The sequence below is a fragment of the Methylobacterium sp. FW102-HT35C08 genome, assembly GCF_058790235.1.
The window spans coordinates 4,697,501-4,922,498 of sequence record NZ_JBYTCL010000002.1 but is presented as its reverse complement, the minus strand read 5'-3'; the positions used below and the strand labels follow the sequence as shown (position 1 = coordinate 4,922,498).

Annotated in this window: 202 protein-coding genes, 1 pseudogene and 1 riboswitch (2 of these 204 cut by a window edge); of the genes and pseudogenes, 93 read left to right on the top strand and 110 right to left on the bottom strand. The window is 70.9% G+C overall.

From position 1 onward, the window contains the following. Positions 1-1,010, top strand: partial view of an aldose epimerase family protein gene (locus tag AC3WSN_RS23275; RefSeq protein ID WP_492541181.1) — the 3' portion only. It extends 31 nt beyond the left edge of the window; only the last 1,010 of its 1,041 coding nucleotides appear in the window; the start codon falls outside the window, past its left edge; its stop codon occupies positions 1,008-1,010. 16 nt (positions 1,011-1,026) lie between these two features. Here AC3WSN_RS23275 and AC3WSN_RS23270 read toward each other — a convergent pair whose 3' ends face one another. From AC3WSN_RS23270 to AC3WSN_RS23245, 6 genes are all read right to left on the bottom strand, one after another. Continuing rightward, on the bottom strand, positions 1,027-1,770 hold the full coding sequence (locus AC3WSN_RS23270; RefSeq protein WP_492541179.1) for an NADH dehydrogenase ubiquinone Fe-S protein 4: 744 nt from the start codon (positions 1,768-1,770) through the stop codon (positions 1,027-1,029). Positions 1,771-1,794: 24 nt separating this feature from the next. Continuing rightward, the gene (locus AC3WSN_RS23265) at positions 1,795-2,139 is read right to left on the bottom strand and encodes a hypothetical protein (protein ID WP_492541178.1); all 345 of its coding nucleotides are present in this window, start codon (positions 2,137-2,139) and stop codon (positions 1,795-1,797) included. 13 nt (positions 2,140-2,152) lie between these two features. Then, complete coding sequence (locus AC3WSN_RS23260) at positions 2,153-2,572, bottom strand: hypothetical protein (RefSeq protein WP_492541176.1); 420 nt, start codon at positions 2,570-2,572, stop codon at positions 2,153-2,155. Between the two features lie 126 nt (positions 2,573-2,698). Further along, the gene (locus tag AC3WSN_RS23255) at positions 2,699-3,220 is read right to left on the bottom strand and encodes an Hsp20/alpha crystallin family protein (protein WP_192710391.1); all 522 of its coding nucleotides are present in this window, start codon (positions 3,218-3,220) and stop codon (positions 2,699-2,701) included. Positions 3,221-3,356: 136 nt separating this feature from the next. After that, the gene (locus AC3WSN_RS23250) at positions 3,357-3,839 is read right to left on the bottom strand and encodes an Hsp20 family protein (protein WP_192710392.1); all 483 of its coding nucleotides are present in this window, start codon (positions 3,837-3,839) and stop codon (positions 3,357-3,359) included. Positions 3,840-4,191: 352 nt separating this feature from the next. Then, entirely contained in the window at positions 4,192-6,846 is a 2,655-nt protein-coding gene (locus AC3WSN_RS23245) for a DNA translocase FtsK (RefSeq protein ID WP_492541173.1), read from the bottom strand. Between the two features lie 192 nt (positions 6,847-7,038). Here AC3WSN_RS23245 and mtnA point away from each other — a divergent pair, with 192 nt between their 5' ends. Next, positions 7,039-8,154, top strand: a complete 1,116-nt coding sequence (gene mtnA, locus AC3WSN_RS23240) for an S-methyl-5-thioribose-1-phosphate isomerase (protein WP_192710394.1) — start codon at positions 7,039-7,041, stop codon at positions 8,152-8,154. 353 nt (positions 8,155-8,507) lie between these two features. On the opposite strand, the gene leuS is transcribed toward mtnA, so the two are convergent. Next, entirely contained in the window at positions 8,508-11,093 is a 2,586-nt protein-coding gene (leuS, locus tag AC3WSN_RS23235; protein WP_492541171.1) for a leucine--tRNA ligase, read from the bottom strand. Between the two features lie 454 nt (positions 11,094-11,547). Between leuS and AC3WSN_RS23230 the strand changes: the two genes are divergently transcribed. Next, positions 11,548-12,255, top strand: coding sequence for a YggS family pyridoxal phosphate-dependent enzyme (locus AC3WSN_RS23230; RefSeq protein WP_492543224.1), 708 nt, complete (start codon positions 11,548-11,550; stop codon positions 12,253-12,255). A gap of 58 nt (positions 12,256-12,313) precedes the next feature. Here the strand turns inward: AC3WSN_RS23230 and AC3WSN_RS23225 are convergent, their stop codons facing one another. Beyond that, entirely contained in the window at positions 12,314-13,027 is a 714-nt protein-coding gene (locus tag AC3WSN_RS23225) for a YoaK family protein (protein WP_492541169.1), read from the bottom strand. A gap of 16 nt (positions 13,028-13,043) precedes the next feature. Continuing rightward, positions 13,044-13,262 carry a hypothetical protein gene (locus AC3WSN_RS23220; protein WP_492541167.1) on the bottom strand — a complete coding sequence of 73 codons (219 nt, stop codon included), beginning with the start codon at positions 13,260-13,262 and terminating at the stop codon, positions 13,044-13,046. Between the two features lie 94 nt (positions 13,263-13,356). Here AC3WSN_RS23220 and AC3WSN_RS23215 point away from each other — a divergent pair, with 94 nt between their 5' ends. Further along, a complete protein-coding gene (locus tag AC3WSN_RS23215) occupies positions 13,357-14,229 on the top strand; it encodes a LysR substrate-binding domain-containing protein (protein ID WP_192710398.1) in 873 nt (290 codons plus the stop codon). Between the two features lie 74 nt (positions 14,230-14,303). Here AC3WSN_RS23215 and AC3WSN_RS23210 read toward each other — a convergent pair whose 3' ends face one another. Continuing rightward, on the bottom strand, positions 14,304-14,870 hold the full coding sequence (locus tag AC3WSN_RS23210) for a L,D-transpeptidase family protein (protein ID WP_192710399.1): 567 nt from the start codon (positions 14,868-14,870) through the stop codon (positions 14,304-14,306). Positions 14,871-15,219: 349 nt separating this feature from the next. Here AC3WSN_RS23210 and AC3WSN_RS23205 point away from each other — a divergent pair, with 349 nt between their 5' ends. From AC3WSN_RS23205 to holA, 10 genes are all read left to right on the top strand, one after another. Further along, a complete protein-coding gene (locus AC3WSN_RS23205; protein WP_192710400.1) occupies positions 15,220-15,906 on the top strand; it encodes a response regulator transcription factor in 687 nt (228 codons plus the stop codon). Positions 15,907-15,972: 66 nt separating this feature from the next. After that, complete coding sequence (locus AC3WSN_RS23200) at positions 15,973-16,488, top strand: cyclic nucleotide-binding domain-containing protein (protein WP_492541164.1); 516 nt, start codon at positions 15,973-15,975, stop codon at positions 16,486-16,488. Positions 16,489-16,523: 35 nt separating this feature from the next. Further along, a complete protein-coding gene (gene dapD, locus AC3WSN_RS23195) occupies positions 16,524-17,384 on the top strand; it encodes a 2,3,4,5-tetrahydropyridine-2,6-dicarboxylate N-succinyltransferase (RefSeq protein ID WP_192710402.1) in 861 nt (286 codons plus the stop codon). Between the two features lie 26 nt (positions 17,385-17,410). Continuing rightward, complete coding sequence (locus AC3WSN_RS23190) at positions 17,411-18,265, top strand: alpha/beta fold hydrolase (protein WP_492541161.1); 855 nt, start codon at positions 17,411-17,413, stop codon at positions 18,263-18,265. Positions 18,266-18,403: 138 nt separating this feature from the next. Then, positions 18,404-19,288, top strand: coding sequence for an acid phosphatase (locus AC3WSN_RS23185; RefSeq protein ID WP_492541160.1), 885 nt, complete (start codon positions 18,404-18,406; stop codon positions 19,286-19,288). A gap of 260 nt (positions 19,289-19,548) precedes the next feature. Next, positions 19,549-21,774, top strand: a complete 2,226-nt coding sequence (locus AC3WSN_RS23180) for a TonB-dependent siderophore receptor (RefSeq protein ID WP_492541158.1) — start codon at positions 19,549-19,551, stop codon at positions 21,772-21,774. Positions 21,775-21,947: 173 nt separating this feature from the next. Then, the gene (locus AC3WSN_RS23175; protein ID WP_492541156.1) at positions 21,948-24,182 is read left to right on the top strand and encodes a TonB-dependent siderophore receptor; all 2,235 of its coding nucleotides are present in this window, start codon (positions 21,948-21,950) and stop codon (positions 24,180-24,182) included. Positions 24,183-24,290: 108 nt separating this feature from the next. Next, on the top strand, positions 24,291-25,244 hold the full coding sequence (locus tag AC3WSN_RS23170) for an AEC family transporter (RefSeq protein ID WP_492541154.1): 954 nt from the start codon (positions 24,291-24,293) through the stop codon (positions 25,242-25,244). A gap of 129 nt (positions 25,245-25,373) precedes the next feature. Further along, the gene (locus tag AC3WSN_RS23165; protein ID WP_192710408.1) at positions 25,374-25,919 is read left to right on the top strand and encodes an LPS assembly lipoprotein LptE; all 546 of its coding nucleotides are present in this window, start codon (positions 25,374-25,376) and stop codon (positions 25,917-25,919) included. A 6-nt stretch (positions 25,920-25,925) separates the two neighbouring features. Further along, on the top strand, positions 25,926-26,957 hold the full coding sequence (gene holA, locus AC3WSN_RS23160; protein WP_492541152.1) for a DNA polymerase III subunit delta: 1,032 nt from the start codon (positions 25,926-25,928) through the stop codon (positions 26,955-26,957). 245 nt (positions 26,958-27,202) lie between these two features. Here holA and AC3WSN_RS23155 read toward each other — a convergent pair whose 3' ends face one another. The 4 genes from AC3WSN_RS23155 to mnmG form a co-directional block, all read right to left on the bottom strand. Beyond that, entirely contained in the window at positions 27,203-28,099 is an 897-nt protein-coding gene (locus AC3WSN_RS23155) for a ParB/RepB/Spo0J family partition protein (RefSeq protein WP_238196029.1), read from the bottom strand. A gap of 150 nt (positions 28,100-28,249) precedes the next feature. Then, positions 28,250-29,107 carry a ParA family protein gene (locus tag AC3WSN_RS23150; RefSeq protein ID WP_373622158.1) on the bottom strand — a complete coding sequence of 286 codons (858 nt, stop codon included), beginning with the start codon at positions 29,105-29,107 and terminating at the stop codon, positions 28,250-28,252. Next, positions 29,104-29,739, bottom strand: a complete 636-nt coding sequence (gene rsmG, locus AC3WSN_RS23145; protein WP_192710411.1) for a 16S rRNA (guanine(527)-N(7))-methyltransferase RsmG — start codon at positions 29,737-29,739, stop codon at positions 29,104-29,106. Before rsmG ends, AC3WSN_RS23150 begins: the two co-directional genes overlap by 4 nt. Beyond that, positions 29,736-31,628 (bottom strand): tRNA uridine-5-carboxymethylaminomethyl(34) synthesis enzyme MnmG, encoded by a 1,893-nt coding sequence (gene mnmG, locus AC3WSN_RS23140; protein WP_192710412.1) that lies wholly within the window; start codon positions 31,626-31,628, stop codon positions 29,736-29,738. The genes rsmG and mnmG overlap by 4 nt, the downstream gene beginning before the upstream one ends. A gap of 399 nt (positions 31,629-32,027) precedes the next feature. Here mnmG and AC3WSN_RS23135 point away from each other — a divergent pair, with 399 nt between their 5' ends. Next, complete coding sequence (locus AC3WSN_RS23135; protein WP_192710413.1) at positions 32,028-32,177, top strand: hypothetical protein; 150 nt, start codon at positions 32,028-32,030, stop codon at positions 32,175-32,177. A 48-nt stretch (positions 32,178-32,225) separates the two neighbouring features. On the opposite strand, the gene AC3WSN_RS23130 is transcribed toward AC3WSN_RS23135, so the two are convergent. Then, the gene (locus AC3WSN_RS23130; RefSeq protein ID WP_238195994.1) at positions 32,226-32,447 is read right to left on the bottom strand and encodes a heavy-metal-associated domain-containing protein; all 222 of its coding nucleotides are present in this window, start codon (positions 32,445-32,447) and stop codon (positions 32,226-32,228) included. Between the two features lie 66 nt (positions 32,448-32,513). After that, positions 32,514-33,392, bottom strand: a complete 879-nt coding sequence (locus tag AC3WSN_RS23125) for a MipA/OmpV family protein (protein WP_492541149.1) — start codon at positions 33,390-33,392, stop codon at positions 32,514-32,516. 279 nt (positions 33,393-33,671) lie between these two features. Between AC3WSN_RS23125 and AC3WSN_RS23120 the strand changes: the two genes are divergently transcribed. Next, the gene (locus AC3WSN_RS23120; protein WP_492543222.1) at positions 33,672-35,117 is read left to right on the top strand and encodes an EAL domain-containing protein; all 1,446 of its coding nucleotides are present in this window, start codon (positions 33,672-33,674) and stop codon (positions 35,115-35,117) included. Between the two features lie 143 nt (positions 35,118-35,260). Here AC3WSN_RS23120 and AC3WSN_RS23115 read toward each other — a convergent pair whose 3' ends face one another. Then, on the bottom strand, positions 35,261-36,547 hold the full coding sequence (locus AC3WSN_RS23115) for an OprO/OprP family phosphate-selective porin (RefSeq protein WP_492541147.1): 1,287 nt from the start codon (positions 36,545-36,547) through the stop codon (positions 35,261-35,263). Positions 36,548-36,851: 304 nt separating this feature from the next. On the opposite strand from AC3WSN_RS23115, the gene AC3WSN_RS23110 reads away from it, so the two are divergent. Further along, a complete protein-coding gene (locus AC3WSN_RS23110; RefSeq protein ID WP_492541146.1) occupies positions 36,852-37,238 on the top strand; it encodes a response regulator in 387 nt (128 codons plus the stop codon). Between the two features lie 250 nt (positions 37,239-37,488). Here the strand turns inward: AC3WSN_RS23110 and panC are convergent, their stop codons facing one another. From panC to bla, 4 genes are all read right to left on the bottom strand, one after another. Then, a complete protein-coding gene (gene panC, locus AC3WSN_RS23105; RefSeq protein WP_492541144.1) occupies positions 37,489-38,337 on the bottom strand; it encodes a pantoate--beta-alanine ligase in 849 nt (282 codons plus the stop codon). Positions 38,338-38,437: 100 nt separating this feature from the next. Further along, complete coding sequence (locus AC3WSN_RS23100; RefSeq protein WP_492541142.1) at positions 38,438-38,794, bottom strand: hypothetical protein; 357 nt, start codon at positions 38,792-38,794, stop codon at positions 38,438-38,440. A 68-nt stretch (positions 38,795-38,862) separates the two neighbouring features. After that, complete coding sequence (locus AC3WSN_RS23095; protein ID WP_492541140.1) at positions 38,863-39,375, bottom strand: YbaK/EbsC family protein; 513 nt, start codon at positions 39,373-39,375, stop codon at positions 38,863-38,865. 13 nt (positions 39,376-39,388) lie between these two features. Then, positions 39,389-40,267 (bottom strand): class A beta-lactamase, encoded by an 879-nt coding sequence (gene bla / locus AC3WSN_RS23090; protein ID WP_492541138.1) that lies wholly within the window; start codon positions 40,265-40,267, stop codon positions 39,389-39,391. Between the two features lie 141 nt (positions 40,268-40,408). Here bla and mnmE point away from each other — a divergent pair, with 141 nt between their 5' ends. Then, entirely contained in the window at positions 40,409-41,722 is a 1,314-nt protein-coding gene (gene mnmE, locus AC3WSN_RS23085) for a tRNA uridine-5-carboxymethylaminomethyl(34) synthesis GTPase MnmE (RefSeq protein ID WP_492541136.1), read from the top strand. Between the two features lie 199 nt (positions 41,723-41,921). Here the strand turns inward: mnmE and AC3WSN_RS23080 are convergent, their stop codons facing one another. Continuing rightward, positions 41,922-42,401, bottom strand: coding sequence for a hypothetical protein (locus AC3WSN_RS23080; RefSeq protein WP_492541134.1), 480 nt, complete (start codon positions 42,399-42,401; stop codon positions 41,922-41,924). Positions 42,402-42,604: 203 nt separating this feature from the next. Continuing rightward, positions 42,605-44,227: an ABC-F family ATP-binding cassette domain-containing protein gene (locus AC3WSN_RS23075; RefSeq protein WP_492541132.1), complete on the bottom strand. Its 1,623-nt coding sequence runs from the start codon at positions 44,225-44,227 to the stop codon at positions 42,605-42,607. 185 nt (positions 44,228-44,412) lie between these two features. Here AC3WSN_RS23075 and AC3WSN_RS23070 point away from each other — a divergent pair, with 185 nt between their 5' ends. Beyond that, on the top strand, positions 44,413-44,673 hold the full coding sequence (locus tag AC3WSN_RS23070) for a hypothetical protein (protein ID WP_192710424.1): 261 nt from the start codon (positions 44,413-44,415) through the stop codon (positions 44,671-44,673). A 147-nt stretch (positions 44,674-44,820) separates the two neighbouring features. On the opposite strand, the gene ypfJ is transcribed toward AC3WSN_RS23070, so the two are convergent. Next, the gene (ypfJ, locus tag AC3WSN_RS23065; protein WP_192710425.1) at positions 44,821-45,729 is read right to left on the bottom strand and encodes a KPN_02809 family neutral zinc metallopeptidase; all 909 of its coding nucleotides are present in this window, start codon (positions 45,727-45,729) and stop codon (positions 44,821-44,823) included. Between the two features lie 143 nt (positions 45,730-45,872). Continuing rightward, positions 45,873-46,751, bottom strand: coding sequence for a uracil-DNA glycosylase (locus tag AC3WSN_RS23060; protein WP_492541129.1), 879 nt, complete (start codon positions 46,749-46,751; stop codon positions 45,873-45,875). Between the two features lie 368 nt (positions 46,752-47,119). Here AC3WSN_RS23060 and AC3WSN_RS23055 point away from each other — a divergent pair, with 368 nt between their 5' ends. The 3 genes from AC3WSN_RS23055 (at position 47,120) to AC3WSN_RS23045 (ending at position 53,066) form a co-directional block, all read left to right on the top strand. Beyond that, on the top strand, positions 47,120-48,793 hold the full coding sequence (locus AC3WSN_RS23055) for an electron transfer flavoprotein-ubiquinone oxidoreductase (RefSeq protein WP_492541127.1): 1,674 nt from the start codon (positions 47,120-47,122) through the stop codon (positions 48,791-48,793). A 281-nt stretch (positions 48,794-49,074) separates the two neighbouring features. Next, a complete protein-coding gene (locus AC3WSN_RS23050) occupies positions 49,075-50,943 on the top strand; it encodes a tetratricopeptide repeat protein (protein WP_192710428.1) in 1,869 nt (622 codons plus the stop codon). A gap of 449 nt (positions 50,944-51,392) precedes the next feature. Further along, positions 51,393-53,066, top strand: a complete 1,674-nt coding sequence (locus AC3WSN_RS23045) for a formate--tetrahydrofolate ligase (RefSeq protein WP_192710429.1) — start codon at positions 51,393-51,395, stop codon at positions 53,064-53,066. A gap of 89 nt (positions 53,067-53,155) precedes the next feature. On the opposite strand, the gene AC3WSN_RS23040 is transcribed toward AC3WSN_RS23045, so the two are convergent. The 3 genes from AC3WSN_RS23040 to copM form a co-directional block, all read right to left on the bottom strand. After that, a complete protein-coding gene (locus tag AC3WSN_RS23040) occupies positions 53,156-53,413 on the bottom strand; it encodes a type II toxin-antitoxin system prevent-host-death family antitoxin (protein WP_492541124.1) in 258 nt (85 codons plus the stop codon). 86 nt (positions 53,414-53,499) lie between these two features. Next, entirely contained in the window at positions 53,500-54,867 is a 1,368-nt protein-coding gene (locus AC3WSN_RS23035) for an 8-oxoguanine deaminase (RefSeq protein ID WP_492541122.1), read from the bottom strand. Positions 54,868-55,019: 152 nt separating this feature from the next. After that, positions 55,020-55,439: a CopM family metallochaperone gene (gene copM, locus AC3WSN_RS23030; protein ID WP_492541120.1), complete on the bottom strand. Its 420-nt coding sequence runs from the start codon at positions 55,437-55,439 to the stop codon at positions 55,020-55,022. A gap of 177 nt (positions 55,440-55,616) precedes the next feature. Here copM and AC3WSN_RS23025 point away from each other — a divergent pair, with 177 nt between their 5' ends. After that, the gene (locus tag AC3WSN_RS23025; protein WP_492541118.1) at positions 55,617-56,201 is read left to right on the top strand and encodes a MarR family winged helix-turn-helix transcriptional regulator; all 585 of its coding nucleotides are present in this window, start codon (positions 55,617-55,619) and stop codon (positions 56,199-56,201) included. Then, entirely contained in the window at positions 56,198-56,902 is a 705-nt protein-coding gene (locus tag AC3WSN_RS23020; protein WP_192710434.1) for a response regulator, read from the top strand. The genes AC3WSN_RS23025 and AC3WSN_RS23020 overlap by 4 nt, the downstream gene beginning before the upstream one ends. Positions 56,903-57,012: 110 nt before the next feature. Here the strand turns inward: AC3WSN_RS23020 and AC3WSN_RS23015 are convergent, their stop codons facing one another. The 5 genes from AC3WSN_RS23015 to AC3WSN_RS22995 all read right to left on the bottom strand — a co-directional run bounded on the left by AC3WSN_RS23015 (position 57,013) and on the right by AC3WSN_RS22995 (position 60,515). Continuing rightward, positions 57,013-57,411, bottom strand: coding sequence for a (R)-mandelonitrile lyase (locus AC3WSN_RS23015; protein WP_192710435.1), 399 nt, complete (start codon positions 57,409-57,411; stop codon positions 57,013-57,015). Positions 57,412-57,442: 31 nt separating this feature from the next. Continuing rightward, a complete protein-coding gene (locus AC3WSN_RS23010) occupies positions 57,443-58,189 on the bottom strand; it encodes an SDR family NAD(P)-dependent oxidoreductase (RefSeq protein WP_492541115.1) in 747 nt (248 codons plus the stop codon). A 117-nt stretch (positions 58,190-58,306) separates the two neighbouring features. Further along, a complete protein-coding gene (locus tag AC3WSN_RS23005) occupies positions 58,307-59,221 on the bottom strand; it encodes a LysR family transcriptional regulator (protein WP_492541113.1) in 915 nt (304 codons plus the stop codon). 128 nt (positions 59,222-59,349) lie between these two features. Continuing rightward, positions 59,350-59,589, bottom strand: coding sequence for a hypothetical protein (locus AC3WSN_RS23000; RefSeq protein ID WP_192710438.1), 240 nt, complete (start codon positions 59,587-59,589; stop codon positions 59,350-59,352). 101 nt (positions 59,590-59,690) lie between these two features. Beyond that, entirely contained in the window at positions 59,691-60,515 is an 825-nt protein-coding gene (locus AC3WSN_RS22995; RefSeq protein ID WP_492541111.1) for a 2-keto-4-pentenoate hydratase, read from the bottom strand. A 325-nt stretch (positions 60,516-60,840) separates the two neighbouring features. Between AC3WSN_RS22995 and AC3WSN_RS22990 the strand changes: the two genes are divergently transcribed. Continuing rightward, the gene (locus AC3WSN_RS22990; protein WP_492541109.1) at positions 60,841-61,482 is read left to right on the top strand and encodes a dienelactone hydrolase family protein; all 642 of its coding nucleotides are present in this window, start codon (positions 60,841-60,843) and stop codon (positions 61,480-61,482) included. 22 nt (positions 61,483-61,504) lie between these two features. Here the strand turns inward: AC3WSN_RS22990 and AC3WSN_RS22985 are convergent, their stop codons facing one another. The 9 genes from AC3WSN_RS22985 to rho all read right to left on the bottom strand — a co-directional run bounded on the left by AC3WSN_RS22985 (position 61,505) and on the right by rho (position 69,953). After that, a complete protein-coding gene (locus AC3WSN_RS22985; protein WP_492541107.1) occupies positions 61,505-62,383 on the bottom strand; it encodes a TIGR01459 family HAD-type hydrolase in 879 nt (292 codons plus the stop codon). Positions 62,384-62,529: 146 nt separating this feature from the next. Further along, positions 62,530-63,738: an extracellular catalytic domain type 1 short-chain-length polyhydroxyalkanoate depolymerase gene (locus AC3WSN_RS22980; protein WP_492541105.1), complete on the bottom strand. Its 1,209-nt coding sequence runs from the start codon at positions 63,736-63,738 to the stop codon at positions 62,530-62,532. Positions 63,739-63,944: 206 nt separating this feature from the next. Then, the gene (gene dnaQ / locus AC3WSN_RS22975) at positions 63,945-64,667 is read right to left on the bottom strand and encodes a DNA polymerase III subunit epsilon (RefSeq protein ID WP_238195968.1); all 723 of its coding nucleotides are present in this window, start codon (positions 64,665-64,667) and stop codon (positions 63,945-63,947) included. A gap of 143 nt (positions 64,668-64,810) precedes the next feature. Beyond that, positions 64,811-65,032 carry a hypothetical protein gene (locus AC3WSN_RS22970; RefSeq protein WP_192710444.1) on the bottom strand — a complete coding sequence of 74 codons (222 nt, stop codon included), beginning with the start codon at positions 65,030-65,032 and terminating at the stop codon, positions 64,811-64,813. A gap of 65 nt (positions 65,033-65,097) precedes the next feature. Next, a complete protein-coding gene (coaE, locus tag AC3WSN_RS22965; RefSeq protein WP_492541102.1) occupies positions 65,098-65,736 on the bottom strand; it encodes a dephospho-CoA kinase in 639 nt (212 codons plus the stop codon). A 23-nt stretch (positions 65,737-65,759) separates the two neighbouring features. Next, complete coding sequence (locus tag AC3WSN_RS22960) at positions 65,760-66,638, bottom strand: shikimate dehydrogenase (protein WP_492541100.1); 879 nt, start codon at positions 66,636-66,638, stop codon at positions 65,760-65,762. After that, entirely contained in the window at positions 66,635-67,618 is a 984-nt protein-coding gene (locus AC3WSN_RS22955; RefSeq protein WP_192710447.1) for a cation diffusion facilitator family transporter, read from the bottom strand. The genes AC3WSN_RS22960 and AC3WSN_RS22955 overlap by 4 nt, the downstream gene beginning before the upstream one ends. Positions 67,619-67,629: 11 nt before the next feature. Beyond that, on the bottom strand, positions 67,630-68,241 hold the full coding sequence (locus AC3WSN_RS22950; RefSeq protein ID WP_492541098.1) for a Maf family protein: 612 nt from the start codon (positions 68,239-68,241) through the stop codon (positions 67,630-67,632). 371 nt (positions 68,242-68,612) lie between these two features. Continuing rightward, complete coding sequence (rho, locus tag AC3WSN_RS22945) at positions 68,613-69,953, bottom strand: transcription termination factor Rho (protein WP_192710449.1); 1,341 nt, start codon at positions 69,951-69,953, stop codon at positions 68,613-68,615. 391 nt (positions 69,954-70,344) lie between these two features. Between rho and AC3WSN_RS22940 the strand changes: the two genes are divergently transcribed. The 7 genes from AC3WSN_RS22940 (at position 70,345) to cuyB (ending at position 76,974) form a co-directional block, all read left to right on the top strand. Further along, positions 70,345-70,848, top strand: a complete 504-nt coding sequence (locus tag AC3WSN_RS22940) for a DUF3429 domain-containing protein (protein WP_492541096.1) — start codon at positions 70,345-70,347, stop codon at positions 70,846-70,848. Positions 70,849-71,128: 280 nt separating this feature from the next. Next, a complete protein-coding gene (gene hisS / locus AC3WSN_RS22935) occupies positions 71,129-72,676 on the top strand; it encodes a histidine--tRNA ligase (RefSeq protein WP_492541094.1) in 1,548 nt (515 codons plus the stop codon). Between the two features lie 80 nt (positions 72,677-72,756). Then, entirely contained in the window at positions 72,757-72,999 is a 243-nt protein-coding gene (locus tag AC3WSN_RS22930) for a hypothetical protein (protein WP_492541092.1), read from the top strand. A 147-nt stretch (positions 73,000-73,146) separates the two neighbouring features. Continuing rightward, positions 73,147-74,289 (top strand): ATP phosphoribosyltransferase regulatory subunit, encoded by a 1,143-nt coding sequence (locus AC3WSN_RS22925; RefSeq protein WP_492541090.1) that lies wholly within the window; start codon positions 73,147-73,149, stop codon positions 74,287-74,289. Continuing rightward, a complete protein-coding gene (gene hisG, locus AC3WSN_RS22920; RefSeq protein ID WP_492541088.1) occupies positions 74,286-75,278 on the top strand; it encodes an ATP phosphoribosyltransferase in 993 nt (330 codons plus the stop codon). Before AC3WSN_RS22925 ends, hisG begins: the two co-directional genes overlap by 4 nt. A gap of 12 nt (positions 75,279-75,290) precedes the next feature. Next, a complete protein-coding gene (locus AC3WSN_RS22915) occupies positions 75,291-76,142 on the top strand; it encodes a LysR family transcriptional regulator (RefSeq protein ID WP_492541086.1) in 852 nt (283 codons plus the stop codon). 109 nt (positions 76,143-76,251) lie between these two features. Next, the gene (gene cuyB, locus AC3WSN_RS22910) at positions 76,252-76,974 is read left to right on the top strand and encodes a cysteate racemase (protein WP_492541084.1); all 723 of its coding nucleotides are present in this window, start codon (positions 76,252-76,254) and stop codon (positions 76,972-76,974) included. Between the two features lie 11 nt (positions 76,975-76,985). Here the strand turns inward: cuyB and AC3WSN_RS22905 are convergent, their stop codons facing one another. The 3 genes from AC3WSN_RS22905 to AC3WSN_RS22895 all read right to left on the bottom strand — a co-directional run bounded on the left by AC3WSN_RS22905 (position 76,986) and on the right by AC3WSN_RS22895 (position 79,028). Then, positions 76,986-77,336, bottom strand: coding sequence for a lysozyme inhibitor LprI family protein (locus tag AC3WSN_RS22905; protein ID WP_192710457.1), 351 nt, complete (start codon positions 77,334-77,336; stop codon positions 76,986-76,988). A gap of 83 nt (positions 77,337-77,419) precedes the next feature. Next, positions 77,420-77,851 carry a protoporphyrinogen oxidase HemJ gene (gene hemJ, locus AC3WSN_RS22900; RefSeq protein WP_192710458.1) on the bottom strand — a complete coding sequence of 144 codons (432 nt, stop codon included), beginning with the start codon at positions 77,849-77,851 and terminating at the stop codon, positions 77,420-77,422. A 10-nt stretch (positions 77,852-77,861) separates the two neighbouring features. Next, positions 77,862-79,028: a uroporphyrinogen decarboxylase gene (locus AC3WSN_RS22895; protein WP_492541081.1), complete on the bottom strand. Its 1,167-nt coding sequence runs from the start codon at positions 79,026-79,028 to the stop codon at positions 77,862-77,864. 487 nt (positions 79,029-79,515) lie between these two features. Here AC3WSN_RS22895 and AC3WSN_RS22890 point away from each other — a divergent pair, with 487 nt between their 5' ends. Continuing rightward, positions 79,516-80,346 carry a pyruvate, water dikinase regulatory protein gene (locus AC3WSN_RS22890; RefSeq protein WP_192710460.1) on the top strand — a complete coding sequence of 277 codons (831 nt, stop codon included), beginning with the start codon at positions 79,516-79,518 and terminating at the stop codon, positions 80,344-80,346. A gap of 117 nt (positions 80,347-80,463) precedes the next feature. Here the strand turns inward: AC3WSN_RS22890 and crcB are convergent, their stop codons facing one another. From crcB to AC3WSN_RS22840, 10 genes are all read right to left on the bottom strand, one after another. Continuing rightward, positions 80,464-80,853 (bottom strand): fluoride efflux transporter CrcB, encoded by a 390-nt coding sequence (gene crcB / locus AC3WSN_RS22885; RefSeq protein ID WP_492541079.1) that lies wholly within the window; start codon positions 80,851-80,853, stop codon positions 80,464-80,466. An 84-nt stretch (positions 80,854-80,937) separates the two neighbouring features. Continuing rightward, a riboswitch (Fluoride riboswitch) is annotated at positions 80,938-81,024 on the bottom strand. Between the two features lie 236 nt (positions 81,025-81,260). Beyond that, positions 81,261-81,770, bottom strand: a complete 510-nt coding sequence (locus AC3WSN_RS22880) for a hypothetical protein (protein WP_192710462.1) — start codon at positions 81,768-81,770, stop codon at positions 81,261-81,263. 180 nt (positions 81,771-81,950) lie between these two features. Continuing rightward, the gene (gene lanM / locus AC3WSN_RS22875) at positions 81,951-82,382 is read right to left on the bottom strand and encodes a lanmodulin LanM (protein WP_492541077.1); all 432 of its coding nucleotides are present in this window, start codon (positions 82,380-82,382) and stop codon (positions 81,951-81,953) included. Positions 82,383-82,598: 216 nt separating this feature from the next. Beyond that, positions 82,599-83,846, bottom strand: a complete 1,248-nt coding sequence (locus AC3WSN_RS22870; protein ID WP_492543220.1) for a hypothetical protein — start codon at positions 83,844-83,846, stop codon at positions 82,599-82,601. A 20-nt stretch (positions 83,847-83,866) separates the two neighbouring features. Then, positions 83,867-84,787, bottom strand: coding sequence for a tetratricopeptide repeat protein (locus tag AC3WSN_RS22865; RefSeq protein WP_492541075.1), 921 nt, complete (start codon positions 84,785-84,787; stop codon positions 83,867-83,869). A gap of 13 nt (positions 84,788-84,800) precedes the next feature. Next, positions 84,801-85,730, bottom strand: coding sequence for a VWA domain-containing protein (locus AC3WSN_RS22860; protein WP_492541073.1), 930 nt, complete (start codon positions 85,728-85,730; stop codon positions 84,801-84,803). A 169-nt stretch (positions 85,731-85,899) separates the two neighbouring features. Then, on the bottom strand, positions 85,900-86,937 hold the full coding sequence (locus AC3WSN_RS22855; RefSeq protein WP_492541071.1) for a VWA domain-containing protein: 1,038 nt from the start codon (positions 86,935-86,937) through the stop codon (positions 85,900-85,902). A gap of 7 nt (positions 86,938-86,944) precedes the next feature. After that, positions 86,945-87,418, bottom strand: coding sequence for a DUF4381 family protein (locus tag AC3WSN_RS22850; RefSeq protein ID WP_492541069.1), 474 nt, complete (start codon positions 87,416-87,418; stop codon positions 86,945-86,947). 24 nt (positions 87,419-87,442) lie between these two features. Then, complete coding sequence (locus AC3WSN_RS22845; protein ID WP_492541067.1) at positions 87,443-88,312, bottom strand: DUF58 domain-containing protein; 870 nt, start codon at positions 88,310-88,312, stop codon at positions 87,443-87,445. A 146-nt stretch (positions 88,313-88,458) separates the two neighbouring features. Continuing rightward, complete coding sequence (locus tag AC3WSN_RS22840) at positions 88,459-89,460, bottom strand: AAA family ATPase (protein ID WP_192710469.1); 1,002 nt, start codon at positions 89,458-89,460, stop codon at positions 88,459-88,461. A gap of 257 nt (positions 89,461-89,717) precedes the next feature. Here AC3WSN_RS22840 and AC3WSN_RS22835 point away from each other — a divergent pair, with 257 nt between their 5' ends. The 4 genes from AC3WSN_RS22835 (at position 89,718) to AC3WSN_RS22820 (ending at position 92,860) form a co-directional block, all read left to right on the top strand. Next, the gene (locus AC3WSN_RS22835; protein ID WP_192710470.1) at positions 89,718-90,428 is read left to right on the top strand and encodes an MgtC/SapB family protein; all 711 of its coding nucleotides are present in this window, start codon (positions 89,718-89,720) and stop codon (positions 90,426-90,428) included. A 283-nt stretch (positions 90,429-90,711) separates the two neighbouring features. After that, complete coding sequence (locus tag AC3WSN_RS22830; RefSeq protein WP_492541064.1) at positions 90,712-91,143, top strand: YybH family protein; 432 nt, start codon at positions 90,712-90,714, stop codon at positions 91,141-91,143. A 57-nt stretch (positions 91,144-91,200) separates the two neighbouring features. Next, complete coding sequence (locus AC3WSN_RS22825) at positions 91,201-91,701, top strand: lipocalin-like domain-containing protein (protein WP_492541062.1); 501 nt, start codon at positions 91,201-91,203, stop codon at positions 91,699-91,701. Between the two features lie 472 nt (positions 91,702-92,173). Further along, a complete protein-coding gene (locus tag AC3WSN_RS22820) occupies positions 92,174-92,860 on the top strand; it encodes an SDR family oxidoreductase (RefSeq protein WP_192710472.1) in 687 nt (228 codons plus the stop codon). Positions 92,861-92,881: 21 nt separating this feature from the next. Here the strand turns inward: AC3WSN_RS22820 and AC3WSN_RS22815 are convergent, their stop codons facing one another. Further along, on the bottom strand, positions 92,882-93,235 hold the full coding sequence (locus AC3WSN_RS22815) for a hypothetical protein (RefSeq protein ID WP_492541060.1): 354 nt from the start codon (positions 93,233-93,235) through the stop codon (positions 92,882-92,884). A gap of 265 nt (positions 93,236-93,500) precedes the next feature. Between AC3WSN_RS22815 and AC3WSN_RS22810 the strand changes: the two genes are divergently transcribed. The 3 genes from AC3WSN_RS22810 (at position 93,501) to AC3WSN_RS22800 (ending at position 96,538) form a co-directional block, all read left to right on the top strand. After that, entirely contained in the window at positions 93,501-94,346 is an 846-nt protein-coding gene (locus tag AC3WSN_RS22810; protein WP_492541058.1) for a C40 family peptidase, read from the top strand. Positions 94,347-94,467: 121 nt separating this feature from the next. Continuing rightward, the gene (gene ispH, locus AC3WSN_RS22805; protein WP_192710475.1) at positions 94,468-95,469 is read left to right on the top strand and encodes a 4-hydroxy-3-methylbut-2-enyl diphosphate reductase; all 1,002 of its coding nucleotides are present in this window, start codon (positions 94,468-94,470) and stop codon (positions 95,467-95,469) included. 103 nt (positions 95,470-95,572) lie between these two features. Further along, positions 95,573-96,538, top strand: a complete 966-nt coding sequence (locus AC3WSN_RS22800) for a homoserine kinase (protein ID WP_492541055.1) — start codon at positions 95,573-95,575, stop codon at positions 96,536-96,538. Positions 96,539-96,951: 413 nt separating this feature from the next. On the opposite strand, the gene zwf is transcribed toward AC3WSN_RS22800, so the two are convergent. Continuing rightward, positions 96,952-98,478, bottom strand: a complete 1,527-nt coding sequence (zwf, locus tag AC3WSN_RS22795) for a glucose-6-phosphate dehydrogenase (RefSeq protein ID WP_492541053.1) — start codon at positions 98,476-98,478, stop codon at positions 96,952-96,954. A 116-nt stretch (positions 98,479-98,594) separates the two neighbouring features. Between zwf and dmeF the strand changes: the two genes are divergently transcribed. Continuing rightward, positions 98,595-99,593 (top strand): CDF family Co(II)/Ni(II) efflux transporter DmeF, encoded by a 999-nt coding sequence (gene dmeF / locus AC3WSN_RS22790; RefSeq protein ID WP_492541051.1) that lies wholly within the window; start codon positions 98,595-98,597, stop codon positions 99,591-99,593. Between the two features lie 215 nt (positions 99,594-99,808). Here dmeF and AC3WSN_RS22785 read toward each other — a convergent pair whose 3' ends face one another. The 5 genes from AC3WSN_RS22785 to AC3WSN_RS22765 all read right to left on the bottom strand — a co-directional run bounded on the left by AC3WSN_RS22785 (position 99,809) and on the right by AC3WSN_RS22765 (position 110,277). Further along, complete coding sequence (locus AC3WSN_RS22785) at positions 99,809-101,365, bottom strand: efflux transporter outer membrane subunit (protein WP_492541049.1); 1,557 nt, start codon at positions 101,363-101,365, stop codon at positions 99,809-99,811. 185 nt (positions 101,366-101,550) lie between these two features. Beyond that, the gene (locus tag AC3WSN_RS22780; RefSeq protein ID WP_492541047.1) at positions 101,551-105,015 is read right to left on the bottom strand and encodes an efflux RND transporter permease subunit; all 3,465 of its coding nucleotides are present in this window, start codon (positions 105,013-105,015) and stop codon (positions 101,551-101,553) included. Beyond that, a complete protein-coding gene (locus AC3WSN_RS22775) occupies positions 105,012-108,140 on the bottom strand; it encodes an MdtB/MuxB family multidrug efflux RND transporter permease subunit (RefSeq protein ID WP_492541045.1) in 3,129 nt (1,042 codons plus the stop codon). Before AC3WSN_RS22775 ends, AC3WSN_RS22780 begins: the two co-directional genes overlap by 4 nt. Before the next feature lie 274 nt (positions 108,141-108,414). After that, positions 108,415-109,809 (bottom strand): MdtA/MuxA family multidrug efflux RND transporter periplasmic adaptor subunit, encoded by a 1,395-nt coding sequence (locus tag AC3WSN_RS22770; protein ID WP_192710481.1) that lies wholly within the window; start codon positions 109,807-109,809, stop codon positions 108,415-108,417. Positions 109,810-110,106: 297 nt separating this feature from the next. Continuing rightward, the gene (locus AC3WSN_RS22765) at positions 110,107-110,277 is read right to left on the bottom strand and encodes a hypothetical protein (RefSeq protein ID WP_192710482.1); all 171 of its coding nucleotides are present in this window, start codon (positions 110,275-110,277) and stop codon (positions 110,107-110,109) included. 356 nt (positions 110,278-110,633) lie between these two features. Between AC3WSN_RS22765 and AC3WSN_RS22760 the strand changes: the two genes are divergently transcribed. The 4 genes from AC3WSN_RS22760 to AC3WSN_RS22745 all read left to right on the top strand — a co-directional run bounded on the left by AC3WSN_RS22760 (position 110,634) and on the right by AC3WSN_RS22745 (position 114,689). Continuing rightward, positions 110,634-111,788 (top strand): aminotransferase, encoded by a 1,155-nt coding sequence (locus AC3WSN_RS22760; RefSeq protein ID WP_492541043.1) that lies wholly within the window; start codon positions 110,634-110,636, stop codon positions 111,786-111,788. Between the two features lie 90 nt (positions 111,789-111,878). After that, positions 111,879-112,373 (top strand): DUF4112 domain-containing protein, encoded by a 495-nt coding sequence (locus tag AC3WSN_RS22755; RefSeq protein ID WP_192710484.1) that lies wholly within the window; start codon positions 111,879-111,881, stop codon positions 112,371-112,373. A 142-nt stretch (positions 112,374-112,515) separates the two neighbouring features. Beyond that, positions 112,516-113,721, top strand: a complete 1,206-nt coding sequence (locus AC3WSN_RS22750) for an ABC transporter permease (RefSeq protein ID WP_492541041.1) — start codon at positions 112,516-112,518, stop codon at positions 113,719-113,721. A gap of 422 nt (positions 113,722-114,143) precedes the next feature. Continuing rightward, positions 114,144-114,689 (top strand): Ros/MucR family transcriptional regulator, encoded by a 546-nt coding sequence (locus AC3WSN_RS22745; protein WP_492543218.1) that lies wholly within the window; start codon positions 114,144-114,146, stop codon positions 114,687-114,689. Positions 114,690-114,771: 82 nt separating this feature from the next. On the opposite strand, the gene AC3WSN_RS22740 is transcribed toward AC3WSN_RS22745, so the two are convergent. Further along, positions 114,772-116,205 carry an FAD-linked oxidase C-terminal domain-containing protein gene (locus tag AC3WSN_RS22740; protein ID WP_192710486.1) on the bottom strand — a complete coding sequence of 478 codons (1,434 nt, stop codon included), beginning with the start codon at positions 116,203-116,205 and terminating at the stop codon, positions 114,772-114,774. A gap of 208 nt (positions 116,206-116,413) precedes the next feature. Here AC3WSN_RS22740 and AC3WSN_RS22735 point away from each other — a divergent pair, with 208 nt between their 5' ends. Continuing rightward, positions 116,414-117,439, top strand: coding sequence for a KpsF/GutQ family sugar-phosphate isomerase (locus AC3WSN_RS22735; RefSeq protein ID WP_192710487.1), 1,026 nt, complete (start codon positions 116,414-116,416; stop codon positions 117,437-117,439). 39 nt (positions 117,440-117,478) lie between these two features. Here the strand turns inward: AC3WSN_RS22735 and AC3WSN_RS22730 are convergent, their stop codons facing one another. The 3 genes from AC3WSN_RS22730 to AC3WSN_RS22720 form a co-directional block, all read right to left on the bottom strand. Next, positions 117,479-118,276 carry an SHOCT domain-containing protein gene (locus AC3WSN_RS22730; RefSeq protein ID WP_492541038.1) on the bottom strand — a complete coding sequence of 266 codons (798 nt, stop codon included), beginning with the start codon at positions 118,274-118,276 and terminating at the stop codon, positions 117,479-117,481. Between the two features lie 156 nt (positions 118,277-118,432). Beyond that, complete coding sequence (locus AC3WSN_RS22725) at positions 118,433-119,032, bottom strand: nitroreductase family protein (protein ID WP_492541036.1); 600 nt, start codon at positions 119,030-119,032, stop codon at positions 118,433-118,435. Positions 119,033-119,313: 281 nt separating this feature from the next. Then, positions 119,314-120,381: a GSCFA domain-containing protein gene (locus AC3WSN_RS22720; RefSeq protein ID WP_192710606.1), complete on the bottom strand. Its 1,068-nt coding sequence runs from the start codon at positions 120,379-120,381 to the stop codon at positions 119,314-119,316. Between the two features lie 43 nt (positions 120,382-120,424). Here AC3WSN_RS22720 and AC3WSN_RS22715 point away from each other — a divergent pair, with 43 nt between their 5' ends. Then, positions 120,425-121,504, top strand: a complete 1,080-nt coding sequence (locus AC3WSN_RS22715) for a WcbI family polysaccharide biosynthesis putative acetyltransferase (protein WP_492541034.1) — start codon at positions 120,425-120,427, stop codon at positions 121,502-121,504. A 134-nt stretch (positions 121,505-121,638) separates the two neighbouring features. On the opposite strand, the gene AC3WSN_RS22710 is transcribed toward AC3WSN_RS22715, so the two are convergent. Further along, positions 121,639-122,043 (bottom strand): response regulator, encoded by a 405-nt coding sequence (locus AC3WSN_RS22710; protein WP_492541032.1) that lies wholly within the window; start codon positions 122,041-122,043, stop codon positions 121,639-121,641. 398 nt (positions 122,044-122,441) lie between these two features. Here AC3WSN_RS22710 and pal point away from each other — a divergent pair, with 398 nt between their 5' ends. The 6 genes from pal to glmM all read left to right on the top strand — a co-directional run bounded on the left by pal (position 122,442) and on the right by glmM (position 129,682). After that, positions 122,442-122,936 (top strand): peptidoglycan-associated lipoprotein Pal, encoded by a 495-nt coding sequence (gene pal, locus AC3WSN_RS22705; RefSeq protein ID WP_192710609.1) that lies wholly within the window; start codon positions 122,442-122,444, stop codon positions 122,934-122,936. Between the two features lie 236 nt (positions 122,937-123,172). Next, positions 123,173-124,162 (top strand): tol-pal system protein YbgF, encoded by a 990-nt coding sequence (gene ybgF, locus AC3WSN_RS22700; RefSeq protein WP_192710610.1) that lies wholly within the window; start codon positions 123,173-123,175, stop codon positions 124,160-124,162. Beyond that, positions 124,159-125,316 (top strand): tRNA lysidine(34) synthetase TilS, encoded by a 1,158-nt coding sequence (gene tilS / locus AC3WSN_RS22695; RefSeq protein ID WP_492541029.1) that lies wholly within the window; start codon positions 124,159-124,161, stop codon positions 125,314-125,316. Before ybgF ends, tilS begins: the two co-directional genes overlap by 4 nt. Before the next feature lie 3 nt (positions 125,317-125,319). Then, positions 125,320-127,242, top strand: a complete 1,923-nt coding sequence (ftsH, locus tag AC3WSN_RS22690; RefSeq protein WP_192710612.1) for an ATP-dependent zinc metalloprotease FtsH — start codon at positions 125,320-125,322, stop codon at positions 127,240-127,242. A 213-nt stretch (positions 127,243-127,455) separates the two neighbouring features. Further along, positions 127,456-128,202: a sulfite exporter TauE/SafE family protein gene (locus tag AC3WSN_RS22685; protein WP_192710613.1), complete on the top strand. Its 747-nt coding sequence runs from the start codon at positions 127,456-127,458 to the stop codon at positions 128,200-128,202. Between the two features lie 139 nt (positions 128,203-128,341). After that, positions 128,342-129,682, top strand: coding sequence for a phosphoglucosamine mutase (gene glmM / locus AC3WSN_RS22680; RefSeq protein WP_192710692.1), 1,341 nt, complete (start codon positions 128,342-128,344; stop codon positions 129,680-129,682). Positions 129,683-129,686: 4 nt separating this feature from the next. Here glmM and AC3WSN_RS22675 read toward each other — a convergent pair whose 3' ends face one another. Next, complete coding sequence (locus tag AC3WSN_RS22675; protein WP_492543216.1) at positions 129,687-130,025, bottom strand: MmcQ/YjbR family DNA-binding protein; 339 nt, start codon at positions 130,023-130,025, stop codon at positions 129,687-129,689. 313 nt (positions 130,026-130,338) lie between these two features. Here AC3WSN_RS22675 and AC3WSN_RS22670 point away from each other — a divergent pair, with 313 nt between their 5' ends. The 3 genes from AC3WSN_RS22670 (at position 130,339) to AC3WSN_RS22660 (ending at position 132,811) form a co-directional block, all read left to right on the top strand. Beyond that, entirely contained in the window at positions 130,339-131,325 is a 987-nt protein-coding gene (locus tag AC3WSN_RS22670; RefSeq protein WP_492541026.1) for an outer membrane protein, read from the top strand. A 259-nt stretch (positions 131,326-131,584) separates the two neighbouring features. Beyond that, on the top strand, positions 131,585-132,529 hold the full coding sequence (locus tag AC3WSN_RS22665) for an outer membrane protein (protein WP_492541024.1): 945 nt from the start codon (positions 131,585-131,587) through the stop codon (positions 132,527-132,529). A gap of 30 nt (positions 132,530-132,559) precedes the next feature. Then, positions 132,560-132,811 carry a hypothetical protein gene (locus AC3WSN_RS22660; RefSeq protein WP_492541022.1) on the top strand — a complete coding sequence of 84 codons (252 nt, stop codon included), beginning with the start codon at positions 132,560-132,562 and terminating at the stop codon, positions 132,809-132,811. Positions 132,812-132,844: 33 nt separating this feature from the next. Here the strand turns inward: AC3WSN_RS22660 and AC3WSN_RS22655 are convergent, their stop codons facing one another. Next, complete coding sequence (locus AC3WSN_RS22655) at positions 132,845-133,393, bottom strand: HNH endonuclease (protein WP_192710617.1); 549 nt, start codon at positions 133,391-133,393, stop codon at positions 132,845-132,847. A gap of 523 nt (positions 133,394-133,916) precedes the next feature. On the opposite strand from AC3WSN_RS22655, the gene AC3WSN_RS22650 reads away from it, so the two are divergent. The 3 genes from AC3WSN_RS22650 (at position 133,917) to AC3WSN_RS22640 (ending at position 138,658) form a co-directional block, all read left to right on the top strand. Then, positions 133,917-136,607 carry a DUF3772 domain-containing protein gene (locus AC3WSN_RS22650; RefSeq protein WP_492541020.1) on the top strand — a complete coding sequence of 897 codons (2,691 nt, stop codon included), beginning with the start codon at positions 133,917-133,919 and terminating at the stop codon, positions 136,605-136,607. Positions 136,608-136,741: 134 nt separating this feature from the next. Beyond that, positions 136,742-137,197 carry a CAP domain-containing protein gene (locus AC3WSN_RS22645; RefSeq protein WP_492543214.1) on the top strand — a complete coding sequence of 152 codons (456 nt, stop codon included), beginning with the start codon at positions 136,742-136,744 and terminating at the stop codon, positions 137,195-137,197. Positions 137,198-137,335: 138 nt separating this feature from the next. After that, the gene (locus AC3WSN_RS22640) at positions 137,336-138,658 is read left to right on the top strand and encodes a hypothetical protein (protein ID WP_192710619.1); all 1,323 of its coding nucleotides are present in this window, start codon (positions 137,336-137,338) and stop codon (positions 138,656-138,658) included. 9 nt (positions 138,659-138,667) lie between these two features. Here AC3WSN_RS22640 and AC3WSN_RS22635 read toward each other — a convergent pair. Further along, positions 138,668-139,109 (bottom strand): annotated as a pseudogene (locus tag AC3WSN_RS22635) (OmpA/MotB family protein); the annotation flags it as partial. 256 nt (positions 139,110-139,365) lie between these two features. Here AC3WSN_RS22635 and AC3WSN_RS22630 point away from each other — a divergent pair. Next, positions 139,366-141,141 carry a glucan ABC transporter ATP-binding protein/ permease gene (locus AC3WSN_RS22630; RefSeq protein WP_492541018.1) on the top strand — a complete coding sequence of 592 codons (1,776 nt, stop codon included), beginning with the start codon at positions 139,366-139,368 and terminating at the stop codon, positions 141,139-141,141. Positions 141,142-141,835: 694 nt separating this feature from the next. Here AC3WSN_RS22630 and AC3WSN_RS22625 read toward each other — a convergent pair. The 5 genes from AC3WSN_RS22625 to AC3WSN_RS22605 form a co-directional block, all read right to left on the bottom strand. After that, positions 141,836-144,265: a penicillin-binding protein 1A gene (locus AC3WSN_RS22625; protein WP_492541016.1), complete on the bottom strand. Its 2,430-nt coding sequence runs from the start codon at positions 144,263-144,265 to the stop codon at positions 141,836-141,838. A 170-nt stretch (positions 144,266-144,435) separates the two neighbouring features. Beyond that, positions 144,436-145,695: an N-acetylmuramoyl-L-alanine amidase gene (locus tag AC3WSN_RS22620; protein ID WP_492541014.1), complete on the bottom strand. Its 1,260-nt coding sequence runs from the start codon at positions 145,693-145,695 to the stop codon at positions 144,436-144,438. Between the two features lie 139 nt (positions 145,696-145,834). After that, entirely contained in the window at positions 145,835-146,440 is a 606-nt protein-coding gene (locus AC3WSN_RS22615; protein ID WP_492541012.1) for a hypothetical protein, read from the bottom strand. A gap of 199 nt (positions 146,441-146,639) precedes the next feature. Next, on the bottom strand, positions 146,640-146,996 hold the full coding sequence (locus AC3WSN_RS22610; RefSeq protein WP_192710624.1) for a phasin: 357 nt from the start codon (positions 146,994-146,996) through the stop codon (positions 146,640-146,642). A 331-nt stretch (positions 146,997-147,327) separates the two neighbouring features. Beyond that, positions 147,328-148,587, bottom strand: a complete 1,260-nt coding sequence (locus tag AC3WSN_RS22605) for a glycosyltransferase (RefSeq protein ID WP_492541010.1) — start codon at positions 148,585-148,587, stop codon at positions 147,328-147,330. A 112-nt stretch (positions 148,588-148,699) separates the two neighbouring features. On the opposite strand from AC3WSN_RS22605, the gene AC3WSN_RS22600 reads away from it, so the two are divergent. Both AC3WSN_RS22600 and AC3WSN_RS22595 read left to right on the top strand, forming a co-directional pair. Next, on the top strand, positions 148,700-149,965 hold the full coding sequence (locus AC3WSN_RS22600; protein ID WP_492541008.1) for a glycosyltransferase family 4 protein: 1,266 nt from the start codon (positions 148,700-148,702) through the stop codon (positions 149,963-149,965). Positions 149,966-150,344: 379 nt separating this feature from the next. Further along, positions 150,345-150,521 (top strand): hypothetical protein, encoded by a 177-nt coding sequence (locus AC3WSN_RS22595; RefSeq protein WP_192710627.1) that lies wholly within the window; start codon positions 150,345-150,347, stop codon positions 150,519-150,521. Between the two features lie 28 nt (positions 150,522-150,549). Here AC3WSN_RS22595 and AC3WSN_RS22590 read toward each other — a convergent pair whose 3' ends face one another. The 5 genes from AC3WSN_RS22590 to AC3WSN_RS22570 all read right to left on the bottom strand — a co-directional run bounded on the left by AC3WSN_RS22590 (position 150,550) and on the right by AC3WSN_RS22570 (position 157,982). Further along, positions 150,550-153,003: a putative bifunctional diguanylate cyclase/phosphodiesterase gene (locus tag AC3WSN_RS22590; protein ID WP_492543212.1), complete on the bottom strand. Its 2,454-nt coding sequence runs from the start codon at positions 153,001-153,003 to the stop codon at positions 150,550-150,552. Between the two features lie 136 nt (positions 153,004-153,139). Continuing rightward, positions 153,140-154,822: an acyl-CoA dehydrogenase family protein gene (locus AC3WSN_RS22585; RefSeq protein WP_492541006.1), complete on the bottom strand. Its 1,683-nt coding sequence runs from the start codon at positions 154,820-154,822 to the stop codon at positions 153,140-153,142. Positions 154,823-155,049: 227 nt separating this feature from the next. After that, the gene (locus AC3WSN_RS22580) at positions 155,050-155,256 is read right to left on the bottom strand and encodes a hypothetical protein (RefSeq protein ID WP_192710629.1); all 207 of its coding nucleotides are present in this window, start codon (positions 155,254-155,256) and stop codon (positions 155,050-155,052) included. Positions 155,257-155,442: 186 nt separating this feature from the next. Then, complete coding sequence (locus AC3WSN_RS22575) at positions 155,443-156,993, bottom strand: FAD-dependent oxidoreductase (RefSeq protein ID WP_492541004.1); 1,551 nt, start codon at positions 156,991-156,993, stop codon at positions 155,443-155,445. A 98-nt stretch (positions 156,994-157,091) separates the two neighbouring features. Beyond that, entirely contained in the window at positions 157,092-157,982 is an 891-nt protein-coding gene (locus AC3WSN_RS22570) for a DMT family transporter (RefSeq protein ID WP_492541002.1), read from the bottom strand. 232 nt (positions 157,983-158,214) lie between these two features. Here AC3WSN_RS22570 and AC3WSN_RS22565 point away from each other — a divergent pair, with 232 nt between their 5' ends. Continuing rightward, positions 158,215-159,117: a YihY/virulence factor BrkB family protein gene (locus AC3WSN_RS22565; RefSeq protein WP_192710632.1), complete on the top strand. Its 903-nt coding sequence runs from the start codon at positions 158,215-158,217 to the stop codon at positions 159,115-159,117. Between the two features lie 268 nt (positions 159,118-159,385). On the opposite strand, the gene purQ is transcribed toward AC3WSN_RS22565, so the two are convergent. The 5 genes from purQ to AC3WSN_RS22540 form a co-directional block, all read right to left on the bottom strand. Beyond that, positions 159,386-160,066, bottom strand: a complete 681-nt coding sequence (purQ, locus tag AC3WSN_RS22560; protein WP_492541000.1) for a phosphoribosylformylglycinamidine synthase subunit PurQ — start codon at positions 160,064-160,066, stop codon at positions 159,386-159,388. Beyond that, the gene (gene purS, locus AC3WSN_RS22555; RefSeq protein WP_192710634.1) at positions 160,066-160,305 is read right to left on the bottom strand and encodes a phosphoribosylformylglycinamidine synthase subunit PurS; all 240 of its coding nucleotides are present in this window, start codon (positions 160,303-160,305) and stop codon (positions 160,066-160,068) included. Before purS ends, purQ begins: the two co-directional genes overlap by 1 nt. A 171-nt stretch (positions 160,306-160,476) precedes the next feature. Continuing rightward, positions 160,477-160,722: a hypothetical protein gene (locus tag AC3WSN_RS22550; protein ID WP_492543210.1), complete on the bottom strand. Its 246-nt coding sequence runs from the start codon at positions 160,720-160,722 to the stop codon at positions 160,477-160,479. Positions 160,723-160,827: 105 nt separating this feature from the next. Beyond that, on the bottom strand, positions 160,828-161,427 hold the full coding sequence (locus AC3WSN_RS22545) for an ActR/PrrA/RegA family redox response regulator transcription factor (protein WP_373622147.1): 600 nt from the start codon (positions 161,425-161,427) through the stop codon (positions 160,828-160,830). 46 nt (positions 161,428-161,473) lie between these two features. Next, positions 161,474-162,865 carry an ActS/PrrB/RegB family redox-sensitive histidine kinase gene (locus AC3WSN_RS22540; protein ID WP_192710636.1) on the bottom strand — a complete coding sequence of 464 codons (1,392 nt, stop codon included), beginning with the start codon at positions 162,863-162,865 and terminating at the stop codon, positions 161,474-161,476. A gap of 273 nt (positions 162,866-163,138) precedes the next feature. On the opposite strand from AC3WSN_RS22540, the gene AC3WSN_RS22535 reads away from it, so the two are divergent. The 7 genes from AC3WSN_RS22535 (at position 163,139) to AC3WSN_RS22505 (ending at position 171,823) form a co-directional block, all read left to right on the top strand. Then, a complete protein-coding gene (locus AC3WSN_RS22535) occupies positions 163,139-164,416 on the top strand; it encodes a polyhydroxyalkanoate depolymerase (RefSeq protein WP_192710637.1) in 1,278 nt (425 codons plus the stop codon). A 556-nt stretch (positions 164,417-164,972) separates the two neighbouring features. Beyond that, positions 164,973-166,559, top strand: a complete 1,587-nt coding sequence (locus AC3WSN_RS22530) for an ABC transporter substrate-binding protein (protein ID WP_492540996.1) — start codon at positions 164,973-164,975, stop codon at positions 166,557-166,559. 15 nt (positions 166,560-166,574) lie between these two features. Beyond that, positions 166,575-167,516, top strand: coding sequence for an ABC transporter permease (locus AC3WSN_RS22525; RefSeq protein ID WP_091782462.1), 942 nt, complete (start codon positions 166,575-166,577; stop codon positions 167,514-167,516). Further along, positions 167,513-168,487, top strand: coding sequence for an ABC transporter permease (locus AC3WSN_RS22520; protein ID WP_492540994.1), 975 nt, complete (start codon positions 167,513-167,515; stop codon positions 168,485-168,487). Before AC3WSN_RS22525 ends, AC3WSN_RS22520 begins: the two co-directional genes overlap by 4 nt. A 13-nt stretch (positions 168,488-168,500) precedes the next feature. Continuing rightward, complete coding sequence (locus AC3WSN_RS22515) at positions 168,501-169,514, top strand: ABC transporter ATP-binding protein (RefSeq protein WP_192710640.1); 1,014 nt, start codon at positions 168,501-168,503, stop codon at positions 169,512-169,514. Then, positions 169,511-170,527, top strand: coding sequence for an ABC transporter ATP-binding protein (locus tag AC3WSN_RS22510; protein WP_192710641.1), 1,017 nt, complete (start codon positions 169,511-169,513; stop codon positions 170,525-170,527). Before AC3WSN_RS22515 ends, AC3WSN_RS22510 begins: the two co-directional genes overlap by 4 nt. 156 nt (positions 170,528-170,683) lie before the next feature. Then, a complete protein-coding gene (locus tag AC3WSN_RS22505) occupies positions 170,684-171,823 on the top strand; it encodes an amidohydrolase/deacetylase family metallohydrolase (protein WP_492540991.1) in 1,140 nt (379 codons plus the stop codon). A 24-nt stretch (positions 171,824-171,847) separates the two neighbouring features. Here AC3WSN_RS22505 and AC3WSN_RS22500 read toward each other — a convergent pair whose 3' ends face one another. Next, positions 171,848-173,539 carry a methyl-accepting chemotaxis protein gene (locus AC3WSN_RS22500; protein ID WP_492540989.1) on the bottom strand — a complete coding sequence of 564 codons (1,692 nt, stop codon included), beginning with the start codon at positions 173,537-173,539 and terminating at the stop codon, positions 171,848-171,850. A 457-nt stretch (positions 173,540-173,996) separates the two neighbouring features. Between AC3WSN_RS22500 and AC3WSN_RS22495 the strand changes: the two genes are divergently transcribed. The 4 genes from AC3WSN_RS22495 to AC3WSN_RS22480 all read left to right on the top strand — a co-directional run bounded on the left by AC3WSN_RS22495 (position 173,997) and on the right by AC3WSN_RS22480 (position 177,966). After that, positions 173,997-174,767, top strand: a complete 771-nt coding sequence (locus AC3WSN_RS22495) for an ABC transporter ATP-binding protein (RefSeq protein WP_210028644.1) — start codon at positions 173,997-173,999, stop codon at positions 174,765-174,767. After that, complete coding sequence (locus AC3WSN_RS22490) at positions 174,760-175,680, top strand: ABC transporter permease (protein ID WP_492540987.1); 921 nt, start codon at positions 174,760-174,762, stop codon at positions 175,678-175,680. The genes AC3WSN_RS22495 and AC3WSN_RS22490 overlap by 8 nt, the downstream gene beginning before the upstream one ends. A 479-nt stretch (positions 175,681-176,159) precedes the next feature. Beyond that, complete coding sequence (locus tag AC3WSN_RS22485; protein WP_492540985.1) at positions 176,160-177,248, top strand: YeiH family protein; 1,089 nt, start codon at positions 176,160-176,162, stop codon at positions 177,246-177,248. A gap of 268 nt (positions 177,249-177,516) precedes the next feature. Beyond that, on the top strand, positions 177,517-177,966 hold the full coding sequence (locus AC3WSN_RS22480) for a Ros/MucR family transcriptional regulator (protein ID WP_373622144.1): 450 nt from the start codon (positions 177,517-177,519) through the stop codon (positions 177,964-177,966). Here AC3WSN_RS22480 and AC3WSN_RS22475 read toward each other — a convergent pair. From AC3WSN_RS22475 to AC3WSN_RS22450, 6 genes are all read right to left on the bottom strand, one after another. Beyond that, positions 177,963-178,280 carry a hypothetical protein gene (locus tag AC3WSN_RS22475; RefSeq protein ID WP_492540983.1) on the bottom strand — a complete coding sequence of 106 codons (318 nt, stop codon included), beginning with the start codon at positions 178,278-178,280 and terminating at the stop codon, positions 177,963-177,965. The two genes, AC3WSN_RS22480 and AC3WSN_RS22475, sit on opposite strands and share 4 nt — an antisense overlap. 193 nt (positions 178,281-178,473) lie before the next feature. Continuing rightward, the gene (locus tag AC3WSN_RS22470; protein WP_492540981.1) at positions 178,474-180,078 is read right to left on the bottom strand and encodes an ABC transporter ATP-binding protein; all 1,605 of its coding nucleotides are present in this window, start codon (positions 180,076-180,078) and stop codon (positions 178,474-178,476) included. A 4-nt stretch (positions 180,079-180,082) separates the two neighbouring features. Beyond that, complete coding sequence (locus tag AC3WSN_RS22465) at positions 180,083-181,504, bottom strand: M20 family metallopeptidase (protein ID WP_492540979.1); 1,422 nt, start codon at positions 181,502-181,504, stop codon at positions 180,083-180,085. 216 nt (positions 181,505-181,720) lie between these two features. Further along, the gene (locus AC3WSN_RS22460) at positions 181,721-182,656 is read right to left on the bottom strand and encodes an ABC transporter permease (RefSeq protein ID WP_492540977.1); all 936 of its coding nucleotides are present in this window, start codon (positions 182,654-182,656) and stop codon (positions 181,721-181,723) included. 14 nt (positions 182,657-182,670) lie between these two features. Next, positions 182,671-183,588 (bottom strand): ABC transporter permease, encoded by a 918-nt coding sequence (locus AC3WSN_RS22455; protein WP_192710651.1) that lies wholly within the window; start codon positions 183,586-183,588, stop codon positions 182,671-182,673. Between the two features lie 191 nt (positions 183,589-183,779). Further along, positions 183,780-185,312, bottom strand: coding sequence for an ABC transporter substrate-binding protein (locus tag AC3WSN_RS22450; RefSeq protein ID WP_192710652.1), 1,533 nt, complete (start codon positions 185,310-185,312; stop codon positions 183,780-183,782). A 170-nt stretch (positions 185,313-185,482) separates the two neighbouring features. Between AC3WSN_RS22450 and AC3WSN_RS22445 the strand changes: the two genes are divergently transcribed. Next, entirely contained in the window at positions 185,483-186,385 is a 903-nt protein-coding gene (locus AC3WSN_RS22445) for a LysR family transcriptional regulator (RefSeq protein ID WP_492540975.1), read from the top strand. 129 nt (positions 186,386-186,514) lie between these two features. Next, positions 186,515-187,057 carry a P-loop NTPase family protein gene (locus tag AC3WSN_RS22440; protein ID WP_492540973.1) on the top strand — a complete coding sequence of 181 codons (543 nt, stop codon included), beginning with the start codon at positions 186,515-186,517 and terminating at the stop codon, positions 187,055-187,057. A 4-nt stretch (positions 187,058-187,061) separates the two neighbouring features. Here the strand turns inward: AC3WSN_RS22440 and AC3WSN_RS22435 are convergent, their stop codons facing one another. Next, positions 187,062-187,811 (bottom strand): CDP-diacylglycerol diphosphatase, encoded by a 750-nt coding sequence (locus AC3WSN_RS22435; protein ID WP_192710655.1) that lies wholly within the window; start codon positions 187,809-187,811, stop codon positions 187,062-187,064. A gap of 147 nt (positions 187,812-187,958) precedes the next feature. Here AC3WSN_RS22435 and AC3WSN_RS22430 point away from each other — a divergent pair, with 147 nt between their 5' ends. Continuing rightward, positions 187,959-188,963, top strand: coding sequence for a DUF2891 domain-containing protein (locus tag AC3WSN_RS22430; RefSeq protein WP_492540971.1), 1,005 nt, complete (start codon positions 187,959-187,961; stop codon positions 188,961-188,963). Positions 188,964-189,479: 516 nt separating this feature from the next. Here AC3WSN_RS22430 and AC3WSN_RS22425 read toward each other — a convergent pair. Then, the gene (locus AC3WSN_RS22425; RefSeq protein WP_192710657.1) at positions 189,480-189,749 is read right to left on the bottom strand and encodes a hypothetical protein; all 270 of its coding nucleotides are present in this window, start codon (positions 189,747-189,749) and stop codon (positions 189,480-189,482) included. Between the two features lie 100 nt (positions 189,750-189,849). Then, positions 189,850-192,684 carry a PAS domain-containing protein gene (locus AC3WSN_RS22420; protein ID WP_492540968.1) on the bottom strand — a complete coding sequence of 945 codons (2,835 nt, stop codon included), beginning with the start codon at positions 192,682-192,684 and terminating at the stop codon, positions 189,850-189,852. Between the two features lie 419 nt (positions 192,685-193,103). On the opposite strand from AC3WSN_RS22420, the gene AC3WSN_RS22415 reads away from it, so the two are divergent. Beyond that, entirely contained in the window at positions 193,104-196,397 is a 3,294-nt protein-coding gene (locus AC3WSN_RS22415; RefSeq protein ID WP_492540966.1) for a DEAD/DEAH box helicase, read from the top strand. Positions 196,398-196,461: 64 nt separating this feature from the next. Further along, positions 196,462-196,896, top strand: a complete 435-nt coding sequence (locus AC3WSN_RS22410; RefSeq protein WP_192710660.1) for a GlcG/HbpS family heme-binding protein — start codon at positions 196,462-196,464, stop codon at positions 196,894-196,896. A gap of 12 nt (positions 196,897-196,908) precedes the next feature. On the opposite strand, the gene AC3WSN_RS22405 is transcribed toward AC3WSN_RS22410, so the two are convergent. Then, positions 196,909-197,478: a PAS domain-containing protein gene (locus AC3WSN_RS22405; RefSeq protein ID WP_492540964.1), complete on the bottom strand. Its 570-nt coding sequence runs from the start codon at positions 197,476-197,478 to the stop codon at positions 196,909-196,911. Between the two features lie 447 nt (positions 197,479-197,925). On the opposite strand from AC3WSN_RS22405, the gene AC3WSN_RS22400 reads away from it, so the two are divergent. The 3 genes from AC3WSN_RS22400 to AC3WSN_RS22390 all read left to right on the top strand — a co-directional run bounded on the left by AC3WSN_RS22400 (position 197,926) and on the right by AC3WSN_RS22390 (position 200,087). Then, positions 197,926-199,197 (top strand): Zn-dependent hydrolase, encoded by a 1,272-nt coding sequence (locus AC3WSN_RS22400; RefSeq protein ID WP_492540962.1) that lies wholly within the window; start codon positions 197,926-197,928, stop codon positions 199,195-199,197. A 19-nt stretch (positions 199,198-199,216) separates the two neighbouring features. Then, positions 199,217-199,528, top strand: coding sequence for a hypothetical protein (locus AC3WSN_RS22395; RefSeq protein ID WP_492540961.1), 312 nt, complete (start codon positions 199,217-199,219; stop codon positions 199,526-199,528). 100 nt (positions 199,529-199,628) lie between these two features. Next, positions 199,629-200,087 carry an SRPBCC family protein gene (locus tag AC3WSN_RS22390; RefSeq protein WP_492540959.1) on the top strand — a complete coding sequence of 153 codons (459 nt, stop codon included), beginning with the start codon at positions 199,629-199,631 and terminating at the stop codon, positions 200,085-200,087. A 21-nt stretch (positions 200,088-200,108) separates the two neighbouring features. Here AC3WSN_RS22390 and AC3WSN_RS22385 read toward each other — a convergent pair whose 3' ends face one another. Then, positions 200,109-200,360: a hypothetical protein gene (locus AC3WSN_RS22385; protein WP_192710665.1), complete on the bottom strand. Its 252-nt coding sequence runs from the start codon at positions 200,358-200,360 to the stop codon at positions 200,109-200,111. Positions 200,361-200,532: 172 nt separating this feature from the next. Here AC3WSN_RS22385 and AC3WSN_RS22380 point away from each other — a divergent pair, with 172 nt between their 5' ends. From AC3WSN_RS22380 to AC3WSN_RS22370, 3 genes are all read left to right on the top strand, one after another. Next, a complete protein-coding gene (locus tag AC3WSN_RS22380; RefSeq protein ID WP_492540956.1) occupies positions 200,533-201,267 on the top strand; it encodes a spermidine synthase in 735 nt (244 codons plus the stop codon). Positions 201,268-201,330: 63 nt separating this feature from the next. Next, on the top strand, positions 201,331-201,537 hold the full coding sequence (locus AC3WSN_RS22375) for a hypothetical protein (RefSeq protein WP_192710667.1): 207 nt from the start codon (positions 201,331-201,333) through the stop codon (positions 201,535-201,537). A 267-nt stretch (positions 201,538-201,804) separates the two neighbouring features. Next, positions 201,805-202,332, top strand: coding sequence for a hypothetical protein (locus AC3WSN_RS22370; RefSeq protein WP_492540954.1), 528 nt, complete (start codon positions 201,805-201,807; stop codon positions 202,330-202,332). Between the two features lie 34 nt (positions 202,333-202,366). Here the strand turns inward: AC3WSN_RS22370 and AC3WSN_RS22365 are convergent, their stop codons facing one another. Together AC3WSN_RS22365 and AC3WSN_RS22360 are read right to left on the bottom strand one after the other, a co-directional pair. After that, entirely contained in the window at positions 202,367-202,729 is a 363-nt protein-coding gene (locus AC3WSN_RS22365; RefSeq protein WP_192710669.1) for a cupredoxin domain-containing protein, read from the bottom strand. Positions 202,730-202,905: 176 nt separating this feature from the next. Further along, the gene (locus AC3WSN_RS22360; protein ID WP_492540945.1) at positions 202,906-203,862 is read right to left on the bottom strand and encodes a LysR family transcriptional regulator; all 957 of its coding nucleotides are present in this window, start codon (positions 203,860-203,862) and stop codon (positions 202,906-202,908) included. A gap of 101 nt (positions 203,863-203,963) precedes the next feature. Here AC3WSN_RS22360 and AC3WSN_RS22355 point away from each other — a divergent pair, with 101 nt between their 5' ends. The 3 genes from AC3WSN_RS22355 to AC3WSN_RS22345 are packed head-to-tail and all read left to right on the top strand — an operon-like array spanning position 203,964 to position 205,766. Further along, positions 203,964-204,572, top strand: a complete 609-nt coding sequence (locus AC3WSN_RS22355) for a YceI family protein (RefSeq protein WP_331293030.1) — start codon at positions 203,964-203,966, stop codon at positions 204,570-204,572. A gap of 16 nt (positions 204,573-204,588) precedes the next feature. Further along, positions 204,589-205,197, top strand: a complete 609-nt coding sequence (locus tag AC3WSN_RS22350; RefSeq protein ID WP_492540942.1) for a cytochrome b — start codon at positions 204,589-204,591, stop codon at positions 205,195-205,197. Beyond that, positions 205,194-205,766 carry a YceI family protein gene (locus AC3WSN_RS22345; RefSeq protein WP_492540940.1) on the top strand — a complete coding sequence of 191 codons (573 nt, stop codon included), beginning with the start codon at positions 205,194-205,196 and terminating at the stop codon, positions 205,764-205,766. Before AC3WSN_RS22350 ends, AC3WSN_RS22345 begins: the two co-directional genes overlap by 4 nt. A 40-nt stretch (positions 205,767-205,806) precedes the next feature. On the opposite strand, the gene AC3WSN_RS22340 is transcribed toward AC3WSN_RS22345, so the two are convergent. The 4 genes from AC3WSN_RS22340 to AC3WSN_RS22325 all read right to left on the bottom strand — a co-directional run bounded on the left by AC3WSN_RS22340 (position 205,807) and on the right by AC3WSN_RS22325 (position 211,380). Then, entirely contained in the window at positions 205,807-206,385 is a 579-nt protein-coding gene (locus tag AC3WSN_RS22340) for a GNAT family N-acetyltransferase (protein ID WP_492540938.1), read from the bottom strand. Continuing rightward, positions 206,385-208,730: an Orn/Lys/Arg family decarboxylase gene (locus tag AC3WSN_RS22335; protein ID WP_492540936.1), complete on the bottom strand. Its 2,346-nt coding sequence runs from the start codon at positions 208,728-208,730 to the stop codon at positions 206,385-206,387. Before AC3WSN_RS22335 ends, AC3WSN_RS22340 begins: the two co-directional genes overlap by 1 nt. A gap of 372 nt (positions 208,731-209,102) precedes the next feature. Then, positions 209,103-209,876, bottom strand: a complete 774-nt coding sequence (locus tag AC3WSN_RS22330) for a LamB/YcsF family protein (protein WP_492540934.1) — start codon at positions 209,874-209,876, stop codon at positions 209,103-209,105. A 19-nt stretch (positions 209,877-209,895) separates the two neighbouring features. Next, on the bottom strand, positions 209,896-211,380 hold the full coding sequence (locus AC3WSN_RS22325; RefSeq protein WP_492540932.1) for an NAD(P)-dependent oxidoreductase: 1,485 nt from the start codon (positions 211,378-211,380) through the stop codon (positions 209,896-209,898). A gap of 180 nt (positions 211,381-211,560) precedes the next feature. Between AC3WSN_RS22325 and AC3WSN_RS22320 the strand changes: the two genes are divergently transcribed. From AC3WSN_RS22320 to AC3WSN_RS22305, 4 genes are all read left to right on the top strand, one after another. Beyond that, positions 211,561-212,217: a TadE/TadG family type IV pilus assembly protein gene (locus AC3WSN_RS22320; protein ID WP_492540930.1), complete on the top strand. Its 657-nt coding sequence runs from the start codon at positions 211,561-211,563 to the stop codon at positions 212,215-212,217. Between the two features lie 92 nt (positions 212,218-212,309). Beyond that, positions 212,310-212,867 carry a TadE/TadG family type IV pilus assembly protein gene (locus AC3WSN_RS22315; RefSeq protein WP_373622135.1) on the top strand — a complete coding sequence of 186 codons (558 nt, stop codon included), beginning with the start codon at positions 212,310-212,312 and terminating at the stop codon, positions 212,865-212,867. Further along, positions 212,852-214,165, top strand: coding sequence for a TadE/TadG family type IV pilus assembly protein (locus tag AC3WSN_RS22310; protein WP_492540928.1), 1,314 nt, complete (start codon positions 212,852-212,854; stop codon positions 214,163-214,165). Before AC3WSN_RS22315 ends, AC3WSN_RS22310 begins: the two co-directional genes overlap by 16 nt. A gap of 454 nt (positions 214,166-214,619) precedes the next feature. Next, positions 214,620-216,317 (top strand): methyl-accepting chemotaxis protein, encoded by a 1,698-nt coding sequence (locus tag AC3WSN_RS22305; protein ID WP_492540926.1) that lies wholly within the window; start codon positions 214,620-214,622, stop codon positions 216,315-216,317. Between the two features lie 302 nt (positions 216,318-216,619). Here the strand turns inward: AC3WSN_RS22305 and AC3WSN_RS22300 are convergent, their stop codons facing one another. After that, on the bottom strand, positions 216,620-217,420 hold the full coding sequence (locus tag AC3WSN_RS22300) for a nucleotidyltransferase family protein (RefSeq protein ID WP_492540925.1): 801 nt from the start codon (positions 217,418-217,420) through the stop codon (positions 216,620-216,622). A 1-nt stretch (position 217,421) separates the two neighbouring features. Next, positions 217,422-218,510, bottom strand: coding sequence for a CgeB family protein (locus AC3WSN_RS22295; RefSeq protein WP_492540923.1), 1,089 nt, complete (start codon positions 218,508-218,510; stop codon positions 217,422-217,424). Positions 218,511-218,664: 154 nt separating this feature from the next. On the opposite strand from AC3WSN_RS22295, the gene AC3WSN_RS22290 reads away from it, so the two are divergent. Beyond that, on the top strand, positions 218,665-219,420 hold the full coding sequence (locus AC3WSN_RS22290; RefSeq protein ID WP_492540921.1) for a hypothetical protein: 756 nt from the start codon (positions 218,665-218,667) through the stop codon (positions 219,418-219,420). 10 nt (positions 219,421-219,430) lie between these two features. On the opposite strand, the gene metB is transcribed toward AC3WSN_RS22290, so the two are convergent. From metB to AC3WSN_RS22265, 5 genes are all read right to left on the bottom strand, one after another. Next, positions 219,431-220,591, bottom strand: a complete 1,161-nt coding sequence (metB, locus tag AC3WSN_RS22285; protein WP_492540919.1) for a cystathionine gamma-synthase — start codon at positions 220,589-220,591, stop codon at positions 219,431-219,433. Between the two features lie 77 nt (positions 220,592-220,668). Next, on the bottom strand, positions 220,669-221,232 hold the full coding sequence (locus AC3WSN_RS22280) for a cytochrome b (RefSeq protein ID WP_492540917.1): 564 nt from the start codon (positions 221,230-221,232) through the stop codon (positions 220,669-220,671). After that, complete coding sequence (locus tag AC3WSN_RS22275) at positions 221,229-222,341, bottom strand: catalase family peroxidase (RefSeq protein ID WP_492540915.1); 1,113 nt, start codon at positions 222,339-222,341, stop codon at positions 221,229-221,231. The genes AC3WSN_RS22280 and AC3WSN_RS22275 overlap by 4 nt, the downstream gene beginning before the upstream one ends. Before the next feature lie 134 nt (positions 222,342-222,475). Beyond that, positions 222,476-223,381: a BLUF domain-containing protein gene (locus tag AC3WSN_RS22270; RefSeq protein WP_492540914.1), complete on the bottom strand. Its 906-nt coding sequence runs from the start codon at positions 223,379-223,381 to the stop codon at positions 222,476-222,478. Positions 223,382-223,406: 25 nt separating this feature from the next. Further along, positions 223,407-224,998: the 3' portion of a putative bifunctional diguanylate cyclase/phosphodiesterase gene (locus AC3WSN_RS22265; RefSeq protein WP_492540912.1), read on the bottom strand. 136 nt of this gene lie beyond the right edge of the window; only the last 1,592 of its 1,728 coding nucleotides appear in the window; the start codon falls outside the window, past its right edge — the gene reads right to left on this strand; the stop codon is at positions 223,407-223,409.

The following is a 224,998-nucleotide window of genomic DNA, read 5'->3' as shown; positions in this document are numbered from 1 at the left end:
ACGGCCGATCGGTCAGCCGCCACAGCCTGAGCCGCGGCAGCCTGCGCGTCGACATCATCGAATTCGGCGCCGTCATCACGCGGATCGAGGTGCCGGACCGCGCCGGACATTCGGCCAACGTCGTCCTCGGCCTCGACACCCTGAGGGGATACGAGACCGTGAGCCCGAGCTTCGGCGCGGTGATCGGGCGCTACGCCAACCGCATCGCGGGCGGGCGCTTCAGCCTCGACGGGCACACCTATCGGCTACCGGTGAACGAGGGCCCCAACACGCTGCACGGCGGCCCGCGGAACTTCGGCAAGCGCCTGTGGCGGGTCGAGGGCGCCGACGCGACCAGCCTCACCCTGGCCCGCCGCTCTCCGGACGGCGAAGAGGGGTTTCCAGGCAACCTCGACGTCCGGGTGCGCTACAGCCTGCCCGCGGACGGCGTGCTGCGCATGGATTACGCGGCCACGACCGACCGTCCCACGGTCCTGAACCTCACCAACCACAGCTACTTCAACCTCGCGGGTGAGGGAACGGGGAGCGTTCTCGGCCACGTCGTGCAGGTCGACGCCGACGCCTTCGCCCCGACGGACGCGACCCAGATCCCCACCGGCGCGCTCCGGCCGGTCGCCGGCACCCCGTTCGACTTCCGCATGCCGCACCCGCTGGAGGCCCGCATCCGGGCCGGCGACCCGCAGCTCGCCATCGCCAAGGGGTACGACCACACCTTCGTGCTGCGCGGTCCCGCCGGGACGTTGCGGCCGGCGGCCCGATGCACCGATCCGGAGAGCGGGCGCCGCCTCGACGTCTGGACCACGCAACCCGCCCTGCAGCTCTACAGCGGCAACAACCTCGACGGCACGCTGATCGGGCCGTCGGGCCGGATCTACCGCTCCGGCGACGGGGTCTGCTTCGAGACCCAGGGCTTTCCGGACGCCCCGAACCAGCCGGCGTTTCCGTCGGCGGTGCTGCGACCGGGCGAGACCTTCGCGGCGCGCACGGAGTTCCGGTTCTCGGTGGCGTGAGGCGGCGGGCGCCCGCTCAAGCGGCCGCGCGGATCCGATCCTCCGTGTCCGCCTCACGCGCTGCCGGCAGCGCGGCGGCGGGCGCGGCGGGATCCGGGCGCCAGGTCTCTCCGAGCGCCAGGAGCGCCGCCGTCACGTCGTCGAGCCGCGACGGCTCGCCCTCGGCCATACCCTCGGCGGCGGCGACCTCCTTCAGGTACTCGTCCCAGGCCCAGCGCCGCAGGATCTCCTGCTTGCACGGGCGCAGCAGCCGGGGATGGTCGCGCACGGCGGCCGGCGTGTCGAACACCGCCGCCGGGTTGACCAGGGCCCGCTCCAGATCGGGCAGGCTGGCCGAGTTCGGCGCATTGGCGCGCCGGTCCCGCGTCGTCGCGCAGCCCTGAGGGCGCGCCGGTGCCGGGCGCCGGTTCGCGCGCCAGACCCGCAGGGTCTTCGCCCGCGCCGTCTCCGCCGGCTCGGGCCCGGCGCTGTAGGCGAGGCCCTGGCGCTCGGCATAGGCCAAAGCCTGCGCCCGCGTCGGGAAGGCCAGCACCACCTCCGTGGCGAGCGTGTCGGTCCCGCCGGTCCAGCCCATCAGCGGCTCGATCTCCGGGGGCGTCTGCCGCTCGAAGGTGAGTTCCCAGGTGTCGGCCCGGGCGCGGCCCGAGGTCTCGACGGAGGGCCCGCGGCGGCGGATCAGCGCCCGCCGGCCGGCGAGCCACGGCGCGTCCAATGCGGCGGGCGGGTTGTTGTGTCCGAGTCCGATGGTCTGATCCTGCATGGTTGCCTCCCTGTCTCGGCGCGCTCAGCCGCCGAAGAGGCCGAGGCGCGCCGCCGATTGCACGCCGAAGCTGGCCGCGAACGCGAGCAGCGCGGCGTCCCAGGCGGTCAGGTGCGGGGCGTCGGCCGGCGGCCCCGCCTGCGTGATCGCCAGACCGAGCCAGATGAAGCCCGACAGGCTCAGCAGGCCGGCCAGAACCCAGGGCAGGGCCGGCGCCGGGCAGGGCGCGGCCAGGGCGAGGCACAGCGCGGCCGACGCGATCCAGCTGCCCAGCACGGCTCCGTCGGTGGTCCGCGCCGGCCATCCGCGCCGGCTGCGCCGGAGCCGGGACCGGAGCCCGCGGCCGCCTTTCAGGTCGAAGGTCGTCATGGCAGCCCCCGGTTCAGTTCAGCGCGCGCGCCCGTCCCCCCGGGCCGCGCTGCCAGCGGCGCGAGAGGCCCTCCGAGCGCAGCGATTGGGGCGCCGCCGGGGGTGCGGCCGGTGCCGCGCCGTCGTCGAGCGCCTGGAGCGCGGCCAGGATCGTGTCGAGCGGCACGGGCTCGGCCCGGCAGCCCGGCAGGCAGCGCAGGCCCGGGCACGACTCGACGGCCCGCGCGTCCGAGGCCCAGGAGGCCAGGATCGCCCGTTTCTCGGCCCGCGACAGGCCCGGATAGCCCAGCACCTCGCGCGGATGCCGGAAGACGTCCCCCGGCGCCACGAAGGCCTCGAACGGCTCGATCGCCGGCGGCCTGAGGCTGGCCGCCGCCACCGGACCGAGGCGCTCGATGTCGGGCTGGAGCAACGATGTTTCGATCGGCTGCATGCAATCCTCCACGTGAGCAAAGGCGTGAGCAAAGGCTGGGCGGCCGGCACGCCCGCTCGGGTCGCGCCGGCCGCCGCGTCATGCGTCCCGCCCGCGGCCGCCGGGGCGGCCGCGTTCGGTCCCGGCTCAGTGCTTGGCGGCCGGGGTCGCGCTGCCGTTGATCGCGATCCGGCGTCGGCGCTCCGGCGCCTCGGCGGCGCGCGGCAGCGTCACGGTGAGGACGCCGTTGCGGAACGTCGCCTCGGCCTTGTCCTCCGCCACTGGGATGGGGAGGGCGATCGCGCGCTCGAAGCGGCCGTAGCTGCGCTCCGTGTAGCCGCGCGCCGCGTCGGTGGTCTCTGCGCGCTTCTCACCCTTGAGGGTGAGGACGCCGTCGGCGATCAGGAGCTCGACGTCCGCCTCGTCGAGCCCGGGAAGCTCGGCGGAGACCCGAAGCGCGCCGTTCTCCTCCACCAGCTCGACCTTCGGCCAGCCGAGCGTGCGGTCCGCCAATCCCGGTAGGCTGCCGAACCCGCTGAACACATCGTCGAACAGCCGGTTCATCTCGCGGTGCAGCGTCAGGAAGGGGCTGGCCGCCTCGTTCGACAGGGAGGCCGGCGCGGGGGCCGGGGTGGTGCGGTTCCAGGGGATCAGATCTCTCACGCTCATGGTCCTATCTCCATCGAAAGCGATGCCGTCGTGGGAACAGGCCCGCGGGTCCGCGGACCCGTGAGGGATGTCGATCGGTGGGTGCGGCGGCGCCCGGGCGGGCCCGGGACGCCGGCCGTGCGGCTCCCGCCGCGGATCAGGCCGCCTTGGCCTCGCGGGCGATCTGCGCCGGGGCATTGTCCTGGCCGGACACGCCCGTCGTGCCACCGATGGCGATGCGGCGGGGCTTCAGGGCCTCCGGCACCTCGCGCTTCAGCGCGACGGTGAGCAGGCCGTTCTCCAGGGAAGCCCCCACGACCTTCACGTGCTCGGCCAGGTTGAAGGTCTGGCGGAAGCTGCGCGCCGCGATCCCGCGGTGGAGGTAGTGCGTCTCGGCCTCCGGGGCGGCCTTCTGGCCCGAGACCAGGAGCGTGGTGTCCTGCTGGGTGAGCTCAATCTCGTCGGCCGTGAAGCCCGCGACCGCCATGGTGATGCGGTACTGGTCCTCGGCGACCTTCTCGATGTTGTAGGGCGGCCAAGCGGTCGATGCCTCGACCCGCTCGGCCTGGTTGAGCAGCTCGAACAGACGGTCGAACCCGACAGACGACCGGAACAGGGGCGAAACGTCGTAAGTCCTCATAACCACATCCTCCAACGAGCAACGTGACTACAAGCGACGCCGGACATCGAGCCCGGCGCCCTCGCTGCGAGCCCGTTTCCAGGCCTCGCACGCGCGTAACGTGCGGATAGCGGTCGGGTTCCGAGCCGAAGCAGATTTTTTTAGCCGCCCTGCCGAGAGGGGGCGACGGGGCACTCCAACCCGAACACCGCATCCCGAGGTGCCGGGGAGCGGCCTCGAAGGAGGGCTCCAGGGATCGCGCGGTCGACTGGAGGGCTCCTTCGAGGCCTCCGCTACGCTCCGGCACCTCAGGATGAGGCTCGGTCTGGAACCGCCGGGAAAGCTGAGCCAGCGGCTTCAGCGCCCGCAACGATCAGCCGACGGCCTCCTCCACCAGGATCTCGCGCTTGCCGGCATGGTTGGCCGGGCCGACGATGCCCTCGATCTCCATCCGCTCCATGATCGAGGCGGCGCGGTTGTAGCCGATCTGCAGCCGGCGCTGGATGTAGCTGGTCGAGGCCTTCTGGTCGCGCAGCACCACCTGCACGGCCTGATCGTAGAGGTCGCCGCCGGCCTCGCCGAAGGAGCCCTGGTCGAATACCGCGCCGTCGAGTTCGAGTTCGGCCGCGCCGGCCTTCCCCTTGCCGCCCTTCTCAGGCGCGCCCTCGTCCTCATCCGCCGTGACGGCGTCGAGGTAGCTGGGCCGGCCCTGGCGCTTGAGGTGGGCGACCACGCTCTCGACCTCGCTGTCCGAGCAGAACGGCCCATGCACGCGCGTCGTGCGCCCGCCGCCGGCCATGAACAGCATGTCGCCCTGGCCCAGAAGCTGCTCGGCGCCCATCTCGCCCAGGATCGTGCGGCTATCGATCTTGCTGGTCACCTGGAAGCTGATCCGGGTCGGGAAGTTCGCCTTGATCGTGCCGGTGATCACGTCCACCGACGGGCGCTGGGTGGCCATGATCAGGTGGATGCCGGCCGCGCGCGCCATCTGCGCCAGCCGCTGGATCGCGCCCTCGATGTCCTTGCCGGCCACCATCATCAGGTCGGCCATCTCGTCCACCACGATCACGATGTACGGCAGAGGCGCCAGGTCCATCGCCTCGTCCTCGTAGACCGCCTCGCCGGTGTGGCGGTCGAAGCCGGTCTGCACGGTCCGGGTCAGGACCTCGCCGCGCGCCGCCGCCTCGGCGACCCGGGCGTTGTAGCCGTCGATGTTGCGGACCGCGATCTTGGACATCTTCTTGTAGCGCTCCTCCATCTCGCGCACGGCCCATTTGAGGGCGATCACCGCCTTCTTCGGGTCGGTCACGACGGGGGAGAGCAGGTGCGGGATGCCGTCATAGACCGACAGCTCCAGCATCTTGGGATCGACCATGATCAGGCGGCACTCTTCCGGCTTGAGCCGGTAGAGCAGGCTGAGGATCATCGTGTTGATCGCCACCGACTTGCCCGAGCCGGTGGTGCCGGCGACCAAGAGGTGCGGCATGCGCGCGAGGTCGGCGATGATCGGCTCGCCGCCGATGTTTTTCCCTAAGCACAGAGCCAGCTTGTGCTTGCTCTCGGCGAAGTCCGTGGAGGCGAGGAGCTCGCGCAGGTACACCGTCTCGCGCTTGGCGTTCGGCAATTCGATGCCGATGGCGTTGCGGCCGGGGACGACCGCGACGCGGGCCGAGACCGCCGACATGGAGCGGGCGATATCGTCCGCCAGCGCGATCACGCGGCTGGATTTGGTGCCGGGGGCGGGCTCGAGCTCGTAGAGGGTGACGACCGGACCGGGCCGCACCGCCAGGATGTCGCCGCGCACGCCGAAATCGCCGAGCGTCGCCTCGAGCAGCGTCGCGTTCTGCTCCAGGGCGTCCGCCGAGATCTGGCTCGCCGGCGACGGGCCGCGCGGCGCGGCCAGCAGATCGAGGGCCGGTAGGGCGTAATCCTCGGGACGGGTCGGCGGCGCCGGCGCGCGGCGGGCCGGCACGGGCGCGGCGGGCGGCGGGGCGACGCGGGACGCGGCCGGCTCGGGCCGCGACGGGGCCGGGCGCTGCGGGGCCTCGAACGCCTCCGCCTCGTCCTCGTCGTCGTGCAGCGGCACGGCCCGGCGAGCGGTCGCCGCCGGGACCGGCGACCCGTCCTGCGCGTCGAACACGGGCTCGCGCCGGGCCGCGCCCGGCCGGGCGCCCTCCGGCAGGTGGTCGGCCCAGGGCAGGTCCGCATCCGTGAAGGCCCGCCGGGCCGCGAGGGCCGGCGAGGCGCCGTCGAAAGGTTCGGCCCGGTCCGCGCGCCAGGTCGCGATCCGCTCGGAGGCGGCGTGGCGGAGGCCCATCAGCCCCTGCGCCAGGGCGCCGATCCCGACGAGGCCGAGGCTCGGCTCGTCGGCATCCTCGCGCTCGTCGCGGCCCGAGTCGCGGCCCCGCATCGGCGCGCGCCGGACGGGATAGGGCTCGTCGTGGAGCGAGTCATCCTCCACGGCTCCGAAACGGCAGGCTCCGGTCAGGCTGAGGATCGCCACCGCGGCGTAGCCGAAGCCGACGAGATGCGCGGCCGCCGACGAGACCGCCCCGACGATCACCCGGGCCATCGACAGCAGGCCGTCGCCGGCCACGCCGCCGAGGCCGGTGGGCAGCGGCCAGCGCGTCGTCGGCGGCAGCGCGCTCGCCACCGCGCTCGCCGCGCAGAAGCCGATGATCCAGAGCGCGATGCGCAGGCCGCCGTCAGGGAGGTTGCGCTCGCGCATCAGCCGCACGCCCCAGAGGACCGGCGGCAGGACGAAGGCGAGGGCGCCGAGACCGAGGATCTGCATGGCGAGATCCGCCACGACGGCGCCCGGCTGGCCGAGGACGTTGTGGGCGGCATGGTCGGTGGCGTGGTTCAGGCTCGGATCGTCGATCGACCATGTGGCCAGAGCCACGGTCAGGGCGACCGCGCCGGTGAACAGCACGAGGCCGCCGAGTTCCGTCAGGCGCTTGCCCAGGAACGGGCGAACGCTATCGACGAAAGTGTCGTAGGGCGATGCGGGACGGCGAAGCGAGCGCATGCGGGACCGGACGCAAAACGGGGACGTACTCCAGAGGCTAGGCACGGGGGCCTTAACGAGCCGCTAAGGTTGAGGAAGGCTGACCGGCCCTCGTACGGGCGTCCCCAATCCGATGTCGGCTCCGGTGCCGGCCCCGGCGCCGGATCATCCGGGAGGGTGCAAAACCCGTCCCGCTGTGGCACAGAACCGGCCATGAACATCGACGGCCAGCCCTACCGCACGATCTTCCCGGACCCGGACGGCGTCAGCGTCCAGGTCATCGACCAGACGCGCCTGCCCTTCGCGTTCGAGCTGAAGCGGCTGGCCACGCTGGACGACGCCGCGGTCGCGATCCGCACCATGATCGTGCGCGGCGCGCCGCTGATCGGCGTCACCGCCGCCTACGGGCTGGCGCTCGCCATGCGGGCGGATGCCTCCCTCGACGGGATCGACCGGGCGGTGGCGACGCTGGCCGCCACCCGTCCGACCGCGATCAACCTGCGCTGGGCGCTCGACCGGCTCTCGGCCAACCTGCGGCAGGTCCAGCCGGGCGAGCGCTTCGCCCGCGCGTTCGCGGAGGCCGGCCGCATCGCTGAGGAGGACGTAGCGAGTTGCCGATCGATCGGCGCCCATGGCAGCCGGATCATCGCCGACCTGCACAGGGCCAAGGGCGGGGCCAAGGGCGGCGACAAGCCGATCACGGTGCTGACCCATTGCAATGCCGGCTGGCTCGCCACGGTGGATTGGGGAACGGCGCTCGCGCCGATCTACGCCGCCCACGAGCAGGGCGTGCCGGTCCACGTGCTGGTCGACGAGACCCGGCCGCGCAGCCAGGGCGCGGCACTGACCGCTTTCGAGCTCAACGGCCACGGCGTGCCCCACACGGTGATCGCCGACAATGCTGGCGGCCACCTGATGCAGCACGGTCAGGTCGATCTCTGCATCGTCGGCTCGGACCGGACCACGGCCTCGGGCGACGTCTGCAACAAGATCGGCACCTACCTGAAGGCGCTCGCCGCCCACGATACCGGCGTGCCGTTCTACGCGGCGCTGCCGTTCTCGACCATCGATTGGACGCTCGACGACGGCGTCAGGGAGATCCCGATCGAGGAGCGCGACGGGCGCGAGGTCACCCACATGACCGGGCGGCTCGCCGATGGCGGTTTCGCCACGATCGAGGTGGTCTCGCCCGGCAGCCCGGTGGCCAACCCGGCCTTCGACGTGACGCCGGCCCGGCTGATGACCGGGATCATCACCGAGCGCGGCGTCTGCGACGCGAGCCGCGAGGGCCTGTACGGGCTCTATCCGGAGCGCCGCAACGCGGCGTGAGAGCCCGGTTCGGAGCTGTTCCGGTCGCGTGATCCCGAGCGACACCGGGGCGGTACCGAGTCCTGTGCCGGCCTCCGACCCGCGCCCGCATCCTTGAAAGTCATCCGGAGTCCGATCTTGTCGGATCAGGTCTGCGGCGACGGGTGGGACGCCGGCCCATCCTGGGGCTTTGAAGCCCGCACCTCAGCTCGGACGCCTGTCCATCCATTCCACGACCCCGGACAGTTGCTCGGGCCGCAAGAGCCCGGTTGCGCAGGGTGGGGCGGACCGGCGCTCGCCGCGCGCCGGCACCTCAGGATGAGGACAGAGGGTGGGTCGGCGTAGATCCCGGATGGGATCGGCCGACCGACGCCTCACACCACCAAGTTCACGATCCGCCCTGGCACCACGATCACCTTTCGGGGCGCCCTCCCCTCCAGGATCGTCTGGACCGCTGCCAGCGCCAGGGTCGCGGCCTCCACGGCCTGGGCGTCGGCGTCGCGCGGCACGGTGACGTCCGCGCGTTTCTTGCCGTTGATCTGCACCGGCAGGGTGATCTCGTCCTCGACGAGGAGCCCCGCCTCGGTCTCGGGCCAGGGCGCCTGGGCGACGAGGCCGCCGCCACCCAGGACGGACCAGCATTCCTCGGCGAGGTGGGGCATCATCGGGGCGATGAGCTGCACCAGGATCCCGGCCGCCTCCTTGGCGGCGGCTGGCGAGACCGGGCCGCGCAGGCCGTCCTCCAGGGCGTTGGCCAGGGTGTAGATGTGGGCGACACAGCGGTTGAAGCGCAGGCGCTCGATATCATCCTGCACGGAAGCCAAAGCCCGGTGGGCGGCCTTGCGCAGCGGCAGATCCGCGGCGCCGTCGCCTTTCGCCTGCCCGGCCGCGTTCACCAGCCGCCAGACCTTCTGGACGAACCGGGCCGCGCCCTGCACGCCCTCCTCGGTCCAGATCACGTCGCGCTCGGGCGGCGAGTCGGACAGCATGAACCAGCGCGCCGTGTCGGCCCCGTAGCTCGCGATGATGTCGTCGGGATCGACCACGTTCTTCTTCGACTTCGACATCTTCTCGATCGGGCCGATCGCGATCGGCGCCTGAGTTTTCACGTGAAACGCGCGGCGCTCGCCCTCCTCGGTGGCGAAGCGGATCTCGGCCGGGGGCACCCAGGCACCGGCCGCGTCCTTGTAGGTCTCGTGGACCACCATGCCCTGCGTGAACAGGCCGGCGAACGGCTCTGCGACGCCGGCCCAGCCGGTCTCGCGCATCGCCCGCATGAAGAAACGGGCGTAGAGCAGGTGCAGGATCGCGTGCTCGATGCCGCCGATATACTGGTCCACCGCCAGCCAGCGATCGACTACCGCCCGGTCGGTGGGCGCGTCCGCCAGCCAGGGCGCGGTGAAGCGGGCGTAGTACCAGGACGAATCGACGAACGTGTCCATCGTGTCGGTCTCGCGCCGGGCCGCCGCGCCGCAATGCGGGCAGGGCACGTTGCGCCACGCGGCGTCCCGCTCAAGCGGGTTGCCGGGCTGGTCGAAGGACACCTCCTCCGGCAGCTTCACAGGCAGGTCGGCCACCGGCACCGGGACTGGGCCGCAGCTGTCGCAGTGGATGATCGGGATCGGGCAGCCCCAGTAGCGCTGCCGGGAGACGCCCCAGTCGCGCAGGCGGAACTGGACCTTGCGCTTGGCGCCCCCCTCCCCTTCCAGCCGCCGGGCCACAGCCTCGAAGGCCTCGTCCGTGCTCATCCCGTCGAGGAAGCGCGAGTTGATCATCCGCCCGTCCTCGACATAGGCGGTGTCGGTAATCACGAAGCTCGCCGGGTCCTGCCCCTCCGGGCAGACCACGGGCGTGTTGCCGAGCCCGTACTTGTTCGAGAAGTCGAGGTCGCGCTGGTCGTGCGCCGGGCAGCCGAACACCGCACCGGTGCCGTATTCCATCAGCACGAAGTTCGCCACGTAGACCGGCAGCTCCCAGGACGGGTCCAGGGGATGGCGGACTGTGAGGCCAGTGTCGAAGCCGTGCTTCTCGGCGGTGTCGATCGCGGCCTGGGCGGTGCCGGTGCGGCGGCACTCCTCGATGAAGGTCTGCAGCTCCGGCCGTCCCTCGGCCAGAGCGGCGGCCAGGGGGTGGTCGGCCGCGATCGCCAGGAACTTGGCGCCGAACAGCGTGTCGGGCCGGGTCGTGTAGACGGTCACCGTGTCGGCGGCACCGGCCACCGGCTGGGCGAGGCTGAACTGAACCTCCAGGCCTTCCGAGCGGCCGATCCAGTTCTTCTGCATCAGCCGGACCTTCTCCGGCCAGCGATCCAGCCCGTCGAGGGCGGTCAGCAGGTCCTCGGCGAAGTCGGTGATCTTGAAGAACCACTGGGTCAGCTCGCGCTGCTCCACCAGGGCGCCGGAGCGCCAGCCGCGCCCGTCGATCACCTGCTCGTTGGCCAGCACCGTGTGGTCGACCGGGTCCCAGTTCACCTTGGCGGTGCGGCGGGTGACAAGGCCCTTGCCCAGGAAGTCGAGGAACATGCGCTGCTGGTGCTTGTAGTAGTCGGGATCGCAGGTCGCGATCTCCCGGCTCCAGTCGAGCGACAGGCCCATGGCCTTCAGCTGGTCGCGCATCGAGGCGATGTTGGCGTAGGTCCAATCCCGCGGGTTGACCTTGCGCTCCATGGCGGCGTTCTCGGCCGGCAACCCGAAGGCGTCCCAGCCCATTGGGTGCAGGACGTTGAAGCCGCGGGCGCGCTTGTAGCGGGCGACCACGTCGCCCATTGCGTAGTTGCGGACATGGCCCATGTGGATGCGCCCCGACGGGTAGGGGAACATCTCCAGCACGTAGTATTTCGGGCGGGGGTCGGAATTGTCGGTCTCGAACAGGCGCTTCTCGGCCCAGGCCTCCTGCCAGCGCGGCTCGGCATCCTTGGCGTTGTAGCGCTCGACGGGCTGGGGGGCGGTGCTGGTGGTCATGGATCCGGCTGGGTCAGGGGCTCGTCGGTCATTCCGAAGGATGACCACGGCACGGTTGCGCCGCGATAGCATATCTGCGCCGCAGCCGGTCAACGCGGCGCGCGATTCGGGCTTGCGCGGGGCGCGCGAACGCATAGGTCGGCATGACAGGACACAGACCACACCGAGAGCCTGCGCCGGGGTGCTCCCGATCTCGTCCCTCATCCTGAGGTGCCCGCGTGAGCGGGCCTCGAAGGAGGATTCCAGGGATCGCCGCGCCATCTGGAGGTCTCCTCCGAGGCCTCCGTTGCGCTCCGGCACCTCAGGATGAGGGTTTGGGGTTGGAGAAGCGCCTCCCGGAGGGGTCCGTTCTCGGGTCGTGTACAGTTGGGCGCAGGATCGGCGTCCGGCAGCGATAGGACAGGCAGGCATGGACGACGCGATCACCGACACGAACGCTCCGGCGACGGACGGGATGGGGCACCGGACGGAGAAGCCCCCGGTCGGGCAGGCCGACGTCGCCGCCGGGCTTGCCGAGGTGCGGGCGGCGATCGCCCGGGCCGCCGAGGATTCGGAGCGCGATCCGGCCGAGGTCCAGCTGGTGGCCATCTCCAAGACCGTGCCGGCCGACGGCATCCTGCCCGCCCTCAAGGCCGGGCAGCGGGTGTTCGGCGAGAACTACGTCCAGGAATCCACGGCGAAATGGCCGGACCTGCGCGCCCGCTTCCCGGATGTGGAGCTGCACCTCGTCGGGCCGCTACAGTCGAACAAGGCCCGGGAGGCGGTGGCGCTGTTCGACGTGATCCACTCCCTCGACCGGCTGTCGCTCGCGGCGGCGCTCGCCAAGGAGATCGACCGGTCCGGCCGGACCCCGAAGCTGCTGATCCAGGTCAATACCGGCGCCGAGCCTCAGAAGGGCGGCGTCCTGCCGGACCAGCTCGACACCCTGCTGTCCGAATGCCGCGAGACCCACGGGCTCGCGATCCAGGGGCTGATGTGCATCCCCCCCGCGGAGGATCCGCCCTCGGCCCATTTCGCCCAGCTGGCCCGGCTAGCGAAGGCGCACAACCTGCCGATCCTGTCCATGGGCATGAGCGCCGACTTCCCGGCGGCGATCCAGCTCGGCGCCACCCATGTCCGGGTCGGGACCGCGATCTTCGGGGCGCGGCGACCGAAAGGGTAGCGGCACCCGACGGGTTCCAAGGGCCGAACCGAAACGGCCCGGTCGATGTCACGGTCGGTCAGGACACGTTACGGAGCGGCGTTCGCTTCACCGGCGCCACGGCCAGGATGACCAGGGCCATCAGGATTCCGAGCGGGAGGACGACACAGCCGAAGGCGAGATGCGCGATCCCGAAGGCTCCGCACAGCGCGCCTGCGGCAAAGGCCGCGATGGCCGGCAGTACGCGCAGAAACCGCCGGCGGGTCTGATCGCGATCTTCGGCCCGCCGCAGGACCAAGTCCGTCGCGTCGATGACGGCTTGGCTCACGCTCACCGTCATCACCGTCGTGGGCGCGAGATGGCCGAGGGAGAGGCGGCCGATGGCATTCTGCAGGCCCATGGCGGCGACCGCCAACATGCCGACGGCGATGGCCGGTGCGCCGTCCGCCGCCCCCAACGGCGCCGCCAGCGTGCCGCACAGACCGAAGCCCGCGAGCAGGCCCAGTTCGACGGCGAGCAGCCAGGGCAACGGCGCGCGTCCCTGCCGCTCCAGCAGCAGCGCCAGAACCCGCGCGCCCGCCACTGCCCCGACGAAGACGGGCAGCGCCAGGAGCTTGGCCAGCACGCCGCTCGAGCTTGCGACCAGCTCGGCGCCGATCAGGACGAAGTTTCCGGTGACGTGGGCCGTGAACAGGCCGGTCAGCGCGATGAAGGCCGCCGCGTCGACGAAGCCGGCGACGAAGGCGAGGGCAGCCCCGGTGGCCGCGCCGCAACCCGTGCTCTGTAAGCGCACGCGACGCACCCCGAAATCAGTCGGCGCCCGCAGGTTCGGTCGCGGCGACCGGCGTCTGCGGATTGGCGTAGTAATCCGGCCAGCGCGCGCAGAGATACAGGGCCGCACCCATCACGATGATGACCGCCAGGAGGAAGACGAGTGCCTCGGTGACCTGCTGCGCCCACTTCCCGAGCGTCGGGATCGCGACCAAGCCGCCGACGAAAAGCGTTGTCATGAGCACGGGTGCGGACATGGACGAGGCTCGGCGGCTGGGCCCTGCAACGGGCTCGGCCCGGACCTTAAGCCGGCCCGCGCCGCAGCGTGACCGATATCGGTTATCATGAATCATGATGGGCCCTCCGAACATCGCACTGCTCCGCTCCTTCCTGGCCGTCGTCGAGAGCAGCAGCTTCACGGGCGCGGCGCAGTCGCTGGGGCTGCGGCAATCCACGGTCAGCGGGCATATCGCGCGGCTGGAACAGGCTCTCGGCCGCTCCCTGCTGATGCGGGATACCCATCGGGTCGCCCCGACGCCGGATGGCCAGGCCCTGATCGGCTTCGCGCACGACGTCGTGCAGGCGCAGGACCGGCTGTGCGCTTTCTTCTCGCCGAGCGGCCTGCGCGGCCGCATCCGGCTCGGTGTCTCGGAGGACTACACCCTCGCGACCCTGGGCCGTGTCCTCGCACGCTTCGCCGATCGTCACGATGCGGTGGATCTGCAGATCACGGTCGGGCTGAGCCGGGCGCTCTATCAAAGCTACGATGCCGGCGACTTGGACGTGATCTTCTGCAAGCGCCGGCGCGGCGATCCGCGCGGCACGATGGCCTGGACGGAGGAGCTGATCTGGACGGGACGGCCCGGCTTCGTTCCGGATCCGGGGCAGCCCTTGCCCTTGGTGCTCTATCCCCCACCCTCGATGACCCGCACGCTGGCGCTCGATGCCCTTGAGGCGGCGGGTCGATCCTGGCGGATTGCCTGCACCAGCGGCAGCCTGATGGGGCTGCGCGCCGCCGTCGAGGCCGGCCTGGGCATCGCGCCACACTCGGCCAAGGTCCTGCCGCCAGGGCTGGCCGCGATCCCCGACTCGGCGGGCCTGCCCGCACTCGGAGAGGTCGAATTCGTCGTGCTCGGCCCGGGCCGCCATCACCATCTGGCCACGGCGCTGCAGGAGGCGATCCTGGCGAGCACGGTCGAGCTTCAGGGCGCCGGTCCGTCCTGAACGGCGCGCAGGCCCCGAGCCGTCTGCGCGGTCAGACTTATCGCGCTCAGCGTCGCGCTGCCGCCGAGCCGGGCTCAGCCGATCCGCAGATGCGTCCGCGGCCCGAGGCGCCGGAGCAGCCGCAGCAGGTCGGCCCGGGCGAGGGCGACGCAGCCCTCCGTGGGGCGGTAGCCGTCGCGGGCGATGTGCAGGAAGATCGCCGAGCCCCGCCCCTTCCGGATCGGGGCGCGGTTGTAATCGAGGTCGATCACCACGTCGTAGAGCCCGTCGCCCCGCCACATCGATTCGGCGCTGACCCCCGGCGCCGGCAGGCGGATCGGCCGGTTGTAGCGGCGGTCCCGCCGGTCGTCGCACCAGCCGTCCTCGGGCCGGGTCGCCCGGAGCGGCAGCGCCGTGCGCGGGCGGACCCCGAGATGATCGGGCCGGTAGGCGCCGCCCCGCAGGCGGAAGCGGCCCCGCGGCGAGCCGCCGTCGCCCTCGCGCTTGGCGATGACGATTCCCCCGGCCCCGAGGGCGCAGGGAATCACCGTCGGACCAACCAGGAGCTGGCCCCGCCGCCGGTCCCCGACCGTCGCCCGCACGCGGATCTCGCCCAGGCTCAGGCGGACCGAGCCGGGCTCCTCATTTCGTCCTCGACGCACGGCTACCCCCTCTTAGCCTGGTCCACCGAAGCGGAACGGCGGGTCTCAGGTCCGGGATTCGCAGTTTGAATCCGGTGAACAATTGCGCACAAGGCAGTTTCCGGCCACAAACGTTGCCCTATCCTTGGCCGGAAACCGGGCGGCCGATCCGGGATTGGGAGCGAAGCCGCCACGCCTGGCGCGGCCGACGCCCTCGAATCACGGCGCGCGCCGCCCGGCACGGACAATGATGCGGAAACAATACCCTCGGCAAAATCGCGACGCGCGATCCTGCTGAGACCATCAGTCATCGCACGCTGCGCCCGGAAGGCGGCCCTTCCCTTCCGCAGCCTGCTCTGGGACCCGGACGATGCCGAATGCCTACCGCCTGCTGATCTGCGACGACGACGCGATCCTGCGCGACACCCTCACCGAGCAGCTCGACCTCTGCGAGGATTTCTCGGTGATCACCGAGGCGAACGCCGCGGACGCGATCCGGCGGGTGGCCGCGGAGCGCATCGACCTCGCGGTGATGGATGTCGGCCTGCCCGATCTCGACGGGCGCGAGGCCGTGCGCCGGATGCGGGCGGCCGGATACCGCGGCCCGGTGATCATGCTCACCGCCCAGGATTCGGAGGCGGATCACGTCGAGGGGCTTGAGGCCGGCGCCAACGACTACGTGACCAAGCCGTTCAAGTTCGGCATCCTGCTGGCCCGCATCCGCGCGCACCTGCGCAGCCACGAGGCCTCCGAGGATGCGGTCTTCCAGATCGGTCCCTACACGTTCCGGCCGGGGGCCAAGCTGCTGGTCGGCGAGCGCGGCTCGAAGCTCAAGCTCACCGAGAAGGAGACCGCGATCCTGCGCTTCCTCTACCGGGCGGGCCGGGCGGTGGTGAACCGCGACACGCTGCTGGCCGAGGTCTGGGGCTACAACGCGCACGTCACCACCCACACGCTGGAGACGCATATCTACCGGCTGCGCCAGAAGATCGAGCCCAACCCTGCCACCGCCGCGATCCTCGTGACGGAGGGCGGTGGATACAAGTTGCTGCCCTGACGAAATGAAGTTTTCCGTGTAGGCGATCCGAATAGGTTCGCGTGCGCGCAGGGTGGTGAGGCGTTCTTGGGGCTCGACGACGACATCGCGATCCTCGCAGCCGCGCCGCTGTTCGGCTTCCTCGACCGGGATGCCCTGCGCCTGCTGACCTTCGCGGCCGAGCGGCGCGAACTCACGGATGGCGACCTGCTGTTCTCCCGCGGCGACCCGGCCGATGGCGGCTTCGTGGTGATGTCGGGCACGATCCGGCTCGAGCCGCGGGGCGCGGGGGCCGAGCCGGTCCGGGCCGGGCGCGCGGCGCTGATCGGGCAGCTCGCCCTGTTCGTGCGCGGCACGCGCCCGACCGAGGCCCGGGCCGAGGGCACCGCCGAGGTCATGCGCATCACCCCGACCCTGATGCGCCGCGTGCTGGAGGAATTCCCCGGCGCCGCCCAGGCCGTCTACGACACCCTCGCGGACGACCTCGCCGGTCTGGTGGCCGATCTCGATCAGGTGCGCGCGCTGCTCGCGGCGATCGACGGCATCGCTCCGGGTGAGAGCCCGGGTGAGAGCCCAGGTGACAGCCCCGGTGACCGCTTGTAAGCACGGGCTCCCGCCGCAAGAGTTCTGACCCGTCCATGTCCCAGGCCGGCAAGCCCCATTCCGATCTCGCCCAGACCATCGAAGCCGCCTGGGAGGACCGCGCCAACATCTCGACCGCCACCCGGGGCGCGGTGCGCGAGGCGGTCGAGGCGGCCCTGGACCTGCTCGATTCCGGCAAGGCCCGCGTCGCCGAGAAGAGCGGCAACCAGGATTGGGTCGTCAATCAGTGGCTGAAGAAGGCGGTGCTGCTCTCCTTCCGCCTCAACGACATGGCGGCGATCGAGGGCGGCCCCGGCGGCGCGCCCTGGTGGGACAAGGTCGCCTCCAAGTTCGCCGGCTGGGGCGAGGCCGAGTTCCGCGCCGCGGGCCTGCGCGCCGTGCCAGGCTGCTTCGTCCGCCGCGGCTCCTACATCGCGCCGGGCGCCGTGCTGATGCCGAGCTTCGTCAATCTCGGCGCCCATGTCGGCGAGGGCACGATGGTCGACACCTGGGTGACGATCGGCTCCTGCGCGCAGGTCGGCAAGAACTGCCACATCTCGGGCGGCGCCGGCATCGCGGGCGTGCTGGAGCCGCTCCAGGCCAACCCGGTGATCATCGAGGACGATTGCTTCATCGGCGCCCGCGCCGAGGTGGCGGAGGGCGTGATCGTCGGCCAGGGTAGCGTCCTGTCGATGGGCGTCTATATCGGCGCCTCGACCAAGATCGTGGACCGGACCACCGGCGAGGTCATGTACGGCCGCGTGCCGCCCTACTCGGTCGTCGTCTCGGGCACGATGCCCGGCAAGGCGCTGCCGGACGGCTCGCCCGGCCCGGGCCTGTACTGCGCGGTGATCGTGAAGCGCGTCGATGCCGGCACCCGCTCGAAGACCGCGATCAACGAGCTGCTCCGCACCTGATTCTTCTGGGACTCGAGGGCGGCCCGATGGAGACGCAGGCGCTGAGCCTCACGGTGGCGGGCCGGCCGGTGCCGACGCCCTGCGACGTGATCGGCCAGGGGCAGGACGCGCTCCTGCTCCCGGCCCTCTCGACCATCTCGGCGCGGGCCGAGATGCGCGACCTCGCCCGCGCACTGGAGACCGGGTATCGCTGCCGCATCCCCGACTGGCCGGGCTTCGGCGCCCGGCCGCGGGACCGGGTGCCGCTGGCCCCGGAGACGTTCCACGCCTTCCTGGACGCGCTGATCGAAGCCGCGCCCGGCCCCTACGCGCTCGGCGTCGCGGCCGGCCATGCCGCCGGCTACCTCGTGGCGGTGGCGCGGCGCCATCCCGGCACCTTCGCCCGGCTGGTCCTGGTGGCGGCGACCTGGCGGGGGCCGCTGCCCACCGCGATGCCGGGCCGCGCGCACTGGTTCCCGCGCATCCGCCGGGCCGTGGAGGCCCCGATCCTCGGCGAGGCGCTCTACCGGATCAACATCAGCCCGCCGATCATCGGCCGGATGATGCGCGCCCATGTCTACGCCGACGCGGCCCGCGTCACACCGGCCGTGGTCCGCGACAAGCACGCGATCACCCGCCAGCGCAACGGCCGGTTCGGCACCGCGGCCTTCGTCACCGGCGGCCTCGACCCTGTGGCCAGCCGCGCGGCCTTCCTCGACCTGTTCGACGCGGCCCTGCCGCCGATCCTGGTGCTGCGGCCCGAGGGCGCCCCGCGCCGCTCGGGGGCCGAGATGGACGCCCTGATCGCCGGCGGCCGGGTGACGGGCGCGGTGATCCCCGGCGCGCTGAGCCCGCACGAGGAGCATCCGGAGGCCGTGGCGGCCGCGATCCGGGCGGGCTGACGTCCCTCAGCGCAGGGCGCGACGGGCCCCATCTGGACAGGATCGCCCGCCTGTGCAGGGACTGAGCGGACCGGTTGAGCCGTTCGTCCGGCAGCGGGACTGGCCCGCAGGTTTCCATCCGATAGAGCCCCGGATCCGATGCTGCGCACCCCGTCCCGTCTCGCTCCGTCCGTCCTCCCCGCTCTCCTCGCCGTTCTCCTCGCCGCGGCGGTTCCGGCGCTGGCCGAGGACATGCCCCGCCCTGCCCCGCTGGGCGTGGCGCCGTCGCTCGGCTCCGACACGCTCAAGCCCGGCAAGCCGGCGGCGAAACCCTATCTCGCCGACACGGCGCTGCCCGACGCCCTCAAGATCCTGCCGGCGCCGCCGGCCCACGACGCGCCCCTCGACAAGGCCGACCGGGCGGCCTTCAGCAGCACCCGCGCCCTCAAGGGCAGCCCGCGCTGGGAGATCGCCAGCAACGATGTTGCCGAGGGCGCCGCTGCGGTGCTGGAGAACTTCGCCTGCGTGCTCGGCACCCGGATCGACCAGACCCGGGTGCCGGCGGTGATCAACCTGCTGGAGCGGGCCCGCCTCGACCTCGCCCGGGCCACCCGCGGTCCCAAGGTGCATTACCGCCGGCTGCGGCCCTTCGTGGGCAACGAGGCCCCGATCTGCGTCCAGCGCAGCCAAGCGCTGGCCGACAGCTTCAGCTATCCCTCCGGCCACGCGACGCAGGGCTGGGCCTACGCGCTGATCCTGGCGGCCCTGGTGCCCGAGAAGGCGACCCCGATCCTGGTCCGCGGCCGGGCCTACGGCGAGAGCCGGATCGTCTGCGGCGTCCACTGGCTCAGCGACGTGGTCGCGGGGCGCCTGACCGGCACCACGGTCTTCGCGGCCCTGATGGGCGACCCGACCTTCCGGGCCGACCTGGAGAAGGCCCGCGCCGAGTTGCGCGCCGCCCTCGCCGGGGCCGGGACCGCGCCCGATCAGGCGACCTGCACCCGGGAGGCCGACGCCCTGCGGGAGCCGCCGCTGGAGTTCTGAGATCGGGCGGCGCAGATGAAGCGGCGCGCCCCCGGAGATCTCGGCGGGGCGCCGACAGCTCTTTTGCGCGTGGGGGATCCGACCGCGGGTCGGATGCAGGTCCGGCTCTGAACAGCGCGCCAGGCTGGAACGGTTATAGATTTTAGGTCTTCTAACTGTGTGATTTTCAACACGAATCTGCCTTGCCCGATCATCCTTGAGCAGCCCATCGTGAGCGCGCGATCGCCGGTCACCGGTGCCGGTTCGGGCTTCGAGGGTTTATGCGTTCGGTCCGCCTCACGGTTCTGCTCGCCTCGACGACGCTCGCCGGCTCCGCCCTCGCCCAGGAGGCGAAGGTGCAGCTCAACGAGATCTCCGTGGAGGCCGCAGGCCCCGCCCCGGCCGCCGCGGCCGTCTCCGGCGCGGGCGGCAATGTCAGCGGCGGCGACGGCAACAGTTCGGCCACCAGCGGGGGCGGTGGCGGGCCCTCGGGGGTCACCGGCTACGTCGCCCGGGTCAGCCCCACCGCCACCAAGACCAACACCGCGCTGATCGACACCCCGCAATCGGTCTCGGTCGTCACCCGCGAGCAGCTCAACGACCGCAACGTCCAGAGCGTCAACGAGGCTCTGGCCTACACGCCCGGCGTGTCGAGCAACGTGTTCGGCTTCGACCCGCGCTTCGACGCCTTCTACATTCGCGGCTTCGCCGCGACGAACAACGGCGTCTTTCGCGACGGCCTGCGCCAGCCCGGCGTCGGGCAGGCAGTGGCCCGGATCGAGCCCTACGGCACCGAGGCGCTGACCATCCTGCGCGGACCATCCTCCGGCCTCTACGGGTTGGGCTCACCGGGCGGCATCGTCGACATCACTTCGAAGCGGCCGGTCTTCGTGCCCTTCGGCGAGGTCTGGTTCCAGGGCGGCAACTTCGATCGCACCCAGGGCAATTTCGACATCGGCAGCCCGATCGAGGGCTCGGACGGCACCCTCGCCTTCCGGCTGACCGGCGCGTTCCGCGAGGCGAACACGTTCCTGCCGAGCGGCACCGACAACCGCTTCACCATCGCGCCGGCGCTGACCTGGAAGCCCTCGGCCGACACCACCTTCACGCTGCTCACCGAGTTCCAGCACTCCAAGGCGCCCGGCACCTCGGCCTTCTACACCGCGCCGGGCTTCGTCATCACCCGCCTCTACCAGGGCGACGCGGCCTTCAACGCCCTGAACCAGGATTCCTACCGCATCGGCTACGCCTTCGAGCACCGGTTCTCGGACGACCTGATCTTTCGCCAGAACTTCCGCTACCAGAACATCGACAGCCATCTCGCCTACACGCAGATCGACAGCGTCACCGGCCTCTCGGCCCAGCGCGAGAATGGGCTGATCCACGACCGGCTCGGCTACGTGGCGGTCGACAACCAGCTCGAGGCGCATCTCATCACCGGCCCGGTGAGCCACACCCTGCTCGCCGGCGTCGATTACCTCCAATACGATTACCGGCGCGATGCCGGCTTCGGCCTGATCCCGGACCTCAACCTCGCGGGCGTCAGCGACTTCTCGACCTTCCGCTACCGCACCTTCGTGCCCCGCCCGGCCCTCGCCTCGGCCTCCGAGCAGTCGCAGGACCAGATCGGCCTCTACATCCAGGAGCAGGCGAAGTTCGACCGCTTCGTCCTGACGCTGACCGGCCGCCAGGATTTCGTCAGCCAGTCCACCCGCGCCGGCACGCCCGGCAGCCTCGGCGCGGCGCGGAGCCAGGACGATTCCGCCTTCACGGGCCGCGCCGGCCTCAACTACCTGCTGGCGCCGGGGCTGGTGCCCTACGCGAGCTACGCCACGACCTTCACGCCGCAGCTCGGCGTCGACATCAACGGCCGCCCGTTCAAGCCCGCCACCGGTGATCAGATCGAGGCCGGCGTGAAGTACGCCATCCCGGACACCAACATCACCGGAAGTTTTGCCGGCTTCGATATCGTGCAGTCGAGCGTCCTGCAGACCGATCCGACCAACGTCGCCAATCAGGTCGCCTCCGGGTCGGTCCAGTCCAAGGGCTTCGAGGCGGAGCTGACCGCCAATTTCGCGCGTGGGACGAACCTGACTGTCGCCTACACGCATCTCGACCTGCGCTATCGCAACGCGACCTTCCCGGGCACGACCCAGTCGATCAGCGGCAACGCCGTTTCGGGCATCCCGGGCGACACCTTCGCGGCCTTCGGGACCTATCAATTCCCGCCCGCCTCGCCGCTGCGCGGCCTGCAGATCGGCGGTGGCATCCGCTACACGAGCACGAGCTTCGCCGACGACCTCAACACCGTGCGCAACCCGACGGTGACGCAGTTCGACGCCCTGGTGGCCTACGATTTCGCCGCGCTGGACCCGAAGTACAAAGGCTTCCGGGCGCAGATCAACGCGTTCAACATCTTCGACCGCGACTACTACACGTGCCAATCCGGCTTCTGCTACCGCGGCGCCCCCGCCACGGTGATCGGCAGCCTGATCTACCGCTGGTAGTGAAGGGCCGGTCAGTCTGTGCCGGCTCCGAGGTGGGCCGCAGCTTCGAACCGTTTCACATTTTAAACGTTCTAAGTGTGTGATCTAGAACACGTTTCCGGCTTGATCAACAAACCGTGAACGGGTGAAGAGGACCCCAAGTGCCGATTAACGGCGCGAATACAGGGTCTTCGATGTTCACGCGTTCTGCCTCCCTCGGTCTGCTCCTCGCCTCCACGGCCCTCGTCGGGCCCCACATGGTCAGTCGCGCCGCGGCCCAGCCCGCCGATGTCCAGCTCAACGAACTCTCGGTCGAGGCTGCCGGCCAAGTCGTGACCGGTCCGGCGGTCTCCGGGGCGGGCGGCAATGTCAGCGGCGGCGACGGCGGCAACAGCTCGGCCACCAGCGGGGGCGGGGGCGGCCCCTCCGGCGTCACCGGCTACGTCGCCCGGATCAGCCCGACCGCCACCAAGACCAACACACCGCTGATCGAGACCCCACAATCCGTCTCGGTGGTCACCCGCGAGCAGCTCAACGACCGCAACGTCCAGAGCTTCAGCGACGCCCTCGCCTACGTGCCGGGCGCCACCATCAACGTCTCGGGCTTCGACCCCCGCTTCGATCAGGTCTTCATCCGCGGCTTCGACGTGCTCTCCAACCAGGGCACCTACCGGGACGGCCTGCGCCAGATCGGCAGCGGCTTCATCTTCCCGCGGATCGAGCCCTATGGGCTGGAGGCCGTGACAGTCCTGCGCGGGCCGGCCTCAGGCCTCTACGGCCTCGGCTCACCGGGCGGCATCCTCGACGCCACCTCGAAGCGCCCGGTCTTCGCGCCCTTCGGCGAGGTCTGGTTTCAGTCCGGCAGCTTCGACCGCTTCCAGGGCAATTTCGACCTCGGCGGCCCGGTGGAGGGCTCGGACGGCACCATGGCCTACCGGCTGACCGGCGTGCGCCGGGAAGCCGGCACCTTCATCGGCCGCGGCACCAACGACGACCAGCTCAACATCGCCCCGGCCTTCACGTGGAAGCCCTCGGCCGACACCACCCTCACCTTCCTGAGCGAATTCCAGGTCCGGAACACGCCGGCCACCGTGTTCTACTACAACGATCCCGGCTTCCGGGTGACCAAATATTACAGCGGCGACCCGCGCTTCGCCGGGCTCGACCAGACGCAGTACCGGATCGGCTACGCCTTTGAGCACCGGTTCTCGGACGACCTGATCTTCCGCCAGAACTTCCGGCACTACGGGATCTTCCTCAGCGCCAAATACACCAGCATCGATTCCATCAACGAAGCGCGCACGCTGGGCTCCCGCTCGACCGGCTATATCCGCGAGGGGCTGGTTCAGCAGACGCTGGACAACCAGCTCGAGGCGCACCTCGTCACCGGCCCGGTCTCCCACACCCTGGTAGCGGGCGTGGACTACGCCCATTACGGCCTGAGCAACCGCTTCGGCGGCGGCCCCGCCCCCGACCTCAACCTCATCACCCAGAATTACGGCCGGCAATTCATCTCGACGCCGACGCTGGCGAGCCCGACGCGGCAGGCCCAGGACCAGATCGGCGTCTATCTGCAGGATCAGGCCCGGTTCGGCGACTTCATCCTGACGCTGAACGGGCGGCACGACTGGATCTTCCAGGACAACCGCACGACGCCGGTCAGCGCGGTCACCCGCCAGGACGACACCGCCTTCACCGGCCGCGTCGGCCTCGGCTACGTGCTGGCGCCCGGTCTCGTGCCCTACGCGAGCTACGCCACGACCTTCACGCCCCAGGTCGGCACGGATGCCCGCGGCCAGGCCTTCAAGCCGGCGAGCGGCGACCAGATCGAGGCCGGCGTGAAGTACCTGATCCCCGGCACCAACATCCAGACCGCGTTCGCGGGCTTCGACATCGAGCAGTCGAGCATCCTGCGCACCGACCCGACCAACATCGCCTTCCAGGCCGCGACCGGCTCGGTGCGCTCCCGCGGCTTCGAGGCCGAGGCGACCGCCAACCTCGCGCCGGGCACGAACCTGACCATCGCCTACACGCACCTCGATTTCCGCTTCCTGAGTCAGACCTCGTTCGGGGGCGCCAACCAGGACGGGAACCGCGTCTCCGGCATCCCGAGCGACACCTACGCGTCGTTCCTCACCTACGCGTTCCCGACCTACTCGGCCTTCCGGGGCCTGACGATCGGCGGCGGCATCCGCTACATCGGCACCAGCTTCGCCGACGACGACAACACGGTGCGCAACCCCACCGTGACGCTCTACGACGCGCTGGTCGCGTACGATTTCGCCGCGATCGACCCGAAGTATCAAGGCCTGCGCGCGCAGATCAACGCCTACAACATCTTCGACCGGACCTATAACACCTGCGCGTTCGGAAACTGCTTCCGAGGCGCCCCGGCCACCGTCATCGGCAGCCTGATCTACCGCTGGTGAGATCCCGCGGGGGCGGGCGCCGGCATGGCTGGCCCCCGCCCCCGGCACTGGAGATCGGCGCGGAATCCGTCCTAAGGCCGGAGCATCGTCCTCCGCCCCGGGCCCGCCATGCTCTCGACCCTCCTGGTCGTGCTGCCGATCTTCGCGCTGATCTTCGCCGGCTGGCTGGCCCGGCGGATCGGCGTGCTCGGCGCCGCCGCCACCACCGAGCTCAACCGATTCGTGGTCTTCCTGGCGCTGCCGGCGCTGCTGTTCGACGTCACCGCCCACGCTCATTGGAGCGCCATCTGGAAGCCCGGCTTCATCGGCGCCTTCGGCCTCAGCAGCCTCGCGATCTTCGCGCTCACGGTGCTGATCCGGCGGGGGGAGGGACGTCCACTCGCCGATGCTGCTCTGGACGGGCTCAACGCCGGCTACGCCAATACCGGCTTCATGGGCTTCCCCCTGGCGCTCGTGGCCTTCGGTCCCGAGGCGCTGGCCCCCACCACGGTGGCGACGATCCTCACCGTCTGCGCCGTGTTCGCGGTGGCGATCGTGCTGATCGAGACCGGGCTGCGGCGCGAGGCGGCCGCGGCCGGGCAGGGCGGCGCCCGCGGCCCGGTCTGGCGCACGGTCGGCGGTTCGCTGCTGCGCAACCCGCTCCTAGTGGCGCCGGCACTGGGGGCCCTGGTGCCGAGCCTCGGGCTCGCTCTGCCGACGCCCGTGGAGACTTTCCTGAAGCTCCTCGGCGGCGCGGCCTCGCCCTGCGCCCTGGTGGCGCTCGGCCTGTTCCTGGCCCAGAAGCGCGGGCGGCAGAGCGGGCAGGGGCGGGTGGCGGGGCTCCTCGTCGGGCTGAAGCTCGCCGCCCATCCGCTGCTGGCCTACGGGCTCGGCCGCTACCTGTTCGACCTGCCGCCGCTCCTGCTGCACGTGGCGGTGCTGATGGCGGCGCTGCCCACCGGGACCGGACCGTTCATGCTGGCGGAGTTCTACCGGCGCGAGGCCGACCTGACCGCCACGGTGGTGCTGGTCTCGACGGTGCTGGCGGTGCTGACGGTCTCGGGCTACCTGGCGACGCTCTGAAACGTGGCCGATACCTGGCGACCACGCTCTTGCCGCAGAGGAATCGTAACGCTTCGGGCCTAGCGTCATGGCGCGGGCCTCTGTGTCCGCGCTAGAACGATCCGGCGAAGCGGGGCGGAACGGCGGCTGATGGTGAGGTCTGGGGTATCGATTGCGGGTCGGGTCGGCCGTCTCGCCTGCGTGGCCGGCCTGGCGCTGAACCTCTCGGCCTGCTTTCGCCCGCTCTACGGGCCGACGGCCTCCGGCGAGACCGTCCAGGCGCTGCTCGCCTCCGTGCAGGTCGACGACGTGGTGATGGCCCAGGGCCAGGAGCGGCTCGGGCATTACCTGCGCAGCGAGCTGGTCTTCGACCTCGACGGGTCGGGCCAGCCCTCGGCCAAGCGCTACCGGCTGAAGCTTTCGGGCTCCGAGATCGTCCAGACCCCGATCGTCTCCTCGACGACCGGCCGCGCCGAGGCCGGCACCCTGGTGGCCAACATCAAGTACAGCCTCGAGGACATGACGGGTGCCAAGGTCTACACCGAGGGCGTGGCGACCTCGACCGCGACCTACGACCGGTCGGTCCAGCGCTTTGCCAGCCAGCGGGCGGCGCGCGACGCCGAGATCCGCCTCGCCAGCGTGCTCTCCGACCAGATCAAGAGCCGCCTCGCGGCTGTGCTCTCGACCAAGCCGTAAGCCGCGGTGACCGCGGTCAAGGCCGGTGAGATCGAGGGGCTGATCCGGCGTGGGCCCGACCCGCGCATCCCGGTGATCCTCGTCTACGGACCCGACACGGGTCTCGTCACCGAGCGCGCCCGCAAGCTCGCCGAGGATTTCGTCACCGACCCGGCCGACCCTTTCGCCCTGGTGCGGATCGACGGCGACGCCCTCGCCTCCGATCCGGGCCGGCTCTGCGACGAGGCCGGCACGATGGGCCTGTTCGGCGGCCGCCGGGCGATCTGGGTCCGGCCCGGCACCCGCAACTACGCGCCCGCGGTCGAGGCGGTGCTGGGCGCCACGGTCGCCGACGCCCGGATCGTCGTGGAGGCCGGCGACCTCGCCAAGAACAACCCGTTGCGCACCCTGTGCGAGCGCTCGGCCAAGGCTCTGGCAATTCCCTGCTACGCCGACGACGAGCGCACCCTCTCGGACCTGATCGAGCGCACCCTCCAAGAGCGCGGCCTGCGCATCGACCGCGCCGCCCGCGAGGTCCTGGCCCGGAGCCTCGGCGGCGACCGCCGGGCCAGCCTGATGGAGATCGAGAAGCTCGCGCTCTACGCGGCCGGTGCGGGGACCGTGACCCTCGACCATGTCGAGGCCGTCACCAGCGACGTCGCCGCCAGCGTGCTCAACACCCTGATCGACGCGGCCTTCGACGGCCGCCGCGACGCGGTGGAGCGCGATTACCGGCGCTTCCGGCACGAGGGTCTCGATCCCGGCGTGGTCCTGGGCTCGGCGCTGCGGCACGCCCTGACGCTGCTCACCACCCGCCTCGACAACCCCGACAAGACGCCCGCCCTGATGGTGGCGACGTGGCGCGGCCTGCATTTCAAGCGCAAGGCCAGCATCGAGGGCCAGCTCGGCGCCTGGCCGCCCGGTACCCTGCGGCAGGCGGTGGCAGCCCTTCAGGCGGCCGTCCTGGCCTGCCGGCGGGCCGAGCCGGAACTGGCCCACGCCCTGGCCTCAGCGGCCCTGCTGCGCGTCGCCGAGGCCGGAGCGCGGCGTCGGCGGTAGGGCAGGGCGCGGGAGCGACCCGCCGGGGCGTTGCGGCGGTCGCGCGCCCGGCAGAACGCCCGCTCGACCCACTCTGCTCCAAGACCCGACCTCATCCCGAGGTGCCGGAGCGCAGCGGAGGCCTCGAAGGAGGGCTCCAGCCACGCGATCCCTGGAGCCTTCTTCGAGGCCCGCTGACGCGGGCACCGCAGGATGAGGGGCAGGTTGGGATCGAGCCCGGCGCCCCGGAGCAAGCCGGCTTGGCCTCAGCCGTCCGACACCCGGAAGCGGTTGAGCAGCCCCTGTAGCTCGTCCTGGGTCTCGTAGCGGATGCGGATCTCGCCGGAGGACTCGTCCTTCGGGCGGTACGAGACCGGGACGCCCAGCGCCCGGTGGATTCGCAATTCGAGGTCGCGCACCGGGGCGGCGCGCTCCGCGGACAGGCGCGGGCGGCCGGGCCGGGGCGCCTCGTTCGGCTGGGCCTCGGCGGCCGCGATGGCCTCCACGTCCCGGACCGACAGGCCCTCCGCCACGACCCGGCGGGCCAGGGCCTCCGGATCCCGGACCGCGAGCAGCGCCCGGGCATGGCCGGCGGTCAGCTCGCCCTCGACGACGCGCTCCTGCACGGCGGCCGGCAGGTTGAGCAGGCGCAGGGTGTTGGCGAGGTGGCTGCGGCTCTTGCCGAGGATCTCGGCCAGCTCCTTCTGCGTGTACGAGAAGTCCTGCATCAGGCGCTCGTAGCCCGACGCCTCCTCGATCGGGTTGAGGTCGCTGCGCTGGACATTCTCCAGGATGGCGAATTCCAGCGAGGCGCGGTCGTCGATCTCGACGACCACCACCGGCACCTCGTCGAGCCCGGCCCGCTGGGCCGCCCGCCAGCGCCGCTCGCCGGCGACGATCTCGAACGTGCCGGGCACGTCACCGATCGGCCGCGCCACGATCGGCTGGATGATGCCGCGCTGACCGATCGAGGTCGCCAGCTCGGACAGCTCCGTCTCGCTGAAGCTCCGGCGCGGGTTGCGCGGGTTCGGCCGCAGGAACTCCACCGGGACCCTGCGCTGCGCGTCCACCTTCGCGGCAGCGGCCTGTCCCGTGTCGCCGAAATCACCGATCAGCGCCGCGAGGCCGCGCCCCAGTCGGGGTCTTGCCCCCTCCTCCGCCATGATCGCCACCCGTGTCACGCTCCACACATACCCCCCGGATCGGCGAGGGGCTCATCGGCGCCGTTCCGACCTCGTCGGGTACGGCTCCTGGTTCGATGCGCCCTCCGGAGCCAGCCGGCATCCGGTCCGCGGGGCGCTCGCGCAGTCCGATCAGGCCGCGGCCGGGACCCGGCCCTCGCGCTGGATCACCTCCGAGGCCAGGCGCAGATAGGCCTGGCTGCCGGCGCATTTCAGGTCGTACAGCAGGGCCGGCTTGCCGTGCGAGGGCGCCTCGGAGATGCGGACGTTGCGGGGGATCACAGTCTCGTAGACCTTGTCGCCCATGAAGCCGCGCACATCCGCCACGACCTGGGCAGAGAGGTTGTTGCGCGGGTCGAACATCGTCAGCACGATGCCCTGGATCGTCAGCTTCGGATTGAGGGCGCCGCGCACCTGCTCGACCGTCCGCAGCAGCTGGCTCAGACCCTCCAGGGCGAAGAACTCGCATTGCAGCGGCACCAGCACGGCATCGGCCGCCGCCAGCGCGTTGATTGTCAGCAGGTTCAGAGAGGGCGGGCAGTCGATCAGCACGTAGCTGATCTTCGACAGGCTCGGCGCCTGGGTCAGGCTCTTGAGCATCGAGCGCAGCCGGTGCGCCCGGTCGGGCAGGGTGGCCAGCTCCAGCTCGAGCCCGAGGAGATCCATGGTCGAGGGCGCGATCGACAGCCGCGGCACGGCGGTCGGCACCACCGCCTGCGCCAGCGAGGCCTCGCCAGCCATCACCTCGTAGGTCGAGACCCGCCGCTTGGCGCGGTCGATCCCGAGCCCCGTGGAGGCGTTGCCCTGCGGATCGAGGTCGATCACCAGCACGTCCTCGCCGATCGCCGCCAGCGCGGTGCCGAGGTTGATCGCCGTGGTGGTCTTGCCGACGCCGCCCTTCTGGTTGGCGAGCGCCAGAACGCGCAGAGGGCGTCGCATGGATGAATCCATGGACCGGTCGGCGGACTCGCCGAGGATCGGTTCGCTCATCGGTGGCTCGGGGCGGCGAGGGCAGTGACGCGCACGATCCGGGCAGCGGAATCGGTCCGGCTCGGCACGAGGTCGTTAACGACTGTCCACTGCGCGGACGCCTGGGTCAATTCGGCTTGTACATCCCGGCCCTTCGGAAACAGACCGGTGGTGCCCGTTTTCAACAGCGGCGCCGTCCAGGTGAGGAGCTGCGTCAGGGGTGCGAGGGCCCGGGCGCAGACGACCTCGATGCCCTGATACGCGTCGATCACCGCCTCGATGCGGGCGTTGCGCACCCTGACCGGTGCGCCGGTGAGGCGGGCCGTCTCGGTGAGGAAGGCGCATTTGCGCGCGTTGCTCTCCACGAGGTCCACCTGGATCCCGCGCTCGGTTCCGGCAATGGCCAGGATCAGCCCCGGGATACCGGCCCCGGAGCCGAGATCGAGCCAAGTCCGGGCCTCCGGGGCGAGGTCGAGGAGCTGCAGCGCATCGTCGATATGCCGGCGCCAGACCTCGTCCAGGGTGGCGGGGCCAACGAGGTTCTTGATCGGCTGCCAGCGGCGGAGCTGGGCGACGTAGAGGTCGAGCCGCTCGGCTGTTTCACGTGAAACACGGGAGCCGGCGAGGACACGGGCGCGGTCGGGATCGGTCATGCCGACAGACGATTCGCGTTCTCCCGCGCGCCGCGCCGGGCATGGGCGGCGAGCAGCGTCAGCGCGGCCGGGGTCACGCCTTCGATGCGCGCGGCCTGCCCGAGGGTCCCGGGGCGCACCGCCTCGAGCTTCACCCGCATCTCGTTGGAGAGACCGCTGATCGCCGCGTAGTCCAGCCCGGCCGGCAGGCGTACGGCCTCGTCCCGGCGGAAGGCCGCGATGTCGGCATTCTGACGATCGAGATAGACCGCATAGGTCGCGTCGGTCTTGAGCCGGTCGGCGATCCGCGGCGCGACCGCGGCGAGGTCGGGCCAGATTTCCGCCAGATCGGGCCATGCGATTTCCGGATAGGCGAGCAGCTGGAAGCCCGTCCGGCGGATGCCGTCGCGGTTCAAGCTGATCCCGTGGGCCGCTGCCTGGCTCGGCGTCAGGCTGACCGCGTCGAGCCGCGCCCGGGCCGCGTCGAGTTCCTGCTGCGACGCCGCGAAATGCGCCGCCCGGTGGCGGCCGACGCAGCCCAGGGCCTCCCCGCGCGGGGTCAGCCGGGCATCGGCGTTGTCCACCCGCAGGGACAGCCGGTACTCGGAGCGCGACGTGAACATCCGGTACGGCTCGCTGACCCCGTGGGTCACCAAGTCGTCGATCATCACGCCGAGGTAGGATTCGGCCCGGTCGAAGCCCGCGATGTCGAGGCCGCCGGCGGATCGGGCGGCGTTGAGGCCGGCCACCAGCCCCTGGCCGGCCGCCTCCTCGTAGCCGGTGGTGCCGTTGATCTGGCCGGCCAGGAACAGCCCCGGCAGGCGCTTCACCTGCAAGCCCGTGTCGAGCTCGCGCGGGTCGACGTAATCGTACTCGATGGCGTAGCCCGGCCGGAGGATCGCGGCCCGCTCCAGCCCCGGGATCGCCCGGATGATCGCCTGCTGCACCTCTTCCGGAAGGGCCGTCGAGATGCCATTCGGGTAGATGGTCGGGTCGTCGAGCCCCTCGGGCTCCAGGAAGATCTGGTGCCCTTCGCGGTCGCCGAAGCGCACCACCTTGTCCTCGATGGACGGGCAGTAGCGCGGCCCGCGGCTGGCGATGCCGCCGGAATACATCGGCGACCGGTGCAGGTTGGCGCGGATCAGGTCGTGGACGGCTTGGCTCGTCCGGGTGATGCCGCACCGGATCTGCGGATTGGTGATCCGCTCGGTCAGCGTCGAGAACGGCACCGGCTCGGCATCGGCCTCCTGCATCTCCAGAGCGGCCCAGTCGATGGTCCGGCCGTCGAGGCGCGGCGGCGTCCCGGTCTTCAGGCGCCCGAGGCGCAGGCCGAGGCGGTCCAGCGTCCGCGCGAGCCCGACCGCCGGCGCCTCGCCGACGCGGCCCGCCGGGATCTGCCGCTCGCCGATATGGATCAGGCCGCGCAGGAAGGTGCCGGTGGTCAGCACCACGGCGGCGCAGGCGAGGGTACGGCCGTCGGCCAGGACGAGACCGGCGATGCGGCCGCCGGTGTCGAGGACGAGATCCTCGCAGGCCCCCGCGATCACCGTCAGGCCGGCTGTCTCGGCGATGGCCGCCTGCATGGCGGCCGCGTAGAGCTTCCGGTCGGCCTGGGTCCGGGGGCCGCGCACCGCCGGTCCCTTGCGGCGGTTGAGCAGGCGGAACTGGATGCCGGCGGCGTCCGCGACGCGGCCCATCAGCCCGTCCAGGGCATCGACCTCGCGCACGAGGTGGCCCTTGCCGAGACCGCCGATGGCGGGATTGCACGACATCGCCCCGATCGTCGCCGGGTCGTGGGTGACCAGGGCGGTGCGCGCGCCGCAGCGCGCCGCGGCGGCGGCGGCCTCGACGCCGGCATGGCCGCCGCCGACGATCGCGACGTCGAACCGGTCGGGTGAGGGGGTGGGCATCGGGTGACGCGCGGCCTTTCGCTGAAGTCCCGCCGCATCGTCCGCACGGGGGAGGGGCCCCAGGTCGGGCCGGTCAGGCCGGTCTAAGCGCGCGCGGACGCGGCGGTCAACGCGTCGCGCCGTCCGCCCGCCGCGGCCCGCCCGGTCGGGCCGGGGTCGCGCGGACCGGCAATACGGCAGTACAGTATTCCGAGCCTGCGCGCCGCCCGCCTCTGTCCCGCGACGATGCTATACTTCGAGCTGGCCGGTGAGGACTGTCCCGGCCGCCCTTGCCAGGTGGTCCCGGCCATGCAAGTCTTGGCCATCACGGAATCCTGAACGGACAACGGCGTCCGTCAGGCCCACGCGGGGGATTGTTTCGCTGCGTCGCGGAGCGACGCGCGGTGAGGAGAGATCGAGATGTCGTCGCTGACGATCGGCCTGGGTGCCGTCTGTTGCGCGGCCGGCGCCGCCGCCCATTTCCTCGACAGCACAAAGCGCAAGGAAGGCCTGTTTGGCCTCGCGGGTTTCGCCCTGCTGCTGACCGGGATGTTCCTGACCCGCTCCTGAGACCCACAGCAGCCGGAGACCCAGCCTCGGGCCGCTGCCGGAGCCGGCTCAGCCGGTCATCGCGGTGGCCGTGTAGCCCGCCTTGGTCAGGGCTTCGGCGACCACCAGGGCCTGCGCGTCGGTGCGGATCGCCACCTGCCCTGTCGCGCGGTCGACCTGAACCTCGGCCGCGGGATCGAGGCGCTGGACCGTTCGGGTCACTGCCGCGGCGCAGCCGTCGCAGGTCATGCCCTCGACCCGCATCAGCAGATCCGTGTGCGTCGCGTCCATCGCGTCCTCCGAGAAGCCAGGCCCCGGGATGTCGGGACCGGATCCGCCCCGCGCAAGGCGGGCGGCTCAGAACAGGGCCGGCATCCGGAACGCGTAATCGATCCGCAGGCCGAACTGATACTGATTCGGGTTGCCGAAGGGACGGCGCACCAGCGGGCTGTCGCCGGACACGCCCAGGATCCGGGTGTAGCCGGCATAGGCCGTGTAGGCCCAGGTCTCGTTCGGCGTGTAGGTCAGGGCGCCGAGGGCGCCCGCCGAGTAGAAGCTGTCCGGATCGTAGGGGGTGACGCGGCCGTTGAGGGCCGCCTCGGTCGGGGACACGCCGAAATACTTCCGGGCGAAGCTGGCATCGCCGATGTTGAAGCGCGGCCCGATCGAGAACAGGAGGTTGTCGACCGGTATCAGATAGTCGGCCGCCACCGAGCCGACCGTACCGTGATGTCCGTAGATGCCCTGCCGGATCTCGGCGCGGGTGCGGATGAACGAGACCGGGTAGAATTCCGCGAACACCCCCGGCTCGACCGCGAAGCGCGCGTCGCGGAAGCCGAACAGGTGGCGCCGGTCGTCGCCGTAGTAGCGGCCCGGCACGAAGCGGGCGGTCGGCCCGATCCGGAAGGTCTCGCTGTCGTAGAGGGACAGGCTGAAACCGTCGTCGGGCGCCGAGAAGCGGCGCGGCTCCCCGACCCGGCGGATGTCAATCGAGGGATAACCCACCGCCGTGTAGTCGCTCGCGCCAGGATAGCGCGGCACGGCCTGGATCGAGCCGCTCACCGTCACGATCCAAGTGCTGGGATCGACCATCGCGAAGGTCGGCGTGGCACGCGGCAGCACCGCGCCGAGATCGGCGGCGCGCGACGCCGTCGGAACGCTGGCGGCGACGAGCGCGGCGGCGCCGAGCACGGCGCGGATTCGAGAGGGACGGAGGGAGACTGACGTCATGGCCACGCTTTATGGCGCCTTTTCATCCGCTCCGCATTCGCAAGCCGCGCAACCCTCCCCGGAACGCCTCGTAATCGGGTCGGCCGTGACGATTCCGCAACGTTCCAGCGGGCGCGGGCGTCACACCACCCGGAATTCACACCCTGCGCGCCGCAGCAGGACGCACACGGCCTTGCCGCCCCGGCCGCGCGGCGCCAAAGATTCGGCGAGCGGTTCTCGCCCGGCGGGGTTTCGCGCGGGATCTCCCCCGGCGACCGGTGCGTGACCCTGGCGGGTGTTGAGACGATGGTCCCGGTCCTCGGCCGGTACGCGGGGCTGTTGACGGTCGGCCTTCTCGGGCTCGTCGTGTTCGGGCCGCTCGCCGTGTTCCTGCCGCTCTGGAGTGCCCTGACGCTCGGTGTCCTGTCCGCCGGGGTCGCGGGCCTCGCCCTGACCCGCATCGCGGTCCTGAAGGCGCGCTGCGAGAAGTTGTCCGGCGAGGTCGACCTGCTGTCCCGCCGCCTGCTCAAGGTCGAGACGGCCGCCGCGGCCGCGCAGCCGCAACCCGAAGCAGCCGAGGCGGCGCTCCGGGCGCAGATCGAGGAGCTCACCGTCGAGTTCGGGCTCCTGAGCGGGATCGTCCGGGACCTCACCGGAGTGGTGACCGCGCAGGATGCCGAGATCGCCCGCCTCAACGCCCGGCCGGTCGCGGCGCCGGATTTGCGGTCCGAAATCCGGGCCGAGATCCGGGCCGAGCTGGCCGCGCCCGCACCGGAGTCGCTCCTCCCATCCCGGCCACAAGCCGCCGCGCCCGAGGCGCCGCCCGTCGCGGCCACCCGGCCGGTCCTGCCGGCCTCGCCCGCGGCGCGACCAATCCCGCCCTTGCCGCTTCCGCCGCGACCGATCCCGCCCCGACCGGCCCGGGAGCCCGAGGAAGAGGCCGAGATCATCCGAGCCTTCGAGGGGGAGGGGCTGGAGATCCATCTCCAGCCGGTTGTCACCCTGCCTCAGCGCAAGGTCGTGGCCTACGAGGCGCTGGCCCGGCTGCGGGTCGGCGGCGTGTCGACCGAGCCCGAAACCTTCCTGCCGGTGCTGGAGCGCCACGGGCGCACCACCGAGCTCGACCGCCGCATGCTGCAGCGGGCCGCCATCGTGACCCGCCACCTCGCCCGGCGGGGCAGCGAGACCATGTTGACCTACGGCCTGTCGCCGCTGTCGCTGTTCGAGCCCGGCCTGATGCGCGAGCTGGCCCGCATGGCGGCGGACGATCCCGCCCTGGCGGGCCTGGTGATCGGCCTGCCGCAGGCGAGCTGGCGCGGCCTCGATGCCGGCCAGCGGGGCCTGCTGGCGCCCCTGCGCGGCCGGATCGGCTTCGGCATCGACCGCCCGGACGACCTCCGCTTCGACGCGGCGGAGCTGGCCGCGCTCGGCATCGGCCAGGTCAAGGTCCCGGCGGAGATGCTGCTGCGCCCGGCCTCCGAGCGGGACCGCCTCGCCGACATCGCCGTCGAGGATACCGCGCCGGCCCTCGCGCGCGCCGGCATCCGGCTGGTCGCCACGGAGATCGGCGACGAGGCGGATGTGCCCGATCTGATCGACCTCGACGTGCCGTTCGCGCAGGGCTCGGCCTTCGCGACGCCCCGGCCCGTCCGCGCCGAAGTCCTGGCGACGCCCTCCGACGGCCCCGTGCCGCCCCCCGAGCCGGAACCGGAGCGGCGCTCCTTCCGGTCGGTCCTGCGCCGCGCCGTCTGATCCGGTTTCTGGCGGCAGGCGTCGGGTGCGTTGCCCCCTCCGTCATCGCGCGCGCAGCGAAGCGACCCGGGCAGCGAAACTCCTCCGGAGGTCGCGCGACCCTGGATGGCCTCGCTCCGCCCGCCAGGACGGCCGGCGCGGCCTCACCAGTAGATCTGCAGGCGCCCGATGACGGTGTCGACCGAGAACGGCGCAGTGCCGAGTGTGTCGGACTGCGCCGCGCCAGGCCGCACGCGGCCGTGGATGTAGTTGGCGATGAGGCGGAGATTCGGTTCCGGGTACCAGCTCAGGCCGAGGGTGACATCCCGCTCCAAGCCGCCGCGCAGGCCCCGGTCGTCGAGGTCGATGGCGCTGAAGCGGGCGGCCAGCTCGAACACGCCGATCCCGCCCCGCGAGACCCGCTGCCCCTCCGGCACGGCCACACCCTTGAAGGTGGCGTAGGTGGTGCCGCCATTCGGCGTCAGGGCGTAGCGGCGGCCCTCCCCGTTCAGCACGAGGGCCGCCTCGATGTAGCCGCCCTGGAAGGCCCGCGCCGGCGGCGACCCGCCGGGCCCCGCGAAGCGCTCGATCTCGGCCCGGATGTACTCGGCCTGGACCAGGAACGGGCCGTTGCGATAGGCGAATTCCGCGCCGAGCCGCGAGACGCGCGCCACGTCGGGCAGGTCGCCGGTATCGGCGAACGGGCGCGCGAACAGCGACGCCTCCGCTTGAGTCGAGAAGCTGAAATCGCCGTCGCTCCGGGACCGGCGGCGATAGATCCCGGCGAGCCCGAAATGCAGGGTCTCGTTATCCGTCAGGATCGGCGCCACCGTCGCCCGCCCCGCGGCCGCGACGCCGTCCCCGCCGATGCCGTTGCTGGCGGCGTTGCCGAACACGCCGGCCACGGCGGTCCAGGCCTGCCCGTGATGCCCGACCGCGAAGCCGAAGCGTCGGTCCGGCACGAAGGCGTTGGCGAGCGAGCGCTCGGTGAACAGCGTGTCGTTGTTGCTCTGCAGCCATTCCAGGCTGAACGGCACCTTCATGTTGCCGAGGGTCAGGATCGTGTCCGGCAGCCCCTTCCAGGCCACGAAGGCGTCGTTGATCGGCAGTTGCGGATCGCTGAAATCGTACTGGAAGGCGATCACCCAGTCCTTGCCGATGGTCAGCGTCGGCTCGATCCAGGCGCGGCGCACGGCGACCTTGTCGGGGAAGGCTTCGGGCAGGCCGGGCCGGCTGAAGCCCGCCGTGCCGGCATCGAGGTGGAGCCGGCCGCCGATATTCAGCGTCACCTCGGGATCGGGAAACGTGAGGGTCAGCCCCTTCTCGTCGTAGCGCAGGCGCTCTCCGTAGGGGCCGGCCATGCCCTCGAATGCGTCGTCCCCGGCGCGGGCGGGGGTCGCGCAGGCGAGGGAGGCGGCCAAGAAGGCCTGGGCGGGGCGCGATCCGATCACGGGGCCAGCAGAGAGCAGGTCGGCCCGGCAGCGCCAACAGCGTGGGATAGCAAACCGTAAAAACGCTGGGGGCGTGACCCGGCTGCCACGATGCAGTTCCCGGGACGGCGCCCTGGCGCCGGCCAGCAGCACTGGGGATGCTGAAGGCGCGCAGCCCGGTGACTGGGTGCCCCGGGGCACGCTGGATCAAGGGTCGATTGCGGACCGATCCGGGCCAGAGCAACCTACGTGATGGAAGCCGGCAGCATTTGCGGCACCTTCGCGCGGCCTGCTCCGGACCTGCAGGCCTGGAAGGGTCGTGCCGATGTCTGCCGGGTCACTCTCCCGCCGCCGCGTCCTGGCGGTCGAGGACGAGTACTTCATCGCGGAGGAGCTGGAGGAAGCGCTGCGGAATGCCGGGGCCACCGTGCTCGGGCCGGTCGCGTCTGTCGACGGCGCCCTCGCCCTGCTCCGAACCGAGGCGGCGCCCGAGGCGGCGATCCTCGACGTGAACCTGTGCGGCGAGATGGCCTATCCGGTCGCGGACCTGCTGACGGCGCGCGGCGTTCCGTTCGTGTTCGCCACCGGCTACGATCAGGCCGCCCTGCCCGAACGCTACGCCGCGGTGCGCCATTTGGTGAAACCGTTCGAGCCGCCCGCGGTCCTTCGGGAACTCGGGCGCCTGCTCGCGGGCACGACCGCGCCGGCGTAGGGCGGCCCAGGGCAGGGCGAGGGCCGCGGCAAACAGCCTATTCCCATCCTTCCCCTCATCCTGAGGTGCCCGCGTCAGCGGGCCTCGAAGGAGGGCTCCAGGGATCGCGCGGCCGGCTGGAGCCCTCCTGCGAGGCCTCCGCTGCGCTTCGGCGCCTCAGGATGAGGGCAAGGGTGGGACGATGATGACCGGCCCTCGCGCGACGGCTTGTGTCCCGCCGTCGACCGTCTCGATGCGATCGAAAACGGCCCTACACGGCGAGATTGTCGATCAGCCGGGTCCGGCCGAGGAAGGCGGCGGCGAGGACGCGCGCCGGGCCGTCGACCCGCTCCATCGGCGCCAGGGTCCGGGCGTCGCAGACGGCGAGGTACTGAACCCGGAAGCCCGCAACCTCCAGCGCGGCCCGCCCGGCGGCGATCCGGCCGGCCACCGGGGTACCGTTGCGCGAGGCGGCCGCGATCTCGGTCAGCACTGCGTGGAGCCTCGGCGCGACCGCCCGCTCCTCGGGCGAGAGGTAGCGGTTGCGCGACGACAGAGCGAGGCCGTCCGGCTCCCGTACGGTCGGCACGCCGCGGATCTCGATCGCGAGATCGAGATCGGCCACCGCCTGCTGAATCACCCGGAGCTGCTGGAAATCCTTCTCGCCGAACAAAGCGACGTCCGGCCGGACCTGGTTCAGGAGCTTGGTCACCACGGTGGCGACCCCGGCGAAATGACCCGGCCGGAACGGCCCGCACAGCCCCTCGGACAGAGCCCCGACCTCGATCCGCGTGGCGAAGCCCGGCGGGTACATGGTCGGCACGTCGGGCGTCCAGGCGGCGTCGGCCCCCGCCCGGCCGAGGAGGGCCAGGTCGGATTCCACGTCCCGCGGATAGCGGGCGAAATCCTCGTTGGGGCCGAACTGAGTCGGGTTGACGAAGATGCTCGCCACGATGCGCTGCCCGAGCTTCCGGGCCTCCGCCACCAGGGTGAGATGGCCCTCGTGCAGGGCGCCCATCGTGGGGACCAGGACGACGCGCTCACCCGCTGCGCGCCACCCCGCCACGCAGCCGCGCAGGGCTGCGAGATCGCTGAAACGCTGCGGGATCGACTCGGGCACGGGACAGGCTCCGGGGGCGGTGCCGCCGGTCTAGAGCCGTTTCCGATCGCGTTGCAATCGGGAACGGCGCGACGGGGCCTCCGCGCCGCGCTGCCCCCCGTCAGGGACAATAGGGCAGGAGCGAGCGGCCGAAGGGATCGTCGACGCCCAGCGGTGGCGTGAAGCCGTAAGAGTTCGGATGCGACAGGCCGTATTCCGAGCCGACATAGCTCGGATCGTCCGGCGCGTTGGTGGGCACCTTTGCCCGCCGGGGCGTGCAGCCCGCCGGCACCGGCCGGCTCCGGACGGCGTAGACCGGCCGGCGATCGATCCCGTCATTGCGCGGGAAGAAGCGCGGGCTGCCGCTCACCCCGGACTCGTAGGCGCCGCGGACCTCGAGATCCGCCGCCGCGCCGGGACCAGCGGGCAGCAGGGCAAGTCCGAGCGCCGCCATCACCCCGCGCCCCACGATCCGCATGCCGGTCCCACCTCTCAGGAAGGCGCCACCGTGCGGGAACAGGGTAAACGCGCTCTTACCCGGCCCGGCTAGGCGAGCGGGACGACCAGGGCGTTCAGCGCCGCGACGAGGTCACCCTCGGTCAGGCGGATCTGGAGGCCGCGGCCGCCGCCGTTGACGTGGATCTCGGCGCCCGGGTCACCCAGGGAGCCGGCATCGACCGCCGTCGGGAAAGGCCGCTTCTGGCCGAGCGGGCTGATCCCGCCGACATGGTAGCCGGTCAGGCGCTCGGCACCGGCGGGCTTCAGCATCGCGGCGGCCTTGCCCGAGAAGGCGGCCGCGACGCGCTTCATCGCGACCTCCTTGTCGGAAGCCACCAGCAGGCAGACGGGGCGTCCATCCACCGCCGCCATCAGGGTCTTCAGCACCCGGCCGGGATCGACGCCCAACGCCTCCGCGGCCTGGAGGCCGATGCGGGAAGCGTCCGGATCGTAAGCGTAGGTGTGGACACTGTAGTGGTATCCGGCCTTGTCGAGGGCCTGCGTCGCACGTGTGATCTTGGCGGGGGCCTTCGCGGCTGTCTTCGCGGCTGTCTTGGCCATGATGTGTCCGGTCTCACGCACCGGCCGCCCGCGCGGCGACGAGCCGGCCGATCTCCGCAAAGGCCACCTCGTAGGCCGCCGCGGGGGCTGCCGAGCCGGTGACGTACACGGTCGCGATCACCGGCGCACGCCCCGGCGGCCGCAGGATCGCGACGTCGTTCACCGTGCCGTTATCACCGCTGCCGGTCTTGTCGCCCACCGGCCAGTCCGGCGGCAGTCCCGCACGGAGCCGCTTGAAGCCGGTCTGGCACGCCGCCATCCAGCCCTCCAGCCGCGCGCGCGACGGCGGGGCCAGCACCGACCCGAGCAGGATCCGCGCGAGGGTCTCGCGCATGGCCTCCGGGGTTGTGGTGTCGCGTGGATCGTGGGGGATCACGGTGTTCAGGGTCGGCTCGGTGCGGTCGAGCCGGGTGAGCGGATCGCCGAGGCTCCGCAGCCACGCGGTCAAGTCCTCCGGGCCACCGAGGCTCGCGAGCAGCAGGTTTGCGGCGGTGTTGTCGCTCCATTCGAGGGCGGCCGCGCAGAGGTCGGAAACCGTCAGGCGGCCACCACCGGTTTCCAGCGCCTTCCGGGTCACCGGCGCGTAGCTCAGCAGGTCGTCCGGTCCGTAGGCGACGCTCCGCTCCAGCGTCTCGGACCCGGCATCGACCCGGGCCAGAACCGCCGCGACGGCCAGGACCTTGAAGGTGCTGCACAGGGGGAAGCGCGCATCGGCGCGGTGTCCGATCAGGACGCGCCCGGCTGAAGCTGCCGAGACGCCGAGGCGGCCGCCGAGCCGGCTCTCGATCGCCGCGAGGTCGGTCCCGGTTCCGGCGCGGGCCGGCCGCAGATGCAGGGAGGCGGGCGCGATCAGCAGGCCGCGGCCGATGCTGCGGCGGGTCCAGAGTGTCATGGCGATTCCCGATTCGGCGCGTCCGCCTTCGTCCTGCAGCCGCAGAATGGCGCCAGGATGGTATAGGACCGGACGGGTGTTTCACGTGAAATCCTGTCCCGGCAGCCCGGCCGCCGCGGAGCGTCACGCCTTTCGAAGACCATGACCGACACCGACACGCTCTTCGCTCCCGCCAGCGGCTTCGGCCGCGCGGCGGTTGCGGTACTCCGGATCAGCGGCCCGGCCGTTGGGGATGTGGTCCAGGCGCTGGCGGGGACCCTGCCGCCGCCGCGGCGGCTGTCGCTCCGGACGCTCTGCGATCCCGCCGACGGGGCCGAGCTCGACCGGGCCCTGGTCGCGTGGTTTCCGGGCCCGGGCACCTATACCGGCGAGGACATGGCCGAGCTGCACCTGCATGGCGGCCCGGCGGTGCGCATGGGCGTGCTCGCGGCGCTCGCGCGTCTCCCGGGCTGCCGGGCCGCGGGACCGGGGGCCTTCACCCGCCGCGCCGTGCTGAACGGCCGGATGGATCTCGCCGAGGCCGAGGCGGTCGCCGACCTGATCGATGCCGAGACCGAAGGACAGCGCCGCCAGGCGCTGCGCCAGCTCGACGGTGCCCTCAGCCGGCAGGTGGCGGCCTGGCGCGCCGAGGCGATCGACTGCCTGGCCGCCGCGGAGGCGGCCCTCGACTTCGCCGACGAAGGCGACGTGGATGATGCCGGCCTCGACGCCGCCCTGTTCGGCCGGGCCGCCGCCCTGCGTGATGCCATCGTGGCGGCCCTGCGCGACGGCCGCAGGGGCGAGCGGCTGCGCGACGGCTTCACCGTAGTGCTGGCCGGTGCACCCAATGCCGGCAAATCGACCCTGCTGAACGCCCTCAGCCGGCGTGAGGTCGCAATCGTCTCGGACGTCCCGGGGACCACCCGGGATGCGATCGAGGTCCGGCTCGACCTCGGTGGCCTGCCAGTCCTGCTGGTCGATACCGCGGGCCTGCGCGACACGGCGGAGCCGGTGGAGGCCGAGGGCATCGCCCGAACCCGCCAGCGGATCGCGGGCGCAGATCTGGTGCTGCTGCTCGTTCCTCCCGATGGGACGCCACCGGATGTCGACACGGGTGCGGTTCCTTCCCTCACGATCCTGACGAAGGCCGATCTATTTGCCGGCTCACATCATGCGGGGCTTGCCGTCTCGGCGCAGACCGGCGCCGGTCTCGAGACCCTGCTCGACACCATCCAGACGGCGGCGGAAGCCGGGCTCGGCGCTGGCGACGCGCTGATCACCCGAGCGCGTCACAGGGCGGCGCTCGAGGCCTGCGTGATCCATCTCGACCGATTGCAGACCGGAGCCGGCGGCCTGCCGGAACTCGCCGCGGAGGATCTGCGGATGGCGGTCCGAGCGCTCGGCGAGGTCGGCGGCCACGTCGGCGTGGAGGATGTGCTCGACCGATTATTTGCCGGCTTCTGTATTGGGAAATGACGGCTGCCACCTCACGCGTTCGGGGTTCAGGCACGGCTGTTCCGGATCACCGTCGATCCCATCCGCACCCTCATCCTGAGGTGCCGGAGCGCAGCGGAGGCCTTGAAGGAGGGCTCCAAGGATCGTGCAACTGGCAGGGATCCTTCGAGGCTCGCTCCGCTCGCACCTCAGGATGAGAGCGCGGGTGGGAAGGGCGTTCCTAGCTGGGGATCCGCAGCACGCGCGGTCGCCAGATCCCGAGCGCCACGTTCGCGGTGGCCACGGCGAGCAGCACCCAGAGCGTGCCGCGCTCGCCCGGGAGCGAGACGGCCAGGGCGGCGGGATTGAGCGTGCCGGCGAGCGCCTGCGCGCTCTGCTCGGCCTCCCGCTTCATCGGACCCTGCACGTAGACCAAGCCGCCCTCGAACATCAGGACGCCGGTGGCGAGCTTCAGCCACGCCCAGCCGGCATTGAGATAGGCGCGGTTCAGCGCCATCGCGAGCAGGCCCGACATCAGCGTCACGGCCAGGGACGGCAGGAAGATCCAGGTGGCGACCGCGCCCATCGCCCCCCGGATTGCCGCATATCCCGACAGAGCCGCTGGCGCGGGCGCGAGGCTCAGCAGGACGACCAGCGCGGCCATTGCGCCGAGCAATCCGGCCGATCCCATCGTGTGCAGGAATTTCAGGAGGCGTCGCACGGCGTCTCACCCGGGCCGTTTCCGCTCAACCTAGCGCGGGGCATCCCAGCGGGATAGCGGCGCGCCGGTCGCAGGGTTTCCGGCCGAAACCCTCTGCCGTCTTTGCGAGCGGAGCGAAGCAATCCAGCCGGTACCAAGCCGACCGCGGTCGCGCTGCCCTGGGTCGCTTCGCTGCGCTCGCGATGACGAAGCTGCGCCGCCCCTCAGCTCCGCAGGCCAGGCGCCTCCTGGCCGGTGCGGGCGACGTACTCGGTATAGCCGCCGCCATACTGGTGGATGCCGTCCGGGGTCACTTCGAGCACCCGGTTCGACAGCGCCGCCAGGAAGTGCCGGTCGTGGGAGACGAACAGCATCGTCCCCTCGTAATTGGCGAGGGCGGTGATCAGCATCTCCTTGGTGCCCATATCGAGATGGTTCGTCGGCTCATCGAGCACCAGGAAGTTCGGCGGGTCGTAGAGCATCAGGGCCATGACCAGCCGGGCCTTCTCGCCGCCCGACAACACGCGGCAGCGCTTCTCGACATCGTCGCCCGAGAAGCCGAAGCAGCCGGCGAGCGCCCGGAGCGATCCCTGGCCCGCCTGCGGGAAGGCCTCCTCCAGGGTCTGGAACACGGTGCGGTCGCCGTCGAGCAGGTCCATGGCGTGCTGGGCGAAGTAGCCGAGCTTGACGCTGCCGCCGACCGTGACCGCGCCGTCGTCGGGCTCGGTGGTGCCGGTGACGAGCTTCAGAAGCGTCGACTTGCCGGCGCCGTTGATGCCCATCACGCACCAGCGCTCCTTGCGCCGCACCGAGAAGTCGAGCCCCTCGTAGATCGTGCGGCTGCCGTAGCGCTTGTGCACGCCCTTGAGCATCACGACGTCGTCGCCCGAGCGCGGGGCCGGCTGGAACTCGAAGGCCACCGATTGCCGCCGCCGGGGCGGCTCGACCCGCTCGATCTTGTCGAGCTTCTTCACCCGGCTCTGCACCTGGGCGGCGTGGGAGGCCCGGGCCTTGAAGCGCTCGATGAAGGCGATTTCTTTCGCCAGCATCGCCTGCTGGCGCTCGAACTGCGCCTGCTGCTGCGCCTCGTTGAGCTTCCGCTGGCCCTCGTAGAAGGCGTAGTCGCCCGAATAGGTGGTGAGCGCGCCGCCGTCGATCTCGATGACCTTGGTGACGATGCGGTTCATGAACTCGCGGTCGTGCGAGGTCATCAGCAGGGCGCCGTCATAGGCCTTCAGGAACGATTCGAGCCAGATCAGGCTCTCAAGGTCGAGGTGGTTGGACGGCTCGTCGAGGAGCATCACGTCCGGGCGCATCAGCAGGATGCGGGCGAGCGCCACGCGCATCTTCCAGCCCCCCGACAGGGCGCCGACATCGCCGTCCATCATCTCCTGGCTGAAGCTCAGGCCGTCGAGCACCTCGCGGGCCCGGCCCTCCAGGGCGTACCCGTCGAGCTCCTCGAACCGCGCCTGGACTTCGCCGTAGCGCTCGACCAGGGCGTCCATCTCGTCGGCTCGGTCCGGATCGGCCAGGGCCGCGCCGATCTCGGCGAGTTCGGCCGCCACCGCGCTCACGGGACCGGCCCCGTCCATCACCTCGGTGACGACGCTGCGGCCGGACATCTCGCCGACATCCTGGCTGAAATACCCGATGGTGATGCCCCGGTCGGCCGAGACCTGCCCCTCGTCGGGCTGCTCCTGGCCGATGATCATCCGGAACAGGGTGGTCTTGCCCGCCCCGTTCGGGCCGACGAGCCCGACCTTCTCGCCGCGCTGCAGGGCGGCCGAGGCCTCGATGAAGACGAGCTGCCGCCCGTTCTGCTTGGTGATCTTGTCCAGGCGTATCATGGCGGCGGGCGCTGTCCGGGGGAATGCCCTGGCGCTTACGGCATCCGCCTGGGCTGCGCAAAGCGTGATGTCGCAGTGCGGGATAACGCTTGCGCCCCGCGCAAGGCTGGGCGCATGCCGGGACCCGAAACCAGGCTCGGCCGTTGCCGTGTGCAACAGTTGCCATGGGCAACATGAGGAACGCGATGCTGTTCGGTTGGTGGAAGACGGGCATGGACATGGCCATGCTGGGGCTGGAGGCGCAGGGCGTCATCGCCCAGCGGATGGCGATGCTCGCCCTCGGCGGCCCGGCGGCCCAGGCCGAGGCGCAGCTGATGGTGACCGAGAAGATGCTGGCCGCCGGCGAGGCCGCCCTGATGCTCGCCGCGGGTGCCTCGAACGGCAAGGTGATCCGCAGCTACCGGCGGAAGGTCCAGGCCAATGCGAGGCGGCTGAGCCGGGGATGAGGGATCAGATCCGACCCCGCGCCGTCATCCCGAGCGCAGCGAAGCGAACCGGGGCAGCGGGAACTTCTCAGGACGTCGCGCCGCCCTGGATGGCTTCGCCGCCCGCGCAAGCACGGATACGGGCCGCCTCGAACCGGCGGCCCGACCTCAGTTGTTCGCCGTCCGGAACGTGTCGCAGGCCTTGGTCTGGCCGCTCTTGTAGCCAGCCGAGAACCAGCGCTGGCGCTGGGCCGAGGAGCCGTGGGTGAAGGAATCCGGCACCACGTAGCCCCGCGAGCGCTGCTGCAGGGCGTCGTCGCCGATCTGCGCGGCGGCGTTCAGGGCCTCGTCGATGTCGCCCTGGTCGAGCTCGGCGTATTTGTCGTTGGAGTTCTTGGCCCAGACGCCGGCGAGGCAGTCGGCCATCAGCTCGATGCGCACCGAGAGGGCGTTCGCCTCGGCCTTGCTGGAGGCCTGCTGCTGGCGGGCCTGGACCTTGCCGAGGATGCCGAGCACGTCCTGGACGTGGTGGCCGACCTCGTGGGCGATCACGTACGCGTAGGCGAAGTCGCCCTTCACGCCGAACTTCGAGGCCATCTCCTTGAAGAAGCCGGTGTCGAGATAGACCTTTTTGTCGAGCGGGCAGTAGAACGGGCCCATGGCGGCCTGGGCCGAGCCGCAGCCCGAGCGGGTGCCGCCGGTATAGAGCACCAGCGTCGTCGGCGTGTACTGCTTGCCGGTCTGCTGCGGCAGGATCTGGCTCCACACGTCCTCGGTGTTGCCCAGGATCTTCGAGGCGAACCGTCCGCTCTCGTCGGTCGGCGCCTGACGGCGCCGGGCCTGGGTCTGCGGGTCGGCCGGCTGCTCCTGCTGGGCGCGGCCGCCGCCGATCCGCTCGGCACCGCCGATCAGGATCGCCGGGTTGATGCCGGTGAAGTAGCTGACGATCAGCAGCACCACGATGGTGCCGATGCCGAGTCCGCCGGCGCCGCCGCCGGGGAAGCCCATGCCGCCGCCGCCACCCTCGCCCCGACGATCCTCGACATTGTCGGAGCTGCGTAGATCTTCCCAGCGCATGGTTGGGTCCCGCCATCGATGCCGCGCCGGCCGCCTCGGGCAGCCCACGGCTGTGTGCACGTCGCTTGGCCCGCCCGGTGGCGGACCACCGGCGGGAACGAAGCTCTAATGGCGGGAGGGGAGACCCGGTTCCGCGATCCCGGTCAAGCTTTCCCGTCGAGCAGCAGGCGCAGGGCGCGGAAATCCCGCCACGCCAAGCGCTTCTGCACCGGCTGGCGCAGCAGGAAGGCCGGGTGCAGCGTCGCCAGCACCTTCACTTCGCGGCTCGGCAATTTGTACGGGAACAGCCGGCCACGGGTCCGCAGGATGCCGTCCTTGGTGCCGGTCAGCGTCTGGGTCGCGGGCGCGCCGAGGCAGACGATGATGTCCGGGTCGACCAGCTCGATCTGGCGCTCCACGAACGGCCGGCACACCGCCACCTCCTGGGGGGTCGGGTTGCGGTTGCCCGGGGGCCGCCAGGGCACGATGTTGCCGATATAGGCGCTTGACCGGTCCAGACCGATCGCCTTCATCATCTTGTCGAGGAGCTGGCCCGAGCGGCCCATGAACGGCTTGCCGATCCGGTCCTCGTCGGCGCCGGGCGCCTCGCCGAGAAACATCACCCGCGCCTCCGGATTGCCGTCGGCGAAGACGAGGTTCTTGGCGGTGAAGCGCAGCGGACAGGCATCGAAATCCGCCAGGATCTTTTCCAGCTCGTCGAGGCTCTTGGCCTGACGCGCCCGGGCGCGGGCGTCGGACGCGGCCTCGTCGGGCTGGGCGCTGGCGGCGCGGCCGAAGGTGCGCGGCGCCGCGGCCGGCGGCGGCGATCCGGGGGGCGGAACGAGCGTGTTGGCGACCGCGCCGGCCGGCGGCTCGGCGGCCCGAGGCGCCGTGCGGCGGGGCGCGCGCAGGGTCGGCGCGGGGGCGTCGGCCTCGCCGAAGCGGTCGTGCGGCTGCTCGTCGAGCGCCGCGTCGGCCCCGGCCTCCACGTGGAAGTCGAGATAGGCGATCAGATCGGCTTGCGTGTCGGCGGGGCTCGGCATGGACTTCAGAATGTGGGGCGGCCGAGGCCTGTGGACAACTCTTGAAAGCGGCCAGCCGCCAAGGACTTGCGTGACCGAACAGCGCGGTACCGGGAGGCCGATACGGCTCGTCCCACCCGCGCCCTCATCCTGAGGTGCCGAAGCGCAGCGGAGGCCTCGCAGGAGCCCTCCTTCGAAGCGGCTGCGCCGCACCTTAGGACGAGGGCGCAGGTTGGATCACCTCGATAGCCTGCCGTGCGGCAAAGGGAACTTTGCCATAACCCTGGGCGTCGGCAACTTGCCTTTCTAGCTTGGAATCGCTTGAGACGGCATCAGGAAGGCCGGCCCGGCGACGAACCGGGCGCCGGAACAAGAAAAGGAACGTGAGGATGGCGCTGCCCGAACGCGAGAGCATGGATTTCGACGTGGTCGTGGTCGGCGCCGGACCGGCCGGGCTCGCCACCGCGATCCGCCTGAAGCAGCGCGCCGCCGAGATCGGCGAGGAGATCTCCGTCGTCGTCGTCGAGAAGGGCTCGGAGGTCGGCGCCCACATCCTGTCGGGGGCGGTGATCGACCCGAGCGGCCTCGACCGGCTGCTGCCGGAGTGGCGCACCGATCCGGAGCGGCCGCTGAAGACCGAGGTGCAGCGCGACGAGTTCATGCTGCTCACCAAGAACAGCGGCCTCACCCTGCCGAACCTGTTCTTCCCCAAGCTCATGTCGAACCACGGAAATTTCGTCGGCTCGCTGTCGAACGTCTGCAAGTATCTCGGGGCCCAGGCCGAGGCGCTCGGCGTCGAGATCTATCCGGGCTTCCCGGCCTCCGAGGTGCTGTTCGACGCCAACGGCGCCGTGGCGGGCGTCGCCACCGGCGACCTCGGCATCGGCCGGTCGGGCGAGCCGCGCGCGGACTACACCCGCGGCATGGAATTGCGCGCCAAGTACACGGTGTTCGGCGAGGGCGCCCGGGGTAACCTGACCAAGGGCCTGATCCAGCGCTTCGAGCTCAACCGGCACAGCGACGTGTTCAAGTACGGGCTCGGCGTGAAGGAGCTGTGGCAGCTCGCGCCCGGCAAGTTCGAGCCGGGGCTGGTGCGCCACACGATGGGCTGGCCGCTGCCCAACCGGGCCGGCGGCGGCTCCTGGCTGTACCATTTCGACGACAACCTGCTCTCGGTCGGCTTCGTCACGCACCTGAACTACGAGAACCCGACCCTGTCGCCGTTCGAGGAGTTCCAGCGCTTCAAGACCCACCCGCTGATCGCCGAAACCTTTGAGGGCGCCAAGCGCATCGGCTACGGCGCTCGCGCCATCATGGAGGGCGGCTGGCAATCGGTGCCCAAGCTGGTCTTCCCCGGCGGCTGCCTGGTCGGCTGCTCGGCGGGCTTCGTGAACGTGCCGCGGATCAAGGGCTCGCACAACGCGGTGCTCTCCGGCATGCAGGCGGCCGACGCCATCGCCGATGCCCTGAAGGCGGGCCGCGCCGGCGACGAGCTCACCGCCTACGAAGCCGGCTGGCGCGACAGCCCGATCGGGCAGGACCTCAAGGCGGTGCGCAACGTCAAGCCGCTCTGGTCCAAGTACGGCACGCTGGTGGGCGTCGGCCTCGGCGGGATCGACATGTGGGCGACGAGCCTGCTGGGCGCCTCGCCGTTCGGCACGCTGTCCCACGGCAAGCCGGATCACGCCTGCCTGAAGCCGCTCTCGGAGGTGACGCCGATCGTCTACCCGAAGCCCGACGGCAAGCTGACCTTCGACCGGCTGTCCTCGGTCTACCTGTCGAACACCAACCACGAGGAGGACCAGCCGCCCCACCTGAAGGTCCGCGACCTAGAGCTGCAGAAGCGCTCCGAGCACGACGTCTACGGCGGGCCCTCGGGCCGCTACTGCCCGGCGGGCGTCTACGAATGGGTGGAGGATTCCTCCGCCAGCGACGGGGTGCGCTACCAGATCAACGCGCAGAACTGCGTCCACTGCAAGACGTGCGACATCAAGGATCCGAACCAGAACATCGACTGGGTGACGCCGGAGGGACCGGGCGGGCCGAACTACCCGAACATGTGAGGGCCGCCCTCGGCCCAGGAGCCGAGGCACCCCGTCCTTGCGAGCGCAGCGAAGCGATCCAGGGAACCGCGATGTCCTGGGAAGTCCCGCCGCCTTGGGTCGCTTCGCTGCGCTCGCGAGGACGGGAAGGCGGACGACCCGGGCATCCGCCCCCGCGCCATCCTTTCGCCTTGCGGGGCTGGCGGGATGGGTTCAGTGTCCCCAGCGTTTTTTCGGGGACGCCCCGCCATTCTCGCGCCCGGCCCACTTGCGAGCCGGCGCCCAGGAGCCGCGATCGGTTCATGATGACATCTCGCGCCCGCCGGAGCGTTTCGGCGCTCGCCCTGCTGCTCGCCGCCGGGCTTCCGCAGACCGGGCTCGCCGCGCAGCCGAGGGAATCGACCCCGGTGCTCGACTACGAGCCCGCGGATTCGCTGGAGGGCAACTTCCTCTCCGCCTACATCGCGGGCGCGTCCCGGGACACGGCAGCGGCGGCGACCTTCTACCGCGAGGCGGTCAAGGCCGACCCGCGCAACGCGGAACTCGTCGAGCGCGCCTTCATCTCGCTCTTGGCCGACGGCGCCCTGCCGGACGCGTTCCGCACCGCCGAGAAGCTGATCGCCCGCGATCCGACCAACGGGCTCGCCAACCTCTCCCTCGGGGTGCGCCAGATCAAGGCCGGCCAATGGGCCGCCGCACGCCAGAATTTTTCGCGCAGCGGCCGGGGTGCTGCGACCGACCTCACCGCGACGCTGCTCACCGCCTGGTCGTATGCCGGCGCCGGTGACGGCAAGAAGGCTCTGGAGACGGTCAACAAGCTCCGCGGCGAGCGCTACTACAACACGTTCCGTGACTACCATGCCGGCCTGATCGCGGCGGTGACCGGCGACAATGCCGAGGCCGAGCGCCGCCTGAAGGCGGCCTATGAGGCCGACCGCAACACCCTGCGCATCGTCGATGCCTACGCGCGGATGGAGGCGAGCCTCGGCCGCACCGACCTGGCAATCCAGGCCTATTCCGATTTCGACCAGCTCTCGCCCCGCCATCCGCTGGTGCGCGACGCCCTGGACAAGCTCAAGGCCGGCAAGCCGCTCACGCGCCTGATCGGCAACGCCCAGGAGGGCGCCGCCGAGGTGCTGTACGGGCTGGGCTCCGCGGGCTCGACGCAGGGCGACGAGCTGCCCGCCGTGATCTACCTGCGGCTGGCGCTCTACCTCGCCCCCGACCACGCCCTCGCCCGGCTGACGCTGGCCGACACCCTCGACCGGATGAAGCAGCCCGAGCGCGCCAACGAGGCCTACGCGCAGATTCCCGCCAATTCCCCGCTCAAGCTCAACGGCGATATCCAGATCGGCCAGAACCTGGAGCAGATGGGCAAGGGCGACGAGGCGCTCGAGCATCTCGACGCCACCATGAAGGCGCATCCGGACGACATCGACGTGATCACCGCGCTCGGCAACGTCCAGCGCGCGCGCAAGAAGTACGAGGAGGCGGCGGCGACCTACACCCGCGCCATCGACCTGATCGGCGACCGGCCGCAATCCAATTACTGGACGACCTACTACTTCCGCGGCACCGCCTACGAGCGCGCCAAGCAATGGCCGAAGGCCGAGGCCGACCTGAAGAAGGCCCTGTCCCTGGTGCCGGCCAGTCAGCCGGCCGCCAAGGCGCAGGTGATGAACTACCTGGGCTATTCCTGGGTCGACCAGAACACCAACATCGACGAGGCGTTCAAGCTGCTGCAACAGGCCGCCGACGCGAGCCCCCGCGACGGCATGATCGTCGACAGCCTCGGCTGGGCCTATTTCCGCCTTGGCCGCTGGGACGACGCGGTGCGCGAACTGGAGAAGGCGGTCGAGCTGAAGCCCGGCGATCCGACCATCAACGACCATCTGGGCGACGCCTACTGGCGCTCCGGCCGGCGCCTTGAGGGCAAGTTCCAGTGGCAGCACGCCAAGGATCTGAACCCCGAGCCGGACGACCTCGCGCAGATCAACACGAAGCTGAAGGACGGCCTGCCCGACATCGAGAAGCCGACCGCCACCGCCGAGACTGTGCCGGCCCCGGTCGCCGCCCCGCACAACGCCGAGAACCCGGAGCTGCCGAAGGGCGCGCCGCAGCCGCACGAGGCGCCGGGCGCCGCCGACAAGGCCAAGAAGTCGGGGGGCTGACGGAGCCGCGCCCGTCCTTCTCGGATCGCTCACTCTCTCCTCGGTGCCGGCGCATCGCGGCCGCTTCCTCCTGTCATTCCGGGGCCGCGCAGCGGAGCCCGGAATCCAGAGCCGCCGACCCGCCAAGATCCGGCACCGAGCGCGGTTCTGGATTTTGGGCTCGCCTTCGGCGTCCCGAAATGACGGCGTGGATCTCCGGCCGTAGACGGCCAACAGGGAGACGGATTTTCCTAAGCGTGCCGCCGTCAGCCCTTGTGAGGCGGGGCGACCATCCTTTCCGGATCGACAAGAGTATTTTGTCGGCCACCTCATAAAAATCGACGCGCATTTCTGAACGGTTTGACGCACAGTGCGCAGCCGTTCGCGGGCGGCTGCCCGCACGACCGGTCACCCGCACGGCAACAGCCGGCGGTCGGGCGCCGAGCCCGCAATCCAGGGAGGGAACGCCCATGCCGTCAGACATCGAGATCGCCCGCGCCGCGACCCTGAAGCCGATCGCGCAGGTCGCCGAAAGGCTCGGCATCCCGGATGACGCGCTCCACAATTACGGCAAGCACATCGCCAAGATCGACCACGGCTACATCGCCGGGCTGGAGAGCCGGAAGCCCGGCAAGCTCGTGCTGGTCACCGCGATCTCTCCGACCCCGGCCGGCGAGGGCAAGACCACCACCACGGTGGGTCTGGGCGACGCCCTGAACCGCATCGGCGAGAAGACCATGATCTGCCTGCGCGAGCCCTCGCTCGGGCCGTGCTTCGGCATGAAGGGCGGCGCCGCCGGCGGCGGCAAGGCGCAGGTCGTGCCGATGGAGCAGATCAACCTGCACTTCACCGGCGACTTCCACGCCATCACGTCGGCCCACAGCCTCGCGGCCGCGCTGATCGACAACCACGTCTACTGGGCGAACGAGCTCAACATCGACGTCCGCCGCATCCACTGGCGCCGGGTCGTCGACATGAACGACCGCGCGCTCCGCCAGATCACCCAGTCGCTCGGCGGCGTCGCCAACGGCTTCCCCCGCGAGGACGGGTTCGACATCACGGTGGCGTCCGAGGTGATGGCGGTGTTCTGCCTCGCGCGTGACCTCGCCGATCTGGAGGAGCGCCTCGGCCGGATCGTCATCGCCGAAACCCGCGACCGCAAGCTCGTCACCCTCAAGGACGTGAAGGCCACCGGCGCCATGACGGTGCTGCTCAAGGACGCCCTGCAGCCGAACCTCGTGCAGACGCTCGAGGGCAACCCGGCGCTGATCCATGGCGGCCCCTTCGCCAACATCGCCCATGGCTGCAACTCGGTGATCGCCACGCGGGCCGGCCTGCGGCTCGCCGACTACACGGTGACGGAGGCCGGCTTCGGCGCCGATCTCGGTGCCGAGAAGTTTTTGGACATCAAGTGCCGGCAGGCTGGCCTCGTCCCCTCGGCCGTCGTGGTCGTGGCGACGATCCGCGCCCTCAAGATGCACGGCGGCGTCGACAAGAAGAACCTGGGCGGCGAGAATATCGACGCCCTGGAGAAGGGGTTCGCCAACCTCGCCCGGCACGTCACCAACCTGCGCGGCTTCGGCCTGCCGGTGGTGGTCGGCGTCAACCACTTCCACGCCGACACCGACGCCGAGCACGCCAAGCTGAAAGAGCTGTGCCGCGAGCGCCTCGACGTCGAGGCGATCACCTGTCGCCACTGGGCCGAGGGCGGCGCCGGCGCCGAGGAGCTCGCCCGCGCGGTGGTGAAGCTCAGCGAGGCCGAGCCGGCGCCGATCCGGCACGCCTACGAGACCGAGAGCCGCCTCACCGACAAGATCCGGGCGATCGCCACCAAGCTCTACGGCGCCGCCGACATCCAGATCGAGACCAAGGCCGCCGGCAAGCTCGCCACCTTCGAGAAGGACGGCTACGGCCACCTGCCGATCTGCATGGCCAAGACCCAGTACTCGTTCTCCACCGACCCGACCCTGATGGGCGCGCCCGAGGGCCACATCGTCGGCGTGCGCGACGTCCGGCTCTCGGCCGGCGCCGGCTTCGTGGTGGCGATCTGCGGGGAGATCATGACCATGCCGGGCCTGCCCCGGGTGCCGGCCGCCGACACGATCCGGCTGGATGCCAACGGGCAGATCGACGGGCTGTTCTGAGGATCCTGCGCGGCCTTCGAGGGTGGCTCAAGGCCGCGCAGGACCGTCCCAGAGGTTCAGCAGGGACATACCGGTTGTCGCTGAGGCAGTCAGGGGCGATCGGCTGTCTCGGGCAGAGGGCTGGAACGCGGGAAATCGATCGCGATATCTTCGACGCCCTCCGGCCACCCCAGGGTCTCAACGAAATGGGGCTCCTGTCCCATGAGTCGCCGGTACTCGGCGAAGCTGAGCAGGACATGAGTGGGCTGGCCGCGATCCGTAATGAACACAGGTCCACCGGCTGCTGCTTTCTTGGCGCGTTCGGTATCCTGATCGAAGGCTGAGCTCGTCAGGGTGGTGATTGCCATGTTCGCCGCCCCGTCCAAGATTCGCGCGCTGTCCGCAGGGCTCTGCCCTGCACCCGCAAAAGGTCGTGGCCTTTTGAAGCCGGGACTTAGGCACCCCCGAACAAGTCCACCGCCAGCCGAGAATGGGCCTCGCGCAGCAGCCCGGTATCGACCCCGAGCGGCTGCCCGTCGATCACCCGCCACTGACCCGCCACCATCACCCGGTCGGCCCGGGTGGCGCCGCACAGGACCAGGGCCGCCAGCGGGTCGTGGGCGCCGGAGAAGCGTAGTTCGTCCAGGGTGAACAGCGCCAGGTCGGCCTCCCGGCCCAGCGCGATCCGGCCGATATCGGAGCGGCCGAGGCACGCCGCCGAGCCCTCGGTCGCCCAGCGCAGGGCGTCGAGATGCGTCACGGTCTCGGCCCCGTAGGTCAGCCGGTTGATCATCAGCGCGTGGCGCACGCCCTCCATCAGGTTCGAGCTGTCGTTCGAGGCCGAGCCGTCGACCCCGAGGCCGACGGGCGAACCCGCCGCCTCCAGGTCGCAGGTGCGGCAGCGGCCCGACGCCAGAGTCATGTTCGAGGTCGGGCAGTGGCACACGCCGACGCCGGCCTTGCCCAGGCGCGCGACCTCGGCATCGGTGAAGTGGATGCCGTGGGCGAGCCAGACCCGGTCGCTCAGCCAGCCGACCTCCTCCAGATACTCCACCGGCCGGCAGCCGAACATCGACTGACAGTATTCGTCCTCGTCCAGCGTCTCGCCGAGATGGGTGTGGAGCCGGCACGCGTGCCGGGCGGCCAGCGTGGCGCTCTCGCACATCAGGCGCTTGGTCACCGCGAAGGGCGAGCACGGCGCGAGCGCGACCTGCACCATCGCGCCCGGGGCGGGATCGTGGAACAGGTTCAGCACCCGCTCGCAATCGGCGAGGATCGTGTCGTCGTCCTGCGTCAGCGCCGCAGGGGGCAGGCCGCCCTCCCGGTCGGACAGGCTCATGGAGCCGCGGGTGATGGCGGCGCGGATCCCGAGGGCCCGGGCCTCCGCGACCTGGACGTCCATCGAATTCTCCAGGCCCTTCGGGAACAGGTAATGGTGGTCGCCCGCGGTGGTGCAGCCCGAGAGCAGCAGCTCGGTGAAAGCCACCTGCGTGGCGAGCCGGAACGCCTCCGGGGTGATCCGCCCCCAGACCGTGTAGAGCGCCTTCAGCCAGGGGAAGAGCGGCTTGTTGATCGCGAGCGGATGCGCGCGGGTCAGCGTCTGGAAGGCGTGATGGTGGGTGTTGATCAGCCCGGGGATGACCACGTGGCGCGACGCGTCGAAGGTCTCGTCGACGGGCGCTGCGGGACGGGCACCCGCCGGCACGTGCTCGACGATCCGGGTTCCCGCGACCACCACCCCGCCGCCGGCCCCCTCGGCCAGAATGGCGAGCGGATCGCGGATCCACAGGCGGCGCGGGCCCGGTTCAGCTGCCTCGGCCATGCTCTCGGTCGCTCCGTCCGCCCAACCCGGGATGCGTAGCGGAGCGATCCGACCTCCGGCAAGCCTGCGCCGGGCGCGGCGCGCTAGCGGATGCCTGCGCCCGGTGCCCAGGACTGGCCGCGCATCTCCGCGCGGGTCCCGGCCTCGGCAGACTAGCTCCGGAACGACTCCGCCGTCAGGACGTGCTGCGGCGCCCCGCCGGCCGGCACGGCGACGCCCCGCCGGGTGAGCCAGGCCTCCATCTCGGCAATCTCGCGCTGCTGCTCGACGATGACCGCCTCGGCGAGCTGACGGGTCCAGGGATCGGTCGCGTGCACGAGGGCGACCTGCGCCATCGCGATCGCGCCCTGGTGGTGCGGGATCATCTGAAGCCGGAAATCGACGTCGGGATCCCCCGTATAGGGGACCGCCATGGCGCGCATCATCGCGCCGTGCGCGGCCTTGAAGCCCTGCGTCGCCGGCGGGTCGCCCCCGGGTCCATGTGCGGACGAACTGTGAGCTGAATGCTGGGCGAGGGCCGTGCTCGCGGTCAGAACGAGCCCGAGGCCCAGGGCCGGCCCAAGATGTCGCATGCCTGTTTCCCCTCCGCACACGTGCCGATCCAGCGTCGATTCGGGCACGCTGGGGCTTGCCATAGTGGCAAGGTCAACGTCGCGACACCGATCGGCGGCGATCAGGGTTGACGGGCCCGGCCGTGCTTGGGAAACGTCACGAAGACTGACCTATCACCCGTTGGGAGCGGCCGCGCCGTGACACGGACAGCCCCGCGCGAAGGGTCCTTCGCGGCCAAGCCCGTCCCGGGCGCCCCACCGGCGACCCTCGGCAGCGACGACCTGATCGAGCTCCTGTTCTTCGCCTACCGGGATTTCGTGGGCGATCCCGACCGGATCCTGGCGGATTACGGCTTCGGCCGGGCCCACCACCGGGTGCTGCACTTCGTCGACCGCTATCCGGGCCTGACCATCGCCGAACTCCTCGACATCCTGCGCATCACCAAGCAAAGCCTGAACCGGGTGCTCAAGGACCTGATCGGGCAGGGCTACATCGCGCAGAAGCCGGGTTCGAGCGACCGGCGCCAGCGCCTCCTGTACTGCACGGAGGCCGGCGCCGGGCTCGCGGCCGACCTCACGCGGGTCCAGGCGCGCCGCCTCGCCCGGGCCCTCGCCGCACCGGACGCGCGGGGCTCCCCGGAGGACTTCCTGATGGCGATGATCGAGCCGGAGGACCGCCCGGCGGTCCAGCGCCTGATGGCGCGGCGCGGGAGCGCGGCCGATACCCGTGCAGCCGACCCGCGCGCGGCCGATTTCCGCGCGACCGGCGGGGGCGGCGCGTGACGGCCGCCCGGGCCGAGCTGCCCGACGAGGCGCCGCACGTCCTCGTGGTCGACGACGACCGCCGCCTGCGCGACCTGCTCGCCCGCTACCTCACCGACCAGGGGTTCCGGGTCACCACGGCGGCGAGCGCCGCCGAGGCCCGGGCCCGGGCCCAGAGCGTCGTGTTCGACGCGATGGTGCTCGACGTGATGATGCCCGGCGAGAACGGCTTCGACTACGCCCGCAGCGTGCGCGAGACCTCCCGGGTGCCGATCCTGATGCTCACCGCCCGCTCCAACCCGAACGACCGGGTGATGGGCCTGGAGATCGGCGCGGACGATTACCTGCCCAAGCCCTTCGAGCCCCGGGAGCTGACGCTCCGGCTGAACAACATCATCCAGCGCGGCGTGCGCCCGCGTGCGGCGGCCGCCGAGGCCGTGACCTTCGGGCCGTTCGCGTTCCGGATCGACCGGGGCGAGCTGCGCCGGGATGACGAGCTGATCCGCATCACCGACCGCGAGCGCGAGATCCTGACGATCCTGGCCATGGCCGGGGGCGGCAATGTCGAGCGGGAGCAGCTCGCCGGCTCCGGCGGGGCGGCCATGGAGCGCACGGTCGACGTCCAGATCAACCGCCTGCGCCGCAAGACCGAAGTCGATCCCGCCAACCCACTGTTCCTGCAGACGGTCCGGGGCGTCGGCTACCGGCTGGCGGTGGATTGAGGACGGGTCTGAGCGACATCGGCTTAGCCGGGGTGATGTCCGAGAGGGGTGGAAACCCGCCGGTCCGCTCTTGGCGTCGTATCGCCGAAAGCGGACCTCGTCGCCCGCGTTCAGGACCCGGAATACTCCCCTTCGGTCACCTGCTCCATCCATGTCACGGCCTTGCCGTCGAGACGCTCTTGGATCGCGATGTGCGTCATCGCCGTGTTCGCACTGGCGCCGTGCCAATGCTTCTCGTCCGGCTCGAACCAGACGACGTCGCCCGGTGCGATCTCCTCGATGGGGCCGCCCTCGCGCTGAACCCATCCGCGCCCGAACGTGACGATCAGCGTCTGGCCAAGCGGGTGCGTGTGCCATGCCGTCCGTGCGCCCGGTTCGAATGTCACGCTAGCCATCGCGACGCGGGCCGGATCTGGCGCGCTGTGAAGCGGATCGATCCGCACCGTACCGGTGAACCATTCACTGGGCCCCGCGCCCGAGGGTTGAGTTCCGCTGCGCTTGATGTCCATGAGACCTATCCTCCATCGTTCGCAGTAAACGTCAGAGCGACCAGCCGCCATCGACAGAGATCGATGCACCTGTGACGAACGCACCGAGGTCCGAGCACATCCAGAGGACGGCTTCGGCGATCTCCTCGGGCTTGCCGAGCCGGCCAACCGGCTCAAGGTCGATCGCCTTCTGGATGTCGCCGCCAGTGAAGCGGTCCATCATCGGCGTCTCGATGTTTCCGGGCAGGACGGCATTCACCCGGATGCCCGCCTTCGCGTAGTCAAGAGCGGCCGACTTGGTGAGGCCGATCAGGGCATGCTTCGAGGCAGCATAGCTCGCGCCGCCCGCCACGCCCCGGATACCGGCGCCGGACGAGGTGTTGACGACCACGCCGCCGCCCTGGCGCAGCATCTGCGCGATCTCGTGCTTCATGCACACGAACGTGCCGCGCAGGTTGATGCCCAGGATGCGGTCCCATTCGTCAAGGGCGATCTCGTGGACGGGCGCGGCCTTGTTCTCGACGCCGGCGTTGTTGAAGGCGCAGTCGAGGCGGCCGAACCGCTCGACGGTTTTGGCGACCGCCTCCTCGACGTCCTCCGGCACCGACACGTCGCACCGGATCGCGAGGACTTCGCTGCCCGCCGCCTCGATGTCGGTGCGAAGCTGGTCGAGTGCACCCTCCGTGCGGTCGGTGATCGCCACCCGCGCGCCTTCTCGCGCGAACGCAATGGCCGAGGCACGGCCGATGCCGCTGGCCGCGCCTGTGATGAACGCGGTTCTCCCGGTGAAGCGATGCATGTCTCGATCTCTCGGCTGATCCTGCTGGACCAGACCTAGACATCGCGCAGGCCGACGATCAGCCGCTCGGCCCTCAACGAAGCGATGAGCGGTGCTCATCGTCGGAGGACGCCGGCGCTACAGGCCGAGCGGCTTCACCTCGCGGATCACGTCTATGAAGAGTCGCAAACCTGTCGGAAGTTGGCGACGGCCGGGATAGTAGATGTGGAAGCCGGGCCCAAGAGGGGCCCAATCCGCTAGAACGACGCGAAGCTCGCCGCGAGCGATCGAGGGGCCGACGCACGCCTCCGGGAGATAGGCGAGGCCGCCGCCGGACACCGTGAGCGACAGGGCGAATTGCGTGTTGTCGAGCGTCACGGCGCCTGGGGCATCAAGCGCGATGGCCTCGTCCTTCCTCTCGAACTCCCACCGGTACAGGCTCTCGTCGCCGAGGCGAATGCGCAGGCATCGGTGAGCCGCGAGGTCACTCGGATGTTCGGGCGTGCCGTGCAGATCGAGATAGGCTGGAGAGCCGACCACGACCCAGCGCAAATCGGCGGACAGGCGTTGAGCTATCATGTCCTGAGGGACGGTCCCGCCGTAGCGGATGCCTGCATCGGCGCCGGTATCCACGACATCGAGCAGGTCGTTGGACACCCGAACGTCGATCTCGATCCTCGGGTGCCGTTCATGGAAGAGGGGCAGCACCGGGGCGAGCAGCAACGTGCTCGCATGTTCGAGCACGTTGAGGCGGATCCGTCCGGTCGCTTTCGTCGGTTCACGGTGCTGGTTGAGCACATCGAGCGCGGAGCCGATGGCCGCGAATGGCGCATCCAGCGAAACGAGCAGATCTTCTCCTGCCGCCGTGAGTGTGACGCTGCGGCTGGTGCGGTTGACGAGGCGGACGCCGAGGCGCGCCTCCATCGCCTTGAGCGCGTGGCTAAGCGCAGAGGCGCTGACGCCAAGCTCCAGACCCGCACGCCGAAAGCTTCGGTGGCGTGCGATGGCGAGGAAGGTTCCGAGATCAGCTAGTTCGGCTCGATTGATCCGCATCCGGCCAGTGGAGTGTCTGCTCGCGGGAAAGCAATTCGTATCGCGTCATGACCGCGATGGCTCGGAAGCAGCCACCTCACGCTCAACCCGAATGGGTTCAGACTCGAAGGGGATAGAGGCCTAGGGCGTCACACCGGGCGCGGCTCGTCGGGTTTCAGCTTGAGCGCCTTGGCGATCCGGGTCGACAGGCTGCCCACGATGGCCAGGGCGGCCTGGGGATCGACCCGTGCGCGCACCGCCTCCAGCGCCTCCTCGGGACCGGGCTTCATCACCGCGTAGACGAGGGTGCCCGACCCGTTGCCGCGCGACCGTTCCGCCGCGACGGAGACGAGGAAGGCCGTGTAACGTCTCCGCGGGCGACCAGGCATGTTTCCGCATGTGGCATGTCGGCTAACTATCGCCAATGCCTGATTCCGGCAGCCGCTCCGGAAGAAGCACCACTATCCTACACCAACCCGCACCGGGCTCTTCAGATCATCGCAAGGTCGATGCCGGGAAGCGGCAGCCCGTCGAGCCGCGCGCGCCAGCTTTGCCCAGAGGCGATCGGCAGCGCGTCGGTCAGGGTGCCGGTGGTGACGATCTCGCCGGCCGCGAGCGGCGGGGCGTCCAGATCGTTAGCCAGCACATCGACGAGATGGCCAAGGGCCGCGAGGGGGCCGGTGCCGAGGACGTTCCGGCCGCCGCCCCGGTCCGCGACCGCCCCGTCCCGCAGCAGGTCGACGGTGAAATTCGCGAGGCGGCCGATCCAGGCCTTCCGGTCCGCGGGGGCGATCCGCACGCGCTCGCCGACCACCAGCAGCCCGTGCAGCCCGAAGGCCGCGACCGTGTCGGGGGCCGCGAAACGCCAGCCGGGATAGAGCGACTGCACGATCTCGAAGCCGGCGGCCGCCCAGTCGAGGCAGCCGATCAGGGCCTGTGCGTCCATGCCGGGCTCGGGCGCGCGGGCCAGCCCGAACACGATCTCGGCCTCGATCCGGGGTTCCACGAAGGCCGCCAGAGCGACCGGACCCGGCAGCGCGTCCCGGTCGCGCAGGGTGGTGTCGTAGACGTGACCCCAGATCGGCGCGTGGACGCCGTAGCGGTCCCAGAGCGTCGTGTTGGTGAAGCCGATCTTGCGGCCGATGGCCCGCTCGCCCCGCGCGGCGCGCAGGCGCCGGACCTCCTCGGCTACCCGGTAGGCGGCCGGCAGGTCGAGGGCCCGATCCCACCCGGTCAGCGGCGGGATCTGGCGGCGATGCTCGTGCGCGGTCAGGATGGTCCGGGCGTGGTGCGCGGCAGAGAGAGGCTCGGTCATCGGCACCGCTTTCTTGGTTGGGCCATGTGGGGTTGGGCCAGGTGGGGTTGGGCCATGTGGCTCGGGATCCGCAGCGTCGCGCCGGAGACGCGGCGGTACGACGCGCGGGGACCATCGGCCAGGAACGGGCCGGCGACAAACCGGACCGGTCGGCCACGATCGCCCCCTGGCGGTTTCCGGCGGCCGGGCGCAGAAGGGTCCGGCCCCCGGTGAGGAACACCGCATGCGCGTTGAGCACGTCGCGATCCAGACCCGGGACGGCGTGTGCCCGACGCAGGTGGTCACGCCGGACGGCGCCGGACCCTGCCCCGCCGTGATCCTCTAAATGGATGCCGGCGGCATCCGGCCGCCCCTGGTCGACATGGCGCGGCAGCTCGCGGCCGGCGGCTACGTCGTGCTGCTGCCGGACCTGTTCTACCGCTACGGACCCTACGCGCCGTTCGTGCCCGCGGAGGTGTTCAAGGGCGACTTCCGCGCGATCCTGGGCCCGCTGATGGCCACGATCGACGCCGTCAAGGCGGCGGCGGATACCGGCGCCCTGCTCGCCTATCTCGACACGCGCGGCGACGTCGCCGGCCGGAAGGTCGGGGCGGTGGGCTTCTGCATGGGCGGCCGCATGGCGCTGACCACGGCCGCGACCTATCCCGACCGGTTCGCGGCCGCGGCGAGCTTCCACGGCGGCAATCTCGCCACCGACGATCCGGCGAGCCCCCACCGCCTCGCGCCGCAGCTGAAGGCCGAGCTCTACATCGCGGCGGCCGAGAACGACGGCAGCTACCCGCCCGAGATGGCCGAGCGGCTGGAAGGGGCGCTGTCGGCGGCGGGCACCCGCTACGGGGCGGAGACCTACCCCGCCGCGCATGGCTGGATGATGCCGGATTTCCCGGTCTACGACCGGGCCGCCGCAGCGCGCGGCTGGACGGCGATGCTGGCCCTGTTCGACCGGACGCTTTCCCGCAGCGGGTGAGCGGGGTCGCCCGCGCGGGCCGCTACCAGACCAGCCGCTCGATCACCGCGTCCGGGTGCACCGCCTGCTGCCCGAGCCAGTCCGCCACGTCGCCAAGCCGGTGGTGCTCGGCCGTGACGCCGAGTTCCTCCGCGTGGATGCCCCGGGCCACCAGCAGGCTCGCGATGCCGAAGCCCCGCGCGCCGGCGATATCGGTGCGGATCGCGTCGCCGATCGCCAGCACCCGGGCCGGATCGACGGGCGCGCCACCCAGATCACGCCCCTTGGCGAGCGCCGCCTCGTAGACCGGGCGGTGCGGCTTGCCAGCATAGACCACCGCGCCGCCGATCTCCGCGTAGGCCGCCGCGATCAGGCCCGCGCAGGGGATCAGCCGGTTGCCGCTCTCGACCACGAGATCGGGATTGGCGCAGATCAGCGTCAGCCCGCGGGCGGCGAGGCGCTCGAGCTCCGGCCGGTAATCGTCCGCGGTCTCGCTGCGGTCGTCGAACAGGCCGGTGCAGACGATCAGGTCGGCTTCCGCCTCCGGGACGAGGCTGAGATCGAGCCCCCGGAAGATGCCGAGGTCGCGCTCCGGCCCGAGATGCCGGATCCGGGCGCCGGGGCGGGCGGCGATCAGGTCGTGGGTGAGGTCGCCCGAGGTCAGGATCGCGTCGTAGGCCTCCCGCGGCACCCCGAACCGGTCGAGGATGCGGCCGACGCCGTCTCCGGGCCGGGGCGCGTTCGAGACGAGCACCACCCGGCGGGGCCGGTCGCCGGGGAGAGTACGGAAGCGGATCAGCGCCTCGCCGGCGGCCGTATGGGCCTTCTGGCCGTCATGCAGCACGCCCCAGACGTCGCAGAGGATCAGGTCGTACCGGTCGGCGATCTCGGCGAGGCCGTTCAGGGTCGGGATGGCGGTCATGATGGTCCGTGGAAATTTCTCGGGTTTCAAAAGGTCCGGGACCTTTTGCGGGTGCAGGGCGGAGCCCTGCAAGCGGGCGAAGCCCGTTCAGAGGCCAGGGCTCCGCCCCGGCAACCCGCCAGAGGCCGCGGCCCTTTGGAAACCCGTTACCGGCGTTGCGGGCCCAGCCGGTGCTCGGCGAAGAAGTCGAGCATGGCGCGGGAGGCGTCGGGTCCCTCGCGATCCGTGTAGCTGCCCTCCGGGCGGCCGCCCGACCAGGCGTGGCCGGCGCCGCGCACCCGCCAATCCTCGACCACGGCCCGGCCGGTCTCGTCCAGGTAGCGGGTGCGGGTGAAGGGATGGCCGCGACCCTCGATGGTCTCGGACCGCGCCGTCAGCCCGGCGATGCTCGCCTGCGCGAGGACCTGATCGGCGTTGCGCACGCTCACCGTGCCGTCATCCTCGCCGTGGAAGACGATCGTCGGCACCCGCGTCGCCGCGGCCGGGGCGCCGAACGGCGTCGTCGTGCCGAGACCCGGCGCGCCGACCTGCATGGCCATCAGCGCCGAGCCGAGATCGCGGGCGCAGCCGGCCGCGAGGCCCGAATGGACGCCCACGGCGGCGTAGAGGTCCGGATAGGCGCGGGCGATGTTGAGGGCGGCCGCGCCCCCCGCCGACAGGCCGGCGATGTAGACCCGGGCCGGGTCGATCGGATGTTCGGCCATCACCGCGCGGGTGAGCCCCGCGATGATCGCCGGCTCGCCGGAGCCGCGGGCCTGGTCCCGCGGCTCGTACCAGTTCCAGCAGCGCTGCGCGTGGGCCTGACGGCTCTGGGCCGGATAGGCAACGAACACGCCCGCACGCTCGGCCAGGGCGTTCATGCCGGTGCCGGCGGCGAAATCGTCCGGGTTCTGCGTGCAGCCGTGCAGCATCACGATCAGCGGCGCCGACGCCTCCGGATGGCTTGGGATGAACAGCTTGTAGTCGCGGCTGCCGGCGGCATCGGTGTAGCTCAAAGGCACGAAGCCGCTGCCGGCGGCCGATTTCCGCTCGTCGGCCGGCGCGGGCTGCCGCAGGGGATGACCGAGGCCCTTCAGCACCGGCGCGAGGCCGCGCACGACCTGACCGACCACCTCGCCCATCACCTCGCGCACCCGGGCGCCGGATTCCGGCGCGGCACTCCGCGCGGTCTCGGCCCGGTTCTCGCCGGCGGGGGTGGTGGCGGGGGGCGCAGCCTTCTGACCCGCGAGGCTGCGCTGGATCAGGGCGGTCGCCTCCTCCAGGCGACCGAGGCCGGTGAGGCGGGTGGCCTCGATCATGTCGGTGAACGGCGAAGCGCCGCCCTTCTCGTCGCGGCTGCCGAAATCCTCGGTCATGCGTGCGCGCCTCGTTGCCTCAGGATTGCTGCCGCGGTCAGGCCCGGCACGTCTGCGCCGCCGCAGGGCCGATCCTCACCCGCTCGCCAGATGGGACGTCGGCCCCGTATTGTGCATTGCAATAAACGCCGATGTGCGCTGCGGCAACAGCCCCCGGCGCAACCCTGCGGTCTCCTGATCCGGCGTCACGCGGAGAGGTCGGCGGATCAGGCGGGGTCGTCCGCGCCGATGTAATCGGCCCAGATCGCGGCGGGACCGAGGCTGGCCCGGAAGCTGTCGTGACGGGCGCGCTCCGCCTCGGTCAGCCGGCTGCGGTAGGGGCGGGGCGTTGCGGAACTCGTCTGTCGCGCCGCCGATCCGGCGACGGGAGCGGCGACCTCCGCCGCGAGCAGCCCGAGGCTGGTCTGCTTGCCGCCGAGCAGCTCGACATAGACCTCCGCGAGGATCTGCGCGTCGAGGAGCGCCCCGTGCTTGGTGCGCTTGGTGTTGTCGATGCCGTAGCGGGAGCAGAGGGCGTCGAGATTGTTGGCCGCCCCCGGGTGCTTGCGCCGGGCCATCGGCAGGGTGTCGACCACGTCCTCCAACCGGATCGGCGGCGGGGCGCGGTCCCCGAGCCGCGCGTATTCCATGTTGAGGAAGCCGACGTCGAAGGGCGCGTTGTGGATGACGAGGCGCCCGTCGGCGAGGAAGTCCAGCAGCTCGCCGACGATCTCGGCGAAGACCGGCTTGTCGGACAGGAACGCGTCGGACAGGCCGTGGACGTTGAACGCACCCTCGGAGACCGCCCGCTGCGGGTTGCAGTAGCGGTGGAAGGTCCGGCCCGTGGGGATGTGGTTGAGGAGCTCGACGGCGCCGATCTCGATCAGCCGGTCGCCGCCCTTCGCCTCCGTGCCGGTGGTCTCGGTGTCGAGGACGATCTCGCGCAGCATGGGTCTCGCGGCTCGCAGGTGAGAGACGGATTCTAGCCCGATAGCCCGGCGCGGTTAAGCTCCCGTGCCTCTCACCGCAGGGCAGTTGCTCCAGCGAAGGTTATGCCGAGACCGATCACGGTCGCACAAGCTCGGTCTGCCGGTCACCGGGACATGTTGCGGTAGACGCAGACGCGGCCCTGGTCCTCGTACCCGGCCGGACAGGCGGTGACGCAGGCGCCCGCGGCGAATTTCTTCGGCGGCGGGCAGGCAGTGGCGTACTGGGCCTGGGCAGGTGCGGCGGGCAGCGCCAGCATGGCAGCCAGGATCGTCGCCACGACGCCGCCGGAGCGAACCGGACCGATCCTTCTGAAACGCCGCGCCATGCCGTCTATCCTGCGCTCGGTTCACCCCCGCACTGCACCTGCAGATAGGCAAGGGCGCGGCCGGATCACCCGCCGGCCCGGTGCGGCGGCGCACGCCTCTCCGTGAGCGCGGCCACGATCCGCGCCACCGCGGCCTCGGCGGCGGGGAAACCCCGGCTCGTGTCGATGACGAAATCCGCCCGGGCGCGCTTCTCGGCATCGGGCATCTGCTTGGCCAGGATCGCCGCGAAGGCCGCTTCATCCATGCCGGGACGGGCCAGGACCCGGGCGCGCTGAATTTCGGGCGGGGCGCTCACCACGGCGACCGCGTCGCAGCGGCCCGCGCCGCCGGTCTCGTAGAGGAGCGGGATGTCGAGGACGACGAGGGGCGCGTCCGCGTACCGGGCCAGGAAGTCCGTGCTCGCCGCCCGGACCAGCGGGTGGACGATCGCCTCCAGGGCCGCCATCCGGTCCGGTGCGTCGAGCACGGCGGCGCGCAGCCGGGTTCGGTCGACGCCGCCTTCCGCGTCGAGCACGCCGGGAAAGGTCTGTCCGATCGCCGCCGCGGCCGCGCCGCCGGGCCCGTAGAAGGCGTGGACGGCGGCGTCGGCGTCGTGGACCGGGACGCCGAGCCGCGCGAACATCGCCGCGGTGGCCGACTTGCCCATGCCGATCGAACCGGTCAGCCCGAGGATGACGGGCCCGGAACCGGCCTTCGGCCTCATCGGGTGAGATCCGGCCTTCGGCCTCATGGTGCGAGATCCGCCACGATCCGGTCGCGCAGGGCCGGGGTGACCGCGGGGCGCAGGCCGAACCAGGCTTCGAAGCCCGGCACCGCCTGGTGCAGCAGCATACCGAGCCCGTCCACGGCCGCGAGCCCGCGCCGGCGCGCGGCGGCGAGGAGGTCCGTCTCCAGGGGCGCGTAGACGATATCGGCCACGGCCGCGTCCGCCGGCATCGGGGCGAGGTCGAGGACGAGGGGCGGCTGCCCCTTCATGCCGAGCGCCGTGGTGTTGACCAGGAGCCCGGCCCCCGCCAGCGCCGCCGGCAGGTCGTCCCAGGCGAGGGGTTCGCCGATGCCCGGCGCCAGGGCCGCCACCGCCTCGGCCCGGGACGCCGTGCGGTTGGCAACCCGGATGCGCCGGACCCCGCGCTCGGCGAGGCCGACCACGATCGCCCGCGCGGCGCCGCCGGCCCCGAGCACCACGGCGGTGCCGCCCGCGCGCTCCGGCCAGGCCGCGCCCAGGCTCTGGTCGAGATGGGCGCAGAAGCCCGGCGCGTCGGTGTTGTCGCCGCGGATCCGGCCGTCGGGTTCGACCACCAGGGTGTTGACCGCCCCGATTGCTTTCGCCCGCGGCGTGAGCGTGTCGGCCAACGCGAAGGCCGCCTCCTTGTGGGGGATGGTGACGTTGCCGCCCCGGTAGCCGGAGGCGGGCAGGGCCCGGACGAACGCCGAGAATGCCTCCGGTGCCACGTCCAGGCGCTCGTAGGAGCCGGAAATGCCGTGCTCGGCGAGCCAGTGGCCGTGGATCAGCGGCGAGCGCGAATGCGCGATCGGGTGGCCGACCACGAAGGCGCGGCGCTCGGTGCCGCGCGCGTCAGGCAGAGCGCTCGGAGACTCGCTCATGCCGCGCAATCCTGCGCGAGGCGGCAGGCCGGGCCGCCGGCCTCCTCGATCTGCAGGGTCGCGTGGCCGATGCCGAAACGCGCGCGCAGGCCCTCGGCGGTCTCGGCGAGGAAGCCGTTGCCGGGCAGGCGGTGGGCCTGATGACCCTCTGCCATCACGAGATGGACCGTCAGGGCGACGCTGGTGGTGCTCATGGGCCAGATATGCAGGTCGTGGAGGCCGGCGACGCCGGGCCGGCCGAGGAGGAAGCCCGTCACCGCGTCCGGGGAGATCTCCGGCGGCACGGCGTCGAGGGACATGGCCACGCTGTCGCGCAGCAGGCCCCAGGTCGCCCAGACGACCAGGGCCGCGATCACGAGGCTGACCGCCGGGTCGAGCCAAGCGAGGCCGGTGAGCTGGATCACGAGGCCGGCCACCACGACGCCGGCCGAGACCGCGGCATCGGCCGCCATGTGCAGGAAGGCGCCGCGGACGTTGATGTCGCCCTTGGCGCCGCTGGCGAACAGCCACGCGGTCAGGCCGTTCACCAGGATCCCGATCGCGGCCACTACCATCACGGTCGTGCCCGCCACGGGCTCGGGGTGGACCAGCCGGACCAGCGCCTCCCAGATCACCGCCCCCATGGCGATCAGCAGGAACACGGCGTTGAACAGGGCGGCCAGGATCGAGGAGCCGCGATAGCCGTAGGTGAAGCGTGCGGTGGCCCGCCGGCGCACCAGGATGGCGGCGATCCAGGCCGCCGCGAGACCCAGAACGTCCGACAGGTTGTGGCCGGCATCGGCCACGAGGGACATGGAGTTGCTGAGGTAGCCGTAGGCCGCCTCGACCACCACGAAGGCGGTGTTGAGCACGATGCCGATGGCGAAGGCCGTGCCGAAATCCTTTGGCGCGTGTGCGTGCGCGTGGCCGCCATGGGCATGACCGCCGTGCCCGTGGCTGCCGTGTGAATGGCCGCCATGCGAATGGTCGTGTCCGGCCAAAAGCTGCTCCTTCAGAAGGCCAAGTAGCCGGCGGCGCGCAGGCGGGCGAGGAGCGGCAGCAGCGGCAGGCCCAGCACGGTGCTGTGGTCCCCGGCCACCGATTCGAACAGGTGGATCCCCGGCCCTTCGAGCTGGTAGCCGCCGACGCTCGCCCGCACGCGCTCCGCGCCGGCGCACTCCACATAGGCCGCGATCGCCCGGTCATCGAGGGGGCGCAGGGTCAGCCGGGCGGTCTCCACGAAGGCGTCCCGCACCGCCCCGGCCAGGACCACGGCGGAATGCAAGGCGTGGGTCCGGCCGGACAGGCGGGCGAGCTGCGCCCGGGCGGCCTCGGCATCGGCCGGTTTGTGGAACACGGTGCCGTCGCAATCGAGCACTTGGTCGGCGCCGAGCACGACCCGCCCCGGGAAGCGTGCCGCCACCGCTTCGGCCTTGGCGCGGGCGAGCACCAGGGCGAGTTCGGGCGGGGACAGGCCGGCGCGCGCCGCCTCCAGGGCGCGCTCGTCGACATCGGGCGACGCGATCTCGACCGGCAGGGCGGCGCTCTCCAGCAGGAGGCGCCGGGTCGGGCTGGTCGAGGCGAGGAGGAGCGGGGCCGAGCCGGTCCAGGGCGAGCGGGGCATCGCGCCAGTGTCACGGATCCGGGCGTGTGTGCAAGCCGGGCTGCGACGAGCCCCGCCGCCGGGATCGACCGGGCGGCGGGGCTGTCGCGGCGCCGATACGCAACCTGGCGCCCGAATAGGACCTTGGCAGGGACCGGTTAGGAGACAGTCAACGGGTGTATTGCCCAGCCGCTGGTTTTCGTACCGCGGCGGGACAGAGGCAGAGGCGCACCGGCCGTCCGACCCACCACCTCATCCTGAGGTGCCGGAGCGCAGCGGAGGCCTCGAAGGAGGCCTCCAGACAGCGCCGCGAGCCCCGGAGCCCTCCTTCGAGGCGGCTTCGCCGCGTCTCAGGATGAGGGTGCGGGTTGGGATGGCCGTTGACCGCCGCCTCAGGTGTTCATCGAGTCGAAGAAGTCGCCGTTGCTCTTGGTCTGGCGCAGCTTGTCGAGCAGGAACTCGATCGCGTCGGTGACGCCCATCGGGTTGAGGATGCGGCGCAGCACGTAGGTCTTCTTGAGCGAATCCGGCGGGACCAGCAGCTCCTCCTTGCGGGTGCCGGAGCGGGTGATGTCGATCGCCGGGAAGATGCGCTTGTCGGAGACCTTGCGGTCCAGGATGATCTCGGAATTGCCGGTGCCCTTGAACTCCTCGAAGATCACCTCGTCCATGCGCGAGCCGGTGTCGATCAGCGCGGTGGCGATGATCGAGAGCGAGCCGCCCTCCTCGATGTTGCGGGCGGCGCCGAAGAAGCGCTTGGGCCGCTGCAGGGCGTTGGCGTCCACGCCGCCGGTCAGCACCTTGCCGGAGGACGGCACCACCGTGTTGTAGGCGCGGCCGAGGCGGGTGATGGAATCCAGCAGGATCACCACGTCGCGCCCGTGCTCCACGAGGCGCTTGGCCTTCTCGATCACCATCTCGGCGACCTGCACGTGGCGGGTGGCCGGCTCGTCGAAGGTCGAGGCGATGACCTCGCCCTTCACCGAGCGCTGCATGTCGGTGACCTCCTCGGGCCGCTCGTCGATGAGCAGCACGATCAGGTAGCACTCGGGATGGTTCAAGGTGATCGACTGGGCGATGTTCTGCATCAGCACGGTCTTACCCGTGCGCGGCGGCGCCACGATCAGGGCGCGCTGGCCCTTGCCGATCGGTGCCACGATGTCGATGATCCGCGGCGAGAAGTCCTTCTTGGTCGGGTTGTCCAGCTCGAGCTTGAAGCGCTTCGTCGGGAAGAGCGGCGTCAGGTTGTCGAAGTGGACCTTGTGCTTGATCTTCTCGGGGTTCTCGAAGTTGATCGTGTTGACCTTGAGCAGCGCGAAGTAGCGCTCGCCGTCCTTGGGGCCGCGGATCGGGCCCTCGACGGTGTCGCCGGTCCGCAGGCCGAAGCGGCGGATCTGGGTCGGCGAGATGTAGATGTCGTCCGGGCCAGGCAGGTAGTTCGAGTCGGAGGAGCGCAGGAAGCCGAAGCCGTCCTGCAGCACCTCGACGGTGCCCGAGCCGATGATCTCGACCTCCTTGGCAGCGAGCTGCTTCAGGATCGCGAACATCAGCTCCTGCTTGCGCATGGTCGAGGCGTTCTCGACCTCGACCTCCTCGGCGAAGGCCGTCAGGTCGGTCGGCGTCTTCGACTTGAGGTCCTGGAGCTTGACCTCGCGGACGCCGACGAGGGCGGCCGGCATCTCGGCCGGCTCCACGGTCTCGATATCGGCGAGGTCGTCGGGGTGTGGCGTCATGGGGTGTCTTGCAACCGACGAAGAAGGTGGGAGGGCCGGTTCTGTGCCAAGCACCCGGGGGACGGGCGCTGAAGGGCGGGCCGCGCTGCGGCGAGGGGCCCGTGGATCAGGGTGGCGAAACCGATTTGGCAGGACCCTCAAGGCTCACGGGCGCGCTGCGGCGCAGACCTTGTGATGAGGGCCCCGCACAGATAACGCCTTTTTTCCCCGACCTCAAGGCCCCCGCGCGGCCCGCTTCCGGGGCTCGCCGCGACGCTCCGCCGGCGCTAGACAGGCCGACGCCGGGAGACGGCTTTCGGGCCGGTTCCGGAACCGTGCCGGCGCGCGACCGTTGCCCGTCCCGGCGCTGCACTGCAGCAGATCTCCGCCCTGAAAGCCCCGCCCGACTCCCATGCGCGACGACGTCACCGGACGCACCCTGACCACGCACGAGCCGCGCCGGATCCCGTGGCTCGACATCGTCTTCGGCTTCGGCCCGATGGTGCCGATCGCGGTCGGCGCCGCCGCGGCGTGGTGGCTGAACGGGCAGCCCCTCGATTATCTGGTGGCCCTGTTCACCCTGCTCTACGCGGCCTCGATCCTGCTGTTCCTGGCCGGTGTCCACCGGGGCGTCAGCTTCCGGACCGAGGGCGGCCCGCAGGCCTCGCAGATCGTGACGATGCTGGTCCTGTACGCGCTCGGCCTGTTCAGCCTGTTCGCCGCGGTGATGGGCAAGGCCGTGCCGGCGCTGGCGATGCTGATCCTCGGCTACGCCCTGATCGGGATCCTCGACCCGATCGCGGCGCGCTCCGGCGAGGTGCCGCTCGCCCATGCCCGGCTGCGGCCCCTGCAGATGCCGATCGCCGTCATCAGCCTCGCGGCCCTGCTCTGGCTCAAGCTGACGGCGCCGTACTGATCGACCCCGCTTCCGCACCGTCATCCCGGGGCCGCGCAGCGCAGCCTGGGATCCAGACACGCCGGCGCGCCGGATCCTGACACCCAAGCGCCCTGGCCCCATGACGGTACGTCCCGTGCGCGATAGCGGCGATGGCCTTGCGCCGAGAGCCTTCGGAAACCGAATTCCCCTTTCCGATCGCATGCTCTAGAGCCCGGCCCCAGGATCTCCGCCCGGCGGAGACGACTCAGATCCGATGCCGGACCCAGGCTCCGGGTCCGCGGGAAGCGAACGCGCGCACATGTCCAAGGCCGACACACCTAAGGCCGAGAAGGCCGAGACCCTGAAGCCCCGCCTGCCGCGTGGCTTCGTCGACCGGCGCGCCGGCGAGATCGCCGCGCAGGGCCGGATGCTGGAGACGATCCGCAAGAGCTTCGAGCTCTACGGCTTCGAGGCCCTGGAGACGCCTTTCGTCGAGTACACCGAGGCTCTGGGCAAGTTCCTGCCCGACCTCGACCGCCCGAACGCCGGCGTGTTCTCGTTCCAAGACGACGACGAGGCGTGGCTGTCGCTCCGCTACGACCTGACGGCGCCGCTCGCCCGGTTCGTGGCCGAGCACTACGACGCCCTGCCCAAGCCCTATCGCAGCTACCGGACCGGCTACGTGTTCCGCAATGAGAAGCCGGGGCCGGGCCGCTTCCGCCAGTTCATGCAGTTCGACGCCGACATCGTCGGCGCTGGCAGCGTCGCGGCCGATGCCGAGACCTGCATGCTGATGGCCGACACGCTGAACCGCCTCGGGCTCGGCGGCCAGTACGTGGTCAAGGTCAACAACCGGAAGGTGCTCGACGGCGTCATGGAGGCGATCGGGCTCGCCGGTCCCGACAAGGCCGGCCAGCGCCTCACGGTCCTGCGGGCGATCGACAAGCTCGACCGGCTCGGCGTCGACGGGGTGCGCGACCTCCTCGGCGCCGGCCGCAAGGACGAGAGCGGCGACTTCACCAAGGGCGCGGGCCTCGACGCCACGGCGGTCGGCCGGATCCTCGCCTACGTGTCGTTCCAGGCCGATGCCGCGGATGGCGCCGACAAGGTGGCGTTCTGGGAGAAGTTCTTCGCCGGCTGGCACGACGCGGTCGGCGATTCGGAGACCGGCCGGGAGGGCATCGCCGAACTGCACGCGATCATGCGCCTCTGCGCCGCCGCCGGCTACGGCCACGACGTGATCCGGGCTGATCCGAGCGTGGTGCGCGGCCTCGAATACTACACCGGCCCGGTCTACGAGGCCGAGCTGACGTTTCCCGTCACCAACGAGGACGGCCAGACCGTGCGCTTCGGCTCAGTGGCGGGCGGCGGGCGCTACGACGGCCTCGTCGGGCGGTTCCGGGCCGAGCCGGTGCCGGCCACCGGCTTCTCGATCGGCGTCTCACGGCTGTTTTCGGCGCTCCAGCTCGTGGGCAGCCCCCTGATCGCCGGTGCCGAGGCGCCCGGACCGGTGGTGGTGCTGGTCCTCGACCGGGAGAACATGGCCGATTACCAGCGGCTCGTCGCGCTCCTGCGCGCCGACGGCATCCGGGCCGAGCCCTACCTCGGCGCCGCCGGCATGAAGGCACAGATGAAGTACGCCGACCGCCGCCGCGCCCCGGTGGCCATCATCCAGGGCTCGAACGAGCGCCTGGCCGGCGAGGTCCAGATCAAGGACCTGATCGCGGGCGCCCAGGCGGCCGAGTCCATCGCCAGCAACGCCGAGTGGAAGGCGGCGCGGCCCGCGCAGGTCTCGTGCCCCGAGGCCGACATGGTGGCGCAGGTCCGCGCCGTGCTGGCCCGGCATTTTCCGTCAACGGAGATCTGAGACACGCGCGCATCGAACCGCACATCGAACGCAGGGGCTCCGGCGGCGTTGTCGTCGGTCGATGCCGTGGAGATGGCGGGATGCGCACGAAGATCCTCATCCTGTCCTTCGGCCTGATCTGCGCCGGCGCAGGACCCGCCTGGGCCGCCCGGCCGGTCCTCGACCGGCTGCCCAGCGCCGTCGCGCAGGCCACCCCCGGGACCGGAAGCGCGCCGATCTTGAGCGCCGGGATCGCCGGGGCGCCCGCCGTGACCGTGCTTGCCCGCCGCAAGCCGGCCCGGCGTCCGCGCGGGGCGCGCCTCGGCAGCCTCCGGCCGCTCTGAGCCGGTCACGTCCTTGATTCCGTAGCGGATATCGGGTCCCGGCGCGGGACTGCGCAGTCCTGCGCGGCGCGCCGGCCCGGTGCCGCCGCGCTGCGTGTCGCCAAGTCCGGTCGCGGTTGCTACAGAGCGCCCGCGAGGTGGATTGCGATGACACGACCGGAGGCGGGCGAGACGGGGGCGGGGGACGCGGCGCGCGCGCGGATCTCCGCCCATCTGGCGGCGGCGGGCTACCGGCCGGTGACGCCGCCGGTGCTGCAGCCCCTCGAGCCGTTCCTGGAATTGTCGGGCGAGGATATCCGCCGGCGGATCTTCGTCACCCAGGATGCGGGCGGGGCCGAGCTGTGCCTGCGGCCGGAATTCACCATTCCGGTCTGCCGTCTGCACCGGGCCGAGGCCGACGGCCGGGCGGCCGATTACAGCTATTGCGGCCCGGTCTTCCGGCTCGCCGCCGACGAGCCCGACGAATTCTTCCAGGCCGGCATCGAGTCGATCGGGCGCACCGACACGCCGGCGGCCGACGCCGAGGTACTGGGCCTCGCCCTGGAGGGCCTCGCGCTGTTCGGCCGGACCGACCCGGCGGTGCGGCTCGGCGATATGGGTCTGACCGTGGCGCTCCTCGACGGCCTCGCGGTTCCGCCCGCCGCCAAGCGTCGGACGCTCCGGGCACTGGCCGCCGGGCGTACGCTCGATGCCGTGACCAACGGCGCCGAGGGCACCCGTCCCGAGGATCCCCATGCCGGCCTGCTGGCGGCGATCCAGGGCCAGGACCCGCGCGGGGTGCGCGCCTTCGTGGAGGACGTGCTGGCCATCGCCGGGATCTCGGCGGTGGGCGGGCGCAGCGCCGGCGAGATCGCCGAGCGCTTCCTCGCCAAGGCCTCCGCGCAGGCCCATGGCGGGGCCGGGCTCAACGCCGAGAACCGCGCGCTCCTCGACCGCTACCGAGCGATCGCCGGCCATCCGGACGCGGCCGCCCGCGACCTGCGGGCGCTGGTCGCCGACGCGGCCATCCGGCACGATGCCCTTTCGGCCGCCCTCGACCTGTTCGAGGAGCGCACCGGCTTCATCGCGGCCCGCGGCCTGCCGATCGAGCGCTTCCGCTTCCAGGGCGGCTTCGCCCGCAATCTCGACTACTACACTGGCTTCATCTTCGAGGTGACGGAAGGCGAGGGTCCGACCCTGGTCGGCGGTGGCCGCTACGACGGCCTGCTCGGCCATCTCGGCAGCCCGGCGCCGCTGCCGGCGGTCGGCTGCACCTTCTGGATCGAGCGCGTGGCGGGAGCCGGCCGATGAGTGCCTCGGACGCGGCCGCCATGCCGCTGATCCTCGCCGTCCCGTCCAAGGGCCGCCTGCAGGAGAATGCCAGCGCGTTCTTCGGCCGGGCCGGGCTGAAGCTCGCGCAGGGCGCCGGCGCCCGCGACTACCGGGGCAAGCTCTTGGGCGTCCCCGACGTCGAGGTGCGCTACCTCTCGGCCTCGGAGATCGCCGCGCAGCTCGCCTCGGGCGCCGCCCATCTCGGCGTCACCGGCGAGGACCTGATCCGCGAGACCCTCCCGGACGTGCGCGGCCAGGTGGAGCTGCTGACGCCGCTCGGCTTCGGCAACGCCACCGTGGTGGTGGCGGTCCCGCAGGCCTGGATTGACGTGCGCGACATGTCCGACCTCGACGAGGTTGCGGCCGGCATGCGGACCCGCCACGGGCGGCGCCTCCGCGTGGCCACCAAATACGTCAACCTGACCCGCCGGTTCTTCGCCGAGAAGGGCGTCGCCGATTACCGGATCGTCGAGAGCCTGGGCGCCACCGAGGGGGCGCCGGCGGCGGGCTCGGCCGAGATCGTGGTCGATATCACTACCACGGGGGCGACGCTCTCGGCCAACGCGCTGAAGGTGCTGGACGACGGCATCATCCTGCGCTCGGAGGCCAATCTCGTCGCGTCGCTCAAGGCCCCCTGGGGCGAGGGCCAGCGGGCGGCCCTTCGCACCGTGCTCGGCCGCATCGCCGCCGAGGAGCACGCCCGGACCACCCGCGAGGTGCGCGCCGCCCTGCCGGAGAGCGGCACCATCGACCTCGCCACGATCGCGGGCCTGCACGAGGCCGAGCTGCCCTACGGCGCGCCGAAGGGTCCGGAGGGCGAGATCGTCCTGCGCTGCCGGGAGGCCGCGGTGTTCGACCTCGCGGGCGCCCTGGTCGAGGCCGGCGCGCGGGCCGTCACGGTGCGGCGGGTCGACTACGCCTTCGCGGCCGAGAACCCGCTGGCGGAGCGGCTCCTGGCGCGGCTCTGAGACCGCCGCGCCATGGAGCTGAAATGGCTCGAGGATTTCCTGAGCCTCGCGCGCACCGGCAGCTTCTCGCGCTCCGCGGTCGAGCGCCACGTCACGCAGCCGGCCTTCGGCCGCCGCATCCGGGCGCTCGAGGGCTGGCTCGGCGTCGCGCTGGTCGACCGCAGCACCTACCCGACCGCCCTGACGCCGGAGGGGCGGCTGTTCCTGGAGACCGCCGAGGAGACCGTGCGGCGGCTCCACGGCAGCCGCGACGCGCTCCGCGCCCGGATCCGGCCGCCGCCACGGACCGTGTCGGTGGCGGCGCTCCACACCCTGGCGCTGACCGTCTTCCCGCGCTGGTTCCGGGACGTCGAGGCTCGCACCGGGCCGCTCGGCAGCCGGCTGCTGCCGGACGATTTCCACGCCTGCGTGCAGGCGCTGGCCGAGGGCGGCTACGACCTGCTGCTGACCTACCACCATCCCCTGGTGCCGATCCCCCTCGACCCGGCGGCCTTCCCGCACCTCGCCATCGGCCGGGACAGCCTCGTGCCGGTGCACCGGCCGGGACCGGCCGCGGACCGGCCCGGGCTCGGCTATCCCCGGGACTCGTTCCTGGGCCGGGTCGCGGCGCTGGCCGGTGACGGGGCGGCCGTCGCCCACGTCAACGAGAACGCCATGGCGGAGGCCCTGAAGTTCATGGTCCTCGCGGGCCACGGCCGCGCCTGGCTGCCCGAGAGCCTCGTCGCCCGCGAGCTCGCCGAGGGCAGCCTCGTGGCCGCCGGGCCGGGCACGGCGCTGGAGATCCGGCTGTACCGCCGGGCCGGGCGCGGCGGCGCGGTCGAGGCGGTCTGGGCCGCGGCCGCCGCCCTGGCGGCCGAACCCTAGGCACCGCCGCCGGCGCCCGGTGCCGGATCGGCATGGCCGATGCCGACACGGCATTGGATTCCCGCCCCGCCGCGGCCCATCAGGGCAGCCGCGACGGTCGGAGGCGGCGATGCTCGGTGTACTCGGCGGGATGGGCCCGATGGCCACGGTGGACTTCCTGGCCAAGCTCGTGCGGGCGACGCCCGCGGGGCGCGACCAGGACCACATCCCGACCCTGGTCTGCTCGGCCGTGGACATCCCCGACCGCGCCGACGCGATCCTGGGCACCGGACCGGACCCGCTGCCGGCAATGCGCGCCGCCCTGGCGCGGCTCGAGGCCGGCGGCGCCACCCGGATCGCGATCCCCTGCAACACCGCCCATCACTGGCACGCGGCGCTGCAGGCCGGGACCGGCCTGCCGATCCTCCACATCGTCGACGCCGTGGCCGAGACCCTGGCACGGACCGGGATCGGGACCGGCGGCCGGATCGGCCTGCTCGCCACCGACGGCACCCTGCGGGCCGGGCTCTACCGGGAGCAGCTGGCTTTGCGCGGAGTCGCGTGCCGCGCGCCCGGTCCGGAGGATCAGGCCGCCGTGGCGGCGGCGATCCGCCTGGTGAAGGCGCACCGGGTGGCCGAGGCGCGGCCGCTCCTGGAGGCGCAGGTCCGGGCGCTGGCGGAGGCCGGCTGTGATCGGGTGGTGATGGCCTGTACGGAGATCCCGATCGCGCTCGTCGGGAGCGACCCGTCGGGCCTGCTGGTAGACGCCACCGAGGCGCTGGCGCGCGCCTGCGTGGCGGCGTGCCGGCCGGATCGCGGGGACGCCGCCGCGGCGCTGCCGCGCGCGGCCTGATCGGGCGCCCTTTACGGACCCTGCTTGGCGAATTCCGACAGCACCCCGCGCAGGACCTTGAGCCGAGTCTCGTAGGCGGCTTTGAGGCAGGCGACGTCGCCGCCGCAGGCCTGCCGCTCCTTGAGCCACGCCTCCTGGTCGTCGCGCAGCTTCCCCTGGCCGCCCATCGGCAGCACGCTCTTCAGGATCTCGAACCGGGTTGCCATCTCGACGTCCCGGTCGTTGAGCGGGAGATGGGCGCAGATCGCCCGCTCGTCGGGCGCCTCGGCCTTGTCGCACGGGAAGCTCGCGGCCCGGACGGGGGGCGGAGCGAGGGTCGTCAGCGCGGAGAGGGCCAGGGCGAGGACGAGCGGCTTCGACATGGTCCGCCAACGGCCCGCCGGCGGAAAGGCTCCGCGCGAAGCGGCGGCAGAGTAAACCGGTCCGGGATCACAGGATCCCGGGATCAGAGGCCCGGCTTGACGATCGCCAGGATGACGATTCCGATCATCAGCAGCGTCGGCACCTCGTTGAGCACCCGGTAGAACTTGTGACCGCGGGTGTTCCGGTCGGCGGCGAAATCCTTGACCATCCGGGCGAGCCAGCCGTGGATCCCCGACATTGCCAGGACCAGCCCGAACTTCGCCTGCAGCCAGACGCTCGCGTAGAAGCCGCTCATCCCGGCGAGCGTGAGCCCGAACACCCAGGTGGCGATCATGGCCGGGTTCATGATCGCCTTGAGCAGGCGCCGCTCCATGACCTTGAAGGTTGCCGATTGCGCCTCAGAGCCCGGCGGCAAGCTCGCGTGGTAGACGAACAGCCGCGGCAGGTAGAGCATCCCGGCCATCCAGGCGATCAGGCTGATGACGTGGCCGGCCTTGATCCAGTCGTACAGCACCCGTCCGGCCTCAGCCCTGGCCGCGCAGCCGCGCGAGCATCCGCTCGACATGGGCCACCGGCGTCTGCGGCGTGATGCCGTGGCCGAGGTTGAAGATGTGCGGCAGACCGGCGGTCGCCGCCAGCACCGCGTCCACCGCCGCGTCGAGGGCGGCGCCGCCTTCGATCAGCGTGTCCGGATGCAGGTTGCCCTGCGTCACCGTCGTGGCCGGCACCCGTGCCCGCAGGGCCCGCAGGTCCACGCCCCAATCGACCCCGACCGCGTCGGCGCCGGTCTCCGGCACCACCCGGGCATGGCCGTCGAGGCCCGAGCCGCGGGCGAAGACGATGATCTTGGCCCGCGGCACCCGGGCACGGACCCCCGCAACCATCCGGGCGATCGGCTGCAGCGACCAGCGGGTGAGGGCATCGGCGGCGGGCGCGTCCGGCAGCGCGCTCTCAGACACATCGCCGACGGGCTCGACGACCCCACCGGAGGCCGGCACCGCGCGCGGCAGGGTGCCGGCATGGGATTCGAAGATCTGCACCGCGTCGGCGCCGGCCTCGAGCTGGCGCACGAGGTAGTCGGTCTGCACCGTGACGAGGCGGTCGATCAGGGCGTCGACCAGGGCGGTGTCACCCTCGGCCAGCGCCCGCGCGGGGGCGAGATCCGGCGTGCCGCGGCCGCCAATCATGTAGCTCGCCACCGTCCAGGGCGCGCCGCAGAAGCCGAGCAGCGTGGTCTCGCCGGGCAGCTCCGCGCGCAGCCGCGTCACCGTCTGGAAGACCGGGGCGAGATGGGTCATGACTGCCGGATCGCCGGCCTCGCGCAGCCGCGCGAACGCGTCCCGTCCGTCGAGCGGGTCGAGGCGCGGGCCCTCGCCCTCGACGAAGCGTACGTCCTGGCCGAGCGCGTGGGGGACGACGAGGATGTCGGAGAACAGAATCGCCGCGTCGAAGCCGAAGCGCCGGATCGGCTGGAGCGTCACCTCGACGGCGAAGTCCGGGCTGTAGCAGAGGTCGAGGAACGAGCCGGCTTCCGCTCGGGTCGCCCGGTATTCCGGCAGGTAGCGCCCGGCCTGGCGCATCATCCAGGCGGGGGGCGGCCCGATCGCCTCGCCCTCGAGGACGCGCAGCACCTTGCGCTCCGACGTCGTCCCGGACGTCTTCCGCTCGGGCTCGCGCTCCGTCCCCGTCATGGCCGTTCCCATCCCGTATTCCTCACCCCGCATGCCCGTCGGCGGGCGTCCTGTCGAGTCGAGGCGCGCCGATCCCCACACAGGCCCCTTCGAAAAGATAAGAGAGAATCTTGGAGTCTGTTTTTTCTATTGGGGGGCCGAATCTCGGGGGCACAAAAGCGTCCACAGGCGGTCCCCGACGCCGCGCCGTTAACGAGCCTTTAAAGGATTTGCTCCATCTTGCGAGAACCGGATGGTCCGACAGCACCTTGGCAACGCCGAGTCGTGTACGGGCCCCCGATGCGTCCCGGATTCTCCCAGAAGCCCGGATTCCGCGCGTCCCGCTCGCCTGCCTGTGAACGGCGGAGTCGACAGCGCGCACCGGGATCGCCCTGGACCGGCCCGGTCGGGCATCCTATCCACATTCATCGACTCCCCTGGCGGCCAGCGGTGGACAACCTCGGCGCCGCGCAAGGCGACCGCCGAGTCGACCGGAGAGGCGATCGGAATGGGCCGCAGCTACTTCCACCTCCACCTCGTCTCCGACTCCACCGGCGAGACGCTGATCAATGTCGGGCGCGCCGCGGCCGCGCAGTACGAGGGCGTCTCGGCGATCGAGCACGTCTACCCGCTGGTCCGCTCGGCCGCGCAGCTCGACCGGGTGATCTCGGAGATCCGGGCGGCGCCAGGCCTTGTCCTCTACACCCTGGTCGGCGGTGATCTCGGCGAGCGGCTGGAGGAAGTCGCCCGCGAGACCGGCTCGCCCTGCCTGTCGGTGCTGCGGCCGGTCCACGACCTGCTGCGCGCCTATCTCGGCGCCGAGACCACGGCCAGGCCCGGCGCCCAGCACATGCTCAACGCCGAGTACTTCAAGCGCATCGACGCCATGAACTTCACGCTGGCGCACGACGACGGCAACCTGCCGGACGATCTGGAGGAGGCCGACGTGATCCTGCTCGGGGTCAGCCGGACCTCGAAGACGCCGACCTCGATCTACCTCGCCAATCGCGGCCTCAAGACCACCAACCTGCCGCTGGTGCCGGGCGTGCCGCTGCCGCCGGCGATCGAGCGCGCCCGGAAACCCCTGGTCGTCGGCCTGTTCGCCTCGCCGGAGCGGATCGTGCAGATCCGCCAGAACCGGCTGTCGAGCCTCAACGCCGATGAATCCTCCCTCTACGTCGACCGCTCGGCGGTGGCCGACGAGATCACCGCCTCCCGCCGGCTGTTCGTCAAGAACCGATGGCCGACGATCGACGTGACCCGCCGCTCCATCGAGGAGACCGCGGCGGCGATCGTCGACCTCCACCGCGACCACCGGTTGAAGTTCATCGCGGACTGAGACGAGGTTCCCAAAGGGCTGAGCCCTTTGGCAGGGGTTCGGGGGCAGAGCCCCCGAGACGCCAGGGCTCCGCCCCGGACCCGCGAAAGGTCTCAACCTTTCGAAACCAGGACGTTCTCAGCTCCCGCTCAGGACCGTCCGGACCAGGGCGAGGCCCGCCACGAGGCCGATCAGCCCGGCGGCGACCGAGGCCACCACGTAGAGCGTGGCCGCGGCGGTCTCGCCCCGCTGGTACAGGCTGACCGCGTCGAGGGAGAAGGTCGAGAAGGTGGTGAAGCCGCCGAGCACGCCGGTGGTCAGGAACAGCCGCGCCGGGTGGCCGGCCGCGCCCCGCAGGGCGAAGCCCTCGGCGAGCACGCCCATCAGGAACGAGCCCAGCACATTGATGATCAGCGTGGCCAGCGGGAAGCCGAGGCCCGGCAGCAGCCGCGCCACCGCGACGTTGACGCCGTGGCGGGTCCCGCCGCCGAGCCCGGCCCCGAGAATGACGATGAGGGTGTTGATCATGCCTACCCTTCCTGTTCGGTCGGGCGGCCGCGTCGTGTCGCGGCTTCGGCGCAGGGCCCCACCGCGGACGGCTGAGGGCACGCCCGTTCGGTAGGAGCCATCAGCCCGGCAGGGCGGCCAGGATCGGCGACCGTCGGGCGGTTGTCGGGGAGCTCCATCCCCATCGCCGACAGGCTTAGCGCAGGATGCGCGGCAGGGGAATCGGGTTTTCCGAACGCCCGGGCGCCGCGAGACGATGTTCACGGAGCGCTTGTCCCTCCCCCCTTGTGGGGAGGGGGCAGGGGTGAGGGTGGTTCAGGATCAAGCGTTCCGGTGCCGCTTGCACCACCCCCACGCGGGATCTGCGATCCCCAACGCCTGCCCACAAGGGGGAGGCGAGCGTGGTCCGGAGGGATGCCTGCACCGGCTCAGCGGGCGAAGGCGAAGTGGCTGCGCTGCTCGATCTGGGCGGCGTAGAAATCCTCGATCACCTCGCGGACGACCTCGGCCAGCTCGTCGCCCCGGTGCTCGTCAAGCTGGATGTCGCTGCCGACCGTCCGGCCGATCGCGCAGCTCGCGGCGCCCGGCACGAGGCGCTCGTTGTAGCGCTGGTTCAGGCCCGAGACCGAGATGTAATTGCTGCCGCCGAGTTCGGGACCGTACTTGATCTTGATCTTCTGCTCCGACTCGGTGCCGCGCAGCTGCGCGCAGAGGCTGATGAAGTTGTCCTGATCGATCTTGGCCTCGAGCCCGGTGATGCTGCCGTGGACGTTGTCCTCCTCGTTGAGGACCTCGGCCATGAGGTGCAGCACCCCGACCACCGGCTCCAGCGCCCGCGCGCCGTCCTCCAGAAGCTTCTTGCGGAAGTCGTTGCTGCGGGCATCGGCTTCCTGCAGCCGCGCGCGGAACCTGTCCTTGACCTCGTTCACGCGTGCCATCGCGCGCCTCCCTGGTGTTTCAGCCCGATGCTTTGATGCTCGGACATTGAGAACCTACGGAGGCCCAACAGATGACGCAAGATCGTGCAAAATATTGATGCCTGCTCAGAACTTGAGCCGTTGCACAGGAATAATACTTGCTCACGAACTGTGCAACGGTGTCCGTCCGGGCGGTCGGGTCTACTTGAGGAGCTGCAGCAGGCTCCGTCCGGCCGGGGTCTTGAGTTCCCTGGCGTCGAGCGTGCCGTCGTTGTCGGGATCGGCCGCCTTGAAGCGCTGCTCGACCAGGGCGAGGTATTCCTTGCGGTCGAGGGTGCCATCGGAATCGGTGTCGGCCGCCTTCAGGTCCTTCTTGCTGAGCCGGCCCTTCAGCTCCTTCGCGTCGACGGTGCCGTCCTTGTCGGTCTCGGCGCCGTCGAAGACCTTGCCGGCGGCGGCCTGCGCCTCGGCCAGATCGATCGTGCCGTCATGGTCGGTGTCGACGGCTTTCAGCGTGCGCTCGGTGCCGGCGGACCGGGCCAGGGCCGAGGAGGACAGGGCGGCCGGAACGGCCAGACCGAGGGCGAGGGTCGCGGCCAGCGCGCGGGCGGGTGTGATCAGGATCGCGGGCATGAGCGGAATCTCCGGTGGCGGTCAGCGCCGGCAGCCCAAGCCGCCACGCGGTGTGCCGTTCCCGGAGGCGCGTTCACAAGCTGACGATTATCCGCGAGCAGGCGAGCCGGGCCACGGGCCTGCAAGTGTCTGTGCAAGGTCCCGGCGCGTCGGGCGCTTACGCCTCGGATTGCGGAAGGCGGTTCCCCCTGTCGCCGCGCATTCCCGATGCCGCGATCAGCGCGCCGGGCCGTCCAGCGGCGCCAGCCGCTCCGGCCCGGGCGGCCCGGCAACCCGTTCCGGGCGCGAGAGCGCGCGGGCCAGGGCCGGCAGGTCCGGGACGGGGGCGCCCGCAGCACCGAAGACCGACCGGTCGAGGGTCGCCAGGACTGCCGCCACGTCCGGCCGGCCCCGCCAGATCCGGGCAAGGTCCGGGGCGTCCCGCATCGCCGCGTCCAACGCCGCGCGGAACCCGGCCGGATCGCCCGCGCGGGCCGCCGCACGCAGGGCCCGGCGGGCGGAGGCGGACAGGCGTAAGGACGGCCGGCCGAGACCGAAGCCGATCAGCGCCAGGCCCAGCCCGAAGGCGGCGAGCGCCGCCGCGGCGGTCACGAGCGGCGAGGGGATCGCGGGCGGCGCCCGGTCGGTCTCGCGGTCGGGCAAGCCACCGCCGATCTGCCGGGCCGGGATCTCGGTCTCGCGCATCGTCCGGGTGCTGGTGTCGAACCACGGGATCGCGATCGCGTCGAGGGGGATGATCTCCGGCACGCCGGGCTTCACGTCCCACTGGTAGGTGGCCCGCGCCACCGGTCCCGACGGGGTCAGCAGGGTCTCGCGCGTGACCGGGCCCGCGAAGGTAATGATGCCGCGGGTGCGCATCACCGGCCGCGGCGGCAGGCCCTCGGCGACCATGCCCTGCGCCTCCAGGGTGACGATCCGGCGGGCCGTCTCGCCGACCTTGATGGTCTCGGGGTCGGGGCTCCACGAATCGGTGATCGCGACGTCCTTGGCGGGCAGCCACCAAGGCTCCTTGGCGTCGGGACCGCCGGTGGGCTCGGTCCAGGGCGCCACCGGGAACGGGATCGGCTTCGAGCGCACCTCGACCACCCGCCGCTCGCCGACATCGTTGACTGTCAGCTTGTGGATGAACGGCTCGATGGTGAACTGCCCGGCATGGTGCGGGAACACCGCGACGGTGCGGTCGAACGCGATGGCGCTCTGGCCGTCGGGGAGCTTGGTCCTGCTCCAGTGGTCACGGCCGAGCTGCGTCCAGGAGAAGTTGGCGAGCGAGGGCTGCACCACCTCCTCCAGCAGGATCGGCTGCTTGTAGACCCCGCGGATCTTCAGCAGCACCATCTCGCGGGCGAAGGGCGCGCTGTTGCCGTTCAGCTCCGCCGTCACCGTAAGGGTGAGGTCGCCCGGCTCGACCTCGGCGCGGGCGGGGAGGGGGGCGAGGAGGATGAGGGCGAGAGCCAGGGCGCGCATCTCGGCCACCCCAAAAGAAATCACCACGGGTTGCTCCCGGCGGGGATGGCGGTACCGGCCTCGACCCGGCGGGTCTGCTCGGCGCGCAGGCGCAGCTTGAGATAGCGGCCGGGATCGTCCGGTAGGGTCTGGAGCCAGAGCCGGTCCGGGCGGATCTCGTGGGCCTCGAAGCTCTTGGTCACCCGCCGGACCTCGCGTTCGGGCGCCTCGGCCACCATGGCGGAGCCGCCGCCGGTCCGGCCGCGGCCGGCCGCGTCGCCGGCCGAGCCGCGGGCCTGGCCCTTGCCGGCGTCGATCGATTGCTGCTCGGCCTTGCCGCGGCGGGCGACCTTGCTGTTGCCGGGCAGCGACGCGCTGGCGTTCGACTCCTTGTTGCCGGCCAGGCCCTCGCCGCTGGAGGCGGCGTTGATGTCGTTATTCTGGTCCTGGTTGCCGGTGTTGTTGTAGCGGGCGCCGTACTGGGCGGTGCCGTTGGCGATGCCGCCGCCGGGGCCGCGGTCGATCACCTCGGCCTGCATCCGGGCGATCAGCGAGCGGTTGGCCTGGGCGTCGGCGTCGCGGGGGTTGAAGCGCAGCGCCTCGTCGTAGGCCGCGAGCGCGCCGGTGAGGTCGCCCGCCTTCGCGAGCGCGTTGCCGAGATTGTAGCTCGCCCGCCGGCCTCCGGTGCGGAACAGCGCGATCGCCGCGTCGTAGCGGCCGGCCTCGTAGAGCGCCGCGGCGCGCCAGGCCGGATCGTCGAGGACATGCGCGGCGAGCCCCGGCAGGCCGAGGCCGATCAGCAGCCGCCCGAAACCGGTGCGCGGCTGCGAGACGGCGAGCAGCGCCAGGAGGCCGAGGCCGGCAAGCGCGAGGCCTGCGACCCGGGCGCGGTGCCGCCAGCGCGGCGGCAGGCCGGCCCGGAGCGGGGCGGCGAGGCCGGTATCGGGGAGGGTCAGCCGCATCAGGCGCTCCTCATCACGCGCTCCTGCGGAACAGGACCAGGGCCGGCAGGGCCGCGAGCAGCAGCAGCCAGCGCCCGAGATCCGCGTAGGCCAGCACCCCGTAGCCGCCGGCCGCGAGGTGCTGGCTGAGCCCGGCCCCGACCGCGTCGAGCACCGGTCCGGGGGTGTTGATGTCGGCGGTTGCGCCGCCGCCGGCGCGGGCAAGGGCGTCGAGGGCGGTCCGGTCGGGCTTCGGTGCGTTCGGCGGGAGCGGCTTGTCGGCCGGGACGAACAGGGCCTGGAGCCGCCAGCCGTGCTCGGCGATGGCGCGCGCCTCTCGGGTCGCGGCCTCGCCGATGCCGTCGCCGTCGCTGATCAGCACCACGTCGGCCGCGACCACGTTGGCTTCCGCCAGGGTGCGGCGGGCGAGCGCCAGCCCGCGCTCGGGATGGGAGCCACGGTCCGGCACCGTGTCGGCGTCCAGGGCGAACAGGGTGGTGCCGAGGCTGTCGCGGTCGGTGGTCGGGGAGGCGGCGAGGTAGGCGTCGCCGGCATAGACGACGAGCGCCACCGCCCGGGTGCCGGCGGCCTCGGCCACCGCGGCGGCGGCCTGCCGGACGCCCTGGAGATTGCCGCCCTCGGTGACCGAGCGGGACAGGTCGACGACGAGCACGGTCTCGTCGAGGTTGCGGAAGGTGCGCCCGTCGGCGCGCTCCATCGCGGGGCCGGTGAGCGCCAGGGCGATCAGCCCGGCCGCGAGCGCCGCCGCGCGATTCGCCTGCCGCCGTCCGCCCAGCACCGCGCCGGTCCGGGCGAAATGAGCCATCAGCGCCGGATCGACCGCCCGGGCCCAGTCGCCGAGCGGCGCCGCGCGCCACGCGGCGCGGAGCGCCAGCAGGGCGACGACCGGGATCGCCAGGAACCACCAGGGGCGCAGGAGCGCGAATGCGTCGAGGGCGCTCATGGGGCGGATGCTCCCGCCCAGACCACCTCATCCTGAGGTGCCGGAGCGCAGCGGAGGCCTCGAAGGAGCCTTCCAGCCAAACGCGCGATGTCTGGAGCCCTCCTCCGAGGCTCGCTGCGCGCGCACCTCAGGATGAGGCGGTTGGTCGGACAGGCGGGGTATCGAACCATCACACCCCCCTCCGGCTGGCGAGCAACGCCGCGGCGGCCAGCAGCGCCAGGGCGGCCGGCCAGGGCCACAGATCCCGGCGCAGCGGCAGGGGCGGCGCCAGGGCGCGGCCGCCCTCCAGCCGGTCGATGGCGTCGGCGACGCGGACGAGGTCGTCCGTGGTCCGCACCCGGAACGCCTCGCCGCCGCTGGCCTGGGCCATGTCGCGCAGGGTCTCGGTGTCGACCACGTCCTGCTCGCCGTCGGCGTCGGCCATGTCGCGGGGGCCCAGCGCTATGGTGTAGACCTTGATGCCCAGTTCCCGGGCGAGCTCCGCCACGTCCTTGGGGGCGGTCTGGCCGGCATTGTTGGCGCCGTCCGAGAGCAGGATCACGGCTTTCGCGGGCTTCTCGCCGGGCTTGCTCCCGGACGCGGCCTCGCCTCCGGCATCTCGGGGATCGAGCCGCCGCAGGGCGAGGCCCAGGCCGTCGCCGATTCCGGTGGAACGGCCGCTGATGCCGATCGTCGCCTCGTCCAGCGCCCGGGCGACCGCCGCGGTGTCGAAGCTCGGGGCGGCGGCCACGTAGGCCTGGTCGGCGAAGATCACGAGGCCGATCCGGTCGCCGGCCCGGCGCCGGATGAAGTCGGTGCCGACGCGCTTGACCGCGGTGAGCCGGTTCACGGTCTCGCCGTCGAGGGCGAAGTCGCGCCGCTCCATCGAGCCCGACAGGTCCATGGCAATCATGATCTCGCGACCCGAGGCCGGGAGCGCGGCGGCCGGCAGGACGAGGCGCGGACCACTCAGCGCCGCCACCAGGGCGATCCACAGCGTCCAGGTCAGCAGGGCCCGCCGCCGCCCGCGGGCGGCGAGGTCGGCGCCGGTGCGCCCGTCGCCGACCAACGTGCCGGGCACGCGGAGCGCCCCGCTGCCGCCCTCCGGCTCGGGCGGGATCAGGCGGGCGGCCAGTAGCGGCAGGGGCAGGGCCAGCAGCGCCCAGGGCGCGGCGAGATCGAAGGCCGACAGCAGGGCGCTGAGCCAGGCGGGCAGGAGGGCGCTCATGAGGACGTCATGCCCGCAGCCGTCCGATCAGGCGGCCGAGTTCGGCGTCGAGGGCGTCGAGGTCGAGATCCTGGCGCCGGTACAGGCCGTCGGTGAGCACCCGTCCGGCACCCCGCGTGAAGAAGTCGGTCCTGAACAGCCCGTCGAGGCGGGCTGCCCAGTCCGCCCCCGCGGCCCGGCTCTCCGCCTCATCGCCGAGCGTCCGGCCGAGGCGGCGCAGCAGACGGGCCTGGGCCAGGAGGCGCGCCTCCGGATCGAGGCCGCGACTCCGGGTCAGCTCGGCCAGCGCCGCCCGGCGGATGGTGGCCCGGGACCGGCTGCGCCCGTAGCGCACCAGCCCGACCAGCAGGGCGGCGAGGAAGCCCAGGGCGGCCGCCGCGATGATCTCGCCCTGCACGGCGCCCGCGGCGCCACTGGGCAGGTGCAGGCCGCGGAGCTGGTCGAGGGACAGGGGGATCTCGGCGGGCGTGACGGGATTCATCGGGATGAACCGCCGGTTCCGGTCTCACAGCACCGCATCAAGGCGCTCCATGAGCGGCGCGTAGGCCTCCGGGCCGGTCTCGACGTCGAGGCGCACGCCCGCGATGCCCCGGCGCGCGTAGTCGGCGAGCCGGGCCTCGGCGGACTCCTCCGCCGGCCCGGCCGCGTTCGGCAGCGCGGTCCCGCGGCGGCCATTCGCGAGGGCGAAGGGGTAATAGCCCGGCGGCCGGGTGCGCTCGAAGGCGTCGCTGACCAGGATGAGCCGGATCGCGATCCGCTCGGCGAGCAGCGTCAGGAGTTCGTCGAAGCCCGGGCCGGGATCGTCGAGGGCGCTGGCGATGACGAGATGGCCGCCGGCGGGCAGCAGGCTGCGCGCGAGACCGAGCGTCGCCTCTAGAGGCGGCTCCGCGCGGGCGGGCGCGCCGGATTCCGCCGCCAGCGCGTCGGCATGGGCCTGGGCGAGGGCGCCGGTCACCGCGATCATGGCGCGCTCGCCGCCCGCCGGCCGCAGTACCGTGGGCGCGCCGGCCGACGCCACCGCGAGACCGACCCGGCCGCCATCGGCCGCGACCCGCCAGCCGAGCAGCGCCAGGGCCTCGGCGGCCGCGACCGAGCGGAGCGCCCGGCGGGTGCCGAACAGCATGGAAAGCCGGAAATCGGCGAGCAGCACCACGGCGCGGTCGCGCTCGTCGTGGTGGGTGCGCACGTGCAGCTGCCCGGTGCGGGCGGTGGCGTTGCGGTCGATGAAGCGGCGGTCGTCGCCTTCGGACCAGAGGCGGACATCCTCCGGCTCCGAGCCGCGCCCGCGGCGCCGCGTGACGATGCCGCCGGGCAGGCCCGCAAGCGTCCGGGTCGCGGGCGCCGAGCCGCGGCGGGCGAGGTGGCGCAGGCCCATCAGGGCCTCGCCGGAGAGGTGGATGCCGTGCTCGGCGCGATCTCTCCCTGCGCCCTGAACGGGGGAGGGGGGCCCGGCCGTCGGGCCGCCGTCCCCCGCGGAGGGGGGCGGGTGTTGGCGGCGCGACTGCCCGAACCCGAACACCGTCAGAGCGCCCGCACCCGCTGGATCAGGTCACCGACGACGCCGCGCGCCGTCTTGCCCTCGGCGGCCGCCCGCCAGGTCAGGCCGATGCGGTGGGAGAGGGCGTCGCGGGCGAGCTCCGTGACATCCTCGGGGATCACATGGTCGCGACCGCGCAGCCAGGCCCGGGCCTTGCCGGCCATCATCAGCGCCAGGGTGCCGCGCGGCGAGGCCGGGTGCTCGATCAGGGCGCGCAGGTCCGGGGCGGCCGCGTCGGTGCGGGTCGCCGCCACCAGCCGGACGAGGTAGTCCTTGAGCGCCGGCGACACGTAGGTGGCGAGCGCCGCCTCCCGGGCGGCGCGCACGTCGGCCAGCGACAGCCGCATGGTCATCGCGTCGACGTGGTGGGTGATCTCGCCCTCGACCAGGTCGAGGATCGCCCGTTCGGTGGTCTCGTCGGGCATGTCGACCACAACGTGGAGAAGGAAGCGGTCGAGCTGCGCCTCGGGCAGCGGGAAGGTGCCGGCATGCTCGATCGGGTTCTGGGTCGCCACGACCATGAACGGGTCGGACAGGCGGTGGGTGTGACCCGAGACCGTCACCTGCCCCTCGGCCATGGATTCGAGCAGCGCCGACTGCACCTTCGGGGGCGCGCGGTTGACCTCGTCGACCAGTACGAGGGCGTGGAACAGCGGCCCGGGCAGGAACTCGAAGGTGCCGCTGTCCTGGCGCCAGACTGTGGTGCCGGTGAGGTCGGCCGGCATCAGGTCCGGCGTGCACTGGATGCGCGCGAAGGAGCCGTCGAGCCCGTCGGCGAGGCGCTTGACCGCGCGGGTCTTGGCCAGCCCCGGCGCACCCTCGATCAGCAGGTGGCCGCCGGTCAGGAGCCCGATCAGCAGGCGTTCGACGAGGCCGGCGCTGCCGATCAGGCCGCGCTCCAGCCCCTCGCGCAGCGCCATCACGCGCCCGTGCAGATCCGCATCCGGGACGCTCTCGGGCCGGCGTTCGGCGCGCGCACCGCTCATCACAGCGCTCATGCGGAGACTGACCCGACGCGGATCGAATCCGCCGCACCGGCCATTCCCCGGGCCATGTCGTGGGCCATGTGCTGCATCCTGCACGTCTCCTCGGCCGGGTCCCGAATTCTTAAGGGATCCTCAGGCTCTTGCCGGTGTGCCCGCTGCCCGGTGCGGCCGTCAATCCCGCTTCGGACACGCTGTCCGATCCGGGCCGGGCCATGGTGTCACGGTTCCGTCACCTCCCCGCTTCCATGAGACCGCGGATGACCAGCTACGCCGCCCTCCCCGAAGAGTTGAAATCCGGCATCGGCCTGCTCGTGGCCTTCGTGCTCGGCACGATCATCGGGGCCGAGCGGCAGTACCGGCAGCGCACGGCGGGCCTGCGCACGGCCGTGCTGGTGGCGGTCGGCGCCAGCGCCTTCGTGGATCTCGGCATGCGGCTGACCGGTCCGGACGGGGGCGTCCGCACGGTGGCCTACGTGATCTCCGGCATCGGCTTCCTCGGCGCCGGCGTGATCATGAAGGAGGGGATGAACGTCCGCGGCCTCAACACGGCCGCCACGCTGTGGTGCTCGGCCGCCGTCGGCGCGTTCTGCGGCGCCGACCTGCCGCTGGAGGCCGTGTTCGTGATGGTGACGGTGCTGGCTTGCAACACCGCGCTGCGGCCGCTGGTGAACGCCATCAACCGCGCGCCGATCCGCGAATCCGCCACCGAGGCGACCTACGAGGTCCAGGTCACCACGGCACCTGGCGAGGCCGGGCCTGCCCAGGACCTGCTGGTCGAGCGCCTGGAGGCGGCCAATTACCCGGTCAGCAGCGTCGTGGTCGAGGAGCGCGGCGAGTCCGCGGTCGACGTGGTGGCAACCCTGACGGCCAGCGCCGTGAAGGCGGAGGAGCTCGACGCCGTCACCGCCGAGCTCGCCCGCGCCCCGGGCATCCGCCACGCCACCTGGTCGATCCAGACGGCGGATTGATCCGTTTCGAGGTCGGAACCCGGTCTGCTCGACCGCACCCGCGTGGTCCCGACCCGTGGGCCATCCATCGGGATCGCACGGGGTCCTCCGAACCGGCCCCCTGTTGACCGCCGTGTTGCTGCTCGAACCTCACGCGCAGCCGGATTAAATGTTTCTTCTAAACGTATGCATCTCATTTCCAGTCAGATCTGGAGATAATTCAATAATTGTATTCAGGACTAGATACATACTTGCCGTCACATCAGTTCTAGAATTAGAATGAGTCTGCAGAACGGAGGGTTCGATGCGCCGGAACTTTGCTCTTCCGATGGTGGCTCTCGGGATGCTGGTGGTCTCCAGTCAAGCCCAGTCCGATACGCTGCAGGCCGATGCACAAAGTGCGGCCACCAAGTGGGATGACGCCTACAACAGCGGCGATATGGGCACCCTCGGCAGGCTCTATACGACGGACGCCGTCGTCGTAACGAAGGGCATGCCGCAATCGGGCGAGGGCATACAGAAATTTTTCTCGGGCCTGAAGTCCAAAGGCTGGGACGATCACAAAACAATCGTGAAGACGGCTCTGCCCAAGGACAACCTGCTCATCGTGTCGGGGCGCTGGGAGATGACCGGTCCCGTCGAAGGGGGCACGAAGAAGAAGTTCGAAGGAAACTGGGTGAACGTGATGGAACGCGGCAAGGATGGCTGGCGCACCGTCCTCCACACGTGGAACTAAGCCCCGCACCATAAGACGCTCGGCCTCGGCTTCCGACGGAGATCATGGAGGGACGCCGTGACACCATGGGTTCTGTTCGTCCTCCCCATCCTCCCCATCCTCACCGCCACGGCAGTCCAGGCCCTCGACGCGGAGGCCGTTGTCGGCACGTGGCGTCTTGCCAGCGCGACGCGCAACATCGTGGAATCCGGCGAAGTCATCGATGCCTATGGCGGGCCGAGGCCGAATGGATGGCTCACATACGGCACAGACGGTCGGATGATGGTGATCTGCGCGTTCGAGAACCGGGACAGGCCGGAAGCGAACGACAAGATGTCCGACGAAGACCGCGTCAAGCTGCACAAGACGTTCTTCGCCTATGCGGGCACCTACAAGGTTGAGGGGAGAACGATCACCCATATGATCGACACCTCGTGGAACGAAGTGTGGTCGGGGACCTCACAGGTCAGGAAAGTGGAGCTGAAGGACAACGCGCTGATACTCACGACGTCGCCGTTCAAGTTCAATGTCGACGGACGGAACAGCATCATCACTTTGGTCTGGAAGAAGTATCCCTGAATGCGATGAGTGCCGTTCCCGATCGCGTCGAGACGGTCGACGGCAGATCACGGGGCGTTGCGTCGGGGCGGATCATCCCACCCTCGCCCTCGTCCTGAGGTGCGGCGAAGCCGCGTCGAAGGCGCCCTCCAGCCGGACGCGCGATCCCTGGAGTCCTCCTCCGAGGCCCGCTAGCGTGGTCACCTCAAGATGAGGGGGAGTGATGGGATAGGGGCGGGTCGTCGCGACTCACAACCGCGAGCCCCGCTCCGCGAACGGGACGCAACCCGAACGGTCGCGGCTGCAGGCCCGGCTTCAGCATCCCGGCTGGACAGGGTCTCAGGTTCGCGCGCCGCCGCACACGGTGCACGGTGACGGGCGTTCGAACCCCAGGCTCGACCCGATCGCGACGCAGCCGGCTCGCGATCCCGCCCCGGTCACGAAACCTCCGGGCCCGATCGAACCTTATCCGGCGGATGTCCGGAGACCGACCATGACCCAATCGCAGAAGAGCGCGCTGATCGTCGGGGCCTCCCGCGGCCTCGGGCTCGGCCTCGTCGAGACCTTCCTGGCGCGCGGCTGGCGGGTCACCGCGACCCAGCGCACGCCGTCCCCGCAGCTCGGCCGCCTGAGCGCCGAGGCGCTGCGCATCGAGACCGCCGACATCGACGACGATGCGGGTGTCGCCGCCCTCCACGACCGCCTGGCGGGCCAGCGCTTCGACCTGATCTTCGTGGTGGCCGGCGTCGCCACGCAGGCGCATGATCCGCTTCACGCGGTGCCCCGTTCGGTGGCCGCGCAGGTCTTCCTCACCAACGCGATCAGCCCGATCCGTTTCGCCGAGGCCTTCCTTGACCGCCTCGCCCCCGGCGGCAGCCTCGCGCTGATGAGCTCGGTCCTCGGCAGCGTCAGCCTCAACGACAGCGGCGGCTGGGAGACCTACCGGGCCAGCAAGGCGGCGCTGAACACCCTGGCGCGCAGCTTCGAGATCCGCCACCGGGCCGAGAACCTGTCGGTGCTGATCCTGCACCCGGGCTGGGTGCGCACCGAGATGGGCGGGGCGGAGGCCGATATCGACGTGGCGACCAGCGTCACGGGGCTCGCCGACGTGATCACGGACCGGCTCGGCCGGCCGGGCGCCCATTACCTCGATTACACGGGCAAGACGCTGCCGTGGTGACGCTGCGCCGGTAGGAGTCGCTCAGCGGCGCGGGTCGAGGGGCCGGCCCCGGCGCTCGATCACCACGGTCGGACGGGTGCGCCGCTCGACCACGACAGTCCGGGGCGCTCGGCTCGGGCTCGCATGGGTCAGGATCCGCTCCGGCGCGCGCTCGGGCTTGGCCTTCTTGGCCGCCAGGACGTGCGGGCGGACCTCGTCGGCGGGCAGGCCCATCAGGCCCGCAGCGATCTCGACCTGCTGCTCGACATCGTCGGCGAGGTCTTGCGCGGCGGCGACCGCCTCGTTCACCGTCGGCGGCTCGCGGCGCACCCGGATCGGGGGCAGGTCGGCGAAGCTCTTCTGCGTGTTCTTCACGGAGCGACTCGCGGTCTTCATGGGGAAGACATAGCCCTTTCCGGGCCGGTTGTGCAGTGCATCAAAAACCTGTGACCGGCGTGCCCGGCACATGCCTTGAGGGCGCGTGATGCAGGAATGGGCAGGACGGGCCCAGCCCGCTCGGGCAGACGAACAATCCTTTGGCAGAATCCTTCCCAGCCCGCGCCGGATGCGACATAGGGGCGCAGGACGCCTGGTGCAATGCCCAGAGCCGGCACGACGCCGGTGGCGGCGGCGTTAAGACCGCCTGTGCTAGCATCGTCCGATGACCGAGACCCTCGATCCCCGGCTCACCCCGGCCCGCGCCGACCTCGCCGATCTCCGCCTGCGTGACCGGGTCACGGCGGCACGCTACGTGGCGGCCGCGCCGCGCCGGGTGACGGCGCCCGCGGCACCGCTGCGCCGGGCGCCGTCCGCCACGGCCGGTCTCGACACCGAGGCTCTCCTCGGCGACGCCGTCGACGTCTACGACGAGGCGGACGGCTTCGCCTTCGTGCAGCTCGTCCGCGACGGCTATGTCGGCTACCTGCCGGCCGCCAGCCTGGGCCCGGCCGCACCGGAGCCGACCCATCGGGTCACGGCCCTGCGCACCTTCCTGTATCCCGAGCCGGACCTGAAGCGGCCGGTCCGCGCCCATCTGAGTCTCGGGGCGCGCCTCGTCGTGACCGGGGAGACGGACGCGTATCTGGAGACCCCGGGCGGCTTCGTGTTCGTCCGCCATTGCGCGCCGGTGACGGCCTGCGAGCCCGACTATGCGGCGACCGCCGCGCGGCTTCTCGGGACGCCCTATCTGTGGGGCGGACGCACCAGCCTCGGGCTCGACTGCTCGGGCCTCGTGCAGCTCTGCCTCGACACGGCCGGGCTGCCCTGCCCGCGCGACGCCGACATGCAGGAGCGCGACCTCGGCCATGCGCTGCCGCGCGACCACGCGGACCTGCGCCGGGGCGACTTCGTGTTCTGGCGCGGCCATGTCGGGCTGATGCTCGATTCCGAGACGCTGATCCACGCCAACGGCCACCACATGGCGGTGGCGGCCGAGCCTCTGGCCGAGGCCGTGGCCCGGATCCAGGCGAACAGTTTCGGCGCCGTGACCGGCATCCGGCGTCTCTGACCCGGCCGGGGTCCAATTCGCGCGGCAATCGTGCTACAGAGGCGCCCCGCGGCCGTCTTCCTGCCCGGTTCCTGAGCCAGGAATGTTGACAGGACAGCCCCGCCCTCGCCACATCCCCCGCATGACCGTCGATATCGCGACCCCCGAGCCCGTCCTGGGCACCGCCGGCAAGCCGCCGCTGGAGATCCTGCTCTGCGCCCCGCGGGGCTTCTGCGCCGGCGTGGTGCGGGCCATCGACGTGGTGGAGCGGGCGCTCGCCATCTATGGGCCGCCCGTCTACGTCCGCCACGAGATCGTGCACAACAAGTACGTGGTCGAGAGCCTGAAGCGGAAGGGCGCGGTGTTCGTCCGCGAGCTGGACGAGGTGCCGGACGGCGCCGCCCCGGTGATCTTCTCCGCCCACGGCGTCGCCAAGACGGTGCCGGCGAACGCTGATTCGCGCGGGCTGACCACGATCGACGCCACCTGCCCGCTGGTCACCAAGGTCCACCGCGAGGCCGAGATCCACCACAAGCGCGGCCGCCACGTGCTGCTGGTCGGCCATTCCGGCCATCCCGAGGTGGTCGGCACGATGGGCCAGCTGCCCAAGGGCTCGATCACCCTGGTGGAGGATCTCGAGCAGATCGCGGCCCTCACCCCGGACAATCCCGACAACCTCGCCTGGGTGACCCAGACCACCCTCTCGGTCGACGACACCCGCCACATCGTCGAGGCGCTGAAGAAGAAGTTCCCGAACATCACCGGGCCGCACAAGGACGACATCTGCTACGCCACCACCAACCGCCAGGAGGCGGTGAAGCAGGTGGCGCCGCTGGTCGACGCGCTGATCGTGGTCGGCTCGTCGAACTCGTCGAACTCGCAGCGCCTGCGCGAGGTCGCCGAGCGGGTCGGCTGCCCGATCACCCGCCTGGTGCTCCGTGCCGAGGAGATCGACTGGCCGGCCTTCGAGGGCATCCGCAAGCTCGGCCTCACCGCCGGCGCCTCGGCCCCCGAGGTGCTGGTCGAGGAGATCATCGATGCCTTCGCGGCCCGCTACGACGTGATCGTCGACACGGTCTCGACGGTGATCGAGGACATGGTCTTCCCGCTGCCGCGGGAGTTGCGCAGCGAGGCCGCTGAGTAGGCGACCCAGTAGGCAGCCTGGACACAGGCGCAGCAGGCTTTATGCGGGGGCGCTTCGGCGCCCCTCGTCGTATCGAAGTTCCAAAAATCCAGAGCGCGAACACGTGGCCGTCTACACCGAGGTATCCGACGCGGCGCTCGCCGACTTCCTGTCGGCCTACGCGATCGGCGGCCTGCTCTCCTACAAGGGCATCGCCGAGGGCGTCGAGAACTCGAACTTCTTCCTGCACACGACCGACGGCGCCTACATCCTGACGCTCTACGAGAAGCGCGTCCGGGAGCAGGACCTGCCGTTCTTCATCGGTCTGATGGAGCACCTCTCGGCCCGTGGCCTCGCCTGCCCGCAGCCAGTCCGGGACCGGGCCGGCCAGGCTCTCGGCCAGCTCTGCGGCCGGCCCGCCGCCATCGTGAGCTTCCTGGAGGGCGTCTCCGTCAAGGCGCCGGGCGCCGAGCATTGCCGGGAACTCGGCCGGGCGCTGGCCGCGCTTCACGAGGCCGGCCGGGACTTCGCCATGGTGCGGGAGAACAGCCTCTCGGTCTCGTCCTGGCGGCCGCTCTTCGCACAGGCCGAGGCCCAGGCCGATTCGGTCGAGCCCGGCCTCGTGGAGCGGACCCGGGCCGACCTCGCCGTTCTTGAGGCGCACTGGCCCCGCGATCTGCCGGGCGGCGTGATCCACGCCGACCTGTTCACCGACAACGTGTTCTTCATCGGCGACGCGCTGTCGGGCCTGATCGACTTCTACTTCGCCTGCACGGATGCGTTCGCGTACGACCTCGCGGTCTGCCTCAACGCGTGGTGCTTCGACCCCGACGGCACCTTCTACCGCGACAGGGCGGCGGCCCTGATCGCCGGTTACGAGGCGGTGCGGCCGCTCGAACCCGTTGAGGTCGCTGCCCTGCCGATCCTATGCCGGGGGGCCGCCCTGCGCTTCATGCTGACCCGCCTGGTCGACTGGCTGAACGTGCCGCCGGGCGCCCTGGTGAAGCCCAAGGACCCGCGGGAATTCGATCGCCGGCTCACCTTCCACCGGCAGGCGCGGGACGCCCGGGATTACGGACGGGCGGGCTGAGACGCGGATGAGCACTCGGCCGTGCCGGCGACCCGTCAAACAACCGGGTCGCCGCGTGGCTGTGGCAGCAATGCTGCCGTTCAAGCGGCGGTGAGCGCGGAGCCGCCTGCGGCAACGTGTGGATGTTCAACGGACAGTGAGCCGCCTCGTCATTCCAGGGCCGCGCAGTGGAGCCCGGACCCGCAGGGGCACGCCGGAGGCGGGCAATCCAGAGCCGCTGACGCGCCACGATCTTGCACCGATGCGGATCTGGATTCCGGACTCGCCTGCGGGTCCCGGAATGACGGGGCACGCGGCCGCGACGCTTTCCTACGGAGACGAGGATCAAGCGATCTGCGCATCCCTTCGCCCGCAGGGGGGCGGGAGAGGCGCGGAACTGATGGCCCTCGCTTCCGAACAGATCGCCGAGCCGCTCAGTCGGTCTGCCCGTCGAGGCCCAGCCAGTGGCGGCCGTCGCGCGCCAGGAGGTCGTCGGCCTCCTTCGGGCCGGTGCTCCCGGCTGGGTAGAAGGCCACCTCCGCCTGTGGCCAGCCCTTGAGCAGCGGCTCCACCGCAGCCCAGCCGGCCTCGATGTTGTCGGCGCGCTGGAACAGCGTCGCATCGCCGGTCATGCAATCGTAGAGCAGCGTCTCGTAGCCGACATTCGGCCGGTCGGCGAAGAAGTCCTTGTAGTGGAAGCCGGAGCGGACCCGGCCGATCTTCATCTGCGGCCCCGGCACCTTGACGTTGAACTCGGTGCTGACCCCGTGGTCGGGATCGATCAGGATCCGCATCACGGTCGGCCCGAGATCGGCGGTCGGCGTGTCCTCGAACATCTTGAACGGGGCGGGCTTGAACAGGATCGCGATCTCGGTGCGCCGCCCGGTCATGCGCTTGCCGGTGCGGATGTAGAACGGCACGCCGGCCCAGCGCCAATTCTCGATGTGGAGCTTCAACGCGATGTAGGTCTCGGTGACCGAGTCCTTGGCGACGTGCGGCTCGTCCCGGTAGGCCGGGACGTCGCGCCCCTCCGAGGCGCCGGCCGTGTACTGCCCGCGCACGACGTCCTCAGGCGGGATCGGCCGCACGGCCTCGGCGAGCTTTGCCTTCTCGGTGCGCACGGCCTCGGCGTCGAAGGAGTTCGGCGGCTCCATCCCGACCATGCAGAGCAGCTGGAACATGTGGTTCGGCACCATGTCGCGCAGCGCCCCGGTCGGCTCGTAGAAGCCGCCGCGCTCCTCGACGCCGACCGTCTCGGCGGCGGTGATCTGGATGCTGTCGATGTATTCCCGCCGCCAGACCGGCTCGAGCAGGCCGTTGGCGAAGCGGAACGCCATGATCGACTGCACGGTCTCCTTACCCAGGAAGTGGTCGATCCGGTAGAACTGGCTCTCGTCGCCTTGTTTGAGGATCCGGGCATTGAGCGCCCGGGCCGAGTCGAGATCGGAGCCGAACGGCTTCTCGATGACCACGCGGCGGAAGCTGTCGCCCTCCTGCTTGAGCAGCCCGGCCTGGCCGAGCCCGTCCACGATGGTCCCGAAAAAGCGCGCCGCCACCGCGCAGTAGAACACCGCGCTGCCGGAAACCCGCTGCTTCACGGCCGCGTAGGTCTCGGGCTTCTCGAAATCGCCTTTGAGGTAGTGGAGCCGGTCTCGGATGAAGCCCCAGCTCGTCGGGTCGATGTGGTCGGCGTGGAACTCGGAGGTCGGGTCCTTGCTGAACGCCTCCAGAGTCCGGGTGAGGTTTTCGCGCAGGGATTCGTCGGTGCCGTCGTTGTGATCGATGCCGAGGATCGAGAAGCCCTCAGACAGGAGCCCGGCCCCTGCCAGATTGTAGAGCGAGGGCATCAGCAGGCGCTTGGTCAGGTCGCCGCCGGCCCCGAAGATCACCAGCGTGCAGGGCGGCGCCGGCTTGGTGCCGCAGGCCGCCTTGTCGTTGAGGGCTGTCGTCGGCTCGGCCATCCCTGACTCCCGTGTGGCTGCGGTGCAGCAAACCGGCCTGACAACCCGCCGCGGCGAGGCCCGTTCCGGTACCCGTTGGGCTATGCTGCGCCGAGTCTAGGATCAAGGAACCCCGCATGCATAGCCATTCCCTCGAACCCTGGACGCACGGCCACGTCTTCCTGGGCGACCGGCACGATCGCCATGCCCGCCGGACCTGGGCGGTCGTCGCGCTCACGGCCGCCACCATGGTCGCCGAGATCCTCGGCGGCACGTGGTTCGGCTCCATGGCGCTGGTCGCCGACGGCTGGCACATGTCGACCCACGCGGCGGCGCTCGGCATCGCGGCGCTCGCCTACCATTTCGCCCGACGACACGCGGACGATCCGCGCTTCAGCTTCGGCACCGGCAAGTTCGGGGATCTGGCGGCCTTCGCCAGCGCGATCATCCTCGGGCTCATCGCGCTGCTGATCGGGGCCGAGAGCCTCGACCGTCTGCTGCACCCGGTGGCGATCGGCTTCGGACCGGCGATCCCGATCGCCGTCCTGGGGCTCGCCGTGAACCTCGCCAGCGTCTGGCTGCTCCACGACGATCACAACCCCGAAGACGGCGGGCACACCCACGGGGGACACGCGCACGGCGGCCATTCCCACGGGGGCCATTCCCACGGGAGCCACGCCCACGCGGGACACGGCGGACACGACACCAACTTCCGGGCCGCCTACATCCACGTGCTCGCCGACGCGCTCACCTCGGTCCTGGCCATCGCGGCCCTGCTCGGCGGGCGCTATCTCGGCCTTGCCTGGCTCGATCCGGCTATGGGGCTGGTCGGCACGGCGGTGATTCTGGCGTGGTCGTGGAGCCTCCTGCGCACGGCCGGCCTCGTGCTGCTCGACGCCCGGCCCTCGGCCGCGGCCACCCGGGAGATCCGGGAGCGGCTGGAGACCGGCGGCGACCGGATCAGCGACCTGCATCTCTGGCAGGTCGGGCCGGGCCACCGCGCCGCCGTGATCGCCCTCGTCAGCGACGATCCGCAGCCGCCCGCCCACTACAAGGCCCGGCTGGCCGGGATGAGGGGGCTGAGCCACGTCACCGTGGAGGTCCAGCCCTGCCCGGGGCATGCGGCGGTGGCCTGAGAGGAGCACACTCCGCGTCGGCGACGCACGGCGGTCTTCCAACCCACCCCCTCATCCTGAGGTGCTGAGCACAGCGGAGGCCGCGAAGGAGACCTTCGGTTGATCACGCGCTCCCTGGAGCGCTCTTTTGAGGCCTGCCGGCGCGGGCGCCTCAGGATGAGGGCGGAGGGTGGGAAGGTCTGCGTCGAACAGGCTACGAACTTGTCCGACGCACCCTACTCGTCCGGGCGGACCGCCTGACCGCCCCGGTCGATCGGCAGGCTCGGACCCTTCAGCTCGGAATCGCTCGGCAGGGCGCGCACGTCCCAGCCGCCGCCGAGCGCCCGGATGAGCGTCACCGCCGCGGTGAAGCGGCTCAGCCGTACCTGGAGGGCGTTGACCTCGTTGGTCACCAGCAGGTTCTGCGCGGTCACCACGGTGGTGAAGTTCTGGGTGCCAGCCCGGTACTCGTTGAGCGTGATCTCCACGGCCTTGCGCGACAGGTCCACGGCGGTGTCCTGCGCCCCCTGCTGCTGGCCGAGAATGCGCAGCGCGGCCATCTGGTTCTCGACCTCGGCGAAGGCTGACAATACCACCTGCCGGTAATTGGCCACCGCGGCGTCGTAGCCGGCCTCGGCCGAGCGCAGCGCCGCCGTGCGGGCGCCGCCGTCGAACAGCACCTCGCTGCCGGAGGCCGCCACCGACCAGACCTGATTGGCCGCCGAGAGCAGGCCGTTGCGGGTCGCCCCGGAAATCCCGCCCTGGGCCGAGATCGTCACGGTCGGGAAGAAGGCCGCCACCGCCACGCCGATGCGCTCGCTCTGCGCCTGGACGAGCCGCTCGGCCTGGGCCACGTCCGGCCGCCGCTCCAGAAGATCGCCCGGGATCCCGACCGGCACCCCGGGGGGATTGCGCCCGATGCCGGCCACCGGGATCGACACCTCGGAGGGTGGCCGCCCGATCAGGGTGGCGATGGCGTTGACGTACTGCACCCGGGTCAGGCGCACCGCGATGGCCTGCGCCTGGATGGTCTGGACCTGGGTCTGGGCGGTGATCACGTCGGAGCGGGCCGCGACGCCGGCGGCGTACTGGTTCTCGGTGATCGCCAGGGTCTTCTTGAAGTTCTCGACATTCTCGTCGAGCACCTTCTGCAAGGCATCCGCGTAGCGCACCGTCAGGTAATCCGCCGCGATCTCGGCCTGGATGGACAAGCGGGTCAGCGCGATCGTGGCGGCGTCGGATTGCGCCAGGGCCGCCTCGCTCTCGATGTTGCGGCGAGTGCCGCCGAACAGGTCGAGTTCCCAGCTCGCCTGGCCGATCAGCGCCACGTTGGTCCGCGTGGTGGTGCCGCTGCCGGTCCGGGTGATGCTCGGCGCGCCGATCACCGTCGGGTACAGGGCGGCCTGTGCGGAGGCGACCAGCGCCCGCGCCTGCCGGTAATTCGCCACCGCCTGCCGGAGGGACTGATTGTCGACGTCGACCAGGCGGATCAGCCGATCCAGCGTCGGATCCCGGAACACCCGCCACCAGTCGCCGCGCTCGACGGCGTCGCTCGGCCGGGCCTCGCGCCAGCCCTTCTTCCGCGCCGCGACGTAGGCCGGGCTGTCCTCCCGGACGCCGCCCTGCTTGTAGGCGAGGGGCGTCTCCACGGAGGGCCGGGCGTAGTCGGGGCCGACCACGCAGCCGGCGAGGAGCGGGGCGGCGAGGAGGAGGGACGCGAGGGTGCGGCACCGGCGATCGGCAGCGGCGGGTTGGTGACTCGACAGTCCGACGGAAGCAGGCGTGATGCCCACTCGCGCCCTCATCCTGAGGTGCCGGAGCACAGCGGAGGCCTCGAAGGAGGGCTCCAGCTGATTGTGCGATCCCTGGAACCCTCCTTCGAGGCCCGCTGGCGCGGGCGCCTCAGGATGGGGGCGTCGGTTGGACAGATGCTCACACCCGGCCGGAGCCGCCGCTGTTTCACGTGAAACCTTAACCATCATTCCCCGGCCGGCAGCGCCGCTTCTCCGCCCCGTCCGGCGCGCCTGCGGCGGTTGAGCACCCTGTGCCGGAGGCGATCGAGAGTGAGGTAGACGACGGGGGTGGTGTAGAGGGTCAGGATCTGGCTCACAATCAGGCCGCCGACGATGGCGATGCCGAGCGGCCGGCGCAGCTCCGCGCCCTCGCCGTTGGCCAGGATCAGCGGCACGGCGCCGAGCATGGCCGCCAGCGTCGTCATCATGATCGGCCGGAAGCGCAGGAGACAGGCCTCCCGGATCGCGTCCACGGGATTTGCGCCCCGGGTCCGCTCGGCGTCGATCGCCACGTCGATCATCATGATCGCGTTCTTCTTCACGATGCCGATCAGCAGGAAGACCGCAATCAGCGCGATGATGGTGAAGTCGGTGCCGGTCACCAGCAGGGCCAGCACCGCGCCGACGCCGGCCGACGGCAGGGTCGAGAGGATCGTCAGCGGGTGCACGAAGCTCTCGTACAGGATTCCCAGCACGGCGTAGACCGCCAGGATCGCCGCCAGGATCAGAAGGGGCTGGCGCGAGGCCGAGGCGACGTAGTTCTTGGCCGCGCCGGCATACTCGCCGTGGATCGTCGCCGGAAGGCGTAGGGAGGCCATCGCCTGGTCGATGGCCGCGGTGGCGTCCGACAGGCTCTTGCCCGGCGCGAGGTTGAACGAGATCGTGGTCGCCACGAACAGGCCCTGGTGGCTGACCTGCACGGGCGCGTTCCCCGGCTCGATCCGCGCGAAGGCCGAGAGCGGCACCATCGTCTCCTTGGCGGCCGAGACCGGGGCGCTCGACGAGGCGCCGCCCTTACTCGCCGCGATCGCGTTGGAGGACGCGTTGCGGGCCGAGTCGGAGGCGATCGCGGCGGCGTTCGACGCCGTGTCGGCCGTGCTGGCCGAGGCCGCCGCGGCGGCCGCACCCGTGCTGCCGGGGGCGCCGCCGACCGCGCCGGTGCCGGCGGCGGCGCCCCCGGCACTCGTGGTCGCCGACGACGCGCTGCCCGGGCTGCTCGTGCCGGTCGCCGCGTTGGTGTTGACGCTGCCGCCCGCCGCGACGGTGCCGGCCACCGCGTTGGTGGTCGCCGAGCCGGCCGCGTTGCCGCCCGAGGTCGAGACGTAGATCTGCTTGAGCGTCTCCGGCGTCTCCAGGTAGCGCGGCGCGATCTCCATCACGACGTGGTACTGGTTCAGCGGGTTGTAGATCGTCGAGACCTGGCGCTGGCCGAAGGCGTCGTAGAGCGTGTTGTCGATCTTGTTCGGGGTGATGCCGTAGCGGAACGCGGTCGCCCGGTCGATCACCACCCGGCTCTCCAGCCCGCCCTCCTGCTGGTCGGAGGTGACGTCCGCGAAGGTCGGGTCCTTCTGCAGGGCGGCGAGCAGCTTCGGGGCGGCGGCGAACAGCTCCTCGGCGGTGTCGCCCTGGAGGGTGTACTGATACTGGGCGAAGCTCTGGCGGCCGCCCATCTGCAGGTCCTGGCGGGGGAAGACGTAGAGCCGCGCGCCCGCGACCTGCGCCAGCTTCGGCCGAAGCCGCGCCATCACGGTGGAGATCGGCGCCCGCGCGTTGAGCGGCTTCAGCCCGACGAAGACGTTGGCCGAGTTGGTGCCCCGGCCGCCCGTGAAGCCGACCACGCTCTCGACCGCCGGATCGGCGCCGACGATCGCGGTCGCCTGCTTGAGCTTCTTCTCCATCGATTGGAACGAGATGCGCTGGTCGGCCTGGATGCCGCCCATCATCTGGCCGGTATCCTGCTCGGGGAAGAAGCCCTTCGGGACGATGATGTAGAGGTAGACGTTGAGTCCGACCGTGGCGAGCAGGCTCAGCAGGACGAGGCGCGGATGGGCGAGCGCCACCTCCAGCGTCCGCGCGTAGGCGCGGAGCAGCCCCGAGAAGCCGCCCTCCAGCATCCGGATCAGCCGGTTCGGCCGGCGCCCCGAAGCGGGTGCCCCGTCCGGACCGTGCCCCTCGGCGCGCAGCAGCCGGGCGCACATCATCGGCGTCGTGGTGAGCGACAGGACCAGGGAGATCAGGATCGACAGCGACAGGGTGACGGAGAATTCCTGGAAGATGCGGCCGACGAGGCCGCCCATCAGCAGGATCGGCAGGAACACCGCGATGAGCGACAGGCTCATCGAGATCACCGTGAAGCCGACCTCCCGGGCGCCGATCAAGGCCGCCTGGAGCCGGGGCTTGCCCTCCTCGATGTGCCGCTGGACGTTCTCCAGCACCACGATGGCGTCGTCGACCACGAAGCCAGTGCCGATGATCAGCGCGGTGAGGGACAGGATGTTGAGCGAGTAGCCGAGCAGGTACATCGCCGAGAAGGTGCCGATGATCGAGATCGGCACCGCGACCGCCGGGATCAGCGTGGCCCGCCAGGAGCGCAGGAAGCCGAACACCACCAGGATCACGAGGCCGACCGCCACCAGCAGCGTCTCCTCGGTGGCCGAGAGCGAGGCGCGGATCGTGGCGCTGCGGTCGCCCGTGAGCTTGATGTCGATGCCGCCGGGCAGGGCCGCGGTGATCTGCGGCAGCGCCTCCTTCACGGCGTTGATCGTCTCGACCACGTTGGCGCCGGGCTGCTTGTAGACGAACAGCAGCACGCCCGGCTCGCCGTTGACGATGCCGAGGTTGCGCTTGTCCTCGACGCCGTCGAGCACCTGGCCGACATCGGTGAGCTTCACCGCCGCGCCGTTGCGGTAGGCCACGATGATGTCGCGGTAATCGGCGGCCTTGCGGCCCTGGTCGTTGGCGTAGAGCTGGTAGCGGCGGGGGCCGACGTCGATCTCGCCCTTGGGCGAGTTGGCGTTGGCCGAGGCCAGCGCCGCCCGGATGCCCTCGAGGCCGATGCCGTAGTTGAACAGGGCCGTGGGATCGAGTTCGACCCGCACCGCCGGCAGGGACGAGCCGCCGATATCGACGTTGCCGACGCCGGGCAGCTGCGACAGCTTCTGCTGCACGACGGTGGCGGCGGAATCGTAGACCTGGCCGCGGGTCAGCGTCTGCGAGGTCATGCCGAGGATGATGATCGGCGTGTCGGCGGGGTTGAACTTGCGGTAGGTCGGGTTCTGCCGGAGCGCCGCGGGCAGGTCGGCGCGCGCCGCGTTGATCGCGGCCTGGACGTCGCGGGCCGCCCCGTCGATGTCGCGGTTGAGGCCGAACAGCAGCACGATCCGGGTGGAGCCCAGCGTGTTGGTCGACGTCATCTCGTTGACGTCCGCGATGGCGCCGAGCCGCCGCTCCAGGGGCGCCGCCACGGTGGCGGCCATGGTGTCGGGCGAGGCGCCGGCCATCTGCGCCTGGACGAGGATGACGGGGAAGTCGATCTGCGGCAGCGGCGCCACCGGCAGCTTCAGGAAGGCGAACAGCCCGGCGAGCAGCACGCCGATCGTGAGCAGCGTGGTCGCCACCGGCCGCCGGATGAACGGCTCGGAGATGTTCACGGGAGCGCCTCGCCGCCCGCGAGATCAGGATCCCGCCGCCTGGAAATCCGCCGCTCCAGCCGGTCGAACGCCAGGTAGATCACCGGCGTCGTGAACAGCGTCAGCACTTGGCTGACGATCAGGCCGCCCGCGATGCAGATGCCGAGCGGCTGGCGCAGCTCCGAGCCCACGCCGGTGCCGAGGATCAGCGGCACCGCAGCGAACAGGGCCGCCAGCGTCGTCATCAGGATCGGCCGGAAGCGCAGGAGGCAGGCCTGAAAGATCGCCTCCCGAGGCTCCAGCCCGTCCTCGCGCTCCGCCTGGAGCGCGAAGTCGATCATCATGATGGCATTCTTCTTCACGATGCCGATCAGCAGCACGATGCCGATCACCGCGATGATGTCGAGGGACAGGCCGAACAGCATCAGGCCGAGCAGCGCCCCGATCCCCGCCGACGGCAGGGTCGAGAGGATCGTGATCGGGTGGATGAAGCTCTCGTAGAGCACGCCCAGCACGATGTAGACCGTGACGATCGCCGCCAGTACGAGGAACAGCTCGTTGCCGAGCGCCGACTGGAAGGCGAAGACCGAGCCCTGCGGCACCACCCGGAACGAGGGCGGCAGGCCGATCTCGGCCTTGACCCGGTCGATCGCCTCGACGCCCTGTCCGAGGGCCGCGCCCGGCGCGAGGTTGAACGACACGGTGGTGGCCGGGAACTGGCCGAGATGGGAGATCAGCAGCGGCGCCCGCCGCTCGCTGATCCGCGCCACGGCCGACAGCGGCACCTGACCGTTCGCCGCCGTGGAGGAGGGCAGGTAGATCGCGTCGAGGCTACGCAGGGTCGTGTGCAGCTTCGGATCGGCCTCCAGGATCACCCGGTACTGGTTCGACTGGGTGAAGATCGTCGAAATGATCCGCTGTCCGAAGGCGTCGTAGAGGGCGTTGTCGATCGTCGCCGGGGTGATGCCGTAGCGGCCGGCGGTGGGCCGGTCGATGGTCACGTAGGCGGCGAGCCCCTGGCCCTGGTGGTCGCTCGCCACGTCGGTGACCACGGGCGATTTCGCCAGCGCCTCGGTGAAGCGCGGCACCCAGGTCTCGAAATCGTCGATGTTCGGGCTCTCGAGGATCACCTGATACTGGGTCGCCGAGACCGCGGTGTCGATGGTCAGGTCCTGGACCGGCTGCATGTAGAGCCGCATGCCGGGCGCGTCCGCGGCCGCCGCCGAGATCCGCCGGATGATCGCGCTGGCGGACGCCGTGCGCTCCTCCCGGGGCTTCAGGTTGATCAGCATCCGGCCGGAATTGAGCGTGACATTCTGGCCGTCGACACCGATGAACGAGGATAGGCTGGCGACGTCCGGATCCTTGAGGACGATCTCGGCCATCCGCTGCTGCCGCTCGGCCATGGCGGCGTAGGAGATCGACTGGTCGGCCTGGGTGATGCCCTGGATCACGCCCGTGTCCTGCACCGGGAAGAAGCCCTTGGGGATCACCACGAACAGGTAGGCGGTGAGCGCCAGCGTGCCCAAGGCCACCAGCAGCGTCAGGCCCTGGTGGTCCAGCACCACCCGCAGGGAGCGGCCGTAGGATTCGATCGTGCCGTCGATGGCGCGTCGGCCGAGGCGGGAGATCACGCCCTCCCGGCGGTGGCGGGTCTCGGCCTCCGGCACGTGCTTCAGGAGCCGCGCGCACAGCATCGGCACCAGGGTCAGCGAGACCACCGCCGAGATGATGATCGTGGCCGCCAGCGTGATGGCGAATTCGTGGAACAGCCGCCCGACCACGTCGCCCATGAACAGGAGCGGGATCAGCACGGCGATCAGCGAGACGGTGAGCGAGATGATGGTGAAGCCGATCTCGCGGGAGCCCTTCAGCGCCGCCTCCAGGGGCGAGTCGCCCGCCTCGACGTGCCGGGCGATGTTCTCGATCACCACGATGGCGTCGTCGACCACGAAGCCGGTGGCGATGGTCAGCGCCATCAGCGACAGGTTGTCGAGGGAGAAGCCGTACAGGTCCATCACCGACAGGGCGCCGACGAGCGACAGCGGCACCGACAGGCTCGGGATCAGGGTTGCCGACAGGCTGCGCAGGAACAGGAAGATCACCAGCACCACGAGGGCGATGGCGAGGCCGAGCTCGAACTGCACGTCCTCCACGGAGGCGCGGATCGTGGTGGTCCGGTCGGTGAGCGGCGCCACCGCCACGGCGGCCGGCAGGCTCGCCTGCATCTGCGGCAGCAGCGACTTGATCTTGTCGACGGTCGCGATGACGTTGGCGCCCGGCTGGCGCTGGATGTTGAGGATCACCGCCGGCGTCGCGTCGGCCCAGGCGCCGAGCTTGGTGTTCTCCGGCCCCTCGACCACGTCGGCGACCTCCGAGAGCATCACCGGAGCGCCGTTGCGGTAGGCGATGATCGCCGAATCGTAGGCCTTCGGGTCGCGGATCTGGTCGTTGGCGTTGATCGCGTAGGACTGCTTCGGCCCGTCGATCGTGCCCTTGGGTGTGTTGACGTTGAGGTTGGTGATGGTCGTGCGCAGGTCGTCGATGTTGAGCCCGTAGGCGGCGAGCGCCCTTGCGTTGAACCGCACCCGCACGGAGGGCCGCTGACCGCCCGAGATGCTCACGAGGCCGACGCCCGCCACCTGGCTGATCTTCTGGGCCAACCGCGATTCCGCCAGATCCCGGACCTGGGTCAGCGGCAGGGTCTTGGAGGTGAGCGCCAGCGTCAGGACCGGCGCGTCGGCCGGGTTGACCTTGGCGTAGATCGGCGGCGCCGGCAGGTCGGAGGGCAGCAGGTTGCCGGCGGCGTTGATCGCCGCCTGGACCTGCTGCTCGGCGATGTCGAGGGACAGGTCCAGGCTGAACTGCAGGGTGATGACCGAGGCGCCCGCGGAGGATTGCGAGGTCATCTGGTTGAGGTTGGCGAGCTGCCCGAACTGCCGCTCCAACGGCGCGGTCACCGAGGAGGTCATCACCTCGGGGCTGGCACCCGGATAGAAAGTCTGGACCTGGATGGTCGGGTAATCGACGGCCGGCAGCGCCGAGACCGGCAGGTTCAGGTACGACACGCCGCCGACGATCAGGATCGCCAGCATCAGCAGCGTCGTGGCCACCGGGCGGAGGATGAACAGGCGGGACGGGTTCATGGGCGCGACTCGTCCGCGCCGGACAGCCTAGGCTGCAGGGAGGCTTGCATCGGACGGCATGGCCATCCCGTCCGCGCCCTCATCCTGAGGTGCCGGAGCATAGCGCGGGCCTCGAAGGAGCCCTCCAGCCGGCCGGGCGATCCCTGGAGCCCTCCTTCACGGCGGCTCCGCGGCCCCTCAGTATGAGGAGGAGATTGGGACTGACCGTCTGGAAGCGCCTCAAGTCCGCGGAGGAGGGCGGGGAGGCCGCGGGTCTCGCGCACCAGAGCCGTCCTCACTGCGCCTGACGGCGCCGGTGCCGACGACCGCCCTCCGCTGTCCCTTGGGAATCCACCGCCGTGTCGGCGGGCGCGCCGGGCTTCACATCCCCTTTGCCGTCGGGCTTGGCCTCGGCGGCCTTCCCGTCGCCCGCGGCCGCCTGCGCGCCCTCGGTGATCCGTACGGGCGCGCCGTCCTTCAGCCGGTCGGTGCCGTCCGTGACGACGCGATCGCCCGGGTTCAGGCCGGAGGCCACCACGGTGCTGGTCCCGTCGGTCTCGCCGGTCTTGATCGGCCGGACCGTGACCTTGTTGTCCCCGTCCATCAGGTAGACGTAGGTGCCGGGCGTGCCCTGGAGCAGGCTGGAATTCGGCACCAACGTCGCGCCCCGCACCGTGTCGACGGTCAGCTTGGCGTTTACGAACTGGTTCGGGAACAGCTCCTCGTCGGCGTTGTCGAACAGGGCGCGCAGCTTCACCGTGCCAGTGGTCGTATCGATCTGGTTGTCGACCGTGTCGAGCCGGCCGGTTGCGATCTCGTGCGCGTCGCCGCGATCGTAGGCCCGCACGGTGAGCTTCGCGCCGGCGCGCACCTGCCGCATCACCCGCGACACGTCGTCCTCCGGCAGGGTGAACACCACCGAGATCGGGTGCAACTGGGTCACCACCACGATCGCCGTGGAGGCGGCCGAGATGTAGTTGCCCTGGTCGACTTGGCGCAGGCCGACCCGGCCGTCCACCGGCGACGTGATGTGCGTGTAGGCGATGTTGAGCCTCTGCTGGTCGACCAGCGCCTGGTCGGCCGCGACCGTGCCCTCGTTCTGCTTCACCAGGGCGGCCTGGGTGTCGACGTTCTGCTTCGAGATCGAATCCTGCCGGTTCAGCGTCTGGTAGCGCTGGAGGTCGAGCTTCGAGTTCTGCAAGAGCGCCTGGTCGCGGGCGAGCTGGCCCTGGTACTGGGCGAGCAGCGCTTCGTAGGGCCGGGAATCGATCTGCGCGAGTTCGTCGCCCGCCTTGACGGTCTGGCCCTCGCGGAACTTCACCTGGGTGAGATAGCCGCTGATCTGCGACTTCACCGTCACAGTGGCGAGCGGCGTCACCGTGCCGAGGCCCTGGAGGATCACCGGCATGTCGCCGGTCGTGACCTGCGCGATGCCCACCGCCTGCGGCGTGTCGGCGCCGCCGTGCCGGCCGCCGCGGCCACCGGCCCGATGGGCCGTCGCGGGCTCGGCGCCCTTGTCGGTGCGGGCCTCGTACCAGCGATGGCCGATCGCCCCGGCGCCGGCGAGCAGCACCAGGATCACGAGCCAGCGGATCGGCCGGAACCGCCGCCTCCGGACGTCGCGCGCGGGCGCCTCGCCGGGCTGGTAGGCGCGGGCGGTGTCGGTCCGGATCGGTGAACTCTCGTTCATGCCTGACTAGAGCACAGGACGGTCGCCTGCGCGACCGATTGCACCCTATCCCTCACTGTCCAAACCCCCATGTCCGGTCTCCGCGGTGCCGCATGCTGCCGCGGCCCGGAGGCCCCGCCGAAGCTCACCCTCCCGTCGGGACGGCGGCGGCTCCGATCCCGCGGACGGGAGCGTAAGCCCATAAAGCTGTCCGGGACCCGAACGGCTCCTTACCGCGGCGTCATGGCCACCGGGCGGCCTCGATCGTGCGGGTTCCTCGGTGCCCGCCCAATGCGCCGTCACTAGGGCGGTGAGGTTTCAGTCGTGTTGCTGGGGGCCGCCGGCCGGCGCCGCGTAGGCGCTGAGCACCGCGCGGAACGCCGCATCTACGGGCGTGACCGGCAGGGCGCGGCGCAGGCCGAATCCGGCGCCGCCGATCAGGAGGGCCAGAAGCAGGCAGCCGAGGAGCTCGCGCGCTGTCATCCGCATGTCGGATCCCGATGTCGGATCCCGGGCGCCGGTCCGGCGACCGGAACGGCCGGCCCCGGACATGACGAAAGGGCCACCGACCCGCAAGTCGATGACCCTTCGTGAGGACCGGAGCGGCACTCCGCTGACGGGGCGAGGGGGCGAAGCCCCATCGGCGAGAGCGCCGCTCCGACCGTGCTCTCAACCTACGATACGAGTGATGAAAGTCAACATTCGTCAGCCGGTTGTTGGGCGCCGGACAGCGCGTCTGTGCGAGTGCGCACATTCCGCATCGCGCGGCGGCCATGGTACAGGCCGGCGATGCCGAGACCCGTCATGCCGATACCTGCGACACATTTGGCCCCGGGCCGCACCGCATGAATCCCGTTTTCGCCGCGCTGCCCACGACGGTGTTCGAGACCATGTCGCGGCTCGCGCAGGTCCATGGCGCCATCAATCTCGGCCAAGGCTTTCCGGACGATCCCGGCCCCGAAGACGTGCGCGAACGGGGCGCGCGGGCGCTCCGCGACGGCTGGAACCAGTATCCGCCGATGATGGGTCTGCCGGCCCTGCGCGAGGCGGTCGCCGCCCATTACGCGCAGCATCAGGGACTGACGCTCGATCCCGAGACCGAGGTGATGGTGACCTCCGGCGCCACCGAGGCGCTCGCCGGCGCGCTGCTGGCTCTGATCGAGCCCGGCGACGAGGTCGTGCTGTTCGCGCCCATGTACGACGCCTACCTGCCGCTGGTCCGGCGGGCCGGCGGCGTGCCGCGGATCGTCGCCCTGCAGCCCCCGGCCTTCCGCCTCGACGAGGCGGCCCTGGCGGACGCGTTCGGGGACCGCACCCGGGTCGTGGTTCTGAACAACCCGCTGAACCCGAGCGCCACCCTGTTCGCCCCGGAGGACCTCGCCCTGCTCGCCCGCTACTGCCAGCGCTTCGACGTCACGGCGCTGTGCGACGAGGTCTGGGAGCACGTGGTGTTCGACGGCGCCCGCCACCGGCCGCTGATGGCGCTGCCCGGGATGCGCGAGCGGACGGTCAAGATCGGCTCGGCCGGCAAGATCTTCTCGCTCACTGGCTGGAAGGTCGGCTTCGTGATGGCCGATGCCCGGCTGATGCGCGGGCTCGCCAAGGCGCACCAGTTCCTCACCTTCACGACGCCGCCGAACCTCCAGGAGGCGGTGGCCTACGGCCTGCGGAAGCCGGCCCCGTGGTTCGAGACGATGCGGGCGGGCTACGCCGCCTCCCGTGACCGGCTGGCCGGCGGCCTGCGCGACCTCGGCTTCCGGGTGCTGCCGGCCGAGGCCACGTGGTTCCTCAACATCGACATCGCGGAGTTCGGCTACGCGGACGACACGGCCTTCTGCGAAGCCCTTGTGACCCGCCACGGCGTGGCGGCGATTCCAGTCAGCGCCTTCTACCCGGACGCCGCCGTGCGCAGCCTCGTGCGCCTGTGCTTCGCCAAGGCCGACGCGACCCTGGACGCGGCCCTCGACCGGATGAGCGGCCTTCCCGGGAGGGTGGCGTGACGGGGACGGTCCTGGCGGCCGCCGTCCTTGCGGGGATCCGGTGCGGGGGCCACATCGTTGGGCAGGATGGCTTCCCGACGGACCCCGACCATGGATTTCACCCAGGCTCCCCGGGCCGGGCACTTCACCCGGACCGAGACTTTTCCCGGCGGCGCGGCTCCCTCCGGCGGCCGGCCGCCCTTCCTGTCGGCGGATCTCAGCCGCGAGGCGAGCCTCGCCCGGCTGGAGACGCTGGCCCACCTGATGGACACGGCCTTCGTGATCCCGGGCATCAACCGGCGGGTCGGGTTCGACGCGCTGATCGGCCTCGTGCCGGTGATCGGCGACGTGGCCGGCATGGTGATCTCATCCTTCATCGTCTACGAGGCCAAGCGCCTCGGGGCACCGCGCTGGCTGGTGGCCCGGATGGGGCTGAATGTCGCGTTCGACGGGCTGATCGGCGCGGTGCCGGTGGCGGGCGACCTGTTCGACGCCGCCTTCAAGGCCAACCGCCGCAACGTCCGGCTGCTGCGCCGCTGGATGGAGCGCAGTGGCGGCCTGCGCCCGAGCGAGATCGAGGGCACCGCGACCCGGATCGACGGCTGAGGGGCCGCGATCCGTCGCCCTGGTCGGACGATCGGTCCCACACAGCTCCGATGAGTCAGGAGAACGCGCTGTTCGACGCCTCTCCCTTCCCCCGCGAAGGGACGAGGGGAATGCGACGCGACGGCTCTCGGAGGTCCCAGCGATGAACGAAGTCGCCCGTCCCGGCGAGGTCGTGCCGGCGCCGATGCCCGGCGCCCAGCCGATCGTCCTGCGTCCGGACGAGGGCGCGCCGCCGCCGGCCGCTCCTGCGGGCCGCCGCGGATTGTCGCCGCTCAACCGGCGCCGGCTCGACAATTTCCGCCGCAACCGCCTCGGCTACGGGTCGTTCCTGATCTTCGCCGGACTGTTCATCCTCAGCCTGTTCGCGGAGTTCATCGCCAACGACCGGCCGATCCTGCTGTCCTACAAGGGCGAGTGGCTCGTCCCGGTTCTGGTCGACTATCCGGAGGAGAAGTTCGGCGGCTTCCTCGCCCAGACCGACTATCGCTCCTCCGAGATCCGCAAGGAGATCGCCGAGAACGGCTGGGCCCTCTGGCCGCCGATCCGGTTCTCGTACGACACGATCAACGAGGATCTGCCGACGCCGTCACCCTCGCCGCCGACCTGGATGCTCACGGACGCGCAGTGCCGGCCGGTGGCCGAGAAGCTCGGCGGCACGACCTGCGCCGACATCCCCTGGCACTGGCTCGGCACCGACAACACCACGCGGGACGTGCTGGCGCGGGTGATCTACGGGTTCCGCATCTCGGTGCTGTTCGGCCTGATCCTGGCGGCGATCTCCTCGGCCATCGGCGTGGTGGCCGGCGCCGTCCAAGGCTATTTCGGCGGCTGGGTCGATCTCGCATTCCAGCGCTTCATCGAGGTCTGGGGCGGCATCCCCACGCTCTACCTGATCATCATCATCTCGGCCTTCATCGCCCCGGGCTTCTTCGTGCTGCTCGGGATCATGCTGCTGTTCTCCTGGGTGTCCCTGGTGAGCGTCGTGCGCGCCGAGTTCCTGCGCGCCCGGAACTTCGAATACGTCCGGGCCGCCCGGGCGCTGGGCCTGTCGAATGTTCGGATCATGGCCGTCCATCTGCTGCCGAACGCCATGGTGGCGACGCTGACCTTCCTGCCGTTTATTCTGAACGGCTCGATCACCACGCTGACCTCCCTGGACTTCCTTGGCTTCGGCCTGCCGCCGGGCTCGCCCTCGCTCGGCGAACTCCTCGCCCAGGGCAAGGACAACCTGACGGCTCCGTGGCTCGGGCTGACGGGATTCCTGGTCATCGCCGTGATGCTGAGCCTGCTCGTCTTCGCTGGCGAGGCGGTGCGCGACGCGTTCGACCCACGCAAGACCTTCGTCTGACGGACATCTGAGGTTTTCCGGGCGGCGCCTGCCGCCCGGGACCGGACGAAACGACGCGGGGTCCGGTGCTCCTCGCGAAATCTTGCGCGACGACTGCGCAGATCCTTCGCGAGACCGTGGAACGATGATGCAGGACCCGCGAAAACACCCGCTGTGCTCGGGTGTAAAGGTCTCTCCCGTCAACGAAAACCCGCCTGCCGAACCGGCGCAGCATTCGCGCTTTTGGACGCGGTAATGCGATCCGGAAGAGCGCTCCAAGTGCCGCGAATGCAACCTTACCCTGTATACATGGTGGGTCGATGCATCCTTAGACTTTTGGTTGGTCACAGAGAATGAAAGCGATCAGCTTGCTTTTTCGCACCCGTGTCTTAACTCGCGAAAAGAGGGGATCTCATCAGGCTTCGAAGCCAAGGAAAGAGAGAATGTCTGAAGCTGCGCCGACATACCAAATGGATTTCATCGAACGGACCGTGGACGTCGTCGCGGCCTACGTCTCCAACAACTCGCTTCCCTCGGCCGAATTGCCGGCGCTGATCGCCAGCATCCATGACGCGCTGAATTCGATCGGCTCGGGTCCGTCGGCTCCGGCCGCCGAGACTGTCGAGCGGCCGACACCGGCCCAGATCCGCAAGTCGATTCGCCCGGACGGCCTGATCAGCTTCATCGACGGCAAGTCGTACAAGACGCTGAAGCGCCACCTGACCAAGCATGGTCTGGATCCGCAGGGCTACCGCGAGCGCTACGGCCTGCCGTCCGACTACCCGACCACCTCGGCGAATTACTCGGCGCAGCGCTCGGCGCTGGCCAAGAGCCTGGGCCTCGGCCAGCCCGGCCGCGCGCAGGCGATCGAAGACGAACCCGCGCCCGCGGAGGAGCCGGCCGTTTCCGGCCGCGCGCAGAGCCGTCGCAAGGGCACGGCCGCCTCGGGCAAGAGCCGCGGCGCCGGCCGCAAGGTCGAGGCTGCCTGACCGAGTCGGGTCGGACCGCCTGGAAACGGGCTCTCGACCGGAGAGGGTCGGGAGCCTGCCCGATTGAGGAACGCGGCCGCGATCAGGCCGCGAGCCGCCCATCCAGCGGGAACACCTTGGCGGGGTTCAGCATCCAGTCCGGATCGAACACCGCCTTGACCCGCATCTGCTGCTCCAGATCGACCTGATCGTACTGGAAGCGCATCAGCTCGCGCTTCTCGATACCGACGCCGTGCTCGCCGGTCAGGCAGCCGCCGACCTCGACGCAGAGCTTCAGGATCTCGTCGCCCGCCGCCTCGGCCTTCTGCAACTCGCCGGGCCGGTTGATGTCGAACAGGATCAGCGGGTGCAGGTTGCCGTCGCCGGCGTGGAACACGTTGGCGACCCGCAGGCCCTTCTCGGCGCAGATCGCCCCGATCCGCTCCAGCACCGGCCCGAGCTGGCCGGTGGGGATCGTGCCGTCCATGCAGATGTAGTCGGAGATCCGGCCGGTGGCCCCGAAGGCCGACTTGCGGCCCTTCCAGATCGCGGCCGATTCCGCCTCCGAGCGCGAGACGCGCACGCTGGTCGGGCGGAAATCCTTGGCGATCGTCTCGATCCGCGCCAGCATCGCGTCGCACTCGGTGTCCGAGCCCTCGACCTCGATGATCAGCATCGCCTCGGCGTCGCGGGGATAGCCGGCCTGGGCGAAGTCCTCGGTGATCAGGATCGCCTCGCGGTCCATGTACTCGATCGCCACCGGGATGATGCCGGCCGCGATGATCGCCGCGACGCAATCGCCCGCATCCTCAACCCTCGAGAAGCCGACCAGCACCGGCCGCGCCCCTTCCGCCGCGCGTAGGATCCGCACGGTCGCCTCGGTGACGATGCCGAGCTGCCCCTCCGAGCCGCAGACGAGGCCGAGCAGGTCGTAGCCGCCGCTGTCGAGGTGCTGGCCGCCGATCTCCACGACGGTGCCGTCGTTGAGCACCAGGGTGACGCCCAGGAGATTGTTGGTGGTCACGCCGTATTTGAGGCAGTGCGCGCCCCCGGAATTCATCGCGATGTTGCCGGCGATCGTGCAGGCGAGCTGGCTCGACGGGTCGGGGGCGTAGAAGAAGCCCTCGTGGCTGACCGCCCCGGAGATCGCCAGATTGGTGATGCCGCTCTGCACCCGGGCGGTGCGGTTGGCGAAGTCCATGTCGAGGACCTTGGTCATCTTGCCGACGCCGAGGATGATCGCGTCGGCCTGCGCGATGGCGCCGCCCGCCAAGGATGTCCCGGCGCCGCGGGGCACGACCCGCACGCCGTTCGCGTGGCAATAGGCCATCACGGCGGCGACCTCCGCGGTGGTCGAGGGCAGGACCACGGCGAGCGGCATCTGCCGGTATGCGGTCAGCCCGTCGGTCTCGAAGGCCCGGCGCTCGTCCTCGCTGACCACCAGCGCCTCGGGCGCGACCAGGGGCGCGAGCCCGGCCAGGATCGCCTCGCGGCGGGCGAGGATCGCGGGATCGGGGTCGGGGAAGCGGATGGTCATGGGGCTTGTGCCCTCCTAGGACCCGCGGCGCGGGATGGCGTACGGGCAGCATGGACCTCGGCGGGCGGCCCTTCAACCGGTGTGCGGCGCTGCGTCGTCCCCGCGTCACATTTCAACCACGACGGCTGCCTAGCGTCGCCGCACACGCTTCGCATCGCCGGCCGCCTTGGGCCCGGGGACCCGGCCGGACGGGCCGAGAACGGACACGATGAACGCTCCCGCCTCCAGCGCCCTGCGCGACGACCGCTACGACGCCCCGTCCGCGCATCTCGCCACCACCCGCGACCTCGGGATCCGCAGCCTCCAGCTCGGCATCGCGGCCCTGCAGGAGGCGAGCGCGGCCTTCCAGGGCCGGCTCGGCGCGGCCTTCGAGGAGGCGGTGCAGACGATCCTGCAGAGCAAGGGCCGCGTCATCGTCAGCGGCATCGGCAAGAGCGGCCATGTCGGCCGCAAGATCGCCGCGACGCTGGCCTCCACCGGCACCCACGCGTTCTTCGTCCATCCGACCGAGGCGAGCCACGGCGATCTCGGTATGATCGCCCGGGACGACGTGATCATCGCGCTGTCGTGGTCGGGCGAGACCGCGGAGCTGTCCGACCTCGTCGGCTTCAGCCGCCGGTTCTCGATCCCGCTGGTCGCCATCACCCGCAACGGCGAGAGCACCCTGGGCAAGGCCGCCGACGTGCTGCTGGAGCTGCCCCGCGTGCGGGAATCCTGCCCGCACGACCTCGCGCCGACCTCCTCCAGCCTGATCCAGCTGGCGCTGGGCGACGCCCTGGCGGTGGCGCTCCTGGAGCGGCGCGGCTTCACCTCGGCGCGCTTCCACACCCTGCATCCCGGCGGGACGCTGGCGGCCCGCCTCAGGACCGTGCAGCAGGTGATGCACGGTCCCCAGGACATGCCGCTTGTCCACGAGACCGCGCTGATGTCCGAGGTGCTGATCGAGATCGCGGCGCGGCGCTACGGCTGCGTCGGCGTCACCGACGGGGCCGGGCGCCTCGTCGGCATCGTGACGGACGGCGACCTGCGCCGCCACATGGGCCCGGCGATCCTCGACACGCCGGTCTCGGCGGTCATGACCCGCGATCCGATTACCGTCGAGCCGCACAAGCTCGCCCAGGCGGCCCTGGAGTTGATGAACCGCCGGCTGATCACGGCGGTGTTCGCGGTCACCGACGGGCGGCCGGTCGGCATCGTCCACGTCCACGACCTGCTGCGCGACGGCATCGCCTGAGGCGGCTCGCGACCGGCAGGTCCGCCGAGCTCGCGCCGCTCACAGCCGCGCCAGCAGCTCCGCCTTCTTGGTCGAGAATTCCTGATCGGTGAGCACGCCGCGCGCGTGCAGCTCCGCCAACCGGTCGATGGTCGTGAGCACGTCGTCCGAGGGGGAGGCAGCCGGCGCGCCGGCTGCCTGGATCCCGGACGGCTCCGCCGGGCGCCGGTCCGCTTGGCGAGCCCCCTTTTGGCCTGGATCGCCCTGGCGCGGGGCGGCGACCGCCGCCTCGATCCGGCGGAGGCGATCGAGCGCGACGGCGCCGGCCGGCCCGGTGAACCCGAGGCTGCCATTCGCCTGCGAGACGCCCGTGATGCGGTGCTCGCCGGTATCGTAGAGGGCGACGCCCGAGCCCGAATCCACCGCGAGCCGCCGGTGCTCCGGGAAATAGGCGTAGCGCATCCCGTTCTGCGAGCCGGCGCTCGCCGGAGCGCCGAGGCCCGCCGGCCACCATTCGCCACCGCCGCGCCGCGCCGCGGGTCCCGCCTGCGAGAAGCCGCCCGCCGGCAGCGCGCCGGCCAGCTCGGTGCAGAGTGCCCCGACCCGCGCCTTCAGGGCGTCGTCGAACATCCGGCCGACCATGACCATGCCGCCGGCGAACCACTGGCCCATCCCGCCGAGATCGGGATGGTCGAACTGCGCCATCGTGCCGTGGCCGCGCTCCAGCGCCCGCACCAGATGGCGCACGGCATCGAGGCTGACGCCGTGGCGCTCGGCCACGCTGCGCAGCCCCGACGCGTGGTCGGGCCGCCCGTCACCGGAGAAATCGTCGGGTGAGGCGCTGTCGGACGGATCCATGAGCCAGCTCCCGATACGTCGCAGGGCGGACAGGATCGGTACGGGACCGGCGATCCGCTGCCCCGCCGCCGCAGTCTGCGGCGGTGTCGGCCAAGCCCGTGACGGGCTTGCGATGCGGGCACAATCCCTGGTCTCGGCCACCGGTTCCAGCCCGCCTCAGCCCCCTTGCTGCGGGAACGGGCCCGCGAGGGTGAAGTCGGTGATCGGCCGGCGTCCGTTCGGCGTCTCCCGCGGCCGCTGCTCCTCGGTGAGTTCGGCCTCCGGGGTCTTGCGGCCGACCGCGAAGGCAGCTTCGATCCGGTGGTTCTCAGGCAGGCGCAGCACCTCAGGGGCGCGGACATGGTCGAAGCCGACCATGCCGTGGGCGTGCCAGCCCTGGTGGATCGCCTGGAGCTGGAAGGCCAGCGAGGCGGTGCCGGCGTCGAAGGAATGGCTGTAGGACGGCTTCAACTCGTCGCCGACCTTCATGAGCCCGTTCGAGACCAGGAACAGGATCGCGCCGGTGCCCGAGACCCATTTCTGATTGCCCGGCACCAGCAGGCCCAGGAACGTCTCCCAATGGGCGTCGTCCCGGAGCGCGTAGAGGAAGCGCCAGGGCTGCGAGTTGTAGGCGGAGGGCGACCAGCGCGCCGCCTCGATCATCCGCATCAGCTCGGATTCGGGCACGGCCTCGCCCGTGAAGGCGCGGGGCGAGTGCCGCTTCACGAAGACCGGATCGATGTCGTGGTCGGCGCGGCGGGGCGGGGGCAGGCTCAAGGAATTTGTCTCCGGAGGGGCGCGTGCGGCCAAGCTTGCCTGAAACGCCCGTCCGAAGGCAAATCCGGATCACCGCGCCTGCCGGCGGAGGCCGCGAACGGCCTCCCCCCGTCCCCCCGGAGCGCATTGAGGCGCCGCCGTCTTTGCGAGCGGAGCGAAGCAATCCAGGCAGCGCCACGATCGGTGACGGCGCGTTGCCCCGGGTCACGTCGCTGCGCGCGTGATGACGATGCGGGCCATCCTCACGGCGTGACCCCAGCGGATACGGCGAAGCTTGCCGCTCACGCCACGCTGCGCTCGATCTCCTCCTCGTCGCAGATCACACCGGCATTGCCCTCGAACTCCGCCGCGAGGTCCACGGGGGCGTGGGTCGGGGCCGCGTTCACCCGGTCGCGGGCGAAGGTCGCCAGGAACAGGCGCATGACGTGGCGCACGCCCGCGTCGTTGATGGTGCGCTGGTCCTCGTTGTAGTAGCGCCCGGCATTCACGTTGCTCGTGACGATGTCGTAGGCGGGGAAGTAGACCGCCCGCGGGTCGCCGCGGCCGACCACCTCGCCGGCCGCTACGCGCAGCACCGACTTGGAGTAGCTGTTCGACTCCATCACGTGCCGGTCCATGTAGGTGGCGATCATCGGCACCGGCGAGACCGTGAAGATCACCCGCGCCTTCGGGTTCACGCTCCAGAGCCGGTCGAGGAAGCCGTTGAGGTCGCCGAGCACCTCGCCCGCGCCCGCGTTGACGCACTCGTAGAGCTCAGGGTCGAAGGTGCCGCCGGCAACGCCCGGGGCGAGCGGCAGCGCCGCGCCGTCGGCCCGCCAGCGCCAGCCTTCCGTCAGGCCGAGCGTCAGCACGAACACGTCGAGCGTCTCGAACAGGCGGCGCACCTCGGCGAGATGCGCGTCGCGCGCCGCGACCACCTCGGCCTCGCTCGCAAAACCCGCCGGCTCGACCGTGGGGCGGAACGGGTCGACGTAGCGGCCGTCGTCGCGCAGCCACGCCTTCAGCTCCGGCTCGAACGTCCCGTAGGCCCGGTCGAACAGCTGCACGAACTGGCGCGTGTAGTAGAGATTGCCGTAGCGCGCCGAGAACGTGCCGAACTGGCGGGCATTGGCCTCCTCGGCGCTCATGCCGGGGGTCGGCGGCTCGGTCAGGTAGTAGTTGAAGCCGGCGCCGCGCACCGCCTCGGCCACCCGCTGCGCGAAGCACGAGCCGCCGGTGGCGACCTTGTCGGTCGGCCCGATCACGAACGTGTCCTTCGGGTGCGGATTGACCGCGAAGGGCGGCACGTTGGTGACGACCTTGCGCCAGAATCGCTCGGCCGGTAGACCCGTATACGGATTCAACGCCATCTTCGAACCCTCTTCTTCACGACGGCGACCGCCCTCGGGGGCGATGACCCGTCCGCTGACACCGGCACGCGACGTGGCCCTGAACGACCTGCCCCGGCGCGCCCGCAGCGCGTTCACCCTCTCGGCGCCCAGCTGGGCGCCTACCCGTTGGGCCCCCACCTGGGCGACACCATGGCGGAACCGCGCCCGCGCCGCTACCGGGCGTGACGGGCCGAGCATCGCGGTGCTGGGCAATTGCCAGGCCCGGGGCGTCGCGCAGGCGATGCGCCTGCTCGCGCCGAGGAGCCCGGTGCGCTATCTGCCCATGGGCTCACTCAAGCGCGACCACGGTCATGTCGACGGCCTGATCCGGACGCTCCGCGCCCACGACCACGTCTTTGCGCAGAGTTTCCCGGCCGGGCTGATCCCGGGCGGCGACGCTGCCACCGTGCGGGCGGCCGACCCGCGGCTCAAGCTGTTCCCGGCGATCGTGTTCTCGGCCTTCCATCCCGACATGGTTTATGTCGGCCAGGCGTCGAACCTCGCCGCGCTGAAGCTGACCCCGTCGCCCACGGGGCAGTACCACTCGGCGATCGCGCTCACCGCCTACCGGCTCGGCCTCGACCCGAAGCGCACCGTATCCCTGTTCCGCGAGGACGTGTTCGCCCGCCTGGGCTATCTCGACCACTGGGATCCGGCGGTGCGCGAGCTCGTCGGGTCGGCGGCCGCCCTTGGCTTCGGCCTGGAGCGCGAGGTGACCCGCTGGGCGCGCCGCGGCGCCTTCATGCACCTGATGAACCACCCGAAGGCCCATGTGATCGGCGACATCGCCCGGCGCCTGCTGCAGGAGAACGGTCTCACGCCCGAGCCGGTGGAGATCGAGGATTACCTCGGCGACGAGCTGGTCGAGGACGTGATCTGGCCGATCTATCCGCCGGTGGCCGAGCATTTCGGGCTGACGGGCTCGTACCTGTTCAAGACCAAGGCGCGCGGCGACGACTTCCCGACGCTCTACGACCTGCCGGGCTTCATCGCGGCGAGCTTCGCCATCTACGACGCGACGCCGCCGGGCGACCTCGCCTGCCCGCGGGTGGAGGCGTGGCTGTCCGCGCCGGACATCGTGGCGCTGTTCCGGGGGACTTGAGGCCGCCCCCAGGGGCCGAGGCGTCCCGCCGGCCGACTCGTCTTTGCGAGCGGAGCGAAGCAATCCAGGGTCGCGCTGCCCTAAGTCGCTTCGCTGCGCGCGCGATGACGGTCCGGCTCGGATGGAACTGTGGCTCAGCCCGCCTCGCAGAGCGGCGCGTCATGCGCTGTCCCGCCGAGGCCGTCGACCATCATCCGGACCAGCCGGTTGACCTCCTGGACCTGGAACGGCTTGCGCAGGAACAGGCTGCCGGGCACGCCGCTGCGGCGGTTCGCGTCGGTGGAGGTGTAGACCACCGGCCGGTCGGGATGGATCGACCGGAAGGCGTGGGCCACGCTCCAGCCGTCGATCAGCCCCGGCAGATGGATGTCGGTGAACAGCCAGTCGATCTCACCGCCGCGGGCGCGCAGCAGCGTCAGCGCGGCCTCGCCGGTCGAGGCCTCGATCACCCGGATCCCGTGCGTCTCGCACAGGCTCGCGACGATCTCGAGGAGCAGGTAGCTGTCCTCGACGATGAGGACGCACTGGGCGGGACGCATGGCGGATGTCCGGTGTTCGGCCGCTCCATTTGAGACTGGATAGGGTTGAGGATCCCTTAAATGCCGGCCGAAACGGTTACCGTGTCGGCCTGGGCCATCCCCGATCGCACTGCCGTCGGGCGCGGCGCCCGGGCTTCGCTCCCACGCACGCTCCTGTTGCAGCGCCGCAACCGGTCCGTCCGAAATGGCCTGTCCGGCCCTGACGCCCCGCCGCCGCCGCATTCCGGGTGCGACAGCGCACGACGTCGAGCGCGCCCACAGCGCCAACCCGTCCCGAGGCCGCTCATTGGAACCGTCGCTTAACCATCCGCGCCTACCAACTGTACCCAGGACTACGCGGACCCGCCTCGAAGACCCGCAGCCGGCCTTCGGCACCGCTCGAGGAGCTTTTTCAGATCATGACGCAGCGTTTTCGTGCCGCCGCCCTCGGCCTCGCCCTCGTCGCCGGCCTCGGCCTCGGCGCCTGCAGCAATGACAAGGATCTCGCCGACGCCTCCGCCTTCGGGGCCGGCGCCGCGACCCCGGGCAGCGCGCAGGACTTCGTCGTCAATATCGGCGACCGGGTGTTCTTCGAATCGGATTCCACCGACCTGACGCCAACCGCGACCGCCACCCTCGACAAGCAGGCCGCGTGGCTGCAGCGCTACCCGCGCTACACCTTCATCATCGAAGGCCATGCCGACGAGCGCGGCACCCGCGAGTACAACTTCTCCCTGGGCGCCCGCCGGGCCCAGGCGGTGAACGACTACCTTGCCACCCGCGGCATCGCAGGCAACCGCATGCGCACCGTGTCGTACGGCAAGGAGCGGCCGGTGGCGGTCTGCAACGACATCTCGTGCTGGTCGCAGAACCGCCGCGCGGTGATCGTGCTGGACCGCGGCGCCGGGGCGTAACAGCCTTCTCTGCCAAAGGGCGTGGAGCGTCGCGAGTCGCGGCGTGCCACGCAACCGCATCCGCACAGCGCGGGTGACGGTGCGGTGTCAGGATGATGCGCAGGGGAGGGCGGGTAAGCAGCGAACCGGGACTGCGCGTCCCGCCGAATGACCCAAAAGGTTGAACGCGCCGCAGTTTTGCCGCGGTGCGGCGCATCTGATAGGGCCTCGCGCCGCCACCGGATCGCAGCCGCATCATGCCCGCCCGCCTTCGCACCCGCCTCGCGCTCTCCACGATCCTGGGAGCCCTGCTCCTCGGTCATCCGGCCGCCGCACAGGACGCTTCCGAGCTGGTGGTGCGCCTCGGACGGATCGAGAACCAGTCCCGGCTCATGGCCGGGCAGATCGAGACCCTCCAGTACGAGAACCGCCAGCTCAAGGAGCAGCTGCGCAAGTTCCAGGAGGACGTCGAGTTCCGCCTGAACGAGGGCAAGGGCGGCAAGCCCTCCGCGGCTCCGGCGCCGGCGGGGGCCGTCAACGGCGGCAATCCGGGCGCCGGCCGCCCCGGCAAGCGCGGCGACGCCTTCGACCCATCCCAATCCCCCGGTGCCCCCGGCACCCCGATGCAGCTCGGCAGCACGCAGCCCTCCGCGCCGCTGCCGCCCCGGGAGGCCGTCGAGGCCGCGCCCCGGCCGCAGCGCCTGCCGCAAGGGGCGATCAACGGGGCGATCAACGGCGAGGACGAGGACGCGGACGCTGCGGCCCCCGGCTACGACGAGCCGGTGGACCTGCGCCCGCCGGCCCGGACGGGGGCGATCCCGGCGCGGCCCTCCGAGAGCGTGGCCGCCACCCAGACCGGCGATCCGGCCTCGGATTACGACGCCGCCGTGGAGCTGTACCGCGCCAAGCAGTACGAGCAGGCCGAGATGGGCCTGCGCCAGTTCATCCAGTCGCATCCGCGCGACAACCGCGTCGCCGGTGCCACCTACTGGCTCGGCGAGAGCTACCTGGCCCGCGGTCGCAATCGCGAGGCGGCCGAGCAGTTCCTGAAGGTCTCGACCGACTACGCCCGCTCGTCCCAGGCGCCCGACGCCATGCTGAAGCTCGGCGTCACGCTCAACGCCCTCGGGGCCCGCGAGCAGGCCTGCGCGACCTTGGCCGAGCTGGACCGGAAATTCCCGAATGCCGGCAACGGCGTCCGTCAGGGCGTCGCGCGCGAGCAGAAGCGCGCCCGCTGCGGCGCTTGAGCGGGCCGGGCGATCCGGTCCTCGACGCCCTGAGCCCCTGGCTCGGCCTTTCCACCCGCGACCGGCCGGGCGTTCTCCTCGCCGTCTCGGGCGGCCCCGATTCGACCGCCCTGATGCACGCCGCCGCGATCCTGGGGCGAGCGACCGGCGCATCCGTGCAGGTCGCCACCGTGGATCACGGCCTGCGGCCGGGCTCCGACGCCGAGGCCCACGCTGTCGGCCAGGCCGCCCGGACCCTCGGCTTGCCCCACGCGATCCTGCCCTGGTCGGGCCCGAAGCCCGGCACCGGCCTGCAGGACGCAGCCCGCAACGCCCGCTACGCCCTGCTCGCCGCCCAGGCCGAGGCGATCGGCGCCGGCCTCATCCTCACCGCGCACACCCAGGATGACCAGGCCGAGACGGTGCTGATGCGGCTCGCCGCCGGCAGCAGCCTCGCGGGGCTCGCCGGCATGCGCGCCGAACGGGCGCTTGCCCCCGGCCTGAGGCTCGGCCGTCCCTTCCTGCACCTGCCGAAATCCGCCCTGGTGGCGTGGTGCCAGGCCCGCGGCATCCCGTATCTGCGCGACCCCACCAACGTGAATCCGCGCTTCGCCCGGGCCCGCTTGCGCGCGGCCTGGCCGGTTCTGGAGCGCGAGGGCCTGACGCCGGCGCGCCTCGCCCGCCTGGCCGAGCGCGCCGCCCGCGACGAGGCCGCGCTCCGGAGCGCGGCGGCGCGGGCCCTCGACACCGCGCTTCTGCCGGGCGCGACGGGGGGCGCGGTCCTGTGCCTCGACGGTGCCGCGCTGGCGGCGCTGCCCGACGCCGTGGCGCTGCGCTGCCTCGATCTCGCCCTGAGCCGGGCCGGCGGAGCGCCGCGCCGGCTCGAACGCCTCGAGGCGCTGGTCCTCGAATCGCTGCTGCCGGCCCTGCGTTGCGGCGCGCCGATCCGGCGCACCCTGGCGGGGCTCCTGGTCGCCGCGGAGGCCGACGGCACCGTGCGCCTCGCCCCCGCGCCGCCGCGCCGCCGCAGGGCCGCGGATGCTGCCCTCGCCGCAGGGGCCCCCGAATTACTTGGCAACGGAGACACCCCCGCCTACATTGGCGAAGTGTGCACGGATGGACCGGAACAGCCGCGTGGCGGGTCCGTCCTGGGGGTCGCACACGCCAAGGATTGATCGATGAACCCGAATTTTCGCAACTTTGCCTTATGGGTCGTCATCTTTCTGCTGGTGCTGGCCCTGGTCACCCTGTTCCAGAATCCGGGGCACCGGGGCGGCGGCAGCGAGATCGCTTACAGCCAGCTCCTGAACGACGCCGATGCCGGCAAGATCCAGTCGGTGGTGATCTCCGGACAGGACGTGTCCGGCACCTATGTCGGTGGCGGCAACTTCACCAGCTACGCGCCCAACGACCCGAGCCTGGTCTCCAAGCTCCAGGGCAAAGGCGTGCAGATCACCGCCCGTCCGCCGTCGGACAACACCCCCTGGTTCATCCAGCTACTTGTGAGCTGGCTGCCGATCCTCGTCTTCATCGGCGCCTGGATCTTCCTCTCGCGCCAGATGCAGTCGGGCGCCGGTCGCGCCATGGGTTTTGGCAAGTCGAAGGCGAAACTCCTGAACGAAGCCCACGGCCGCGTGTCGTTCGATGACGTCGCAGGCGTCGAGGAGGCGAAGGAGGATCTCCAGGAGATCGTCGAGTTCCTCCGCGACCCCCAAAAATTCCAGCGGCTCGGCGGCCGGATCCCGCGCGGCGTGCTGCTCGTCGGGCCGCCCGGCACCGGTAAGACCCTGATCGCCCGGGCGGTCGCGGGTGAGGCCAACGTGCCGTTCTTCACCATCTCGGGCTCCGACTTCGTCGAGATGTTCGTGGGCGTTGGCGCTAGCCGCGTGCGCGACATGTTCGAGCAGGCCAAGAAGAACGCGCCCTGCATCATCTTCATCGACGAGATCGACGCGGTCGGCCGTCACCGCGGCGCCGGCCTCGGCGGCGGCAACGACGAGCGCGAGCAGACCCTCAACCAGCTCCTCGTAGAGATGGACGGGTTCGAGGCCAACGAGGGCGTGATCATCATCGCGGCGACCAACCGCCCCGACGTGCTCGACCCGGCGCTGCTGCGGCCCGGCCGGTTCGACCGCCAGATCATGGTGCCGAACCCGGACGTCACCGGCCGCGAGCGCATCCTGCGGGTCCATGTCCGCAAGGTGCCGCTGGCCCCCGACGTCGACCTCAAGACCATCGCGCGCGGCACCCCGGGCTTCTCGGGCGCCGACCTGATGAACTTGGTCAACGAGTCCGCGCTGCTTGCTGCCCGTCGCGGCAAGCGCATCGTCACGATGCACGAGTTCGAGGACGCCAAGGACAAGGTCATGATGGGCGCCGAGCGGCGCACCCTGGTCATGACTGAGGACGAGAAGCGGCTCACCGCCTATCACGAGGGCGGCCACGCCATCGTGGCGCTGAACGTCCCGGCGACCGACCCGGTGCACAAGGCGACGATCATCCCCCGCGGTCGGGCGCTCGGCATGGTCATGCAGCTGCCCGAGCGCGACAAGCTCTCCATGAGCTTCGAGCAGATGACCTCGCGGCTGGCGATCATGATGGGCGGCCGCATCGCCGAGGAGATGACCTTCGGGCGCGAGAAGGTGACCTCGGGCGCGCAGTCGGACATCGAGCAGGCGACGCGGCTGGCCAAGATGATGGTGACCCGCTGGGGCTTCAGCCCCGAGCTCGGCACCGTGGCGTACGGCGACAACAACGACGAGGTCTTCCTCGGTATGTCGATGGGCCGGCAGCAATCGGTCTCCGAATCGACCGCCCAGAAGATCGATGCCGAGGTCCGCCGCCTCGTGGAGACCGGCCTGGAGGAGGCCCGCCGCATCCTGGCCGAGCACAAGGACGACCTGGAGGCCCTGGCGCAGGGGCTCCTCGAATACGAGACCCTCTCGGGCGAGGAGATCCGCAACCTGCTTAAGGGCCAGCCCCCGATCCGCGACGGCGGCGACGTGCCGCCGACCCCGGCCCGGGGCTCCTCGGTTCCCTCGGCGGGCCGCGGCCGGCCGAAGGAGAGCGACGGCGGCCTGGAGCCGCAGCCGCAGGCCTGAGGTCTCGGGACTGACGATCGGAAGGGCGCCGCGAGGCGCCCTTTTTCGTGCGCGGCAGCCCGTCATCGCTTCGCGCCGCGCGCACGGACGCCGGTTGACCGGCTCACGCGTGACAATTCGGGCCGCGCGTTTGCAGGCCGCACCCGCCGGCCGCGCCAAAGCCTCGGTTCGGAACTACCGACCGACAGAACGATCCTGAAGGCCCATTCGCCCATGCCGGTCTCGACCTATCTCGTCGTCGCCCTCGGCGCCGGCGTCGCCGGCTTCGTGCAGGGCCTGTCGGGTTTCGCCTTCGGGTTGGTGGCGCTGTCGTTCTGGGCCTGGGTGATCGACCCGAAGCTCGCCGCCGTGCTGGCCGTCTCCGGCGGCTTGGCCGGGCAAGTGGTGGCCGCCGTCACGGTCCGGCGCGGGCTCGATCTCGGCCGCATCGCCCCGTTCGTGCTCGGCGGCCTCGCCGGGATCCCGCTGGGGGTCCTCCTGCTACCCCGCCTCGATGCGGACTGGTTCAAGGCGCTGCTGGGCCTCCTGCTGATGGTCTGGTGTCCGCTGATGCTGCTCGCCCGGGACCTGCCGCGGATCACGGTCGGCGGGCGGCTCGCCGATGCCGCGGTCGGCCTCGCCGGCGGCATGATGGGCGGCCTGGGCGGCTTCACGGGCGTGCTCCCGACCCTGTGGTGCACTCTGCGCCGCTACGAGCGCGACGTGCAGCGCACGATCATCCAGAACTTCAATCTCGCGATGCTGACCGTGACGATGATCTCCTACCTCGCCACCGGCCTGGTCACCCGGCCGATGCTGCCCATGCTGGCCGTGGTGCTGCCCACCATGCTGGTGCCGACGCTGCTCGGCACCCGGGCCTATGTCGGCATCAGCGAGTCCGGGTTCCGCACGCTGGTCCTGACGCTCCTGACGGGTTCGGGCGTCGTCCTCGTCGCCGCGTCGTTGCCGAAGGTCCTGTAGCCCGACGCCAGGCCCCGCCGTATTTCGACCGCCTTTGTCGCGGAGCAACCGATTCACCACGGCACGGCGTCCGCCCCCGGACACGGCCGCGATCTGCTAAGTCTGGTCCGGCCTTCGTCCGGGCCCCGGAGACGTCATGGTGCGCAAGTATTTCGGAACCGACGGCATCCGGGGCCGGGCCAATGGCGTGATCACGCCGGAACTGGCCCTCAAGGTGGGGCAGGCCGCCGGCCTCGTGTTCCAGCGCGGCGACCATCGCCACCGGGTGGTGATCGGCAAGGACACCCGCCTCTCCGGCTACATGATCGAGACCGCGCTCGTAGCGGGCTTCACCTCGGTGGGCATGGACGTCCTGCTCCTGGGGCCCGTGCCGACGCCCGCCGTGGCGATGCTGACGCGCTCCATGCGGGCCGATCTCGGCGTGATGATCTCGGCCTCGCACAACCCGTTCGAGGACAACGGCATCAAGCTGTTCGGACCCGACGGCTTCAAGCTCAACGACGCGATCGAGCGCGAGATCGAGGGGCTGATCGACGCCGACATGCACAAGCGCCTGTCCGGCTCCCAGGATCTCGGCCGGGCCAAGCGCATCGAGAGCGTGCATGCCCGCTACGTGGAATTCGCCAAGCGCACCCTGCCGCGGCAGGTGACCCTGGACGGCCTGCGTGTCGTGGTCGATTGCGCCAACGGCGCCGCCTACCGGGTCGCCCCCGAGACTCTGTGGGAACTCGGCGCCGAGGTCATCGCGATCGGGACCGAGCCGGACGGGTTCAACATCAACCGCGACGTCGGCTCGACCGCGCCGGCGGCGCTCGTCGAGAAGGTGCGCGAGCGCCGGGCCGATATCGGCATTGCCCTCGACGGCGATGCCGACCGGGTGCTGATCGTCGACGAGAAGGGCCAGGTGGTCGACGGCGACCAGCTCATGGCGGTCGTGGCCCGCTCCTGGAAGGAGGACGAGCGCCTCACCCAGCCGGGCGTGGTCGCGACGATCATGTCGAATCTCGGCCTGGAGCGCTATCTCGGCGGCCTCGGGCTGACGCTGGCCCGCACCGCGGTGGGCGACCGCTACGTCCTCGAGCACATGCGCCAGCACGGCTACAATCTCGGCGGGGAGCAATCCGGCCACATCATCATGTCGGACTACACCACGACCGGCGACGGCTTGGTGGCGGCGCTCCAGCTCCTCAGCGTGGTGCAGCGGCAGAACCGACCGGTGAGCGAGGTCTGCCACTGCTTCGATCCGCTGCCGCAGATCCTCAAGAACGTCCGCTACAAGACCGGCGAGCCCCTGCGGCAGGACAGCGTGGTCAGTGCCATCGAGCACGCCCGCGAGCGGCTCGGCAATGCCGGCCGCCTGGTCATCCGCCCCTCCGGCACCGAGCCGGTGATCCGCGTGATGGCCGAGGGCGACGATCGCGGCCTCGTCAACGCGGTGGTCGACGAGGTGGTCGACGCCGTGGCCCGGGCCGCGGCCTGACCGGTCAGGCCTGGTCGTAGGCGGCGCGCAGCTCCGCCGGCGCGGTCATCCGCCATGCCGCCAGCAGGGCTGCCCGCAGGGTCTCCTCCGCGCAGCCGTCGAGATCGAGATTGGTCCAGCCGCGGCGCCCCCAGGCGCCGTCGAGGGGCGTGAACAGGTCCGGCTCGGCCGCGCACAGCGCCGCCTGATCCGCGGGCGACAGCCGCAGCACCAGCCGCGCCTCGTCGAGCCACAGGGTCGCCAGCACCCGGCCGCCGACGCGGAAATCCGGGTTGCCGCTGTGGGCGCCCGCCACCGTCTCCGGCAGCATCAGCGCCAGGATGCGCACCTCCTCGGGGAGCACCGGCGCCTCAACCGGACGCACGGGGCAGATCGGCTGGTGGCCGATCGGCTGTCGGTCGCCTCCCGACCTGGACGGCATCGGCCGTGTCGCTCATGCCTGCTTACCCCCGGCAGTTGTTGGACGCGTCCGTGGCGACGCAGGGCCACGGAGACAAGTAAAATCCGAGCAACAGAGATCCCGACCGGCCGACACGAATGCGCAAGCCTAACATTTAACGTTAAGTCAGATTTAAGACGTTGCTTTCATCCTTCACCACGTACCCCCGAGACCGCACGCGGAGCGTCCGGCTCACGTGCCCAGTGAAGGAATTCCTATGGCCCGCTCCAAGCTGAACGCTTTGGTGCGTAGCCTGACGCTCGTGGCGAGCGTCGGCGCGCCCTGCCTCGCCGCCGCCGCGGATCTGCTACCCCCGCCTCCTCCGCCGCCACCCCCGATCGAGGTCGGCGGCGGCTGGTACCTGCGCGGCGACGTCGGCGCGAGCATCTACACCCGTCCGAAGTACAGCGAGGCCTACGACTACACCGGCTACGCCGAGTCCAACCGGTCCTTCGGCAACGAGATCGGTAGCGGCGGTTTCGCGGGGGTCGGCGTCGGCTACCAGTTCACCCCGTTCTTCCGCGGCGACATCACCGGCGAGTACCGCTACGCCACCGGCCTGCGCGGCAGCGAGTACTACCGCGGTCCGGACTACGATGACGGCCTCGGCTCCTACGGCGTCAACAAGTCGAGCGGCCACTTCGACTCCGCCGTCGTGCTCGCCAACGCGTATTTCGATCTCGGCACGTGGTACGGCATCACGCCGTTCATCGGCGGCGGCGTCGGCTACGCCTTCAACCACATCTCGTCCTACTCGACCAACCAGCAGTTCACGAGCCCGACCTACGGCTACGATTACGGCAACCCGGTCTACGGCTGCGATTGCGGCGCACCCTCCTACAATTACAAGCCGGTCTACGACTCGAACGGCAACCCGGTCTACAACACCAACAGCGGCACCAAGTTCTACAAGGACAAGTCGAGCGGCAGCTTCGCCTGGGCGCTCCACGCCGGTCTCGCCTACAACGTGACCGACGCGTTCAAGGTCGAACTGGCCTACCGCTACCTGAACCTCGGCAAGGCCGAGACCGGCGCCGGCTACGTGCCGTGCTGCACCGGCAGTCTGCAGGCGATTAAGGTGAAGGACATCGAGGCGCACGACGTGAAGATCGGCCTGCGCTACTATCTCGGCGGCGTCGTCGCGGCCCCGCTGCCGCCGCTGATGCCGGAGCCGATCCCCGGCCCGCTGGTGCGCAAGTACTGATCGCGCACCGAACCCGAACCCCATCGTGAGACTGACGACGGCGCGGAGATCCTCCGCGCCGTTTCGCGTTGTGCGCCGCGCCCGCCGGGCAGTCCGGCCTGTTGCGGCTCTCAGCTTTGCCGCGCCACGCACCAAGACCAGGAAGTCCGGATCGAGACTGGGAGAATGTAAGTTAGCAACGGACAATTAAGGTTACTCATATACCACTCAGTCGAGGCTCGATCCGCCGTCCGTCTCTTTCCGTCCCAGGACGATCCCGATGCGTACCGTCACCTTTCCGCTGCTGGCGGTTCTCAGTCTCTGCGGCGTGACCACCGCCCGAGCCGCCGATCTGGATTACGATTACCTGCGCGGCGCCGAGTACGACCCGGTCCCGGCGCCGGTGCTCGACTGGAGCGGCGCCTATATCGGCGGCCACGGCGGATACACATCGGGTGGCCTGTCGCAGCGCGACGCGATGCAGTCCACGCTTGCGAACTACTTCAGCTACACGACTGTCGAGAGCGAGTTCGGCGTCTCGAAATACCTGTCGCTTCCCGGCACCCGAACGCATGGGGCCAGCTTCGGTGCCTTTGCTGGCTACAATGTGCAGTTCGACGACATTGTGCTCGGTGTTGAGGCCGATTACACGCACACGGGCCTGAATAGCTGGTCAACCAACAGTATCAATCGAATCGTGACGACGTCTCTGGGCAACTCCGAATCGGTGAATCTGTCCGGTGCGTCGAACACGCGGATCAATGATTACGGCAGTCTCAGAGCGCGCATTGGCTACGCGTTCGGCAATCTGCTCCCCTACGTCACGGCCGGCGGCGCGATCGGCCGCGTCACGATCAACGATACCGTGACGGTCCAGGATTACGGGTACAGCGCCACCACCTACACGGCGAACCAAGCCCTCACCACCGGCTTGCCTGCAGCAGTCTGGCATCACGGCTACGCCAGCTTCAACCAGAACTATCCGCTCGTCCGGTCGACGCCTGCCGGGCAGGGCGCCCAAACCATCCCGTACGCCCCGACCGCACTGACGGCCAATGCGCGGACCAAGACCATCGGCGGCGTGGCACTCGGCTTCGGCCTGGAATACGCCATCACGCCCAACATCCTGCTGCGTGGTGAGTACCAGTACGTGTTGTTCCAGGATTTCAATGGGCACTCAGCCGAACTGAACACCATCCGGGGCGGTGCTGCGCTGAAGTTCTGATTTCGTCTCCCGCACCGGCCGGATCTCATCATGCCAGACCGCCCTACCGCGCCGAAGCCGCTGATCTCCTGCACGGCCCTGCTCGTGGCTCTCGTGCTCCTCCAGTCGCCGGCGGCAGCCCGGAGCCGCGTGCACGGCCTGGATCATCACCGCACGCGACCGATCTTACGTGTGCGGCCGGTTCCCCCCGTCCCGCCGCCCGTGCTGGTGCGGGGCTACCTGCCGCGCAACCACAACATCCCGATGTACAACGAGCCGCCCCGGCGCGAGCCGACTTGGTGAGACCAACTGGGTGATCGCCGCCGCGGCCCCACCTCAGCTCTCCAGCTCGCTGTCCCAGTACAGGTAGTCGAGCCAGGTGTGGTGATACTGGCGGTGGTCGAACTCGGGCTGCCGGTGGTGCAGCTCGTAGCGCGTCGGCCGCCGTGGCTCGGTCATCAGCGGCATGTCGGCCTCGTTCGGCGTGCGGTTCGCCTTGCGCAGGTTGCAGGGCGAGCAGGCCGCCACGACGTTCTCCCAGCTCGACAGGCCGCCCCGGGAGCGCGGCACCACGTGGTCGAAGGTCAGGCCGCCCGAGGGCAGCCGCAGGCCGCAATACTGGCAGCTGAACCCGTCGCGCAGGTAGATGTTGTAGCGGGTGAAGGCCGGGCTGCGGGCGAGCGCCACGTAGTTCTTCAGGGCCACCACGCTCGGGACCCGCAGCGACCGCGAGGGCGAGCGCGCCTCCACGTCGTAGCTCGCCACCAATGTGACGCGGTCGAGGAACAGGGCCGTGAAGGCGTCCTTCCACGACCAGAGGGAGAGCGGATTATACGAGAGCGGCCGATAATCCGCGTTCAGGACGAGGGTTTGGAGATCCATCATCGGCGCGACTCTTCGGACTATCTCTGACGCGGATAACGCGCGGGACCGCGCCGCCGCCTCACCGGCCCACCCGAACCGGCCCAGGGCCGATGCAGGACGGGCCGGCGCGCGACGCGTCGGCTTGGCGGGAGAGGCGGAGGGAGCAACAGGGCTGCGGGCCGGCGCGCAGGGGCGCCGGTCGAGGCGGTCACATCCGGAACGCGGCCGGGCCGGGCCGGCGCTGTCACCGGCCGTGCCCTTTCGCGTAATGACGAAAAGGCCCTGTCCATCAGGTGTTCATCTAATCCCAGCGTGACACCCTTGTGAAGCTTTTCCGGGCGGGCCCAGGGACGCACCCACAGGACGCACCCGGAGCGAGGCCGGCGGCGGCCGAATCCGGCCCGGGCTGTGCAGGAGCACGGTTTCGCCCTATTGCTCGCCCAGAGCGCCCGGCCGTCAGGAGGCCCGCCCGGTCCCCTATCGCCGCTGATTCGCCGATGCCGGACCCGCCCGCGCGTCCGGCGCACCCGACGAGAGGTTGCCCATGCACCGTACGCCAGCGCGTACCCGGACGCCGCGGGGCGGCGCACGCCCGTCCCTCACGCTCGCCCTTCTCGCCGCTCTGGTGCTCGGGATTCCTGCGGGCGCAGCCCGGCCCGCCCTCGCGCAGGCGGCCGCGCCGGCCCCGGCGGAGACCAAGCCCGCCGCGGGCAGCCCGACGCCCGGCAAGGCGCCCGACGCGAAGCCGGAAGCCAAGCCCGAAACCAAGACCCCGGCCGCCGCGCCCGTGGGCGCGGCCCCGCACGCGCAGGCCGAGCTGCCCGAGCAGTTCAAGGCGGTTCGGGCCAAGATCGACGCCGCCAAGGCCGAGCTCGATGCCCGCGAGAAGCAGCTGGGGCATACCGACCTGACGGTGGCTGACCTCACCGCCATCCGCGACAGCGCCGCCACGGTGACCGACGAGATCCGCACCCTGGTCACCCGCCTCGACGCGCCGCTCGAGGCCGCGCGCGAGCGGCTGGCCCAGCTCGGGCCGAAGCCGAAGGACACCCAGGAGAGCGCCGACGTCGCCGAGCAGCGCGTCGAGCGCGAGGCCGCGGTCACGCGCATCGACGAGACCCAGCGGCTGGCCCGCTCCCTGGTGGTTCAAGGCGACCAGATCGTCGACCGGGTCTCGAACCGCCGCCGCGAATCCTTCACCCGCGACCTGTTCCAGCGCTCCCAGCCGCTGGTCGGCGCCGGGCTCTGGACCAAGGTGATGGGCGACGTGCCCCGGGACACGCGCGCCCTGCAGAGCGCCGTGTCGGATATCGGGCTGCTGTTCTCCCGCAACGGCAGCCTCGCCAACCTGTTGTTCCTGGGGCTCGCCTTCGGGATCTCGGTGGCTTTGTATTTCGGCCGGCGCAACATCGCCCCCAAGGGCGCCCGCCGGGACGCCGGCAAGGCCGATCCGTCGCGCCGCGCCGTGATGCTCGCCGCCTGGCGGGTGATCCTGCTCGGCACGGTGCCGGCCGTGGCCGGGTCCTACGCGGTCTACTACGCCCTCGATTCCACCAACCTGCTGCCGTCCCGGCTGCTGCCGGTCGCCGCCGCCATCCTTGGAGGGCTGGCCTTCATCGCCTTCGTGGAGGCCTTGTGCGACGGGCTGCTCAGCCCCGAGAAGCCGGCCTGGAGGCCCGCCCCGGTGAGCGACGCGGCAGCCACCCGCCTGACCCGGCTCGCCGTCGGCATCGCTACGGTGATCACCGTGGTGAAGTCCGTGGAGGCGCTGAATTCCGGGATTTCGGCGGCCCTGCCGATCTCCATCGCCACGCGGGGCCTCGGGGCGGTCGCCACCGCGCTGATCCTGGCGGTCGGCCTCCACCGCTTCGCCGACACCGAGCAGGAGGAGGAGGCCTGCTTCGGCCCCTACGTGCCGACCAAGACCACCACGGGCATCGGCGGGCCGGCGCGGCTCCTGGGCTGGGCCGCGGTGGCGCTGATCGGGCTCGGCGCGCTGGTCGGCTACGTCGCCTTCGCGGCCTTCTTGATCGACCAGCTGATCTGGGACGCGGCCGTCCTCGTGCTGCTCTACCTGCTGGTCCAGAGCGTCGACATCTTCGTCGGCCGCGCGCTCAGCGACGAGACGCGGCTCGCCACCACGCTCCAGGCCAATACCGGCCTGCGCAAGCGCTCGCTCAACCAGATCTCGGTCCTGGCGACCGGGGCCGCCCGGCTCGTCCTGTTCCTGGCGGCCGCGGTCCTGGTTCTGGCACCCTGGGGTCTCGACTCCACCGACATCCTCTCGTCGGTCCGGCAGGCCTTCTTCGGCTTCAAGGTCGGGGACGTCACGATCTCGCTGTCGAGCATCGCGCTGGGGATCGGCATCCTGGTGGTCGGCGTGTTCATCACCCGCGGCGTGCAGCGCTGGCTGGAGAACACCTACTTGCCGGCCACAGACCTCGACGCGGGCCTGCGCAACTCGATCACCACGGTGGCGGGCTATTGCGGCTTCCTGATCGCGCTGGCGCTCGCCTTCTCGTATCTCGGCCTGAGCCTGGAGAAGCTCACCATCGTGGCCGGCGCCCTATCGGTGGGTATCGGTTTCGGCCTCCAGTCGATCGTCAACAACTTCGTCTCCGGCCTGCTGCTCCTGTGGGAGCGGCCGATCCGGGTCGGCGACCAGGTGGTGATCGGCGACTCTGAGGGCATCGTGAAGCGGATCTCGGTCCGCTCCACCGAGATCCAGACCTTCGACCGCTCGGCTGTGATCGTGCCGAACTCGAACCTGATCTCCGGGGTGGTCAAGAACCGGGTGCGAGGCGACCGGACCGGGCGTGTCAGCATCACGGTCAGCGTCCTGCGCAACCAGGATCCGGTGCGCGCCGCCGAGATGATCACCGCCTGCGCGCAGGCGCATTCCGATATCCTGAAGGAGCCCCCGCCCCGGGTGGTGTTCAAGAAGATCGGCGACCCGTTCCTGGAATTCGAGCTGCTTGTGTGGATCGTGGACGTGAGCCTCGGCCAGAAGGTGGTGACCGACCTGAACTTCTCGGTGTTCGCGACCCTCTCGGGGGCGGGCTTCATCCCGCCGCTCGGGCCCGGCTCCAGCATCGTCACCGTGCAGGGCCTCGACACGATGCAGAGCGCCATGGGCGAAATCGCCAGCCGATTCGGGATCACGGCGCCGGTCTCCGAGGGCGGTGAGCCGGGCCGGGCCCAGCGCGACCGCGGTTTGCGGAGCGCGGGGGGCTGAGAGGCCGATGCAGTTTCGCTGAAGGCCGCCTATATGGCTGAGGCATCCGAGCCGGCTGCCGAGGCGGGGACCAGGGACACGTGGGCGCACGAGACACGAGACGGATTGTGCGAGGGCTGGCCTGCCTCCCGGTGATGGCGCTCCTCGGGGCCTGCGCCACCCAGGCGCCGACCAGCACGGCGCTGCCGAGCATCTACCTGCCGCTCGCGAACAACAGCGCCCACATCGACGTCGATGCGGCCCGCGACATGATCTCGTCCTACCGCCGCAACCGCGGCGCGCCGCCGCTCGCGGTCGATCCCGAATTGCAGCGACTGGCGGAGGCCGAGGCGGCCGCCATGGCGCTGGCCGACCGGCCGAGCCGGGCACAGACCGTGAAGGGCGCGGTGGAGCGGCTCGGCTACGCGGACGTGAACGCCAACCTCTCGGCCGGCTACCACACTCTGGCCGAGGCCTTCTCCGGCTGGCGGGAGAGCCCGCCGCACGACGCCACCATGCTGGCGCCCCGGGCGACCAAGATGGGGATCGCCACCGCCTACGCGCCGGGCTCGAAGTACAAGGTCTACTGGGCGCTGCTCACCGCGCGATGACGGTCGCCGCCGCGCCGCATTTCAGGGACGCCCTGTTCCTGAATACTGACTTCGCGTTGGAGTATTTGATACTGTCATTGACAACCGTGCCGAGACACTCGATTGTCCGCGCTCTGCAAGGCACGGGGGTCGATCGCGATGTCGGCCAAATATATCGCCGACTGGGCAGAGCTGTTCTCGATCGCTCTGACGGTCGTCATCTTGAGCTTCATCGTCCCGATCGGGATTTTCATCGGCCGCGCCAACATTCGGCTGAGCCGGCGTGAGATCGTCGTCGATCTCGAGCGGCTGTTCAGCTTCGCCACCGTCGATGGACGCCGGATCATCTTGCCGTCCTTCGAGCTGGTGAAGTACAAATACGACCCCGAGACGAATCCGCAGCGCGAGGAGGTCGACAAAGACCCACAGGCCATCCGCTTCTACATCTTCCCGGTGGCGCTCTATGTCGTCATCTGCGCGATCTGTATCGGCATGGGGTTCCATCGCCGGGAGAGTGGTTCCTTCGGCCTTCTCGGTAACTACTTCACCGATCCGCAGAACACCATAACGGGATCGCTCGCTTACTCGTTCATCGCCGCCTATATCTACACGGTCCAGTACCTTATTCGAAGAATATCGAACTTCGATCTGTCACCGATCTCGTTCTTCCATTCCGTCCTCCATATGTTGCTGGCCCTATCGGTCAGCGCCGCCGTCTGGCACGCGCACATCTTCGACGTCGACCGGCTGGGGGCGTTCGGGGCCAACCTCGCCGTGACGGTCGCCTTCCTGATCGGCCTGGTCCCCGATCTCTTCATCGGCGCGCTGGTGGCCAAGTTCCCGTGGATCCGGCTTCGCAGGGTCGCCGAGGACAGCAAGAACCTCCAGGAGGAGCTGCCGCTGGACATGATCCTCGGCATCGATCCCTTTATGAAGTTGCGGCTCGGCGAGTTCGAGATCCAGGACGTCCAGAATCTCGCGACCATCAACCCGATCCAGATCTTCGTGGAGACGCCCTACGGCCTCTACGAGGTCATCGATTGGGTCGCACAGGCGCAGCTGATCCTGGCGGTGGGCCCCTCGAAGGTGTCGGAGCTGCGGAAGCTGAGCATCCGGACCATCTTCGACCTGGAGCGGTGTGTGCAGAACCCGTACATCGCGCAGCGGGTGGTCAACATCCTGCTGAGCGAGGCGGTCGACATCGATGGCGAGATCCGCGTGTCGTCGGCGAGCCGGGACCGATCGGGCGGCAGCAGCGAATTGCGGCTCGACGAGCGCTACGAGCTCGACGCGATGATCAGCTACATCCGGGACGACCTGCATGTCCGCCGGCTGCGGCAGATCTGGGACGTCATCAACAGCCGCCTGGACGACCGGAGCGTCACCAGAAGCCCGGAAGACGGGCCGCTCGCAGGGGAGGCCGAGGGGCCGCGGCGCCGGGACGAAGACCCGGAGCGCGGACTTCGCGCGGTCGGAAGCTGACATCTCCGACGGCAGCCCCTTCACGTTCGGGACCGGCACGCCTCCTTGAGCAGCATCACGGTCACGCGCCGGTTGGCCGGCATGTAGGGGTTGTCGGGGAACATCGGCTCGGTATCGGCCTTGCCGGTGACCGAGGCGAACCGGTCGTCCGGAACCCCTGAGCCCGCCAGGATCTCCCGGACGCTGACGCGCGGCCCGCCGGCAGCTCTCCGGGCGAGGCTACCGGGCGCTGCCCGGGCCGATCGGTGGCGGTGAAGCCCGTGACGGCGATGCGGGTTGGCATCTGACGGAGCGCCGGGCCGAGCTTCTCCCACAGGCGCCGGGTCCGGTCGTTGGGCCGGGTCGAGCCCTCCGGGAACATCGCGCGCCCGTTCTGGTCGACGACCGATACGTCGAGGCCCCGCTCGGTCCCGGCGATCACGACATTCTTCGAGAGCTCGGCGAAATCCGGCTGTTGGCGATCGCGGCACTGTCGGTATATCGGCCGGGTTGCCGATCAGGGTAGGAAATCTTTCTGAATGAACCGTAAAGGAAACTGTTTCGAGCCTGTATCGGCCCGTCATCGCCCGTTCAGGCGGACGCTGGCATACCCCTGTCGCACGAGGGGTTTGACCCGGGTCCGGCGCTGATGTCGCCCGGGCGGACCTTCTCGGTGAAGGCGTGAGACCCGGGCACACGGGCCGCGTCAGGGGTGGCGGAGCGGTACGATGGTTCGTCTGTACGGGCGGGTCTTAGGGTTTCTGAAGGCGGAGCGGCGGCTGGCCATAGGCCTGGCCACCACCAACGTCGTGCTGGCGGTGGCGGCCTTCGCCGAACCCCTGCTGATGGGCCGGATCATCGACCAGTTGACCCATCTCAAGCGCGGCGGCGACGCCATGGGCACCATGCTGCCCCTGCTCGCCGCCTGGGTGGCGTTCGGCTTCTTCACCATCGCGGCCGGCGTGTTCATCGCGCTCCACGCCGACCGGCTGGCCCACCGCAACCGCCTGTCCTCGATGGCGAGCTACTTCGAGCACGTGCTCGATCTGCCGCTCGCCTTCCACTCGGCCAACCATTCCGGCCGCGTCCTGAAGGCGATGCTGGAGGGCACCAACGGCATGGCGTGGCTGTGGCTCGGCTTCTTCCGCGACCACCTCGTCGCCCTGGTCTCGCTCGGCGTGCTGCTGCCGCTGACCCTGTTCATCAACTGGCAGCTCGGCTTGATCCTCGTGGTGCTGGTGCTGGCCTTCACGGCGCTCACCACCTTCGTGATGCGCCGGACCGAGACGCTGCAGGGTCAGGTCGAGGAATTCAATTCGGGCCTCGCGGCCCACGCCTCGGACGCGCTCGGCAACGTCGCGGTGATCCAGTCCTTCACCCGCGCCAAAGCCGAGAAGGACGCGATGCGCGGCATCATCACCAACCTGCTCGCCGCGCAGATCCCGGTCCTGTCCTGGTGGGCGCTCGCCAACGTGGCGACCCGGGCGTCGGCGACCATCACCATGACGGCGATCTTCGTCACCGGCATCTGGCTCTATCAGGCCGGCACCACCACGGTGGGCGAGGTCGTGGCGTTCATGAGCCTCGCCACCGCCTTCGTGGCCCGGCTCGACCACGTGGTCGGCTTCGTCAACGGCCTGTTCCAGCAGGCGCCGAAGATCGCCGAGTTCTTCGAGATCTACGACACCGTCCCGGCGGTGGCCGACCGGCCGCATGCCCGGCAGGTCGCCCGCTTCGAGGGCGCAGTCACCTTCGACGACGTCGCCTTCTCGTACGATGGAAGGCGCCAGGCGCTCGACGGCGTCTCGTTCACCGCCAAGCCCGGCGAGACGATCGCGCTGGTCGGCACCACCGGCTCGGGCAAGTCGACGACGCTCGGCCTCCTGCACCGCAGCTTCGACCCGGCCTCCGGTTCGATCCGGATCGACGGCATGGACATCCGCGACGTCGGCCTCGCCTCCCTGCGCCACAACATCGGCGTGGTGTTCCAGGAGCCGATGCTGTTCGCCCGCTCGATCCGCGAGAACCTGCAGGTCGGCTGCCCCGACGCCACCGACGCCGAGATGCTCGACGCCCTGGAGCGGGCGCAGGCCAGCGCGTTCATGGCGCGCCAGGCCGACGGGCTCGACACGGTGATCGGCGAGCGCGGCCGGTCCCTCTCGGGCGGCGAGCGCCAGCGGCTCTCGATCGCCCGGGCGCTCCTGAAGAACCCGCCGATCCTGATCCTCGACGAGGCGACCTCGGCGCTGGACGCCGCCACCGAGCGCAAGCTCCAGGGCGCGCTGGAGACCGTGATGGAGGGGCGCACCACGTTCGTGATCGCCCACCGCCTCGCCACGATCCGCGACGCCGACCGGATCCTGGTGTTCCACGAGGGCCGGATCGTCGAGGCCGGGACCTTCGACCAGCTGGTGGCCGAGGGCGGCCGCTTCGCCGAGCTCGCCCGGGCGCAGTTCATGGCCGCCCAGGCGGAGGAGGACGAAGGGCTGGCGCTGGCCGCGTGAGGACGGCGCCCGTCCCGACCGGCCGCTGCGGCGGGTCGGCTGGCAAGACCCCCGGGATTTCAGTCAGACGCGCGCCGCGGCAAAGCTCCGGCGCGCGTTTGCCTGTGGGGTGCTGAATGACAGGACCATCAGGCGCCACGTCGCGGCAGGTTTGTCCCCGATCGGACGGGCGGCGGTGTCGGATGCCACGCGGACAGCGGCACAGCGCCTCCTCTCCGCCGGCCGCGCAAACCGCCTTCGCGGGCGGCGGCGGAGACCGCGACCTCGGCGCAGTGAAGAGCGCGAGCGATCGACCGGAACACCCTCACGCCTCCGGATCGCCCGCTCCAGCGATGCGCGCCTTCGGCCGAGTGGCTTCGAACGGGTCCGTGACAGCAAGCCCGGCGCGATCGCCAGGCCATCGGAAGAGGGTGGGGGATCGCCTCTGAGCAGGGCCACGCCCTCGGCCCGCTTCGCATGGTTCCCGCTGGGACAGCTCGGTCGAGCTGCCCCCTCCGTCATCACGAGCGCAGCAAAGTGACCCACGGCGCCGCGATCTCCGGGATCGGGGCGCCGACTGGATTGCTTGGCTCCGCTCGCAAGGACGTGCGGCCGAACGCATCGACCGGGAACGGACTTACGCGCCCGAGCCCGCACGGGAGAGGGGACCGGCGCAGGAACCTGATCACGGCTCGCCGGTCCCGACGGGGCGTCCTCAATACAGCCCGCCGGCCTGCGCGGCCCGGTCGGGATCGGCCGGGACCGCCGCGGGGGCCGCCGCCTGGCCGCCGCCGGAGGACGGTGCGACGTAGGAATCCGGCGGCGCGGTGCCGGGCTTGAACGCCTCCAGGATCGTCCCGGCGCCCTCGCCCGAGCCGGCGCGGGTGCCGCTGGCGAGGTTGACGCGGATCAGCTTAATTCCCGGCGGCACGCGGAACGGCGTCGGCGGCTTGTCCTTGAGAGCCGTCTTCAGGAACTCCAGGGCAATCGGCGCGGCGAGCCCGCCGCCGGTGGCGCGGTCGCCCAGCGAGCGCGGCTTGTCGAAGCCGATATAGATGCCGACCGCCAGATCCGGCGAGAAGCCCACGAACCACGCGTCCTTGGCGTCGTTCGTCGTGCCGGTCTTGCCGGCCAGCGGCTTGCCGATCTGCTTCAGGATCGTGGCGGTGCCGCGCTGGACCACGCCCTCCATGATCGAGACCATCTGGTAGGCAGTCAGCGGATCGAGCACCTGCTCGGAATCGTCGACCAGCTTCGGCTCGTCCTGGCCGGACCATTTCTCGGCGTCGCAGCCGATGCACTTGCGGTTGTCGTGGCGGTAGATCGTCTCGCCGATGCGGTCCTGGATCCGGTCGATCAGGGTCGGGCGGATGCGCCGGCCGCCATTGGCCAGCATCGAGTAGGCCGTGACCATGCGCATGACCGTGGTCTCGCCCGCGCCCAGCGACATCGGCAGCACCGGCAGCATGTCGTCGTAGACGCCGAACCGGCGGGCGTACTCGGCGATGAGCGGCATGCCGACATCCTTGGCGAGCCGGACCGTCATCAGGTTCTTCGAGTGCTCGATGCCGTAGCGCAGGGTGTGCGGGCCGCCGGACTTGCCGTCGTAGTTCGAGGGCGTCCAGGCCTCCTGGCCGGGGCCGGCCTCGATGGTGATCGGCGAATCCTGGACGATCGACGCCGGGGTGTAGCCGTTGTCCAGAGCCGCCGAGTAGACGATCGGCTTGAACGAGGAGCCGGGCTGGCGCATCGCCTGGGTGGCGCGGTTGAACTCGGATTCGTCGTACGAGAAGCCGCCGACCATGGCGTGCACGCGGCCGGTATTCGGGTCCATGGCGACGATCGCGCCGGAGACCTCGGGCTTTTGGCGCAGGCGGAACTGGCCGCGGCCGCCCTCCATCGCCTCGACATAGACCATGTCGCCGGCCTGGAGGTTGGCGCGGCCGGCCCAGCGCATGCCCTCGGGAGGGATCACGCCGGTCTCGCGGTCCTTGCCGACCTGGCCGGACGCCTCGCGCCGGGGCTGCAGGCCGACCTGCACGCCGCCGCCACCGTTGCCCAGCACCACGGCGAGACGCCAGGGCGCTACGTCGCCGAGCGCCGGGACCTCGGCCGCCGCCATGCCCCAGTCGCGCCCGGTCAGGTCGACCTTGGTGACCGGACCGCGCCAGCCATGGGCTTGGTCGTAGCGCACGAGGCCGTCGACCAGCGCCTTGCGGGCCCAGGCCTGCATCTTCGGATCGAGGGTGGCGCGCACCGACAGGCCGCCCTCGTAGAGCTTCTTCTCGCCGTAGCGCTCGGAGATCTCGCGGCGGACCTCCTCGGTGAAGTAGTTGGCGTTGGCGGCGTTCGGGAAGGCGACGCGCGGGTTGACGCCGAGCGGCATCTTCTTGGCGGAGTCCGCCTCCTCGCGGGTGATGTAGCCGTTCTCCGCCATCAGGCGGATGATCTCGTTGCGGCGATCCAAGGCCGCCTGGGTCTTGCGGTAGGGATGGTAGTTGTTTGGCCCCTTCGGCAGGGCGGCGAGGTAGGCCGCCTCGTTGATGGTCAACTCGTGGACCGACTTGCCGAAATAGTCGAGCGCCGCCGCGGCCACGCCGTGCAGGTTGCGGCCCGGGACGATCGTGCCGAGGAAGATCTCGTTGAGGTAGAGCTCGAGGATCTTGTCCTTCGAGTAGGCCGCCTCGATCCGGAGCGCCAGCAGCGCCTCCTTGATCTTGCGGTCGTAGGTCTGCTCCGACGAGAGCAGGAAGTTCTTGGCGACCTGCTGGGTGATGGTCGAGGCGCCCTGCCGCTTGCCCGACTTGGCGTTGGTCAGGAAGGCGCGCACGATCCCCTCGGGGTCGATGCCGCCGTGCTTGTAGAAGTTCTTATCCTCGGCCGACAGGAAGGCGGCCACGACGATCTTCGGCATCGCCTGGATCGGCAGGTACAGCCGGCGCTCGCGGGCGTATTCGGCGAGCAGCGAGCCGTCGGCCGCGTGGACGCGGGTCATCACCGGCGGCTCGTAATTGGCGAGCGCCGCGTGGTCCGGCAGGTCCTGGCTGTACTTCCAGTAGAAGTAGCCGCCGACCGCCGCCCCGACCACGAACAGCACCGCCGCGGCGCTGAACAGGATGCCGAAGAAACGAAGGATCAGACGCATCCGGTGTTCCGCTCGTCGCTGGCCCGGCCGCATGCCGGGATCGGCCTACCCGGCGCGTTACGTCCGCTCTCGATGCGGTCGGCCCCCGGATGGTCCCGTCAGGCCCCCTCGGAATGCCGGTTCAGCGGCGGTGCGACGGGGCGTTCGGACGTTCCGTATCGACACTCTATCTATGGTAAAACTGGGGCGACGGCGGCCGAGCGGCGCGTCCCCGTCGGTCGGCCCAGCGTGGCGCGGTTGGTGAAGAACAGGTCGATCGCCTTGGCCATGGAGCCGGTCACGCCGGCCCGCCAGTCCGGCGATTGCAGCATCTCCAAGTCGCGCTTGCTCGACAGATAACCCAGCTCCACCAGCACGCTCGGCACGTCGGGCGAGCGCAGGACCACGAAGCGCGCCTCGCGGTGGGGCTTGGCGCTCATCTCGATCACGGGGCTCAGCTGGCCCATCAGGGTCCGCGCAAAGCCCGACGAGAAGCCGCGGGTCTCGCGCAGGGTCAGCTCCTGCAGGATGTCGGCGATGTCCGGTGGGGCCTCGGCGGAATCGACGCCCGCGGCAGCATCGGCCCGGTTCTCGCGCTCGGCAAGCTTGGCGGATTCGGCGTCCGTGGCCTTCTCGGAATTGGTGTAGATCGTGGCGCCGCGCACCTGGGGCGCCGCCGAGATCGAGTCGGCGTGGATCGACACGAACAGGTCAGCCTTGGCCTCGCGGGCGAGGCGCACGCGCTCGGCCAGCGGCACGAACACGTCCCGGTCGCGGGTCATCCGGACCCGGTAGCGGCCGCCCGCCTCCAGCTTCGCGACCAGCGCCTGGGCGAATCCGAACACGATGTCCTTCTCGAACACGCCGCCCACCGCGATCGCGCCGGGATCGGTGCCGCCATGACCGGCATCGACCATGATCAGCGGGCGCTGGTCGGCGGGTTCCGGTGCGGCGGTCCGGGCCTGGGACGGGGCGGGATCAGCCGCGGCGGCCGCCTTGCGGAACGCGTCGCGGTCGACCCGCTGCAGCGGGATCGTGAGCAGGACGGCGCCGTCCCGGGGGCGGGTCGCCGTCTCGATCTTACCGACCGTGGCGGGCGAGGCGAGATCGATGACGATGCGGGAGCGCCCGGGAGCGAACAGGCCGTAGCGGAAGGATTGCACGAGGCCGTCGCGGCGGCTCCCGGTGCCGGATTCGAGCTGGAAGTTGACCTCCGGCAGGTCGATCACGGCCCGGTCGGGCCGCTCCATCACGAAGCCGCGGGCCTCGACCGCCCGGGACAGGGTCAGGGTCAGGCGCGTGGTGCCGGCCTGGGTCGCGAGATCGGCCCCGATGGCCACGGCCGGCTTGTCGCCGTTCTGCGCGACGACCGGCGCTCCCGCCGACGCCGCGGACAGCGCGACGGCGAGGCAGAGACAGGCGGAACGGATCAGGCGCGCACAGCTCGGCATCGGTCCGGTATCATCTCCCGTGCCCTCCGTTACGGCATGGGACCGGCATGGTTAACGGACTCTTGCCGCGGCCGGTTCGATCCGGCCGCCGTTGTTGCGGTGAGGCGACAATCGCCGACGCCGCCCCCGGCGTGCCGAATCAGCGGAACGCGACGACGCGGCTCGCCTTGCCGACCACCGTGACCCAGCAGGTCAGGGAAGCGTCGGCAGCGCGCTGGACCTCGCCGACCTGCAGGCGGATCAGGTCGGCCGGCGTGCGGGCGCCCGAGAGGGCGCGCAGATGCGCGAGGGCGGCCTCACCCTCGCCCCGCACGTAGCGGGCGATGGTCGAGCCGATCTCGACGACGTCGAGACGGTCGGGGGCGAAGGCGATCCGGTTCGGCTCCGCGAGGCCGGAGGCCTCCGGTGCCGCAGCCAGGATGGTCTCCGCCGCGATCTCGTCAGCGGGCGTCGTCTCCGGGATCGCCGCGGCGATGGTTTCGAAGGTTTCCTGGGTCGGCGCGGCCTCAGCCAATGCAGCCTCGGCCAGTGCGACCTGCGGTTCGGTCGCCTGGGGGATCAGCGCGCTCGCGGGAGCGGGGTCTGGCGCCGTTTCCGGTGTGCCGGCCGCAACGGCGGGAGCGGCGGCCGTCTCGATCGCGGATTCCTCGGCGTGGCTCTCGGTCGGGGCCGGCGCGTCCGCCTCCCGGGGCGGCTTCGCCTCCCAGGTGGAACGGCTTCCTCTCGGTCGACGCGGCTTTCCCATCGCGCGATCTCCTCCTGTCGGCTTCAGCCCGTCCTGACGGAGCGGTGGCCGGAGGTGATGCGCGGCCGGCCCGCCCGCGGTGTCGGCGCCGGACCCGTGGTGCCCAGGCGTCCGATCGTGGGATCCGGCCGGCGCACTCGACCGCCCGGATCCCGGAATGCGTCCCCGACCGCCAGGATCGGGGACGGAAAGGCCGGCCTCAGCGGGCGACGGCGTTCTGGGCGAGGGCGCCGTAATCCTTGGCCTGAGCCTGGAGGGCGGCGAACTGGCTGCGGACGAACTCGGACTGCAGCTCGAACGCCTCGCGGAGATCCTTCGTGCGCACGAGCTTCTGGGCGAAGTCGAAGGTCGCGTTGGCGTTGGTCTGGGCGTGATCGAAGCCCTTCACGACCGCGGCGCTGAGGGTCGACTGGAAGGTCTGGCCCGAAGCCTGGACCTGCTCGGCCGCCTTGACGGCGTTGGCCATCATGGTGCCGACGGCGTTCCGGGCCTGATCGACGCTCTTCTCGGCGAAGTCGCGCATCTCGGTCGGGATCTCGAAGTTCGGGGTCTGCATCGATGTCTCCAGCCTGATTTTTGGAGCGGGACGCCGGATGCGTCCGCGGTGACGCGCCTCTATATGTTGCACTGCAACAAGAAGTCAAGTGCATGTTCCGGGGGCGCTTCGGGCCCGGCAAGAGCCGATAAAATGCCGAATCGCTGATCTCGGAAGTCATCAGCCCGTGGCTCGGCCGCGACAGCAGCAGGCGATCAAGCTCTGCCATTCCGATACGCGGTATCGATTGCTGATCCCTGAGGAGAGCCGCATTACAAAAAACTATCCCGCTGTCCAGAGGGGCGCGAACGGATCGTGAAGACTACTGGCATGCCAGTAGTCTCGGTCTGCCTCAAGACCGAGGCGAGACAGCCGGCCGGTCCCGATGCTGCATTGCACCAGGCGTAGGGACCGGCAGCGCGGCGTAGAGCGCCCGGAGGGCCGTCGCGTGGGCTTCCAGACCGCTCGGCGCAGAGCGAGACATCCTGTAAGCCTCCGCCCCGAGGGCGGCGGCCAGGGCATCGTCCCGCAGGGCCGTGAAGGCCGCCGCCAGCGGCCCGACCTCCGGGGCGACCACGAAGCCGGTCCGACCGTGCCGGACCTTCTCGGCGGCACCGGACCGGTCGGAGGCGACCACCGGGATCCCGGCCGCCAACGCCTCGTAGACGGTGAGCGGCCCGGTCTCATACCAGCGCGACGGCGCGGCCAGCGCCCGGGCGCGGGACCGCAGGATCTCCCAGACCCGATCGGGGCTCTGCCAGCCGATGACCGTGACCCCGTCCCGGGCGCGCAGCTCCGCCTCCAGGGGGCCGGTGCCGATGAACAGGGCGGGCAGGCCGGCGGCACGGGCGGCGTCGGCCACGAGGTCGGCGCCCTTCTCGCGGGTCAGGCGGCCGACATACGCCACGGCGTCGCCGCGCCCCGGCTCGGCCGGCGGCCCGTCCGCGACCCGGACGGGATTGTCGACCCGGTGGTGCGTGACGGCGTAGCCGCCGAGCAGGTCTCCGAGCCGCCGTCGGCTGGCGTCGCAGACATGGACGACATGGAGCGGGCGCCGCCGGATCACCTGCCGCAGCGCCGCGGCCCGGGCGACGCGCACGAGTTTGTGGGCGGGGCTGCGCGGGTCACAGGGGGCCGCGAGGCAGGCGGCCGACAGGGGCGCGAGGCCGCAGGGCTCGGCCCGGTCGAACCGGTAGTAGACGCCGTTCGGGCAGGCCAGGGCGTAGTCGTGCAGGGTGACGACCAGCGGCGCGCCGGCACCGGACAGGACCGGGAAGATCGCGGGCGACAGGGTGCGGGTCCATTGGTGCAGGTGGATGCAGTCCGGCCGCGTCGGGAGGCCGTCGATCGCCGCGGCGAGCCGGCGCGCCGCGTCCGCGTGCCAGATCCCCGCCGCCGCCGCCCTGACGCCACCGACGGACCAGATATCCGGCAGGCCGAGGACGATCCGCCGGATGCCGGGGTGGTCGAGGAGCGGATCCACCGGACCCGCGATGGCCTGGATGAAGCTGACCGCCAGACCGGCCTCGGCGAGGCCGCGGGCCGATTCCAGAGCGACCTTCTCGGCCCCGCCGCTGGCGGCCGCGAATTCGGCCAGGATCACGACGTGCATGGAGATCGTCTCGACATCAGCGGCCGGGACGATGGCGGAAACCGGTTTACGGGCGATCAACCGCGGCGGGTTACAGACTTCGATCCCGGATCGGAGCGGCGGAGTTCCTGACGTGCACGTCGTCCTCGTCGCAGATCACGCCGCGATCAACGGCGGCCAGGCCAAGGTGGCGATCGAATCCGCCCTGGGGCTCGCCGCCCGCGGCGTCCGGGTCAGCCTGTTCGCGGCCGTCGGCCCGGTGGATCCGCGCCTGGAGCCCGCCGGCATCCGGGTGGTCTGCCTGGAGCAGGACGACGTCACCACGGCGCGCAGCAAGCTGGCCTTCGCGGCCCAGGCGATCTGGAACGGGGCGGCGCGCCGCGCCCTCGCGCGGGAACTCGCCGCCTGCGATCCCCGCGACACCGTGGTGCACGTCCACGCCTTCGCCAAGGCGCTGTCGCCGTCGATCGGCACGGCGCTGCGGGCCTCGGGCCTGCCCTGCCTCTACACGATGCACGAGTTCTTCCTGGTCTGCCCCACCGGCGGCTTCTACGCCTATCCGGAGCAGCGGATCTGCCACCGGACCCCGATGTCGGCCGCCTGCATCGGGGCGAATTGCGACGCGCGCAGCTATCCGCGCAAGGTTGCCCGGATGATCCGCCATGTCGGGCTTAGCCATGTGGCCCGGCTGCCGGAGCTGTTTTCCCACGTCGTCACCATCAGCGACCTCCAGGAGAGCGTCGTCCGGCCGTTGATGCCCCCTGGCACCGTGTTCCACCGGGTCGACAACCCGATCGCGGTGGCGCGGGCGCCGGTGCCCGGAGACGCGCCGGGCGATTTCCTGTTCGTGGGGCGGATCTCCACCGAGAAGGGCGCGCCGATCTTTGCCGAGGCGGCCCGGCGGGCGGGGGTGCGGGCGGTGTTCGTGGGCGACGGTCCGGAGCGGGCCGACCTCGCTGCGCGCTATCCCGAAGCGGAGATGCGCGGCTGGCGCGACGCGGCCGGCGTGCAGGCGCTGATGCGGCAAACCCGCGCCCTGGTCTTCCCGAGCGTCTGGTACGAGGGCCAGCCGCTCACCGTCTACGAAGCCCTGGCCTGCGGCACGCCGGTGATCGTGAGCGACGCCTGCGCGGGTCGCGAGGCAGTCACCGACGGCGAGACCGGGTTCTGGTTCCGCTCGGGCGATCCGGACGCGCTCGCTGCCCATCTGCGGCGCCTGTCGGACAACACCCTCGCGGCCCGCATGGGCCGGGCCGCCTACGATCGCTACTGGGCGGCACCGCTGAGCCTCGACGCGCATCTCGACCGTCTCGGAGACGTCTACGAGGCGGTGCTGCGCGGGGCCGCCGCCCGCGCGGCGATCGGCGGCCCGGTCGAGCGGCCGCTCGCGACCGCCTGAACCGTCCGGGTCGGACAATCGCGCGCTCCGAGCCGGAACCTGCGCCGAATGACACCCGTCCGTCATCCCGGGGCCGCGCAGCGGAGCCCGGGATCCAGACCCGCCGAGGTGCCCATGATTGGCTCCGACAGTGGTTCTGGATTGCCCGCCTCCGGCGTGCCCCTACGGGTCCGGGCTCGCCTGCGGCGCCCCGGGATGACGCGGCGCGGCGCCGATATGAGACGGGGATCATGTGCAGCGGAGCGGTCCGCCCGATGCCCCTTCCGTACCAGCCGGCCGGATTGACGCGCCGGCCCGGAAAGATCGGAAACACCCGCCGCGCCTCGCGTTGATGCGCACCGGCACCCTTGCGTGCCCCCGTCACCAATGAGCGACCGACATGGCCGAGGACCACAAGCCGAACGAGACCAAGCCGGGCTTCCAGCAGGGCAGCGCCAAGCCGGGCGACGCGAAGAATCCCGACAACAAGCAGGAGAAGTTGAACGAGCGTCTGGACGACGCCCTGGAGGAGACCTTCCCGTCGAGCGACCCGGTCTCGGTGAAGATCACCAAATAGGTGCTCCGCAGGCGCCTGTCGGGTGGCGTCAGGCCGCCCGGCCGCCGAAGGAGCCGTCCGCGGCGCGCGCGATCAGCTGCCGCGCCGCGGGCGCCGGGACCGGACGACTGAACAGGAAGCCCTGGACCTCGTCGTAGCCCTCGGCGCGCAGCATCGCAAGCTGCTCGGCGGTCTCGACGCCCTCCGCCGTCGTGGCGATGCCCAGGCTGGTGCCGAGGCTCGCCACCGCCCGCACGATCGCCGTGCAATGGGTGTTCTCGCCGACCTGGCTGACGAAGGACCGGTCGAGCTTGATCTTGTCGAACGGGAAGCTGCGCAGGTAGCTGAGGCTCGAATAGCCGGTCCCGAAATCGTCCATGGCGATGCGGATCCCCATCGCCCGGAGCGCGTGCAGGGTCGCGAGATTGGCGGCGCTGTCGGCCAGCAGGACCGACTCGGTGATCTCCAGCTCGAGACGATGCGGGTCGAGCCCGGAGGCCGCGAGCGCGTCGCGCACGGTCTCGACGAGGCTGCGGTTGCGGAACTGAACCGGGGAGAGGTTGACCGCGAGCCGGATCGCCTCCGGCCAGGCGGCCGCCTCGGCGAAGGCGGTCTGCATCACCCAGGCTCCGATCGGGACGATCAGGCCCGTCTCCTCGGCGAGCGGCACGAACTCGGCAGGCGAGACCGGACCGTGCTCGGGGTGGTGCCAGCGCAGCAGCGCCTCGAAGGCGAGGATCCGGTCGGCCTGCGCGCTCATCAGCGGCTGGTAGACGAGCGAGAACTGCTCCCGGGCCAGGGCCTCGCGCAGCTCGTTCTCGCGCCGCCGCCGCGCCTGGACCCAGGCATCCATCTCCGGCTCGAAGCACCGGAAGGTGCCGCCGCCCTCCGCCTTCGCCCGATACAGGGCGAGATCGGCGTTCTTCATCAGCGTCTCGGGATCGGTGCCGTCGCGCGGCAGGCAGGCCACGCCGATGCTGGTGCCGATATGGCAATCCTGGCCGTCCAGGCGGAACGGACGGGCGAGCTCGGCGATGACGCGCGCGATCAGCCCGTCGGCGAGCACCGGCAGGCCGATCCCGCGCACGAGGATCGCGAACTCGTCGCCGCCGAGCCGGGCGACCAGGTCGTCCTTGTTCAGGCATCCGGCGATCCGCTCAGCGGCCTCGCGCAGCAGCGCGTCGCCGACCGGATGGCCGAGCGTGTCGTTCACGATCTTGAACTTGTCGAGGTCGAGGCAGAGCAGCACCGATTCCTCGCCGTTCCGGGCGTGGCGCGCGATCGCCTCGCCGAGGCGGTCCCGGAACAGCACCCGGTTCGGCAGGCCGGTGAGCGCGTCGTGGTGGGCCATGTGGGCGACCCGCGCCTCCGCCAGGCGGCGCTCGGTCATGTCGATCGCGGCCTCGAGGACGGCCTGCTCGCCGCCGAACGGCAGGGCCCGCTCGAACAGGGAGACCTCGATGGCCGAGCCGTCGGCGCGGCGGTGCAGCGCGCCGGTGGCGGGCAGGCCGAGGCCCGGCGCCTCCTCGGGAGCGATGACCAGATCGGCGGGCGCGCGGGCCAGGAACTGATCGCGGCTGTAGCCATAATGGGCGATGGCCGCGTCGTTGACCGCCAGGAACCGGTCGCGCGCCTCGGCCACGACCCACATCGGCACCGGGTTGTTCTCGAACAGGAGCCGGAACGAGGCCTCCCGGGCCTTGATGTCGCCGACATCCGTCATGGTGATCGACAGGAGGTCGCCGACGCAGCCCGCCTCGACCTTGAGGTACAGGGTCCCTCCGTCGGACTGGGGCCGGCTCAGCTCGAAGGCCTCGCGGCCGCCCCGCTCGACCATGGCGGCCAGCGTGGCGATCGTCCGGGCGGTGATCGTCCCCGGGAACAGGTGACCCACGCGCTGCCATTGCAGGACGGACGCGGGACGCTCCAGAAGGCGCTCGGCCCCTTCGTTGAGGGCGACGATCTTGAAATCGACCGGGCGCCCGTCGCCATCCCGAACGGTGCTCAGGGCCAGGATGCCCTGGTCGGTGGCAGTGAACATCGCCTGGACGAGCTCGGTCCGGACGCTCGCGGCGTCGAGCCCGAGCAGCACGAAGGGCTCGCCCCAGCGGTTGCCCAGGGGCAGGCCGACCAGGCTGGTCGAGGTGACGACGCCGGCGGCGAGGCGGTCGCACCGGCCGTGGGCCGGCTCGCCGGTGGCGAGGGCGGCCGCCACGACCTCGTCGATGGGCTGACGGAGATCGACCGGGAAGGCGTGAACCGGGACGGACTCGACCGGGACGGGTGCGACCGGCCAGCCGGCCGGATCCTGCGCCAACCAGGCGCCGAAATCCTGGCCGGCCCAGAGGATCCCGGTGGCCTGGCCGTCGCGGGTCGTCACAAGGGCGGCCCGGTCGGCGAGCCGCCCGAGGCTGCCCAGGACGACAGCCTCGTAGGACGGCAGGGGGTCTCCCGGCGATCGACACTCCTGCCAGTGGCGCAGGAGGCTCTTCCCGGTCTGCAGATTTGCGTGCTGCGCGCTCACTGAGCCGCCCCAGTCGTTGACCGGGGCCAGCAAGCGGGGGACTTCGTTTAAGCGAGGTTCATGCGCTGGCTTATAATCCCATGAACGACGCTATTCCCCAGATTTATACTGGTATTCAGGCTGCTTCCAGCAGCCTGCGGGCGATCACCTGGGCCTGAATCTCCGCCGCGCCCTCGAAGATCGAGAGGATGCGGGCGTCGCACAGGATCCGGCTCACCGGGTATTCCAGCGCGAAGCCGTTGCCGCCGTGAATCTGCAGGGCGTTGTCGGCCGCCGCCCAGGCGACGCGGGCGCCGAGCAGCTTGGCCATCCCGGCCTCCAGGTCGCAGCGCTTGCCCTCGTCCTTCTCGCGGGCCGAGAAGTAGGTGAGCTGGCGGGCGATGTTGATCTCCACCGCCATCATGGCCAGCTTGTCGGCGACCCGCGGGAAGCTGACCAGCGCCTTGCCGAACTGGACGCGCTCCTCGGCGTAGCGCAGGCCGACGTCGAGGGCCGACTGGGCGACGCCGATGGCGCGCGCCGCCGTCTGGATGCGGGCCGACTCGAAAGTCTGCATCAGCTGGGCGAAGCCCTTGCCCTCGACCTCGCCCAGGAGGTTCGCGGCCGGGACCTCGAAGCCCTCGAAGGCCAGCTCGTACTCCTTCATGCCGCGGTAGCCGAGCACCTCGATCTCGCCGCCCGACAGGCCCTGGACCGGGAACGGATCCTCGTCGGTGCCGCGCGGCTTCTCGGCGATCAGCATGGAGAGGCCGCGGTGGCCCTTCTCCTCCGGATTGGTCCGGACCAGAACCGTCATGATGTCGGCGCGGACCGGGTGGGTGATCCAGGTCTTGTTGCCGCTGATCTTCCACGTGTCGCCGTCCTTGACGGCCTTGGTGCGCAGGCTCGCCAGATCCGAACCCGTGTTCGGCTCGGTGAAGACGGCGGTGGGCAGGATGTCGCCGCTGGCGATCTTCGGCAGGAAGCGCTGCTTCTGCTCCTCGGTGCCGCCGCACAGGATCAGCTCGGCGGCGATCTCCGAGCGGGTGCCCAGCGAGCCGACGCCGATATAGGCCCGGGACAGCTCCTCCGAGACCACGCACATGGCGGTCTTCGGCAGGCCCATGCCGCCGTATTCCTCGGGGATCGTCAGGCCGAAGACGCCGAGCTCGGCCATCTTGGTCACGATCTCCATCGGGATGTAGGCATTCTTCAGGTGCCACTCATGCGCCTGATCGACCACCTCGGCCTTGCCGAAGCGGCGCATCTCGGAGCGGATCGCCTCCATGTCCTCGTCGAGGCCCGAGGCGCCGACAGTCGCCGCGCCGCCGCCGTCGCGCATCTGCGCCACCAGGGCGGCGCGGTTCTCGGGCGTGTTGCCCTCGGCGATCAGGGTCTCGACCGCGTCGGTGCGATACGGGGCCACCTCCTTGGCGGACAGGCCGAGGGAGCCGGTGAGGCGGACCATCTCGCCCTGGCTCATCGGGATGCCGGAGAAGAGCTGGTCGAGATATTCGCCAGCGCCGATCCGGACGAGGAGCGCCTCGGTCTCGCCGAACCGGCCCTCGGCCTGGAGGCGCTCGGCATAGCCGCCGAGTTCGGCGACCGCCTCCGCGTAGGTTGCGAGCCAGGCAAGCCCGTGGGCGGCGTGCTGCTGGCTCTCGAGCTTGGCCGCGTCGATCCGCCCATCCGTCCCGAGGATCCGCGTGCGGACCCGCCGCGTGGCCTCGGCGGCCAGCGCCTTGGCGCTCGCGCCGGCGCTCTTGGTCAGGGACACGAGGTCCTGCGGCTCGGTCTGGATGGCGGGGGATGCGGACATGGTTTTTTGCTCGCGTGGCGTCTTCTTGGATCGGGTCTTTTAACCTGTTCGGATCCCGGGCCGAAGCAGATTTCGTTTGCGGCGTCTTGAACTGAAGTTGAATGTCCGGCGACTTGGCGCGGGCGTGCTCGACTTGGAAACTCCGAGTCTCGCCTTGATCCTGCTCGACCTCATCCGAGTGCCCGGATGCGCAGCGAAGTCCTTGAAGGAGCCCGGCCGGCCCCGATTCAGCGTTTCTGCTCGCACCGCGTCTTCACGTAGGCCCCGTCCTCACCCTTGAAGCCGGCATTGGCCGCCAGGACCGGTCCCTGGACCAGGCATTCCTGAAGCGTGTGGGCCGGGCCGGTGATCACGTCGATGGCGGTGTCGCGCGAGCAGTCGGGCGCCTGGACGGAGGCGGCACAGATCAGGGCGACGACGATAATTGAATTCATGATGCCTCCCAGAGGCCCGGCTTTTCGGACGGCGGGCGGCGTCTACCGAAAGATGGATCCTTCAGGCCTGGTTCCACCGGACCGGATGCCCCGACCTTGCTGACGGCGCAAAGCCACTCAGTGTCGCGCCCCCTCCCCGCGTGGCGCGTCCCTGGGTCCCTTCGCCGCGCGTGATGAGCGCGCGCGTCACACCAGCGCCGGAAGATCCGCGCCGGCCTCGATCATCTCCGGGCTCGGCACCCGGTTCTCGCCCAGGAGGTGCAGGAAGGCCGTGAAGGCCGGGTTGCGGCCGATGCTGCAGGCTGCGACGGCGCGTCCCGCACAGACGTAATAGGCGATGAAGTCGAGCGCATTGGGATCACCCTGCAGGATGATGCGGTCGAAATCCGGCGCATAACCGCCGTAATCCAGCCGCTTGTCCCCCTGGTTGCTCCAGAAGAACGGCGCACCGGAGAACGCGTCGGTCGCGCCCAGGATCGCCCGGGCCGCGTGGGTTCCGTGCTGCTCCGCCAGCCGCCAGTGCTCGATCCGGGCGGTGACCCCGCTGCCGCGCTCCGGGAAGGCCGCGATGTCGCCGGCGACCCAGACGCCCTCGGCGAGCCTCAGGTCGGCGCCGACCGGCAGGCCGCCGTGCTCATCGGGCTCCACCCCGGCGACGATCCCGGTCTCCGGCGCGGCGCCGGCGCCGATCAGCACGATGTCGGCCGTTAGCCGCGCCCCGGCCTCGGTCTCGACCGCCTCGACGGAGCCGGTGCCCCTGATGCGCGCGACGCTGCCCGTGACGAAGGTCACGCCGTTGCCGGCATGGTAGCGCTTCAGGGCCGCGCCGACGGCCTTGCCGAAGCGCTTGGCGAAGGGGATCTCCTCCCGGGACAGGATCGTCACCGACAGGCCGCGCTTGGTCAGGAAGGCCGCGGCCTCCAGGCCGATGAAACCCGCGCCGATCACCACCACGCGCCGGGCGTGCTCGGCCGCCGCGCTGAGCCGCACGGCGTCGTCGAGGCTGCGCAGGGTCATCACGCCGTCGAGGTCCCGGCCGGCGAAGTCCGGCACGACGGCGCGGCTGCCGGTGGCGATCAGCAGGGCGTCGCCGGTGAGCACCCGCCCGTCCGCCAGGGTGACGCTGCGGGCGACGGGATCGATCCGGGTCGCCTCGGCCTCGATCCGCTCGACCCGGTGGGCGGCGGCGAAATCCGGCTCCAGCAGGGTCTTCTCCGCGGGCGTGGGCTTGGCCAGGAACTGCTTGGACAGCTTGGTCCGGTCGTAGGGCGGATGGGCCTCGCGGCCGACCATGGTGATCGTGCCGGCATAGCCCTCCCGGCGCAGGGTCGTGACGCAGGCGACCGCCGCCGCGCCGGTGCCGACGATCAGGACATGGGCGACGGGCGTCTCGGCGCGCCTGGCCGGGGCGGATTCCGGGGTCAGCACCGCCACCGCCTCGCCGCCCTCGATCCGGACCGGATAGCGGGTGAGCGCCTCCAGCGCCGGCGGTTCCTCCAGGCTGCCGTCGGCGACCGCGAAGGCCGCCTTGTGCCACGGGCAGTAGAGCCGGCCGCCGCAGATCTCGCCCTTGGCGAGGGGGGCCCCGAGATGCGGGCATTTCGCCTGGAAGGCGCGCACCCCGTCGGCGTCGCGCACGAACAGCACCGCGTCGTCGCCGGCCTTGCCCTCGGCCTTGCCGCCGAGGGGGATCGCGTCGAGGGCGAGACGGATCTCGCGGGGCTTGTCCTGATCCATCCGCGCCTCGCTCGGTGCCGGCCCGGGCCGTCGTGGCCCGCGCACCAAACCGCGAGACCGCGAAGGGTTTCCGGGCCTTCCGTCGCAGGCCCGGCCCCTCATCCGCGGCTGGCGACCGCGACGCCCAGGGCGGCGAGCGCCATCCCGGCGCCCTGCACGGGGGTCAGCACCTCGCCGAACAACAGGTAGCCGAGGATCGCCGCCACCGGCGGCACCAGGAAGAACAGCGCGGCCACCCCCGCCACCGCGCCGCGCCGGATCAGCGCCAGCAGCAGCAGGATCCCCGCCACCGAGTTGATCAGGACCGCCCAGGCGAGGCCGAGCCACAGGGTCGGCACGGGATCGATCGCGGCGCTGCCGAAGGCCAGCGCCAGGGGGATCGCGCAGGCCATGCCGCCGACGAACTGGAGCGTCGCGCCGGCGAGCAGGTCGCCCCGGCCGCCGGTCCGCTTCTGCCAGAGGGTGCCGAAGGTCAGGGCCAGCACCGCCAGGAAGCTGACCGCCAGCGCCCGCGGCGGGATCCCGGACGGGTCCGTGGCGCCGAGCTTCGGGGCGAGTACGAGGCCGGCGCCGGCAAAGCCCATCAGGATGCCCAGCGCCCGGCGGCCGCTGACGCGCTCGCCCAGCAGCGGCTGCGCCAGGAGGGCGGTGAGCAGCGGCTGCAGGCTGCCGACGAGCGCCGCGATCCCGGCCGGCAGCCCGTGGCTCACCGCCCAGAAGGTGCTCGACAGGTAGACGCCCTGCATCAGGAAGCCCGCGATCACCGGATCGCGCCAGCCGGCCCGGTCGGCCGGCCACCGGACCCGGGACGCCGCCGCGATCCCGGCCAGGATCAGCGCGACGGCGGTGAAACGGACCGCGGTGAACGCGAAGGGGTCGGCGTGCGGCACCACGGCCCGCGCCGAGATGAAGCCGGTCGCCCAGATCGGGACGAACAGGGCCGGGAGGGCGCCGGCCGCGAGGCGCGACGGTCGTGCGGGAGTCAGCATGGCGCGATCTAAGCGGTATCCGGCCGGTGAATCGCAACGCCGATTCGGCCGTCTGGCCCCCGCACTGCGCCCGCGCGCGTCCGGCGTGGCGCGGGCGCGTCACCGGACGGCGTTCGGGACCGGATCGGGCCGGCGGCGTTGACGGGCGGGCCCCGGCGCCGTTCATCGGCGGGCCGCTCCGCCCAAGGATTGTGCGCTCGAGCATCGTGCGCCTGAGGATCGTTGAACGCCCGTGAACCCTCTCCGCAGTGGATCCCAGGTCGCGGGCCTCGCCGCGCAGCGCTTCGTCGCCCACGACGGCTGGGCGATCGCGAGCCACATCGCCCTCTCGACCCTGACCTCGCTGTTCCCGTTCCTGATCCTGCTCGCGGCGCTCGCCGGCCTGTTCGGCACGCAGTCGCTCGCCGACGAGGCCGGGGTGCTGATCTTCGACGCGTGGCCCCGGGAGATCGCCAAGCCGATCGTCGGCGAGGTGCACCGGGTGCTCACCGAGCAGCGCAGCGGCGTGCTGACGCTCGGCGCGCTGTTCGCCCTGTACTTCTCGTCCTCCGGGGTCGAGAGCCTGCGGGTCGGGCTGAACCGCGCCTACGGCCTGCGGGAGAGCCGGCCCTGGTGGCTGACCCGGCTCGAATCGATCGGCTACGTGATCTGCGGCGCCTTCGCCATGCTGGCCTTCGCGCTGCTCGTGGTGCTGGGTCCCCTGATCTGGCGCAGCATCGTCCTGGTGGCGCCGGGGCTTGAGCCGCTGGGACTCGCCGTGGCGATCGGGCGGATCGGCGTCACGGCCCTGCTGCTCGCGGTGATCCTGGTGATCGCCCACAAATTCGTCGCGGCTGGGCGGCGCTCGATCCTGTCGGTTCTGCCGGGGATCGGCGTGACCCTGGTCCTGTGGTTCTTCGCGGGCCTCGGCTTCGGCTACTACCTCGACCGGTTCTCCAACGCCTACGCGTCGACCTACGGGGGGCTGGCCACCGCGATGGTGTTCCTGGTGTTCCTCTACTGGCTCGCCGCCATGTTCCTGTTCGGCGGCGAGATCAACGGCACGGTCATCGCCGCCCGCCGCAGCCGCCTGCAGGCGAAGATGCTGGCGCGCCGGGCCGAGATGGAGGGCCGCTGGACCGCCTCGAACACCTGAGGATCGCCGGGCCGGCCTGGATGCTCTGGAGCACACGGGAGACGGACCGTCCGCCCGGGATTCGGGCAGCGCCGCCGGTTCCACGGCGAACCCGCTCGTGCGGCACGGCACAGAAAAAAGCCGCCCCGGAGGGAGCGGCTTCGAGGAGTCTTCAGGGAGGCATCAAACAGAGCGGACGAGATGTCCAACTCGACATCCAGATCTCTGGATGCCTCTTCATGCCTCGAAAACCTTAATGATCAGTTAATATTAGTTTTCGATGCCGCTTCTACGCGGCCAGACTGTCGAACAGGCCGCGCCCATCGGTCCCGCCGATCAGGCCTTCGACGAAGTTTTCCGGATGGGGCATCATGCCGAGGACGTTGCGGTTCTCGGAGAACACGCCCGCGATCGCGTTGAGCGAGCCGTTGCGGTTCGCCTCCACGGTGATGGTCCCGTCCGCGTCGCAGTACCGGAACGCCACGCGGCCCTCGCCCTCGATCCGCGCCAGCGTCTCGGGATCGGCGAAGTAGTTGCCCTCGCCGTGGGCGACGCAGACGTCGATGACCTGACCCTGCCGATAGGCGCTGGTGAAGCGGGTGTCCGCGCGCTCGACCCGAAGGGTCTGCCGGTGGCAGATGAAGCGCCGGTTGACGTTGCGCATCAGCACGCCCGGCAGCAGGCCCGATTCGCACAGGATCTGGAAGCCGTTGCAGATGCCGAGCACGAGACCGCCGCGCGCCGCGTGGGCCCGGACGGCATCCATCGCGGCCGCCCGGCCGGCGATGGCGCCGCAGCGCAGGTAATCGCCGTACGAGAAACCGCCCGGCAGAACGGCCAAGTCGGTGCCGGCCGGGAGTTCGTGGTCCGCGTGCCAGACCAGGCTGACCTGAGCCCCCGACCGGCGCAGGGCCCGGACGACGTCCGTCTCGCGGTTGGAACCAGGGAAGACGACAACCGCGGCGTGCATCAAAGGATCTCGATCGCGTAGTTCTCGACGACGGTGTTGGCCAGGAGCTTCTCGCAGGCCGTGCGCAGGGTCGCCTCGGCGGCGGCGCTGTCGGCGGCCGACACCTCGATGTCGAAGACCTTGCCCTGCCGTACGCCGTCGACGCCCTCGATGGCGAGGGACTTGAGGGCGGCCTCGATCGCCTTACCCTGCGGGTCCAGCACACCGGTCTTCAGGGTGACGATGATACGGGCTTTCATGGATCGACGGGTCTCACGCGTAGCCGGGACAAGAGTGTGACCTGCGGCATCGTTACGCACCGGGCCGCGGGTCGTATCTAGCAGGAACCACCCCGAACTGTCGAACGCGTCAGGCGCATGGGAGGGGTTAGTCTCTCAATTGCAGGTTGAAGCTGCGTGTTCCTAACGGCTTCACGCCGTTCGACGCGGCGCCGCCGCACCGCTTCTCAGCGGCTCGATGCTGGTCGCCCGGCGCCACAGCTGGACCATGATCCAGGCCGCGAACAGGCTGAAGATTCCCATCAGGACGTGGCCGACCCGGTCGCCGAGATCGAAGATGCCGGCGACGGCCCAGCCAGCCGCGATCGCCACGGCGAACACCTCGGTGCCCACGAGGACCATCATGCTCACGATGGTGATGGCGTTGCGCCCGTTCACGAAATCCGCCCTCAAAAACAGTCCGGGTCCCGGACGGAACCGCCCGAGACCCGTGCAGCTAGCCCACACAGGCCGGCCGACGCAACCGAGTGTGCGAAACGTCGCTCAGCGCGGCGCGCGTTTGGCCAGGATCCGCTGCAGCGTCCGCCGGTGCATGTTCAGGCGCCGGGCGGTCTCGCTGACGTTGCGGCTGCACAGCTCGTAGACGCGCTGGATATGCTCCCACCGCACCCGGTCCGCCGACATCGGGTTCTCGGGCGGGTCGGCCCGCTCGCCCGGCTGCGCCATCAGCGTGCCGTGGATCTCGTCCGCGTCCGCGGGCTTGGCGAGGTAGTCGAAGGCGCCGAGCTTCACGGCGGTCACCGCGGTGGCGATGTTGCCGTAGCCGGTCAGGATCACGCCGCGCGCTTCCGGGCGGCGCTCCTTGAGGCGGGCGATCACGTCGAGGCCGTTGCCGTCGCCGAGGCGCATGTCGATCACCGCGAAGGCCGGAGCCCGCGCCTCAACGGCCGAGACGCCGTCGGCGACGCTGTCGGCCACCTGCACGTGGTAGCCGCGGCTCTCCATCGCGCGGGCGAGGCGCGTCGAGAAGGGCTTGTCGTCGTCGACGATCAGCAGGCTGCGGTCGGAGAAGGCGGCCAGCGGATCGGCATCGTTGATCACGGCAGCGTCGGTCGCCACCGAGGTCCCGGGCTGCGTAAGCATCCGGCACTCCTTTCGAGTTTTCGTCGTCGGGTTCTTGGTCTGTCCCTCATATAGGGACGACATCGCGCGGTGGCAGGGGGGGGCGGATATTGAGTTCCGGAGAATGCCGCGGCACCGCTCCGCGCTCGAAGATGTGGCGGGCCCAGGAGACCCGCACGACCGCCCCGTGCGCGTCCGGCGCCGCGACGTTCATCAGGGCAAGCTGGGCGCCCGAGCGCTCGATCAGGGTCTTGGCGATGAACAGTCCGAGGCCGAGCCCCGCGCCCACGGTCTCGCCGGATTGCGGCCGGTCGTGGCTGCGGGTCGTCACGTAGGGCTCGCCCGCCCGCAGCAGCACCTCGCTGGAGAAGCCCGGCCCGTCGTCGCGGATCTCGATCCAGACCCGCTCGGCCGACCAGCGCCCCTCCACGGAGACCCGGGCCTCGGCGAAATCGACGGCGTTGTCGAGGATGTTGGCGAGGCCGAACATCACGCCGGGGTTGCGGCGGCAGGCCGGCTCCGGGCCGTCGCCGGCGCTGCTGACGTCGAGCCCGGCGCCGAGCGCCCGCTGCGGGGCGACCAGCTCCTCCACGAGGTGGCTGAACGTGACCGTCTCCAGGAAGCCGGCGCCGGCCCCGTCCCCGTCGAGGGAGGTGAGCTTGCCGAGGATGCCACGGCAGCGGTCGACCTGCTCGCGCAGGAGATTCAGGTCCTCCGCGACCGCCGGGGAGGCGGTGGGCCCGAGCTGGCGGATCAGCTCCTTGGTCACCACCATGATGGTGCCCAGCGGCGTGCCCAATTCGTGGGCAGCCGCGGCCGCCAGTCCGTCGAGCTGCGATAGGTGCTGCTCGCGGGCCAGCACCAGCTCGGTGGCGGCCAGCGCCTGGGCGAGGAGCCGGGTCTCCTCGGCCACGCGCCACGCGTAGACGCCCGTGAAGGCGGTGCCGAGCAGGATCGCGGTCCAGACGCCGGAGACGTAGAGGAACGGCAGCTCGATCCGCCCATCCGCGAACCAGGGCAGGGGCCGGTGGACCAGGGCCAGCAGGGTCGCGAGTCCCACCGCCAGCAGGCCGAGCGCCAGCGTCCGCTCCGGCGGCAGGGCGGTCGCGGAAATCAGCACCGGGGCGAGGAACAGCAGCGAGAACGGGTTCTGCAGGCCGCCGGTGAGGAACAGCAGGGCCGCGAGCTGGACGATGTCGAAGGCCAGCAGCAGCGCCGCGGAATCGTCGCTGAGCCGGTAGCTCGCCGGGAAGCGGATCCGCAGGGCGAGGTTCAGCCAGGACGAGGCGGCGATCACCAGGAAGCACCAGCCGAACGGCAGCGGCAGGCCGAGGCCGAACTGCGCCCCCACGACCGCCGCGCTCTGGCCGGTGATGGCGAGCCAGCGGAGGCGGACGAAGGTGTCGAGCCGCAGGTGTCGGGCGTCGCGGCCGAGGCCGCTGAGGTCGGTGTCGGGCATGCGCTGTTTCGGTGCGGCGCCGGACCGGCGGTTCCGGTGCGGCTGGCGCGCGGAGTCCTACCGCATGGCGCGGAAGCGGGGAGTCCGGCAATCCGTCCCAGCATGGCGGGCCGGCCGAATTGTCGCGGGCTGACGTCGTGACGGGCAAGTCCGCCCGGCTCAAGGATGTTCCATAATCGTTCAGGCTGGAACATTATCCTGACGATCCGGGTTCCCGCCTTCCGAGCCGCAAGGCTGGACGCCGGCGGCCGGGCCCGAGACCGCGAGGTAACGATGCTCCTGGCCTACTCGATGTACGAGGGTGCCCGCGCCCTGATGGCGCCGGCCCGGGTCGCCGCGGACCTCACGCGCTACGGGCTGCAGATGCCCGGCAATCCCCTGGCCTACGGACCCTATGCCCGCGCGGTCAGCGCCGGCTGCGAGATGTTCGAGCGCGTCACCCGCCAGTACGGCAAGCCCGCCTTCGGATTCACCGAGACGGTCGTGGACGGCGCGGCGGTTCCGGTCACCGAGCGGGTGGTCTGGGAGCGGCCGTTCTGCCGCCTGATCGCCTTCGACCGCGCCTTCCCGGCCGCCCCGGCCGAGCCGCAGCCGAAGTTGCTGATCGTCGCGCCGATGTCGGGGCATTACGCGACGCTGCTGCGCGGCACCGTGGAGGCGATGCTGCCGAACCACCGGGTGTTCATCACCGACTGGACCGACGCCCGGATGGTGCCGGTCGTCGCCGGCCGGTTCGATCTCGACGATTACATCGACTACCTGCAGGAGATGTTCGCGGTCCTCGGGCCGGACCTGCACGTCATGGCCGTGTGCCAGCCGGCGGTGCCGGTCTTCGCCGCGGTGGCGCTGATGGAGGCGGCCGACGAGCCCGCCGTGCCGGTCTCGATGACCCTGATGGGCGGCCCGATCGACACGCGCCGCTCGCCCACCGCGGTGAACTGCCTCGCGCAGGAGCGCGGGCAGGCGTGGTTCGAGAAGAACACGATCAGCCTCGTGCCGCCGATCTATCCGGGGGCCTGGCGCCAGGTCTATCCGGGCTTCCTGCAGCTGTCGGGCTTCATGGCGATGAACCTCGACCGCCACGTCACCGCCCATTCGGACATGTTCGACCATCTGGTGACGGGCGACGGCGACTCGGCCGAGAAGCACCGGGAGTTCTACGACGAGTATCTCGCGGTGATGGACCTCACCGCCGAGTACTATCTCCAGACCGTCCAGACCGTGTTCGTCGATCACGCCCTGCCGAAGGGGCAGATGCGGCATCGCGGCGTGCCGGTCGATCTCGGGGCGATCCGCCGCTGCGCGATCCTCGCGGTCGAGGGCGAGAACGACGACATCTCCGGCGTCGGCCAGACCAAGGCGGCCCTCGACCTGACGCCGAACCTGCCCGAGGCGCGCAAGGCCTACCACCTCCAGGCCGGCGTCGGCCATTACGGCGTGTTCAACGGCTCCCGCTACCGCGCGGTGATCGCCCCGCGTATCGCGGCCTTCATCCGCGCCATGCAGGCGGTGCCCGGCGCGCGCGGCGGGCATCTGCGCCAGGTCGGCTGAGGCGCCCGATCCGCACCGCCATTCCGGGGCGCCGCAGGCGAGCCCGGATCCGGAGGCGGGCAATGCAGACGCCCTGTCGGTGACAGGATCCGGCACGTCGGCGGTTCTGGATCCCGGGCTCCGCTGCGCGGCCCCGGGATGACGGGCGGAGCGGTTTCGGTCGGCGTGCTCCGGGAGCCGGACCGCGCGTTTCCCGTCCCGGGCCGGAGACCGTTCCGCGCCGTCGGACCCGTGAACGGACGGGATCGGGGCTGCAACCGCGCAGGCGCCGGGCCCTCATCCGTGCCCGGACAAATCCCCCGCCAATTTGAATACATAACGCACTCCCGGCCTGGCTGGCGCGGGGCTTGCGAGACGCTGTCCGTGAGCCCGATCCGCACCGAGACCACCGACGCCCATCCTGTCGCCGCTGCGCGGTCGGCGGCCGGGCCGGCGCGTGCCCGGGCCCCGTTGTCACGCCGGGCCATTGCGCCCCCGCGTCAGAACCGTTCAAACTCGCCCACAAGGTGTGGGCCGGCGATCAGTGCTTGAGACCCGCACCGCCAGGGAGAAGACGATGGACCGCAGGACGTTCCTGAAGGGCTCGGCCGCGCTCGGGCTGGCCGCACCGCAGATCGCACGCCCGGCGCTCGCCCAGGGCGCCAAGGTGCTGCGCTTCGTCCCCCAGGCCAACCTCGCCAATTTCGATCCGATCTGGGGCACGCAGTACGTGGTGCGCAACGCCGGCACCCTCGTCTGGGACATGCTGTACGGCGTCGATGACCAGCTGAACCCGCAGCGCCAGATGGTCGAATCCGAGGAGGTCTCGGGCGACAAGCTGACCTGGACCTTCCGGCTGCGCCCCGGCCTCAAGTGGCACGACGGCGAGCCGGTGCTGGCCAAGGACGTGGTGGCGAGCCTCACCCGCTGGATGGCCCGGGATCCGATCGGCCAGATGATCCGGGGCATCCAGGACGAGCTGGCGGCGACCGACGACCGGACCTTCCGCTGGCGCCTGAAGAAGCCGTTCCCGAAGCTTCTCTACGCGCTCGGCAAGACCAACGCCCCGATGGCGCTGATGATGCCGGAGCGGATCGCCAAGACCGACCCGTTCACGCAGATCACCGAATATGTCGGCTCCGGCCCGATGAAGTTCGTCCGCAACGAGTGGGTGCCGGGCGCCCGGGCGGTGTTCGAGACCTTCGCCGACTACAAGCCCCGCGACGAGCCGAATTCCTGGCTCGCGGGCGGCAAGCGCATGCTGGTCGACCGGGTCGAGTGGGTGATCATGCCGGACGCCGCCACCGCGTCGGCGGCCCTGCAGAACGGCGAGGTCGACTGGTGGGAGAACCCGATCTCCGACCTCGTGCCGCTGCTGCGCAAGAACGCCAACCTCAACGTCGACATCGCCGACCCGCTGGGCAATGTCGGGTCGTTCCGGATGAACCACCTGCACCCGCCCTTCGACAACCCGAAGATCCGGCAGGCGGTCATGACCGCAATGAGCCAGGAGGATTACATGCGGGCGATCGTCGGCGACGACGACAGCCTGTGGAAGAAGCTGCCGGGCTTCTTCACGCCGGGAACGCCGCTCTACAGCGAGGCCGGCGGCGCCAATGTCGGCAAGGGCGACATCGCGCTCGGCAAGAAGCTGCTCAAGGAAGCCGGCTACAAGGGCGAGCCGGTGGTCTGCGTCGTGGCGCAGGACCAGGGGATCACCAAGGCGCAGGGCGACATCACCGCCGACCTCCTGAAGCAGATGGGCTTCAACGTCGACTTCATCGCCACCGACTGGGGCACCACCGGGACCCGGCGGACCTCCAAGGCGCCGCCGTCCCAGGGCGGCTGGAACATGTTCCACACCTGGCACGCGGGCGCCGACACCATCAACCCGGCGGGCTATCCGGCGGTGCGCGCCAGCGGCGACAAGGCGTGGTTCGGCTGGCCGAACATCCCGCCGGTCGAGACCGCCATCGCCGAGTGGTTCGACGCCGCCGACCCGGCCGCCGAGAAGGCCGCCATCGACAAGGTCAACGCCGCCGCCGTCGAGGGCGTGGTCTACGTCCCGACCGGGTTCTTCCTCGGCTACCAGGCGTGGCGGAAGAACGTCTCCGGCATCGTGAAGGGGCCGATCCCCTTCACCTGGGGCGTGTCGAAGGCTTAGGACCGGAGGCGCCCCATGCTCGGCTATATCGGCAGGCGCATCCTCGCCACCATCCCGGTCATGGCGGTGGTCGGGCTGTTCGTCTTCAGCCTCCTCTACTTCGCCCCCGGCGACCCGGCGGCGATCATCGCGGGCGACCAGGCGACGCCCGACGACGTCGCCCGCATCCGCGCCACGCTCGGCCTCGACCGGCCGTTCCTGGTGCGGTTCTGGGAGTGGTCCTGGCAGATCCTGCACGGGGATCTCGGCACCTCGATCTTCACCAACCTGCCGGTCACCACCATGATCGGCCAGCGGGTGCAGCCCACCGTCTCGCTGATGCTCGTCACCCTGGTCTTCGCCATCGTGGTGGCGGTGCCGCTCGGCGTCGTCGCCGCCTGGAAGGCCGGCAGCCTGATCGACCGCCTCGTGATGGGGCTCGCCGTGATGGGCTTCTCGGTGCCGGTCTTCGTGGTCGGCTACGTGCTGGCCTACGTGTTCGCCCTCGAACTCGGCTGGCTGCCCGTGCAGGGCTACACGCCGATCGAGCAGGGGTTCTGGCCCTGGCTGTCGAACCTGATCCTGCCGGCCGTGACGCTCGGCCTCGTCTACATCGCGCTGATCGCCCGGGTCACCCGGGCGACCATGCTCGACGTGCTGCAGCAGGATTACGTGCGCACCGCCCGGGCCAAGGGGCTGTCGCAGGGGCCGGTCCTGTTCATCCATGCCCTGAAGAACGCCGCGGTGCCGATCGTCACCGTGATCGGCATCGGCATTGCGTTGCTGATCGGCGGCGCCGTCGTGACCGAGACGGTGTTCGCGATCCCCGGTCTCGGCCGTCTCACGGTCGATGCGATCCTCCGGCGCGATTACCCGGTCATCCAGGGCGTCGTGCTGCTGTTCAGCTTCGTCTACGTGCTCGTGAACCTCGCCATCGACCTGTCCTACACCTTGCTCGACCCGAGGATCCGCTATTGACCGCGACCGCCGCGCCCTATCCCGACAGCGCCCGGCCCACGGGCCTCCCGCCCGCAGAGGCCGCCCCGAAGGCACCGCCGCCCCCGGGTCTCGCGGTCGCGGCGCCGCTGCCGGACGTCATCCCGGTGCGCAAACGCCGAGGCCGGGTCTGGACCTATGTCCGCCGAAACCCGACCATCGTGGTCGGCGGCGTGCTGCTCCTCATCGTGTTCCTGATGGCCGTGCTGGCGCCGTGGCTCGGCACCGTCGATCCGACCGCCCTGGCGCCGGCCAAGCGCACCCGGGTGCCGTCCGCGCAATACTGGTTCGGCACCGACATGCTCGGCCGCGACGTCTACTCGCGGGTGGTCTACGGCGCCCGGGTCTCGCTGCTGGTCGGCTTCTCGGTGGCGTTCCTCGCCTCGATCGCCGGCCTTGCGGTCGGGCTCGTCTCCGGCATGGTGCGCTGGCTCGACGGGATCGTCATGCGGGTCGTCGACGGCATGATGTCGATCCCGCCGATCCTGCTGGCGGTCGCGCTGATGGCGCTCACCCGCGGCTCGATCCAGAACGTGATCATCGCCATCACCATCGCGGAGATCCCGCGCGTCGCCCGCCTCGTGCGCGGCGTGGTCCTGTCGCTCCGCGAACAGCCCTACGTCGAGGCGGCGGTGACCACCGGTACCCGGATGCCGGCGATCATCTGGCGCCACATCCTGCCCAACACCCTGGCGCCCATGACCGTGCAGGCGACCTACATCTGCGCCTCCGCGATGATCACCGAGGCGATCCTGTCGTTCATCGGCGCGGGCGTGCCGCCCTCGACGCCGTCCTGGGGCAACATCATGGCCGAGGGCCGGGCCCTCTGGCAGGTGAAGTTCTACATCATCCTGTTCCCGGCCATCTTCCTCTCGATGACGGTGCTCGCCGTGAACCTCGTCGGCGACGGCCTGCGCGACGCCCTCGATCCCCGCATGGCCAAAGATGTCTGAGACCGCACGTGTGATGAGGACCGGCAGCATGAGCGGCACCCCCCTCCTGTCGATCGAGAACCTGCAGGTCCATTTCAGCACCCCCGACGGGGTGAACCGGGCGGTGGACGGGGTCTCGTTCGCGATCCAGTCGGGCGAGACCCTGGCGATCGTGGGCGAGTCCGGCTGCGGCAAGTCGGTGACCTCGATGTCGATCCTGCGGCTCCTGCCCGAGCCGCCGGCCCGCATCGCCGGCGCGATCAAGTTCGAAGGAAAAAACCTCCTCGACCTGCCGAACAGCGCCATGCGCAAGATCCGCGGCAACGACATCAGCGTGATCTTCCAGGAGCCGATGACCTCGCTGAACCCGGTGCTGACGGTCGGCCGCCAGATCGGCGAGACCCTGCGGCTGCACCAGGGGCTCGGCCGGCGCGAGGCCGAGGAGCGGGCCGTGGAGATGCTGACGCTGGTGGGCATCCCCGAGCCGCGGCGGCGGGTGCGGGAATACCCGCACCAGCTCTCCGGCGGCATGCGCCAGCGGGTGATGATCGCCATCGCGCTCGCCTGCTCGCCGAAGCTCCTCATCGCCGACGAGCCGACCACGGCGCTCGACGTGACCATCCAGGCCCAGATCCTCGACCTGATGCGCGACCTGAAGGCCCGGGTGGGGGCCGCGATCATGCTGATCACCCACGATCTCGGCGTGGTCGCCGAGGTCGCCGACCGGGTGGTGGTGATGTATGCCGGCCGCAAGGTCGAGGAGGCGCCGGTCCGCGACCTGTTCCGGTCACCGCGCCACCCCTACACCCGCGGCCTGATGGGGGCGGTGCCGAAGCTCGGCGCCGTCGAGCACGGCGCCGATGCGCGGCTCGCCGAGATCCCCGGCATGGTGCCGAGCCTGAAAGGCCGGATCGAGGGCTGCGTCTTCGCCGGCCGCTGCCCGGACGTCACCGACCTGTGCCGCGCCTACGCGCCGGCCCTGGAGCCGAAGGCGCCGGGCCATCTCGCCGCCTGCCACTACGCGCCGAAGGACGCCCTCGCGGCATGAGCGCCACGCCCGCACCCGCCGGTCGCACCCTGCTGGAGGTCAACGACCTCAAGAAGCACTTCGCCCTCGGCGGAGGCCTGTTCGGCCAGTCCAAGCGCGTGCTGAAGGCGGTCGACGGCCTGTCCTTCACGGTGGCCCGCGGCGAGACCCTGTCGCTCGTCGGCGAATCCGGCTGCGGCAAGTCCACCGTCGCCAAGGCGCTGATGCGCCTCTACGCGCCCACCGCCGGACAGGTGGTGCTCGACGGGCGGCGCATCGACGACCTCTCGGCCGGAACGCTCCGGCCCCTGCGGCGCCACATCCAGATGGTGTTCCAGGATCCGTTCTCGTCGCTGAACCCGCGAATGCGGGTCCGGGCGATCCTGGCCGAGCCGATCCGCAATTTCGGGCTGGCCCACAACGCCGCCGACCTGGAGAGCCGGCTCGCCAGCCTGATGGAGCGGGTCGGCCTGCCGCGCGAGGCGCTCGGCCGGTACCCGCACGAGTTCTCGGGCGGCCAGCGCCAGCGGATCGGCATCGCCCGGGCGCTCGCCGCCGAGCCGGACCTGATCATCTGCGACGAGGCGGTCTCGGCCCTCGACGTCTCGGTGAAGGCGCAGATCGTCAACCTGCTGCGCGACCTGCAGCGCGAGCTCGACCTCGCGATGCTGTTCATCTCGCACGACCTCGCCATCGTCGAGCACATGACCCACCGCGTGGCCGTGATGTATCTCGGCAAGATCGTCGAGATCGGCCCGCGCCGCGACCTGTTCCTGGCGCCCAAGCACCCCTACACCCAGGCCCTGCTCTCGGCGGTGCCGATCCCCGAGCCCGGGGCCGGACGCACCCGGATCGTGCTCAAGGGCGACGTGCCGAGCCCGATCAACCCGCCGTCGGGCTGCCGCTTCCACACCCGCTGCCCGCACGCCTTCGACCGCTGCCGGACCGAGGTGCCGGGCCTCGACCCGGTCGGCGCCGGCCACTTCGCCGCCTGCCACCTCAACGACGTGGCCGCCCCCGCCCGGGCAGCCTGACGGAGCCTGTGCCGTCATCGCGAGCGCAGCGAAGCGACCCAGGGCAGCGCAACGTCCGCGGGTGTGGCGCCGCTGGATTGCTTCGCTGCGCTCGCAAAGACGGAGGCGAGGCGGGCCCATCCATCCCCACCGCGCGACCAACATCCGGAGTCTCTCGTGCAGCACGACCTCATCCTGAAGGGCGCGCGGGTCATCGACCCGTCGCAGAACCACGACGGGATCTGCGATGTCGCCTTTGCGGACGGCCGGGTCTCGGGCTTCGGCCGCGACCTTCCGGCCGGCCCGGGCACGCAGGTGCGCGACATGGAAGGCGCCATCGTCACGCCGGGCCTGATCGACCTGCACACCCATGTCTACTGGGGCGGCACCTCCCTCGGCATCGACGCCGACGCATTCTGCCGGACCTCGGGGGTGACCACCTCGGTCGATACCGGCAGCGCCGGGCCCGGCAACTTCGCGGGCTTCCGCAGCCACGTCATCGAGCGGTCGCAGGCGCGGATTCTCGCCTACCTGCACGTCTCCTTTGCGGGCATCTTCGGTTTCTCGAAGACCATCATGGTCGGCGAGAGTGAGGATCCGCGGCTGATGGCGCCCCGGGAGGCGGTCGAGGTCGCCGAGGCTAACCGGGATGTGATCGTCGGCATCAAAGTCCGGGTCGGGCGCCACGCCTCGGGCGACCAGGGCACCGCGCCCCTCGACATCGCCCTGCAGGTCGCGGAAGAGACCGGCCTGCCGCTGATGGCCCATATCGACGAGCCGCCGCCGAGCTACGAGCAGGTCCTGGCGATGCTGCGCCCCGGTGACGTGCTGACCCACGCGTTCCGGCCGTTCCCGAACTCTCCCATCACGGCCCAGGGTGCCGTGAAGCCGGCGCTCCGCGAGGCGCGGGCGCGGGGCGTGCTGTTCGACATCGGCCACGGCAAGGGCTCGTTCGCCTTCAAGACGGCGCGGGCCATGCTGGCCGGCGGCTTCCTGCCGGACACGATCTCGTCCGACGTGCACCAGCTCTGCATCGAGGGACCGGCCTTCGATCAGGTCACCACCATGTCGAAGATGCTCTGCCTCGGCATGAGCCTCACCGACGTGATCGCCGCCTCGACGGTGAACGCCGCCGTGGCGCTGAAGCGGATGGAGTACGGGACCCTGAAGGTCGGGGCGCTCGGTGACGCCACCGTGCTGGCGGTGCGGGACGGCGCCTTCGACTACGTCGACACCCGCGGCGAGCACATGGAGGGCGCCCAGCGGATCACCGCCGAGGGCGTGGTGCTGAAGGGCCGGTGGTGGCACCCGGCCTGAGCCGGGTGCCGGACGGCCGGAGCCTCACGCGGCCCGGACCGTCGCCAGGAAGCGGCCGACCTCGGCGGACAGGTGCTCGGACTGGCGCGACAGCTCGGAGGCCGCGCCCAGAACCTGGCTCGCCGCAGCCCCGGTCTCCTCGGCCGCGCCCGCCACCCCGGTGATGGTGCTGGTCACCGCGCCGGTGCCCTGCGCCGCCTGGGTGACGTTGCGGACGATCTCCTGGGTCGCCGCGCCCTGCTCCTCCACGGCTGCGGCGATCGTGGTCGCCACACCGCTGATCTCCTGGATCCGCCCGGTGATCGCGCCGATCGCCGTGACCGCCTGACCGGTCGAATCCTGAACCCGCGCGATCTGCCCGGAGATCTCCTCGGTCGCCTTGGCGGTCTGCTCGGCCAGGGCCTTCACCTCGGACGCCACCACCGCAAAGCCCCGCCCCGCAGCACCCGCGCGGGCCGCCTCGATCGTGGCGTTGAGCGCCAGAAGGTTCGTCTGCCCGGCGATGGACGAGATCAGGCCGACCACGTCGCCGATGCGGGTGACGGCCGTGCTCAGCTCCTGCACCAGCGCGCCGGTCCGGTCGACCTCGCCCACGGCCCGCCGGGCGAGCTCCGCCGAGCCGTCCACCTGCCGGCCGATCTCCTGCACGGAACTCCCCAGCTCCTCGGCGGCGGCCGCGACCGTGTTGACGTTCGAGGCCGCCTCCTCGGCCGCGGCCGCCACGGTCGTGGACTGGGCCGAGGTCTGGGCCGCCATGGCCGACATCGACCCGGCGGTGGCCTGCAGCTCGGTGGCCGAGGACGAGACCAGGCCGATGATGCCGCCGACCGCCCGCTCGAAGCTGTCGGCCATCTGGCGCATGCCGCTCCTGCGCTGCTCCTCCGCGGCGAGGCGCGCCTCGGCGGTCTCGGCCTCGAGCTGCCGGGTGCGGATCAGGTTGTCCTTGAACACCTGAACGGCGGCGGCCATCGCGCCGATCTCGTCCCGGCGGTCCCGGTACGGCACTGCGGCGGCCGCGTCGCCGCGAGCCAGGACCGCCATGGCCTGGGTGATGACCGTGATCGGGCGGGACACCCGCGACATCCCGAACAGGGAGGCCGCGAGCGCCGCCGCCACCGCGAACGCCACCGCCACGTAGGCGGCGATCATGGCGGCATCGGCCTGCGCCAGGGCGGAGCTGGATTCCTGGTGCGCGCTGCGGTTGTTCAGTTCCGCGTCCGCCGCCAGGGCCTCGCGCATGCGGTTGTACATGTCGAGCTGATCGCGGCCGCCGATGAGCGCCAGCGCCTCCGCCGGCTGGCCCTGCTCAAGGAGCTGGGTCATCCTGCGGTTGGAGGCCTCGTACTGCGTCCACAGCGCGCCGAACGTCGCCCACAGGGCCCGCTCCTCGGGCGAGGCGATCATCGGCTCGTACAGGGCCCGGTCCGCCGCGAGCTTGGCCATGGCCGTCGCCTGAAGCTTCTGGTTGTCGGCCCGCTGCTCCGGCGTGGCGTTGTATGTGAGCATGCGAAATTGTTTGACGCGAATATCGGCAACGTCGTTCTGTATCGTCCCCAATATCAATACTGATGGAAGCCAATTCTTTGTGACCTCGTTCACAGAGAAACGGATACCGGAAAGCTTGATCAGGGAGAGTGTGCCTTGTCCTGCCGCGATGAGGGCAAGGCACCCGAAAGCTCCGATCAGGGCCGCCTTGATGGACAACTGAAATCGCATTGAGAGACCCCGAAAATTGCTCTCGGTCTAGACCGGTCAGGCCGCGTTTAGACCTGGCGGAGCCAGAAGTGCGAGATATTAATTAAGGAAACCCTGCGTGTCGACGTTGCTGGACAGGCCACACTGCGGCCGAACATTGCGCGGATCCGTTCCGTTGGGCCTCCGGATCTTGCGCGCGGGCTGGCTCAGCCAAGTCGTCTCAGACAAGTCGTCTCGCCCAAGTCGTCTCAGCCAAGACTTCATGGTACGCGCCTCGGCCGACCGGCCCGGCGTTCCGGCCGTACAGGACCATCGGCTTCCCGCCGTGCGGCCCTGACACACGGGCCGTCCGCTCCGGATTCCGGAGCGGGTCCGCCTTTACAGGCTCGGATGACGACCGATACACGTTTTTGTGAGGGCCGGATCATCTCCGGCCGTCAGCGAAACGCGGCTCAAGCCGCGGCGCCAGGGAGGATGGATGGACACGGGTCAGCCCCTGCTGGAAGTCGACGGCGTCACGCTCCGCTACAAGACGCCCGATCACCTCGTCACGGCCACCTACCGGGTGAGCTTCCGGATCTGGCCCGGAGACCGGTTCGTGCTGCTCGGGCCTTCGGGCTGCGGGAAGTCGACCCTGCTCAAGGCGGTGGGCGGCTACATGGCCCCTACCGAGGGCGAGATCCGGCTCAAGGGCCGGCCCGTGACCGAGCCCGGCCCCGACCGGATGATGGTGTTCCAAGAATTCGACCAGCTCCTGCCCTGGAAGACGGTCCGGCAGAACGTGGTCTTCGCCCTCGAAGCCTCCGGCCGGCTGAAAGGCCGCGCGGCCCTGGAGCGGGCCAACCTCTACATCGACAAGGTTAATCTCACGAAGTTCGCCGACAGCTACCCGCACACCCTCTCGGGCGGCATGAAGCAGCGCGTCGCCATCGCCCGCGGCATGGCGATGGAGCCCGACATCCTGCTGATGGACGAGCCCTTCGCGGCGCTCGACGCCCTGACCCGGCGGCGCATGCAGGACGAGCTGCTGATGCTGTGGGAGGGCACGCGCTTCACCGTGCTGTTCGTCACCCACTCGATCCCGGAGGCGATCAAGGTCGGCTCGCGCATCCTGCTGCTCTCGCCCCATCCTGGCGAGGTGAAGGCGGAGCTCAACAGCGCGGACTCGCCGGAGGCCGCGATGGGGCTGGAGAACCGGATCCAGCAGATGCTGTTCTCGGAAGAGATCGAGGAGGCGGAGAATGTCTAGCGCACCCGTCCTGACCGGCCTGCCGCGCGCCGCACACGCGCGCCCGTCCGCCGCGGGGTCGAGCCGTCCCGAGATCGTGCGCGAGACCGGCCATGCCCACGGTGCCACGGTGGTGGAGAAGCCCCTGTCGGTCGCTGAGCGGCTCTACAACCAGGCGTGGCTGCGCAAGATCGTGATCCTGCTCGTCCTGGCCGGGATCTGGGAGGCCTACGGGCGCTACCTCGACAACGATCTCCTGTTCCCGACCTTCTCGGCCACCGTGGAGGCGTTTGTCCGCGGCGTCGCGGACGGCACGCTGCCGGCCCGCGCCTGGACCTCGCTCAAGGTCCTGCTGATGGGCTACGCCGCCGGCGTCGCGCTCGCGACCGCGCTCACCGGCATCGCCATCGCGTCGCGGATCGGGACCGACTTCCTCGAGACGCTGACCTCGATGTTCAATCCGCTGCCGGCGATCGCGCTGCTGCCGCTGGCGCTGATCTGGTTCGGCCTGGGCAACGGCAGCCTGATCTTCGTCCTCGTCCACTCGGTGACCTGGGCGATCGCGCTGAACACCCATTCGGGCTTCCTGTCGGTGAGCCGGACGCTGAAGATGGTCGGCCGCAATTACGGGCTGTCCGGTCCGCGGCTGATCGGCAAGATCCTGATCCCGGCGGCCTTCCCGTCGATCCTCACCGGCCTGAAGGTCGGCTGGGCGTTCGCGTGGCGCACCTTGATCGCGGCCGAGCTGGTCTTCGGTGTCTCTTCGGGAGCGGGCGGGCTCGGCTGGTTCATCTTCGAGAACAAGAACATGCTCGACATCCCGAACGTGTTCGCCGGGCTGCTCACCGTCATCCTGATCGGCCTCGTCGTCGAGAACCTGATCTTCCAGACGATCGAGCGGCGCACGGTTCAGCGCTGGGGCATGCAAGCCTGAGGGAAAGCGCTCCGGGGTGCGACGCGCGCGCACTGCAGAGCCGTAAGGCCGAACAGTTTGGAGCTTTCCTCTGCGTGTTGACGATCGACGCCGTCATTCCGGGGCGCCGCAGGCGAGCCCGGAATCCAGAACCGCTGAGAGTGCCAGATCCTGACACGTCGGCGGGTCTGGATTCCGGGCTCCGCTGCGCGGCCCCGGAATGACAGGTGAGGCGGCTACGATGTGTCTCCACCGCGAAATGGATTGAGCGATCTGCCCGAACGGCGGACGAACATTGCACGGCGGGCAACCTTCCGCCGGAGAGGAAGGCGGGGCTCGCCCACGGAGATCCACGGACATCAAGTCTCCTGGACGTTCAGGAAGCTTTAGAGTGACATAGTCTACAAAAGCGGCACAATAGAGATAAAATATCTCCGTTAGTGGCGTGCGGCAGCCGTTTTCTTCCTGTACCCCCTGGGACGACCCCGGAGCCACGTCCTGTGAGTCCTGACGCCCCATCCCGCAACGCCCCGCCTGTCGCCCTCTCTGGCGGGGGTAGCCAGTCGAGTCCTGCCGCCTCGGTCCTGCCCGGAATCGGCCTGTGCGCGGCGATCACCGCCGTGGCGATGGCCGCGCAGGCGCTGGAGGAGCGCGTCGCGGGCCATCCCTATGTCGAGGCCCTGGTCCTGGCGATCCTGATCGGCATCGCGGTGCGGACCGCCTGGACGCCCCATGCCCGGTTCCGGACCGGCATCGCCTTCTCGGCCAAGCAGCTCCTCGAGGTCGCCGTCGTGCTGCTCGGCGCCTCCCTGAGCCTCGGGGCGATCCTCGCCTCCGGCCCGGCCCTGCTCGCCGGCATCGTCGCCACCGTGGTGCTCGGCATCGCCGCCAGCGTGGCGATCTGCCGGGCGCTCGGCCTCCCGGCCCGGATGGCGATCCTGGTGGCCTGCGGCAACGCCATCTGCGGCAACTCGGCCATCGCCGCGGTGGCGCCCGTCATCGGCGCGGAGCCGAAGGACATCGCCGCCGCCATCGCGTTCACGGCGGTGCTCGGCGTTCTGATGGTGCTCGGGCTGCCGCTGTTCGTCCCGCTCGCCGGCATGAACGACAGCCAGTACGGGGTGCTGGCAGGGCTGACCGTCTACGCCGTGCCGCAGGTGCTGGCCGCCACCGTACCGGTGAGCCTGCTGTCGACCCAGATCGGCACCCTGGTGAAGCTCGTGCGCGTCCTGATGCTCGGCCCGGTGGTGGTGGCATTCTCGCTGATCGCGCCCCGCCTGCCGCGGGTGGCAGGCGCCCCGCCGGCCCCGAGCCGGCCCGGGCTCACCAAGCTGGTCCCGTGGTTCATCCTCGGCTTCCTGGCCCTGGCGACCCTGCGCTCGTCGGGCCTCATCCCGGATGCGGCGGTGAAGCCCCTGACGCAGCTCGCCGGGGTGCTCACGGTCCTGTCGATGGCCGCGCTCGGCCTCGGGGTCGACGTGCGCATCCTCGCCCGGGTCGGCGGCCGGGTCACCCTGGCGGTGACCGCCTCGCTGGCGGTCCTGATCGTCCTCAGCCTTGCGCTGATCCGCGGCCTCGGCATCGGGTGACCCCGCTGGGTCTCCGGCCCGACCGGGGCCCGGCGCTCATGCCGCGATGCCGTATTTCCGTCCGGCCGCGCAGATCCCGGCTGTAAACACCCGGGGATCGGCGCTCCCATGCAGGTGACCGGCTCCGTCCGGGGGCCGGGTTCGGTCGTCCCGCACCAAAATGCGCTTTCCGCAACCGACAAACTGCCAGGACCATCTTGACACTTCAGGGGTTTCTGCTTTTGGAACCCGCAGCGTCATCGTCGAAATCTTCAAGTGGACTCGCGCAGTGCCCGAAAAAAATCCCGAGCGCTCCATCAAGCTCGTCACGCTGGTCGGTGAGATCGTTGCGGCTTACGTCTCGAACAATTCCGTTCCGCCGGCCGCGCTGCCCGAGCTGATGGCGAGCGTGCACGGGACCCTGGCGGCCCTCACCGGAACGCCGCACGCTGAAGCGATTCCCGCAATCGAGCAGCCGACGCCCGCGCAGATCCGCAAGTCGGTCCAGGAGGACGGGATCGTCAGCTTCATCGACGGCCGATCCTACAAGACGCTCAAGCGTCACCTCAACGCCCACGGCCTGACCCCGGAGCGCTACCGCGAGCGCTACGGTCTGCCGGAGGATTACCCGATGACCGCGCCGGGCTACGCCGCCCAGCGTTCAGCGCTCGCGAAGGCCATCGGTCTCGGCGTGCCCGGCGGGCGGGCCCGTCAGCGCGGGACCGGCACGAACGGCTAATCGGCGGCACCGCGCCGCGTCCGGTCGCTCCCGTCCGCGGGGCTCTGGAACAGCAGCACCTGTGCGGAGACCGGATCGGGCTGGCCCCACCTGGCGGGATCGGGACGCGCCGGCCGGCCGAACGTGTCGGCCCAGCGCAATTTGATGACGCGGCCGCTCAGGGCTTCAGCGGCGCTGTCGTCGGCCCTGTTCGCGGCGGGCGACTTGCGCTGGCCGGAACCGATCCAGCGCTCGGCCCGCTTCCCGCGCCGGAGCAGCGGCTCCAGGCGCTGGCGGGCCGGCTGGACGTCATCGGGCTTGTCTGAGGTCGACACGCTGAAAAACCCCCGTCCGCGTTCGAGGCGCGAGCGGGGGACGGGCAGCGGGTTTGGCCGTGGATCCGCCGGGGTGCTCAACCCTCGACACTACCCCCTCATCCTACCCGGTTGTGCGCAACCGGGTAGGGCGACTCCGTCCAAAAAACTTGTCTCTGCGTCCCAGATCGGCCCTGATCCGGGCCGCGGCGGCTCAGGATGCGCGCGCGCCCGGCACGGCGGCCAGCAGGCTGCGCGTGTAGGCGTGCTCCGGCGCCGCGAACAGGTCGGCGGTCCCGCGCATCTCCACGACGGCGCCCCGGTGCATCACGGCGATCCGGTCGCAGATCGTGGCGGCCACCCGCAGGTCATGGGTGATGAACAACATCGCCAGCGACAGGCGCTGCTTCAGGTCCTCCAGGAGATCCAGCACCTGCCGCTGGACCGAGACGTCCAGCGCCGAGACCGCTTCGTCCGCCACCAGCACGTCCGGCTCCATGGCGAGCGCCCGCGCGATGCCGATGCGCTGGCGCTGCCCGCCGGAGAAGGCGTTCGGGTAACGGGCGGCGGCTTTCTGGTCGAGGCCGACGAGGTCGAGGAGGCTCCGGGCCCGCGCCCGCGCCTCGGCGGCCGGGACCCCGTGGGCGATCGGCCCCGCCGTGATGATCTGCTCCACGGTGCGCCGCGGGTTCAGCGACGCGAACGGGTCCTGGAAGATCATCTGGATGCGGCTGCGCTTGTCGCGCAGGGCCGTCTTGCCGAGGGCCGTGTAGTCGAGGTCCCCCAGCCGGACCGTGCCGCCGTCGGGCTCGATCAGCCGGATCGCGAGCCGCGCGGTTGTCGACTTGCCCGAGCCGGATTCGCCCACGATGCCCAATGTTTCGCCGCGGCGGACATCGAAGGAGACTTGCCTGACTGCCGCCACAACCCGCGGCTTGCCGAACAGGCCGGAGCGCCCGGAATAGGTCTTGGACAGCCCGGTCACCGAGAGGGCGACCGGGGCCGCTTCCAGGGCTGAGCGTGGCGGTGGCGTGAGGCTCGGGACGGCGGCGAGCAGCGCCTTGGTGTAGGGCGCCTGCGGATTGCGCAGGACGGCTTCGGCGGTGCCGGATTCCACGAGCCGGCCGCGCTGGAGCACCGCCACGTGGTCGGCGATCTCCGCCACCACACCGAAATCGTGGGTGATGAACAGGACGCTCATCCCGCGCTTCTGCTGCAGGTCGCGGATCAGCCGGAGGATCTGGGCCTGGGTGGTGACGTCGAGCGCCGTGGTCGGCTCGTCGGCGACCAGCACCGAGGGCTCCAGCGCCAGCGCCATGGCGATCATCGCCCGCTGCCGCTGGCCGCCGGAGAGCTGGTGCGGGTAGGCCCGCACCGCCTCCTCGGGGTTGGGCAGGCCGACCTCGGTGGCCAGCGCCACCGCCCGGGCCCAGCGCTCGCTGCGGGTGAGCAGGTTGTGCGCCTCGAACATCTCGGCGATCTGGTCGCCGATCCGCATCACCGGGTTCAGCGCCGTCATCGGCTCCTGGAACACCATGGCGATGCGCCGGCCGCGCAAGCGGCGCCACGCGGGCTCGTCGAGGGTCAGGAGGTCCCGGCCCTCGAACAGGATCGTGCCGGCCGTCGGCGTCAGCGCCCGGGGCAGGAGGCCGGTGAGCGCGTAGGCGCTCATCGACTTGCCCGAGCCCGATTCCCCGACCACGCACAGGATCTTCCCGGCCTCGAGGTCGAGGTTCAGGCCCTCGACCGCGTGCGGGCGGTCGGCGCCCTTGGGGAGCGCGATCGTCAGATCGCGGATGCGGACGACCGGCTCGCTCATCGTGTCAGGCCCTCGCTTTGCGGCGGCGGAGGATGTCGGGCCCGTCTCGGCCCAGATCCCAGAACAGGCCGGCCATGATCGCTAGGCCCTCGCGGGTGCCGGAGGCGAGCATGTGCTCGTCGGGCCCGTGCTGGCGGCAGGCCGGGTAGGAATGCGGCACCCAGAGGGTCGGCAACCCCAGGATTTCCGAGAAGGCGTCGTTCGGCAGCGAGCCGCCGAGATTGGGCAGCAGCGCCGGTTTTTTGTTGGTGCTCGCCTCGATCGACTGGAGCGCCCACTCGACCCACGGATCCTCCACGGGCAGCCGTGTCGCCTGAAACACCTCCGCGGCGCGGGCCGGCCGGACCTCGATCATCGGGAAGCCGTGCGCGTCGAGATGGGCGCGCACGTTCTGGATGAGGTTCTGCCAGTCAGTGCCGACCACGAAGCGCAGCTGCAGGGTCGCCTTGGCGTGGGGCGGCACGGCGTTGAGCGGCCCGTCCGGGTCGCCGGTCTTGAAGGCCAGGACCTCGAGGGTGTTCCAGGCGAAGACCCGCTCGGCCGGCGTGAGGCCCGGCTCGCCCCAGTCGGAATCGATCTTGGGCGCGGTCGGGTCCTCGCCGACGCGGATGTCGGCGAGCGCCGCGCGCACCCCTTCCGGGATCGGCGGCGGCCGCAGGGCGTCTACCAGGATGGCGCCGCGGGCATCGACCATCGAGGCGATCGCCGAGGCCAGCACCGTGCCGGGGTTGCGCAGCAGCCCGCCCCAGTTGCCGGAATGGTGCGGGCCCTCGCGCAGGTTGAGGCTGAGTTCGAAATTGTAGGCGCCGCGGGAGCCCAGGAAGAGGGTCGGGCGCTCGCCGTTGAGGCGGGGGCCATCCGAGGCGATCAGCACGTCGGAGCGCAGCGCCTCGGCCTGCTCCCGGCAGAACGGCCGCAGGCCCGGGGAACCCGATTCCTCGCCCATCTCGATCAGCAGCTTCACGTTGAAGCCGAGATGGCCGTCGCGGGCCCCGATCACCTGCTCCAGGGCGGCGAGGTTGAGGACGTGCTGGCCCTTGTTGTCGGCGGTGCCGCGCCCGTACCAGCGGTCGCCCTCGACCACGATCTCCCAGGGGCCGAGGCCCTCGCGCCACTGCTCGGGATAGCCCCGGACCGTGTCGCCGTGGCCGTAGATCAGCACGGTCGGCAGGTCCGCGCCCTCGTGCCGCTCGGCGATCAGGAAGGGGCCGTGCACCTCATCGGGGTTCGGGAAGATCTTCGGGGTCTCGAAGCCGAGGCGGGCGACCAGCGGCGTGATGAAGGCGTCGAGATAGGCGCGGAGCGCCGCCTCCTGGCCGGGGGCTTGGCTCTCGGTGGGCATCGCCACGGCCTCCCGCAGGAGGGCGAGGAACGCGCCCGAGTCGAAGGCCTCTGTGGCGCGCGCGATGGCGGCGTCTCGCGTCATGGTGTGATCTCGGTGGACGGGTGTTTTGTGAGGACGGGCATCAGGGGCGTCAGCTCCAATCCTGTCATCCCGGGGCCGTGCAGCGGAGCCCGGGATCCAGAGCCGCGGAGGCAACAGGATGACGCGGAGCCGGATCGCCTGTGCGATCGGCCGGGGCGGCTCTGGATTCCGGGCTCTCGCCCCCGGCGAGCCCCGGAATGACGGAGCGGAGCGACATCAGTGGCGCGCCTCGGGCGCCGTGATGTCGCGCAGGCCATCCCCCAGAAGATTGATCGCCAGCACGAGCAGGAGGAGCGCCACGCCCGGGATGGTGATCACCCAGGGCTGGAAGAACATGTACTGCTTGCCCTCGGCGATCATCAGGCCCCAGGAGGGCAGGGGCGGCTGCACGCCGAGCCCGAGGAACGACAGGGCGGCCTCCAGCAGGATCGCGTGGGCCATCTCCAGGGTCGCCACGACGATCAGCGCGTTCATGATGTTGGGCAGGATCTCCTGGCGGATGATCCGCAGGTCGGTGAGCCCCGCGGCGCGGGCGGCCGAGACGAAATCCTGGTTGCGGATCTGCTGGGTCGCGGCCCGGGTCACCACGGCGAAGCGGTCCCAGAGCAGGAAGCCCAGCACCAGCACCACCACCTTGAGCGAGCCGCCGACCAGCGCCGCCATGGCGAGCGCCACCAGCACCACCGGCATGGCAAGCCGCGTGGTCACGATGTAGCTCACCACCGAGTCGACCCAGCCGCCGAAATAGCCGGCGCAGAGGCCGAGCGTGGTGCCGATCATCCCGGAGATCAGCGCGGCCGAGATCCCGATCAGGAGCGAGATCTGGCCGCCGTAGAGCAGGCGGCTCAGGTAGTCGCGGCCGAGCTTGTCGGTGCCGAGCACGTGCTCCCAGGAGCCCTTGGCCTGCCAGACCGGCGGGATCAGGCGGCGGGACACGTCCTGCGCGTAGGGGTCGTGCGGCGCGATGAGCGGAGCGGCCAGAGCCGCCAGCACGATCAGCCCGAGGATCCCGGCGCCGATCAGGAAACCGGTGTGGCGCAGGCCCCGCCGCAGGATCAGGCGGGTGGGGGAGGGGACCGACGCCAGGGCGATCGGCGCGTCCGGGGGCAGGACGGGGGCGGCGAGCGCCGCCGTGTCGGGGGGGAGGCTCATGGCAGGCTCCATCCTCACGATTGGCGCAGGCGCGGATCGAGGAAGGCGTTCAGCAGGTCGGCCGCCAGCGTCAGACCGATATAGATCATGGCGAGCACCAGCACGATCGCCTGGACGACCGGGAAGTCGTTGCGGGCGATGGATTCCCAGGCGAGCTGCCCGAGCCCCTGGAGCGAGAACACCGCCTCGATCACGATCGAGCCGCCGAGCATGAAGCCGAACTGCACCGCCGCGAGGGCGATCACCGGGATCACGGCATTGCGCAGCGCGTGCCGCACCAGGATCTTCCGGGGCGGCAGCCCCTTGGCGCGGGCGGTGCGGACGTAGTCGGAGGCCAGCACCTCCAGCATGCCGTTGCGGGTGAGGCGCATCACCGCGGGCATCGCGTAGTAGCCGAGCGCCACCGCGGGCAGGACGAAGTTCTTCCACGTGGCATTGCCCGAGACCGGCAGCCAGCGGAGATTCACGGAGAAGATCAGGATCAGCGTCAGGCCGAACCAGAAGCTCGGCATCGCCTGGCCGAGCACCGATACGGCGAGCGCCGTCCGGTCGATCCACGTGTCCCGCTTCACGGCGGCGACGACGCCGAGCGGGATCGCCACGAACAGGGCGACGGCGAGCGCGATGATGCCGAGATAGAGGGTGATCGGCAGGCGGGCGGCCAGCAGGTCGATCACGCTCTCGCGGAAATAGAAGGAGTTGCCGAAATCGAGGTGCAGAGCCCGCCAGCCCCAGGTGAGGAACTGGGTCAGCAGCGGCTGGTCCAGGCCGTACTCCTGGCGGATCTGCGCGATCTGCGGCCCGGTGGCCTCCGGGCCGGCGATGGCCGTGGCGAGGTCGCCCGAGAGGTGGAGGAGCAGGAAGCTCGCCACCGAGACCGTGAAGGCTACCGCCAGGGCGACCAGCACGCGCCGGACCGTGAAGGCCAGCATGGCTCAGGCTCCTTTCTGGCGATCACGATCGCGCCCGATCAGGACGAAGCGTCCTCTCCTCCCCCCTGTGGGGAAGAGCCGGAGGTGGGGGTGGCGCAGAATCGAGCGGTGCGGTGCCGTCTGCGCCACCCCCACCCCTGACCCCTCCCCGCAAGGGGGAGGGGAAAGGCGTCGCGCCTTCGCGGCCGTCCTCACTTCCACGACGCCGCGTAGAAGCGCGCCACCTCGTCGGGCTGGGCGGTGAAATTGAGGTCCGACGTGAAGGCGTAGTTGGTCGAGTAGGAGAACATCGGCAGGGCGTAGGCCTCCGCGGCGATCCGCTGGAGCGCTTTGGCGTAGGCGGCCTTGCGCGTCTCCGGATCGGTCGAGCCGTCGCCCTTCTGGAGGTCGGCGATCACCTGCGGATCCTTGGTCAGATCCTCCTCGCCGCCGCGGAAATACACCCCGTCGAAGGCCGAGACGTCGAGAACCGAGAACGACCCCCAGGTCTGGTAGCCGATCGAGGTCTTTCCGGCCCGCAGCGCGTCGCGGAACGCCGCGTAGCGCAGGTAGTTCAGCCGCGCCTTGATGCCGACGGCACCGAGATAGCCGATCACCGCCTCGGCGTAGTCCCGCTCGCGATAGGCGCCGAGATCGATCTCGAAGCCGTTCGGGTAGCCGGCTTCCTTGAGCAGGGCCTTGGCCTTGGCGGGGTCGTAGGCATAACGCGGCACGCCCTGGTCGGTGCAGCCGAACTGGTCGACGAAGCACAGCGCGTTCATCACCCGCGAGGCGCCGCGCACGAGGTTGTCGACCATCGCCTTGCGGTCGATGGCGTAGGAGATCGCCTGCCGGACGCGCACGTCCTTGAGCGGCGAGTTCTCTTTGGCGCGGCCCAGCGTGTCGAATTGCAGGAAGCCGACCCGCATCGTCTCGGAGTTCAGCACCGTAATGTTCGGGGCGGCGCGCAGCTGCTCGGCCTGGTCGCTCGGCACCCGCCAGATCCAGTCGACGCCGCCGGTCATCAGCTCGGCCATCCGGCTCTCGCCGTCCGGGATGACGCGGAACTGCAGCTTGCCGATCTTCGGTTTCCCAAGCGGGCTCTCCGCCCAGTACTTGTCGAAGCGTTCCATGCTGACGCCGCGGCCGCTGTCGACCTTGGTGATCCGGTACGGGCCGCTGCCGACCGGCGCCTTGGCGAAGCCGTCGAGGCCGACCTTCTTGAAGTAGTTCGCCGGGAAGATCGGGGTCGGGCCGGCGAGGTATTCGAGCGCGGCCGGGAACGGCGCCTTGAGGTGGATGCGGACCGTGTGCGGGCCGGTGACCTCCACCGACTTCATCCAGTCGACGTTCTGGCGGGTGACCGTGCGGGCCTCCGGCGTCAGCACGTAGTTGAACGTGAAGGCCACGTCCTCGGGACCCAGCGGGTCGCCGTTGTGGAAGACCACGCCCTCGCGGATCGTGAGATCGAGCGTCGTGTCGTCCTTCCAGGTCCAGGCGGTCGCCAGCATCGGCTTGTAGGTGCCGTCCTTGGGGTCCCGGTACAGCAACGTATCCCAGCAGTTCCGGGCCAGGATCACGCCCTCGCGGGCGCTGTTGTGATACGGGCTGACGTTCTCGGGCTCGCTGTCGGAGGCGTAGACCAGCGTGTCGTCCGCCTTGCCGGCGAGCGCCGGGTGCGCGGCGATCAGAGCGGCGAATGAGGCGGCGAAGGTCGCGGCCCGGGTGAGAGTCCGTAGCGGCATGCAGGCTCCGACGGCGCGGCGGACAGGTCCGGCGGATGGTTCCGCGGCTGCCGCGTTTTTCACCCTGCCATGGTGTTGTGCATCTGGGATCGCAACAAGTAGAATTTGGCGAGTGCTGCGTTGCCGTTTCGGCAACGCACCTAGCGAAATAGCTGCTTTGGGGCAGGATAATGCAGACGACCGGGCTGCGCTACTTCCTGGCGGTGGCCAGGACGGGCTCGATCGCCGCCGCATCGGACCAGCTCAACGTGGCGGCCTCGGCGATCAGCCGGCAGATCGCCAACCTAGAGGCCGAGCTCGACTGCGTGCTGTTCGAGCGGCGCCCGCGCGGCATGGTGCCGAGCCCGGCCGGCGAGCTGCTGGCGCAGCACGCCCATCAGGTGCTGATCCGCTCCGAGCAGGTGGTCACCGAGATCCGCGAGCTTGAAGGGCTCGCCCGCGGCCTGATCCGGGTGGCGAGTTCCGAGGGCTTCGCCCTCGACATCGTGCCGAACGCCATTGCGGCCTTCCACACGGCCCATCCTGGCATCCGTTTCGAGGTGACGGTGCTGCCGCCCGCGCAGGTGACCCAGACAGTGGCGGTGGGAGATGCCGATCTCGGCATCACCTTCGCGCTCACGCCCAGCCCGCAGGTGGAGGTGCTCTATGACGGGCAGGTGGACATGCTGGCGCTCGCCGCCCCCGATCATCCCCTGGCGCGGGCGCCGGCCCTGCGCCTCGCCGACCTGTCGAACTATCCGCTGGCCCTGCCGACCCGGGATACGACCCTGCGGCAGGTCTTCGATGCCGCCTGCGCCCTCGAAGGCCTCGCGGTCGAGCCGGTTCTGACCGCCAACAAGCTCTCGGCGTTGCTGCCCTTCGTCCGGCGCTCCCGCGGGCTTGCGCTGATGTCGGCGCTCTCGGTGACAACGCCGCTGCGCCTGAACGAGCTGGTCAGCCTGCCGATCCACGCCCGGGCGAGCCTCGCCCGCGGGATCCAGGTGCAGGCCATGCGCGACCGGCGCTTGCCCCGGGCAGTGCGGGCCTTCCTGCGCCAGTTGCTGGAGGCGCTGCCGCCACCCGTCGCGTCCTGATCGAGGCCTGTCGAGATGCAGTGGCGCCGCGCAAAGCTCTGCTGAAGAACAGATTGGCCCGGCGTCCCGGATGTGCTTGACCGGATCGATCGGAATCGTACGATCGACTCACGACATCGAGCCATCGACATGAGACTCGACGCGCTCGGCCCGCGCATCTGTATCATCGGGCCGTCGAACAGCGGAAAATCCACCCTGGCGACGGCGATCGCCCGGTCGCGCGACCTGCCGCCTGTCCATGTCGATCAGCTCTACCATCGGCCGGACACCGACTGGGAGCCCCGCCCGGCCGGGGAGTTCCAGGCGCTGCACGACGCCGCCATCCTGGGCCCGCACTGGGTCATGGACGGCAACTACTCCCGGTGCCTGCCGCAGCGTCTGGAGCGGGCGACGGGCGTCATCGTGCTCGATGTCCCGACCGCCCTCAGCCTCGTCCGCTACCTGCGCCGGACGTGGTTCGAGCGCGACCGCCACGGCACCCTCGAAGGCGGCCAAGACAGCGTGAAATGGTCCATGATCCGCCACATCGTCGTCACCACGCCGGCGAACCGGAAACGCCACGCGCAGATGTTCGAGGAGACCGGCCTCCCGACGCTGCAGCTCGACACGCCGCAGGCTCTGGCCCGGTTCTACCGGCGGGAAGGTCTGAGGCGGAGGCCGGGCGGTCGATGATGGGTCAGGCGCCCCGATTTGCAACCGTGCAGCTGTGATCCATCACGTCCTCGGCGCTGGCGCTGGGCACCCGGTAGGCCAGCAGGAGGAAGCCCGGCTCGGGGTCGCCCGGCAGGGTCGCCACGGCCGCGAAGCTCGTCCGGTGCAGGTTCGGCCGCCCGCCCGGCAGGGTGTACAGGACCGCGAACGGGTTGAAGCGCGCCACCTCCGCCTCCGGCACGCGCAGCGCGAAATAGCGGTCGCCGGCCAGCGGCGCCGGGAAGCGGGACCAGGTCGTGCGGATCTGGCGGCCATGCGCCTTGAGGGCGGTCAGCACGCTGGGCTTCAGGCAGTCGAGATGGATGTGAAGCTGGTCCTGGCTGCGGCCCCGGGCCGAGTTGACCGCGAGTCCCACCGCCTCGGGCGTCAGCCGCCCCTTCAGCACGTCGGACACGAACGGCCGCGCGGCGAGCGCCGCCCGCCAGTAGGCGATTCCGGACGGGCCGCGCAGGACCGGGGCCTCGAGGCCCGCGACCGTGTCGGTGGGCATGACGACGATATGGGTCGGCTCGCCCGGCGCGCGCAGCACCGCCGAGCCGGGCCGATCCGTGTCGCCCAGGTCGACCGAGAGGCACGGAAAGGTCCGGTTGGCGATCCGCTTGGCGAGCACGCAGGTCTTCAGGGCGGCCCACAGGACGTCGCGGCTCGGATCCGGCGCGGCCGAGGCCGGCATTGAGACCGCGACGACGAGGGCGACGAGCAGCGCGCGGCGCATGGGAACTCCCGGAGACGCCGGTCGGGACTGCCCCGCTCGGCCAGGCTCCGCGATAGCCGATCCCGGCCCGTGCCGGCAAAGCGCCCGGATGCCCTGACGCCGGGCCGGAAACCCGCTATCCCGGCCCTCCCGAACCCGGAGCCCCCGATGGCGCGCGCGCTCACCCCGGAGATCGGCGCCCGCTTCGCCGCGGTCGCGCTCGGTCATGTCAGCCGCGAATACCCGTACAAGCCAGGCCATGTCCTGGCGGGGCCGGCGGATGCGCGCACGCCCGCCGACCTGCACCCGGTCTTCCACGGCAGCTACGATTGGCATTCCTGCGTCCACGGGTACTGGCTGCTCGCGCGGGTGCTGCGGCGGTTCCCGGACGGCGTGCAGGCCGGCGCGATCCGCGCGCAGTTCGACGCGCGGCTGACGCCCGACCGGGTGGCGGGCGAATGCGCCACCTTCGCCGCCCCGCATGCGCGCGGCTTCGAGCGGCCTTACGGCTGGGCGTGGCTCCTGAAGCTTGCCGACGAACTCGCGCGCCTGCCCGAAACCCGCTGGTCCGAGGCCCTCGCACCGCTCGCCGCAATCATCGTCCGGCGGTTCGAGGGTTTCCTGCCGATCGCGCCCTATCCGGTCCGGGTGGGCACCCATTACAACACCGCCTTCGCGTTGCGCCTCGCGGCCGATTACGCCGAGGGGGCGGGGGCGGCAGCGCTCGGTGCCCTGCTGCTGCGGACCGCCGAGCGCTGGTACGGCGCAGACGCGGGCTGCCCTGCCTGGGGCGAGCCGGGCGGGGACGATTTCCTGTCCTCCTCGCTGATTGAGGCCGAGTGCATGCGCCGGCTCCTGCCGCCGGCGCGGTTCCAGCCCTGGTTCGACCGTTTCCTCCCCGATCTGGCGGCGGGCCGGCCGGCCACGCTGTTCCAGCCGGCCGACGTGACCGACCGCAGCGACGGGAAGATCGCCCATCTCGACGGCCTGAATCTCAGCCGCGCCTGGTGCTTCCGGGCGCTCGCCGCCGCGCTGGATCCCGCCGATCCCCGGTGTCCGCCGCTCGCCGCGGCGGCCGAGGCCCACCTCGCGGCGGCGCTCCCGCACGTGACCGGCGACTACATGGGTGAGCACTGGCTCGCGAGCTTCGCGCTGCTGGCGCTCGAGGCCTGACGCGATCCTGCTCCGGTGCGCTGTCCCTGTCCGTCATCACGCGCGCAGCGAAGTGAGTCAGGGCAGCGCGACCGCCCGGATCGTGGCGCCGCTTGGCTTGCTTCGCTCCGCGCGCAACCACGGTGAGCCCAACATCACCATCCGAACCGATATGAGAGATTTCTGAGAACTTTTTGTCGCAGGCCGCGTTGACCCTCGCCGACCCAAAAAAAAGGACCGTCCCTGAAAGAGGCGGTCCGAAGTCTAGGGAGGAAACGCCCACAAGGGGCCGCAGCACAGCGACGCTATCGCTGTGCTGCACTGCGTCAACCCGAGATCCATGGCCTTGTTCCGAAGGTCGACCCGCGGCCGTTCCATACGGTTTCCGTTCGAACGCTTCGGTTGCGGTGTCCCGCTCCGTGATCACGCGCGCAGCGACGTCACCCAGGGCAGCGCGACATCGGCCGGTCTCGCGCCCCTGAATGGCTTCGCTCCGCTCGAAGACGGCGGGGCCGACCGCATCATCCGGAACCGGTATCACATGGAGCCGGCGCCGGGCGGCGTGACGGCGGAGGGGAGACCGTGTGGACGGCGCGCCTCTCCGGGGCCGAACGCGGGCCGGTAGGTCCGCTCCAGGGTCATCAGGCCGCGCAGGGGTGCCTCCGCGAGATCGAGCAGCTTGGCGTCGCGCCAGCGCAGCCTGCTGCCGCGGCGTCGGCGAAACCAGCGCCCGCGCTCCTCCTCGACCAGCAGGATCAGCTTGCCGGTCCAGGTCCGGCGGAACCAGAAACGTCCGGTCAGGGCCATGGCTGTATCGAGCCTCGATCTTCGAGGCCCCTAGACTACATCTGTCTCGGGAAACCGAAAACAGTCCAGGTTAAGACGCTCCCAAGATTAGTAAAAACCGTTAATCTTGCGTGATGTCTTCCGCCTCGGCGTAGCGGGCGACGGCGGACGGCGGCCCGCGCCGCTTCGCCGACTCGTAGAGAACCTGGGCGAGCTGCTCGGCCGAATAGGGTTTGCGCACGAGGGCGAAGCCGTGCGCGTCGTCCTTGGCCAGGACGTGGCTGTAGCCCGAGGTCAGCACCACCGGCAGGTCGGGACGGCTGGCCTGCAACTGCCGGGCGAGGGCGAAGCCGCCCATGCCGGGCATGACCACGTCCGAGAAGACCACGTCGAAGCGGTCCGGTGTCCGGTCGAGCTCGGTGAGCGCCTCCTCGGCGGATTTCGCCCAGATCGGCGCGTGGCCGAGATCCTCCAGGATCTGGGTGCAGAACCGCCCGACCCCGACATTGTCCTCCACGACGAGGATGCACAGGCCCCGTTGCGGCTCCGCCTCCCGCCGGTCGTCGCCGCCGGCCTCGGCGGCGCCCGAGGGCGCCTCGACCTGCGGCAGGTAGAGGCTGAAGGTGGTGCCTCGACCGACCGCGCTCTCCACGTCGATGTCGCCGCCGGACTGCTTGGCGAAGCCGATCACCTGGCTGAGGCCGAGCCCGGTCCCCTTGCCGATCTCCTTGGTTGTGAAGAACGGCTCGAAGATCCGCCCGAGATCCGGGGCGGGGATGCCCGCCCCGGTATCGGTGACCCGCACGGCCACGAACGGCCCCGGGGCACCGGCATGGCCGCGGATCGGCGGCATCGGATGATCGCCATCGAGGTGCAGGGTCAGGATCCCTTCCCCGTCCATCGCGTCCCGGGCGTTGACCGCCATGTTGATCAGCGCCGTCTCGAACTGGCTCTCGTCCGCACGCACGAAGCGGGGCGCCTCCGGCAGGTCGATGGCGACGCGGATCCGTGCCCCGGTCACCGAGTCGAGCATGTCGGCGATGCTGCGCAGGCGCGCGCAGATGTCGAAGACCTGCGGCTTGAGGGCCTGCCGTCGGGCGAAGGCGAGGAGCTGGCCCGTGAGCTTGGCGGCGCGATCAACGGTGTCGGAGACCGCGTCGAGGTAGCGGCGCCGCCGCTCCTCCGCGAGGTCGGGCCGGCGCAGGAACTCCACGGAGGAGCGGATGATGGTCAGCAGGTTGTTGAAGTCGTGCGCCACGCCGCCGGTCAGCTGGCCGATCGCCTCGAGCTTCTGCGACTGCCGCAGCGCCTCCTCGGCCTGGCGCTGCTCGGTGATGTCGCGGCCGAAGCCGTAGAACAGCCCGTCCTCCGGGACCACGGTCCAGAGCACCCGCCGCGGCTCGCCGGCGCGGGTCAGGCAGGCCAGTTCGACATCCTCGACCCGGCGATCCTCGCAGAGCGGCCGCAGGGCCGCCTGGGCGGCCTCGCGCTCCGGAGGCGCGATGAAATCCAGGGCGGTGCGGCCCAGGGTCTCCTCCTCGGACCAGCCGAGCGCCCGGCTCCAGGACGGGTTCACCGACTGGACCTGCCCCGCCCCGTCCGAGACGAGCTTCAGCACCGGCGAGAGGGTCCAGACCCGGTCGCGGTCGCGGGTCTGCGCAGCCACCTGGGCCTCCAGGCGCTCCGCCCGGGACTGGAGCAGGATCTCGCTCCGCTTCCGCTCGGAGACGTCGTGGGCGAAGACGTAGAAGCCGTCGACCGCACCGTCCGGCCCCCGCCGCGGGAGGTAGCGGGTATCGGCGATCCGGGCCTCGCCGTTGGGGAAGGTCCAGGCCCACTCGTGCCGGATCTCGCGGCCGGCCAGCACCTGCTCGATGGCGGGGCGCCGCGCCTCGAAGGCGTCCGCGCCGAGGAGGCTGCGCACCGTCTTCCCGACGACCGTCAAGGCGGCGTGGCCCGTCCAGGTCTCGTAGGCGGCGTTGGCGAACTGGTAGACGAGGTTGCGGTCGATGAAAGCGATCAGCACCGGCATCGCGTCCGCGACCAACCGGAGCTCGGCCTCCCGCGCCTGGAGCGCCAGCTCGCTCCGGCGGCGCTCCGTGATGTCGTTGAACAGGACGGCGACGTGGTTCCGCACCGGCCCGTCGACCCGGTAGGCATGCACCTCGTACCAGCGGCCGAGGGCCGCGGCCGCCTGCTCGAAGCGGACCGGCTCTCCAGTGCGCGCGACCCGGCCGTAGAGGTCGAACCAGTGCTGCTCGTGATCCGGGGCGCTATCCCGCATCCAGCGGCCGACCACGTCCGTTAGGCCGGTCTGCTGCGCGAAGGCGGGGTTGACCTCCAGGAAGCGGTAATCGACCGGGCGGCCGCCGTCCGCGAACTTCATCTCGATCAGGCAGAAGCCGGCATCGATGGACTCGAACAGCGAGCGGTAGCGCTCCTCGCTCCGGCGCAGGGCGGCCTCGGCGCAGCGGGTCTCCAACTGCGTCATCACCGTTCGGGCGAGCGCCTTGAGGATGAAGATCTGCTGGTCGGACAGCGTGCGCGGCTCGCGGTCGAGGACGCAGAGCGTCCCGAGCGCCCACCCGTCCGGTGTCACGAGGGGCACGCCGGCGTAGAAGCGCAGGTGCGGCTCGCCGGTCACGAGGGGATTGGCGGCGCTCTCCGGCTCCGCTGCCAGATCCGGCAGCACCAGGATGCCATCCTCGCGCATCGCCTCGGTGCAGAAGCCGAAATCGAGGGGCATCGACCGCGCCGCGTGGCCGAACGCGGCCTTGATCCACTGCCGGTCGGCGTCGATGAAATTGATGTGCGCCATCGGCGTGCCGCAGGCCTGCGCGGCCATCTCGGCGATCTCGTCGAAGGCCCGCTCGGGGGGCGTGTCCAGGATGGCGTAGGCGCGCAGAGCGGCGAGCCGCTGGGGATGCTGGGGCTCGAAACCCGACGAGCGGGGCATTGGCTTGTTCCGCGACACGGGAGCGTCATAGCTCACGTCCCTGACCCTCCCAAGTGAGTCCCTGCAACGCAGCGCCGGGGCGTGGCGCCCTGGCCGGTTCCACGACGGTAAGCTTCTGATGAGCCGCGCTGGATCCCGTCGCGGCCCTGGCTTTTCGGATCGTCCGATAGTCGAGCGCGGCGGCGATGGATACCAGTATCTGCAATTCCTGATTGCATATCGGCGCCATGGGTCGAACCGGCCGAGGCAGTCCGCAGCGGCCCGCGCCGCCCCGGTCACGTTTGCGTGTTCCCAGTGTCGCAGCCGCGGTTTCGGCAGCGCGGGGCGGACGGCGCCGCCTGTGGATCGGATCGCCGCGGCCGGGAGCCTCGGCGGCGGGTGCGGCGTTGGCGGCTCAAAGGGGAAGGTTCGGATCGGGCATGGCCAAGCGCAGGACGAAGGCGGGCGCGCAGCAGGCGCTGGAGGAGGCACCGCTGATGCCCACCGGGGCGCTCGCGGTGGCGCTCCTCGGCTTTGCCGAGACGGCCCGCCCGGTCGTGCACGTCGCCCGGGACGCGCGGCGCCTGGAGGATCTCGCCGCGACCCTTCGGGCGCTCGATCCCGACGCACAGGTCGCGGTCTATCCCGAATGGGACTGCCTGCCCTTCGACCATGCCTCGCCGTCGCGGGCCACGATGGGCGCCCGGGCGGCCGTGATGCGCTGGCTGACCGACCGGGACGCGCTGCCGGATTTCGTGCTGACCACGGCCCCGGCCCTCGTCCAGCGCGTGCCGCCCCCGGAGACCTGGGCCAAGGCCCGCGTGACCCTGCGGGTCGGCGATCCCCTCGACGTCGCCGCGGCGACGGCCGACCTGAAGCGCCTCGGCTACATCCTTGACGAGCGGGTCGACGAGCCCGGCGAGATCGCCGTGCGCGGGCGGACCGTGGAGGTTTTCCCGGCGGCCGCGCCGCGCCCCTGCCGGATCGAGCACGCAGAGGGCCGCGTCACCGCGATCCGCTCCTATGATCCGATCTCGCAGCGCTCGGTGGCGGAGGCGGACACGCTGGTGATCGATCCGGCCACCGAGATCATCCTGGAGCCCGGCTCCAACCAGAGCTTCGAGCCCTTCACCGGCCAGGAGCATCGCCTGGACCGCTACTACCCGCGCCTCGTCACCCTGCTGGATTACGTGCCCGAGGCCAGCCTCGTGGTCGAGGACGGCATGCAGGCCCGGATCGACGCCTTCTTCGAGCAGATGGACGAGGCCCGAGCGCGGCTGAAGGCCCGCGACGACCGCGGGCAGGCCGGCGCGGGCCTCTACCTCGCGCCCGACGCGTGGCGGGACCTCGTGGCGGCACATGCCCGGCTCGCCGCCACCGAGTCGGCCGGCGAGTCCCGCGCGATGCCGGTCTTCACCGGGGAGCGTCGGCCGGGAACCGCCTTCGCCAAGATCCTGCGCGAGCGGCTGAAGGCCGGCGACGTCGTCGTGCTCGCCGGCACGGTCCGCCCGCTCCGCCGCCTCGTGCGCCAGGTCGGCCGGATCGCCGAGCGCCCGATCCGCCTGATCGACGGCTGGGCCGATGTCGCCGGGGCGGCGCCGGGCGACGTCCTCGCCCTGGAGGCGCCGCTGGGCGCGGGCTTCCGGGTCCCCGAGCAGGGCGCCACCGTGATCGCCGCCGCCGACCTGTTCGGTCCGGATGCCGCCGTCACGGGCGGCGCGCGGGCGATGCTGCCGATGGGCGAGGTCGATCTGCGCCCCGGCGACGTCGCCGTCGACCGCGACCGCGGTCTGTGCGTGTTCGACGGGCTGGAGCCGGTGGCGACGCAGGGCGAGGCGCCGTCCGAGGCCCTGCGCCTGCGCTTTGCCGGCGACGCGATCCTGATGGTGCCGGTGTCCCAGGCGGACCGGATCTGGCGCTACGGCCCGGAGCCCGACGCCGTCACCCTCGACAAGCTCGACGGCGGCACCTGGCCCCGCCGCCGCCTGGAGGCGGAGGCCACCATGGCGCGGACCGCCCGGCTGATGCTGGAGGCCGCCCGCGCCCGCCGGGAGACCGCGGCGCCGGTCCTGGCGCCGCCGGCCCGCGACCTGGAGCGCTTCGCCGCCGGCTTCGGTTTCGCCCCGACCCCCGACCAGGCCGCCGCGGTCGACGCGCTGATGGCCGATCTCGCCTCCGGCCGGCCGATGGACCGGCTGGTCTGCGGCGATGTCGGCTTCGGCAAGACCGAGGTGGCCCTGCGGGCGCTCGCGGCCGCGGTCTTCTCGGGCAAGCAGGCGGCCTTGATCGCCCCGACCACCGTGCTGGCGCGCCAGCATGCCGAGACCCTGCGCCGCCGCTTCGGCCGGTTCGGCGTCGAGGTCGCGCAGCTCTCGCGCCTCGTGGCGCCGGCCGAGGCCAAGCGCGTCAAGGCGGGGCTCGCCGACGGCACGATCCGGCTGGTGGTCGGCACCCACGCGCTCGCCGGCAGCGGCGTCCGCTTCGCCGATCTCGGCCTGACGGTGATCGACGAGGAGCAGCGCTTCGGCGCCAAGATGAAGGCCGACCTGCGCCGCCTCGCGGAAGGCAGCCACGTGCTGACGCTCACCGCGACCCCGATCCCGCGCACGCTCCAGGCGGCGCTGGTCGGCCTCCAGAGCCTCAGCGTGCTCGCCACGCCCCCCGCTTTGCGCCAGCCGGTCCGCACCGTGGTGGCCCCCTTCGACGCGGACGCGGTCCGCGAGGCGCTGATCCGCGAGCACCGCCGGAGCGGCCAGAGCTTCGTGGTCTGCCCGCGGATCGAGGACATCGCCCCGATGGCCGAGCGCCTGCGCGCCCTCGTACCGGGCCTCGACATCCTGGTGGCGCACGGCGACCTGAAGCCGTCGGCCATGGACGAGGTCATGGTCCGCTTCGCCGAGGGCGACGGCGACGTGCTGCTCGCCACCGCCATCGTCGAGAGCGGGCTCGACGTGCCCCGGGCCAACACCATGCTGGTCTGGGACGCCGCCCGGTTCGGGCTGGCGCAGCTCCACCAGCTGCGGGGCCGCGTCGGCCGCGGCCAGCGCCGCGGCACGGTCCATCTGCTGAGCGATCCGGCCGCGCCCCCGCCGGCGGCGGCCCTGCAGCGCCTGCGCGCCCTGGAGGCCCTCGACCGTCTCGGCGCCGGCTTCGCGGTGAGCGCCCGCGACCTCGACCTGCGCGGCGCCGGCGATCTCGTCGGCGAGGACCAGGCGGGCCACGCCAAGCTCGTCGGCCTCGGCCTCTACCAGCACCTGCTGCAGCTGGCGATCACCGCCGCCAAGGGCGAGCGCGCCGAGGATTGGAGCCCGGAGATCGACCTCGGCCTGCCGAGCCGGATCCCCGAGGATTACGTCCCCGAGCCCGAGATCCGCCTGAGCCTGTACACGCGGCTGCTGCGCCTGCGCGAGGCCGAGGCGATCGAGGCGCTGGCCGGCGAGGTCGAGGACCGGTTCGGCGCGGCCCCAGCCCCGGTGCTCGCCCTGTTCGACCTCGCGCGGCTGCGCGCCGCCTGCTGCGAGCTGGGCGTGGCCCGGCTCCGGGGCGGTCCGCAAGGCGTCGCGGCCGATCTCAGGCCCGACCGGCCGCTCCCCGCCCTGGCGGTGGAGGACGGGATCGTCCTGCGCGAGGGGCGCGTGGTCTGGAAGCGGCCCTGTCCCGACGCCGCCGCCTGCGCGACGCTGGCGGCCGATCTCCTCGACCGCATCCGCGCCGCCCGGGACAGCGCCGGCTGAGCTTGCGCGAGGCTGGACAAACCGTCACAGGCTGTCCCGGGAGAAACGCGAACGGGAGTGTCCCATGCACGTCACCATTGAGCAGGCCGAGAAGGCCATCGCCGCCGCCCGGGCGAAGGCGACCGAGCTCGGCACCCAGATGTGCATCGCGGTGGTCGATTCCGGCGGCAACCTGAAGGCGTTCCACCGCATGGACGACGCCTGGGTCGGGTCGATCGACATTGCCCACAAGAAGGCCAAGACGTCGGTGTTCTTCGGCATGATGACCGGTCAGATCGGCCAGCTGTCCCAGCCCGGCGGCCCGCTCTACGGGATCGAGCACTCGAATGACGGCCTGATCACCTTCCCGGGCGGGATCCCGATCGTCGACGCCGACGGCGTGATGTCGGGGGCGATCGGCGTCAGCGGCTCGACGGTGGAGAACGACCATGCCGTCGCGGAGGCCGGCGCCAAGGCGATCGGACGCACGGAGCTGCCGGCCCATCCCTGGCGGACCTGAGCCGAACGGCGCTCAGGGGGCGCGCCGCGCGATCGCGCGGCCGATCCCCAGGAGCAGCATGCCGGAGATCATCCGCAGATACGTGTCGCCGTGGCGCTCCAGGGCGGTGTGAACCTGGAGGCAGTGATCGGCCGCCGCGTCCAGATGTTCCGCATCCACGGGCTCGGGCTTGGGTGCGCCGCTGCCATCCGGCAGCGGCGCCGACCGGCTGTGGAGGTCCGTGATGTCGATATAGGCGCCGCGCCCGCGCAGGGTGCCGGCCGCGTCGGGGGTCAGGCAGCCCCGGTTGAGGATCCACCGGGTCTCGCCGGTCCCGGTCACGATGCGGAACTCGAGGGAGACCGGCCCGCCTTCCTGCCGGACGCGCCGGATCTTCCCAAAGACCCAGTCGCGGTCCTCCGGATGGACGCGCCCGAGGGCGACGTCGAGGGGCAGCGGCCGGCCGGCGAGGCTCAGGTCGCCCGCCAGCATCGTGGCGGCGCCGGCGTCGAGCACGGACCGGCCGGCGGGAACATCCGTATCCCAGGTGCCGACGAACCCAGCGGCCTGCAGGGCAGGGGCTGCCGTGGAAGCCAGAAGCATCAAACCTCCCTGACCGGCATGACCGGCGATCGTATGGTTGGAGACGGACCCGCGGCGAGACGCGCACCCAGCCGCCGGGATGTCCAGCGGGCATAGGCGCGTTGGTCAGGGCGCGGCCCCGGACATGTCGTCGCGGCCGCCCGGACAGTCCCATACGAGGCTTCAAGGACGTCGGCAACTTGAAGAAGCCATATCGAGCAGTCGTCGGCGGCACGACGGCAGGCGAATGCCGCGGTTTGCGTTGACGGATACTTGTCGGGCGGGCGGGAGAGGACGGTACGGTAGCGCCGCAACGCCTCCGCGCCGCGCCGTGATCTCCCGGATCGGCCGCGCCGCGGGATCGTGACGGCGCCCGAAATCCCGAAAGATCCGTCCTGGCGGTCCCTGGTGCCGGCCCGGATCGCGTCCTAACCTTGCAACTTCCGGTACGTGTCGGGCAGAGGCACCATGAATCACGGTTCGCAGCGCACCAACCTCCCGCTCTCGCAGGACCGGCTCTGGGACAGCCTGATGGAACTCGCGCGGATCGGCGCGCTGCCCAATGGCGGCAACGACCGCCAGACCCTGACCGATCGGGACGCCGAGGGGCGGGCCCTGTTCCAGCGCTGGGGCGAGGCGGTGGGGCTGACGCTCACCGTGGACCGGATCGGCAACATGATCTTCCGCCGCCCCGGGCGGGATCCGAGCCGGAAGCCCGTGGCCATCGGCAGCCACCTCGACACCCAGCCCACCGGGGGCAAGTTCGACGGGCCGCTCGGCGTGCTCGCGGGGCTGGAGATCATGCGCGCCCTGCACGAGGCCGGGATCGAGACCGAGGCGCCGCTCCTGCTGATCAACTGGTGCAACGAGGAGGGCGCACGCTTCGCCCCGCCGATGAGCGGCAGCGGCGTCGCCATGGGGATCGTTCCCGAGGCCGACATCCTGGCGACCCGGGACCTGGCCGGCCACGTCTTCGGCGACGAGCTGCGGCGCATCGGCTGGCAGGGCGCGGCCGATCCGGCCGGCCTGCGGGAGATCGGCGCCTATTTCGAGCTGCATATCGAGCAGGGCAAGCGCCTGGAGGATGCCGGCCTGACCATCGGGGTGGTCGACCGAGCGCTGGCCCAGATCTGGTACGAGATCACCGTGCTGGGCGAGGAGGCGCATGCCGGCAGTCCCATGGCCGGCCGGCGGGATGCCATGATGGCCGCGGCGGCGCTGATCGCGTCCCTGGAGGAGATCGCCCGCGAGGCGGTCGGCGCCGGCGACGAGCGTGGCCGCGCCACCGTGGGCGTCCTGACCGCCGAGCCGTCGAGCCGCAACATCACGCCGGGCCGGGTGTGGTTCAGCCTCGACACCCGTCACGGCGACACCGACCAGCTGGAGGCGATGCGGGCGCGGATCCTGGCCCGGGCCGACGCGCTGGCGGCGGAGCGCGACGTCACGATCCGCGTCGCGGAGTTCTGGCGCGCGCCGCCGACCCCGTTCGACCCGGTGCTGGTGGACCGGGTCCAGGACGCGGCCGAAGCGCGCGGCCATGCCTGGACGCGGATGCCGACCGCGATCTACCACGACGCAGTGTACTGCGCCCGCGCGGTGCCGGCGGCCCTGGTGTTCTGCCCCTGCCACGGGGGCATCAGCCACAACGAGGCCGAGAGCATCACGCCCGAATGGGCGCGGGCCGGCATGGAGGTCCTGGCCGACGCGGTTCTCGCGACGGCCGGGATCGCGCGGCGCTGACAGGCGGGAGGGGGCCGGCATGCCCGACGACAACGTGATCCGTCCGGCCTTCGGGGTCCCGCGCACGGCCGCGCCGGCCTCGGGGCCGGAACCCGAACCCGCGCAGCCGCCGCTCCGCGTCCTCGGCACGGGAGCGGGCCACCGGGTCGGCCTGATCCGCGACCCGTCGGCGGCGGAGGGCGACGTGGTCCGCGTCGTCGTGGGGCCGGAGGATGCGCCCGCCGTCGAGACCGTGGCTCTGCTGCCCGCGACCGCCGACGCGGAGGCCGAGGCGGAGCGGATCGGCTTCGCGATCCTGCGGGCGCTGGAGGTGGTCGAGGGCGCGCCCTGAACCGCACCGGCCCTCGCGGAGCGTGTTCTCCGGAAGGCGCCGCGCGCGGGAGGCCGCGAGCCCGAACGGGCGGCGGTTCGTTGGGAGGGAGGCGGGAGGGATGACGGTCGGACGGGTCAGCAGCACCGAGCTTCCGATCCCGGCCCGGGCCGGGATGGTCTGGTCCGTGCTGACGGACCTTGAATCCTACCCGGCGTGGAACCCGTTCATCCGCAAGGCGGAGGGGCCCCGGCGCGCGGGGGCGCGCTGGCGCCTGGAGCTGACCCTGAACGGCCGCGCCTACCTGACCCTGCGCGTGCAGGTGACCTGCTGGGAGCCCGGCCGGCGGCTGACCTGGCGCGGCGGCATTCCGGCGATGCCCCACCTGCTCGCGGGCACGCACGACGTCCGGATCACCGAGACCCGCCAGGGGGTCACCCTCGTCCAGGCGATGGCCGTCACGGGCCTGCTCGCGCCCGGCCTGTTCCCATGGCTGCGGACCCGCACGCAGGCCCGGTTCGCCGCGATGAACGAGGCGGTGCGCGACGAGGTCGCCCGCCGGATGGCCGAGACCGCCTAGGCGGTCTCGGCCATGCTCGGTTCAGACAACCGGCTTCGGCTTGACGATGGGGGAGCGCGACAGGCTCTCGATCTCGCGGCCGGGCCGCCCCGACTTGCGGGCGATCTCCTCCTCCTGCTCGGCGATGAGCTGCCGGGCGGGCTCGTCGCCGTCCAGGCCGCCGAGGATCTCGACCGGGACGCGCCGGTTCGAGGCTCGGGAGCCGTCCGTGTAGACGATATCGAACAGGACGAAGCCCCGCTCCTGCGGTCTCGACTTGATGCGCTTGGCCATAGGTGCTGATACGCCGCCGGAATCGCTCGCGGCAAGGCGCGGCGACGGTCGCAGGGTTGCACGGCGCGCACGTGCCGCACACAAGCCGCACTCGGCGCCGCTCCGCGGGCCGCGACCGACCCTGCTGCCCGTCCCGGACGGGCGGCCCTGTCACCAACCGAGGACGGCTCCCGTGATACCCTGGGTTCATCTCGATACCGGGTCGGTGCCCGGCGGCGGCACGGATCTGCGCCTGATGCGGCGCGGCGACGAGTTCGCGATCCTCGCCGACACGATCGAGTTGATGAACAACCGCCGCAGCGGCTCCGAGGTCGCGCTCGCGGCGCTGACCTGCGCGCGGCTCAAGGACCGGCCCCGGGCCCGGATCCTGATCGGCGGCCTCGGCATGGGCTTCACCCTGCGGGCGGCGCTCGAGCATCTCGGTCCCGACGCGCGGGTCGTGGTGGCCGAGCTGGTGCCGGCCGTGATCGCTTGGGCCCGCGGCCCGCTGGCGCACGTCTTCGCCGGCTGCCTGGACGATCCGCGCGTCGACCTGCAGGAGGCCGACGTGAACCGCCTGATCCAGGCGGGGCCGGAGCGTTACGACGCGATCCTCCTCGACGTCGACAACGGCCCGGAGGGGCTGATGCGCCGGTCGAACGACCGGCTCTACGACAATTGGGGACTCAAGCGCGCCCGGTGGGCGCTCCGGCCGGGCGGCATCCTGGGCGTCTGGTCGGGCGCGCCGGACCGGAAGTTCAAGAGCCGGATGCAGCGTTCCGGCTTCGCGGTCGACGAGCAGCGGGTCCATGCCAGCGGCCGCGGCAGCGGGCCCAAGCACGTGGTCTGGATCGGGACCCGGACCGACCGGCCCGCCGAGACCGTTCGTCCGCGCTCCGGCCAGCCGCGGGTGGCCCGGTCCGTCTAGGATCGCTGCCGCTCACGGTCGCACCCCCTAGGCCGGCACCGCGACGTTCCGCACATTCTACGGATGGGTGCGAATGGCGGGCATCTCTACACAGTCGAGGTCAGGCCGAGCCGGCATGATCCGGGCCGTTTCACCTGGGCGATCCGCGACCGGGGCAAGCTGGTGCGGGGTTCGTACCGTCCGCACGCATCCGAGCATGCCGCCCGCGCCGTAGCGCTGGCCGAGGTCGAGCGCATGATCGGCCATGACGGACAGTCGGGCGGGACCTAGACGCTTCGATCCATGCTTTTCGCGCATACAGAGGCGGTGCGATCGCGTCGCTTATGCATACCTCCCGAACCGCCGGGCCATTGCCTACCGCAATGCACTATCCTATCTGTGCAGTGCGGGATGGCGATGGCGTCGCCTTCCCGCTGCCCTTCTTGGGCGTTTCCTCCCTAGACTTCGGGCCGCTCCTTCGGGAGTGGCCTTTTTTGTTTCCGCAGATTCGGCCTGGATCAAGCGGAACCAGGAGCTTGGCGGTTCGTTTTTCCCGCCATGGAACACTATCGCTCCACCCTGGCGACCACCGCCATTGCCGTATTCGGGCTCGTTGTGGCGGCGCATACTCTGCATCCGGGCAATTACGAGGTGCAGACGCGCCCGGCACGTCCGGTCGCGGCTCCGGTTGCCTGGACCGATCCGCCGGCCCGGATCGCCGGGCCCGAGACGACCGGCGCGATCCGGCGTGCCGCCGAGGCCCCGAGCGCGCTCCCGTCCGCCGTCCCGGCTCCGCAGTTGGCTGCAGTGACCCCGCCGGTTGCCGCGCCGGCCCTGCCGCTCCCGCGCGAGATGGCGGATTCGGCCGGGCCGCTTCCCAAGGCGGCTGCCGTCCATCGTGTCCGCGGATCCGAGCGCAATGTGCGCCGCGTGGTCCGCCTGCGTCACGCCCGGACCGCTCAGGCCGACCGGGCTGCCGTCGCCCCGCCGACCGCCCGTCCGGCGCAGGCCGCGCCGGATTCGGCCGGGCGGATCGATCCGATCGGCGACATCATCCGCGGCCTCGGCTTCGGCCGCGACAGCTGACCACATCCGGCCTCGGCCGCCAAAACCGGGGCGCCTAATCGACGTGGATGGTCAGCTTCATCTTCGGGTGGATGCCGCACTGGATCACGAAATCGCCGGGCTCCTTGAGCGTCAGGCGCGTCTCGGTGCCGGGCTCCTGGTCGCCGGCATCGAACGAGAACCGGTCCGCCTCGATGAAGGCGTGATGGGTCAGGCTCTCGTCGCCGTTGCGCAGGGTGATCGTGTCGCCGCGGCGCAGGTAGAGGTCGGTCGGCGTGTAATGGCGCCCCTTCTGCAGGACGATCCGGACCGTGTCCGAAAGCATCGCCCAGGCTGACCCGCCGGCATAGCCCGAAGCGGCCAGCGCGAGTGTCCCGATGATGAGCGTGGGGCGCAGGCACCTGCTGCAAAGGGGCATGACGGGTGTCCGCGCGATATCCGAGGCGTCCCGGGACGGAGGGGTCGATCATCGAGCGGTCCGGGATCCGCTGCCCTGCATCGTGACCGGCACCCCTCAACATCCCGATACACGACACGATAAGATTTTAGCGATCTCGCGGGCCGCTCGCGACGTATATTGAAATACTAATCTGTTTAACTGTATTCGTTTACAGAATCAGAGTGTTCGCGGCGGCAATCGCGGGCCGCGAGCGCCTCGCGCACGTGCTCCCGGAATACGTTGACCCGGGCCGGCAGCTCGCGTCCCGCCAGGGTCACGGCCCGCAGCGCCGCCCCGCGGGTCGCCCAGGGCGCCAAGACCCGCACGAGCGCGCCCGATTCCACCGCCCGGGCGGCGACCAGGGTCGGCAGATGGCCGATTCCGGCGCCCGCCAGGGTCAGGCGGTGCGCGCTGGCGAAGTCGCTGACCCGGATCGCTGGGCTCACGGAGAGCGGCTCCGTGCGGCCCTGCCCGTCGGAGAGGGGCAGCCCCGCCGCGCCGAATCGCTCGCGCGCGAGGATCAGGTCGTGGTCGCGCAGGCCGGCGAGATCGGCCGGGGCCGGGCGGCGCGCGAGGTAGGCGGGGGCGGCGTAGAGGCCGACCGCCAGGGTCGCCAGGACCAGCGCGCGGTAGCCGGTCTCCTCGGCGCCGCCGAGCCGCAGGGCGAGGTCGATCCGGTTGGCCGCGAGGTCGAGGCGCGCGTCGGTGTTCAGCATCTCCACGGTGATCTGCGGGTAGGCGTCCCGGAAGCTCGCGACGATCTCGGGCATCACCTCGATCCCGAAATCGATCGAGGTGGTGAATCGCAGGTGTCCGGCCGGCACCGTGCGGGCGTCGCGCGCGGTCTCGGCCGCCTCGTCGAGGAGCGTCAGGCTCTCCTGGGCCTTGGCGTAGAAGGCCAGCCCCTCGGCCGTCGGCGAGACCGCCCGTGAGGTCCGCGCCATCAGCCGGGCACCGAGCGCCCGCTCTAGCCGGGAGATCCGCCGGCTGACGCTGCCTTTGGTCTCGCGCAGGCTGGCCGCCGCGGCCGTGACCGTGCCGAGATCGACCACCGTGCAGAAGGCCCGCACATCGTCCAGCCCGCCCCGGAAGGTTTCCGTTCTCGCAACCATGGGGTTCCGGATAGCAGGCTCAACCGGGGCCGTGAACGGGGCTACACGGCTGCTGCGGCGCAGCGAATAGCGCTCGACCGTCTGCTCTGCAGGAGACACCCTTGAAGTCGATTCTCGCCTCCGGCCTTCTGGCCCTGCTGGTCGCCACCCCGGTGCTGGCCCAGACCCCGCCGACCCGCGACCCCGCCCAGATCCAGGCCGGAACCTACGCGGTCGATCCCGGCCACACCCAGGTCGGCTGGCGGGTCTCCCACATGGGCTTCTCGAACTACGCGGGCGGCTTCTCGGACGTGTCCGGCACGCTGGAGCTGCAGCCGAAGAACCCAGCTTCCGCCAAGCTGTCGGTGAAGATCCCGGTCGCCTCGGTGGCGACAACCAGCGCCAAGCTCACCGACGAGCTCAAGGGCGACCAGTGGCTCGACGCCGCCAAGTTCCCCGACATGACCTTCGTGTCCACCAAGGTGGTGCCCGCCGGCAAGGACCACGCGAAGGTGACGGGCGACCTGACGCTGCACGGCGTGACCAAGCCGGTGACGCTCGACGTCACCCTGGTCGGCGCCGGCGTGAACCCGCTGAGCAAGAAGGTCACGGTCGGCTTCGAGGCCACCGGCACGCTCAAGCGCTCCGAGTTCGGCGTGAAGACCTACGTGCCGCTGATCGGCGACGAGCTGCACCTCACCATCGCGGGCGCCTTCGAGAAGCAGGACTGACCTGGGAGGATCCGCCATGGCGAGAGGGGTTTCCGCGCGGCGGTACTCCGCCGTGGCGATCCTGCTGCACTGGGCGAGCGCGCTGGGCGTGCTCGTCCTGATCGGTCTGGGCCTGACCATGGCTCATGCGGATTTGGCGCCGCTGCGCCAGTTCCAGCTCTACCAGTGGCACAAATCCGTCGGGATCACCGTGCTGGCGCTGACGGCCCTGCGCGTCCTCTGGCGCCTGACCCACCGGCCGCCGCCCCACCCGGCCGGGATGCCGGCGCGGGAGCGCCGGGCGGCCGGGGCGGCGCACACCCTGCTGTACCTGCTCCTGATCGGGCTGCCCCTGACCGGCTGGGCCGTGGTGTCGCTGTCGCCGTTCAACATCCCGACGGTGCTGTACGGGCTCGTGCCCTGGCCGCACCTGCCGCTGGCGGACCTCGTCCCCGACCCGGGCGGCGCCGAGGGTCTCCTCAAGCGGGTCCACGCCCTGGGGGCGTGGTTCCTGGCGGCTTTGCTCGCCGTCCACGTGGCGGCGGCCCTGCGCCACCACCTCCTCCTGCGCGACGACGTGCTGCGCCGCATGCTGCCGGGGCGCCGGACCTTGACCGCTTGCCCGACCGTGGAGCCGACCCGATGAACGTGCGTCACCTCTGCCTGCTCGCGGCTCTCCAGACTGCGGCCCTGCCGGCGGCCGCCGCCGAGTGGGCGGTGGATCCGGCCAAGAGTGCGATCCGGTTCTCCGGCGTGCAGGTCGGCGTGCCGTTCACCGGGCGGTTCGAGCGGTTCAAGGCCGCGGTCGATTTCGATCCCGCCAAGCCCGAGGCGGGGCACGCGCTCGTGCTGGTCGACCTCGCTAGCGCGCGGACCGGGGATGTCCAGCGCGACCGGGCCCTGCCGCAGAAGGATTGGTTCGACGTCAAGGCGGCGAGCGAGGCGCGCTTTGAGGCGACCCGCTTCGTCGACAAGGGGCAGGGCGACTACGCGGCAATCGGGACGCTGACCATCCGCGGCACGAGCCGGCCCGTGACGCTGCCGTTCCATCTGACCCTCGAGGGCGGCGGGGCGCACGCCACCGGGCGCGTCGGCCTGGTCCGCACCGAGTTCGGCGTCGGGCAGGGGGCCTGGGCCTCAGGCCAGTGGGTGGCGCTCGACGTCGGGGTCGAGATCGACATCGTCGCGACGGCGCAGCCTGCGGCCGGTCACTGACGCGGGCCGCACAGACGCCCGGACCCGTCCTGATGCGCCGCTACCCCGGCCGGTCCTCCGACCCGGTCCCCAGCGCCCGCTGGACCATGACGCTGTCCGACCAGTGGCCGTACTTGAAGCCCACCGCCCGCAGGTAGCCGACCCGCTCGAACCCGCAGGCTTCGTGGAGCCGCAGGGAGGCCGCGTTCTCGGCGTCGATGTAGCCGATCATCTGGCGGTAGCCGCCCGCTGCGCAGGCCTCGATCAGGGCCGGCAGCAGCCGCCGGCCGATCCCGGCATGGAGGTGGTCGGGATGCACGTAGATCGAGTGCTTGAGCGTGTAGCGGTAGGCCGGCCGCTTCCGGAACGGCACCGCGTAGGCGTAGCCCGCCACCGCGCCGTCCCGCTCGGCCACGAGGTGCGGCAGGCGCTTCTTGCGCATGGTCTTGCGCCGCCGCTTCAGGTCGTCGGGGAGCAGCCGGTCCTCCTCGGCGACGCCGACATCGCTGACGCCCCGGCTGATGTGGTGCTCGTAGATCGCCACCATCGCCTCGACATCGGCGTCCGAGGAGGCGCGGATGACGATGTCGGGGCAGGCGCGGGCCGGGATTAGGCCGGGCGTCTCGACCTCGATCTCCATCAGGCGCCCTCCCGCGCCACGTAGGTGTGGAAGCGGATCCGCCCGTCCGGGTCGACCTCGCGGTAGACGCCCTGGATCTCGGCCTCGAAGCCCGGGAACAGGTTGGCGGAGGCCTCGAACATCTTGAAATAGTCGAGCATGGGCTTGGCCCGCTCGTCGAGCCGCTCGCCCGGCAGAACCGTGCCGATGCCCGGGGGATAGACCAGCATCAGCGTGGTGGCGATCCGCCCCTCGGCCTCGGCGATCGGCACGTAGTCGACCTTGTTGCGGGTCAGCAGCTGGGCGGCTCTCTTCGGCGGCGTCACCATCTCGGGCAGGTGCTCGGGGGCGAATTGCCGCCGCTGCAGCGTCGAGGTGCCAGCCTCCCGGTGGAAGGCGTGGAGCTCGTTGCAGAGGTCGCGCAGGCGCACGCCGCGGTAGCGGTTCGGCCGGCGGTTGACGAATTCCGGCATGGCCTCCTCCAGCGCGACGTTGTCGTCGTGGAGCCGCTTGAAGGCGACGAGGCCCGAGATCAGCGTGCCGGCCTTGGAGGATTCGACCCCCGGGGTCAGCAGGAAGAGCAGCGAGTTCAGGTCGTTCTTCTCGGCGACGATCCGGTTCTCACGCAGGTACTGGGCCACGATCGGCGCCGGCACGCCGTGCTGGGCATAGGCCCCCGTGTGCCGGTCGAAGCCGGGGGTCAGCACGGTGAGCTTGTTCGGGTCGGTGATGGCGTAGCCCGGCGACACGTGGCTGAAGCCGTGCCAGCGCGCCCCCGGCTTCAGCTCCCAGTGGCGCGGCGTGGCGGCGAGCTCGTCGGTCGGCACGCTCTCCCACGGCACCTCGGCGCCGTCGGCGTTCACCGTCACGTCCGGCACGAAAGGGTCGAAGAACCAGCGCCGGGCCGGATCGCGCTCGTTCTCCTCGAACTCGCGGCGGATCGCCCGGACCTTCTTGCGCCACTCGATCCCGAGCCGGATCGTGTCGTCCCACAGGATCATGCCCGAGCGCCCCTTCATCATCTGGGCGCCGACGTCGAGGGAGGCGAACAGGGGGTAGAAGGGTGACGTGGAGGCGTGGACCAGGAAGCTCTCGTTGAGCCTCTTGTGCTCGACCCGCCGGGTCTGGCCGCGGATGTGCCCGTCCCGAGTGTGGATCTGCGAGGCCTGGCTGAAGCTCGCGAGCTGCTTGTGGGTCGACTGCGTGGCGACGATGCCGGGCGAGGTCTCGTCGAGCCCGGTCAGCCCCATGGCGAAGCGGCGGGCGTAGAGCGGGTGGAACTTCATGAAGCCCGCCCAGGCCTCGTCGAACAGGATGTAGTCGCACAGGTGGCCGATCTTCTCCAGGATCTCCTGGGCGTCGTAGATCGTGCCGTCGTAGGTGCATTGCTCGATCACCGCGACGCGGAACGGCCGCTCCCGGCGCCACGCCTCCGGATCGGTCACCAGCGGGTTGCGGCGGATTTTTTCGCGGATCCGGGTCTCATCCAGGGCCTCGTGGAAGATCGGTCCGATCAGGCCGTACGCATTCCGATCCGTTTCCAAAAAGATCGGGATGCCGCCGCCCAGGAACAGGGCGCCGTGGTGGGCCGCCTTGTGGTTGTTGCGGTCGAACAGGACGAGGTCGTCCTCCGCCACCAGGGAGGACAGGACGATCTTGTTGGAGGCCGAGGTGCCGTTGAGGACGAAGTAGGTCTTCTCCGCCCCGAAGATCTTGGCGGCCTCCTTCTGGGCCTTCAGCGCCGGGCCCTCGTGGGTCAGCAGGTCGCCGAGGTCGAGGACCGAGTTGTCGAGATCGTCGCGGAAGATCGCCTCGCCCAGATGCTCCACGAAGATCCGGCCGATGGGGGACCGGTTATAGAAGATGCCGCCGTTGTGGCCTGGGCAGGTCCAGAGCTGGTTGCCCTTCTCGGCGTAGTCGACGAGCGCGCCGAAGAACGGCGTCTTGAGGGTCTCGGCGTATTGCGTAACCCGGCTGACGAGGCCGCGGGCGATGAATTCCGGCGTCTCCTCGGCGAGGAAGATGTAGCCGTCGATGAAGTCGAGGAGCTCGACCGGGATGTCCTCCAGCCGCTTGCGGCGAACCATGATGACGATCGGCATCTCCAGGCCGCGCCGGCGCATCATGTCGATGAGGGCGGCGGCCTTGCCGTCGAGGCCGCGCTTGCCCCAGTCGACCACGAGGCAGCCGACCGCCGCGTCGGTCTGGACCGCGATGGCCGCGTCCTCGACGCGCCGGGCGCGCACCACCTCGAAGCCGCGCTGCTCCACGGCCGCCACGATCTGGTTGAGGCGCGCGCCCTCGAGATCGTCTGGATCGAAGGCCGGGGCGCACATCAGGACCGTGAAGCGGCGGTGGAAGTCCATGGAGCCCTCTCTGGCCTCGGATGCAGCGCGTGGCTTTCCGGCCCGTCTGCGACGATTGCATGACACGCGACCGTGGTGGTGGCCGACCCGGAACGAAAGGTCGTGATCGGGGTGCGCCTCGGCCGGCTTCGGCGCGGCAACGCAGCTACGCGCGTGATGTCCCGGGGTGATAGTCCTCGCCGTCGTTCCGGGGCGCCGCAGGCGAGCCCGGACCCGGAGGTGCACGCCGGAGGCGGGCAATCCAGAACCACCATCGGTGCAGATGCTTGATGCGTCGGCGGATCTGGATCCCGGGCTCCGCTGCACGGCCCCGGGATGACGGTGGTGATGCGGCTTCGGTCGCGGGGCTCCGGAGGACGCGACCGCTTCCCCTCAGGCGCCGATCACCGCGGCCATGGGCCTGAGCGCGATGCCTTGCGTGGCGAGCGCGTCGCGCAGCCGCGCGGCCATTGCCACGGCGCCCGGCGTGTCGCCGTGGACGCAGACGCTGTCGATCCGGGTCGGGATCCGCGCGCCGGACGCGCAGGTGATCGCCCCGTCGCCGAGCATCCGCACGACCCGCTCGGCCACCGCGTCGGGCGCGTGCAGCACCGCCCCGGGCAACTTGCGCGAGACGAGGTTGCCGTTATCCGCGTAGGCCCGGTCGGCGTAGACCTCGCGGACCAGAGGCAGGCCGAGCCGCTCGCCGGCGCGCTCGGTCTCCAGGCCGGGCATCACTACGAAGATCAGGTCGCGGTCCAGCGTCCGGATCGCCCGGGCCACCGACAGCGCGAGATCCGCGTCCTCGTTGGCAATGTTGCCGAGCGCCCCGTGGGTCTTCACGTGCCGCACCGGGCAGCCCGCATCCTGCGCCAGCGCCAGCAGGGCACCGACTTGGTAGAGCACGGCCTTCTCGATATCTGCCGGCCGCTCGCCGTGAATCGGGCGCCGGCCGAAGCCCCAGAGATCGAGGAAGCCCGGATGCGCGCCGGCCTGGACGCCGTTCGCGGCGGCGAGCCGCAGGGTCTCGTGCATGACGAGCGGGTCGCCGGCGTGGAAGCCGCAGGCGATGTTGGCCGAGGTGGCGATGGTCAGCATCTCGGCATCGTCGCCCAGGCGGTAGACGCCGAAGCCCTCGCCCATGTCGCAGTTCAGGTCGACGATCATCGCGGGGCTCCCGGGAGTGTCACAGGGCGCGTCGGTGCGGCCAGACATCCGGGTTGACCAGCCCGCCGGGCCGCCGACCGGCGAGGACGTCGACCACCCGGCCCGCCGCGGTCTCGGCGGTGCGGATCAGCGCCGCCTCGGTGGAGCCGCCGACATGGGGCGTCAGGATCGCCCGCGCCTGGCGGCCGAGGGGATGGTCGGCGGGCAGGGGCTCCTGCGCGAACACGTCGAGCCCGGCGCCCGCGATCGTGCCGGCCTCCAGCGCCTCGATCAGGGCCGCCTCGTCGATCAGGCCGCCGCGGCTGGTGTTGATCAGGAACGCGTCCCGCTTCATCCGGGCGAGCTGCGCCCGGCCGATCAGGCCGCGTGTCTCCGGGGTCAGCGGCACGTGCAGCGAGACGATGTCGGCCTCAGCGAGGAGCGCGTCGACCGAGGCGGCCCGCAGCGCGCCGGCATTGGCGAAATCGGCGTCGGGGCGGCTCGGCCCGTAGGCCAGCACCCGCAGGCCGAGGGCGGCGCCGAGCCGCGCGGTCGCCTGCCCGATCGCCCCGAAGCCGACGAGACCAAGCGTCAGGCCGGCGAGCTCGACGAGGCGGGTGGTGAACTTGAAGCTGTCGTCGCCGGCCCGGACCGAGCGGTCGGCGCCGGGCAGGGCCTTGGCCAGGGCGAAGATCAGCGCCAGCGTCTGCTCGGCCACCGAGACGGCGTTGGCGCCCGGCGTGTTGACCACCACGATCCCGGCCTCAGTCGCCGCCGCCTTGGCGACGTGGTCGGTGCCGGTCCCGTGGACGCCGATCACCCGCAGGTCCGGCGCCGCCCCGATGGCGCCGGCCGGGAAGCCGGTGTTGCGGGTGATGACGGCGACGCAGCCGGCGACCTCGCGCGCCAGGGTCTCGGTGTCGGTGCCGCTGGCCGGGCGCGGCTCCAGCCCGGCCGCGCGCAGCCGGTCGAGGCCCGCCGCGTGGATCGGCTGGACGATGAGGCACGGACCGGTGATCACGGAAGGGCAGCCCCTGATGGGAAAGCGGTGGCGGAACGCAAGTCCGGCGCGGGGATCGTCTAGGCGCAGCGCGCCGTCCTGACAACGGGCGGACCCATTGGTCCCCGCCCGCGCGGGCGGAGACGCCACCTGCCTGAGCGGCTCCCGGTCCAGGATCTGGACGCGGCCCCGCCGGCCGCGGATGCCGCCGCCCTCCAGGTTCTGCAGCGCCAGCGTGACGCCCGAGCGCTGCACGCCGAGCATCACCGACAGGAACTCGTGCTTGAGCGGCAGGTCGTCCCCGTCCACGCGGTCGTGGCACATCAGCAGCCAGCGCGCGAGGCGGGGCCCGAGCGTGAAGGTCGCGTTGACGTAGGCCGTGTGCCGCGCCTGCACGAGCTCGGTCTGCACGTAGTGCAGGAGCAGGCGGCGCAGGCCCGGGCTGGCTTCGGTCGCCGCCGACAGGGCGGCGGCCGGGATGCGCCAAGCCGCGCCCGGGATCTGGATGAAGCAGTCGCTCGCCACGCGGTCGGAGACTGGCGTGCCGATCTGTTGGATCAGCCGCAGGATTCCAGCCCCACTGACAATGAATTGGCAAGGTCTGGCCGCCATCGTTGCGTGGCGGCAGGGGCATGCCTGGCCGGGAATCCCGGACAGCCGCGCAACACACCAGCGATGTGGATCGGTCTCAAGACGGCAGCCATCATGAGCCGTGCGACGCCTGCGGAGACGACCGGGGCGGATCGCCTTCCGGGACCTCGCCCCCTGGGGCCTCCCCTCCTGCTGGCCTTTTCCCGCAGCCGGGACGGCGCCTCGGCGGTCGAGTTCGCGCTCGTGGCGTTGCCGTTCCTGGCGCTGGTCGGAGCCACCTTGGAGGCCGGCATCACCTATTTCGCGCAGGAGATCCTGCAGCAGGCGGTGACCGATGCCGGCCGCCAGATCTACACGGGCCAGTTCCAGGCGAACAATGCCGGCGTCACCAATTCCACGACGCTGCTGAACAACTTCCGCACCGCCATGTGCTCCCCCGGCGGCAAGCCGCGGGTCACGCTCTTCCCCTGCGCCAACGTGCGCATCAGCATCACGAAGGCCACGAGCTTCAGCGCGGCCGCGCCCGTCCAGGCGACGGCGATCAATCCGAACACCGGGGTCTCGGACTGGAATGCGGGCTTCGCGTCGTACACCTGCGCGCGGGCGAGCGACGTCGTCGTCGTCCAGGCGGCGGTCGACATGCCGGTCTTCTTCCCGCTGCTCGGCGCGGCCAAGGCCACGCTGCCCAATGGGCGCCGCGTCCTCCAGGCCGCCGCCGTCTTCCAGGTCGAGCCGTTCACCTCGACCAACGCCTGCCCATCCAGCTCGTGACCGGGCCTGTCTTGCCTGGCCCTGTCCTGCCAACCCCTGTCCCGCCAAGCCTCGCCGGGCGGCCGATGCGGTTTCGGGATGACGCACGCGGGGTGGCGGCCATCGAGTTCGCGCTCGTCCTGCCGGTGCTCGTCGCACTCTACTTCGGCATGACCGAGCTCGTGCGCGCCGTCGACACCAGCCGCAAGGCCACGCTCTACGCGCGCACCATCGCCGACCTGTCCGGGCGCGCCACCAACGGCAGCCCGACGGTGAGCGACATGGCCGCGATCCTGAACGCGTCCGGCGCGATCATGCGGCCCTACCCGACGACGGACCTGCAGGTCGCCATCCACGCCATGGGCGTCGAGAACGTCTCCGGGAACCTGCTCGGCGGCGTCTGCTCCAGCTATCCGCAGAACGCCCGCCCCGTCCTCACCCTCAACGGCAGCAACGGATTGCCGGCGACACCCGCGACCTTCCAGTACGACGGCGCCCGGTACATCCTGGCCGAGGTCTCCCTCGCCTACACGCCGGTCATCGGCTCGACCCTGTTCCGCTCGATCTTCGGCGGGCGGGGACTGGTGTTCAGCCGGCAAATCTCGTGGGCCCAGCGCCTCGACAAGGGCGAGGTGATCATGCCGGGAGGCGCGAAGTGCCCGAACTTCTGATCCGACTCTCGGCCTGGCTTGCCGCCCTGGCGCGCCGGCCCGAGTCCGAAGCCGGCTTCGGGCGGGCGCGGAGCGGCCAGGTGGCGATCCTCTTCGCCGTCATGGCCATCCCGATGCTGTTCGCCTCCGGGGCGGCCATCGACCTCGGCCGGCGCAACGCTGCCAAGACCCAGCTCGATGTCGCGGTCGACGCCGCCGTCCTGGGGGTGATCACCCAGAAAACCAACACGCTCACCGACGTCATGCTCACCAACGCCCGCACGCAGTTCCTGGCGGATGCCGCGAAGGTCCCGGGCGTGACGATCACCTCGTTCGTCCTGACCCCGGCGCCGGGCGCCACGCAGGTCGGCCTGACCGCCGCCTACACCGCCACCGTGCGGACGACCCTCGGCAGCATGATGAACGTCGTGACGATGAAAATCGCCGGCCAGTCGGCCAGCGTGCGCAACGTCGCGCAATACATCGACTTCTACCTGCTCCTGGACAACTCGCCGTCGATGGGGCTCGCCGCCACCGCCGCCGACATCACCAACATGAAGCGCGTCGCCGGCAACTGCGCCTTCGCCTGCCACCTTCTCAACAGCAACGGCACCGAGAACACCAACGACAACTACAACATCGCCAAGAGGAACAACATCAAGCTCCGGATCCAGGTGCTGCGCGACGCCGTCGCAAACCTGGTGACCTCCGCCAAGTCGAGCATGAGCCTGACGCAGCAGTTCCGGATGGAGATGTGGACCTTCAGCGACTTCCAGACCCGGCTGATCCAGCTGACTCCGTCGCTGGATCAGGTCAGCAGCGCGTCCGCCGGGATCGATCTGGCGTATTCCTACCCGGATCAGCGTGACAGCCAGACCGCCTACGAGCGGGCGATGGCGAAGATGACCAGCGTGATCCCGGCGAGCGGCGACGGCGTGACCACCGCCACCCCGATCCGGTTTCTGTTCTTCGTCACCGACGGTGTCCAGGACACGCCCATCGACGGCGCGATGAGCAATGCGAGTTCCGGCTTCAAGATCAACAACAACCGGTTCATCAGCCCGATCAGCCCCTCGACCTGCCAGGCGATGAAGAACAACAACATCCGGATCGGTATCATCTACACGCAATACCTGCCGCTGTATGACAACGGCTTTTACAACGACAACGTGAAGCCTTTCGAAAACAAGATCGGTCCCCTACTGCAGAGCTGCGCGACCGACGGCCTGTATTTCCAGGTCTCGACCGACGGCGACATCAATAAGGCGATGCAGCAGCTGTTCAGCGCGGCCCTGGCTTCGGTGCGCATCACCAATTGAGGCCGGTCGGTCGCGGTCACCCGCGACGTGTCGTGCCGTCCGGAAGTGGACGTTCGCTCATGAGGGTCGGCGCGTTGCCACCCAGGCGGCCGCGCATTGCGGCGAACCCGAGCCTTGCCGCATGCGGTTCAGCCGTGACCAATGCGGGCACGGCTCGCCGCGAGCACCGCCCGCGATCATTCAGCCGTTGATCCGCTCCGCGCCTTCACTCTCCCGCTCGCTTCTGCCGCCCTGAGAGGCCGCGACGGGTCACGCACACATTTCGGTGATCATGGCATCGGCGGGCGGATTAAGGAACCGCGCCGTGCGTGGAGCCGGAAATGCCACTATATTGCGCATTTGTTTCCGGTGAGGGGTATGAATTCGCAATTCATTAATTGACGCACATCAAGTTTCAGATGTCACTTAACGAGGCTGCGGGTTGTTGCTGCAACCCCCGGCGGGGGCTGGAATCATGTCTTTATTCCGCAACCTCAGGATCATCGTAAAGCTCGCAATACCGGCGTTGATATTGGCAATTGTTGCCGGAAGCGTCGTGCTCATTGCGCGCGCAAATCTCAACGCTCTGGAGGATAATACGCGCGAGATCGTCGACGTTCAGGCGATGCGCGCGATCATTGCGCTGCGCCTTGAGACCGCCGTGGACGAGGCGATCATTCGCGAGAAGAACGTCATCATCGAGACGGATGCCGTCGTGATGGCGGACCATCTCGAGCACTTCAAGGCCGCCAAGGAACGGGCCGTGACGGCGATCGATCGGCTCATCGCGATGGCCGACGCCGAGACGCGCCGGACGACCAACGCGGGCATCAAGGCGGGCCTGCTCGACTTTTTCGCCGTGGCCGAGCGCTCCGTCGCCCTCGGGCTCAAGAACCAGAACGACGCCGCCGCGACCGTGTCGAACACCGAGGTCCGTCCGGCGCGGATGAAGATCGTCGAGGCGGTGACCAAGCGGGTCGAGGCCAATATCCGGGATCTGGAGGCTGCGAAGGCCAAGGCGGGGGAGACCGCCGAGGCCGCGCGCCGGACCCTGACGCTGGGCGCGGCAATCGGCCTGCTGATCGCGTTCGGCCTGCTCGGCGCGATCGTCATCCAGGGCGTCACCCGGCCCCTCGCCAATCTGGTCGCCGTGCTGCAGCGCATGGCGCAGGGCGAGATCGACTCGGAGATCAAGGAGGCCGTGCGCGGCGACGAGATCGGCGCGGTCGGCCGGGCGGTCGAGGGCATCAAGGCGATGGTCGCCCGCAAGGCCGCCGAGGAGGCGGAGATCAAGCGCCGCGCCGACGCTGCGGCCGCGGCCGAGCGGCGGCGCACGATGGACGAGCTGGCCGACGGCTTCGAGCGCGCGGTGGGTGGCATCGTCGGCACCGTGTCGTCGTCGGCCACCGAGCTGCAGGCGACGGCCAGCACCATGACCGCCACCGCGACCGAGACGGCGACCCAGTCGACCACCGTGGCGGCGGCGGCGGAAGAGGCGGCCTCGAACGTCAACACCGTGGCGGCCGCCGCCGAGGAATTGGGGAGCTCCGTTCAGGAGATTGGCCGGCAGGTCAGCGGCTCGGCGCGCCTGGCGCAGCAGGCGGTTCTGGCGGCGGATCAGACGGCCGCCCTCGTCCAAGCACTCAGCCAGACTTCCGCCCGGATCGGCGACATGGTCGGGATGATCTCGGGCATTGCGGGGCAGACCAATCTGCTGGCGCTGAACGCCACGATCGAGGCGGCGCGGGCCGGCGCGGCCGGCCGGGGCTTCGCCGTCGTCGCCTCCGAGGTGAAGGCGCTCGCCGGGCAGACCGGCAAGGCCACCGAGGAGATCGCCCGGCAGATCGGCGAGGTTCAGGGTGTCACGCACCAGGCAGTTTCGGCCATCGGCGGCATCACCAGTCAGATCCGCGAGATCGACGCGGTCGCCACCAGCATCGCGGCGGCGGTGGAGCAGCAGGGGGCGGCGACGCAGGAGATCGTCCGGAACGTCAGCCAGGCAGCGATGGGCGCCGGAGAGGTGACGAGCAACATCGTTGGCGTGGCCCAGGCCTCGGAGGAGACGGGGGCGGCCGCCAGTCAGGTGCTGTCGGCGGCGTCCGAGCTCTCGCGCCAGTCCGAGCACCTCGGGGCGGAGGTCACGCGCTTCCTCGCCACGGTGCGGGCCGCCTGAGGGATCACACCGCGCCCACCCGGTAATGGTGGCCCGCGTCTCTGCGAGCGGAGCGACGTAATCCAGGGCAGCGCCAGGCTCACCGGCCTCGCGCTTCCCTAGGTCGTTTCGCTTCGTACGCAGCAAGGCGTTCAAAACGCCGGTTGGAAACCCAAACGGAACGACGGCATCGGAACCTTGTCGCGGGTCCGCGTCCTGCTCAAGACGCGCAGGGCATCGGGACCGCGCCGCGAAGGCCGGAACGGTGGCCCGACCGCACACCAAAATGTTTCACATGAAACATTAACCAAAAACCGCCGCGCTCACCCCGCGGGTCTCAGAGCGGCGGGCGCCTGCGCGGCCGGCGTGCCCAGGGTCAGCCGCGCCTCCGCGGCGGCCTCGTCCGGGCCGGTCAGGAGCGTCATGGCCGCGCGATAACCGTCCAGCGTCCCGACATCGACATAGGCCGAGCCCGCGCGCACGCCCAGCGCCCGGCCGCCCGCCGCCAGATAGGCGTTGACCAGGGTGCCGATATACTCGTCGGCACAGAGCCGGGCGCGCCAGAGCGCGTGCAGCTCGATCAGCACGCGGCCCGGCATCTTGAACGCGCCCCAGATCCAGTTGGTGGCGGCGTCCGGCTGCTTGACCTGGATCTCGCGCACCGCGCCGCTCCGGTCCGTCACCACCGCGTCGAAATTCTCCGGCCGCTCGACCGGGAAGAGCAGGAACGACAGGGTATCGTCGGGCAGCTGGATCAGCGCGTCCTGAGGCAGCCAGATCGTGTCCGGCAGGCCGACGATCACCGGCTCGTCCGGGGCGATCAGCGGCAGGGCGGAGAAGATCGCGTCGCACAGGCCGCTCGGCCGCGGCTGCACCACGTAGGCGATCGGGGTCTTGCCGTAGCCGGCGCCGAAATACTCGACGATGTCCGACTTGCCCGGGGAGATCACGAAGCAGATCTTGCGCGCGCCACCGCGGATCATCCGCTCGACCAAGTGCTCGCTGACCGCGCAGGGCCGCTCGACCCCGTCGCGCAGGCGACTGCCCACCGGGAGCAGCTCCTTCGAGAAGGCGAGGGGTTGGATCCGGCTCCCCCGCCCGGCCGCCGGTACGATCCCCCACATGTCAGGTGCACTCCGCGGGTTCGGGACAATCGCGTTCCGCCAGCGCGCGCTCGAAATCGTCGAGGCGCCGCTCCGCGGTGTGGTCCGCCAGGGTGCGGGCCCGGCCCGCCTCGGCGATGCGGCGGATCTCGGCCTCGCTTCGGTCGAGCGCCGCCAGCACGTCGGCCCGGTCGTGGGCGATCAGGATCTCCTCGCCGGGCCGGAAGAAGGTGTCGAGACCTGCCCAGGCATCGCTGATCAGCGCGGTGCCGCAGGCGCTCGCCTCGAACAGGCGCCCGGAGGGGCACCAGCCCATGGCGGCCATCGCGGCACGGGTGACGTTGAGGGTGAGGCGCGAGGCTGAGAAGAAGGCCGGGTGCTCCCCCGGCGGCAGGTGGCGGACGAAGTGGATGTTCTCCGTCCAGGGGAAATCCGCCGGGTATTGCGCGCCGCCGATCAGGAAGCGCTGCTCCGGGCGCTGCCGCGCCGGTTCCACGAAGAGTTCGGTCAGAGCCGCCTGCCGGTCTGCCGCATAGGTGCCGAGATAGGAGAGATCGGCGCGGTACTGCGGCTGCGGCGCCGCCGGGCGATGGACCTCCGGGTCGACATGCCCGTAGAGCGGCCGCGCGCACCGGGCGCCGAGATCGTCGCGCAGGGCGTCGAGCGCCGCCCCACCCGTGTAGCTGAGGACGAGGTCGAACCCCGCCAGACCGCCGGGCCCGACATAGTCCACCGTCTCGCCGGCCCGCAGGCGTGCCAGGGTCACGGGGGTGTCGAGATCGTAGAAAACGCGCCGGGCTCGGGGCGCCGCCAGCACGATCTCGGTAGCGGCGCTTGCATCCGGGCAATAGGACGTGACCAGGGCCGCATCGGCCTCGGCGACCTCCCGCACGGCGCGGTCGCGGATCTCGGAGAACGCTTCGTACAGCACGAGGTCGCCACCCGGCAGCGCCGTCAGATCGCGGTGTTCGCGGTAGTACGGAACGTCGCGCTCGAAGAACACGACCCGGTGGCCGCGCCGGGCCATGGCCCGGCACAGTCCCCGCCAGAGGGTGGCGTGACCGTTGCCCCAGGACGAGCTCACGGTCAGACCGAAGACGACGATCTTCACCCGCGCTCCTGTTCCATCCGGCCCCAGCCCGCATGTGAAGGCCGAAGGGAGAACCTCACGGAACGGCTCTGGTTCGGTCGCCGGCACGAGAGCCCGGCCCTGTGGCTCCGGCGTCCTCGCCGGTCCGGGCGCGGCGGGCTAGCAACGTCACAGCATGACGACATCGAGCTGGCGCGATCTTCGGAACGAGAAGGCCCGGGCGCGGCTGGAGCGGGCCCTGCCGGCGGTCTTTCCCGCGCCGGTCCTGCAGCACGCCCTGGCGCGGCCCCTGATCCCGCCAACGCCGCGGCTCGCCGTCGAGAGCTACTGGCGCGCCCACATCCTGCGGGCCGACCGGCTTGCGCGCGCCCTGGCGGTCCGGTCGGGGACGCCCGATGGCTGGACGTGGCAGCTCGGCGCGGAGGGCCGCGCGGGCAGCTTCCGAATGCCACCCGCGCCCTACCGCGATCCGGCCTTCGCCCGGGGGCGGGGCGCCTGCTGCATCTGCGGCCAGCCGGTCTACAAGTTCGGCTGGCACCGAGACCTGTGGAGTCGCGGCCAGCCGAACGCCAACGCGGCCTGGCACGCGGCCTGTGTCGCCGCGTGGAAGTTCTGGATCGCCCCGCATGCGCAGGTGCGGGTGCTGAAGCTCCGCCAGCGTCACCGCTGCGCGACTTCCGGCAAGCGGCTGCTGCGCAGTGCCGAGGTCGACCACGCCCTGCCGCTCTACCGGGTCTGGCGCGAGCACCGCACCCGGCCCTGGCCGGAGCTGCTCGCCTATTGGGGCACGCCGAACCTCCAGGTCGTGAACCGGGCGGTCCACGTCGACAAGTGCCGCGACGAGGCGGTCGAGCGCTCCCAGACGCTGCGACTGTCCCGGTTTCGCGTGGTCGAGGACGAGTCCGGCTTCGAGGTGATCGAGGAGGCGTGAGCCGACAGGCTCAGCCGCCTACGGCCTCCAAGGCCCGCGACAGGTCGGCTAGGAGGTCGGCCTCGGCCTCCAGCCCCACCGACAGGCGCAGCAGACCGTCGGTGATGCCGGCGATCGTCCGCGCTTCCGGATCCATCGCGGCATGCGTCATAGTCGGCGGATGGGCGACCAAGCTCTCGACGCCGCCCAGCGACTCGGCCAGCGTGAACACCCGGAGCGCCTCGACGAAGCTTTTCACCGCGTCGCGCCCGCCCGCCAGCTCGAAGCTCAGCATGGCGCCGAAGCCCGCCTGCTGGGCCTTGGCCAGGGCGTGTCCCGGATGCGTGGGCAGACCCGGATAATGCACGCGGGACACTGCGGGATGCGCGTCGAGGAAGGCGGCCAGGGCGGCGGCGTTCTTCTGCTGCTGCTCCACACGGACGAACAGGGTGCGCAGGCCCCGCAGGGTCAGATAGGCGTCCAGCGGCGAGCTGGTGACGCCGATCGTGTTCGCCCAGGCGGCCAGCTCCTCGCCCACAGCCTTGTCGGCGGCGATCACCGCCCCGCCGATGACGTCGGAATGGCCGTTCAGGAACTTGGTGGTGGAGTGGACGACGAGATCCGCCCCGAGGGCGATCGGCTGCTGCAGGGCCGGCGACAGGAAGGTGTTGTCGACCACTGCCAGCGCGCCCACGGCCTTCGCGTCCGCGGTGATGCGGCGGATATCCACGACCCGCATCAGCGGGTTGCTCGGCGTCTCGACGAGCACGACCTTCGGCCGCTCGGCCAGCGCCGCCGCGAGCGCGTCCGGATCGGTCTGGTCGACGAAGGCCACCCGGTAATGGCTTCGGGCGCTGCGGAAGCTGAGCAGGCGATGCGTCCCGCCGTAGCAATCATGCGGGGCGACGAGCAGGTCGCCCGGCCGCAGGCTCGACAGGGCGAGGTCGAGGGCCGCCATGCCGCTGGCGACCATGACGGCCCGGGCGCCGCCCTCGAGCTTGGCGATCGTGTCGGCCAGCGCGTCCCGCGTCGGGTTGCCGAGGCGCGAGTAATCGTAGGGGCCGGCCTGCTCGAAGGCCGGGAACTTGAAGGTCGTCGACAGGTGGATCGGCGCGATCACGGCCCCGAAGGCTGCATCCTGGGCCACGCCGTTCGCAGCCGCGACGGTGCGGGCCGCTAATCCCTCGGACATCGATTCTCTCCTCGCCGGATCCGTGGTGCGTTCTTTATGGAGAACGGATCCGGCTTTCAAGAGAACGATCCTGCCGATCAGACCTTCCCGGCGGGCAGGTCGGCCCGGCGCGGCCGCCAGGGTGCCATGCTGGCGAAGACGCCGTCCCGGCGGATCAGCCCGTGCAGCAGCGCCGCCCCGAGATGGGCGAGGATCACGCCGAACAGGCCGTAGGCCAGCACGGTGTGGAACTGCCGCAGGGCCGCGTAGAGCATCGGGTTCCCCGGCAGGATCGGCGGCAGCACGACTGGGCCGGCGAGCACGATCGGATAGCGGCCCGCCGACAGCATCGCCCAGCCGACCAGCGGCATCGCCAGCATGAGGGCGTAGAGCAGGAGATGCGATCCGTGGGCGGCCCGACGCTGCCAGGCCGGCAGGTCCTGCGGCAGGGGCGGGGGTGGGCGTCGCCAGCGGTTCGCCAGCCGCAGCACGGCCAGCAGCAGGATCAGGATGCCGAGCGGCCGATGCAGCGCCACCAGCGCGTGGTAGTCGGCCAGCGAGGCGACCATGGCGACGCCGATCAGCAGCATGGCCAGGATCAGCGCCGCCATGACCCAGTGGAGCAGGCGTGCCGGCCGGTTGAAGCGGGCGGGGGCGGTCATAGGCCGGCTCCCCGGTGCGGTACGTCCGTGACGGCGCTGGGCGTCTTCGCCTCGCCGGCGCGGCGGGTGAAGGATTGCGCGTAGGCGGCCGAGCGGGCGCTCAGGAGCGGGTCGTCGCTCGGCGCGATGCCGTCCGGCAGCACCAGGGGATCGAAGTTGATGTCGCGGCAATTGCCGGCCGCCTCGGGCGTCGCTTCCGTGAGGGTCAGGGTGCCGACGTCCACGGCCTCGCGCTCCGCGGGCCAGGGCCGGGTCGCGTCGGCGGTCGGATCCTCCGCCTGCGCGAGCGTCACGACGAGGTGCCAGCGTTGCGGGCCCTGCCGCAGCTGCGCGGCGAGCGCGTCGAACAGGTAGTTCTTGTCGCCCTGCGCGGCCTGGGCGCCGGTCTCGGCCGCTGCCGTGCCGTCCGGGACGAAGGCCCAGCGCACCGCCCGCGTGTTGCCGTCGGCGGCCACGAACCGGAAGGCGTTGAGGCTCCAGTAGGTGCTGTCGGCAAAGCCCGAGGTCACCATCCGGGCCTTGATCAGCGCGGCGGCCTTGGCGCTCTCGGGATGCGCGGCGAAGAAGGCCTTCAGGCGCTCCGGGTCCGGCTTGCCGGTGGCGGGATCGGGCTGGGCGGCGCGGAGCTGTTCGTAGAAGTCCTCCGGGGTGCGCACAGGGAAGACCGGGATAGTGTTCACGCCGGTGCGCCATTCCTCGCCGTCCGGGAGACGGAAGCGCAGGGCGAGGCTGCGCACGGTGGCCTCGGCATCCGCCGCGTAGGGCTGGCCGCCCGCCAGCGCGACCCGCCCCTCAACGGGCGTCACGCGTCCCGCCGAGAACACGCCCGCCCGGGACAGCCGCACCCCGGCGCCGTTGCCGGTGAATGTGCCCGCCACGCACAGGCCCTTGGCGTGGTTGCGCCGGAAACCGGGATGCGGCCCGTTCACCTGCTCGAAGCGGTCGACGACCCGTGCCGGGGTGAGGCGGCCGGGCGAGAGCCAGCCCCCCGCGACCGCGAAGGCGCCGGCCGTCGTGCCGACCACAGCGCCGACGGCGGCAAGGCGTAGCAGCAGGGTGCGCGGGCTCATCCCGGGCGGAGCCCCGGTGAGGTCATTCAGAAGCGTCATCGAGTCCCTCGGCAACAGGCCGCGATGGGGCCTATTCGACCGCGGGACGCGGCGGTTTCACGCGCAGCCTGGTCTGAGCCATGCGCTGGCGTGGGCGGGGGGTTGCGCCCTGCGGGACGCGCCCGCCGACCCGGTCAGGCGGCGCGGCTCTCGACCTGCGCGGCGGGTGCGCTGTCCTGGGCCTCGGCCCCGTCCTCGAGGCCGGCGGCCTCCTGGGCCATGGCCTGGGCGAGAAGCCGAGCCCGCCCGGCCCAGAGGTCGCGGGCGCCGCGCATGGCGCCGAGCCGGTCCTCGGCCGCGGCCAGGGCGACCTGAAGGGCGTCGATCTCGGCCCGGAGGTCGGTGGTGCGCTGCCGCTCGCTCGCCAGCGCCGCCTTGAGCACCGACAGGGCCGCCTCGGTTGCCCCCCGGGCCCCGGCGGGCCGGGCCGCCTCGTTCCGGGGCCGCGTCTCCGCGGCGGCGGGCGCCGGCGGGATATCGGCGGCCGCCATTCCCGAATCCGGACGGAGCTGGGCAATCTCGGCCCGCACCTGCGCGACGTCGAGCCCGGCCGCACCGCGCGTCTCGGGTGCCGGCGCGGCGGGCGGCGCGGCCAGCTCGGCGGCCGGAATCCCTTCCTCCTCCATAACCAGGCCGTGCAGCATGGCGAAGACTTGGTCACCGTCGAGACGCGCGAGATCGAACCCGCTCTCGGAGGCGAGGCTGTTGAACCGGGCCTGCCCGTGCGACGACTGGCCCACGAAGGCCATCGACCAGTTGGTGAAGCCGCGGCTCTCGGCCGGTCCGCATTGCAGGACCGTCACGTCGCTGTGGCGGAGATCGCGCTGGATCCGCTCGAACGTGGCCTCGACCCCCCGGCGCGGACCCTCCAGCACCTGCGCGAAGGCGCCCGCGTTGAACATCAGCGCGCCAGTCACGCCCACCTCCCGGTTGTTCCGCTGCGAGGCGTCCAGGATCTGGCGGACGGCCGCCATCACCTCGGCTTCCGGTCCCTGGAGCAGGTTCTTGCTGGCGTAGACGAGGCGGTAGAGGTCGCTCATGGCATTGCGTCCGGGAGAAAGAGGGTCAGGCCTGCGGGTAGCTGGCGAAGACCCGGGCGAGGTCTTCGGTGGGGACGGGCTTGCTGATCAGGTAGCCCTGGACGTCGGTGCAGCCCTCCAGGCGGATGCGCTGCATCTGCTCGGAGGTCTCGACGCCCTCGGCGACCGTGGTCATCCCGAGGCTCTTGCCGAGGCCCGCGATCGCCCGGATGATCGCCTCGCCGTCGGGCTTGCTCGTGAGGTCCTTCACGAAGGAGCGGTCGATCTTGATCTTGTCGAACGGGAAGGAGCGCAGGTAGCTCAGCGACGAGTAGCCGGTGCCGAAATCGTCCATGGAGACGCGCACCCCGAGCTCCCGGAGCCGGTGCAGGGTCTGAAGCGTCTTCTCGTTTTCCTGCAGCAGCACGCCCTCGGTGATCTCCACCTCCAGGCGCCGGGCCGGCAGGCCCGAGCTGGCCAGGGCCGAGATGATGGTCTCGACGAGCCGGTCGCTCTTGAACTGCGCGGGCGACACGTTCACCGCCACCGACATGTGGGCCGGCCAGGTCATGGCATCCCGGCAGGCCTGGCGGATGACCCATTCGCCGATCGGCACGATCAGGCCGATCTCCTCGGCCAGCGGGATGAAATCGAGGGGTGAGACCAGCCCGCGCTCGGGATGGTACCAGCGGATCAGGGCCTCGCAGCCGGAGAGCGCGCCGCTCTGGAGCTGCAATTGCGGCTGATAATGCAGCTGGAACTCGCGGCGGGCGAGCGCCTGGCGCATGTCGAGCTCGAGCTTCCGCCGCGCCTGCATGCGGGCGTCCATCTCGGGCTCGAAGAACCGGTAGGTGCCGCGGCCGTCGAGCTTGGCCCGGTAGAGGGCGAGATCGGCGTTCTTCAGGAGCCGGTCGGCATCCACCCCGTCGTCCGGAGCCAGGGCCACGCCGACGCTGGTGCCGATCGTTAGGAGGTGGCCCTCGACCATGTAGGTCCGGCCGATCAGGTCGACGATGCGGCGGGCGAGCGCCTGCGTGCCCGCGGCGTCGCGCACACCCGCCTGCAGGATGACGAACTCGTCGCCGCCGATCCGCGCCACCGTGTCGGTGGGCCGCACGGTCGAGCGCAGGCGGTCGGCGACCTTCTCCAGCAAGGCGTCGCCGATCGGGTGGCCGAGCGTGTCGTTGACCGGCTTGAAGCGGTCGAGGTCGATCAGCAGCACGGCACAGGCCTCGCCGTCCCGCTGCAAGCGCGCGAGCGCCTCGGCGAGGCGCTCGCGCAGGTGCAGGCGGTTCGGCAGGCCGGTCAGGGGATCGAGGCGCGCCATCTCGTCGGCGCGGGCCTCGGTGGCCTTGCGGGTGCTGACATCCTCCAGCGTCACGACCCAGCCGCCATCCGCAAGGGGATGGAGTTCGGCCTGGACCGTGTGGTCGGCGCGCCCGATCTCGAACAGGGCCGGCAGCCGCCGGTCGAGCGCGTGGCGGAGCGCGCCGAGATCCGCGCGCCGGGACGGGGCGCTCCCGCCCCGCAAGGCGCGCACCAGCGGAAGAGCGGTGGCGTTGTCCCGCAGGGTCACCGCGAGGTCGCCCAGCAGCCGCTGTGCCGGGGCGTTGAAGGCGATCACCGTTCCGCCGCCAT

Coding starts and splice junctions, on each gene's coding strand:
- AC3WSN_RS23270 (WP_492541179.1), bottom strand. CDS start 1,770: ATGCAGGATCAGACCATCGGACTCGGACACAACAACCCGCCCGCCGCA.
- AC3WSN_RS23265 (WP_492541178.1), bottom strand. CDS start 2,139: ATGACGACCTTCGACCTGAAAGGCGGCCGCGGGCTCCGGTCCCGGCTC.
- AC3WSN_RS23260 (WP_492541176.1), bottom strand. CDS start 2,572: ATGCAGCCGATCGAAACATCGTTGCTCCAGCCCGACATCGAGCGCCTC.
- AC3WSN_RS23255 (WP_192710391.1), bottom strand. CDS start 3,220: ATGAGCGTGAGAGATCTGATCCCCTGGAACCGCACCACCCCGGCCCCC.
- AC3WSN_RS23250 (WP_192710392.1), bottom strand. CDS start 3,839: ATGAGGACTTACGACGTTTCGCCCCTGTTCCGGTCGTCTGTCGGGTTC.
- AC3WSN_RS23245 (WP_492541173.1), bottom strand. CDS start 6,846: ATGCGCTCGCTTCGCCGTCCCGCATCGCCCTACGACACTTTCGTCGAT.
- mtnA (WP_192710394.1), top strand. CDS start 7,039: ATGAACATCGACGGCCAGCCCTACCGCACGATCTTCCCGGACCCGGAC.
- leuS (WP_492541171.1), bottom strand. CDS start 11,093: ATGACCACCAGCACCGCCCCCCAGCCCGTCGAGCGCTACAACGCCAAG.
- AC3WSN_RS23230 (WP_492543224.1), top strand. CDS start 11,548: ATGGGGCACCGGACGGAGAAGCCCCCGGTCGGGCAGGCCGACGTCGCC.
- AC3WSN_RS23220 (WP_492541167.1), bottom strand. CDS start 13,262: ATGTCCGCACCCGTGCTCATGACAACGCTTTTCGTCGGCGGCTTGGTC.
- AC3WSN_RS23215 (WP_192710398.1), top strand. CDS start 13,357: ATGATGGGCCCTCCGAACATCGCACTGCTCCGCTCCTTCCTGGCCGTC.
- AC3WSN_RS23205 (WP_192710400.1), top strand. CDS start 15,220: ATGCCGAATGCCTACCGCCTGCTGATCTGCGACGACGACGCGATCCTG.
- dapD (WP_192710402.1), top strand. CDS start 16,524: ATGTCCCAGGCCGGCAAGCCCCATTCCGATCTCGCCCAGACCATCGAA.
- AC3WSN_RS23190 (WP_492541161.1), top strand. CDS start 17,411: ATGGAGACGCAGGCGCTGAGCCTCACGGTGGCGGGCCGGCCGGTGCCG.
- AC3WSN_RS23185 (WP_492541160.1), top strand. CDS start 18,404: ATGCTGCGCACCCCGTCCCGTCTCGCTCCGTCCGTCCTCCCCGCTCTC.
- AC3WSN_RS23180 (WP_492541158.1), top strand. CDS start 19,549: ATGCGTTCGGTCCGCCTCACGGTTCTGCTCGCCTCGACGACGCTCGCC.
- AC3WSN_RS23175 (WP_492541156.1), top strand. CDS start 21,948: ATGTTCACGCGTTCTGCCTCCCTCGGTCTGCTCCTCGCCTCCACGGCC.
- AC3WSN_RS23170 (WP_492541154.1), top strand. CDS start 24,291: ATGCTCTCGACCCTCCTGGTCGTGCTGCCGATCTTCGCGCTGATCTTC.
- AC3WSN_RS23165 (WP_192710408.1), top strand. CDS start 25,374: ATGGTGAGGTCTGGGGTATCGATTGCGGGTCGGGTCGGCCGTCTCGCC.
- AC3WSN_RS23155 (WP_238196029.1), bottom strand. CDS start 28,099: ATGGCGGAGGAGGGGGCAAGACCCCGACTGGGGCGCGGCCTCGCGGCG.
- AC3WSN_RS23150 (WP_373622158.1), bottom strand. CDS start 29,107: ATGAGCGAACCGATCCTCGGCGAGTCCGCCGACCGGTCCATGGATTCA.
- rsmG (WP_192710411.1), bottom strand. CDS start 29,739: ATGACCGATCCCGACCGCGCCCGTGTCCTCGCCGGCTCCCGTGTTTCA.
- mnmG (WP_192710412.1), bottom strand. CDS start 31,628: ATGCCCACCCCCTCACCCGACCGGTTCGACGTCGCGATCGTCGGCGGC.
- AC3WSN_RS23135 (WP_192710413.1), top strand. CDS start 32,028: ATGTCGTCGCTGACGATCGGCCTGGGTGCCGTCTGTTGCGCGGCCGGC.
- AC3WSN_RS23130 (WP_238195994.1), bottom strand. CDS start 32,447: ATGGACGCGACGCACACGGATCTGCTGATGCGGGTCGAGGGCATGACC.
- AC3WSN_RS23120 (WP_492543222.1), top strand. CDS start 33,672: ATGGTCCCGGTCCTCGGCCGGTACGCGGGGCTGTTGACGGTCGGCCTT.
- AC3WSN_RS23110 (WP_492541146.1), top strand. CDS start 36,852: ATGTCTGCCGGGTCACTCTCCCGCCGCCGCGTCCTGGCGGTCGAGGAC.
- AC3WSN_RS23100 (WP_492541142.1), bottom strand. CDS start 38,794: ATGCGGATCGTGGGGCGCGGGGTGATGGCGGCGCTCGGACTTGCCCTG.
- AC3WSN_RS23095 (WP_492541140.1), bottom strand. CDS start 39,375: ATGGCCAAGACAGCCGCGAAGACAGCCGCGAAGGCCCCCGCCAAGATC.
- bla (WP_492541138.1), bottom strand. CDS start 40,267: ATGACACTCTGGACCCGCCGCAGCATCGGCCGCGGCCTGCTGATCGCG.
- mnmE (WP_492541136.1), top strand. CDS start 40,409: ATGACCGACACCGACACGCTCTTCGCTCCCGCCAGCGGCTTCGGCCGC.
- AC3WSN_RS23075 (WP_492541132.1), bottom strand. CDS start 44,227: ATGATACGCCTGGACAAGATCACCAAGCAGAACGGGCGGCAGCTCGTC.
- AC3WSN_RS23070 (WP_192710424.1), top strand. CDS start 44,413: ATGCTGTTCGGTTGGTGGAAGACGGGCATGGACATGGCCATGCTGGGG.
- ypfJ (WP_192710425.1), bottom strand. CDS start 45,729: ATGCGCTGGGAAGATCTACGCAGCTCCGACAATGTCGAGGATCGTCGG.
- AC3WSN_RS23060 (WP_492541129.1), bottom strand. CDS start 46,751: ATGCCGAGCCCCGCCGACACGCAAGCCGATCTGATCGCCTATCTCGAC.
- AC3WSN_RS23055 (WP_492541127.1), top strand. CDS start 47,120: ATGGCGCTGCCCGAACGCGAGAGCATGGATTTCGACGTGGTCGTGGTC.
- AC3WSN_RS23050 (WP_192710428.1), top strand. CDS start 49,075: ATGATGACATCTCGCGCCCGCCGGAGCGTTTCGGCGCTCGCCCTGCTG.
- AC3WSN_RS23045 (WP_192710429.1), top strand. CDS start 51,393: ATGCCGTCAGACATCGAGATCGCCCGCGCCGCGACCCTGAAGCCGATC.
- AC3WSN_RS23040 (WP_492541124.1), bottom strand. CDS start 53,413: ATGGCAATCACCACCCTGACGAGCTCAGCCTTCGATCAGGATACCGAA.
- AC3WSN_RS23035 (WP_492541122.1), bottom strand. CDS start 54,867: ATGGCCGAGGCAGCTGAACCGGGCCCGCGCCGCCTGTGGATCCGCGAT.
- copM (WP_492541120.1), bottom strand. CDS start 55,439: ATGCGACATCTTGGGCCGGCCCTGGGCCTCGGGCTCGTTCTGACCGCG.
- AC3WSN_RS23015 (WP_192710435.1), bottom strand. CDS start 57,411: ATGGACATCAAGCGCAGCGGAACTCAACCCTCGGGCGCGGGGCCCAGT.
- AC3WSN_RS23010 (WP_492541115.1), bottom strand. CDS start 58,189: ATGCATCGCTTCACCGGGAGAACCGCGTTCATCACAGGCGCGGCCAGC.
- AC3WSN_RS23005 (WP_492541113.1), bottom strand. CDS start 59,221: ATGCGGATCAATCGAGCCGAACTAGCTGATCTCGGAACCTTCCTCGCC.
- AC3WSN_RS23000 (WP_192710438.1), bottom strand. CDS start 59,589: ATGCCTGGTCGCCCGCGGAGACGTTACACGGCCTTCCTCGTCTCCGTC.
- AC3WSN_RS22995 (WP_492541111.1), bottom strand. CDS start 60,515: ATGACCGAGCCTCTCTCTGCCGCGCACCACGCCCGGACCATCCTGACC.
- AC3WSN_RS22990 (WP_492541109.1), top strand. CDS start 60,841: ATGGATGCCGGCGGCATCCGGCCGCCCCTGGTCGACATGGCGCGGCAG.
- AC3WSN_RS22985 (WP_492541107.1), bottom strand. CDS start 62,383: ATGACCGCCATCCCGACCCTGAACGGCCTCGCCGAGATCGCCGACCGG.
- AC3WSN_RS22980 (WP_492541105.1), bottom strand. CDS start 63,738: ATGACCGAGGATTTCGGCAGCCGCGACGAGAAGGGCGGCGCTTCGCCG.
- dnaQ (WP_238195968.1), bottom strand. CDS start 64,667: ATGCTGCGCGAGATCGTCCTCGACACCGAGACCACCGGCACGGAGGCG.
- AC3WSN_RS22970 (WP_192710444.1), bottom strand. CDS start 65,032: ATGGCGCGGCGTTTCAGAAGGATCGGTCCGGTTCGCTCCGGCGGCGTC.
- coaE (WP_492541102.1), bottom strand. CDS start 65,736: ATGAGGCCGAAGGCCGGTTCCGGGCCCGTCATCCTCGGGCTGACCGGT.
- AC3WSN_RS22960 (WP_492541100.1), bottom strand. CDS start 66,638: ATGAGCGAGTCTCCGAGCGCTCTGCCTGACGCGCGCGGCACCGAGCGC.
- AC3WSN_RS22950 (WP_492541098.1), bottom strand. CDS start 68,241: ATGCCCCGCTCGCCCTGGACCGGCTCGGCCCCGCTCCTCCTCGCCTCG.
- rho (WP_192710449.1), bottom strand. CDS start 69,953: ATGACGCCACACCCCGACGACCTCGCCGATATCGAGACCGTGGAGCCG.
- AC3WSN_RS22940 (WP_492541096.1), top strand. CDS start 70,345: ATGCGCGACGACGTCACCGGACGCACCCTGACCACGCACGAGCCGCGC.
- hisS (WP_492541094.1), top strand. CDS start 71,129: ATGTCCAAGGCCGACACACCTAAGGCCGAGAAGGCCGAGACCCTGAAG.
- AC3WSN_RS22930 (WP_492541092.1), top strand. CDS start 72,757: ATGCGCACGAAGATCCTCATCCTGTCCTTCGGCCTGATCTGCGCCGGC.
- AC3WSN_RS22925 (WP_492541090.1), top strand. CDS start 73,147: ATGACACGACCGGAGGCGGGCGAGACGGGGGCGGGGGACGCGGCGCGC.
- hisG (WP_492541088.1), top strand. CDS start 74,286: ATGAGTGCCTCGGACGCGGCCGCCATGCCGCTGATCCTCGCCGTCCCG.
- AC3WSN_RS22915 (WP_492541086.1), top strand. CDS start 75,291: ATGGAGCTGAAATGGCTCGAGGATTTCCTGAGCCTCGCGCGCACCGGC.
- cuyB (WP_492541084.1), top strand. CDS start 76,252: ATGCTCGGTGTACTCGGCGGGATGGGCCCGATGGCCACGGTGGACTTC.
- AC3WSN_RS22905 (WP_192710457.1), bottom strand. CDS start 77,336: ATGTCGAAGCCGCTCGTCCTCGCCCTGGCCCTCTCCGCGCTGACGACC.
- AC3WSN_RS22895 (WP_492541081.1), bottom strand. CDS start 79,028: ATGACGGGGACGGAGCGCGAGCCCGAGCGGAAGACGTCCGGGACGACG.
- AC3WSN_RS22890 (WP_192710460.1), top strand. CDS start 79,516: ATGGGCCGCAGCTACTTCCACCTCCACCTCGTCTCCGACTCCACCGGC.
- crcB (WP_492541079.1), bottom strand. CDS start 80,853: ATGATCAACACCCTCATCGTCATTCTCGGGGCCGGGCTCGGCGGCGGG.
- AC3WSN_RS22880 (WP_192710462.1), bottom strand. CDS start 81,770: ATGGCACGCGTGAACGAGGTCAAGGACAGGTTCCGCGCGCGGCTGCAG.
- lanM (WP_492541077.1), bottom strand. CDS start 82,382: ATGCCCGCGATCCTGATCACACCCGCCCGCGCGCTGGCCGCGACCCTC.
- AC3WSN_RS22870 (WP_492543220.1), bottom strand. CDS start 83,846: ATGCGCGCCCTGGCTCTCGCCCTCATCCTCCTCGCCCCCCTCCCCGCC.
- AC3WSN_RS22865 (WP_492541075.1), bottom strand. CDS start 84,787: ATGCGGCTGACCCTCCCCGATACCGGCCTCGCCGCCCCGCTCCGGGCC.
- AC3WSN_RS22860 (WP_492541073.1), bottom strand. CDS start 85,730: ATGAGCGCCCTCGACGCATTCGCGCTCCTGCGCCCCTGGTGGTTCCTG.
- AC3WSN_RS22855 (WP_492541071.1), bottom strand. CDS start 86,937: ATGAGCGCCCTCCTGCCCGCCTGGCTCAGCGCCCTGCTGTCGGCCTTC.
- AC3WSN_RS22850 (WP_492541069.1), bottom strand. CDS start 87,418: ATGAATCCCGTCACGCCCGCCGAGATCCCCCTGTCCCTCGACCAGCTC.
- AC3WSN_RS22845 (WP_492541067.1), bottom strand. CDS start 88,312: ATGGGCCTGCGCCACCTCGCCCGCCGCGGCTCGGCGCCCGCGACCCGG.
- AC3WSN_RS22840 (WP_192710469.1), bottom strand. CDS start 89,460: ATGAGCGGTGCGCGCGCCGAACGCCGGCCCGAGAGCGTCCCGGATGCG.
- AC3WSN_RS22835 (WP_192710470.1), top strand. CDS start 89,718: ATGACCAGCTACGCCGCCCTCCCCGAAGAGTTGAAATCCGGCATCGGC.
- AC3WSN_RS22830 (WP_492541064.1), top strand. CDS start 90,712: ATGCGCCGGAACTTTGCTCTTCCGATGGTGGCTCTCGGGATGCTGGTG.
- AC3WSN_RS22820 (WP_192710472.1), top strand. CDS start 92,174: ATGACCCAATCGCAGAAGAGCGCGCTGATCGTCGGGGCCTCCCGCGGC.
- AC3WSN_RS22815 (WP_492541060.1), bottom strand. CDS start 93,235: ATGAAGACCGCGAGTCGCTCCGTGAAGAACACGCAGAAGAGCTTCGCC.
- AC3WSN_RS22810 (WP_492541058.1), top strand. CDS start 93,501: ATGACCGAGACCCTCGATCCCCGGCTCACCCCGGCCCGCGCCGACCTC.
- ispH (WP_192710475.1), top strand. CDS start 94,468: ATGACCGTCGATATCGCGACCCCCGAGCCCGTCCTGGGCACCGCCGGC.
- zwf (WP_492541053.1), bottom strand. CDS start 98,478: ATGGCCGAGCCGACGACAGCCCTCAACGACAAGGCGGCCTGCGGCACC.
- dmeF (WP_492541051.1), top strand. CDS start 98,595: ATGCATAGCCATTCCCTCGAACCCTGGACGCACGGCCACGTCTTCCTG.
- AC3WSN_RS22775 (WP_492541045.1), bottom strand. CDS start 108,140: ATGAACCCGTCCCGCCTGTTCATCCTCCGCCCGGTGGCCACGACGCTG.
- AC3WSN_RS22770 (WP_192710481.1), bottom strand. CDS start 109,809: ATGAACGAGAGTTCACCGATCCGGACCGACACCGCCCGCGCCTACCAG.
- AC3WSN_RS22765 (WP_192710482.1), bottom strand. CDS start 110,277: ATGCGGATGACAGCGCGCGAGCTCCTCGGCTGCCTGCTTCTGGCCCTC.
- AC3WSN_RS22760 (WP_492541043.1), top strand. CDS start 110,634: ATGAATCCCGTTTTCGCCGCGCTGCCCACGACGGTGTTCGAGACCATG.
- AC3WSN_RS22755 (WP_192710484.1), top strand. CDS start 111,879: ATGGATTTCACCCAGGCTCCCCGGGCCGGGCACTTCACCCGGACCGAG.
- AC3WSN_RS22750 (WP_492541041.1), top strand. CDS start 112,516: ATGAACGAAGTCGCCCGTCCCGGCGAGGTCGTGCCGGCGCCGATGCCC.
- AC3WSN_RS22745 (WP_492543218.1), top strand. CDS start 114,144: ATGTCTGAAGCTGCGCCGACATACCAAATGGATTTCATCGAACGGACC.
- AC3WSN_RS22740 (WP_192710486.1), bottom strand. CDS start 116,205: ATGACCATCCGCTTCCCCGACCCCGATCCCGCGATCCTCGCCCGCCGC.
- AC3WSN_RS22735 (WP_192710487.1), top strand. CDS start 116,414: ATGAACGCTCCCGCCTCCAGCGCCCTGCGCGACGACCGCTACGACGCC.
- AC3WSN_RS22730 (WP_492541038.1), bottom strand. CDS start 118,276: ATGGATCCGTCCGACAGCGCCTCACCCGACGATTTCTCCGGTGACGGG.
- AC3WSN_RS22720 (WP_192710606.1), bottom strand. CDS start 120,381: ATGGCGTTGAATCCGTATACGGGTCTACCGGCCGAGCGATTCTGGCGC.
- AC3WSN_RS22715 (WP_492541034.1), top strand. CDS start 120,425: ATGACCCGTCCGCTGACACCGGCACGCGACGTGGCCCTGAACGACCTG.
- AC3WSN_RS22710 (WP_492541032.1), bottom strand. CDS start 122,043: ATGCGTCCCGCCCAGTGCGTCCTCATCGTCGAGGACAGCTACCTGCTC.
- pal (WP_192710609.1), top strand. CDS start 122,442: ATGACGCAGCGTTTTCGTGCCGCCGCCCTCGGCCTCGCCCTCGTCGCC.
- ybgF (WP_192710610.1), top strand. CDS start 123,173: ATGCCCGCCCGCCTTCGCACCCGCCTCGCGCTCTCCACGATCCTGGGA.
- ftsH (WP_192710612.1), top strand. CDS start 125,320: ATGAACCCGAATTTTCGCAACTTTGCCTTATGGGTCGTCATCTTTCTG.
- AC3WSN_RS22685 (WP_192710613.1), top strand. CDS start 127,456: ATGCCGGTCTCGACCTATCTCGTCGTCGCCCTCGGCGCCGGCGTCGCC.
- AC3WSN_RS22670 (WP_492541026.1), top strand. CDS start 130,339: ATGGCCCGCTCCAAGCTGAACGCTTTGGTGCGTAGCCTGACGCTCGTG.
- AC3WSN_RS22665 (WP_492541024.1), top strand. CDS start 131,585: ATGCGTACCGTCACCTTTCCGCTGCTGGCGGTTCTCAGTCTCTGCGGC.
- AC3WSN_RS22660 (WP_492541022.1), top strand. CDS start 132,560: ATGCCAGACCGCCCTACCGCGCCGAAGCCGCTGATCTCCTGCACGGCC.
- AC3WSN_RS22655 (WP_192710617.1), bottom strand. CDS start 133,393: ATGATGGATCTCCAAACCCTCGTCCTGAACGCGGATTATCGGCCGCTC.
- AC3WSN_RS22650 (WP_492541020.1), top strand. CDS start 133,917: ATGCACCGTACGCCAGCGCGTACCCGGACGCCGCGGGGCGGCGCACGC.
- AC3WSN_RS22645 (WP_492543214.1), top strand. CDS start 136,742: ATGGCGCTCCTCGGGGCCTGCGCCACCCAGGCGCCGACCAGCACGGCG.
- AC3WSN_RS22640 (WP_192710619.1), top strand. CDS start 137,336: ATGTCGGCCAAATATATCGCCGACTGGGCAGAGCTGTTCTCGATCGCT.
- AC3WSN_RS22630 (WP_492541018.1), top strand. CDS start 139,366: ATGGTTCGTCTGTACGGGCGGGTCTTAGGGTTTCTGAAGGCGGAGCGG.
- AC3WSN_RS22625 (WP_492541016.1), bottom strand. CDS start 144,265: ATGCGTCTGATCCTTCGTTTCTTCGGCATCCTGTTCAGCGCCGCGGCG.
- AC3WSN_RS22620 (WP_492541014.1), bottom strand. CDS start 145,695: ATGCCGAGCTGTGCGCGCCTGATCCGTTCCGCCTGTCTCTGCCTCGCC.
- AC3WSN_RS22615 (WP_492541012.1), bottom strand. CDS start 146,440: ATGGGAAAGCCGCGTCGACCGAGAGGAAGCCGTTCCACCTGGGAGGCG.
- AC3WSN_RS22610 (WP_192710624.1), bottom strand. CDS start 146,996: ATGCAGACCCCGAACTTCGAGATCCCGACCGAGATGCGCGACTTCGCC.
- AC3WSN_RS22605 (WP_492541010.1), bottom strand. CDS start 148,587: ATGCACGTCGTGATCCTGGCCGAATTCGCGGCCGCCAGCGGCGGGGCC.
- AC3WSN_RS22595 (WP_192710627.1), top strand. CDS start 150,345: ATGGCCGAGGACCACAAGCCGAACGAGACCAAGCCGGGCTTCCAGCAG.
- AC3WSN_RS22585 (WP_492541006.1), bottom strand. CDS start 154,822: ATGTCCGCATCCCCCGCCATCCAGACCGAGCCGCAGGACCTCGTGTCC.
- AC3WSN_RS22580 (WP_192710629.1), bottom strand. CDS start 155,256: ATGAATTCAATTATCGTCGTCGCCCTGATCTGTGCCGCCTCCGTCCAG.
- AC3WSN_RS22575 (WP_492541004.1), bottom strand. CDS start 156,993: ATGGATCAGGACAAGCCCCGCGAGATCCGTCTCGCCCTCGACGCGATC.
- AC3WSN_RS22570 (WP_492541002.1), bottom strand. CDS start 157,982: ATGCTGACTCCCGCACGACCGTCGCGCCTCGCGGCCGGCGCCCTCCCG.
- purQ (WP_492541000.1), bottom strand. CDS start 160,066: ATGCACGCCGCGGTTGTCGTCTTCCCTGGTTCCAACCGCGAGACGGAC.
- purS (WP_192710634.1), bottom strand. CDS start 160,305: ATGAAAGCCCGTATCATCGTCACCCTGAAGACCGGTGTGCTGGACCCG.
- AC3WSN_RS22545 (WP_373622147.1), bottom strand. CDS start 161,427: ATGCTTACGCAGCCCGGGACCTCGGTGGCGACCGACGCTGCCGTGATC.
- AC3WSN_RS22540 (WP_192710636.1), bottom strand. CDS start 162,865: ATGCCCGACACCGACCTCAGCGGCCTCGGCCGCGACGCCCGACACCTG.
- AC3WSN_RS22535 (WP_192710637.1), top strand. CDS start 163,139: ATGCTCCTGGCCTACTCGATGTACGAGGGTGCCCGCGCCCTGATGGCG.
- AC3WSN_RS22530 (WP_492540996.1), top strand. CDS start 164,973: ATGGACCGCAGGACGTTCCTGAAGGGCTCGGCCGCGCTCGGGCTGGCC.
- AC3WSN_RS22525 (WP_091782462.1), top strand. CDS start 166,575: ATGCTCGGCTATATCGGCAGGCGCATCCTCGCCACCATCCCGGTCATG.
- AC3WSN_RS22515 (WP_192710640.1), top strand. CDS start 168,501: ATGAGGACCGGCAGCATGAGCGGCACCCCCCTCCTGTCGATCGAGAAC.
- AC3WSN_RS22510 (WP_192710641.1), top strand. CDS start 169,511: ATGAGCGCCACGCCCGCACCCGCCGGTCGCACCCTGCTGGAGGTCAAC.
- AC3WSN_RS22500 (WP_492540989.1), bottom strand. CDS start 173,539: ATGCGATTTCAGTTGTCCATCAAGGCGGCCCTGATCGGAGCTTTCGGG.
- AC3WSN_RS22495 (WP_210028644.1), top strand. CDS start 173,997: ATGGACACGGGTCAGCCCCTGCTGGAAGTCGACGGCGTCACGCTCCGC.
- AC3WSN_RS22490 (WP_492540987.1), top strand. CDS start 174,760: ATGTCTAGCGCACCCGTCCTGACCGGCCTGCCGCGCGCCGCACACGCG.
- AC3WSN_RS22470 (WP_492540981.1), bottom strand. CDS start 180,078: ATGAGCGAGCCGGTCGTCCGCATCCGCGATCTGACGATCGCGCTCCCC.
- AC3WSN_RS22465 (WP_492540979.1), bottom strand. CDS start 181,504: ATGACGCGAGACGCCGCCATCGCGCGCGCCACAGAGGCCTTCGACTCG.
- AC3WSN_RS22460 (WP_492540977.1), bottom strand. CDS start 182,656: ATGAGCCTCCCCCCCGACACGGCGGCGCTCGCCGCCCCCGTCCTGCCC.
- AC3WSN_RS22455 (WP_192710651.1), bottom strand. CDS start 183,588: ATGCTGGCCTTCACGGTCCGGCGCGTGCTGGTCGCCCTGGCGGTAGCC.
- AC3WSN_RS22450 (WP_192710652.1), bottom strand. CDS start 185,312: ATGCCGCTACGGACTCTCACCCGGGCCGCGACCTTCGCCGCCTCATTC.
- AC3WSN_RS22445 (WP_492540975.1), top strand. CDS start 185,483: ATGCAGACGACCGGGCTGCGCTACTTCCTGGCGGTGGCCAGGACGGGC.
- AC3WSN_RS22440 (WP_492540973.1), top strand. CDS start 186,515: ATGAGACTCGACGCGCTCGGCCCGCGCATCTGTATCATCGGGCCGTCG.
- AC3WSN_RS22435 (WP_192710655.1), bottom strand. CDS start 187,811: ATGCGCCGCGCGCTGCTCGTCGCCCTCGTCGTCGCGGTCTCAATGCCG.
- AC3WSN_RS22430 (WP_492540971.1), top strand. CDS start 187,959: ATGGCGCGCGCGCTCACCCCGGAGATCGGCGCCCGCTTCGCCGCGGTC.
- AC3WSN_RS22425 (WP_192710657.1), bottom strand. CDS start 189,749: ATGGCCCTGACCGGACGTTTCTGGTTCCGCCGGACCTGGACCGGCAAG.
- AC3WSN_RS22420 (WP_492540968.1), bottom strand. CDS start 192,684: ATGCCCCGCTCGTCGGGTTTCGAGCCCCAGCATCCCCAGCGGCTCGCC.
- AC3WSN_RS22415 (WP_492540966.1), top strand. CDS start 193,104: ATGGCCAAGCGCAGGACGAAGGCGGGCGCGCAGCAGGCGCTGGAGGAG.
- AC3WSN_RS22410 (WP_192710660.1), top strand. CDS start 196,462: ATGCACGTCACCATTGAGCAGGCCGAGAAGGCCATCGCCGCCGCCCGG.
- AC3WSN_RS22405 (WP_492540964.1), bottom strand. CDS start 197,478: ATGCTTCTGGCTTCCACGGCAGCCCCTGCCCTGCAGGCCGCTGGGTTC.
- AC3WSN_RS22400 (WP_492540962.1), top strand. CDS start 197,926: ATGAATCACGGTTCGCAGCGCACCAACCTCCCGCTCTCGCAGGACCGG.
- AC3WSN_RS22395 (WP_492540961.1), top strand. CDS start 199,217: ATGCCCGACGACAACGTGATCCGTCCGGCCTTCGGGGTCCCGCGCACG.
- AC3WSN_RS22390 (WP_492540959.1), top strand. CDS start 199,629: ATGACGGTCGGACGGGTCAGCAGCACCGAGCTTCCGATCCCGGCCCGG.
- AC3WSN_RS22385 (WP_192710665.1), bottom strand. CDS start 200,360: ATGGCCAAGCGCATCAAGTCGAGACCGCAGGAGCGGGGCTTCGTCCTG.
- AC3WSN_RS22375 (WP_192710667.1), top strand. CDS start 201,331: ATGGGTGCGAATGGCGGGCATCTCTACACAGTCGAGGTCAGGCCGAGC.
- AC3WSN_RS22370 (WP_492540954.1), top strand. CDS start 201,805: ATGGAACACTATCGCTCCACCCTGGCGACCACCGCCATTGCCGTATTC.
- AC3WSN_RS22365 (WP_192710669.1), bottom strand. CDS start 202,729: ATGCCCCTTTGCAGCAGGTGCCTGCGCCCCACGCTCATCATCGGGACA.
- AC3WSN_RS22360 (WP_492540945.1), bottom strand. CDS start 203,862: ATGGTTGCGAGAACGGAAACCTTCCGGGGCGGGCTGGACGATGTGCGG.
- AC3WSN_RS22350 (WP_492540942.1), top strand. CDS start 204,589: ATGGCGAGAGGGGTTTCCGCGCGGCGGTACTCCGCCGTGGCGATCCTG.
- AC3WSN_RS22345 (WP_492540940.1), top strand. CDS start 205,194: ATGAACGTGCGTCACCTCTGCCTGCTCGCGGCTCTCCAGACTGCGGCC.
- AC3WSN_RS22340 (WP_492540938.1), bottom strand. CDS start 206,385: ATGGAGATCGAGGTCGAGACGCCCGGCCTAATCCCGGCCCGCGCCTGC.
- AC3WSN_RS22335 (WP_492540936.1), bottom strand. CDS start 208,730: ATGGACTTCCACCGCCGCTTCACGGTCCTGATGTGCGCCCCGGCCTTC.
- AC3WSN_RS22330 (WP_492540934.1), bottom strand. CDS start 209,876: ATGATCGTCGACCTGAACTGCGACATGGGCGAGGGCTTCGGCGTCTAC.
- AC3WSN_RS22320 (WP_492540930.1), top strand. CDS start 211,561: ATGAGCCGTGCGACGCCTGCGGAGACGACCGGGGCGGATCGCCTTCCG.
- AC3WSN_RS22305 (WP_492540926.1), top strand. CDS start 214,620: ATGTCTTTATTCCGCAACCTCAGGATCATCGTAAAGCTCGCAATACCG.
- AC3WSN_RS22300 (WP_492540925.1), bottom strand. CDS start 217,420: ATGTGGGGGATCGTACCGGCGGCCGGGCGGGGGAGCCGGATCCAACCC.
- AC3WSN_RS22290 (WP_492540921.1), top strand. CDS start 218,665: ATGACGACATCGAGCTGGCGCGATCTTCGGAACGAGAAGGCCCGGGCG.
- metB (WP_492540919.1), bottom strand. CDS start 220,591: ATGTCCGAGGGATTAGCGGCCCGCACCGTCGCGGCTGCGAACGGCGTG.
- AC3WSN_RS22280 (WP_492540917.1), bottom strand. CDS start 221,232: ATGACCGCCCCCGCCCGCTTCAACCGGCCGGCACGCCTGCTCCACTGG.
- AC3WSN_RS22275 (WP_492540915.1), bottom strand. CDS start 222,341: ATGACGCTTCTGAATGACCTCACCGGGGCTCCGCCCGGGATGAGCCCG.
- AC3WSN_RS22270 (WP_492540914.1), bottom strand. CDS start 223,381: ATGAGCGACCTCTACCGCCTCGTCTACGCCAGCAAGAACCTGCTCCAG.